Below are 224,879 nucleotides of genomic sequence, written 5' to 3'. Positions count from 1 at the left end.
AGGTGCCGCCGAAGACCACCGAGATGATCCGCTCGCGGCCGCGTTCGGCCGAGGCGACGAGGTTGAAGCCCGCGGCACGGGTGTAGCCGGTCTTGATCCCGTCGGCGCCCTTGTAGGCGGCAAGGAAGCGGCGGTTGGTATTGGCGACCTCGCGCATGCCCGCGTCGGTGGTGCGGCGCGAGAAGAGGTTATAGTAGCCCGGGTAATCGTAGAGGATGTGCCGCCCCATGATCGCCATGTCGTGGGCGGTGGACAGGTGGCCTTCGGAGGTGAGGCCATTGGCGTTCTTGAAGGTGGTGCGGGTCATCCCCAGCGCCTTGGCCGTGCGGTTCATGCGGCGGGCAAAGGCGGCCTCCGAGCCCTCGATCGCCTCGCCGATGGCGGTAGCGGCGTCATTGGCCGATTTCACCGCGGCGGCGCGTACGAGGTAGCGGAGCTTGATCTTCTGTCCGGAGCGCAGACCCAGTTTCGAGGGCGGCTCGGCGGCGGCGTTCTTCGAGATGGTCACGACCGTGTCCATGCTGATTTCGCCGTGCTCGACCGCCTCGAAGGCGATGTAGAGCGTCATCATCTTGGTCAGCGAGGCCGGATGGAGCCGGGTCTCTGCGTTCTCGGAAAATAGGATTTCACCAGATCGGGCGTCCATCACCAGCGCGGCATAGGGTGCAGCCCACGCGCCGAGTGGCGCCACGAGGGCGAGCCAGATGAGTGTGAGAATGTACAGGCCTGCTCGGCCCGGTCGCTTCATGCGCCGTCCCGTCACGGTTTTCGCCTTCTCTGCCTCTCGCCTCCGGTTTTCCGGTGGCCAACTGTTCTAGTTTGGGAAAACGCTAGCACGGAGCGGCAAAAAAATAAAGTCTGCAATGCCTTGATTCTTCGGCGTTTTCTCGATCGTGAACTCCTATATTTGGTAGGAGCTGCTTGAGAGTACCACTATAGGGACGATTACGGCACGATTACGGCGGTTTGCCGGGACCTCGGGTCAGCCCAGCGTTTCCACAAGCTTGGCGAGTGCACCAAGGTGGGGAATCTCTCGGAAACGGGGATGATCGAGTTTCTCGTCATGCTCGAAGCTCCAGGCCAGGTCCTGCGGCACGAAGACCCCCCAGCCGCCGGCGCGGATCGCCGGATTGACGTCCGACTTCAGCGAATTGCCCACCATCATCGCGCCTTCCGCCCCGCCGGGGCTGGCGCCGAAGATACGGGCGTAGGTCTGCGGCTGCTTGTCCGAGACGATCTCGACGGCGTCGAAGAAATCGCCCAGCCCCGAGGCCGCCAGCTTGCGCTCCTGGTGCAGCAGGTCGCCCTTGGTGATCAGCACGAGGTGATGCTCCGGCGCCAGCGCCTCGACCGCCGCCTGCGCGTGCGGCAGCAGTTCGACCGGATGCGCGAGCATGTCCTGCCCGGCCTTGAGGATCTGCCCGATGACCGCGCCCGGAACGCGGCCCTCGGTGACCTCGACGGCGGTTTCGATCATCGACAGCACGAAGCCCTTCACGCCGAACCCGTAGTGGCCGATGTTGCGCGTCTCGGCGGCCAGCAGGCGCTCCTCGAGATGGTCGCGCTCGGCGTGATCGGCCAGCAGTTCGGCGAATCGCTCCTGTGTCAGCGTGAAGAAGCGCTCGTTGTGCCAGAGCGTATCGTCGGCATCGAAGCCGATTGTTTGCAGTTTCCGGGCCATATTGTCGCCTCTTCCCGCCACGGGTCTTTTCTCCGCGGCTCCTTGGATTTATATAGACCCTTCAAAGCCGGAACCGCAAAGCACACGCAAAGCAAAAGCGTCCCCGAGATGACCTACCCCGTCACGGCCCAGAAAGTCCTCATGTCCGACCGCAACGACCCCCGTGATGGCGAGGGCGATTCCGACGTCGTTCTGCAGACCAAGCCCAAGACCAAGCGCCCGCCGCTTTACAAGGTGCTGCTTCTGAACGACGACTACACGCCGATGGAATTCGTCGTGCACGTGCTCGAGCGCTTCTTCGGCATGACCCATGCCCAGGCCTTCGAGGTGATGCTCACCGTGCACAAGAAGGGCGTCGCCGTCGTTGGCGTGTTCAGCCACGAGATCGCCGAGACCAAGGTGGGGCAGGTCATGGATTTTGCCCGGCGTCACCAGCATCCGCTGCAATGCACCATGGAAAAGGAGTGATCCGCCCGACCCGGCGGCTCGACCATGTCTGATACCCGATTGAGTTTCGCGCTCGAGGGAGGTCTCGACCTGCCCTCCGAAGGGCGCATCCTGCTGCTTGGCGCCCCCGGTGACTTCGACGCCGGCGATCTGCCGCGCGAGCGGTGCACCGTCGTCCAGCGCCTTGCCCCCGATTACGACGCCTGGGAGCGCCGCGGCTGGACCGTCGCGCTGGCCCCCGAGGGGGAGTTTGCCGCTGCCATCGTCTTCCTGCCCCGCGCCCGCGACCGAGCCGAGGCCTGGATCGCCGAGGCCAACGCCGCCGCCAAGGGTGGCCTGGTGATCGTCGACGGCCAGAAGACCGACGGCATCGACGCCTGCCTGAAGGCGCTGCGCAAGCGCACCGAGATCATGGGGCAGGTCTCCAAGGCGCATGGCAAGACCATCTGGTTCACCGCCACCGATGCTTTCGTCGACTGGGCCAAGGGCCCGGCGCAACTGCCCGGCGGGCAGTGGACCGCGCCCGGCGTGTTCTCGGCCGACGGGCCGGACCCGGCCAGCGAGGCGCTGCTTGCGGCGCTGCCCGAGAAGCTCGGCGCCAATGTCGCCGATCTCGGTGCGGGCTGGGGCGGTCTGGCAAACGGCCTGCTGCGCCGCGAGAAGATCGCCGCGCTGCATCTGGTCGAGGCCGATCACGACGCGCTCGACTGCGCACGGCGCAATGTCACCGACGCGCGCGCGCAGTTCCACTGGGCCAACGCGCTCGACTGGCGCCCCCCGGCGCTGCTCGACGCGGTCGTCATGAACCCGCCCTTCCACACCGGGCGCAAGGCCGAGCCCTCGCTCGGCCAGGCCTTCATCGATGCGGCCGCGCGGGTGCTGAAACCCTCGGGCCAGCTCTGGCTCGTCGCCAACCGGCACCTGCCCTACGAGACCCGGCTTGCCGAACGCTTCCGCAATTCCGAGGAAATCGCAGGGGATTCGCGGTTCAAGATCCTGCACGCCTCTCGCCCGGGGCGCTGATCGCGGCTAGCTTGGCGCAAACATTCAAGGGATTCCCATGAGTTTTTCCATCGAAGGCAAGACCGCCATCGTCACCGGCGCCGCCAATGGCGTGGGCCTCGCGATCGCGCGGCACTTTGCATCCCGTGGTGCCAACGTCATGTTCGCGGACATGGACGAGAACCGGCTGGCCAAGGAATGCGGGCAGGTCGATGAAGAGAGCACCATGCGCTACTTCGCCGGCGACCTGCGCGAGAAGCTGACGCTGGCCAACCTGCTGTCGGCGACTCTCGACGCCTACGACAGGGTCGACATCCTGGTGAACGGCGCGCGACAGATCCTGCCCACCAACGTGCACGACTGCGAGGATGCCTCGCTCGAGACGATGATCGGCCAGAACCTGATGCCCGCGATGCGCCTGAGCCAGATCGTCGCCAAGCGGATGATCAAGCAGGCCGAGGGGCAGGACGTCCGCTGCGCCGGCACGATCATCAATATCTCGTCGATCGCCGCCGCGCGGGCCAACCCGCATCTGCTGGGTTACTCGGTCTCGGTCGCGGCGCTCGACCAGCTGACCCGCTCGATGGCGGTGTCGCTGGCGGAGCAGAAGATCCGGGTGAACTCGGTGGCCTTCGGCTCGCTGATGTCCTCGAGCCTGAAGAACATCCTCAAGGAGCATCCCGGCTACCGCGAGGAGATCGAGAAGCACACACCGGCCGGTCGTATCGCCGGGCCGGACGAGGTCTGCGAGGCGGTGCAGTTCCTTGCCTCCGAGGCGTCGGGCTTCATGACCGGCCAGATCATGACCGTGGATGGCGGCCGCACGCTGATCGACCCGGTCGGCACGCCGATGCACTGAGCCGGGCCTGGGGGGACGCACATGAGTGACGTATTTGACGAGCGCAAGACCCGCGCGTCGCATTGGTTTCGCGCGCTGCGCGACAAGATCGTCGACGCCTTCGAAGGGCTCGAGGACAGCCACGCCGAGGGACCGCTGTCCGAGCATGCGGCGGGCCGCTTCACCGTGACGCCCACCACCCGCACCGCCGACGACGGTAGCGACGCCGGCGGCGGGCTGATGAGCGTGATGCGCGGCGGCCGGGTGTTCGAGAAGGTCGGGGTGAACGTCTCGACCGTTTACGGCACGCTCGGCGCGGCGGCGCAGAAATCCATGGCGGCGCGCGGCGTGCCGGGAATCGAGGACGACCCGCGCTTCTGGGCCTCGGGGATCAGCCTTGTCGCCCACATGCAGAACCCGCACGCGCCTGCGGTGCACATGAACACCCGCATGTTCTGGACGCCGGGCGCCTGGTGGTTCGGGGGCGGCTCGGATCTCAATCCCTGCCTCGAGTACGAAGAGGACACGGCGCATTTCCACGCCACCCAGAAAGAGTACCTCGATCCGCACGGCGCGGCGCTCTATCCCGAGCTGAAGGCCTGGGCGGACGAGTATTTCTACATCCCGCACCGCAAGCGGGCGCGCGGCGTCGGCGGCATCTTCATGGACGACCGCAACACCGGCGATTGGGAGGCGGACTTCGCCCTGACGCAGGACATCGGCCGCGCCTTCCTGCCCGCCTACCTTCCGCTGGTCGAGAAACGCCGGAGCATGGGCTTCGGCGCGGCCGAGAAGGATGCGCAGCTCGTGCATCGCGGGCTCTACGCCGAGTACAACCTGGTCTACGACCGCGGCACCAAGTTCGGCCTCGCCACCGGACATGACCCGGATGCGGTGCTGATGAGCCTGCCGCCGCTGGCGAAATGGGTCTGACCCTCACCTGATCATCCGATGCGCCCCGCCCCTCTGGCGGGGCGCTGCGTTTCAGGGGGCTGGGGGCGCCGCGGGCTGCATGCAGGCTGGCGCGCCACGCGCAAACCCTGTATCGGGCAGGCCAACCCCTTTAGGAGAGCACGACATGGCCAAGACCTGGACCGCCTTCACCAAGCTGAGCGACAAGACCGCGGCCGAGGCCTTGGGCGAGGCCATCGAGGACATCGATCCCGAACCCACGGGCGTGGGCGTCTTCGAGATCGAAGACGGCACCGGCACCTGGGAGGTCGGCGGCTATTTCCTCGGCAAGCCCAACGACGTGGAACTGGCGCTGCTCGCCGCCGCCTTCAACGCCGAGCCTTTCGTCATCTCGGAAGTGCCGGACCAGGACTGGGTCGACAAGGTGCGCCGCGAGCTGACCCCGGTCGAGGCCGGGCGCTTCTTCGTCTACGGTTCGCATGACGCCGACAAGATCCCCGAGGGCGCCGAGCCGCTTCTGATCGAGGCCGCCATGGCCTTCGGCACCGGCCACCACGGTACCACGCTGGGCTGCCTGCGCGCGCTCGACCGCCTGTCGAACGAGGGCATGGTTGGCCAGAACGTCGCTGACATCGGCTGCGGCACCGCGGTGCTCGGCATGGCCGCCGCGCGCATCTGGCCCAACCCGGTAATCGTGTCGGACATCGACGAGGTCGCCGTGGAAGTGGCCGAGGCGAACGTGCGGGCCAACAACCTCGAGGGAAAGGTGATCTGCGTCGAGGCCGCGGGCTTCGGTCATCCCGATCTTGCCGCCCGCGCGCCTTTCGATCTCGTTTTTGCCAATATCCTCAAGCAACCGCTGATCGATTTGGCCCCTGATATGGCGGCGCATCTCGCGCCCGGCGGTTACGCGATCCTGTCGGGCATCCTGATCCGGCAGGCCGATGAGGTCGTCGAAGCCTATGCTGCACAGGGTGTTGAGCTGACCCGCCGCGACGAAATCGGTGAGTGGGTGACGCTCACGCTGCGCAAGCCTTCGTGATCGAAACGCGGCAGGCTTGCCGCGCTTCTGCCAAATTTCTGCCGTGCTTTCCCGTCAAATACGCTCTGTATTTGTATGGTAACGAGGGCTGTCGCGGTATGGAAAGCGCTCTGAAAAGATTCGAGCGCCGTCAGCGCGCTATCCGGCACAAGCACCGGAAGTTGGCGCATGGCTACGTCACGAAATTGAATCGAAACGGCGTGATCGAACACCGCCCGCGCCGCGCGCTGAAGGCGCCGCGGTTTGGAAGTGTTCTGGTCGCGCTGCTGAGCTTCCTGGCCTTCAAGGGCCTGATGCTCGCCAGCCTTGGTGCCGAGAACTACGGCGAACACCTGGCGCTGCTCACCAATGGCAGTGTGTGGGACAAGCTGGGCGCCTGGCTGCTCGGTGTGGACCCGGTCACGCTCTGGATCGGGCAGCACCTGCAGGTTTTCCTGCGCTGAGGGATCGCGGGGCCTCGGCCTCGCACCTCCGCTGGGTCCGGGCTAGTCCGGACATGAGAAAGGCCGCTGTCCTGGTCGGGACAGCGGCCTTTATGCATGATCTCGCATGAGATCAGCGGCGACGTGCGATCGCGGGGATGTCGGCGCGGCTCAGGCCGATATCGTCGAGTTCACGGTCGGTGAGAGCCATCAGGCTCTTGCGGGTCAGACGGGTGTCGTTCCACTCGGCGATCATGCCGAAAAGGGTAGCGAAGAGGCCGGCCGAGCGGGGGGTCTCATCAGCGGCGACGGGCGCGAAGCCGGTGACGAAGACGTTGCCGATGCGGCCTGCCAGACCAGCGGCGCCGGAGGCGTCGCGCGAGTAGTCATAAGCAGCCATGGGTCAGTGTCCTTGTCCAGAAGTTTTCAAAGTGCCTGAATTCTGAGCGGGAGATAGAGCCGCCGCAGAATTCTAACAACTGGTCAAAAATGCATGGGGGCCCTGCAGTTTTCACATAGCACGTAAAATGAGCATAATCCCCGTAAAATAACCCAAAAATCAGGCACAAAGTGTCGCGCGGAGACTTCCGAATGTCGTCTTTGGATGCCGGACGCGGTGCCGACGTGCATCGCTGGCCGAACGAAAAAAATGCACCCGGGCGAGGGCTTGGCGGATGTTCGCGTTTCGTGCTACTCCGGAGGCAGAAAAACAAGAACGGGCAGGCAGAAAATGCGGGTGATCGGAATCGATCCCGGCCTCCGGCACATGGGCTGGGGGGTGATCGACGCGGAGGGCAGTCGCTTGCGGCATGTCGCGAACGGCACATGCGATTCGGGGCAGGGCACGCTGGCGGCGCGCCTGCTCACGCTGCACGAACAGCTTACCGATGTGCTGCACCGCTGGCAGCCCGAGATCGCCGCCGTCGAACAGACCTTCGTCAACCGCGACGGGGCGGGCACGCTGAAGCTCGGGCAGGCGCGCGGCATCGCCATGCTGGTGCCGGCGCAATTCGGGCTCGAGATCGGCGAATACGCTCCCAACAAGGTCAAGAAGACCGTGGTCGGTGTCGGCCACGCGGAAAAGGCGCAGGTGGACCACATGGTGCGGATGCAGTTGCCGGGCGTCGTCATCGACAGCCCCGACGCGGCGGATGCACTGGCCATCGCGATTTGTCACGCGCATCATCAGGGCGCGCAGAGAATGAAGGTAAAGGCATGATCGGACGGATCGCCGGACGGGTGGATTACAAGGGCGACGATCACGCGCTGATCGACGTGCGGGGCGTGGGCTACGTGGTCTATTGCTCCGAGCGGGTGCTGATGACGCTGGCCCCGGGTGAGGCGGCGGCGCTCTACACCGACCTGCTGGTGCGCGAGGATTTGCTGCAGCTCTACGGTTTCCCCTCGCTGGTGGAAAAGGAATGGTTCCGCCTGCTGATGTCGGTGCAGGGCGTCGGCGCCAAGGCCTCGCTCGCCATCCTCGGTACGCTGGGGCCGGACGGGGTGAGCCGGGCGATCGCGCTCGGGGACTGGAACGCCATCAAGGCGGCCAAGGGCATCGGCCCGAAGACCGCGCAGCGCGTGGTGAACGAGCTGAAGGACAAGGCCCCGATGGTTATGGCCATGGGCGCGGGGCAGGTGACCTCGGCTGACGACGTGGTGATCGAGGACGCGCCGGCCGCAACACCCGCGCCCGCGGCGCCGCGCAAGGCTCCGGCGCCGAAACCCAACGCCTCGGCGCAATCCGAGGCGCTCTCGGCGCTCGGCAATCTCGGCTACGCGCCGGGCGAGGCGGCGTCGGCGGTGGCGCAGGCGGCGGGCGAGGATCCGGAGGCCGAGACCCCCGCGCTGATCCGCGCCGCGCTGAAGCTGCTGGCGCCGAAGGGATAAACCATGGTCGGATCCGATCCCACCCTGCGTCCCGAGCCGCTGCCCGAGGACGAGGGCCGTGCGCTGCGCCCGCAGATGCTGGGCGACTTCATCGGCCAGGCCGAGGCGCGCGCCAACCTGCGGGTGTTCATCCAATCGGCCCGATCGCGGGGCGAGGCGATGGACCACACGCTGTTCCACGGCCCCCCGGGCCTTGGCAAGACGACGCTGGCGCAGATCATGGCGCGCGAGCTGGGGGTGGGCTTCCGCATGACGTCCGGGCCGGTGCTGGCCAAGGCCGGAGACCTGGCGGCGATCCTGACCAACCTCGAGGCGCGGGATGTTCTGTTCATCGACGAGATCCACCGGCTCAACCCGGCGGTCGAAGAGGTGCTCTACCCGGCGATGGAGGATTTCGAGCTCGACCTGGTGATCGGCGAGGGGCCCGCCGCGCGCACCGTGCGGATCGAGCTGCAGCCCTTCACGCTGGTCGGGGCGACCACGCGGCTCGGCCTGCTGACCACGCCGCTGCGCGACCGCTTCGGCATTCCGACCCGGCTGCAGTTCTACACCGAGGACGAGCTGCACGAAATTGTCAGCCGCAATGCCGCCAAGCTGGGCGTGCGGGCCGAGCCCGAGGGCGCGCGCGAGATCGCCCGCCGCGCCCGCGGCACGCCGCGGATCGCCGGGCGGCTGCTGCGCCGGGTGGTGGATTTCGCCGTGGTCGAGGGCGGCGGCGTCGTCTCCCGCGAACTGGCCGACGGCGCGCTGACGAGGCTCGGGGTGGACCAGCTCGGCCTCGACGGCGCCGACCGGCGCTACCTGACCCTGATGGCCGAGAATTACTCCGGCGGGCCGGTGGGGATCGAGACCCTCTCGGCGGCGCTCTCGGAAAGCCGCGACGCGCTCGAGGAGGTGATCGAGCCCTACCTGCTGCAGCAGGGGCTGATCCAGCGCACCCCGCGTGGGCGCATGCTGGCGCAGCGGGCCTGGGATCACCTCGGGCTGCCGATGCCGCGTCCGCAGGGGCCGGGGCAGGGGACGCTCTTCGACGGCTGACGCGGCGCGGACATCTTGCGCGGCGGCGCCCGGCATGGCAGGTGGAGCGCCGCACGGCGGCTGCTGCGCCGTGCGTATTTGCCAAAGAGAAGAAGGGGCGAACCATGGACGCGGCCGAGGTCGAAGCGCTGTTTACCCGCGATGACGGGACTTACCTCTGTGCCCGCTGGGGGCGGCCGCTGGTGCCCATCGTCTTCGGCATCGAGGACGCGACGCTTTCGGTGGTCAAGGGCGCCTTCGAGGTGGTCTGCGCCATGTCGGGCCACAAGATGGCCGAGCATGACCCGGAGCTTGGTGCAAACGTCATGGTCTTTTTCTTCCGCGACTGGGCCGAGCTGCTGGAGCTGCCGGACCTTGGCCGGATGATCGACGGGCTGCCCGAGATGGTCGGTCGCTTGCAGCAGAGCGGGGCGAACCAGTACCGGGTGTTCCGCTTCGACGCGGATGGGTCGATCAAGGCGGCCTTCGTCTTCCTGCGCATGGACGAGAGCCTGGCGCAGATGCCAGCCGAGGATCTTGCGCTGGCGCAGGTGGCGCAGGTGATGCTTACCTGGGGCAACGGCGCCTTCGCCGCCCGCTCGCCGCTGGGGCGGCTCGAGGACGGGCGGGTGGTGCTGCGCCCGGAGATCGGCGCGCTGATCCGCGCGGCCTACGATCCGGTGATGCCTGCCGCGGCGCGGGACAGCAGCCACGCGCTGCGGCTGGCGGCGCGGGTCGTGCTAGGCTGAGACGCCCGAGACCTGCCGGGCGATCTCGCGCAGGTGGCGCAGGTCGGTGCCGCAGCAGCCGCCGAGCACGCGCAGCCCCGGATGGCTGCGCTGCAGCGCCGCGAGCTGCGCACCCAGCTCCTCCGGATCGCCATCGTCGAGCGTTTCGCAGGCGTCCAGCTCCGCGTGGCTCTGACGCGAGGCATTTGCCACGATGCCCGCGAGATGCGCCTCCCATTCGCCGCCGTCGAAGGCCTCGGCGATGTGCTCGGGGTGGGCGCAGTTGACCATGATCGCCGCGGGCTCCGCCGCTCCGGCGAGGCGCTGCACCGCCTCCGACAGCAGCGTGCCGTCGGCGAGCCGGCCGTCGGTTTCCACGGTGAAGGCGATGAGCGCGGGGATGCCCGCCTCCTCCGCCGCCCGTGCGATGCCGATCGCCTCTCCGGCGGCGCCGAGCGTGTAGGCGCTGACCATGTCGGCCCCGGCCTCGGCTGCGGCGCGGACCTGCGGGCCGTGATAGGCGGCGGAGGCCTCGGCGGCCGCCATGCCGGGCTGGTAGCCGTCGCCCTGCGGGCCGATCTGCACGCTGATCCTGGTTGAGACGTCGAGGTGCGTCGCGGCCATCTCACGCAGCAGCGCCACCGCCTCCGCGGTCACGCGGGCGAGATCGACGGCGGCGTAGCCGAGGGGCGCGGCGCGGTCGGGGTTGGCCATCCACGTCGGCGTGTCGAGGATGATTCCCGCGCCGGTGTCGCGGCCGATGCCGATCAGCGCCTCGGCATAGCCACGCAGCCGGGCGCGCCCCTCGGTCTCGTCGATCATCGGAAAGGCGGCGAAATGCGGAAGATCGACGCCGTGGTTGAAGATCAGGTCGGTCTCCATCCCGGTCCATGCGATCCAGGTGCGGTCTGGGGTGAGCGTCATCGCGCAGGTCCTCCCTCAAGCCCAGGGCGATGGCTGGGCGGTGGCACGGAGTGTAGCACGAAAACCGCCGCTTGCCGCGGTGCGCGTGACGGAGGGGCCGGAAAGGCGAAAGGCCGCCCTTTCGGACGGCCCTTCGTGTGTGCCCTGACGTGGCTCGGGTGCCGATCAGACCTAGGCGCCGACCATGCCGACGATCTCGTAGGTCTTCTGCAGGATCGGGTCGGCGATCTTGCGGGCGCGGCCCGCACCGTCGGCGAGGATCGCGTCGATCTGCGCCGGGTCCTGCATCAGCCGGGCCATCTCGGTGGAGATCGGCGCCAGCTTGTCCACGGCCAGATCGACCAGCATCGGCTTGAACTCCGAGAACTGCTTGCCGCCGGCCATAGCCAGCACCTCGTCGACGCTCGACCCGGCGAGGGCGGCGTAAATGTTGACGAGATTGCGCGCCTCGGGGCGGCCTTCGAGGCCCTTGGCCTCCGACGGCAGTCCGTCGGGGTCGGTCTTGGCCTTGCGGATTTTCTTGGCGATGGCGTCGGCGTCATCGGTCATGTTGATGCGCGAGGCGTCCGAGGGGTCGGACTTCGACATCTTTTTGGAACCATCGCGGAGGCTCATGACGCGGGTGGCGGCGCCCTCGATCACCGGCTCGGTCATCGGGAAGAAATCGGTGCCGTAGTCGTGGTTGAACTTCGCCGCGATGTCGCGGGTCAGCTCGACGTGCTGCTTCTGGTCCTCGCCCACGGGCACGTGGGTGGCGTGATAGAGCAGGATGTCGGCGGCCATCAGCGCGGGATAGGCATAGAGGCCCAGCGAGGCCTTCTCGGCGTTCTTGCCGGCCTTGTCCTTGAACTGGGTCATCCGGTTCATCCAGCCAAGCCGCGCGACGCAGTTGAAGATCCAGCCGAGCTGGGCGTGGCCGGGGACCTGGCTCTGGTTGAACAGGATCGACTTTTGCGGATCGAGGCCGGAGGCGAGGTAGCCCGCGGTCAGCTCGCGGGTCTGCCGGCGCAGCGCCTCGGGGTCCTGCCAGACGGTGATTGCATGCATGTCGACGACGCAGTAGATCGTCTCCACCCCGCTGTCCTGCATGTCGACGAAACGCTTGATCGCGCCGAGGTAATTGCCAAGCGTCAGCCCGCCCGAGGGCTGGATGCCGGAAAACACGCGCGGCGTGAAAGCGGAATTGATGTCGCCCGCGTCGGACATGGGCTTCCTCCGTCTGGAAATTCGGTCCCGGCTGGCTTACCCATGGCCCGACATGCCGTCAAGAAAGAGGCCACCATGGCGCATAACCACAATGTCTCGCCGTTCAATTCCATGCCGCCCGCGATCGTGGGGCTGGCCGTGGTCATCGTCGGGGTCGAGGCGGCCTTCTCGCTTGGCGCGCGCGGGCTGCTCGGCGGTCCCGGCGCGGTGGGCTGGCGGCTGGATGCGCTGCAGCGCTTCGCCTTCTCGAACGAGGTCTGGCACTGGATGCTGTCGAGCGGGCAGTTCCCGGCGCAGCACCTTCTGCGCTTCTTCAGCTACGCCTTCGTGCACGGCAGCTTCAGCCATGCGCTCTTTGCCGCGGTGATGCTGCTGGCGCTCGGCAAGATGGTCGGCGAGGCGCTTGGAACCGCGCGCACGCTGGCGATCCTCGCGGTGTCGTGCTTCGGCGGGGCGCTGGCCTATGGCTTCCTGAGCACGCCGGTGCCGCTGATCGGGGCCTTCCCGCCGGTCTACGGGCTGATCGGGGGATTCACCTACCTGCTGTGGCTGCGGCTGGGGCAGATGGGCGAGCAGCAGGCGCGAGCCTTTTCGCTGATCGGCATCCTGCTGGGGATCCAACTGCTGTTCGGCCTGCTTTTTGGCGGCACGCTCGACTGGGTGGCGGACCTCGGCGGCTTCGGGTCAGGCTTTCTGCTGACCATGGTGCTGGTGCCCGGCGGCTGGACAAGGCTGCGCGAGCGCCTGCGGCAGCGGCGCTGAGCGGCAATCTCGGAAGCCGCCTCAGAACATGTCGGCGGGCAGGATCGGCAGCGGGCGGGAGAACTTCCGCCCCGCAGCCTGCGGATAGGGCAGGATGAAGCCCTCGCGCTTCTCGGGCGGTTGCGCGGCATTGCTGAGCGCCGCCTGACGCCAGGTGCGGGCGCTGACCGGGTCGTGCCCGTTCAGGTGATCGCCAAGCCAGGTCTTTGCCAGCCGCCGCTGCAGCCCCTCCACCGCGTCCGGCTTGCGGAACAGCACCGAGGCCTCGGTATCCCAGCGCAGGCTGCGCCCGTTGAGGTTGGCCGAGCCGACCAGTCCCACCCGGTCGTCCACCAGCATCACCTTGGAGTGCACGTAGATCGGGCCTGAGCCGAGCAGGTCGGGCACCTCCTCGGGCGAGTCCTGCTGCTGGCCGGGCGAGACGATGGCAGCGCGGTCGCCGAAGGCCTTCTGCACGCGGGTGACCGCCTCGGTCTGCAGCGCGTGGCCGTGCCGGGTGTCCCAGCCGTCGTTGCCTTCGTAGAGCACGCGATCGGGGAAGGAGGGCATGAGCAGCACGAGTTGCAGGTTCGGGTTGCGGTCGCCGGCCTTTGCCAGCGCCTCGGCGACCGGGCGGTGCCGCAGGAACTGGGTCTCGATGTAGATGTAGCGCTGTGCCTCGCCGATCATCGCGATCGCCGATTTCTCGTGCTCGACGATGTCGGGCCGGGGCGAGAGCCGCGCGGCGCCGGCGCAGGGCGCCGAGAAGGTCCGCACGAGGCGCAGGTCGGCCGGCGCCTGCGGGCGCTTGCCGTTCCCGCGGCGCTCGGCGCGACCGGTCACGCAGGGCGTGTCGCAATCCAGCGCGGCGTTCCAGCAATCGTCGAAATGGCCGCGCAGGGCGGCGGAGAAATCCGCGTCGTCCACCTGCATCGACACGTCGTGCCAGGTCTCGTCGGCCGGGCGGTCGTGCTCGGGGGTGTCGAAGCGGCGCTCATTGATGTCGAGTCCCCCGATCACGCAGGACGTGCCGTCGGCGACGGCGAATTTCTGGTGGATCGTCACCGGGCGCAGAAGCACCGCGCCCTTCAGCACCGCGCGCTGCACGGGGGTGAGCGAGGTGTCCTCCTCGCGGCGCAGGTCATTGATGTAGCGGGCAATCCTGCCGCGCATCGCCCACCGCCAGAGCCAGCCGGCGTTCTGCCCGTGCGGGGCGCAGAGGATCTGCACGTCGCCGCTCAGGCGCTCGGCGAAGACCGAGGCCGAGCGCCAGGCGCTGCGGTGCAGCGTGGAGGTGAAGACCGGGTCGAAATCGGAGATGATCATCCGCAGGGTCACGCCGCGCCGGGCGACGTCGGCCAACAGGTCGGCCCAGTTTTCCAATCCCTGTTCGCGCAGTTCGGGGCTGCGCAGCTTGGTGCGGGGATCGAGAATGCGGAAGCTCATCACCAGTTCGTTCTGCGCGCCATGGCAGAGCCGTTCGAGGGCGGGGAAACCCTCGGCGGCGGTGATCAGCGATGTCAGCGTCATATGTCAGCCCTTGCGGCGAAATGCGGTTCTGAACTCGGACAGGCGGAAGGCCCCTACGGCCTGACCGGCGATCCCGTAAGACACGATGCCGACAACGATCAGACCGACGAGCGCAAGTCCCCGCCAGTAGCTTCTTTCAAGCAACGGCCCGAGGGCCAGCATGGTTCCCCAGAGAATCGCACCCATGATCACCGAGGCGAGACAGATGCGCAGGATGCGCTGCCGGAAACGGCTGTCGAAGCGGGCGACCTCGCCCAGCTTGCGCCCGCCCCAGGCGAGCTGCGCCACCATGGTCCAGGCGGCGACGGTGGTGGCGATGGCCGGGGCGTACCAGCCCAGCACCGGCGCGAGGCCGATGGCCAGAACCGCGTTCACCGCCATGCACCAGAGCGCGTAGTAGAACGGAGTTCGGGTGTCCTCCCGGGCGAAGAACAGCGGCTGCAGCACCTTCTGCATCACGAAGGCCGGCAGGCCGAGCCCGTAGATGGCGACGGCAAAGGCGATGGCCTGCGCATCCGAGACCGAGGTGGCGCCGCGCTGGAACAGCACCGAGACGATCGGGTAGGGCACCACGACCAGCGCCACGGCGGCGGGCACGGTCAGCGCCAGAGACAGCTCTCCCGCGCGGGAGAAGGCGTGGCGCGCGCCGGCGTCGTCCTGCGCCTTGAGGCGGCGCGAGAGGTCCGGCAGCAGCACGATGCCCACGGCGATGCCGACCACGCCGAGCGGCAGCTGGTAGAGCCGGTCGGCGGCATAGAGCCAGCCCACCGCCTTCTCGAAGGTCGAGGCGACCTGTTGGCCGACCAGCAGGTTGACCTGCATGACCCCGCCCGCCAGCGCGGCCGGGATGGCGACCCGCAGCAGCCGCTTCATGTCCTTGGTCCAGACCGGGCGGCCGGGGCGCAGGCAGATCCCGGCGCGCTCGGCGGCGATCCAGACCAGCGCCAGCTGCGCCACCCCCGCGAAGGGGATCGCCCAGACCAGCCATTCGACGATCTCGCCGCCGAGCAGCTTGCCGGCGACCATGGCGATGATCACGAAGATGTTCAGCAGGACCGGGGCCGCCGCGGCGGCGGCGAAGTGGCCGGTGGCGTTCAGCGCGCCGGAGAAGAGCGCGGCGAGGGAGATGAACAGGATGTAGGGAAAGACGATGCGGCCATAGCCGACCGTGAGGTCGAAGCGGGCGTCGCCCGCGAAGCCCCCGGCGGTGGCCCAGACCAGCGCCGGCATGAAGATCAGCGCCAGCGCCGAGATCACCAACAGCACGAAGGCCAGCCCGTTCATCGCATCGCTGCCGAACTTCAGCGGGTTCTCCTCGCCCTCGTACTTCTTGGAAAAGATCGGGACGAAGGCGGCGTTGAAGGCGCCTTCTGCAAAGAAGCGGCGGAACATGTTGGGCAGGCGGAAGGCGGCCACGAAGGCATCCATCACCGGGCCCGGCCCGATATAGGCGAGGATGAAGATCTCGCGCGCAACGCCCAGGATGCGGCTGGCAAGGGTCCAGAATCCGACCGTGAGGATGCCCGAAATCAGGCGGATGGGTTTCATGATGCTGCTGCCTCTGCACGTCTTCTTGCGGCCAGAGGTAGACTATCGCCGGGAGCCTAGGAAGGGGGCACGTCGGATGCACATCCTGCAAGCAGGCCGCGCGTACGCGGCGCTTTGCCGACCGCGGAGCCGGGCATCGCGGCGTCGCGGAACGGTTGCCGTTTGCCGGTAGGTCAAAACTCGAGTTGAATTTCCCCCGTCCTCGCCGCATGGCTTCGGGGTCGACGCGGCGTCGGGACCGGTTCGGCAAGTCGAGAGAAAGCCGTCATGTCCTTCATCTACTTCATCAACGGTCTGGTCTGCGTGTTCTTCGCGCTGCTCATGGCGGTGGTGGCGCTGCTCTTCCCGGGCACCGGCGGGACCTTCGGCATGTCGGCGGCGCTGGTGGGCATGGTCGGCGGCGGGGTGAGCCTGTCGACCTGGTCCGACTTCCACGAGCAGAACCGGCTGCTGACCTTCCTGCTGACCTCCTCGGTCTGGGTGACGGCGGCGGTGGCCGGGGCGGTGCCCTTGTGGATGTGGGGTCTGAGCCCGGTGGATGCGGTCTTCGAGGCCATGTCGGGCATCACCACCACCGGCTCGACGGTGATGAGCGGGCTCGACGAGACGCCGCGCGGGGTGATCCTCTGGCGGGCGCTGCTGCAGGGGGTCGGCGGGGTCGGCTTCATCGTCACCGGCATCGCCATGCTGCCATTGCTGCAGGTCGGCGGCATGCAGCTCTTTCGCACCGAGAGCTCGGACAAGGGCGAGAAGGAGCTGAACAATGCCGCCGCCTTCGCCTCGGCCACCCTGCGCATCTACCTCGGGCTGATGGCGCTCTGCGCCTTCGTCTACCTGGTGGGCGGGATGAGCCCCTTCGATGCGATCACCCACGCGATGACGACGCTCTCGACCGGCGGCTACTCCGGCTACGACGCCTCCTTTGGACATTTTACCAGCCCCTTCCTGCAATGGGCCTGCACGATCTTCATGCTGCTCGGGGCGCTGCCCTTTGCCTGGTACCTGCGCATCGTGCTGCGCGGGGTGATCCGCAGCGAGCAGGTTGCCGCCATGGTCAAATCGCTGATCGCGGTGATCACCGTGCTGACCGTCTGGCTGGTGGTCGACGAGGGCATGGCCCCCTTCGAGGCCGCCACGGCGGTGGCCTTCAACGTGGTTTCGGTGGTGACGACCACCGGCTATGCCACCACCGACTACACGCTCTGGGGGCCCTTCGCCGCCGTCGCATTCTTCCTGCTGACCGCCGTGGGCGGCTGCACCGGCTCGACCGCGGGCGGCGCCAAGGCGATGCGCTGGCTGCTCTTTGCCCGCGCGCTGAAGGCCAAGATGCAGACCATCCGCGCGCCGCATGCGGTCACCGCGATCCGCTACGAGGGCGCACGGGTGGACGAGGACGTGATGAAGGGGGTGATCAGCTTCATGATGTTCTACGGGCTGACCTTCGGCGGTTTCACCATCGTGCTCGACTTCTTCGGGCTGGATTTCGAGACCTCGGCCAGCGGTGCGCTGACCGCGCTGGCCAATGTCGGGCCGGGGGTGGGGCCGATCATCGGCCCGGCGGGCAACTTCGCCACGATGAGCGATCCGGTGAAGCTTGTGCTCTCCTTCGCCATGTACCTCGGGCGGCTCGAGATGATCACCGTCTACGTGCTGCTGACGCCGCTGTTCTGGCGCGAGGTCGGCGGTCTGCGGCGCAGCTGACACGAGCTGCGCGGGGGTGCCGTCGCTGGAGCGGCAGGAACACGCCAAGGGTGACGCAAATATTACCTCACGTTAGGCTTCGGTGGCGGCGTCTCAGATGCCGCCGATTCGCGTGATGATTGTGCGCGGGTGCGAGCGTTTCTGGAGGGATTTTCGATGCGGATTGCAACTGGCGGCGCGGCATTGCTGCTTGGGACTTTACTGGCTTCCGGCGGGGCGCTGGCGCAGGAGGTGGCCGACACGATCTATTCGGGCGGGCCGATCCTCACCATCGACGACGCGGCGCCCACCGCCGAGGCGGTGGCGGTGAAGGACGGGACGATCCTCGCTGTCGGGACGATGGAGGAGGTCTCGGCCCTGCAGGGCGAGGGGACCGAGATGTTCGACCTCGCGGGGCGCGCCATGCTGCCGGGCTTCGTCGACAGCCACGGCCACGTGGTGATGGGCGGCATCCAGGCGCTGTCGGCCAATATGCTGGCGCCGCCCGATGGCGATGTGACCGATATTGCCAGCCTGCAGCAGGGGCTGCGCGACTGGATCGCGGACAACCAGGACATCGTCGACTCGGTGAACCTGATCATCGGCTTCGGTTATGACAATGCGCAGCTCGCGGAACTGCGGCACCCGACCCGCGACGAGCTTGACGCGGTGTCCTCTGAGGTGCCGATCCTGATCATCCATCAGTCGGGGCACCTCGGCGTGGCCAATTCCAAGGCGCTGGAAATTGCAGGGATCACCGACGAGTCGGAAAACCCGCCGGGCGGGGTGATCCGCCGCGGCGACGACGGCTCGCCCAACGGGGTGCTGGAGGAATATGCCTTCTTCGGCACGCTGGTGCCGCTTCTGAGCCAGCTCGGCCCAGAGGGCTTCGAGGCCTTTGCCAAGGCCGGGGCCGAGATGTGGGCGCGCTTCGGCTACACCACCGGGCAGGAGGGGCGCTCGAGTGCCGGCAACGTCGCGGCGCTGAAGGCGGTCGATGCCAAGGGTGAGCTGCCGATCGACGTGGTGGCCTTTCCCGACGTGCTGGAAGCGCGTGATTTCATCGAAGCGAATGTCAGCCAGGCGTACGATGGGCGGGTGCGCGTGGGCGGCTGCAAGCTGACCATCGACGGCTCGCCGCAGGGCTTCACCGCGCTGCGCGACCGGCCCTACTACGATCCGGTCGGGGACTACCCGCCGGGCTACAAGGGCTATTCGGCGATCACCATGGAGCAGGTCAACGATGCGGTCGACTGGTGTTTCGGACATGATTTCCAGATCCTGACCCATTCCAATGGAGAGGGCGCCTCGGACATGCTGATCGCCGCGATCGGCGCGGCGGAGGAGAAATACGGGCCTCCGACAAACCGTCCCGTTCTGGTGCACGGCCAGTTCCTGCGCGAGGACCAGGTGGACAGCATCCAGGAACTGGGCGTCTTCCCCTCGCTCTTCCCGATGCACACCTATTACTGGGGCGACTGGCACCGCGATCACACCGTGGGGCCGGTGAATGCCGACAATATCTCGCCCACCGGCTGGGTGCGCGAGCGCGGCATGACGTTCGGCTCGCACCATGACGCGCCGGTGGCCTTCCCCGACAGCATGCGGATCCTCTCGGCCACGGTGACCCGGCGCACGCGCTCTGGCGACATCCTCGGCCCGGCGCAGCGGGTGAACGTGATGGACGGGCTGAAGGCGCTGACCATCTGGCCCGCCTGGCAGCATTTCGAGGAGGACCGGAAGGGCTCGATCGAGGTCGGAAAGCTGGCGGATTTCGTGATCCTGTCGGAAGATCCGACGGCCGTGGACCCCGAGACGCTGGCCGAGTTGCGGATACGGGTGACGATCAAGGATGGCGCGGTGATCTACGAGGCGCCGGAGGGCGAGCAGAAGACCGAACTGCGGGATCGGCCGTTCCTGGGCGATCCTGAGATGGGCCACGCGTTGCTCGACTCGATGTACGCGGCGATGAAGGCCGAGTGACGTCTCCGTCGCGTGGCTGGTCGCCAGGCGCAGACGCAAAGAAAAAGGCGCGGAGGGGTCTCCGCGCCTTTCCTCATTCCGGATCAGGCCGAGGCGTGGGCCTTGCTGCGGCCACCACCGCCGCCACCGCTGCGGCGGCCACGGCCCCCGCGCGAGCGGCGCGCGCCGCCGGGCTTGCCGGCGTTGCCCCCGGGCTTGCCGCCGCCGGGACGGCCGCGACCGCCGCCGGCGCTGCGCTGGCCGCGCGCCGGCTCTGCCGGGCGCTCGCCGCCGAGCGTGGTGATCTGCTGGCCGATCAGCTTCTCGATGCCGCGCAGGTCCGCCATTTCCTCGACGCCGCAGAAGCTCACGGCGCGGCCGTCACGCCCGGCGCGGGCGGTGCGGCCGATGCGGTGGACGTAGTTGTCCGCCACGTTCGGCAGGTCGAAGTTGTAGACGTGGCGCACATCGGGGATGTCGATGCCGCGCGCGGCGACATCGGTGGCCACCAGCACGCGCATCTCGCCCTTGCGGAAGGCGTCGAGCGCGCGGTTGCGCTGGCCCTGGCTCTTGTTGCCGTGGATCGCGCCGACGGCGAAACCGGCCTGGTCGAGCTTGCGCGAGAGCTTCTCGGCGCCGTGCTTGGTGCGGCAGAAGACCAGTGCCAGCTCATCGCGGTGATCGTCGAGCAGCCCGGTCAGGGTCTCGATCCGCTTCGGCGTCTCGACGAAGATCACCGACTGCTCGATCTTGTCGGCGGTCTTGCCCGGAGGGGCGACCTCGATGCGCACCGGATCGTTGAGGTAGGCGCTGGCGATCTCGTTCATCTGCTTCGGCATGGTCGCCGAGAAGAGCAGCGTCTGGCGCTGGCTCGGCAGGTCGCGGGCGATGCGGCGCAGAGCGTGGATGAAGCCGAGGTCGAGCATCTGGTCCGCCTCGTCGAGGACGAAATGCGTCACCTGGTCGAGCTTCAGCGCGCCGCGGTCCATCAGGTCGATGAGGCGGCCCGGGGTGGCGATCAGCAGGTGCGTGCCCTTTTCGAGCTTGCGCGACTGCACGTTGATCGAATTGCCGCCAACCACCAGCGTCAGGCGCAGGTGCGCGCCGGTGAGCACCGACGACAGCGTGTCGTGGATCTGTGCCGCCAGTTCGCGGGTCGGGGCGAGGATCAGCGCCTGCGCCGATTTCGGCGCGCAGCGCTGCTGGCTGGCGAGCAGGGCGTCGGCGATCGGCAGGCCGAAGGCGAAGGTCTTGCCGGTGCCGGTCTGCGCGAGGCCCATCACGTCGCGGCCGGCGAGGGCCTCGGGGATGGCCTGGGTCTGGATCGGGGTCGGCTTGGTCAGGTTCTGCTCGGCAAGGCGAGCGAGAAGGGCGGGGCGGAGCCCCAGCGTGTCGAATGTCATGAAAATCCTTTCGGGGAGGGCCGGGAGGGCCGTCGCCGTATGTGCGCCTTTGCGCGGGAGGAGATGTGCAGCGGACTGCGATTGGACGCACGGGCCGGATTGCCCGAGTGCCGTAATCGCAAGAACTCCTTCGCGAGGCCGGACCCATGGGAGGGTGCCAACGGCGGGAAATCTGGCATCGCAGGCGCGGGGCGTTTGGCCCCGGGCTGGTAAGGAACCGGCGATCACGAGGAGCTAGATGGGGGGAAAGCGCGCAAAAGTCAATGCGGGAGCGTGACGGGAGGGCATGCGCGGGCAACGGCCTATCGGGGTCGACACGATATTGGCCGTTGCAATTTCCGGCGGAACGGCGCATTTACGTCCCGCTACTGAATTTCGTTTCCTGATTCCTCCACGGCTCAGCATTCGACGTTGAGCCGCCAGGTCGCTGCGCTTTGTGGGCGACACAGATAGAGGAATACAACCATGGCAACTGGTACCGTCAAGTGGTTCAACACCACCAAAGGCTTCGGCTTCATCGCACCCGATGGTGGCTCGAAAGACGTTTTCGTGCACATCTCGGCTGTTGAGCGTTCGGGCCTCACCGGCCTCGCCGACAACCAGAAAGTGTCGTTCGACATCGAAGCAGGCCGTGACGGTCGCGAGTCGGCGGTTAACCTGGAACTGGTGTAAGCCAATCCTGACGGGGCTGAGGCCCTGCCGAGAAACACGAAAGAGCGGGCCTTTGGGTCCGCTCTTTTGCTTTGTGAGGCTTCTGCTTTTTGAAGCTTAGGGCGCAACGTGAGCTGGGCGGGCGCCCGCCCACCGGGACGGCGGTGTCCATCGGGCTCGACCCGACGGCGCCACAATGGACGACCGCTCGCCCGGCGGCGTCGCCTTGAGGCCGGGCGGATCGGGCCCGGACCTTACACCCCCGCCCGCTGCGCCCCCGCCGCGATGGCGTCGCGCAGCTTGCGTTCCAGCATCTTCTGCTTCGACGGGGTGAAGTACTTCAGCCCGAACATGTCCTTCACGTAGAAGGTGTCGACCACTTGCTCGCCGTAGGTCGCGATGACCGCCGAGACGATGTAGACATGGCTTTCCGACAGGGTCCGCGTCAGGTCGTAGAGCAGGCCGGGACGATCGCGCGTGTCGACCTCGATGATCGTGTAGATGTCCGAACCTTCGTTGTCGAAGCTGATCGAGGTGGGCACCTTGAACGCCTGCTCGCGCTTCTTCAGCTTGCCGCGCTGCTCGATCGCCTCGCGCGGGCGGACTTCGCCCATCAGCGTCTTGCGGATCATGTCGCGCAGGCGGGACAGGCGGGCCTCCTCGTAGGGCGAGCCGTCGGCGTCCTGGATCCAGAAAGCGGCGGTTGCATAGCCGTCCTTGGAGGTGAAGGTGCGCGCGTCGACGACATTGGCTCCGACCAGCGAGAGCGCACCGGCGAGCCGGGCGAAAATGCCCGGGTGATCTTGCAGCGCAAAGCAGGCGCGGGTGGCGTCGCGGTCCTCGTCGGGGTGGATGTCGATCTTGATCTCGTCATCCTGGATGTCGCGCAGCAGCCGGGCGAAGACCTCGTGCGCGGTGACATGCAGCCCCTGCCAGTAGGATTCGTAGTGCCGCCCGGTCTCGGTGCGCAGCGCCTTGGCATCCCAGTCCGAGAGCGCCTCGCGCAGCGCCTTCTTGGCCTCGTTGCCGCGGTTCTCGCGGTTGAGCGCCTCCATCCCGTCCTCGAGCCCGCGGCGGGTCTGGCGGTAGAGCGCGCGCAGCAGCGCCGCCTTCCAGTTGTTCCACACACCCGGGCCGACGCCGCGGATGTCGCAGACGGTGAGCACGGTGAGCAGGTCGAGCCGCTCGCGGGTCTGCACCGCCTTGGCGAAGTCGCGCACGGTGCGCGGGTCGGCGATGTCGCGCTTCTGCGCCATGTCGGACATCAGCAGGTGGTAGCGTACCAGCCATTCGACCGTGGCGCTCTCCTGCTTGCTGAGCCCGAGGCGGGGCGCCACCTTGCGGGCGATCTGCGCGCCGAGCACGGCGTGGTCCTCGTCACGGCCCTTGCCGATGTCGTGCAGCAGCAGGGCGGTGTAGAGCACTTTGCGGTTCACGCCCTCGCGCAGGATCTCGGAAGCGACGGGCAGATCTTCGGTCAGGTCGCCATGTTCGATCTGCGACAGGTTGCCGATGCACTGGATGGTGTGCTCGTCCACCGTGTAGCTGTGGTACATGTTGAACTGCATCATCGCCACGATCGGCTCGAACTCGGGGATGAAGGCGGCGAGCACGCCAAGCTCGTTCATCCGCCGCAGCGAACGCTCGGGGTTGCCGTGCTTCAGCAGCAGGTCCATGAAGATGCGCTGCGCCTCGCGGTCGCCCCGCATGTCGTCGTCGATGAGATGCAGGTTGGCCTTCACCAGCCGCATCGCGTCGGGGTGCAGCAGCAGGCCGGTGCGCAGCCCTTCCTCGAAGAAGCGCAGCAGGTTGATCTTGTCAGACAGGAAGGCGATCGGATCGACGATGGCCAGGCGGTTGTGCACCACCTCGTAGCCGTCCTTCACGTTGGGGCCGCGCTTGAACATGCGCAGCAGCAGCGGCGCGTCCTTCTGCTGCTCGGATTCCAGCGAGGTGAGGAAGATGCGGGTGAGATCGCCGGTCGAGGTGGCGTGGCGGAAGTAGTCCTGCATGAACCATTCCACCGCGCGCCGCCCGCCGCGGTCCGCGTAGCCCATGCGGTCCGCGACCTCGACCTGCATGTCGAAGGTCAGCTGCTCGACCGCGCGGCCCGCGGCGAGGTGCATGTGGCAGCGGGTGGCCCAGAGGAATTCCTCGGCGCGGTAGAAGGTGCGGTATTCCTCAGGTCGGAACACGCCGAGCCGCACGAGATCCTCGGTGTCGTCGGTGTGATGGACATACTTGGTGATCCAGTAGAGCGACTGCAGGTCGCGCAGCCCGCCCTTGCCCTCCTTCACGTTGGGCTCGACCACGTAGCGCAGCCCGTGCTTGCGGTGCCGCTCGGAGCGCTCCTCGAGCTTGGCCGCGACGAAGGCGCGCTCGGTGCCCTTGAAAAGGTCGTTCCAGAGCCTGTCCTCGAGCTCGTCCGCCAGCGGCTTGTGGCCGGTCAGGTAGCGGTGCTCGAGCATGGCGGTGCGGATGGTGAAATCCTCGGCGCCGAGCCGCAGGCAATCCTTCACCGTGCGCGAGGCATGGCCGACCTTCAGCTTCAGGTCCCAGAGCATGTAGAGCATCGACTCGATGACGCTCTCGGCCCAGGCGGTGATCTTGTGCGGGGTCAGGAACAGCAGATCGACGTCGGAGAAGGGCGCCATCTCGCCGCGCCCGTAGCCGCCGACGGCGAGCACCGAGAGCCGCTCGCCCTTGGTCGGGTTCGGATTGCGGTGCAGGTGCTGCGTGGCGACGTCGAAGCAGATGCGCACCAGACCGTCGGTGACCCAGGTGTAGGCATGGGTGACCGGGAAGGCATTGTGCGGCTGGCGGGAAAACTCCCGGGCGATGGTCTCGCGGCTGGCCTTGCTGGCTTCGCTCAGGATCTTCACCACCGCGGAGCGCACCGCGCCTTCGCCGCCCTCGTCGGGGAGGGCGGCGAAGACCCGGGCACGGATCGCGGCGATGTCGAAGATCTCCGTGGCCGGGGCGATCAGGTCGTCCGGCAGGATGTCAGGGGTGTCAGTAGCCGGCGCCGGAGAAACTGGAGGGGGCAGGGTCAAGAATCGTTACCTGGCTGTTCTGGATGGTGGCGACGGCAAGGCCACGCTCGTTGGTGCCGTCCGATTTCAGCCTGAATACACCGCCGGTGCCTTGGAAACCAGCGGCTTGCGTCAGGGCGCGGCCGGTGAGGGCATCGCTGCGGCCCTGCGCGACCAGCGCGCCGACCGCGGCGACGCCGTCGAAGGCGAGACCGGCCAGCGGGTGCGGCTCGGCGCCATAGGCGCCGCGATAGCGGGCGTTGAAGTTCCGCTGCATCGCCTGGTCGGGCATGGTGAACCACGCGCCCTGCGCGCCGGGGTAGGAGAAGAGCTGCGGCGCCACGTCCCAGCGGGTCAGGCCGATGTACTGGGTCACCGCCGGGTCGACGCCGGATTCCGGCATGATCTGCAGCAGCAGCGGCATAGCGGCATTGGTGGCGTCGGAGGTGATGAAGACCGATTGCGCGCCGCTGCTGCCGATAATGCCGCTCATCGATTGCGCGGTGCGGGTGACGCCCTCGACGCTGAGCTCATAGGGCTGCTCGGCCACCACCGACACGCCGTTGCGCGCGGCGGCCTGGTTGATCGCGGTGCGGCCGAACTCGCCGGGCACATCCTGCGAGTAGAGCACGGCGACGGAGTTCACGCCCCGCCGGGTGCCGAAGCCCATGAGGCGGTCGGCGGTATTGGTGAAGGTCGGGCCGAGGATGAACAGGTTGCCCCCGGCGATCGAGGCATTGTTGGAGAAGGCGAGCACGTTGACGCCCTCGTCGGCGACCACCTTCGAGGCTTCGACGGCGGCCTCGCCGCGCAGCGGGCCGAGGATGATCTGCGCGCCCTCGTCGACCGCGAGCTGCGCCTGGGCCGCGGCCTGGGCGGGCTGGCCGGCGGTGTCGTAGACCGCAAGGTCGATCTGCGCGTTGCCGAGATCGGCGATGGCGAGCCGCGCGGCATTCTCGAGGTCGCGCGCCACGGCCGAAGCCGAGGGGTCGGATTGTGGCACCAGCAGCGCCACGCGCACGGTCTGGCCGGGGTCGATGCTCGGGCCACCGCTGCCGGCGGAGCCGAGATCGGTCATGGTCGAGACATCGCAGGCGGCAAGCAGGACGCCGGTGGCAAGCACGGCGGCGGGGCGCAGCGCCTTGCGGGCGCGGGCGAAAAGGGCGAACATTGGTGGCTGGCTCCCTCGTTGACGCCCAAGCGGTTCTTCCGCATGAGCATTTGGGAGCAATCATAGTACAGCGGGGGATCGGGTCCAGTGATGAATCCCGAAAGAAGCGGTTTGGTGCCGGGGCTCTACCTGGTGTCCACGCCTATCGGAAACGCACGTGACATCACGCTGCGGGCGATCGACGTGCTGCGCGCGGCGGACGTGCTGGCGGCCGAGGACACGCGCAGCCTCAAGCGGCTGATGGAAATCCTCGGCATTCCGCTGGGCGACCGGCCTTGCCTCGCCTACCACGACCACAATGGCGCGAGGATGCGGCCGCGGCTGATGGCGCTCCTGGCGGAGGGAAAATCCGTCGCCTACGCCTCGGAGGCGGGCACGCCAATGATCTCGGACCCGGGGTTCGACCTCGCCCGGGCGGCGCGCGAGGAGGGGCACCTGGTGACCGCGGCGCCGGGAGTCTCGGCGGTGGTCACCGCCCTGACCCTGGCCGGCCTGCCGACCGACCGCTTCCTCTTCGCCGGCTTCCTGCCCAACGCCAAGGGGGCGCGCCGCAACGCGCTGGCCGCGCTGAAGCAGGAGGCGGCGACGCTGGCCTTTTACGAGTCGCCGAAGCGGCTGGGCGCGATGCTGGCGGATGCGGCGACGGCGCTGGGCGGGGACCGCCGCGCGGCGGTCTGCCGGGAGCTGACCAAGCGCTTCGAGGAGGTGCGCGAGGGCACGCTGGACGAGCTCGCCGAGGTCTACGCCGAGACGCCGCCGAAAGGCGAGATCGTGGTGCTGATCGGCAAGGGAAGTTCGGAGAAAATTAGCGAATCTGACCTAGAAGAGGAACTGCAGGCGGCGTTGGGCGAGATGTCGGTGCGGGATGCCGCCGACTACGTGGCACAGGCCAACGGCATCGCGCGCCGCCCGGTCTACCAGCTTGCGCTCAAGCTCGCGAAGGAACGGGGCTGAGGCAGGGAAGCGGTGCGGGGCCGGTCTTTGCGCAGTACCCGGTCTTCGCGCAGTGCAATGCGCGCGCACAGGGCGCGCGTACAGGGCGTGCACAGATGGGTCGAAACGTTTCGGGAAAGGGGCGCCATGTCGCTACATCCGACGCAGATGGAATTCGATTTTTCCCGCGCGGCTCCGGTTGGGGCGCCAATGCCGCCGCGCCGGGTCGCGGCGGAGCAGCACCGGCGGCGATCCCGCGGCGAAATGAGCTACTATGCGGGTCTCGCGGCCGAAGATGCGATTAAGCGGGACTATGAGCGGCGGAGTTACCCGCTGCTCCGGCAGCGCTGGCGCGGTCGCAGCGGTGAAATCGATCTGATCTTCCGGGACGGTGATGGGTTTGCCTTTGTCGAGGTGAAGGCAAGCTGGAGTTTTGACCAGGCTCTGGAGCATCTGGGCAAGCGGCAGATCCGCCGCCTGCAGAAAAGCGCGGAGGAATTCGTCGGCACTCAGCCGCTCGGCGCACTCAGCGACATGCGCTTCGATGTGGCGTTGATGGATCGTCACGGGATGATCCGGGTGATCGAGAACGCTTTCGGCCCCTAACCGCTGCGCTGGCGGGCCCCTGCCATTGCGCCTTGCGTGCCGCTGCGCCATGTATGGCCAAAGCCACGCGCGGAGACCGATATGAAGATCGCCTTTCAGATGGACCCGATCGGGTCCGTAAACATTAACGCAGACAGCACTTTTCGCCTCGCGGAAGAGGCGCAGGCGCGCGGTCACGAGCTGTTCTACTACGGGCCCGACGATCTTGCCTACGAGGAAGGTCGCATCACCGCGCGCGGCCAGTGGATGACGGTGCAGCGCGTGCCGGAGCAGCCGGCGATTCTGGGGCCGCGTGAGGTGGTCGATCTCGCCGAGGTTGACGTGGTCTGGCTGCGGCAGGATCCGCCCTTCGACATGCACTACATCACCACGACCCACCTGCTTGATCGGCTCGCTCCGGGCACGCTGGTGGTCAACGACCCGTTCTGGGTGCGCAACTCTCCCGAGAAACTGCTGGTGCTGAACTTCCCCGAGCTGACGCCGCCGACGACCATCGCGCGCGACCTCGAGACCATCAAGGCGTTCAAGGCTAGGCATGGCGACGTCATCCTCAAGCCGCTCTACGGCAATGGCGGCGCGGGCGTGTTCCGGCTCGATCAGAACGACCGCAATCTCGGCTCGCTGCACGAGCTGTTTACCGGCTTTTCACGCGAGCCATTGATCGTGCAGAAGTACCTGCCCGCGGTGAGCAAGGGCGACAAGCGGGTGATCCTCGTCGACGGCGAGCCGGTCGGCGCGATCAACCGCGTGCCGGCGGCGGGCGAGGTGCGCTCGAACATGCACGTGGGTGGCCGTCCCGAGGAGGTCGAGCTGACCGAGCGTGACCGCGAGATCTGCGCCACCATCGGCCCGGTGCTGAAGGAAAAGGGGCAGATCTTCGTCGGCATCGACGTGATCGGTGACTGGCTCACCGAGATCAATGTGACCTCGCCGACCGGGATCCAGGAACTTGAACGCTTCGACGGGATCAATGTCGCGGCAAAGATCTGGGGCGCGATCGAGGCCAAGCTGGCCTGAGCCCGGGCGGGGGCGGCGCGGGGTGAGCTGGCAGCTGGCGGCGCTCAATGCCGGGCTGCGGTGTCTGGCCAAGCCGCGGCTTGCCCGCACCCCGGGGCCCGAGGCGGCGGCGCGGGATCTCGCGCAGCACGCGCCGCTCTTCATGCGTCAGCCGATCCACCTGCTGCACCTACGGCGGCCCGGCGGGCTGCATTGGATCAGCGCCGGGCCCTGTGCCCCGCGGCGGGTGATCTTCTACATCCATGGCGGCGGCTACATCTCGGGCAGCCCGCGCACGCACCAGGGGGTGATGGGGCGGTTATCGCTACTTTCGGGCACCGAGGTCTGCGCGCCCGACTACCCGCTGGCGCAGGAGGCGCCCTTTCCGGCAGCCTTCGAGGCGGTCGCGGCCGGCTGGGGTCGGCTTCGGGGGCTCGGCTACGCGCCGGAGCAGGTGGTGCTGGCCGGAGACTCGGCGGGCGGCGGGCTGGCGCTGTCGCTGCTGTCGGTGCTCTGCGCGCGGGGCGAGGCGCCGGCGGGGGCGGTGGTCTTTTCGCCGTGGACCGACCTCGCGATGCACGGGGAAAGCTTGCGCCGCAATGCACGCGCCGATCCCTTCCTTCCGGTGGGGCGTATCTCGGAACTGGTGGAGGTCGTGGCGGGCCGGGCGGCGCGCGACGATCCGCGCCTGTCGCCGCTCTATGGCGCCTATCCGGACTGCCCACCCGTGCGCCTGTGCTGGTCGGACAGCGAGATCCTCTGCGATGACGGGGCGCGCATGGCAGCGCGCCTGCGGGCCGCAGGGGCCCGGGTCGAGGTCGAGACTCACCCGCGGGCGCCGCATGCCTGGCCGGTCTTCGATGGCTGGATCCCCGAGGCGCGCGCCACGTTACGCCGGGCCGGGCGCTTCGTTCAGGCGGTGCTGCGGGAGACCAGCCGGTAGCTCAGCGCCTCGGCGATCTGGGGACGGCGCAGCTCTTCCTCCCCGGCGAGATCGGCCAGCGTGCGGGCGACCCGCAGCACCCGGTGATAGCCCCGCATCGACAGCCCGAAGCGGTCGGCGGCGCGCAGCAGCAGGGCGCGACCCTCCGCATCGGGCGTGGCGATCTCGTCGAGCAGCCGGCCGTCGACGTCGGCATTGGTGCGGATCGACGGGTGCCGCGCGTAGCGCGCCGTCTGGAGGGCCCGGGCCGCGGCGACGCGGGTGGCAATGCTGGCGCTATCCTCGCCCGAGGGCGGCAGCGACATTTCCTCGAGCGTCACGGGCGGGACCTCGAGGCGCAGGTCGAAACGATCCATGAGCGGGCCGGAAATGCGCCCGAGGTAATCCTCGGCACAGATCGGTGCGCGCGAGCAGGCGCGGGCGGGATCGCCGGCCATGCCGCACTTGCAGGGGTTCGCGGCGGCGACCAGCAGGAAGCGGCAGGGGTAGGTAACGTGCGCGCTGGCGCGGCTGACTGTGATCTCGCCGCTTTCGAGCGGCTGGCGCAGGCTGTCGAGCACGTTGCGGGGGAACTCGGGCAGCTCATCCATGAAGAGCACGCCATTGTGTGCGAGGCTGATCTGCCCAGGCCGTGCGCTGCGCCCGCCGCCGGTGAGCGCCGCCATGGAGGCGGTGTGGTGTGGCTGCTGGAAGGGCCGGACCATAGACAGCCGCCCCTCGGCGAGCTCGCCCGCGAGGGAGCGGATCATCGCCGTCTCCAACGCCTCGGAGGCGCCCAGCGGTGGCATGAGACCCGGCAGGCGGCGGGCGAGCATCGATTTGCCGGTGCCGGGCGGGCCGGTGAACAGCAGGTGATGCCGCCCCGCCGCGGCGATCTCCAGGGCGCGCTTGGCGCGTTCCTGCCCGGTGACATCGCGCAGGTCGGGGGCTTGCGGCGCGCGGTCTGCCGGGCCGGGCCGTGCGGGCTCGAGCGGGCCGGCCCCGGTGAAATGTCGGATCGCCTCGGTCAGGTCGCGGGCGGCGAGGACGCGGCAGGCCTCGACCCAGGCGGCCTCGGGACCGCAACTGGCGGGGCAGAGCAGGCAACGCGATTCGGCGGCGGCGGTGAGCGCGGCAGGCAGTGCGCCGGGCACGGCAACCAGCGCGCCGTCGAGGGTCAGCTCGCCGAGCGCCACGGTTTCCGCCACCGTGTCCGCCGGGATCACTTCGAGCGCGGCCAGCAGGCCGAGCGCGATGGGCAGATCGAAATGCGAGCCCTCCTTGGGCAGGTCGGCGGGCGAGAGGTTCACCGTGATGCGCTTCGACGGCAGGGCGATGGCCAGCGCCTGCAGCGCCGCGCGGATGCGTTCGCGCGCCTCCGAGACCGCCTTGTCCGGCAGGCCGACCACGGCGAAGCCGGGCACGCCGGGGGTGACGGCGCATTGCACCTCGACAAGGCGCGCCTCGACCCCGTCGAAGGCGACGGTATAGGCGCAGGCCCCCATTTGCCGCGTGTCCCCCTGTCCGGACCGTTCTGGACCGTTTTCGCTTTTCTTGAGCGCAGGATGCCCGGTGGCTCTTGATAAAGGGTTAATCGGCGAGGAGCCGCGTGCGCCTGCTCGAAAGCCGCTGCGGCGCTTGACCCGCCGCACGGGCGATGCCGTCATGCCGGACGCCACGCCAAAGGAGAGGACATGCCCCGTCCCGCGATCACCTTTGTCCGCCTCACCGCGATCGACCCGGAGCGCATTGCCCGGCACATGTCCGACCCGCGGGTCGGCGAACACATGCCCCTGCTGCAGGGGCCGTGGGACATCGCGGCGGCGCAGGCCTTCGTGGCGGCCAAGGAGACCTGCTGGCAGCGCGACGGGCTTGGCCACTGGGCCTTTCTCGGGGATGGCGATTATCTCGGCTGGGGCGGCTTCCAGCGCGAGGGCGAGGAGTGGGACTTCGGGCTGGTGCTGCGGCCCGAGTGTTTCGGTCTGGGCCTGCAGATCGCGCGCGAGGCGCTCGACTTCGCGCGGCGTGATCCGCGCATTCCCTTCGTGACCTTCCTGTTGCCGCCGTCCCGGCGCCACCTCGGGCCGCTTGCCCGGCTGGGGGCGCAGCGGGTGGGCGAGGTGGATTACGCCGGCGCGCGCTTCCTGAAGTTCCGCCTCGAGACCGCCTCATCTAGGGTGCTCGGGCGGTGATCCGCCTGCACGGGCAGGCATCCACGCGCGAGCTGATGAAAAACTTTTGTAACGCTCTAGATCCAAAACTCGCAGGCAGGACGAGCGCGGGATTTCGGGGCCGCAAGGAGGTAAAGGCTTCGGAGTCAGCGGCTTGTGGGGTGGATGGCCACGGCTGTCGCGCGTCGAGACAGGGTCAGGACCAGGCCGCTGTTGTCGAAAACGACCTCTTCGGACGAGTTCCGAGGGGCGCGGATCTTCGCTTGTGCAAATTTCTCGGAAACCAAATCGCGTGACGCGTCGTTACTATACCAAAGAGTAACGAGGCCGGCGCGCCCGGCCCAGGCAACGGGGGCCACGCATGGCTTTGGACTCGACTTTCAACGATCAGACCCTCTCGCGCCGCGCCATGAAGGCGGAGCTGCTCGATGCGGAAACCGAGCTGCAACTGGCCTACGCGTGGCGCGACCAGCGCGACGAGCAAGCCCTGCACCGGCTCATCAACGCCTATATGCGCCTGGCGATTTCCATGGCCGCAAAGTTCAAGCGCTACGGGGCCCCGATGAACGATCTCGTTCAGGAAGCGGGGCTCGGCCTGATGAAGGCCGCCGACAAGTTCGACCCCGATCGCGGCGTGCGCTTCTCGACCTACGCCGTGTGGTGGATCAAGGCCTCGATCCAAGACTACGTGATGCGCAACTGGTCGATGGTGCGCACCGGCTCGACCTCTTCCCAGAAATCGCTGTTCTTCAACATGCGCCGCGTCCAGGCCCGGCTCGAGCGCGAGGCGTCGTCGCGCGGCGAGGTGCTGAACCGCAACGTGCTGCGCGAGATGATCGCCACCGAGATCGGTGTGCCGCTGCACGATGTCGAGATGATGGAGGGGCGACTCTCGGGCTCCGACTACTCGCTCAATGCGACGCAGAGCACCGACGAGGACGGGCGCGAATGGATCGACACGCTGGAAGACGAGGGCGAGCAGAGCTCGATGCTCGTCGAAGGCAAGCTCGACAATGCCCAGCTCCGTGAATGGCTGGTGTCGGCGATGACCTCGCTGAATGATCGCGAAAGGTTCATCGTCCGCGAGCGCAAGCTGCGCGACGAGACCCGGACGCTGGAAAGCCTTGGCCAGGAACTGGGTTTGTCGAAGGAGCGGGTGCGCCAGCTTGAGGCGGCGGCCTTCGCCAAGATGCGCAAGTCGCTTGAAGCGCAGTCGACCGAGGTGCAACACTTCCTCGCATGATGCGAGCCCTTGCCCTGACCCTGATCTCTCTCGCTGCGCCCGTGGCGGCGCAGCAAAATCCTGTCTCTCCGCAGGATGGCATATCCGCCCTCATGGGGGCGGATGTGGCGTTTCTCGGGGAAGTCCACGACAACCCCGCCCACCACGCGCGGCAGGCCGAACTGGTGGCGCAGATTGCGCCGGTGGCGCTGGTCTTCGAGATGCTCTCCCCCGCGCAGGCGGCGCAGGTGACGCCAGAGCTGATCGACGACGAGGCGGCGTTGGAGGCGGCGCTTGGCTGGAACGACAGCGGTTGGCCTGATTTCTCGATGTACTACCCGATCTTCGCGGCGGCCCCGGAGGCCAGGATCTATGGCGCGGAGCTGCCGCGCGAGGAGGCCCGGGCGCTTGGCGAGGGCGACCTGGGCAAGGTGTTCGGCCCCAGCGCGGGGTTCTACGGCCTCGACGAGCCGCTCGATCCCGAGGAGGACGCGGCGCGCCAGCAACTGCAGATGGCGGCCCATTGCAACGCGCTGCCGCTCGAGATGCTGCCGACCATGGTGGGCATCCAGCGCCTGCGCGATGCGCGGCTGGCGGAGACCGCGCTCGAAGCCTATGCCGATCTGGGCGGGCCGGTGGTGGTGATCACCGGCAACGGCCACGCGCGCAAGGACTGGGGCGCTCCGGCGCTGTTGGTGCGGGCGGCGGGCGAAGTGTCGGTGGCGGCGCTGGGACAGGGCGAGACCGCAGACGGCGAGGCCGGGCAGGGCGCACCTGACGGCGGCTTCGACCTGGTCGAGCAAAGCCCCGCCGCCGAGCGCGACGACCCCTGCGAGGATTTCGCGATGCCGCAGAGCAACTGAGCAACTGAGGGCGTGCCGCAATCCGGTACCCGCGACGTGGCAGGGCGGATTGAGTTTTCCCGGCGCGGCCTCTAACACTTGGGGCCGAAGGCGGGGCAGGCGGCCCCGATGGGCGAGGGGCGCGGCACCATGCTTTCCGGCAAGCGGATACTTCTGATCATCGGCGGCGGCATCGCGGCCTATAAGTCGCTGGAGCTGATCCGGCGGCTGCGCGAGCGCGGCGCCGCGGTGACCCCGGTGATGACCCGCGCGGCGGATGAATTCGTTACGCCGCTCTCGGTCTCGGCACTGGCAGGCGAAGAGGTGCACCGAGATCTCTTCGACCTGACCAAGGAAGCCGAGATGGGCCACATCCAGCTCAGCCGCGTCGCCGACCTGGTGGTGGTCTCCCCGGCGACGGCGGACCTCATGGCGAAGATGGCGCAAGGGATGGCCGGCGATCTGGCCTCGACGCTGCTCCTGGCCACCGACACGCCGGTGCTGATTGCCCCCGCGATGAACGTGCGCATGTGGCAGCACCCCGCCACGCAGCGGAACCTTGCGACTCTGGAGGGCGACGGCGTGCGGGTGGTCGGCCCCAACGACGGCGACATGGCCTGCGGCGAGTTCGGGCCCGGGCGGCTGGCCGAGCCGATGGAGATCCTCGCGGCCATCGAGGTGGCGCTGGCGGACGGGCCGCTCAAGGGGCGGCGGGTGCTGGTCACCTCGGGCCCCACCCATGAACCCATCGACCCGGTGCGCTACATCGCCAACCGCTCCTCCGGGGCGCAGGGGACGGCGATTGCCGAGGCGCTGCGCGATCTCGGGGCGGAGGTGGTCTTTGTCACCGGCCCCGCCGATGCGCCGCGCCCCACGGGCGTCGAGGTGATCGAGGTCGAGACCGCGCGCGAGATGCGCGCCGCCGTGCTGGCCGCGCTGCCGGCCGAGGCGGCGGTCTTTGCCGCCGCCGTCGCCGATTGGCGCATGGCCGCCGAGAATGGCTCGAAGATCAAGAAGCAGGCGGGCAAACTGCCGACGCTGGAGTTCGCCGAGAACCCCGACATCCTCGCCGAGGTTGCGCAGATGGCCGAGGGGCGGCCGGGTCTCGTGGTGGGCTTTGCCGCCGAGACGGACGACGTGGTCGAAAACGCCACCGCCAAACGGGCGCGCAAGGGCTGCGACTGGATCGTCGCCAATGACGTCTCGCCCGCGACCGGCATCATGGGCGGCAGCGAGAACGCCGTGGTGCTGATCTCGGACGGCGGCGCCGAAGAGTGGCCGCGCATGGGCAAACGGGCGGTCGCCGCGCAACTGGCGGAGCGCATCGCCGTGGCGCTTGGCGGCTGATCGGGACATTCACTCTCAGATGACAGCGCCGGTCCGCTGAGGCACGGCGCGCGACAAGGAAAGGACGAGCCGTGGTTTCTGTGGCGATGATGTGGGACGAAGGTGCGGACCGGGAGCTGGGGCTGCCGCATTATGCGAGCGCCGGGGCGGCGGGGGCGGACCTGCGGGCGAACTTCCCCGACCGGGGCGCGGTCGAACTGGCGCCGGGTGCGCGGGCGCTGATCCCCACGGGTCTTCGCATGGCGATCCCCGAGGGCTTTGAAGTGCAGATCCGGCCGCGCTCGGGGCTGGCGCTGAAGCACGGCATCACCCTGCCGAACACGCCCGGCACCATCGATTCAGACTATCGCGGCCCGCTCGGGGTGATCGTGATGAACGCCGGGCAGGAGAGCTTCACCGTGGCCCACGGCGAGCGCATTGCGCAGATGATCGTCGCGCCCGTGGTGCAGAGTGCCTTCGAACTGGTCGAGACCCTGCCGGAAACGGTGCGCGGCGAGGGGGGCTTCGGCTCGACGGGCACGCGCTGATGCTGCTGGTCCTGGCTCTTGCTGCGGCGATCTGGGGGCTTGGGCATCTGCTCGGGGCCTCCAGGGCGGCGCGGCACTACCTGCTGGGGCTGCTCTACGTGATCGTGCTGATGATCCAGGTCGCCCTGCCCGAGGGGCACGGTCTGCGGCAGGTCACCGGCGGCAGCCCGGCGCTCTGGCTGATCCTCGGCGGCTTCGTGGCGCTGGCGCTGGCCTATGCGCTGGTGCTGCGCCGGGTGAAGGCGCGGGCGCAGGCGGGGGAGGCGGCGCGGGCCGCCGAAGTGCCCGCGCGGCCCGGCCGCATGTCCGACAGCGAACTCGAACGCTATGCCCGTCACATCGTCCTGCGCGAGCTGGGCGGGCCGGGGCAGAAGAAGCTGCGGGGCGCGAAGGTGCTGGTAATCGGCGCCGGCGGGCTTGGCGCGCCTGCGCTGCAATACCTCGCCGCGGCGGGCGTGGGCACCCTCGGGGTGATCGACGACGACGTGGTGGAGAACGCCAATCTGCAGCGGCAGGTGATCCATACGGACGCGCGCATCGGCATGCCCAAGGTCTTCTCGGCGCAGGCCGCGATGGAGGCGCAGAACCCCTACGTCACGGTAAAGCCCTACCATCGCCGGATGGCGCCCGAGATCGCCGAGGAGCTGATCGCCGAGTACGACCTGATCCTCGACGGCACCGACGACACCGATACTCGCTACCTCGTCAACCGCGTGGCGGTGGCGCAGGGCAAGCCACTGGTCTCGGGCGCTCTGAGCCAGTGGGAGGGGCAGGTTTCGGTCTTCGATCCGGCGCGGGGCACGCCGTGCTACCAGTGCCTCTTCCCGGTTGCCGCGGCGCCGGGGCTGGCGCCGAGCTGCGCGCAGGCGGGGGTGCTCGGCCCGCTGCCCGGCGTCGTCGGCGCGATGATGGCGGTCGAGGCGGTGAAGCTGATCGCCGGGGCGGGCCAGCCGCTGCTGGGCGAGATGCTGATCTACGACGCGCTCTGGGGCGAGACCCGCAAGATCACCCTCAAACGCAAGGATGACTGCCCGGTCTGCGGCACTGCCGCTTGACCCCGCGGCGCCCGGCCCAGCCCGCGCTTGCCAAGTGCCTGCGCCTCGCCATACTGGCGCCACAACGAAATTCCGGAGAGGTTTCCTGATGTTCAAGCCCCGTGTTCTTGCGGCCGCCGCCCCGACGGTCACCGCCGCGATGCTCGCCGCCACCCCGCTTCTGGCGCAGGACCTGCCCGATCTGCAGGGGCGCGAGGTCGTGGTGGTCACCGAGAACGCCTACCCGCCGCTGCAGTTCGTCGATCCGACGAGCGGCGAGGCGATCGGATGGGAATACGACGCCATGGCCGAGATCGCCGAGCGGCTGAACATGACGGTCAGCTACGAGAACATCTCGTGGGACGCGATGATTCCGGCGGTGAGCGAGGGGCAGTTCGACATCGGCATGACCGGCATCACCATCCGCGAGGACCGCGCCGAGATGGTCGACTTCTCCGCCCCCTACATGCGCTCGGAAATGGTCATGCTGGTGCGCGGCGACGAGGACCGCTTCGACGATGCCGCCTCCTTCGCCGCCGACGAGGACCTGCTGATGGGCGCCCAGCCCGGCACGACGCCCTTCTACGTCGGCGTCTACGATGTGCTGGACGGCAACGAGCAGACCCCGCGCATCACCCTCTTCGAGACGTTCGGCGCCAGCGTGCAGGCACTGCGCGTGGGTGACATCGACCTCGTGCTGACCGACGGCACCGCGGGCGAGGGCTACGTGGCCTCCTCGGACGGGGCGCTGAAGATCGTCGGCGAGAAGCTCGGCTCGGAAGACTTCGGCTTCATCTTCCCCAAGGGCTCGGACCTCGTGGCGCCGGTCAACGCGGCGATCGCGGCGATGTCCGCCGACGGCACGCTGGACGCGCTGAACAAGACATGGTTCCTCGACTACAAGATGGGCGAATGAGCCTTTCGAAACCTTCTGCCGGGACCGCATGAAACCGCAGACCAAGAAAGACTTCCCCTGGTGGCTCGTCGCCACCGGGGTGCTCGGGCTCATGGCCTACGGCGCGGTGCTGACCGACGAGGTGCAGGCGCAGGTGCTGCGCACCCTGCTCAAAGGCGTGCAGATCACCGTCTTCGTCACCTTGGTGGGCTTCGCGCTGGCCACTCTGATCGGCATGGGCGTGGCGCTCATGTCGCTGTCGCGCAGCCTGGTCCTGCGGCAGATCGCCCGCTTCTACACGGAGATCCTGCGCGGCATTCCGATCCTCGTGCTGCTGCTCTACGTCGCCTTCGTGCTGGCACCGGGCATCGTGGCGGGCTGGAACTGGCTCGCTGCGCAGCTTGGGATCGAGCCGATCCGGGTGCGGGATTTCTCGCTGCTCTGGCGGGCGATCCTGGCGCTGACCATCGGCTACTCGGCCTTCATCGCCGAGGTCTTCCGCGCCGGTCTGCTGTCGGTGGACGAGGGCCAGATCGAGGCCGCCGAGGCGCTGGGTCTGAGCCGCTTCCAGGTGTTTCGGCTGATCGTCCTGCCGCAGGCGATCCGCACCATTCTGCCGCCGCTCGGCAATGATTTTGTCGCCATGGTGAAGGACAGCTCGCTGGTCTCGGTGCTGGGAGTGCTCGACGTGACGCAGCTCGGCAAGGTCACCGCGGCGGGCAACTTCCGCTACTTCGAGACCTACAACGTGGTGGCGCTGATTTACCTGACCATGACCATCACCCTGTCGCTGCTGCTGCGGCGGCTCGAGGCGCGGTTGCGCAACAGGCCCTGAGGGCGGTGCGCGTGGTGGGGGCGGGAGCCTCCGGCGGGGATATCTTCATCTGGACGAAGACCGGGGCGGCACGCGCGGTGGCGGCCCCGAGGCCCATTGCGGGCGGAGCGGCGGAGTCCTACCTTGCCTGCAAAAGGAGTCTGCACATGACCAACCCGTTGCTTGCCGAGTGGAACAGGCCCTTCGGCCTCGCCCCCTTCGACCGCATTTCCGACGAAGATTTCGCCCCGGCCTTCGAGGTGGCGCTGGCGGCGCATCTGGCCGAGATCGAGGCGATCGCCGACAGCCCCGAGGCACCCAGCTTCGCCAATACGATCGAGGCGATGGAGGGCGCGGGCGAGGCGCTCGACAAGGTATTGTCGGTGTTCTTCTCGGTGGCCGGCGCCGACAGCAATCCGGCCCGGCAGGCGCTGCAGCGGGAGTTCTCGCCGAAGCTCGCGGCGCATAGCTCGGCGATCTACTCCAACGAGAGGCTCTTTGCGCGGGTGCGCGATCTCTGGGAGCGGCGCGATGCGCTCGGCCTGTCGGAGGAGGAAGCGCGGGTGCTCATGCTGACCCACCGCGGCTCCGTGCGGGCGGGCGCGGCGCTGACCGGCGAGGAAGCCGAGCGCATGACGGCGGTGAAGTCGCGCCTCGCCGTGCTGGGTACGCAGTTCACCCAGAACCTGCTGAAGGACGAGGCCGATTGGGTCATGCCGCTCTCCGAGGCGGACCTAGAGGGGCTGCCCGGTTTCGTGGTCGACGGCGCCCGCTCGGCGGGGGAGGCCGGAGGGCATGACGGGCCCGTGGTCACCCTCTCGCGCTCGCTGATCGTGCCCTTCCTGCAGTTTTCTCCCCGGCGCGACCTGCGCGAAAAGGCCTGGCGCGCCTGGACCTCGCGCGGCGAGAACGGCGGCGAGACCGACAACCGTGGCATCGCGGCGGAGATCCTCGGGCTGCGCGAAGAGCGGGCGGCATTGCTCGGCTACCCCGATTTCGCCACCTTCAAGCTCGAGACCGAGATGGCGGGCACGCCCGATCGGGTCCGCGAGCTGCTGATGCAGGTCTGGGCGCCGGCCCGCGCCGCTGCCATGGCCGACCAGGCGCAGATGGAGGAGATGCTGCGCGCCGACGGGATCAACGACGACTTCCGCGCCTGGGACTGGCGCTACTATGCCGAGAAGCGTCGCAAGGCGCTGCACGACCTCGATGAGGCCGAGCTGAAGCCCTACCTGCAGCTCGAGCGGATGATCGAGGCGGCCTTCACCTGCTCCAATCGCCTGTTCGGGCTGGAGTTCCGCGAGCTGGATCAGCCGCTCTACCACCCCGATTGCAGGGCCTGGGAAGTGACGCGGAACGGCACGCATCTGGCGGTCTTCATCGGCGACTACTTCGCCCGCGCCTCGAAGCGTTCCGGCGCCTGGTGCTCGGCGATGCAGAGCCAGGCCAAGCGGCCGGTTGAGAAGGCTCCCATCGTCATCAACGTCTGCAACTTCGCCAAGCCGCCGAAGGGCAAGCCGGCGCTGCTCTCCTACGACGATGCGCGCACGCTGTTCCACGAGTTCGGCCACGCGCTGCACCAGATGCTCTCGGACGTGGAGTTCGGCTCGGTCTCGGGCACCTCGGTGGCGCGCGATTTCGTGGAGCTGCCGAGCCAGCTCTACGAGCACTGGCTGGAGGTGCCCGAGGTGCTGGCGGAGTTCGCCACCCACGCCGAGACCGGCGAGGCCATGCCCGAGGCGCTGCTGAACAAGGTGCTGGCGGCGGCGACCTTCGACATGGGCTTCCAGACGGTGGAATACGTGGCCTCGGCGCTGGTCGACCTGGAGTTCCACAGCGGCGTTTCCAGCGATGACCCGATGGCGAAACAGGCCGAGGTGCTGGCCGAGATCGGCATGCCCTCGGCTATCCCCATGCGCCACGCAACGCCGCATTTCGCCCATGTCTTCGCGGGCGACGGCTATTCGTCGGGCTATTACAGCTACATGTGGTCCGAGGTGATGGACGCCGATGCCTTTGCCGCCTTCGAGGAGGCGGGCGGGGCCTTCGACCCTGCCACCGCGTCGAAGCTCGAGAAGTTCATCCTGTCGAAGGGCGGCTCGGTCGAGGCCGAAGAGCTCTACACCGCCTTCCGTGGCCGCATGCCGGGCGTCGAGGCGCTGCTCAAGGGGCGCGGGCTGGCGGCCTGACCTTTTAGAATGCCTCGCGGGTGAGGGTATATCCCTTGGTCGCGAGCAGGTTGAGAATGCCATCGGTGCCGCTCAGATGGGCGGCGCCGAAGGCGGCGACCACGGGGGCGTCGGTCTCTGCCGAAGCCTCCATGAGCACCGGGATCCACGCCTTGTTGCGGGCGGTCAGCAGCTGCGCCTCGGTCTCCTCCATCATCGCGTCGACCTCCTCGGGCGACTCCGGCAGCGCGCGTCGGGCGACCAGCCGCGAGATCACCCAGGTGTCGGCATGGGCCTCTTCGAAATAGGCATCGAACAGCGTGGCGAACTGATCCTCGGCGATATCGGTGTCGAGCAGCCCGGTGCGCAGCATCTCGAGCTGGTCCTCGATCGGTTCGGCGTTGAACAGGCGGAAGACCGTGTCGAAGGGCTCCAGCGCGCGGGTCGGAACCTCGGCGTCCTCGGCCACGTCCTGCAGCTTCATGTCGAGCCCGCTCTTGCCCTTGAGCTGGTCCATGGCGCAGGGCGGGGTGGCGAGCATCATCGACAGGTACCAGGGCTGGAACTTGGCGGCCAGTACGGCGGGGATGCCCCGGTCCTTTGCCGCGGCCGCCAGCGCCTGCCAGGCCGGCTCGGGCAGCAGCTCGGGCAGGGTTGCGCCCGTGAGGGTGAGCATCGTCGGATCCTCGGCCAGCGCCTTCTGCAGGTGCTTTTCCTCGGCGCGGGTCATTTCGAGCAGCAGAAGCCCGGCCTCTTCCACCAGCGGCGTCAGCCGCGACACCGGGCCGTCCAGCCGCGCGTCGCCAAGGTGCATGGTGCCGATGAGGTGGATCACCTTGCCATCCTTCTCGGCGCGCCAGTGGTTGCCCTCGGGGTAGGGGATGGCGGCCAGCATCCGGCTGTGCTCGGCCTGTTCCGCCGGGGTCAGCGCGGCGCGGAGGTCGCTGCCCTGGCAAGCGGCATGCAGGGCGGCGGGCAGGAGCAGGAAAAGCGAAACGAGGAACGGGCGGACCATGCAGACAACCTGGCTGGGAGGGATATTCCCCGCAGGCTAGGGCAGGCGCTTGCCAGCGACAAGCGGCGGGGCGATGGTGGCGGCCATGTTGCGGGAAAGTGAACTCTATGCGCCGGTGAAGGCGCTGCTGCAGGCGCAGGGCTACGAGGTGAAGGGCGAGGTGGGCGCGGCCGACCTCGTGGCGGTGCGCGGCGAGGAAGAGCCGGTCATCGTCGAGTTGAAACTGAAGATCTCGCTGGCGCTGTTCCACCAGGCGCTGGCGCGGCTGCGGGTGTCGGACCTCGTCTACATCGCGGTGCCGAAGCCGAGCGGGCGCACGGCGCGGCGGGCGCTGAATGACAACCTGGCCATGTGCCGCCGGCTGGGCCTCGGGTTCATCACCGTGAAGGACGGCCGCGCCGAGGTGCACTGCGATCCCGGCCCCTACGCGCCGCGCAAGAACAAGGCGAAGCAGGCCAAGCTGCTGCGCGAGTTCCGACGGATCATCGGCGATCCCAACGACGGCGGCGCGACCCGGCACGGCCTCGTCACCGGCTACCGGCAGGACGCCCTGCGCTGCGCCGCCTACCTCGTGGAGGCGGGCGAGAGCCGCGGGCGCGACGTCGCCGAGGCGACCGGGGTGAAGGTGGCGACGCGGCTCATGGCCGACAATCACTACGGCTGGTTCACCCGGGTGCGGGTCGGGGTCTACGCGCTGACCGAGGCCGGGCGCGAGGGGCTGGTGCACTGGGCCGGAAGCTGGGAGGCGGCGGCGGAGTGAGCTTGCCCCGGCGTGCCCGTCAGGTCTTTTTCGGGGCCGGGCGCCCCCCGACCTCGGCCGCCGCCCGGCGCTCGCGTCTGGCCAGCACCCGTTCGCGGTAGAGCGTGTAGAGCCCCGACGCGATGATGATGCCGCAGCCGACGAAGGTCCAGAAATCGGGCAGGTCGGCGAACACCAGGAAGCCGTAGAGCGTGCTCCAGATGATCATCGTGTATTGCACCGGGGCCATCACCACGGCCTGGCCGACATCGAGCCCGCGGATGATCAGGAACTCGCCCAGCCCGGCGGTTGCGGCGATCGCGAGGCACATCGCCATGACGCCAAGCTCGGTCGGCGTCTGCCAGACGAAGACCAGCGGAATCGAGCACAGCAGAAAGGAGGTCAGCGAGGTGTAGGTGACGGTGGTGGCAATGCTGTCCGCCCCGCTCAGGTAGCGCGACAGCAGCTGCCGTGCGGCAAAGCAGAGCGCCGCGATGAAGGCAAATCCGATCGCCGGGTGGAACACCCCCATGCCGGGGCGGATCACCACCAGCATGCCGATGAAGCCAGTGATCACCGCGGCCCAGCGGCGCGGGCCGACAGGCTCCTTCAGCAGAAGGGCGCCGAAGAGCGTGACGATGAACGGCGCGGTGAAGGTCACCGCCGTCGCGTCTGCCAGCCCGACGAAGCGCAGCGACATGACGAAGCAGCCCGCCGAGGCCAGCGCGATCACCCCGCGCAGAAGCTGCAGCACCGGGTGCGGCGTACGCAGGATATGGCCGCCGCGCATCGCCAGGAGCACCATCACGCCGAGGAACAGCCCGGACTGGCGGAACCAGATCACCTGCAGCAGCGGCAGGTGCCCGGTCAGCACCTTGGCCAGCATGTCGGTCAGGCCGAAGCCGAAAAAGCCGAGCGCCATGAACAGGAAGCCGCGCGTGTTGTCATGCGGCGGGGCCTGCAGCGGGGAGGGCGCCGATATCGGCGCATAGGGGATGGCCATTGGGGAAACTCGTCGGGGGCAGGTCGCGATTCTGTGATCTCAGTCAGGTCATCACATTCGGCAAAGAGATGCCATGCCCCGGGAGACGATCTTGAACTGGCGGCTTCGGCTGCACACTTCGCGGGCATGGCTTCGCCGACGCCCCCTGATGTCATGAAATTTTCTCGGAGCGGAGTGTTGACTCAAATCGCGGGCCTGCCTAGCTATGCGTCGTTAGCACTCCACAAGGGTGAGTGCTAACGGCTCCCGGGTCAGACGCCGTCTGGCTATCAGCGGGGGCCTACAGGGACAACCTTTGAGCTATGGAGACTCGAAGATGGCATTCAAACCGCTTCACGACCGCGTGCTGGTTCGCCGCGTTGAGAGCGACGAAAAGACCAAGGGCGGTCTGATCATCCCCGACAGCGCAAAAGAGAAGCCCGCCGAGGGCGTGATCGTTGCCTGCGGTGAAGGTGCGCGCAAGGATTCCGGCGAGCTCATCGCGATGGCCGTGAAATCCGGCGACCGCGTTCTGTTCGGCAAATGGTCCGGCACCGAAGTGACGATCGACGGCGAAGAGCTGCTGATCATGAAGGAATCGGACATCCTCGGCATCACCGAGGCGGCCTGATCCGCTGATCGCTCCGGGCCTGCGGGCCCGATACGCCAGACCTTCAATACAGATTTAGGAGAACTCGCAGATGTCTGCAAAGGACGTGAAGTTCGATACCGACGCCCGCTCGCGCATGCTGAAAGGCGTGAACATCCTCGCCGACGCGGTGAAGGTGACCCTCGGCCCGAAAGGCCGCAACGTTGTGCTCGACAAGTCGTTCGGCGCACCGCGCATCACCAAGGACGGTGTGTCCGTGGCCAAGGAAATCGAACTGGAAGACAAGTTCGAGAACATGGGCGCGCAGATGGTGAAGGAAGTTGCTTCCCGCACCAACGACGAAGCCGGCGACGGCACCACCACCGCGACCGTTCTGGCTCAGGCCATCGTGAAAGAGGGCGTTAAAGCCGTCTCCGCCGGCATGAACCCGATGGACCTTAAGCGCGGCATCGACCTGGCAACCGCCAAGGTCGTCGAAGCCATCAAGGCAGCAGCCCGCCCGGTCAACGACTCCAACGAAGTCGCTCAGGTCGGCACCATCTCGGCGAACGGCGAAGCCGAAATCGGCCGCCAGATCGCAGATGCGATGCAGAAGGTCGGCAACGAGGGTGTCATCACCGTCGAAGAGAACAAGGGCCTCGAGACCGAGACAACCGTCGTTGAAGGCATGCAGTTCGACCGCGGCTACCTGTCGCCGTACTTCGTGACCAACGCCGACAAGATGATCGCAGAGCTCGACGACTGCATGATCCTGCTGCACGAGAAGAAACTCTCGTCGCTGCAGCCGCTGGTTCCGCTGCTCGAGCAGGTGATCCAGTCGCAGAAGCCGCTGCTGATCATCGCTGAAGACGTCGAAGGCGAAGCGCTGGCGACCCTCGTGGTCAACAAGCTGCGCGGCGGCCTGAAGATCGCAGCCGTGAAGGCACCGGGCTTCGGCGATCGCCGCAAGGCCATGCTGCAGGACATCGCGATCCTGACCGGCGGCCAGGTGATCTCGGAAGACCTCGGCATGAAGCTCGAGTCGGTGACCATGGACATGCTTGGCACCGCCAAGACCGTGAACATCACCAAGGACGAGACCACCATCGTCGACGGTCACGGTGACAAGGCCGAGATCGAAGCACGCGTTGCCCAGATCCGCACCCAGATCGAGGAAACCACCTCGGACTACGACCGCGAGAAGCTGCAGGAACGTGTTGCCAAGCTGGCAGGCGGCGTGGCCGTCATCCGCGTCGGCGGCATGACCGAAGTCGAAGTGAAAGAGCGCAAGGACCGTGTGGACGACGCTCTGAACGCGACCCGCGCAGCCGTGCAGGAAGGCATCGTCGTTGGCGGCGGTACCGCTCTGGTTCAAGGCGCCAAGTCGCTCGACGGCCTGACCGGTGCGAACTCCGACCAGAACGCCGGTATCACCATCGTGCGCAAGGCTCTGGAAGCTCCGCTGCGTCAGATCGCAGAGAACGCAGGCGTGGACGGCTCGGTCGTCGCAGGCAAGGTGCGTGAATCGGACGACCTGAAGTTCGGCTACAACGCGCAGACCGACGAATATGGCGACATGTTCAAGTTCGGCGTGATCGACCCCGCGAAGGTCGTGCGTACCGCACTGGAAGACGCAGCTTCGGTTGCCGGCCTGCTGATCACCACCGAAGCGATGGTGGCAGACAAGCCGCAGAAAGACGCGCCGGCCGGCGGCATGCCCGACATGGGCGGCATGGGCGGCATGGGCGGCATGATGTAATCTGCCGGTCCATATGGACGTCTGCCTTCGGGCAGCAGGCGGGGGGCTTCGGCCCCCCGTTTTGCGTTTCGGCAGGGGTGGGGCCGTCCGCCCGGTCCGGCGCCCGGTTGGCCGCGGGCTGACACGCCGGTTGCTGGCTGTTTTCCTTTCCCGGCCAGCGCGCTAGGCTCCGCAGCGACAACCGCGCAAGGAGAGCCGCGATGAAACTGCTGCAGGCCGGGCCGTCGCCCTTTGTCCGCAAGGTGCTCGTCACCCTGCATGAGACGGGCCAGTACGACGAGGTCGAGATGGTCGAGGTCGCCGCCTCGCCGATGGTTCCCGATCCGGCGCTGATCGCCGCCAATCCCGTGGGCAAGATCCCGGCGCTGGTGCGCGCCGACGGGCCGACGCTCTACGACAGCCGGGTGATCTGCCGCTATCTCGATGCCCGCGCCGAGGGCGGGCTCTACCCCGAGAGCCGGATCTGGGACACGCTGACGCTCGAGGCCACCGGTGACGGCATCATGGATGCCGCGGTGCTGATCATCTACGAGGAGCGCTTCCGCCCCCGCGAGCAGGTCTCGATGGAGTGGATCGAGGGGCAATGGGGCAAGGTCAGCCGCGCCCTCGACGCGCTGGAAACGCGCTGGATGAGCCATCTCGCCGGGCGTCTCGACATGGGTCATATCGCCGTGGCCTGCGCGCTCGGCTACCTCGATTTCCGTCACGATGCGCGGAAGTGGCGCGTTGGCCGCCCGGCGCTAGCGGCCTGGTACGACGGCTTCGTCAAACGCGACTCGATGGTGGCCACCGACCCGACGTCCTGAGCGGCTTTGTGGGTCGAAAGTCCCAAAACCCTTGCACGTGGGGCTGCTTGGGCTTAGCTGCCAGCACTCTACGAGATCCCAGCCCGGAAGGACTTTTCCCATGCGGATGCGCGACACCTTCATCAAGCCGATGCACCCCGAAGGGCGCAAGTTCGTCGGCATCTTCGCCGCGATCACCGTGGTGCTGTTCCTGATCTGGGACCCGCTGGGCTGGATCGGCGTCGGGCTGACCGTCTGGTGCTACTACTTCTTCCGCGACCCCGAGCGCGTGGTGCCGCAGCGCCCCGGCTTGCTGGTCTCGCCCGCCGACGGCGTGGTCTCGCTGATCGAGCCTGCCGTCCCGCCCGCCGAGCTGGGCATGCCCGACGTCGCGCTGACCCGCGTGTCGGTCTTCATGTCGGTGTTCAACTGCCACGTGAACCGCACCCCGGCCACCGGAGAGATCGTCTCGGTGGCCTATCGCCCCGGCAAGTTCTTCAACGCCTCGCTCGACAAGGCGTCTGTCGACAACGAGCGCAATGCGCTGCGCATCCGCCTCGAGGACGGGCGGGAGATCGCCGTGGTGCAGATCGCCGGGCTGGTGGCGCGCCGCATCATGTGGTGGGTCAAGGAAGGCGACCGGCTGAACCGCGGCGATCGTTTCGGCCTGATCCGCTTCGGCTCGCGTCTCGATGTCTACCTGCCCGAAGGGGTGGAGCCACAAGTGGCCATCGGCCAGACGATGATCGCGGGCGAGAGCATCATCGCCGACCTGAGCGCCGTGCCGGCCGCAGACCTGGGGAGCCCGCCGAATGAATGACGAGCAACCGATCGAGGACACCAAGCCCCGCGCCACCGACAAGGTGACGCTGATCCAGCTCCTGCCCAACGTGCTGACCGTCGTGGCGATCTGCGCCGGGCTGACGGCGATCCGCTTCGGCCTGCAGGGCTCCTACGAGCTGGCGGTGCAGCTGATCCTGCTGGCCGCGGTGCTCGACGGGCTCGACGGCCGCCTCGCGCGGGCGCTGAAGTCCGAAAGCGGCATGGGCGCCGAGCTCGACAGCCTGGCGGATTTCCTCAACTTCGGCGTCGCGCCGGGGCTGCTGCTCTACACCTGGGCGCTCGAGGACAGCCGCAACTTCGGCTGGATCGCCGTGCTGGTCTTCGCCGTCTGCGCGGTGGTGCGCCTCGCCCGGTTCAACGTCATGCGCAAGTCCGAGGACAAGGACCACGACAACGCCTATTTCACCGGGGTGCCCTCGCCGGCGGGCGCGCTGCTGGCGATGCTGCCGATGTACCTCAGCTTCGGTCTTGGCGCCGGGCCGCTGTTTCCCGACCTCGTGCTGGCCGCCTGGCTGGTTCTGGCGGGCCTGGCGATGATCAGCCGCATTCCGACCTGGTCCTTCAAGACCACCCGGATCTCGCGGCAGAACGTGAAATACGTGCTGGTGGGGGTCGCCTTCCTCGGCGCGGCGGTTCTGACCTATGCGTGGATCACCCTCGCGCTGCTGTGTGCGGCATACGTGGTGGCGGTGGTCATCATGCTTCCGAAGAAGCGGATGCGCGGCAGCGCGTCCAAGTGAGCAAGGAGGCCGGGATGGCCACAGACGAAGAGTGGGTCTACGACGAGGCGAGCGGCGAGTGGAAGCCGGCCTCGGAGGTGGCGGCCGCAGCCGTGGTCGAGGTGCGTGATGCGGCGGGCAACCTGCTGGCCGATGGCGACCAGGTGGTGCTGGTCAAGGATCTCAAGGTGAAGGGCGCGGGCCAGACCCTGAAGCAGGGCACGGTGATCCGCTCGATCCGGCTGACCCACAACCCCGAAGAGATCGACTGCCGCCATGACACGATCAAGGGGTTGGTGCTGCGCACGGAGTTCGTGAAGAAGCGCTGAAGCTGCCCCGCAAACCGGCATCGCCGCATACAAAAAGCGCTCCCCGCGGGGAGCGCTTTGTCGTTTCGGAGCTGGACTCCGGTTCAGAACTTCATCGAGACGCCGACGTTCAGCGCGTTGGTTTTGATGTCGGTCTCCAGCGTGCCACCCTGATCGAGGTCCGCATCCACCCAGGAATAGGTGAACTGGTACTCGCCGTAGACCGACCAGGTGTCGTTGATCGGGTAGCTCATGCCCGCCAGCAGGCGCGCCGAGGGGCCGGTGTACTGGTACTCGAAGGTGTCATCCGTGCCGCCGGTGGTGGCCACCTCGACGTGCGGAACCGCGATGCCGAGACCCGCGCCGACGAAGGGGGTCAGCTTGCCCCAGTGCTCGGGCCAGCGCTGCATGGCGTTGACGGTCAGGATGTTGATGCCATCGGTCATCTCGAGCGTGTCGAAGCCGGCGTCGTCGCGGTCGTCCTCGTTGGCGTAGACCTTGGCGTGGGTGAATTCCAGCGCCCAGCCGAAGGTGTCGGTCTGCCACCAGGTGCCGCGCACACCCCAGTAGGGGGGCATCTCGAAGGACTTGCCGTCCCAGCCCATCAGCTCGTCGTAGCTTTCGCCGGTGCCGGGGAAGTCGCCGGAGATGCGGCTGTGCGGCGCGGTCTGCCAACCCGTGTAGACGGAGGCTTCAAAATCTTGCGCGGCTGCAGCGCCGGCGAGGCCGGTGACACAGAGCGCGGTTGGCAGAATCAGGGCTCTCATGGCCGTGGCTCCCTAGGGTAAAGTTCATTCAAAGTTTCAGGCCTTAACTGCCTAATATCTTCGGTCTGCGGCGCGTTTCAACCGCGACACATCGGCACTCCCGACAATGTAGCTGTTATGTTTGCTTTACGGACGTAGGGTGGGTCGGTAATACAACTGACGGAAATGCTGCGATCTTGCGCGGCCTTATCTGCGTGTCGGCCGGCCGCGAACCCGGCCAATGAGGAATGGAGAAGACCCCGTGTCACAAGCAGAAGAGCACGAAGGCACCCGAAGAGATTTTCTCTTCTACGCCACTGGCGGTGCCGGCGTAGTCGCCACTGGCGCGGCCGTCTGGCCGCTGGTCAACCAGATGAACCCGTCGGCCGACGTCCGGGCCCTTAGCACCATTCGAGTTGACGTGTCCGGAGTGGAGACCGGCACCCAGCTCACGGTGAAATGGCTGGGCAAGCCGGTGTTCATCAGACGCCGGACCGAAACGGAAATCGAAGAGGGCCGCGCGGTCACCATGGACCAGCTCGTCGATGCCGACGCCCGCAACGAGAACATCGCCGCCGGCGCGGATGCATCCGACGCCAACCGCACCCTCGACGAGGCCGGTGAATGGCTGGTGATGATGGGCGTCTGTACGCATCTGGGCTGCGTGCCTCTGGGCAATGCCGGCGATTTCACTGCGGGCGGGGTCGGAGGCTGGTTCTGCCCCTGTCACGGGTCGCACTACGACACCGCCGGTCGCATCCGCAAGGGTCCGGCGCCGCAGAACCTTCACGTTCCCGTGGCTTCCTTCGTGGAAGAGACCACGATTCTGCTGGGCTAAGGGGAGGCGTCCATGGCTGGTATTCCGCACGACCACTACGAACCGAAGACGGGCGGCGAACGCTGGGTGCACAAGCGCCTGCCGATCGTCGGTCTTCTTTACGACACCATCATGATCCCCACGCCCAAGAACCTGAACTGGATGTGGATCTGGGGCATCATCCTGACCTTCTGCCTGGCGCTGCAGATCATCACCGGCATCGTGCTGGTGATGCACTACACGCCGCATGTCGACATGGCCTTCGCCTCGATCGAGCACATCATGCGCGACGTGAACGGCGGCTACATGCTGCGCTACCTGCACATGAACGGCGCCTCGCTGTTCTTCGTCGCGGTCTACGCGCACATCTTCCGCGGGCTCTACTACGGCTCGTACAAGGCCCCGCGCGAGATCACCTGGATCATCGGCATGCTGATCTACCTCGCGATGATGGGCACGGCCTTCATGGGCTACGTGCTTCCCTGGGGGCAGATGTCCTTCTGGGGTGCGACGGTGATCACCGGCCTGTTCGGCGCGATCCCCTTCATCGGCGAGTCGATCCAGACCTGGCTGCTCGGCGGACCGGCGGTGGACAACGCCACGCTGAACCGCTTCTTCTCGCTGCACTACCTGCTGCCCTTCGTGATCGCGGCGCTGGTCGCCGTGCACATCTGGGCCTTCCACACCACGGGCAACAACAACCCCACCGGTGTTGAGGTCCGCCGCACCTCGAAGGCGGATGCCGAGAAGGACACCGTTCCGTTCTGGCCCTACTACGTGATCAAGGACCTCTTCGCCCTGGCGGTGATCCTTGCCGTGTTCTTCGCCATCGTCGGCTTCATGCCGAACTACCTCGGCCACCCCGACAACTACATCGAGGCGAACCCGCTGGCGACGCCGGCGCACATCGTGCCCGAATGGTACTTCCTGCCGTTCTACGCCATCCTGCGCGCCTTCACCTCGGAAGTCTGGGTCGTGCAGATCGCCTCGTTCCTCACGGGCGGCATCGTCGACGCGAAGTTCTTCGGCGTGCTCGCGATGTTCGGCGCGATCATCGCCATGGCGCTTGCGCCCTGGCTTGACACCTCCTCGGTGCGCTCGGGCAAGTACCGCCCGCAGTTCAAGTGGTGGTTCTGGCTGCTGGTGATCGACTTCATCGCGCTGATGTGGCTTGGCGCCATGCCGGCCGAAGAGCCCTACGCCAGCTTCTCGCTGATCGGGGCGGCCTACTGGTTCGGCTATTTCTTCGTGATCCTGCCGCTGCTCGGCATCATCGAGAAGCCGCTGCCGGTGCCGGCGACCATCGAGGAAGACTTCGAGGCGCATCACGGCAAGACCTCGGACGACGGCGCAACCGCCGCCAAGCCGGCCGAGTAAGAGAAAGGACACAAGAGTCATGTTCAAGAAACTTGCCCTTTCCGCCGTCGCGGCCCTGGGTCTCTTCTCCGGCAGCGCCTTTGCTGCCGGCGAGGGCGGCCACGTGGAGGATTTCGCCTTCTCCTTCGAGGGTCCCTTCGGGGCCTACGATCAGGCACAGCTCCAGCGCGGCCTGCAGATCTTCACCGAGGTCTGCTCGGCCTGCCACGGCCTGCGCTACGTGCCGCTGCGCACCCTGGGGGACGAGGGTGGCCCCGGCCTGCCCGAGGACCAGGTGCGCGCCTATGCGGCGCAGAACTTCGAGGTCTACGACGACGCGCTCGAAGATTACCGCCCGGCGACCCCGACCGACCACTTCCCGGTCAACAACGGCGTCGGCGCCCCCGACCTGTCGCTGATGGCCAAGGCGCGTGCGGGCTTCCACGGCCCCTACGGCACCGGCCTGTCGCAGCTCTTCAACGGCATGGGCGGCGCCGAGTACATCGCCTCGATCCTCACCGGCTACACCGGCGAGACCAAGGAAGAGGCGGGTACCACTTTCTACGAGAACCACGCCTTCTCGACCGGCTGGATCGCCATGGCCCCGCCGCTGATGGGCGAGGACGTGGAATTCGCCGACGGTCACTCGAACGAGCTGCACCACGAGGCGCAGGACATCGCGGCCTTCCTGATGTGGACCGCCGAGCCGAAGATGATGGCGCGCAAGCAGGCGGGCTTCGTCGGGGTGCTGTTCCTGACGCTGCTGTCGGTGCTGCTCTACCTGACCAACAAGCGCATCTGGCGCCCGCTTAAGCACAAGGCGGAGTGATCTTCGCGTGATGTGAAACAGAAGGCCCCGCCAATCGGCGGGGCCTTTTGCTTTGGGCGCGACAGCACTTTGCGCGGCTTGCGCTGAACTACTGACCCAAATAGGCCCGCAGCGCCTCTGGGGGGGCGTTGAACAGGGCCTGCGTCTCAACAGGGGCATGTGCCACGCCATCCGCCACCAGCACCGTCTCCTCGGCGAAGCGGCGGGCGTCCTGCGGGTCGTGGCTGACCAGCAGCACCAGCGCGCCCAGCTCGCTCGCCACTTCCTGTACCAGGTCCAGCATCTGCGCCTTCAGCGCCGGTCCCAGCGCCGCGAAGGGCTCGTCGAGCGCGAGGATCGGCCGCGCCTGCAGCAGCACGCGGGCCAGCGCGGCGCGGCTCTGCTGCCCGCCTGACAGGGCCCCGGGCTTGCGCGCCGACAGGCCACCAAGGCCGACCCGGTCCAGCGCCTGCTCGACCTTCTGCGCCTCCTCCGTCGACAGCCGCCCGCCGCCCGGACGCAGGGCGAGGCCGAGGTTCCGGGCAAGGCTCAGGTGCGGGAAGAGGTTGTTCTCCTGGAACAGCATGGCCACGGGTCGGCGGTCGGGCGGGGTGGTGGTGATGCCCTGCCCCTGCCAGAGCAGCCGCCCGGCCCTCGGGGCGAGGAACCCGGCGATCAGGTCGAGCAGCGTCGACTTGCCCGCGCCGGAAGGGCCGATGATCGCCACCCGCCGCCCGGGAGCGAGCGTGAGGTCTGCCGAAAGGCTGTAGTCGCCCTCGGTGTAGCGCAGGGCCTCAAGTATCAGCATGTGTGCGGCCTCCCCGGTCGCAGAGCCAGAAGGCCCCGAAGCTGAAGATCAGCAGCAGCAGCGCCGCCCCCGCCGCAGCCTCCATCTGGTAGGAGCCCATCAAGCGGTAGACCTGCAGCGGCAGGGTCGCCCGCTCGGGGTCGGCAAAGAGCGCGATGACCCCCAGATCGCCGATCGACAGCGCCGCGGTCAGACCCGCGGCAAAGCCCAGCGGGCGGCGCAACCGCGGCAGCAGCACCAGCCGGAGCCAGGCCAGCGGCGACATTCCCAGAGCCATCGCCAGCCGGGCGTAATCGGCGCGCACCGCCTCGGCCTCGGGACGCAGGATGCGCAGCGCGAAGGGCAGGGCGACCAGCGCGTTGACCAGCGTGGTCACCGGCAGCGCCAGCGACAGCGGATTGGCGAAGGGTCGCACGATCAGGAAAAGCCCGGTGCCCAGCACCAGCGGTGAGACCGCGATGCCGACGAGCCCCACCCATTCGCCCCAGCGGGTCGAGAGCGGCAGCGCCCAGGCAAGGCAGAGCAGCGTCGAGGCCAGCGCCACGGTCAGCGAGTTCCACGCGGCCTCCCATGATCCGGTGCCGAGTTGTGCCAGCCCCGGCAGGCCGCGCGCGACGACCATCCCGAGCGGGGTGAGCAGGAAGAGCGCGGCGAGGACGACCCACGCGGCGTCCATGAGGCGTGGCACGCCGGTGCGGCCGTCCCAGCGAGTCACGATCCGGTCCAGCCCCGAACCGAAGCCGCCGCCGGTGCCGAGCCGCAGTGCCACCAGCCCGGCCAGCAGCGCAAGGCCGAGCTGGATCACCGAGAGCAGCGCCGCCCGGCCGAGGTCGAACTCGAAACGCACCGCCTGGTAGATCGCCAGCTCCACCGTCGTGGCGCGCGGCCCGCCGCCCAGCGTCAGCGCCACGGCGAAGCTCGACAGGCAGATGACGAAGATCACCGCGAAGGCCCCGGGCGCGATGCGCAGCAGCATCGGCAGTTCCAGCGTGCGAAACATGGCAAATGGAGAGAGGCCGAGTGACGCGGAGAGCCGGAAGCGCTCGGCGGGGATCGCCAGCCAGCCCTGCAACAGCAGCCTCACCGCCAGTGGCAGATTGAAGAAGACATGCGCCAGCACCACGCCGTGCAGCCCGTAGATGCTGAACCCGGACAGGCCAAGCCCGCGCAGCGCCCCGTTGACCATGCCGTTCTGCCCGAAGACCGCGATCAGCCCGAGCACCGCCACGATGGTCGGCAGGATGAAGGGGGCGCCCAGCAGCGAGATCAGCAGGCCTCGTCCCGGGAAGCGCCGCCGCGCCAGCGCGCGGGCGACGGGGATCGCCAGCGAGACCGAGAAGGCCGCCGAGAGCAGCGATTGCCAGAGCGTGAAGCGCAGCGCCTGCCAGTCGCCGGGGCCGAGCGTGCCCCAGCCTCCGGCGCGCGCCAGCACCGCGGCGACCGGGCCGAGCACCAGGGCCAGCACCAGCCCCGCCGCAATCAGCGCGGCGCTTACTGCGAGAGGCCGCGGCGCCATGCCTCGATGGCCTCGTCGCGCAGGGCGGCGGCCTCGTCCTCGGAGTAGAACAGGACCTTGCTCGGCAGCTCGAGCTCCTTGAAGCCCTCGGGCCACTGGTCGTGCGGCAGGGCGGCCGGGAAGGACCAGTTGCCGGTGGCGATCATCTGCTGGAATTCCGGGGTCAAGATGAACTCCATGAACTCCTGCGCCAACTCGGGCTGGTCGGTGGTGGCGACCTTGGCGGCCAGTTCGACCATGAAATAGTTCCCCTCGGGGAAGATCAGCGCCTTCTTGGTGTGATCGTCCTCGGCAATGATGTGGTAGGCGGGCGAGGTGGTGTAGCTCAGCACCATGTCGGCCTCGCCGTCGGTGAACAGCCCGTAGCTTTCCGACCAGCCCTTGGTGACGGTGAGGATTTTCGGCGCCAGCTTGCGCCAGGCGTCTTCGGCCTCGTCGCCGTAGATGGACTGCACCCAAAGCGCCAGCGCGAGGCCCGAGATCGAGCTGCGCGGGTCCTGGATGACGATCTTCAGGTCGTCGGGCGCGTCGAGCAGCGCGTCGAAGCTCGCCGGCGGTTCGGGCAGACGGGTGGTGTCATAGACAAAGGCCGTCTCGCCGTAGTTGTATGGAAGGAAGGTGTCGTCGGTCCAGTCGATCGGCAGGGTCAGCGGCGAGAGGTCCACCCCATGTGGCGCGAAGAGGCCGCTCTCGCGCGCCTTCTTGGTGACGTCCGTGTTCAGGCCGAAGACGACGTCGGCCTCGGTCCGGTCGCCCTCGAGCAGGAGGCGGGGCAGCAGGTCGCCCGGCTGGAACTGCAGGTCGCAGCCGCAGCGTGCCTCGAACAGCTCCTCGATCTTCGGGCCGGGGCCCCATTCCGAGACGACGTAGTCGCCCGCGTAGACGGTCAGAACGTTCTCCTGCGCCAGCGCCGTGCTGGCAAAGAGACATCCCGCTGCAAAACTGATGGCCTTCATGGCATCCTCCAAATTTGCGGCGAGAGGGCAAGACGGGCCGATGGGCGCTGCGCCCGGGCCGTGACCTTCCCTCCGCCGGTGTTAACCGGGTCAGGTTCAACGGGTTCGCGGATCGCATCTCAGCCGGCGCTTGCGCGGCGCGGCACCCCGAGGTAGCGCAAGACCTAGCCGCGGCGGGGGCGTCTGGCAAGGTGATTTGCCTCTTGGCGCGCTGGCGCGGCAGGCGCGGCGGCAGAGCCCAGGCCGCGAGACAATTCCCTTGAGGCATGGGCCACTCTGGCCTAACAGACTGGCCTGAAAGGCAGGCCCGCGGCGCGGGCGTTCGCCGCTTTCACCCGGACGGCACGACACAGGAGACACGACCATGAGCCTCAACACCTTCGGCCATCTCTTCCGCGTGACCACATGGGGCGAGAGCCATGGTCCGGCGCTTGGCGCCACGGTCGATGGCTGCCCGCCGGGCGTGCCGATCGACGAGGCGGCGCTGCAGCACTGGCTCGACCTGCGCAAGCCGGGTCAGAACAAGTACACCACCCAGCGTCGCGAACCCGATGCGGTGAGGATCCTCTCGGGGGTTTTCGAGGGTCAGACCACCGGCACGCCGGTGCAGCTGATGATCGAGAACACCGACCAGCGTTCGAAGGACTATTCCGAGATCGCCGCGAAGTTCCGCCCGGGCCATGCCGACATCACCTATTTCCAGAAGTACGGGCTTCGCGACTATCGCGGCGGCGGCCGCTCCTCGGCGCGCGAGACGGCGGCGCGGGTGGCGGCGGGCGGCCTCGCGCGCGCGGCGCTGGCCGAGCTGGCACCGGGGCTGCAGATCACCGGCTACATGGTGCAGATGGGGCCGGAAGCCATCGACCGGGCGCGCTTCGACTGGGACGAGATCTCGCGCAACCCCTTCTGGTGCCCCGACGCGGAGGCGGCCGAGGGCTGGGCGGATTACCTCGACGGGCTGCGCAAGTCCGGTGACAGTGTCGGCGCAGTGATCGAGGTCACCGCGCGCGGAGTGCCGGCAGGGCTCGGGGCGCCGATCTACGGCAAGCTCGACACCGACCTCGCGTCGGCGATGATGTCGATCAACGCGGTGAAGGCCGTGGAGATCGGCGAGGGCATGGCGGCGGCGACGCTGACCGGCACCGAGAACGCCGACGAGATCACCATGGGGCCGGACGGGCCGGTCTACAGCTCGAACCACGCGGGCGGGATCCTCGGCGGGATCTCCACCGGGCAGGACGTGGTGGTGCGCTTCGCGGTGAAGCCGACATCCTCGATCCTGACCCCGCGCAAGACGCTGACCGTGACTGGCGAGGAAACCGAGATCGTCACCAAGGGCCGGCATGATCCATGTGTAGGCATCCGGGCGGTGCCGGTGGGCGAGGCGATGATGGCCTGCGTGATTCTGGATCACCTGCTGCTGCATCGCGGCCAGGTCGGCGCCAATCGCGGCCACATCGGCTGAGGCGCAGCGGTCGCTGGGCGGCGCACTGCTGTTCCGTGGCGCACTCGGACGTCCGAATGTCTGAATGGCGCGTTGGCCCTGCTGACCGGCGGTTCTTTTGCTCGGGGGCGCCTAGGCACCAGCGGCGTTGAAAGTCGCGCGCTCCGTCAGCCCTGCCGCAAAAACCGCCCTGTACTCGGCTGTGGAAGTCTCGAGAGCGGGAGGGGCGCCGGTGTTGGACGTCGGAGGCGGGGGCGTCTGCTCTTAGAACTCCTCCCAGCTGACATCGTCGCCCACGGCGGCGCGGGGTGCGGCGGCCGGTCTTGTCGATGCGGGTATTGATGGCGGTGCGGGTTCGAAGTCTTCGATGGGCACGGCGAGGGGCGTGACCTCGGAGGACTCCGGGACATCGGTGCCGGAGAAGCGGTTGAGCTGCGACAGCAACCGGTCCGCCTCGCTGTTGAGCTGGTCGCTGGCGGTGCTGGTTTCGCCGACCATGGCAGCGTTCTGCTGAGTGACCTTGTCGAGTTCGGCGACGCCGACGTTGATTTCCTGCAGGCCGGCGGCCTGCTCCTTGGCCGCGGTGGCGATTTCGGCCACGAGATCGGAGACCTCGCTGACGTTGCGCACGATGTCCGAAAGCGCGGTGCCGGTCTGTTCCACGAGCTGCCCGCCATCCTTGACCTGCTGCGAGCTGTTGGAGACAAGCGCCTTGATCTCGCGCGCGGATTCAGACGCGCGCTGCGCCAGGGAGCGGACTTCGGAGGCGACGACGGAAAAGCCCTTGCCCGACTCGCCGGCGCGCGCGGCCTCGACCCCGGCGTTGAGTGCCAGGAGATTGGTCTGGAAGGCGATGTCGTCGATGACGCCGATGATCTGAGTGATCTGGTCGGAGGAGGCGGCAATGGAGCCCATGGCCGAGAGCGCCTTTTCCATCACCGCGCCACCTTCCTCGGCCCGGCGGCGGCCTTCGCCGACGCGGCGGTCGGCGTCCTCGGCGCGGTCGGCGGCGGCCCGGACACTGGAGGAGAGCTGTTCGAGCGCCGCGGCGGATTCCTCGAGCGTGGCGGCCTGCACCTCGGAGCGGCGCGACATGTCGCGCGACATCGACGAGAGCTCCTTGGAGTTGCGCTGAACCGTGTCGGCGGAGGTGCGCAGCGAATTGACCAATGTGCTGATCCCGTCGGAGAGCGCGTTGAAATCCTCGCAGAGCTGCACGGCCCCCTGGTCGAGGCTGCGCCACTCCTCGGGGTCGAGGCGGTGGCCGGTCTCTCCGCGCGAGAGACTGCCCATCGCGGCGCCGAGGGACTGGAAAAGACCGAGGCGGCGGTCATTGGCCGCGCGTTCCTGCGCGGAGTTCTCGTCCGCCTGCAGCAGCCGACCGCGCAGCTCTTCCAGGTTGCGTGCGATCGAACCGGCCTCGTCTCCGCGGTTCTGCCCTTCGATCTCGGACGCGTAGTCGCCCTGCGCAATGCGTTGCACCGCGCCGGCAGCGGTCTGGAACGGGCTGGCGAGCAGCCTGCCGAAGATGAGGACGCAGACGAGCGAGAGCGCCACGGCCACCGCGTTTGCGCCGACCAGCATGAGCAGCCCGGTGTCGACAGCCTCGGTGGCCCGCTCCTCGGCCCGGCCGGCGGCAATGTGGAGTTCTTCGCGCATGGCGGTGATCTCCTTGCGTGCCTTGTCGATGGCGGGGAGGAGAACGGTGCTGATGTGATTGTCGCGCTCGAAGATGGTGAAGCCGGGGATCGTCAGGGTGTCGATCTGCGGCACGAGGCCCTTTGTCAGCGCGGCGACCGCCTGCAGGCGGGTCAGGAATTCCGGGCGCCGGGCCTCGGCCGAGGCGGGCTGCATGAAGGCTTCGGCATTTTCCTCCACCAATGTCTGGACCGCCAGGAGGTCGTTGCGCAGCTGGTCGAGCGGTTCGATGCCGCCATGTTCGTAGTGCAGGATCGCGAGGCCGGAATGGTCGATCTGTGCCTGGATGGTGTTCAGCACGGAGTTCTGGCGACGGAGATCATTGCCGAAGTCGAGGCTGCCCGACATGCGCATCTGGATGAAGCCCGATGCCAGGGCAAGGGACAGCGTCAGCAGCATGAAGACCGATCCGAGGATCAGCAATTGTACGCGGATGGAGAACCTGCTCATGACCCATTCCTGCTTGAGACGGGGCGCGGGGCGCGCCGGACATGTCTTGGCTAGCAGCGGGGGGTAAACAAACCCTTCGCGGGGCCGGAGATTGCTGCGAAATCGATGGGTTTCCCGGCGGTACCTTGCACGCAAAAGCGCCCCCGCAGTGGCTGCGGGGGCGCTTGGGAAACAGGAACGGCCCAGATGTCCGGGGCGACCCTGTTACATGTTGCCGCCGAGCAGCGCGGCGTTGCCGCCGGAGGCGGTGGTGTCGATGCAGACGTGGCGCTCGGCGCGGGCATGGCCCTTGTCCGGCGCGCCGGTGATCAGCGTCAGGATCGGCCCCTCGCGGCCGGCCAGCGCCCGACGGTAGGCCGCGGCCTCGGCGGCCTCACCCCACCAGAGCGCAGCGGAGATGCCCGCGAGCGTCGCCAGCAGTTCCGGTGCGATCCTGCCGTGGGCGGTGATCGCCACGCCGCCGAGCGCGCGGATCGCCTCGGCCTGTGCCTCGGCGGCCTCCTGCCCCGGGCCCATGCAGAGCACGGGCTCGCGCGCCAGCGTCATGTACTGGTTCGCCTCGCCGGTCGGGCCGGGCAGGTCGCGGCGCTCGGGCTGCGGCGCGCAACCGGCATTCGCCAGCGCCTGCTCGAGCCGGGCCGGGACCTCGTCGGTGCTCCAGGCGGTGCCTGCCCGCGGCGCTGGGTGGACGCGGAAGCGGTCGACGTAGAGCGGGCCGCCGGCCTTGGGGCCGGTGCCCGAGAGGCCCTCGCCGCCGAAGGGCTGGCTGCCGACGATGGCGCCGATCTGGTTGCGGTTCACGTAGATATTGCCGGCATGCACGCGCTCGGTGACGTGCTGCACGCGGTCGTCGATGCGGGTCTGCAGACCGAAGGTCAGCCCGTAGCCGCGGGCGTTGATCCGGTCGATCACCGCGTCGAGCTCGGTCGACTTGAAGGTCGCGACATGCAGGATCGGGCCGAAGATCTCGCGCTCCAGATCGTCGATGCCGCCGACCTTGATCAGCGCGGGGGCGACGAAATATCCCTCGCCGGGGATGGCGATCTCGTGCATCAGGCGGCCCTCACCGCGGGCCGTCTCGACATGGGCGAGGATGCCCGCCTTGGCTTCGGCGTCGATCACCGGGCCGAGGTCGGTCGAGAGGTGCCAGGGGGTGCCGGGCTTCAGCACGTCCATCGCGCCCTTCAGCATTTCGATGAAATGCGGGGCGATGTCTTCCTGCACGTAGAGGCAGCGCAGCGCCGAGCAGCGCTGGCCCGCCGACTGGAAGGCCGACTCGACGATGGCGCGCACGGCCTGTTCGGGCAGCGCGGTGCTGTCGACGATCATCGCGTTGAGACCGCCGGTCTCGGCGATGAAGGGCGTGCCCGGGGCGAGGTGCTTGGCGATCGACCTGTGAATGATCTGCGCGGTCTCGGTCGAGCCGGTGAAGGCGACTCCCTTGATCGCCGGGTTCGAGGTCAGCGCGGCACCCACGTCCCCGGCGCCGGGCAGCAGTTGCAGGGCCGACGCGGGCACACCGGCCTCATGCAGCAGCTCGACCGCGCGATGGGCGATCAGCGAGGTCTGTTCGGCGGGCTTGGCGAGCACGGCATTGCCGGCCGCCAGCGCGGCGGAGAGCTGGCCGGTGAAGATCGCCAGCGGGAAGTTCCACGGGCTGATGCAGGCGAAGACGCCCTGCGGTGCGGCGCCGTCCGCGCGGGCGGCGTAGTAGCGCAGGAAGTCGACCGCCTCGCGTAGCTCGGCGACGGCGTCGAGCTGTGTCTTGCCGGCCTCGCGGGCGAGCAGGGCGAAGAACTCGCCGAAGTGCGCCTCGTAGAGGTCCGCGGCCCTGTTCAGGATCGCGGCGCGCTCCTGGGGCGCGGCGGTCCAGGGCTGGGCAGCGGCAGCGGCGGCGGCCACGGTCTCGGCGCTGGCCCAGGTGATCTCGCCGGTCTTGGCGAGGGTCGCGGGGTTCAGCACATCCTCGGTCGCGCCCGTGGGGGCCTCGACGGCGAGCAGCGGACCGGCCTTCCAGACGGTGCTCTCGAAGGGCGCACGGGCGCTCTCGACGCGCTCGATGGTCGGGCGGTCGGTGAGGTCGAAGCCCTCGGAGTTGGCGCGCTCGGGCTGGAACAGCTCGGGGCCGCGGGCGAGGCTGCGGGTGTCTTCGGCCGAGAAGGGGTCGGCGGCGACGGTCTCGGGCGGCACGCTCTCGTCGACGATCTGGTTGACGAAGGAGCTGTTGGCGCCGTTCTCCAGCAGGCGGCGGACGAGATAGGCCAGCAGGTCGCGGTGCGCGCCGACCGGCGCGTAGATGCGGCAGCGGGTCTTTTCCTGGTCGTGCACGATCTCGTGCAGCCGCTCGCCCATGCCGTGCAGGCGCTGGAACTCGAAGCTGTCGCGGTCCTCGCCGGCCATCTCGAGGATCGCCGCAACCGTATGCGCGTTGTGCCCGGCGAACTGCGGGTAGATGCGGTCGGTCATGCCCAGTAGCTTGCGGGCGTTGGCGATGTAGGAAATGTCGGTGTTGTGCTTGGCGGTGAAGACCGGGAAATCCTCCAGCCCCATGACCTGCGCACGCTTGATCTCCATGTCCCAATAGGCGCCTTTCACCAGGCGCACCATCATCTTGCGGTCGAGCCGCTTGGCGGTGGCATAGAGCCAGTCGAGCGTCTGGCTGGCGCGCTTGCCATAGGCCTGCACCACCACGCCGAAGCCGTCCCAGCCGGCCAGCGTGGGTGCCGCGAGCGCCGCCTCGATCACGTCGAGCGAGATCGCGAGGCGGTCGGCCTCCTCGGCGTCGATGTTGAGGCCGATCTTCGACTTGGCCGCCATTTCGCACAGCTCGACGAGACGCGGAACGAGCACGCGCATGACGTCGTCATGCTGGCCTTCCTCGTAGCGCGCGTAGAGCGCCGAAAGCTTTACCGAGATGCCGGGGTTGTCGCGCAGGTCGTCCTTCTTGGCGGCCGTGCCGATCGCCTTGATCGCATCGGCATAGGCCTTGAAGTAACGCAGGGCGTCGGGCTCGGTGCGGGCGGCCTCGCCGAGCATGTCGTAGCTGTAGGTGTAGCCCTTGGCCTCCATCTGCGCGCCGCGCTTCATGGCGCTCTGGATGGTCTCGCCCAGCACGAACTGCGCGCCCATCTCCTTCATCGCCCGGCCCACGGCCTTGCGGATCACCGGCTCGCCGAGCCGGCGTACGGCCGAGCGCAGGTGGCCGACGGGACCGGGGCGCTGGTTCGGGTCGAGCACCTTGCCGGTGAGCAGCAGCGCCCAGGTCGAGGCGTTGACCAGTGGCGAGGTCGAACGGCCCATGTGCTTGCCCCAGTCCGATGGGGCGATCTTGTCCTCGATCAGCGCGTCGATGGTCTCGGCATCGGGCACGCGCAGCAGCGCTTCGGCGAGGCACATCAGGGCGATGCCCTCGTCGGTCGAGAGGCCGTATTCGGCGAGGAAGACCTCCATCAGCCCCGGCTTGGCGCTGGAGCGGATGGCGCGGACCAGATCGGCGCCCCTGGCGTTGATCCTGGCGCGGTCGCCTTCGCTCAGCGCGGCGAGATCGCGCAGGCGGGCGATAGTCAGGGCTTCATCGGCGTAGGTTGCGGCATCCATTTCGGCGCGCAGGTCGGACAGGGTGTCATAGGGCATGGTGATCTCCGGACGTTTGCCCTATGATATCGCAGGGCTGGAAGTCGATTTTCCCGAAGATGATATTTTTGAAAGGCAGGTTATCCGAAGATGATGGAAGTCACGATGCAAAACGTCACGGACGAGTTTGACCGCTTCGATCGCGCGATTCTGACCACGCTGGCAGAAGAGGGACGGCTGTCGATCACCGAGTTGGCCAAGCGCATCGGCCTGTCGAAGAGCCCCACCCAGGCCCGGCTGCGGCGGCTCGAGGATCTTGGCGTGATCCGCGGGTACAGGGCCATTCTCGACCCGATTCAACTCGGGCTCGATCATGTCGCTTTCGTCGAGGTGCGCATGTCCGACACGCGCGAAAGCTCGCTGGAAGCCTTCAACAAGGCGGTCATGGCGATCCCCGAGATCGAGCAAGTGCATTTGATTGCCGGGAATTTCGACTATCTTCTGAAGGTGAGGACCTCGGACATGCGCAGTTACCGGCGGGTTCTGGCCGAAAAGCTCTCGACGCTGCCCCATGTCTCGACCACGTCGACCTACGTCGCCATGCAAGCCGTCAAGGAGGACGGGCTGGCCGAGATCGCCGACTGACGCAATCCGCGCCGCCCCGATCCTCGGCGTGCCGGGAAGACAAGGAGTGTTGGCATGGTGACCCGTTGGATAATCGCGGCGCTCGTGGTGGCGTCCGGCCCGGCGTCCGCACAGGCGGCGGACGACTTTCCCGTGCATGTCGGACTTGACTGCGGCGGCGCGGCGCTGGCGCTGACGCTGCAGGGTGAGAGCGGGCGGCTCTATTACAGTGGCGCCGAGATGCCCATGGCCCGGGCGCGCAGTGGCTCGGGCGTCAAGTTCGACTCCATCGACGATCCGGAGACCTACGTCTGGACCAAGGGCGACGAGGCCATGGTGCGGATCGCCGGGCAGGACCTCGAGGGGTGCCGCGTCTCCCGCGTGTCGCGGGTCACCGAGGGCGCGTGGCAATTGCAGTTGCCTGATGGCACAGAGCCGGAAGACGGTACCACCGAGCTGGCCTTCGGGCCGGAAGGGCGCCTCTCCGGCGCGACCGGCTGTGGCGGGCTCACCGGTCGCTGGACGGCAGGCGAGGGCGGTGCGCTGAGTCTCGAGGTCGCGGCCGAAGGCGGCGAGAGCTGTGCCCCCGAAGACGCCGACCGGCAGAGCGCGCTCCTTGCCGCGCTGCGCGCGGTGACCGGCGTCGGCTTTTCGCCGGAGGGCGCACTGGAGTTGCGCGCCGGAGATGAAACACGCCTCGTGGCAACGCACTGACGGCAGGCTCTGGTCAAGCCCGCGTGGATGCGGCACATAGAGCGCGGGCCCGCGTGGTGGAATGGTAGACACAGGGGACTTAAAATCCCTAGCCAGGAATGGCGTGCCGGTTCGAGTCCGGCCGCGGGTACCACAAATCTCAACAAGCCATTGCTTTACATGGGCTTTCGTTGGCTGTTGGCCGCCGGGCATTGTATTTCGAAGTGCCCGGGGTTCGCTTCGCAGGCAGCTGATTCAGAAGATGCGCAGAAGCTGACAGACGGTGCTCAGATCTCGCTCGAGACTCTCCTGCCGGCCAAGGCACGGGCCAAAATTCTGGTGTCGCCTGAACGCAGGGGCTTTTCGCTTTGGTCGGACCAAGCTCAACGCAAAAAGACTCCTTGTTTAATGTTGTTGCTATATGGCGTCATCATGCAGAGATTTTCCATTTACGCGCGAATTGGTCTGGAGCGCCTTTGCATGTTCGTGATGCAATGGATTTTGCGCGTGGCCAGCTAGACTCCGCGCTCTCCCGTGGAAGCCGGAAATTCACCGCAAAACCATATTCAATTTCGAGTTTCGGACGATCTTTTTGTGACCCATGCCCGTGAAAAATTCCACATTGCCCCGCTCCGACAGAGTACGAGACTTCTAGTGCTCATCTCCTTCGCCGTGTTGATCATAATCACCACGGTAAGATTTGCGGCGCCTGACCTGTTAGGCGTCAAGTTGCCGTTCCTCGATTTTCATGTCTTCCACCTGGTGGGTGAATACGTCTGGCAAGGAAATGTGGCCGACGCCTACGACTACAAAGTATTTCGGGCGGAACAATCGCGGCTCGCGGGAGCCGACAATTTCATGCCCTGGGCTTATCCTGCTCAGTTTAATCTGTTTATTGCACCGCTCGCCTTGCTGGACGTTTGGATGTCGTACCTAATTTTTACGAGCGCAACGCTTTGGGGATATCTGTATATCCTGCGCAAACTGGATGCCGACAATTTCTCTTCGGCGCTGGTGTTTTCCTTTCCAGCGATAGTCATCACCATACTTTGCGGACAGAACGGCTTTCTGACTGCCTCGCTGATTGGCGCCTTCTGCCTGCTCGCGCTGAAGAACCGCCGCTCTTCCGGAGTGCCGCTGGGCCTCATGGCGTTCAAGCCGCATCTTGCTGTTGGGCTCGCAATTGCCGCGCTGCTGCGGCGGAACGTGGCCGTTCTTGGCATTGCGGCGGCCATGACGGTTTTTGCGGTTGCGGCCGCAAGCTTCGCCTTTGGTGCAGACATTTGGAACGCGGTCCGCGAGAGCGCACAGGCGTCCAGTTCATTTCTCCGCAAAGGGTATTTTCAACTACACCGGATAACCTCTGCCTATGCATTTCTGCGAAGCCTCGGACTGGAGGCGCAACTCGCCCTAGGCGGTCAACTGGTCGTTGCGCTGGTCGCGCTCGGCGGCGTTGTCTGGGCGCATCTGCAGGGCTGGCAGACCCGGCGCGTCCTTGGCGTTGCAGTCCTCGCGACGTTTGCGGTCAGCCCCTACAACTATGACTACGATCTTTCCGGCCTCGCAGTGGCCCTGACACTGCTCATGCCAGATGTCGCACGCTATGCAAACGCGGCTGAAAGAGCCGCGCTTGGCCTGGGATGCTGGCTGGCGACCGGATGGGGGCTGATGAATAGCCTTCTGGAGGGAACGCTCAAGGAGGTCGACATCCTGTCGGAAGAGGCGTCCATTGTCTCGCTCGGCGCTGTCTTCTACCTGATGGCCGCCATTGTGCTTTTTTTGCTTGCCGCGCGTGCAGAGCAGCGGACGTCCATGGTGCCGACCGTCGCCTCGTGACCCGCGCGCCGCGCGGTGTCCCGGTGCCGTCCTGCGGTGTTTTCCCGGTGCCTAGCATGCGGTTGGCGAACGGGGAGGACGCGTCTTTTGCCGACAGTCAGGGATATCCGAGCCCACGTGCCTCTGCCTATCCTCTGCCCCCTCTGCATCGCGACACGCCCTTGCGAGGCGGAGCTCTGCGGTCCCGGTTGCAGCTCATGCGGTCTGTCTCTCCGGGCTCGGCAACCATAAGGCCTTGTGAGAAAAAGCTAACCGGGTTCGGAAGAATCTGCCTATCGTGAGCGGATTGGTTAGAGCAGATGGAGTTGACGGTGGAAGCACAGGCGATCCACCCGTTGGCCCCGGACCACATTCCAGGATACGTGGCCGGAGCCGACGGCAGTGATGTATTGTTCACGGCGATGACGATCTTCGGGATCGTCCTCATTATCGGTCTTGGCGTCCTTTACCTGACGCTGCACTCGATCCCGGAGCGCATGGCCCACAAGTCGAGCCACCCGCAGCTGCAGATCGTCGGCATCCTCGCGCTGCTGGCGCTGTTCACCCACAACAACCTCTTCTGGGTCGCGGCGGTGCTGGTCGCGGGCTTCCAGTTCCCCGACATGCTCTCGCCGCTGCAGTCCATCGCGCGCTCGCTTGCGAGCCTCGCAGGACGCCCGGTCGAGGCGGAGATCCCCGATCCCGATGCGCCGCCGCCCGCCTTTCACCACCGCGACGGGGAGGCCTGAGCATGCTCGAAGCCATTCTCTGTTCGCTGGTCACGCTGGTGCCCGACTACCTCTATCGCCGCTATGCGCAGGGCAAGCGGTTCGGACAGGAGCTGACGCTGTTCTCGGTGTGGTACGAGCTGCGCTGGGGGCTGACGCTCTGGATCTTCCTGACCGTCTCGCTGATCACCGTGCTGTTCTACTACCACCCGGCCAGCCTCTCGGTGTCCTCCTATTTCCGCACGGTGACGATCCTGCCGCAGGTGAGCGGCCGGGTTGCCGAGATCTACGTGGACAACAACCAGAGGGTCGCCGCGGGGGATCCGCTGGTGCGACTCGACGGGCTGTCGCAGCAGGCGCAGGTGGATGCGGCGCTGGCGCTGATGGCCGAGACCGAGGCAGCGGCCAAGCTGGCGCAGACCGACCTGGCGACGGCGGATGCCGGGATCGCGCAGGCGCGGGCCGGGCTGGTACAGGCACAGGAAGAGCTACAGCGCAACGAGCGGTTGCGCGACGAAGGGTCGAGTGCGGTCCGGCTGGTCGACATCGAGCGTTTCGAGAACATCGTCGACCAGCGCGAGGCGCAGCTGCGCGCCGCCGAACTGCAGAAGGAAAGCGCGCAGCAGCAGATCGACGAGGTGCTGCCTGCCAAGCTCGAAAGCGCCCGCGCGCAGCTGGCATTGGCGCGCGCCGAGATGGACAAGACGCTGATCTCGGCCGGAGTCGACGGGCGCATCGAACAGCTGGCGCTGCAGGTCGGCGACTTCATCAGCCCGCTGGCCCGGCCCGCGGGCATCTTCGTGCCCACCGGGGCGGGGGCCGAGAAGTTCCAGGCGGCTTTCAACCAGATCGCTGCGCAGGTGATCCACCCCGGCATGGTCGGCGAAATGGGCTGCATGAGCAAGCCGCTCGACATCATCCCAATGGTCGTCACCGAGGTGCAGGACGTGATCCCCTCGGGCCAGCTGCGCCCCTCGGATCGGCTGGTCGATCCGCAGGACGATGTGCGTCCGGGCAGTGTTCTGGTCTACCTCGAGCCGCTCTACACGGACCAGCCGACCAACGTGCCGCCGGGCAGCAGCTGCACCGTCATGCTCTACACCGACAACCATCACCGGCTCGAGCACGAAGAGATGGGCACCGGCAAGCGCATCTTCCTGCACGTGGTCGATACGATCGGCGTGGTGCATGCGGCGGGGCTGCGGCTGCGCATGCTGTTCCTGCCGGTGCAGACGCTGGTCTTCTCGGGCGGTCACTGACGCGGGGCAGGGCGGTCGTTCAGGCCGTCTGCGGCAGGCCTTCCACGTGCGCCATCACATCGGCCAGGGGCAGGACGTCGGCGTAGCGACGGCCCATGTCGCCGAGGTTGGCGGCGTGGGTCTGCGCATCGTGGTCGCCGACGCACTCTTCGGGGATAATCACCCGGAAGCCATGCGAGAAGGCGTCGATCACCGAGGCGCGGATGCAGCCCGAGGTGGCGCAGCCGGTAACGATCACCGTGTCCACGCCCTCCTGGGTGAAGAAGCTCGACACGCCGGTCTGGAAGAAGATCGAGGGCGCGCGCTTGATCACCTGCGTGTCGTAGTTCGGGTCGAGGATGCGCGGGTCGAAATCGCAGCCCGGGGTACCGAGGATCCAGTTCTCCACATCGGCGATCTTCCAGCGCAGGGCGTCGCGGGTCGAACTGTATCCGGTGACACAACTCGCCACGGGCAGGCCCGCAGCGCGGGCCGGGGCAAGCAGCCGGGCGGTGGCCTCCACCGCCGCGTCGATGCGGGGGCCGCCACCGATGGGGAAGCTCGGGTCGGTCAGGCTGCGCTGGAAGTCGACCACCACGACGCCGCAGCGCGCGCCAAAGCCGATCTGCCCGGTGCCGAACCCGAGCGCCGAATACCGGCTGAGCATATCCATAAGAGGTCTCCCGCAAAAGTCCGGACAATGTGGGGTCACCCTGCACGCGACTGTCAAGCCACAGCCGGGCCTTGGTCCGAGAGCGGGAAGCGAGAGTTGGCCTCTGCCCAATGTGCGGGCACTGGGGCAAAGATCGCTTGAGCCATGCGTTGAGCGCGCGGCTTTCGATGTTAGCTATGCGAACTATGCATATCCGTTCTGCGAGTGGCATCTCCATCTGGTCGCCGGGCGCGAGACTTGCATAGATGGCCGGAAGGACCGTCGCGGCGCGGGCAGAGGACCGCCGCACGGCACAGGAGGACCTCAGCATGAACACCCACGCCCGTATCGCCTTTCCCGATCTGCAGTCGAAGACCATGAGTGCCGAGGATGCCGCTGCGCTGATCCATGACGGCATGACCATCGGCATGAGCGGATTCACCGGCTCGGGCTATCCAAAGTCAGTGCCGGTCGCGCTGGCGGCGCAGATCGAGGCAGCGCATGCGGCGGGCGACCCGTTCCGCGTGAAGGTCTTCACCGGCGCGTCCACCGGGCCCGAGCTCGACGGCGCGCTGGCAAAGGCGAACGGCATCGAGTTCCGGCTGCCCTATAACTCCGACCCCATTGCCCGAGAGCAGATCAACTCGGGCGAAATGAACTACGTCGACATGCACCTGAGCCAGGTCGCGCCGGTGGTCTGGGAGGGCTTCCTCGGCAAGCTCGACATGGCGGTGGTCGAGATCTCCGGCATCACGCCGGACGGCGATCTCATCCCCTCGACCTCGATCGGCAACAACAAGACCTGGCTGGATCAGGCCGAGAAGGTGATCCTCGAGGTCAACCACTGGCAGAGCGACGCGCTCGACGGCATGCACGACATCTACTACGGCACCGCGCTGCCGCCGAACCGGGTGCCGATCCCGCTGGTCCATCCTGACGACCGCATCGGGCAGAAGCACTTCCGCATCGATCCGTCGAAGGTGGTCGCGGTGATCGAGACCGAGGCGCCGGACCGCAACCTGCCCTTTGCCGAGCCTGACGCGGTGGCAAAGGCCATCGCCGGGCACCTACTGGAGTTTCTTGGCCACGAGGTCGCGCGCGGGCGCCTGCCGGCCAACCTGCTGCCGCTGCAGTCGGGGGTCGGCAATGTCACCAACGCGGTGCTCTCGGGGCTGATGGAGTCGCCCTACCACGACATGACCGCCTTCACCGAGGTGGTGCAGGACGGCATGCTCGACCTATTGGATGCGGGCAAGCTGCGCATGGCCTCGGCGACGGCTTTCTCGCTCAGCCCCGAGGCGGCGGAGCGGTTCAACCGCGATGCTCTGCGCTACCGGGACAAGCTGATCCTCCGCCCGCAGGAGATCTCGAACCATCCCGAACTGGTGCGCCGGCTCGGTTGCATTGCGATGAACGGGCTGATCGAGGCGGACATCTACGGCAACGTCAACTCGACCCACGTCATGGGCTCGCGCATCCAGAACGGCATCGGCGGCTCGGGCGATTTCGCGCGCAACGCCTATCTGTCGATCTTCATGACCCCCTCGACCGCAAAGGGCGGCAAGATCTCGGCCATCGTGCCGCAGGTGGCGCACGTGGATCACATCTCGCAGGACGTGCAGGTGATCGTCACCGAGCACGGGCTCGCGGACCTGCGCGGGCTGGCACCGCGCCAGCGGGCCGGGGTCATCATCGACCGCTGCGCCCATCCCGACTACAAGCCGATGTTGCGCGACTACTATGCGCGGGCGCTGCAGGGCTCCTTTGGCAAGCATGCTCCGACGTTGCTGAACGAGTCGCTGAGTTGGCATCAGCGCTTCGTCGAGACCGGCTCGATGAGGTAGGGCGGGGGGTCCTTCTGTGCAGCGATAGCCGGGATAGTGTCTGCCCGTGGGGTGGCGCTGCAACGGTTTAGGGTTGCGCTTTATCCCGGCCAAATTCGCCGGATGATTGAGCCTCGTGCAAAGGTCCCAAAGCGCCAGCCCGCCGGGACGGGCAGGCGCTGGCCCGGCGGCTTCGCCTTGGGTCCGGGCCATGGGCGGTCGATCACAAGAAAAAAGCCCGGCCAATGGCCGGGCTTTCGGGTCTCTGAAAGGGCAGGGGCCTCAGATATTCTCGGCCTGCGGCATGCCGAGAATGTGGAAGCCGCCGTCCACGTGCAGGATCTCGCCCGTGGTGCAGGCGCCCGCGTCGGAGACCAGATAGACGGCGGTGCCGCCCACGGCCTCGAGCGTCGCGTTGGAACGCAGCGGGGTGTTCTGCTCGGTGAACTTGTAGGTCTTGCGCGCGCCGCCGATGGCTGCGCCGGCCAGGGTCTTCATCGGGCCGGGCGAGATGGCGTTGACGCGGATGCCCTCCGGGCCGAGGTCGTTCGCCAGGTAGCGGGTCGCCGATTCCAGCGCCGCTTTGGCCACGCCCATGACGTTGTAGTTCGGCACCACCTTGATCGAGCCGTCATAGGTCAGCGTCAGCAGCGTGCCGCCGTTCTCGACCATCAGCGGATGCGCGCGGCGCGCCACCTCGATGAACGAGTAGCACGAGATGTCCATCGAGTTCTTGAAGTTCGTGCGGCTGGTGTTGAGGAACCGGCCGGTCAGCTCGGACTTGTCCGAGAAGGCGATGGCATGCACGACGAAGTCGATGGTCGGCCAGCGCGCGCCGAGCTGTTCGAAGGCGGCGTCGAGCGAGGCGTCGTCGGTGACGTCGACGTCGACCATGAAGTCCGACCCGACGCTCTGGGCCAGCGGCTCGAGCCGCTTGCCGAAAGCCTCGCCCTGGTAGGTGAAGGCAAGCTCCGCCCCCGCCTCGTGCAGCGCCTTGGCGATGCCCCACGCGATGGAGCGGTCGTTCGCCACCCCCATGATCAGCCCGCGCTTGCCCTTGAGAAGCTCGCCCATGTCCGTCTCTCGCTTGTTATTCTTGGTATTTGCTCAGCAGCATCGACCCGTTGGTGCCGCCGAAGCCGAAGGAGTTGGTCATCACCGTATCGAGGCCCGCGTTCTCGACGAGGCTGGTGGCAATCTCTTCGGGTTTCAGCGCAGGGTCCAGCGTCTCGACGTTGATCGACGGCGCGATGAAGTCGTTCTGCAGCATCAGCAGGCAGTAGATCGCCTCCTGCGCGCCGGTGGCGCCCTGGCTGTGGCCGGTCATCGACTTGGTCGAGGACACCGGCGGCGTGCTGCCGTCGCCGAAGACGCGGCGGACCGCCTCGATCTCGCCGACGTCGCCGACCGGGGTCGAGGTGCCATGTGCGTTGATGTAGCCGACCTTGCGGTGCTCGGGCAGGCTCTGCAGCGCCAGGCGCATGGCGCGCTCGCCGCCCTCGCCCGAGGGGGCGACCATGTCATGCCCGTCGGAGGTGGCGGCATAGCCGGTCACTTCCGCGTAAATCTTGGCGCCGCGGGCCTTGGCGTGCTCCAGCTCTTCCAGCACGACGATGCCGCCGCCGGCCGAGATGACGAAGCCGTCGCGGCCCGCGTCGAAGGCGCGCGAGGCCTTCTCGGGGGTGTCGTTGTACTTCGAACTCATCGCGCCCATGGCGTCGAAGAGGCACGACAGGGTCCAGTCGAGCTCTTCCCCGCCGCCCGCGAACATCACGTCCTGCTTGCCCATCATGATCTGCTCGGCGGCGTTGCCGATGCAGTGCAGCGAGGTCGAGCAGGCCGAGGTGATCGAGTAGTTGATGCCCTTGATCTTGAAGGCGGTCGACAGGTTCGCCGAGATCGTCGAGCACATTGCCTTCGGCACCGCGAAGGGACCGACGCGCTTGGTGGCGCCGGTGCTCAGCACGGTCTGATGCGCGGTCAGCAGCGCCGAGGTCGACGGGCCGCCCGAACCGGCGACGAGGCCGGTGCGCGGGTTGACCACGTCCGATTCCTCGAGGCCCGCGTCGGCGATCGCCTGTTGCATCGCGATATGGGCATAGGCCGCACCGGGGCCCATGAAGCGCAGGGTGCGCTTGTCCACGTGCTCGGACACGTCCAGATCGATGGCGCCCGCGATCTGGCTGCGGAAGCCGTGTTCCTTCATCTGCTCGTTGGCGCTGATGCCCGAGCGGCCCGCCTTCAGCGAGGCGAGAACTTCTTCGGCGTTGGTGCCGATGGACGAAACGATGCCCAGTCCCGTGACGACGACTCGACGCATGGGAAACCTCCCTCTCAGCTCTCGGAAAGAGCGACTTTCATGTCTTTGACCTGGTAGATGACTTCGCCATCCGCCTCGACGATGCCGTCGGCGACGCCCATGGTCAGACGGCGGGTCTGCACGGCCTTGGTGAAATCGACCTTGTAGGTCAGCATCTTGCGGTCCGGGCGCACCATGCCGGTCAGCTTCACCTCGCCCACGCCGAGCGCGTAGCCGCGGCCCAGCCAGCCGCGCCAGCCGAGGTTGAAGCCGGTCAGCTGCCACAGGCCGTCAAGGCCGAGGCAGCCGGGCATGATCGGGTTGCCCGGGAAGTGGCAGTCGAAGAACCAAAGGTCGGGCGTGATGTCGAACTCGGCGACCACGTGCCCCTTGCCGTGCAGGCCTCCATCACCGGAAATGTCGGTGATGCGATCCATCATCAGCATGGGCGGAGCCGGAAGCTGCGCATTGCCCGGCCCGAACAGCTCGCCGCGCGCGCATTTCAGAAGATCTTCCTTGCCGAAGCTGGTGGGATAGTCGGCCATGCAGGCGCGCCCCTTTGTCCGTTGTTTCAGGTTGCGCCCCCTCTATCACCGCGAAACCGCGCCATGCAAGCCTGTGCATCGTCGCGTCATCCGGAGGCGCGCCGCGTGCCATCTTCCGATTTCCGTTTGAAAAGGGGGGCTGTGCACCATTATATACATCCCGTAGAGCTAGGACATTGGACCGCGCGATGACGACCGACCCCATTCAGAGAGGCAGCACCTGGTTGAACCAGGCCGGGCTTCGGCCCACGCGGCAGCGCGTGGCCCTGGCGGCACTGCTCGTGGGAGACGGCAAGCATCGCCATTTCACCGCCGAAAGCCTCTTTGCCGCGGCGCAGGACAACGGCGAGAGCGTGTCTCTGGCCACCGTCTACAACACGCTGCGCGCCTTCTGCGACGTCGGGCTGATCCAGGAGGTCACGGTCGACGGCAGCCGCAGCTACTTCGACACCAACACCCACGACCACCCGCATTTCTTCTGGGAGGACGAGGGGCATCTGACCGATGCGCCGTCGGACGAGCTGGTGATCTCGAAGCTGCCGAGCGCACCCGACGGGGCCGAGATCGCCTCGGTCGATGTGGTGATCCGCCTGCGCAAGAAGTAAGCGCGGCGCATCTGACCGCGTGGCAAGGGGCGCTGCTGCCAGCCGCCATCGCGGCTTGCACTGATCGTGCATCGATGGCGGTCCTGCGGCAACTCACCCGGGCGCATTTGCATAGAGAAGAAGCTGACCGGCGGTCTCCGTCTGGGAACCCGGCGCGCGGCGGGGGCGTTTTTCGGGAAACCGGAATAGGAGGCCCCCCATGAGCTGTAAGCTGACACTGCAATCCATCGAACCCGTAACCCATGACGTGCACCATCTGGTGTTCGACCGGCCCGAAGGGCTGGATTTCGTGCCCGGGCAGGAGATCGACATGGCGCTGGACCGTGACGGCTGGCGCGAGGAGCGCCGCCCCTTCACCTTCACCTCGCTGCCGGGGCAGGACCGGCTGGAATTCGTCATCAAGTCCTACCCCGAGAGCGCCGACGGGCACGACGGGGTGACCGAGCGCATCGGCCGGATGCAGCCGGGGGACACCGTGCTTGTCGAAGAGCCCTGGGGCGCGATCGAGGACAAGGGCGACGGCGTCTTCATCGCCGGCGGCGCGGGGGTCACGCCCTTCATCGCGATCCTGCGCAAGAAGCTGGAGGAGGCTGGCACGCTCGAGGGCAACACGCTGGTGTTCTCGAACAAGACCGAGGCCGACATCATCCTGCGCGAGACATTCGAGGGCATGCCCGGCCTGAAGACCGTGTTCCTGGTCACCGACGAGAAGACGAGCCCACTGCACCGCACGCAGATTGACGGCGAGCTTCTGGCGCAGGTCGTCACGCCCGGACGGGACGTCTGCTATGTCTGCGGGCCGGATGCGATGCTCGACGACATGGCCGAGGCGCTGCGGGGCATCGGCGTGGGCGAGGACCGCATCGTCACCGAGGAGTTCGACTGACCTGGTTTGACTTGGGGCTCAGAACCGCCGGCCCGGCGGACCTGGGGCTCAGAACCACTGCCCCGGCTCCATGAGCCCCAGGTCCAGCAGCTGCCGCGAGTGCCATTCGAAGCGCGCCGAGTTGTGCCAGCGAAAGCTTGAGATCCCGTCGCTCGAGCCGGGGTTGCGCTTCAGCGCCTTGGCGGTGCGGAAGGACGCGATGGCGGCGGTCAGGTTGTGATGCCAAGGGCAGGCATAGGTGTTGTATTCCTCGATGTTGAAGGTGTGATCGTCGCGCAGCACCAGCCCTTTTCCGGCCCGGAAGAGGGCGATGCGGTCGATCTTGCGGCGCCCCTTCGGCACGTGCTCGTCAAAGCGCCAGCGCAAGCCGCCGAAGAAATCCAGTTGCCGCTCCTTGGGATGGCCGTGGCGCGCCGGGTCGGGGCGGGCCAGCGCGTAGTATCCCGACCGGTCCAGCCAGGCGTCGTCCAGCGAGACGGCGTTCGGCGCGGTGCCGAGATCCCCCGCATAGAGATCGATCACATAGGTCAGCATGGCGTCGCGCCGTTCCTCGGCGTGGAAGGTCAGCATCTCGCCGATGCTGCGGGTCTCGCAGAACGGGTAGAAGAGGAACTCGGCGTTGTAGCAGTAGTACATCCAGCGCCCCGGCGCGGCTGCCGCCAGGCGCGAGACGGCGCGCGGCACGGCGCCCTCGGTGTGCGGATCGAAGTCGATGCGATGGGCGCGTTCCGCCACGTCGGGGGAGAGCGCCAGGTGGCGCGGCATGAACATCAGCACCGGGGAGAAGCCGAGCTGCATGTGGTGGCGCGCGGTGGTGTCGACCTCGGCTTGGTCCTCGCAGAAGATCATCGCCAGCGGCCGTTCGCCGGGCGTCCTGCCCAGCCCCGCCGCCTGCCGTTTCAGGAACTCGTCCAACCCGCTATACTGCATCCGCTCTTCGCCCGGCGTTTTGACCGGACAGTCGGGGAAAAGCGATTGCATTGCAAGCGGGGGTGGTTTTGCGCTATGCGCACGCCCTGAACCGCCGAACCGGAGTCCTCTCATGTCGCAGTCGAAGACCGAGCCGAAGAAGCTCTTCATCAAGACCTACGGGTGCCAGATGAACGTCTATGACAGCGAACGCATGGTCGAGGCGCTCGGCGGTCAGGGCTATGTCGAGACGCAGAGCCCCGACGACGCCGACATGATCCTTCTGAACACCTGCCACATCCGTGAGAAGGCCGCCGAGAAGGTCTATTCCGAGCTGGGCCGCTACAAGGGGCTGAAGGCCGAGAAGCCGGACCTGAAGATCGGCGTTGCCGGCTGCGTGGCACAGGCCGAGGGCGAGGAGATCATCCGCCGCCAGCCGATGGTCGATCTCGTCGTCGGCCCGCAGAGCTATCACCGCCTGCCCGAGATGGAGGCGAAGGCCGGAGCCGGGGTAAAGGCGCTCGACACCGATTTCCCCGAGGAAGACAAGTTCGAGAAGCTGAAATCGCGCCCCAAGGCCAAGCGGGGCCCGACCGCCTTCCTGACCGTGCAGGAAGGCTGCGACAAGTTCTGCGCCTTCTGCGTGGTGCCCTACACCCGCGGCGCCGAGGTCTCGCGCCCGGCCGGGCGGGTGCTTTCCGAGGCGCGCGACCTGGTCGAGCGCGGCGTGCGCGAGATCACCCTGCTGGGCCAGAACGTCAACGCCTACCATGGCCATGAGAAGGGTCTCGCCGGGATCATCCGCGACCTGGCGAAGATCGACGGGCTGGAGCGCATCCGATTCACCACCTCGCATCCCAACGACATGGACGATGATCTCATCGCCGCCCATGCCGAGGTCGAGAAGCTGATGCCCTACCTGCATCTGCCGGTGCAGGCGGGCTCGGACAAGATCCTCAAGCGGATGAACCGCCAGCACACCGCCGAGAGCTACCTGAAGCTCATCGAGCGGCTGCGTGCCGCGCGCCCCGACCTGCACCTGTCGGGCGATTTCATCGTCGGCTTCCCTGAAGAGACAGAGGCGGATTTCCAGGCGACGCTCGATCTCGTCGAGGCGGTGCAATACGGTTCGGCCTTTTCGTTCAAGTATTCCGAGCGCCCGGGCACCCCGGCAGCCGAGCGCCCGCAGGTCTCCGAGGCCGAGAAGGACGACCGCCTGCAGCGCCTGCAGGCGCTGCTGGGCCGCCAGCAGCGCGCGCTGCAGGACGCCATGGTCGGCCGCGAGGTCGGCGTGCTGTTCGAAAAGCCCGGCCGCCGTCCGGGGCAGATGGGCGGCAAGTCCGACTACCTGCACGCGGTGCACGTGATGGGCGAGGGGCTCTCGGTCGGTGATCTGCGCCGGGTGCGCATCGTCGAATCCGGGGCCAACTCGCTGAAGGGCGAGCTGGTCTGACCTCAAGGCCCCGCCGCATTTTTGCCACAGGCACCGGGAAAACGCCGGGGATTGATCCGGGGGTGGCGACAATCCGTGCCGCGCGGCACGGATGATCGCCTTTTAGACACAATATATGGTGGTTTCCCCTTCACAGAGTGGAAATTGCTGCTAGTCTCCCGTCGCGTAAGGGGTTTGGCCCGGTGCGGATCCTTCCGCGCCCGACGGCCAATGGTATCAACATCGAAAGGGACAGAGGCTGTGGCGACACGCTTTTCCAAGGCCCTCCGCGGCGTTCTGGGGGTGGCAGCCGTATCCGCGCTTGCCCTGACCGGCATCGCTGCCCCGGTGGCAGCCGCCGCCGACGGTCTGAACACACCGGTCATTTCCACGCAGAACACCCGTACGATCCGCGGGGAGCGTTACATCCCGGGGATTTCGCTCTCGCCCGACGGCTGCGAGATCTGGGTCATGGACGATGGCGCCGAAGGCTATGCCGTCTCGCGCGTCACCCGCGACGGCCGCCCGGTCTGCCACGAGATCAACGTCTGCGGCACGCTGAAGGCGGACCAGTACTTCGCCACCGACAGCTACAAGATCTACCCGCAGAGCCGCTACCGGCTCGACGAGTTCTTCCGCGACTCCAAGGTCTTCGGCTACATCATCGTGGGCCATACCGACTCGCGCGCCAGCCATGCCTACAATGACCGGCTGAGCCTCAACCGCGCCAACTCGGTGGCGTCGGTGGCCCATGCCAATGGCGCCCGGGTGATCGACGTGCGCGGCTACGGCGAGAACTACCCGGTGGCAACCAACAGCACCGTCGAGGGCATGGCAAAGAACCGCCGTGTCGAAATCCTGTGCGTGCGCTGAGGGGGGCCGGCCAGATGAAATTCGCGAAACTCGCACTCGTGCTCGCCGCAGCCTCCGGGCTCGCAGCCTGCGACATGCCGATCGGCGAAGACAAGAGCCAGGACGTCAACCTGATCGACCGCAATGACCTGTCGAAGATCCGCTGGGGTGTCTGGGTCGACCCGGATGGCTGCGACAACTGGATCGCCGACGACGGGGTCGAGGGCTACCTCGCCCGCCGCCTCGACAAGTACGGCAAGCCGGTCTGTTCCGGCGTTGCCCCGCCCACGGTGGCCACCGGCGACTTCAAGCAGGGCGCCACCTCGGTGATCGGGGACCCGCTCTGAGCGCCGCTCCCACAGACCAATGCCAACGGCCGCGCGGTGCCCACCGCGCGGCCGTTTTGCTTCTTTCCTCCCGCCAAGAGGACGAACCTGCTTGACCTCGGGCCCCGCCGCTTGGCACCATCAAGGTACACTCAAGCGCAGGAGACATGCGTGAACACAGGCATCCTGACCGAAGCCATCCTGGAATTTCCGGACAATCGCCTCCTCATCGATCTGTGCGGAGAATACGACCGCAACCTCACCGACATCGAAGCCCGAACCGGCGTGCAGATCCTGCGCCGCGGCAACCAGTTGGCGCTGCACGGCCCGGCCGAGGCGCAGGAGGCCGCGCGCGAGGTGCTCAACGCCCTCTACCAGCGGCTCGAGCAGGGCCGCTCGGTCGGCCGCGGTGACATCGACCGCGAGTTCCGACTCGCTCCCGAGGAGCAGGAGCCGGGCGACCAGCTCGAGATGTTCTCGGGCGGTAAGGTCGAGATCAAGACCCGCAAGAAGCTCATCGAACCGCGCACCGACGCCCAGAAGGCCTATGTCCGCGCGCTCTTCGAGAACGAGCTGGCCTTCGGGATCGGCCCGGCGGGCACCGGCAAGACCTATCTCGCCGTCGCCGTCGGCGTGAACCTCTTCATCACCGGCCAGGTCGACAAGATCATCCTCAGCCGTCCGGCGGTCGAGGCGGGCGAGAAGCTCGGCTACCTGCCCGGCGACATGAAGGACAAGGTCGATCCCTACATGCAGCCGCTCTACGACGCGCTGAACGACTTCCTGCCCGGCAAGCAGCTCGCGAAGATGATGGAGGAAAAGACCATCGAGATCGCGCCGCTGGCCTTCATGCGCGGCCGCACCCTGTCGAACGCCTTCGTGGTGCTCGACGAGGCGCAGAACGCCACCTCCATGCAGATGAAGATGTTCCTCACCCGCCTCGGCGAGGGCTCGCGCATGGTGATCACCGGCGACCGCAGCCAGGTCGACCTGCCGCGCGGCGTGCAGTCGGGCCTGCAGGACGCCGAGCGCCTGCTCAGCCACATCGACAAGATCAGCTTCAACTACTTCACCTCCGCCGATGTGGTGAGGCACCCCCTTGTGGCGAAGATCATCGACGCCTACGAGAAGGACGCGGAGCGCGGGGCCTGACGGCCCCCGCCCCTTCGTCTAGGCTCAAATATCCCGGGGGTCCGGGGGCAGCGCCCCCCGCTTGCACATATGGCTCAGCTCACCGACACGATCATCGAGGACGACCGTTGGGAGGAGGCCGGGCTTGAAGACCTCGCCGAAACCGCGGCGCGCGCCGCCCTGGGGCATCTCGGCCTTGGACCCGAGGGGTTCGAGATCGCCGTCCTCGCCTGCGACGATGCGCGCATCGCCGAGCTGAACGCCGAGTTCCGCGAAAAGCCGACCCCGACCAACGTGCTCTCCTGGCCCTCCGAAGAGCGCGGCGCCGAGGTCGAGGGCGAGTCCCCCGACCTGCCCGAGGGCGAGCATGGCCCCTTTGCCACCGAGCTCGGCGATCTCGCCATCGCCTATGAGACCTGCGCCCGCGAGGCGCAGGAGGCGGGCAAGACCATGGCCGATCACGTGACCCATCTGATCGTTCATGGAACCTTGCATCTTCTGGGCTATGATCACATTCGTGACGGCGATGCGACGCTCATGGAAAATATTGAGACGGAAATACTTGGCAAACTGGGTATCGCGGACCCATATTCATCTGACCTCTGAGAGACACAGGAACAAAAGGACCGATGGGAGACAACGACGACTCGTCTAATGCAGCGCACGGCGCGCAGGAAAACGAGCAACTGGACCGGCCTCAGGGCTTTTTCAAACGCATCTTCTCGGGCCGTGTGACCGGCAGCGAGGACGAGGCAGACCCGGGGCAGAGTCTCGTGGCCGCCTATGAGCGGCCCGTACATGGCATGATGAACCTCCGCCGCATGCGCGTGGAGGACGTGGCGATTCCCAAGGCGGAGATCGTCGCCGTGCCCGACACCCTTTCCATGGACGAGCTAGTGACGGTCTTCCGCGACAGCGGCATGACCCGCCTGCCGGTCTACGCCGGCACGCTCGACACGCCCGTCGGCATGGTGCACCTCAAGGACTTCGCGCTGCTGCACGGCTTCAACGGCCACGGCGAGGCGTTCGACATGAAGAAGATGCTGCGCCCGCTGCTCTTCGTGCCACCCTCGATGCCGATCGGCGTGCTGCTCACCAAGATGCAGACCGAACGTCGGCACATGGCGCTGGTGATCGACGAATACGGCGGCGTCGACGGGCTGGTGACCATCGAGGATCTGATCGAACAGGTCATCGGCGAGATCGAGGACGAGCACGACACCGAGGAAGGCCGCAACTTCTTCCGCGAGAAGTCGGGCAGCTGGCTGGCGCTGGCCAAGACCCCGCTCGAGGAATTCGAGGCGGCCACCGGCATCGCGCTCACCGATCCCGACGAGATCGACGAGGAGGAGATCGACACGCTTGGCGGTCTGGTCTTCATGCTCGCCGGTCACGTGCCCGCCCGCGGCGAGGTGATCCCGCACCCCGATGGCATCGACTTCGAGGTGGTGGACGCGGACCCGCGCCGGATCAAGCGGCTGCGGGTGCGCCCCTCGGCTCCGCTTTCCGAGGTGCCGATCGCAAGCCCCGCGCTGTTGCCGCCGGCAAAGCCCGAGGGCACCTCCCAGCTCAATGGCGGTGACGCCGGGGCCGGGCGTGGCTGACCCTGACGTGCGGCCCGATGCGGCACCGGGCGGAGGGCATCGCGAGATGATGGCGCTGTCCTCCGCCCCGCTTGCCGCGCGGGCCGCGCGGCTTCTGACCGGTCGCGCCCGCGTGCTGCCGGCACTTGCCTGCGGCGCGCTGATGGCGCTGGGGCAGGCGCCGTGGAACCTCTGGTACGTGGCGCTCGCCGGGCTGGTCCTTTCCATTGCGCTCTTCTCCCTGCAGCGCAGGTCCGGCGCCGCGCTGGCCGTGGGCTGGGGCGTGGGCACCGGCTATTTCGGCCTGGCGCTGAACTGGCTGACCGAACCGTTCCAGGTGGACGCCGCGGTCACCGCCTGGATGGCGCCCTTCGCGCTGTTTCTCATGGCGGCGGGGCTGGCGCTGTTCTGGGGGCTCGCCTTCTGGGGCGCCGCGCAGGCGCCGCGCTCGCGGCTCTTCGCGCTTGTGGTGTCCTGGTCGCTGGCCGAGCTGGCGCGCGGCTATCTCTTCACCGGCTTTCCCTGGGGGCTCGTCGGCTACCTCTGGGAGCCGACAGATGCGATCCAATGGGTCGCCTGGACCGGCTCCTTCGGGCTGACGCTCGTCACGCTCGCGCTGGCGGCTCTGCTGGCGCGCGGTCTGCGCGGCGCGTGGATGCCGGCGGCGCTGGGGCTGGTTCTGGCGGCGGTGCTGCTCTGGGGCGGGGCGCAGATGGTGCCGCCGCTGCAGAACCTGGGCGACCGTCCTGTGGTGCGCCTCATCCAGCCCAACGCGCCGCAGACCCAGAAATGGGACCGCGCCTATGTCCCCGTCTTTTTCGAGCGGCAGGTGGATTTCACCGCCGCTCCGGCGCAGGACGGCCTGCCGCGTCCGGACCTGATCGTCTGGCCGGAAACCGCCGTGCCGCGCCTGCTGGAGAACGCAGAGGCCGAGCTGCGGGTGATCACCGACGCCGCCCTGCCGGGCCGCGTCGTGCTGGGCATCCAGCGCAGCGAGGGCTACGACTACTTCAATTCCCTGGCGCTGGTGGCGCAGGGGCCGAAGGTCGAGGCGGTCTACGACAAGCACCATCTCGTGCCGTTCGGCGAGTACATGCCCTTCCGCGAGCTGTTCCGGCACATCAACGTCAGCGGCATCGCCGCACGGGCCGAGGGCGGCTATTCCGCTGGGCCGGGCGCGGAGCTGATCGACCTGGGCGGGCAGATGGGCATGGCGCTACCGCTGATCTGCTACGAGGCCGTCTTCCCGCAGGACCTGCGCGGCGCGGCGCGGCCCGAGCTGCTGCTGCAGATCACCAATGATGCCTGGTTCGGCAATTTCTCGGGGCCCTACCAGCACCTCGCGCAGGCGCGGATCCGGGCGATCGAGCAGGGGCTGCCGCTGCTGCGCGCGGCCAATACCGGTGTCTCGGCGGTCATCGACGGGGCCGGGCGGGTGCTGAAGGCGCTGCCGCTGAACGAGGCGGGTTTCCTCGACACGCGCCTGCCGCCGCCGCTGCGCCAGACGCTCTACAGCCGGACCGGGGATCTGCCGGTGCTCGGGCTTCTTGCCCTGCTCATGCTGCTGGCCTTCGTGCCGCGCCGCCGCAATTTCGATTGACGCGCCGCGCTGGCGCGCGTAGCGAGAAGTTTCATATCCCTGTCACAACGGCTTCCTGGCGTGACAGCTGGTACTTAATGGAGCGCTTATGTCCCGACAGAACTATATCTTCACCTCGGAATCCGTCTCCGAGGGGCACCCCGACAAGGTGTGCGACCGCATTTCCGATGCCGTGCTCGACGCGCTGCTGGCAGAGGATCCCCTGGCCCGCGTCGCCTGCGAGACCTTCGCCACCACAAACCGGGTGGTGATCGGCGGCGAGATCGGGCTGACCGACCAGCAAAAGCTGCATGAGTACATGGAGCGCATCCCCGATATCGCGCGGGCCTGCATCAAGGATATCGGCTACGAGCAGGACAAGTTCCACCACGCCACCTGCGAAATCACCAACCTGCTGCACGAGCAGTCGGCGCATATCGCGCAGGGCGTAACGGGGCAGGGCGACCGCGACGAGGGCGCGGGCGACCAGGGCATCATGTTCGGCTATGCCACCAACGAGACGCCCGAGCTGATGCCGGCGCCGATCCTCTACTCGCACGCGGTACTCAAGAAGCTCGCGGAAGTACGCAAGTCCGGGGCCGAGCCGATGCTGGGACCGGACGCGAAGTCGCAGATCTCGGTGCGCTACGAGGGCGGCAAGCCGGTCGGGGTGACCTCGATCGTGCTGTCGACGCAGCACAGTGACGAGGGGCAGAGCTCCGAGGACATCCGCGCCATCGTCGAGCCCTACATCCGCGGCACCCTGCCGGAAGGCTGGATCAGCCCCGAGACCGAATGGTGGGTGAACCCCACCGGCAAGTTCGTCATCGGCGGGCCGGACGGCGACGCGGGTCTCACCGGGCGCAAGATCATCGTCGACACCTACGGCGGCGCGGCGCCGCACGGCGGCGGCGCCTTCTCGGGCAAGGATCCCAGCAAGGTCGACCGCTCGGCGGCCTATGCGGCGCGCTACCTGGCAAAGAACGTCGTGGCCGCGGGCCTCGCCGAGCGTTGCACGGTGCAGCTTTCCTACGCCATCGGTGTCGCCAAGCCGCTGTCGATCTACGTCGACACCCACGGCACCGGCGATCTGGCAGCCGAGGCGATCGAACGCGCCATCCCCAAGGTCATGGATCTGACCCCGCGCGGCATCCGCACCCACCTCGATCTGAACAAGCCGATCTACCAGCGCACCGCGGCCTATGGTCACTTCGGCCGCGCCCCGGAGGCGGACGGTGGCTTCTCCTGGGAGCGCACCGATCTGGCCGAGGCGCTTAAGCGCGAGATCTGAGCCGGGCGAATTTCTTCGAAGAGATTTGCAAATTCGACCGGGTCGAATTTGGCTGAGCCAGCGGCGGGCCGGGGGAAACCTCCGGCCCGCTTCGCTTTCCGGCGCCAACCTATGGTCAATCGCCCCGACGCGTGCCATTGGCAGCGCCATGGATTTGTGGATCGCCGTCACCCTCTCCGCCGCCTTCTTCCAGACCTTGCGCTTCATGCTGCACAAGGTGCTGAGCACGGGCGGGCTGACGGCAACCTCCTCAACCTTCGCGCGCTTCGCCTATGCCGCGCCCGCCGCGGTGCTGGTGGTGGCGGGCTACCTCATTGCCACGGGGCAGGGCTGGCCGCAGCTGAGCCACGCCTTCTGGGCCTATGCGCTCTTCGGCGCGCTGGGGCAGATCCTCGCGACGGTCTTCGTCGTGGCGCTGTTCCGGCAGCGCAACTTCGCCGTCGGCATCACCTTCAAGAAGACCGAGGTGATCCAGACTGCGCTGGTCGGCCTCGCGGTGCTGGGCGAGAACATCTCGGCGGCGGGCTGGGGGGCGATCCTCATCGGCCTCGTCGGGGTGCTGCTGCTGTCGGACACGCCAGGCCTGTCGGGCGGGCTGCTGCGCCGCATGGGCAGCCGGGCGGTGGCGCTCGGCCTCGCCTCGGGGTTCTTCTTCGCCATCTCCGGCGTCGGCTACCGCGGCGCCTCGCTCGAGATCGCCTCGGAGGCGCCCTTCCTGCGCGCCGGGGTGACGCTGGTCTGCGTTGTGCTGTCGCAGGCCTTCGGCATGGCGCTCTGGCTGCGTCTCTTCGAGCCCGGTCAGATCACCGCCGTCTGGCAGGCCCGTGGCACCGCGATCTTGCTCGGCCTGACCTCGATGGCCGGGAGCCTGTCGTGGTTCACCGCCTTCACCCTGCAGACCGCCGCCTACGTGCAGGCGCTGGGGCAGGTGGAACTGATCTTCTCGCTCATGGCCTCGGTGCTCGTGTTCAAGGAAAGCATCACCCGGCGCGAGCTTGCGGGCATCGGCTTCCTGTGCCTGTCGGTGCTGATCCTCGTGCTCGTGCTCTGAGCCGCGGGTTCCGCGGGATGCGGGTTGCGCCCGGCGGGGCGGGCTGACATTTTCCGCGCCAGAAAAGGAGCCCGCCTCATGTCCTTCACCCTTGCCACCTGGAACATCAACTCGGTCCGCCTGCGCGAACCCATCGTCCTCAAGCTGCTCGCCGAAGAGGGGCCGGACGTGCTGTGCCTGCAGGAAACCAAGAGCCCGGTCGACAAGATCCCGCTCGAGCAGTTCGCGGCGCTTGGCTACACCCACATCGTGGCGCGCGGGCAGAAGGGCTACAACGGCGTCGCCATCCTGTCGAAACTGCCGCTCGAGGATGCCGGGGATCAGGATTTCGCCGCCCTCGGTCACGCCCGCCACGTGGCCGCCAGGCTCGAGAACGGTGTGACCATCCACAACTTTTACGTTCCGGCCGGCGGCGACGAGCCCGACCGCGAGAAGAACGAGAAGTTCGGCCAGAAGCTCGACTACCTCACCGAGATGCGCGACTGGTTCCATGCCAACAAGCCGGAAAAGTCGATCCTTGTCGGCGATCTCAACATCGCCCCGCGCGAGGATGACGTCTGGAGCCACAAGAAGCTGCTGAAGATCGTCTCGCACACGCCGATCGAGGTCGAGCACCTGGCGCAGGCGCAGGACGCGGGCGGCTGGGTCGACATCACCCGCCAGGACATCCCCGAGGGGCTGCTCTACTCGTGGTGGTCCTACCGCGCCCGCGACTGGGACGCGGCGGACAAGGGCCGGCGGCTCGACCACGTCTGGGCAACGCCGGACATCTCGAACGCCGGGCACGGCTCGCGCATCCTGCGGGGCGCGCGCGGCTGGGAGAAGCCCTCGGACCACGTGCCGGTCTTCGCCAGCTTCGATCTCTGAGCCACAGCGGCGCCCGGGCCGGTCACAGGCCCGGGCGCTTGCGGAACAATCCGCGATGCGCTCTGGTTGAGGCGGGCCGGGACGGGGTTCCCGGACGCAATACCGGAGCACGGCCCATGGGCTCAAACACCACCATCTTCGCCGTCCTTCTGGCGGTTGTCCTGCCGCTTCTGGTGGCCTTTGCCGTCTGGCGCGCGATCACCACCGCGCGCACGCCGCAGGGGGCCGCCGCCTGGACGGTGTTCCTGCTCGCCGCCCCTTGGTTCGCCCTGCCGGCCTATCTCTTCTTCGGCCAGCACAAGCTGCGCGGCTACCGCGTCTCCCGGCGCAGCAGCCGCCGGGTGCGGCGCGAGATGGATGCCTTCTGCGCCGACTACCCGCCCGCCGAGGCCGACCCGACGCGCTACCGCGCCTTTGAACGGCTCGCCGCCATGCCGGCGGTCGGTGGCAACGCGGCGGATCTGCTGGTCGACGGCCGGGCCACCTTCGGTGCGGTCTTCGAGGCAATGGACCGGGCGCAGCACTACCTGCTCGTGCAGTTCTACACGATCGCCGAGGACGGGGTGGGCAACGAGATGGCCGAGCGCATGATCGCGGCCTCGGCGCGCGGCGTGCAGGTGCGGCTGATCTTCGACGGGGTGGGCAGCTACGGGCTGCCGTCACAGTACCTCGACGCGCTGCGCGACGCCGGGGTGCAGGTCGTCGATCCGGCCAATGCGCCGGGGCCGACCTCGCGCTTCCAGATCAACTTCCGCAATCACCGCAAGACCGTGATCATCGACGGGCAGGAAGGCTTCATCGGCGGCCACAACGTCAAGGACGACTACCTTGGCAAGAACCCCACCTTCGGCCCCTGGCGCGACACCCATCTGCACCTGCGCGGACCGATGGTGGCGCAGCTGCAACTGGTCTTTGCCGAGGACTGGCACTGGGCCACCGGCGAGACCATCGGGCGCGGGCTCAACTGGCGGCCGGCCAGCGCCGAGGAGAACCTCTCGGGGCTGGTGCTGCCCTCGGGCCCGGCCGACGACATGGACACCGGCGCGCTGTTCTTCATCTCGGCCCTGGCCGAGGCGCGCGAGCGGGTGTGGATCGCCTCACCCTATTTCGTCCCCGACCAGGACGTGCTCTCGGCGCTCGTGGGCGCCGCCCTGCGCGGCTGCGACGTCAAGGTGCTGGTGCCCGATGCCATCGACCACTACCTGCCCTGGCTCGCCGCCCATGCCTTCTTCGACGAAGTGCGCGCCGCCGGGGTCGAGGTGCTGCGCTACGAGGGTGGCTTCGTGCACCAGAAGGTGGTGCTGGTCGACGACGATCTGGCCGCCGTGGGCTCGGCCAACCTCGACAACCGCTCGTTCCGGCTCAATTTCGAGACGATGGCGGTGATTTTCGACCGCGGCTTCGCGTCGCGGGTGGCGAAGATGCTGGAGGCGGATTTCACCAGCGCCTACAAGATGGAGAAGCCGCTGCACGAGCACCCGCTCTGGGTCCGTGCGGCCGCGCCCTTCGCGCGGCTGCTGGCTCCGATCCTGTGAAGGTGCCCGCCATGTCCTCCGTTGCCTCCTCCCCGAAACCGGCCCTGAAGGTGGTCAGCTACAATATCCGCAAGGCCATGGGCATCGACCGCCGCCGCGATCCGGCGCGCATCCTGCAGGTGCTCAACCAGATCGGCGCCGACGTGGTGGTGCTGCAGGAGGCCGACCTGCGGCTCGGGCCGCGCCCCGCTGCCATCCCGCGCTTCCTGATCGCGCAGGAAACCGACTACGATGTGGTTGATCTGGCTCGCAACGAGGTCAGCCTCGGCTGGCATGGCAATGCGATCTTCGTGCGCAGGGGCCTTGAGGTTACCCAGACCGCGCGCATCGAGTTGCCCGGGCTGGAGCCGCGCGGTGCGGTCATGGCGCGGGTCGAGGGGGTGAACGTGGTCGGCGCGCACCTTGGGCTGCTGCGCCGCTACCGGCTCAAGCAGATGTCCCAGATCCGCGACCACCTGGGGGAACTGCGCGCCGAGGCGGCGATCTTCGGCGATTTCAACGAATGGTCCGACGTGCGCGGCTACGAGCCCTGGGAGCGCGATTTCACCCTCACTCTGCCGGGCCGCAGCTACCACGCCTCGCGCCCCTTCGTGGCGCTTGACGGCATTGCCTACGGCAGCGCGCTGGTGCTCGACGATGCCGGGGTCGAGCAGGGTGGCGCGGCACGGCGGGCCTCGGATCACCTGCCGATCTGGGCGCAGCTCTCGCGCCGAAGCTGAGCCCGGGGCTCCGGGGTGGGGGTGTCCGGGTGGGGCGCCCTTGCATCATGCCCGCGCCTGCGCCATGTAACACGCCAAGCAAACCGCCGCAGCGGAGGATAAAGCATGCTGGAACTGGGCAAGACCGAGGCCCCCAAGGGCGATCTCATCAAGGACGTCAGCGAAGCCGATTTCATGGCCGAGGTGGTGGACGCCTCGCAGGAAGTGCCGGTCATCGTCGATTTCTGGGCACCTTGGTGCGGCCCGTGCAAGCAGCTCGGCCCGGCACTGGAAGCCGCCGTCACCGAGGCCAAGGGCGCGGTGAAGATGGCCAAGGTCAACGTCGACGAGGCGCAGATGATCGCCGGTCAGCTGCGCATCCAGTCGATCCCGACGGTCTACGCCTTCTACAAGGGTCAGCCGATCGACGGCTTCCAGGGCGCGCTGCCCGCCTCCGAGCTGAAGGCCTTCATCGACCGCGTGGTCACCGCCTCGGGCGGCGACGCTTCGGGCGGGCTCGACGAGGCCGTGGCCACCGCCGAGGAAATGCTCGAACAGGGCGCTGCGGCGGATGCCGCGCAGGTCTTCGCGGCGATCCTCGAGGAAGACCCGGCCAATGCCAAGGCCTTCGCCGGCATGGTGTCGTGCTACCTGGAGCTGGGCGAGATCGAGCAGGCCGAGGCCGTGCTGAACGGTGCTCCGGTGGAGATCTCCAAGGCGCCCGAACTGGAAGCGGCCCATGCCAAGATCGAGCTGGCCAAGCAGGCGAGCAACGCCGGCCCCGTCGCCGAGCTGACCGCCAAGGTCGAGGCCGATCCGGCCGACCTGCAGGCGCGCTTCGACCTGGCGCAGGCGCTCTATGCCCATGGCCAGACCGAAGAGGCGGTGACCCAGCTTCTCGAGCTCTTCCGCCGCGACCGCGAGTGGAACGACGGGGCCGCCAAGGCGCAGCTCTTCACCATCTTCGAGGCGCTCAAGCCGAACGATCCGGTGCTGCTGAACGGCCGGCGCAAGCTCAGCTCGATGATATTTGCCTGAGCGCCGATGCGCCCTAGCTCGCAGGTCATGGTGAGACGAACCGATCTTCCGGGGATCATCCCGGTTTTCCCACTTCCCGGTGCCCTGCTGCTGCCGCGCTCGCGCCTGCCGCTGCACATCTTCGAGCCGCGCTACCTGGCGATGCTCGACGATGCGCTCAAGAGCGATGCGCGGCTGATCGGCATGGTGCAGCCCGCGGGCAATGGGGACAGTGACAAGCCGCCCTTGCAGCGCATCGGCTGCGCCGGGCGGGTCACGCAGTTCTCGGAGACCGAGGACGGGCGCTACATGATCACGCTCTCGGGGCTGTCGCGGTTCCGGGTCATCGAGGAGGTCGAGGGCTTCACCCCCTACCGCCGCTGCAAGGTCAGCTGGGAGGGGTTCGAGCACGATCTCGACCCGCACGCCGATTGCGATGACACGTTCAACCGGGGCGCCTTCCTGAAGCTTCTGGACCGCTACTTCGACGCGCGCGGCCTCTCCGCCGACTGGGACACGCTGAAGGATGCCGAGGACGAGCTGCTGATCAACTCGCTCTCGATGCTGCTGGACTTCGCCCCCGAGGAGAAGCAGGCGCTGCTGGAAGCGCCGCGGCTGGAGTCGCGCCGCGAGACTCTTGTGACGCTGATCGAGTTTGCCCTGCGCGGCGGAGAAGAGGACCTGATCCAATGAGCCCCGATCCCATGACCGAAGACACCATCACCTTCGACCGCCACATGCTCGAGGCCCTGGTCTGCCCGGTGACCCACGCGGTGCTCGAGTACGATGCCGACCGCCAGGAACTGCTCAGCAAGGGCGCGGGGCTGGCCTTTCCGATCCGCGACGGCATCCCGGTGATGCTGATCGACGAGGCGCGGCGGCTCAACGACTGAGCGGCGGCATCGCAGGGTGCGAGGGGCCAGCCCCTCGCGCTCCCCGGCGTATTTGAAAAGAGAAGAAGGGCGCGGTCCGGTCAGGGCCGCGCCCGTTCCCTTTCAGATATCCAACGCGAGGGCGCGGGCAAGGATCGCGGGATCGACGTTGCCGCCCGAGACGGTGCAGATCACCGCGTCGCCGGCGATCTCCTCCTTGCGGAAGAGCGCCGAGGCAAGGGCCACCGCGCCGCCGGGCTCGGCGACGATCTTCAGGTGCCGGACGGCGAGTTGCATGGCCTTCAGCGCCTCCTCCTCGGAGACGGCGAGGCCGGGGCCGCAGAGCCTGTGCATGATCGGGAAGGTGAGGTTGCCCGGCTGCGGCGTGACGATGGCGTCGCAGATATTGCCGCCCAGGGCCGGGTTGCGCTGGATGGTGCCCGCGGCGAGCGAGCGTTTCACGTCGTCGAACCCCTCGGGCTCGGCCGGGCGCACGCGCAGGCCGGGGGCCTTGGCCTCGAGCGCCAGCGCGATGCCAGAGGTCAGCCCGCCGCCGCCGCAGCAGACCAGCACATCGGCCTCGGTCACGCCGGCCTCGGCGGCCTGCTCGGCGATCTCGAGCCCGCAGGTGCCCTGCCCGGCGATCACCTCGGGCTCGTCGAAGGGTTTGACCAGCGTGAGACCCCGCTCCGCCGCCAGCTTGGCGCCGAGCGCGTCGCGGTCTTCGGTCTCGCGGTCATAGGGCACCACCTCGGCGCCCAGCCCCCTGGTGCCCGCGACCTTCGCGGCGGGGGCGTCGGCGGGCATGATGATCACCGCCGGAACGCCGAAGCCCTTGGCCGCCGCCGCGATGCCCTGCGCGTGGTTGCCCGAGGAGAAGGCGATCACTCCCTTGGCCCGGACCTCCGGATCGAGCGCCGAGAGCGCCGACCAGGCGCCGCGGAACTTGAAGCTGCCGGTGTGCTGCAGGCATTCCGCCTTCACCAGCACGCGGCGCCCGGCGATCTCGTCGAGGAAGGGCGAAGAGAGCAGCGGCGTGCGGCGGGCGTGGCCCTGCAGCCGCCCGGCGGCGGCCTCGATGCGGGAGATGTCCATGGGATGTCCTCGGCTTGTCGGTTTCGGCCAGACCCTGTGCCGGGGCGGGGGGCGTGTCAACGGGCTTGCCAAGCGGCGGCGGGGGCGGCGAGATGGGCCGCATGATCGAACGGCGGCACGAGGACAACGGCACGCGCTCGCGGGCGCTCTACTCGCCCTGTGGCAGCTATCGCTACGGGCTGGAGCGGGTGTGGCGGGAAACGCCGGGGCCGCTCCTGCTCTGGGTCATGCTCAATCCCGCCCGCGCCGACGAGCGGCGCAACGATCCCACCATCGAGCGCTGCCAGCGGCGGGCGCAGGCGATGGGCTTCGGCGGCATGCGCATCGCCAATATCTTCGCCTTTCGCGCGCCGACACCGGCCGAGCTGCGCCGCGCCGAGGCGCCGGTGGGGTCGGAGAACGACGCGTTGCTGCTGCGCTGGCATGCCGAGGCGGGCATGACGCTGGCGGGCTGGGGGATGCACGGCGGGCACAGGGGGCGGGGCGCGGAGATCGCGGCGCAGCTCACCGGCGCGGTGCATGTGCTCGGACTGACCAAGGACGGGCATCCACGGCACCCGCTCTACGTCGCCTACCGCCAGCAGCCGCGGCTCTGGCATCGGCCGGACGGTCCCGCCGCCGGTTGACCGCATCTGGCCGCACCCCGAACTTCGGGCTTCCCTTTGCGGCTGAATCGCCCTATACGCGCGCATCCGGCCATGCGGGCCGGTGCTCTCCAAGGGCCCTGCTGGACGACATCCCGGCTTGTGCCATCCCTCTAACCTTCAAGGAGACCCCGATGTCGATCACCGTTGAAGAAAAGAACCGCCTGATGAAGGAATTCGCAACCAAGGAAGGCGACACCGGTTCGCCCGAAGTCCAAGTTGCCATCCTCACCAGCCGCATCTCGACCCTGACCGAGCACTTCAAGACCCACAAGAAGGACAACCACTCCCGTCGTGGCCTTCTGAAGCTCGTGGCGCAGCGCCGCAAGCTGCTGGACTACCTGAAGGGCAAGGAAGAGGCGCGTTACACCGACCTCATCCAGCGTCTCGGCATCCGCCGCTGATCCGCTCAGGATACGGAATTCGCAGCGCCCGCTCCCCTGGAGCGGGCGTTTTGCGTTTCGTGCCTCGCGCCGGGTGGCAGGCCCCGGCCTGTCCGGGGGTGCGCCGCGCTTATTGCTTCCCAAAAGGCGGATTCTCATGTATGCGCGCCCCATCTGAGACGTGACGCCTTTGGCTCCCGGGCACATGCAAGAGGATAGGGAGCGGTGGCAATGGGGCCACCATGCAAACGGGAGACCCGGAGGGCCGGGAGTGCTCCCTTACAGGATACGCTACATGTTCAACGTAACGACGAAATCCATGCAGTGGGGCGAGGAAACCCTCACCCTCGAGACCGGCAAGGTTGCCCGTCAGGCAGACGGCACCGTCATCGCCACGCTCGGCGAGACCTCGGTCATGGCCAACGTGACCTTCGCGAAGGAACCGAAGCCGGGCCAGGATTTCTTCCCGCTGACCGTTCACTACCAGGAAAAATACTACGCCGCGGGCAAGGTGCCCGGTGGCTTCTTCAAGCGCGAGGCGCGTCCGACCGAGAAAGAGACGCTGACCGCACGCCTGATCGACCGTCCGATCCGTCCGCTCTTCGTCCCCGGCTTCAAGCATGAAGTGCTGGTGATGTGCACCGTGCTGTCGCACGACCTGGTCAACGACCCCGACGTCGTCGCCATGATCGCCGCGTCCGCCGCGCTGACCATCTCGGGCGTGCCCTTCATGGGCCCGATCGCCGGCTGCCGCGTCGGCTACACCGACGGCGACTACGTGCTGAACCCGACCGTCGACGACATGCAGGGGCTGCGCAACAACCCCGAGCAGCGTCTCGACCTCGTCGTCGCCGGCACCAAAGACGCCGTGATGATGGTGGAGTCGGAAGCTTACGAGCTGACCGAAGAAGAGATGCTGGGCGCCGTGACCTTCGCGCACGAGCAGATCCAGCCGGTTGTCGATCTGATCATCGATCTGGCCGAATCTGCCGCGAAAGAGCCCTTCGACTTCCAGGCACCGGATTACTCCGAGCTGTTCGACGTGGTGAAGGGTCTTGGCGAAGCCAAGATGAAGGACGCCTACGCGATCACCGACAAGCAGGCGCGCGTCGCCGCCGTCGCTGGCGTGAAGGAAGAGATCAAGGCACAGTTGAGCGAAGAACAGCTCGAAGACGCGAACCTCGGTTCGGCGATCAAGAAGCTCGAGTCGGTCGTGCTGCGCTCGGACGTGGTGAAGAACAAGCGCCGCATCGACGGCCGCGCGCTCGACCAGGTCCGCCCGATCGTGTCGGAAACCTCGGTTCTGCCGCGCACCCACGGCTCGTCGCTGTTCACCCGCGGTGAGACGCAGGCGCTGGTCGTGACCACGCTGGGCACCGGCGACGACGAGCAGATCATCGACGCGCTGCACGGCAACTTCCGCAGCAACTTCCTGCTGCACTACAACTTCCCGCCGTACTCGGTTGGTGAAGTGGGCCGCGTTGGCTCGCCGGGTCGCCGCGAAATCGGCCACGGCAAGCTGGCATGGCGCGCGCTGCAGGCCGTGCTGCCCGCCCCGACCGACTTCCCCTACACCATCCGCGTGGTGTCCGAGATCACCGAATCCAACGGTTCGTCCTCGATGGCCTCCGTCTGCGGCGGCTCGCTGTCGATGATGGATGCGGGCGTTCCGCTGAAGGCGCCGGTGGCCGGTGTGGCCATGGGCCTCGTGCTGGAAGACGACGGTGAGTATGCGGTCCTGACCGACATCCTCGGCGACGAGGACCACCTCGGCGACATGGACTTCAAGGTCGCAGGCACCGAGAACGGCATCACCTCGCTGCAGATGGACATCAAGGTCGCGGGCATCACCCCCGAGATCATGAAGCAGGCCCTGGCACAGGCCAAGGACGGCCGGATGCACATCCTCGGCGAGATGGCCAAGGCGCTCACCGAGGCCAGCGATTTCTCGGTCCACGCACCGCGCATCGAGACCATGCAGATCCCGACCGACAAGATCCGTGAAGTGATCGGCTCGGGCGGCAAGGTGATCCGCGAGATCGTCGAAGTGTCGGGCGCCAAGGTCGACATCAACGACGATGGCGTGATCAAGATCGCCTCGGCCAACGGCGAAGCCATCCAGAAGGCCTACGACATGATCTACTCGATCGTGGCGGAGCCGGAAGAGGGCGCGATCTACAAGGGCAAGGTCGTGAAGATCGTCGATTTCGGCGCCTTCGTGAACTTCTTCGGCAAGCGCGACGGCCTGGTGCACGTCAGCCAGATCGAGAACCGCCGCCTGAACCATCCGTCGGATGTGCTGAAGGAAGGCCAGGAAGTCTACGTGAAGCTGCTCGGCTTCGACGACCGCGGCAAGGTGCGCCTCGCCATGAAGATGGTCGACCAGGAAACCGGCGAGGAAATCTCGGCGGAGAAGAAGGAAGAGACCGCGGAGTGATCCGCGGCCTCGGCCACGTCTGAAAATGCGAACGCCCCGGCCTTTCGGTCGGGGCGTTTTGCTTTGCGGCGTCCTGTTTTGTAGTGCCCTGTCGAGCGCGGGCGGACGCTCAGTGCAGCAGGGCTCAGTGCAGCAGGGCAGGGGCGCGCGGCTGATCCAGCACCAGAGACGAGGTGCCCGCGCCGGCCCAGAAGCCTTCGAGGAAGCGACCGGGATCGGCCTTCTGGCGCACCTCCTCGGTGATCGCGAGCAGGCCGGTCACCTGATCCTGCGACCAGCTCAGCAGCAGCCCCGGCGCCGAGACCGCCGAGATCGGCGCATCCATCAGCGCCACGGGCGCCTCGTCGCGGTGGAAGGCTTCGATCGGGCAGTCCAGCGAGGAGGTGCGGGTCTCGTCCCAGAGCGTGACCTCGTCGAGGCCGAGCGCCTCGAGGTAGGGAATCAGCATCGGTTCGAGCACCAGCGGCAGCCAGTCCTCCTCAGGCTTGTAGAGCCCCTCGGTGCGGCAGTGCCGGGCGATCCGCGAGACCAGCGTGGCGTCGAGGTCCGGCGGCTCGGCGCCGATCACCCAGAGCCAGACCGTCCGCGCGAAATGCCGGAAATCGCTCACGCCGAGCGCCTGGGCGATCATGTCCCAGCGCACCGGCTGGCCGGTGGTCTTGATGATCTCGTCGAAGGCGTCGGGGGCCTGGTCGGGTTGCGGGCCGCCAAGGCTCTCGAGCAGCGCTTCCAGTTCCTGCGGAGTCGTCGCCTCGCTGCGCAGCGGTCCCCAGGCGGTGGTTTCCGGCGTGAAGCCGGGCACCCGGAAGAAGGGGTTGAGCACCACGAAGACATGATCGTAGTCGCGCATCCACCAGTGCAGAAGCTGCGCGTTCATGTTCGGATGTTCGAGACGTCGGGGCGTGTCGGTCAAACTGAGTCCTTTCCGGCAGGAGCGCCGGGCTTCTATCACGTGTTGCGTCAACGGCAAGCTGCGGGGGGATTCACCATGGGTGGCGGGGGAATCTCTCCCTCGTTTCTGTTTTTTTAACGATTTCGCCTGCAAATCGGAAGAGCAAGCCGTCGTGCCACCACTCACGGAACAAACACGACAAGGGTTTGAGCGCGCATCGGGCCTCGGAGGGGATGCCGGGGTCCGGGCGCGTGGGATGGGCTGTGCCTGCTGGGAGGGATCATCCGCGCTGTGCGGCGTGTTCGGTAAGTGCAACTTCGGCATGAACTTTTCGGTGATGCACGCCGGAAAGACGCCGGAAAAAAGAGGCCGGGCACGAGGCCCGGCCCAGTCCAACAGGGAGGTGCATGTGATGACCCGCACATGCAACGGGAACTCTTGGGGCCTGATCCGGAAATGCCGCCTATCCGAAAGGCTAGGTCAGGATATCACCAAGTACAGTGTCAACCAATGGGCGAGCAGATCGTGATTGGCGAAAAACCGCTATGACGTGACATTTCCGCCAGTTGATCAGGCAACGAGCCTATAACCCCCGGATTCCGTGACCAAAATACGGGCGTTCGAAGGATCGGGCTCAATTTTCTGCCGCAGGCGATAGATGTGGGTCTCGAGCGTGTGGGTGGTGACCCCGGCGTTGTAACCCCAGACCTCGTGCAGCAGGATCTCGCGCGGCACCACGCCTTCGGTCGAGCGGTAGAGGAACTTGAGGATGTTCGTCTCTTTCTCGGTCAGGCGGATCTTGCGGTCGTCCTCGGTCACCAGCAGCTTCATGGACGGCTTGAACGTATAGGGGCCGACGGTGAAGACCGCGTCCTCGGACTGCTCGTGCTGGCGCAGCTGGGCGCGGATGCGGGCCAGCAGCACCGGGAACTTGAAAGGCTTGGTGACATAATCGTTCGCGCCCGCGTCGAGGCCGAGGATCGTGTCGGCGTCGGTGTCATGGCCGGTCAGCATGAGGATCGGCGATTTCACCCCCTGCTTGCGCATCAACTTGCAGAGCTCGCGGCCGTCGGTGTCGGGCAGGCCGACGTCGAGGATCAGCAGATCGTAGACCTGTTCCTTCGCCCGCGCCATGGCGGCGGCGCCGGTCTCGGCCTCGAATACCTCGAAATCCTCGGTCATGACCAGCTGCTCGGCCAGCGCCTCGCGCAGGTCGTCGTCGTCGTCCACCAGCAGGATGTTCTTGATCTGGGCCATGTGCCTCTCCGTCTTCGTGTCGTGGTTCACATGTAAGAGGCCGGGTGTACAAACAAGTTTTGCTGCAGGCTTCTCACGCTCTCGTGTTACGCGGCGGCTTTTGTTACAGCATCGAAGGTGCTTTGTTTCAGCGCCTTCCCGGGCAGGCTGGCCCGGGTGTACCATTCGCCCGGCCTGCCGTGGCCCAGACAGGAAGACGCCCATGTCCCTCGCGCCCGATCTCGGAGAATTGCTCGCCCGTGCCCGTGCCGACCTGCGGATGGGGGTGCCCGTGGTGCTGAAGGCGCAGGCGGGCGGTGCGCTGGTTGTCGCGGCAGAGACGGTCTCGGCGGCGCGGCTGGCGGTGCTGCGGGCGCTGCCGGGCGAGCTCGACCTGGCGATCACCGCGCGCCGCGCCGAGACGCTGAAGGCGCGGGCCTATGACGGCGACCTGGCGCGGGTGATCCTGCCCGGCGACGCGGGGCTCGACTGGGTGCAGTCGATCGCCGATCCGGCGGATGATCTCGCCAAGCCGATGAAGGGTCCGCTGGCCACCCGCCGCGGCGGCGACACCGGGCTGCACCGGCTGGCGATCACCCTGGTCAAATCGGCGCGGCTGCTGCCCGCCGCGCTGATCCTGCCTCTGGAGGATCCCGAAGGCTTTGCGCAGGGCGAGATGCTTACCGTGGTCGAGGCCGACCCGGCCGGCCCCTACATGCTCACCCTGGCGCGGCTCGACCACGTGGTCTCGGCCAAGGTGCCGCTGCGCGCGGCGCAGAATGCCCGTCTGCACATCTTCCGACCCGAGGATGGCTCGGACGAGCACTATGCCATCGAGATCGGTCGCCCCGACCGTTCCAAGCCTGTGCTGTCGCGGTTGCACTCGGCCTGTTTCACCGGCGATCTGCTGGGCTCTCTGAAATGCGACTGTGGCCCGCAACTCAACGCGGCGCTGGCGCAGATGGGGGCCGAGGGGGCCGGGGTGCTGCTCTATCTCAACCAGGAAGGGCGGGGCATCGGCCTAGCCAACAAGATGCGCGCCTACGCGCTGCAGGACCAGGGCTTCGACACGGTCGAGGCGAACCACCGGCTGGGCTTCGAGGACGACGAGCGCGACTTCCGTCTCGGTGCCGAGATCCTGCGCAAGATGGGCTTCGGCGCGGTGCGCCTGCTGACCAACAACCCCAGCAAGATCGCGATGATGGAGCGCTGCGGCATCACCGTCGCCGAGCGCGTGCCGCTGAAGGTCGGGCTGAACACCTACAACGAGCGCTACCTCGCCACCAAGGCCGAGAAGTCGGGGCATCTGCTGTGAGCGGCGCAGTCTCCTCGGGCGATCTGGTTCTCACTCGCGCCGGTCTGCGTTTCGCCGGGCGGACGTGGCCTTGCGTCATCGGACGCGGCGGCGTGCGGGCCGACAAGCGCGAGGGCGACGGGGCGACGCCGGTCGGGGTGCACCGTGTGGTGGCCATGCTCTACCGGCCGGACCGCATGACGCGCCCGGCTTTCTGGGCCGAGCCGATCGGGCTGGGTGATCTCTGGTGCGACGATGTCGCCTCGCCGGCCTACAACCAACTGGTGCGCGTGCCCTTCGCGTCGAGCCACGAGGCGATGCGCCGGGCGGACCCGCTTTATGACCTGGTGCTGATCACCGACTGGAACTGGCCCGAGGCCGAGCCGGGCCGCGGCTCGGCGATCTTCCTGCACCAGTGGCGGCGGCCGGGCTACCCGACGGCGGGCTGCGTCGGCTTTGCGCCCGAAGACCTGCGCGAGATCGCCGGGCGGCTGCTGCCGGGCGCGCGGCTGGTGGTGCCGGAGCCGCTGGACGGCTGGCGCGCCGGTTGAGCGGGCAGGCGCAGGGGCGCAGACCCGTGCCCGTGGAGCGGGGGGGGTTTCACACCCCCGCACCCCCGTGGGATATTTTCGTCTGGACGACGGGGCGAGCGGCGATCGCGGGTCAGGCGGCGAGGCTGTGGGCGACGCCTTCGAGCAGGCCGAGACATTGCGCCAGCTGGCCGCGGGTGACGAACTCGTCGGGCTTGTGGGCCTGGGCGATCTCGCCGGGGCCGCAGACCACCACCGACATGCCCATCTGCTGGAAAAGCCCGGCCTCGGTGCCGAAGGGCACCACGTCGGCGGCATTGATCCCGGTGAGGCGGGAAATCAGGTCACGCGCCGCGTTGTCCTCCATCGGCATGAGCCCCGCGACCTCGCCGATCACCTCGGTGGTGATCTCGGCCTCGGGGTGCACGGCGCGCATGGCGGGCAGCAGTTCGTGCTCGATGCAATGCTCCAGCGCTTCCTTGACCATTTCGGCGTCGCCGGGCTGCACCGGGCGCATCTCCCATTCGATCTCGGCCTTGCCGGGGATGACGTTGTGCGCGACGCCGCCGGCGAGGCGGCCGACGTTCACCGTGGTCCAGGGCGGGTCAAAGCGGCTCGAGGCGGGCGCCCGGGCCTTCAGCAGCTCGGCCATTTCCATCAGGCGCTGGGTGTAGCGCAGCGCGTAGAGCACCGCGTTCACGCCGCGGTCGGGCGCCGAGCCGTGGCCTTCTAGCCCGTGGAAGCGGGTGGTGTATTCGCAGCAGCCCTTGTGCCCCTCGATCAGCCGCATGCCGGTGGGCTCGCCGATGATCGCCATGCGCGGCGCGTAGCCGAGCCGCTGCAGCTCGGGCACCAGCGCGCGGGCGCCGAGGCAGCCGACCTCCTCGTCATGGGTGAAGCACAGGTGCAGCGGGCGGCGCAGGGCCATCTTCGAGACCGGCTCGGCCAGCGCCAGCGCGGCGGCGATGAAGCCTTTCATGTCGCAGGTGCCGCGGCCGTAGAGGTGATCGTCGCGCTCCACCAGGGTGAAGGGGTCGCTGCTCCAGTCCTGGTCGGTCACCGGCACCACGTCGGAATGGCCCGAGAGCACCACGCCGCCGGGAATGTCCGGACCAAGCGTGGCGAACATATTGGCCTTGGTGCCGGTCGCATCGCGCAAGATCTCGACCTTGGCCCCGAGGTGATCGAGGTAGTCGCCCATCATGGCCATCATCGCGAGGTTGCTCTCGCTCGAGACCGTGGGGCAGGCGATGAGGTGCTTCAGGTGCTCCTCGGTGGCGGGCAGAAGATGGCTCATGCGGCCAGACTTAGCAGCGGCGCGCGCTGGCGCAAACATCTTCTGGAGCCGGGGTGTCGGGACGCGGGCGCGGATCGGGAGCGGTTCGGGACATGGCGTTTCCTATGGGTCCGGGGCGGGTTTGCGGGCTGCGGCGCCCGGACCTACGCCTGGCCGCTCCAGATGAGCGCATTTTCAGGGGCGCAACACGCGGTAAGCGAGGTGGCTTCCGTGATGTCATGCGAGCCCGGCGCATTTCTCCGCAGTTGCTGACAAAATGAGCGATTGCGACCCTGCTGCGCGCGCCGGAGCGACGATTCTGCGGCAAAATGCAGCGTCGGTCCGGGAAATTCCGCGGGCATCACGCGGCGGAAGCCGCAGGACATCCGCCTTTTCAGAATTGTATCATGACGATTTTTCACCGCAAAAGGACGCATTTGTGCCCGAAGGTTCTGCGGTGCCGCGAATCTCTTCGCAAAGGCGGCAACACGGTTGCAACGCGGGTCCGGACGCGTTCTATTCCTCTCAAGACAGCGGAGAAAAATCCGCGGAACACAAAACGGGGAGCCGGATTTGCAAGATACCGGGACAAGCGACGCGTTTGTCGCCTTTGAGCGCGTGCAAAAAAGCTACGATGGCGAGACCCTTGTCGTCAAAGACCTGAACCTGAGCCTGCCCAAGGGCGAGTTCCTGACCATGCTCGGGCCGTCCGGCTCGGGCAAGACCACCTGCCTGATGATGCTGGCAGGGTTCGAGACCGCCACCCACGGCGAGATCAAGCTCGACGGCGTCTCGATCAACAACATCCCGCCTCACAAGCGCGGCATCGGGATGGTCTTCCAGAACTACGCGCTGTTTCCACACATGACCGTCGCCGAGAACCTCAGCTTCCCGCTCGAGGTGCGCAAGATCGGCAAGTCGGACCGCGAGGCCAAGGTCAAGCGGGCGCTCGACATGGTCGAGATGGGCGCCTTTGGCGGCCGCCGCCCGGCGCAGCTTTCGGGCGGTCAGCAGCAGCGGATCGCGCTGGCGCGCGCGCTGGTGTTCGAGCCCGAGCTGGTGCTGATGGACGAGCCGCTCGGCGCGCTCGACAAGCAGCTGCGCGAGAAGATGCAGTTCGAGATCACCGACCTGGCGCACCGCCTCGGGATCACCGTGGTCTACGTGACGCACGACCAGACCGAGGCATTGACCATGTCGGACCGCGTTGCCGTGTTCAACGACGGTCGCATCCAGCAGCTTGCGCCGCCGGACCAGCTCTACGAGCAGCCCGAGAACAGTTTCGTGGCGCAGTTCATCGGCGAGAACAACACGCTCGAAGGCACCGTGGCCGAGATCAAGGGCGACCACTGCGTGGTCAAGCTCGACGGCGGCGAGGTGATCGACGCCAAGCCGGTCAACGTGACCAAGGTCGGCGAGCGCACCCGCGTGTCGATCCGCCCGGAGCGGGTCGAGTACAACAAGGAGCGCCTGCAGGAGGGCGCCCATACGCTCAAGGCCAAGGTGCTCGAGTTCATCTACATGGGCGACATCTTCCGCACCCGGCTGGAAGTGGCCGGCAACCGCGAGTTCGTCATCAAGACCCGCAACGCGCCCGACCAGGTGCGCCTGACCCCCGGCAGCGAGATCGAGATCGGTTGGCTGCCCGAGGATTGCCGGGCGCTCGACGCCAACTGACGAGAATCTGCCCGCGCTGCCCCCCTTGCAGTGGGCGGGCGGTGCGGACCGGAAAGGTTCCGGCGGTTTGCCCGTGTCCCGGAATCCCAAATACACAACGGGCTATCTAAGGGAGTTACAGATGAAACGGACCAAGACCCTCCTGGCCACGACCGCGCTCACGGTTGCCGCAGGCGCCGTCTCCGCGCAGGACATGGCCAATGACATGACCCTCGTGTCGTGGGGCGGTGCCTATCAGACGAGCCAGATCAAGGCCTATGCCGACCCCTACAAAGAGATGCACCCCGAGGTGAACATCTCCTGGGACGAGAGCTCGGCTGAAGCGGTCGCGAAGCTGCGCGCCATGAATGAAGCCGGCAACATCACCTGGGACCTCGTCGACGTCGTGGCCGCGGACGCCATCCGTCTTTGCGACGAAGGCCTGGCGATGGAATACGATCCCGACGAGCTGCTCGCCGAAGCCGACGACGGCACCTCGGCCGAGGATGACTTCGGCGACATGATCGTGTCGGACTGCTTCATCCCGCAGATCGTCTACTCGACCACCTTCGGCTACCGCACCGACATGGTTCCGGAAGGCGCGGAGCCGCCGTCGGACATCTGCTCGGTCTTCGACCTCGAGACCTACCCGGGCAAGCGCTCGCTCGAGAAGCGCCCGATCAACAACATGGAATGGGCGCTGTACTGTGACGGCGTTGCCAAGGACGAGATCTACGACGTTCTGGCGACCCCGGAAGGCCAGGACCAGGCGCTCGCCAAGCTCGACACCATCAAGGACAGCGTCGTGTGGTGGTCGGCAGGCGCCGACACGCCGCAGCTGCTGGCCGACGGCGAAGTCTTCATGGGCTCGACCTACAACGGCCGTCTCTTCTCGGTGATCGAGGAGCAGGACCAGCCGGTCGCCATGATGTGGGACATGCAGGTCTTCGACCTCGACGGCTGGATCATCCCCGAAGGTCTGGATGACGACGCGCTGGCGCGCGTGGAGGACTTCGTGAAGTTCGCCACCGACACCCAGCGTCTCGCGGATCAGGCGGCCTACATCTCCTACGGTCCGGCACGTCAGTCCTCGGCTCCGCTCGTTGGTCAGCACGCAGAGCTGGGCATCGACATGGCGCCGCACATGCCGACCGATCCGGCGAACGCCGCGAACACGCTGCTCTACAACTACGAGTTCTGGGCCGACTATCGCGACGACATCGACGCGAAGTTCCAGGCTTGGCTCGCGCAATAAGCGCAGGCGCGACATGGAGAGGGGCCGGCTGGCCCCTCTCTGCACTCAAAGACAAATAATCAAAGAAAAACAGACCCGCAGGGGGTAGGATGACAGCTTCGACCGACGTCCCGGAGAAAGATGCCGACGGGCCCATGCTGGCCGCGGACGGCACACCGCTAAAGAAGAGCCTGTCTCGGGCATTGCGCGTGCAGAAATTGCGTGCCCTCGCGCTCATCGCTCCTCTGCTGATCTTCGTTCTGGTCACCTTCATCGCACCGATCGCGGACATGCTGTTCCGCTCGGTCGAGAACCAGATCGTCTCGGACACCATGCCGAAGACCACCGCGGCCCTGGCCGACTGGGATGGCACCGGGCTTCCGTCCGACCAGGTCTTCGAAGACGCTTATTACGATCTTTTCGTCGCCGCCGAACGCAAGGAGCACACCCGCCTCGGCACGCGACTGAACTACGAGCAGACCGGCGCCTCCTCGCTGTTCCGCAAGTCGGGCCGCGGGCTCGACGACATCGGCGAAGTCTACCAGGACCAGTTCGAGGATCTCGACGAGAACTGGGACGAGGCGCAGCCCTGGGCCGAGATGATGGGCTCCGAGGACTGGCTCGCCAAGGAAGCCGCCTGGGAGAAGGGCAGCCGCCTGCCGAAGTTCGCGCTGCGTGACGGGGTGGAAGAGCTTCTGCCGCGCACCGCCGAGCAATATGAGATCTTTGCCAATTACACCCACCGCGAGGAGGGCGACTCGCTGCTCGACGAAGAGCCCTGGTCGGCGGTGCACACCGCGCTCTACCAGGACCTCTCGACGCAGGACGTCTCGGGCTACGGCGGCCCGCATGCCGACATGCTGAAGGCGGCCGCCGCGCTGGTCGCCAGCCCCGATTTCCAGACCGTCAGCTTCACGGACGGCTTCGGTGAAATCGACAAGGACTGGCTCGAGCCGGAGATCTGGCGCACGCTGAAGCTCTACGCGCCGAAATACACCTCGGGTTACTTCCTCAACTCGGTGGACATGAAGCTCACGCCGGACGGTGCCGAGGCACGCCCAGAGAACGAGCGCATCTACATCATGCTCTTCAAGCGCACGCTGTTCATGAGCCTGGTGATCACCTGCAGCTGCATCCTGCTGGGCTACCCGGTGGCCTACATCCTGTCGAACCTGCCGGCGCGCAAGGCGAACCTGCTGATGATCCTCGTGCTGCTGCCGTTCTGGACCTCGCTGCTGGTGCGGACCTCGGCGTGGAAGATCATGCTGCAGCAGCAGGGCGTCATCAACGACGTGCTGGTGTGGATCGGACTGGTGGCCGATGACGGGCGCCTGACGATGATCAACAACCAGTTCGGCACGATCGTCGCGATGACCCATATCCTGCTGCCGTTCATGATCCTGCCGATGTACTCGGTGATGTCGACCATTCCGCACAGCTACGTGCGGGCGGCGAAATCGCTGGGCGCGACCGATTGGACGACCTTCTGGCGGGTCTACTTCCCGCAGTCGGTGCCCGGCATCGGCGCGGGTTCGATCCTCGTGTTCATCCTCGCCATCGGTTACTACATCACCCCCGAGATCGTCGGCGGCACCACCGGTACCTTCATCTCGAACCGGATCGCCTACCATATCTCGACCTCGCTGAACTGGGGCCTCGCGGCCGCGCTCGGCTCGATCCTGCTGGCGGTGGTCCTGCTGCTCTACTGGGCCTACGACCGCATCGTCGGCATCGACAACGTGAAGCTGGGGTAACGGACATGAGCAACGTCATACTCACACCCGCCGTCAAGAAACCCCTCTCGCTGACCCTGCCGGTTCTGGCGGCGGCGGGAGCCTTCGCCGGGGTCTTCATCGGCGCGGCCAATGGCTCGGTGCTGCTCGGCATCGTGCTCGGCGCGCTGGTCATGGCCGGTTTCGCCTATGCCGCCATGACCCTGTCGAAGGATCTGGAAAAGCCGCTGCGCTGGGGCATCATCGCGGTCTTCGCCGTGCTGGGCTTCCTCTTCGGGGGCGTTTCCGGGGCGCTGGTCGGCCTGCTCTTCGGCTGGTTCTTCGGCTGGTTCACCTTCTGGATCGGCTATGGCCGCTACCGCGTGCCGCTGGTGCCCTACCTCAGCCCGCGGCAGGTGCTCTGGCACTACACGTTCCGGGTGATCTGCGGTGCGATCTTCGTCTTCCTGATCACGCCGATCCTGGTGGTCATGCCGCTGTCGTTCAACGCGCAGGACTTCTTCACCTTCACGCCGGAGATGCTGCGCTTCGATCCCGCGGGCTATTCGCTGAAGCACTACCGCGACTTCTTCACCAACCCAGAGTGGACCAGCGCGGTGAAGAACTCGCTGATCATCGCGCCGATGGCGACCATCATCTCGGTGACCCTGGGCACCCTCGCGGCCATCGGCCTGTCGCAGAGCCACGTTCCGGGCAAGCGCGCGATCATGGCGATCCTGATCTCGCCGATGATCGTGCCGCTGATCATCTCGGCCACCGGCATGTATTTCTTCTACTCGAAGATCAACATCGTCGGCACGCTCTGGGGCGTGGTGCTGGCGCATGCGGTGCTGGGCATTCCCTTCGTGATCATCACCGTCACCGCGACGCTGGTCGGCTTCGACCGCAGCCTCGTGCGGGCGGCGGCGAACATGGGGGCGAACCCGGTGACCACCTTCTTCCGGGTGCAGATGCCGCTGATCCTGCCCGGAGTGATCTCGGGCGCGCTGTTTGCCTTCATCACCTCCTTCGACGAGGTGGTCGTGGTGCTGTTCATCGGTTCGGCCGAGCTGCAAACGCTGCCGTGGCAGATGTTCACCGGCCTGCGCGAGCAGCTCTCGCCGACGATCCTCGCCGCGGCGACGGTGCTGGTGGGGATCTCGATCGTGCTGCTGGCGACGGTCGAGATGCTGCGCCGCCGTTCCGAGCGGCTGCGGGGCATGTCGCCGAGCTGATCGCACACCATCACGAGACACGAGGAAGAGCCGCGGATGTCCGCGGCTCTTCACGTTTCGGAAACCCGCCGGGGGCATGCTGCACGGATCACCAGATCCAGCCGCGTGGCCCCCATGACCCAGCACGATTCCCAACTCATCGCGCAGACCCGCAACAGCACCGTGGGCGAGGTGCCCTTCGAGCTGAAGGACCTGTTCTTCTCGCGCACCGACGAGCGCGGGGTGATCATCCACGGCAACAGCGTGTTCCGGAAGATCTCCGGCTACATGTGGGAGGAGCTGAAGGGCGCGCCCCACAAGCTCGTCCGCCACCCCGACATGCCGAAAGGCGTGTTCCAGCTCTACTGGGACAAGCTGAAGGCAGGGGATTACGTCGCCGCCTACGTGAAGAACAAGTCCAAGGACGGGCGCTACTACTGGGTGCTGGCCGTCGCCTGGCCGATCACGGGGGGGTATATCTCGGTCCGGGTGAAGCCCTGTTGCTGCCTTCTCGAGACGGTCAAGGAAATCTACGCCCGGCTGCGCGAGGCCGAAACCGGGCAGGGCGTGTCGCCCGTGCGCAGCAAGGAAATGCTGCTGGCCGAGGTCGCAGAGCTCGGCTTCACGTCTTACGAGGGGTTCATGACCGCCGCGCTCGCACAGGAACTGGAGGCGCGGGCGCCGCGCATGGGCACCAAGCTGGGTCCGCGTCAGATGCGATTCCAGACAATGGCCAAGACGATCCTGCAGATCCGCGAGGAAACCGACCGGATGACCGAGATCATCAAGGCGATCCGCACGGTGCCGATGAACATGCGCATCCTCGCGTCGCGGCTGGAAAACGCCGGCGGCCCGATCAGCGCGATCTCGGTCAATTACGGCTCGATGCTTGACGAGATGGCCGCCTGGGTGCGCGGCTTTGTCGAGGGCGAGGACAGCACCTACATGCGCATGCTCTCGACCATCCAGCAGGGCCAGTTCCTGGTCAATGCGGGCAGCCTGCAGGCAGAGATGTCGGCCATCTTCCAGGAAGATGTGCGCCATGCCGCCGCCAAGGAGGACGTGATACGCGACAAGGAAACCCTGATCGCCGAGGAGGTCGCCTTCCAGAAAGCGGCCATCGACGCCCTGAAGGTGGTCGAGATCGAGGCGACGCGGCTCGGCCGCTCGGTGCTGGACATGAAGCGCTACGTCACCGGGCTCAGCTCCACCCGCATGATGTGCAAGATCGAGAGCGCGGCGCTCAGCGGCAGCGGCGACTCGCTGGCGGGGATCGTTGACCAACTCGACGCGGGGCAGGATGAGATCGAGGCGCGGCTGGCGCGGATCGTCGAGCTGAACACGGTCATCCAGTCCAACACGGCCATGCTGCGCGCCATGAGCTGAGCCATGCCCCCAACGGGGCAGCGCCAGGCGGGGCAGCGTCAGGCGGGGTAGCGTCAGGCGACGCCTGCACATGCAAACGGCCCGCGCGAGGCGCGGGCCGTTTGGGATGCGAAACCCGGGGCGGGGGCCAGGCCCCCGAAGCGGCCGCTTAGGCGCGGACCAGCTTTTCGTAGGTCTCGGCGATGTCGCGGGTCAGCGCGCCGACCTCGAAGGTGTAATCGCCGATCTGGCCCACGGGGGTCACCTCGGCGGCGGTGCCGGTCAGCCAGCACTGCTCGAAGCCTTCCATCTCCTCGGGCATGATGTGGCGCTCATGCACGGTGATGCCCTTTTCCTTCAGCAGCTTGATCACCGTCTGGCGGGTCAGCCCGTTGAGGAAGCAATCGGGGGTCGGCGTGTGCACTTCACCGTCCTTGACGAAGAAGATGTTGGCGCCGGTCGCCTCGGCCACGTAACCGCGGTAGTCCATAAACAGCGCATCCGAGCAGCCCTTGGCTTCCGCCGCGTGCTTCGAGGTGGTGCAGATCATGTAGAGACCCGCCGCCTTGGCGTGCACCGGGATGGTCTCGGGGCTCGGACGCTTCCACTTCGCGATGTCGAGCTTGGCGCCCTTCATCTTGGCGTCGCCGTAGTAGTTGCCCCAGGCCCATGCCGCGATCGCCAGGCGCACCGGGTTGCGCGCCGAGGCGACACCCATGTCCTGACCGGCCCCGCGCCAGGCCACCGCCCGGACGTAGGCATCGGTGAAGCCGTTCGCCTTCAGCACGGCGTCCTTGGCCGCGTCGATCTCTTCGGCGGTGTAGGGGATCTCGAAATCGAGTTCGCCGGCCGAGAAATGCAGGCGCTTCGAGTGCTCGTGGCCGAGGAAGATCTTGCCGTTGTAGGCCCGCTCCCCCTCGAAGACGGAGCTCGCGTAATGCAGCGCATGCGTCAGGACGTGTACCTTGGCATCCCGCCATTCCACCATCTGGCCGTCCATCCAGATTTTGCCGTCGCGATCGTCGAAAGCTCCGTCCATGGGTCATCTCCTTCACATAGGCGCTTTGCATTAGTTGCGCCTCTTAGGTCCGGACTGGACATAATGTTGCGCAAAAACTGCGACTCGCTAACAGTTCGCTATTGGAATGTCAACAACGCTGACTTAAAGTGCAGAAAACGAACGCAGAGGGATTTATGGCAGACGCGTCGGCAAGTCAGGTTCTGGGCGGTGAGTCGCTCCTCTATCTGACGGATGAGCAACTGCGGCAGGGGATCGAGGCGATGTTCTTCGCCTATCGCGGTTTCACCGCAGACCCGGACCGCATCCTGCAGGGGCTCAGCTACGGCCGGGCGCATCACCGGGCGATCCATTTCATCCATTGCGCGCCGGGCACCACGGTGAACAACCTGCTCAACATTCTCGGTGTCACCAAGCAGTCGCTGAACCGGGTGCTGCGCACGCTGGTCGAGGACGGGCTGGTCGAAAGCCGCGTCGGACGGGCCGACAAGCGCGAGCGGCACCTCTACCTGACCGAGGCCGGGGACGCGCTGGAAAAGCAGCTTTCGGATGCGCAGCGCGCCCGCATGCGCGCCGCCTACCGGCAGGTCGGCCCAGAGGCTGTCGCGGGCTTCAAGCAAGTGCTCGAGGCGATGATGGACCCCGAGATGCAGCGCCAGTACCAGAAGCTGCGGGAGAACCGCGGATGAGCGATCCCGATGCCCATCTGCTGATCGTCGACGATGACGAACGCATCCGGAGCCTTTTGCAGAAGTTTCTGATCCGGCACGGATTTCTGGTCAGCGCGGCGCGCGACGCGGCGCATGCACGGCGGCTCATGGCAGGGCTCGACTTCGACCTGATCGTGCTCGACGTGATGATGCCGGGCGAGGATGGCATCAGCCTCACCCGCGCCATCCGCGAGACCCGCCACACGCCGATCATGCTGCTTACCGCGCGCGGCGAGACCGAGGACCGCATCGCCGGGCTCGAGGCCGGGGCGGACGACTACTTGGCGAAGCCCTTTGAGCCCAAGGAGCTGCTGCTGCGGATCAACGCCATCCTGCGCCGCATGCCCGAGAGCCCGGTCGCCGAGGCGCTGCAGCCCAAGCTGCTGACGCTTGGGCCGATCCGCTATGACCTCGAACGCGGCGAGATGTGGCATGGCGACGACCTGGTGCGGCTGACTGCCACGGAGAGCCAGCTGATGCGCATCTTCTCGGCCCGTCCGGGCGAGGCGCTGAGCCGCACCCGGCTGGTCGAGGAATTGGGCCGCGACAAGGGGCAGGCACAGGAGCGCGCGGTGGACGTGCAGATCACCCGCCTGCGCCGCAAGATCGAGAGCGACCCGAAGCAGCCGCGCTACCTGCAGACCGTGCGCGGCGCGGGCTACATGCTGGCGCCGGATTGAGCGGACACTGAGCAGACCGGATTGACGCGCGGTGCGCCGCCGCTCCTGTCTCAGCGGCGATTTCGGGCGCGGCTGTGCGACAGGCCGCTGCCGGCGCCACCTCCCCTTGTTCCTGCAGAGGAATTGCGGTCTCCTGAGCCGAACCCGCAACCGGAGGAGGGCTGCAATGGGCTGCGCGCTGATCACCCATGCCGACTGTCTCGACCACCTGACCCCCGATGGCCATCCCGAGCAGGTGGCCCGTCTCGACCACGTGCTGCACGCGCTGCAGGGGCTCGACCTGCTGCGCCTCGCCGCGCCGCGCTGCGAGGATCGCGACATCCTGCGCGTGCACCCTCAGGCCTATCTCGACCGGCTGATCGGTGCGCTGCCGGGCGAGGGGCTGATCCCGCTCGACGCCGACACCTGGCTCTCGCCGCGCTCGCTCGAGGCCGCCCGCCGCGGGGTCGGCGGCGCGGTGCGGGCGGTGGATGCGGTGCTGGCGGGCGAGGCAAAGACCGCCTTCTGCGCCACCCGTCCGCCGGGGCACCACGCCGAGGCTGATACGCCCATGGGGTTCTGCCTCTTCGGCAATGCCGCCATCGCGGCGAAACACGCGCTGGACCGGCACGGGCTGGACCGGGTCGCCATCGTCGACTTCGACGTGCACCACGGCAACGGCACCCAGGCGCTGCTCTGGGACGAGCCCCGCGCGCTGCTCATCACCTCGCAGCAATATCCCCTTTGGCCCGGCACGGGCGCCGCCAGCGAGGCCGGCGGTCAAGACAACGTGCTCAACCTGCCGCTGCCGCCGGGCAGCGGCGGAGCCGAGATGCGGGCCGCCTATACCGAACATGCCTTCCCGCGACTCGCGGGCTTCCAGCCCGAGCTCATCCTCATCTCGGCCGGCTTCGACGCCCATGCCGACGACCCGCTGGCCGAGCTCAACTGGCGCGAGGAGGACTTCCGCTGGCTCACGCGCGAGCTGTGCCGGCTTGCGCAGGGCTCCGCGCAGGGGCGGGTGGTCTCGGTTCTCGAAGGTGGTTATGATCTGCGCGCGCTCGCGGACTCGGCCCGGGTGCACGTACAAGAATTGATCGAGGCAGGCAGATGACTGACACCCCCGTCGCGGAGATGAGCTTTGAACAGGCAATGGCGGAGCTCGAGCAGGTGGTGACCCAGCTCGAACGCGGCGAAGTGCCGCTGGAGGAGTCGATCTCGCTCTACCAGCGCGGCAGCGAGCTGCGGAAGCATTGCGAGACCAAGCTCAAGGCGGCGGAAGAAAAGGTCGCCGCCATCACCCTCGACGCGAACGGCGAGCCCGCGGGCACCAAGCCGGTCGAGGGGCTCTGACCTCCCATGTTCGTGGAATCCCTGGTCGGTGCGGCGGCGGCGGTCGCCGCCCACCTCGAAAGCGTTCTGGACGAGCACGAGGCGCTGCCCGTGGTCGATGCCATGGGCTATGCCACCCGCGGCGGCAAGGCGCTGCGCGGCTACCTGGTGCTGGAATCGGCGCGGTTGCACGGCGTGCCCGAGGGCCACGCGATCTGGCCCGCCTGCGCCATCGAGGCGGTGCACGCCTATTCGCTGGTGCATGACGACCTGCCCTGCATGGACGATGACGACCTGCGCCGCGGCCTGCCCACGGTGCACCGCAAGTGGGACGAGGCAACGGCGGTCCTCGCCGGGGACGCGCTGCAGGCGCTCGGCTTCGAGCTTGTGAGCGACCCGCGCTGCCATCCCTCGGGCGAGGTGCGCGCCGATCTCGCGCTGTCGCTGGCCCGCGCCGCGGGCGCGCGCGGCATGGTCATGGGCCAGGCGCTCGACATGGCCGCCGAGGCCACCGACGTGCCGCTCGATCTGGCGCAGATCACCGCGCTTCAGGCCGGCAAGACCGGGGCGCTGATCCGCTGGTCCGCCGAGGCCGGCGCGCGGCTGGCCGAGGTCGACCCCGCGCCGCTCACCGCCTACGCGGGCCGGCTCGGCCTCGCCTTCCAGATCGCCGACGACATCCTCGACGTCGAGGGCGATGCGGCGATGATGGGCAAGGCCGTGGGCAAGGACGCCGGACGCGGCAAGGCCACCTTCGTGTCGCTGCTCGGTCTCGACGCCGCGAAGCTGCGCGCGCAGCAGCTGGTGGACGAGGCCTGCGACGCGCTATCTCCCTATGCAGACCGGGCGGAAAACTTGCGGGCGGCAGCCCGCTTCGTTATCTCCCGCAGCAACTGACGCCAGAGGTGCACCCCATGTCCTCCCGCCCCGAGACGCCCCTTCTCGACCGCGTGACCACGCCCGCCGATCTCAAGCGGCTCTCGGATGACGAGCTGATCCGTCTCGCGCATGAGCTGCGCGCCGAAACCGTTTCGGCGGTGTCCGAAACCGGCGGCCATCTCGGCGCGGGGCTCGGCGTGGTGGAGCTGACGGTGGCATTGCACGCGGTTTTCGACACGCCGCGCGACAAGCTGATCTGGGACGTCTCGCACCAGTGCTACCCGCACAAGATTCTCACCGGCCGCCGCGACCGCATCCGCACCCTGCGCATGAAGGACGGGCTGTCGGGCTTCGCGAAACGCTCGGAATCGCCCTACGATCCTTTCGGCGCGGGTCACAGCTCGACCTCGATCAGCGCCGCCCTCGGCTTCGCCATGGCGCGTGAGCTGGGCGGCAACTGCGACACCGGGCTTGGCGACGCCATCGCGGTGATCGGTGACGGCTCGATGTCGGCGGGCATGGCCTTCGAGGCGATGAACAACGCCGGCCACCTCGGCAAGCGGCTGATCGTTATCCTCAACGACAACGAGATGTCGATCGCGCCGCCCACCGGCGCCATGTCCTCCTATCTCAGCCGGCTCTACGCCGAGGCGCCGTTTCATGACCTCAAGGCCGCGGCCAAGGGTGCCGTCAGCCTGCTGCCGCCGCCGTTCCGCGAAGGCGCCAAGCGTGCCAAGGACGTGCTGAAGTCGATGACCGTGGGCGGCACGCTGTTCGAGGAGCTGGGCTTTTCCTACCTCGGCCCGATCGACGGGCACGACCTGCACCAGCTGCTGCCGGTGCTGCGCACGGTGAAGGCGCGCGCCACCGGGCCGATCCTGATCCACGCGCTGACCAAGAAGGGCAAGGGCTACGCCCCGGCCGAGGATTCCGCCGATCGCGGCCATGCCCGCGCCAAGTTCGACGTGATCACCGGCGAGCAGAAGAAGGCCCCGTCCAACGCGCCGGCCTATACCAAGGTCTTCGCCAAGACCCTGACCCAGCTCGCCGCCGAGGACCCGCGCATCTGCGCGGTGACCGCCGCCATGCCCGACGGCACCGGACTCGACCTGATGGCCGAGCGCTTCCCGGACCGCGTCTTCGACGTGGGCATCGCCGAGCAGCACGGGGTGACCTTCTCCGCCGGTCTCGCGGCGGGCGGGCTGAAGCCCTTCTGCGCGATGTATTCCACCTTCCTGCAGCGCGGCTACGACCAGGTGGTGCATGACGTGGCGATCCAGCGCCTGCCGGTGCGTTTCGCCATCGACCGCGCCGGGCTTGTGGGCGCCGATGGTGCCACCCATGCCGGCGCCTACGACGTGGCCTTCATGGCGAACCTGCCGGGCATGGTGGTCATGGCCGCCGCCGACGAGGCCGAGCTGGTCAACATGGTGGCCACCGCCGCCGCGCATGACGAGGGACCGATTGCCTTCCGCTACCCGCGCGGCGAGGGGGTGGGCGTCGAGATGCCCGAGACCCCGCAGATCCTGCCGATCGGCAAGGGCCGGATGGTCCGGACCGGCAGCCGCGTGGCGATCCTCAGCTTCGGCACGCGCCTGCAGGAGGTGCTCAAGGCCTGCGAGAAACTCGAGGCCCGCGGCATCTCGCCGACCGTGGCCGACGCCCGCTTCGCCAAGCCGCTCGACCGGGAACTCATCCTGCAGCTGGCGCAGGACCACGAGGCGCTGATTTGCATCGAGGAAGGCGCGGTCGGCGGTTTCGGCAGCCATGTCGCGCAGCTCCTGTCGGACGAGGGTGTCTTCGACCACGGGCTGAAGTTCCGCTCGATGGTGCTGCCCGACACCTTCATCGACCACTCGAGCCCGGCAGACATGTACGCGACGGCCGGCCTCAACGCCGAGCAGATCGAGGAAAAGGTCCTCACCACGCTCGGCGTCGACATCCTGAACAAGCGCGCCTGACGGCCCGAGGGGCGCTGTCCTGCGCCCTTTCGCCTAGAGAGAAATATCCCGGGGGAGGCCGCGAAGCGGACGGGGGCAGAGCCCCCTTACTCTTCAATTGCGCGGCGGGCATCGCTCTCCCCCGGTCCCGCTTGCGCGCACGCTCCCGTGTCCGCGCCGTCATTCCCCTTGTCCCGTGGCGCCCGGTCCTTTATGGACCCGCCCACACCGGTCGCAGCCTACCCGGTCATCAAAACAAGGGTTCAACATGAAGACTATCGTCATCTGCTCCGGCGGGCTGGACTCCGTCTCGCTCGCCCATATGGTCGCCTCGGAGCACGACCTCACCCGCCTTGTCTCCTTCGACTACGGCCAGCGCCACGCCAAGGAGCTGGACTTCGCCAAGGCCGCGGCCGCGCGTCTCGGCGTGCCCTTCCACCGCATCGACATGCGCGGCATCGGCGCGGCGCTTACCGGCTCGGCGCTGACCTCGGACATCGACGTGCCCGACGGGCACTACGCCGAGGAGACCATGCGCATCACCGTGGTCCCAAACCGCAATGCCATCATGCTGGCCATCGCCTTCGGCGTCGCCGCGGCCAATGGCGACGAGGCGGTCGCCACCGCCGTGCATGGCGGGGACCACTTCATCTACCCCGACTGCCGCCCCGGCTTCACCCGCGCCTTCGAGGCGATGCAGCGCGAGGCGCTCGACGGCTATGCCGACGTGCGGCTCTACACGCCCTTCGTCGAGCGCACCAAGGCCGACATCGTCACCGAGGGCGCCAGGCACGGCACGCCCTTCGCCGAGACATGGTCGTGCTACAAGGGCGGCGAGGTGCATTGCGGCTGCTGCGGCACCTGCGTCGAGCGGCGCGAGGCTTTCCATCTCGCGGGCATCGCGGACCCCACCGTCTATGCCGACCCCGATTTCTGGGTTCAGGCCGTGGCCAGCCGGGAGGAGGCGTGATGTTCCGGATCAGCAAAGAGTTTCACTTCTCCGCCTCGCACCAGCTGACGCATCTGCCGGACGATCACCAATGCGCCCGGATGCACGGGCACAATTACATCGTCGTGGTCGAACTGACGGCGCGCGAGCTGAACGCGGACGGTTTCGTGCGCGACTACCACGAGCTGGCGCCGCTCAAGGCCTATATCGACGACTGCTTCGACCACCGGCACCTCAACGACGTGCTGAACGTCGCCTCGACCGCCGAGAACCTGGCGCTGCATTTCTACGAGTGGTGCGCCGCGCGCTGGCCCGAGACCACCTCGGTCAAGGTCAGCGAGACTCCGAAGACCTGGGCCGAATACCGGCCCGCGCCGCTGGCGGCCTGACATGGTTCTGCGCATTGCCGAGATCTTCGGCCCGACGATCCAGGGCGAGGGCGCGCTGATCGGCGAGCCCACCGTCTTTGTCCGCGCCGGCGGCTGCGACTACCGCTGCAGCTGGTGCGACAGCCTGCACGCGGTCGACAGCGCCTACCGGCACAGCTGGACGCCCCTGTCCGATAAAGAGGTCTGGGCGGAGGTCACGCGCCTTTCGGGCGGGCGGCCGATCACCGTCTCGCTCAGCGGCGGCAACCCGGCGATCCAGGATTTCGGCCCGGTGATCGAGATGGGCCGTGCAGAGGGCTACCGCTTCGCCTGCGAAACGCAGGGCTCGGTGGCGCGCCCGTGGTTCGGCGCGCTCGACACGCTGGTGCTCAGCCCCAAGCCGCCGTCGAGCGGCGAGACCGTCGACTGGGACGCCTTCGCCGATTGCGTTGCGGCGGGGCAGGGCGCGCGGCAGGTGGTCATGAAGATCGTGATCTTCGACCAGCGCGACTACCACTGGGCGAAGGACGCCCATGCCCGGCACCCCGAACTGCCGCTCTACCTGCAGCCCGGCAACCCCGAGGTCGACCCGGATGTGCCGCTCGATCCGCAAAGCCTCGCCGACCGCCTCCTGTGGCTCACCGAGATCGCCACCGCGGATGGCTGGTTCGCGCCCCGCATCCTGCCGCAGCTGCATGTGCTCCTCTGGGGCAACAAGCGCGGCGTCTGAATTTCCATTTCCGGAGATCCCGAAATGACCGACAGCATCTACAGCAACCTCAAGCAGCTCGGCGGCGCCACGTTGCTGCCCACCTCGCCCGAGAAGGCCGAGCTCGAGCGGGTGCCCAATCCGCAGGCCGACGTGGCCTACAACGTGCGCTTCACCGCGCCGGAGTTCACCTCGCTCTGCCCGATGACCGGCCAGCCCGATTTCGCGCATCTGGTCATTGATTACGTGCCGGGGGACTGGCTGGTCGAGAGCAAGGCCCTGAAGCTCTACCTCGGCTCGTTCCGCAACCACGGCGCCTTCCACGAGGACTGCACCATCTCCATCGCCCGGCGGCTGGTGGAGTTTCTGGAACCGCAATGGCTGCGCATTGGCGGCTACTGGTACCCGCGCGGCGGCATCCCGATTGATGTGTTCTACCAGACCGGACCGATGCCCGAGGGCGTGTGGATCCCCGATCAGGGCGTGCCGCCCTACCGTGGGCGCGGTTGAGCGCGCGCGTTCGAGGGGGCTGCCCCGCGCGGTAGCCGCGCTTTATGTGAGAAAGGAGCTCCGCCCCCGGGCGACACAATTGCGCTAAAGGGAAGAAGGGGGCTCTGCCCCCGGCCGCGCGGGGCGCGGCCTCCCCCGGGATATTTCGACCTAGGCGAAAGGGCGGGGTTCAGCCTCCCTCGGCGAGCAGTGCGGCGAGGCCCGCGCGGTAGTCGGGGTAGAGCAGTTTGATGCCCAGCTCGTGCTTGATGCGATCGTTCCGCACCCGCTTGTTCTCGGCGTAGAAGCTGCGCGCCATGGGGCTCATCTCGGCCGCGTCGAAGGCGACCTCGGGCGGGGCGGGCAGGTCCAGAAGCTCGGCCGCGTGCAGCAGCACGTCCTCGGGCGGGGCCGGGTCGTCGTCGCACAGGTTGTAGATGGCGCCGGGGCGCGGCTGGCGGATCGACGCCTCGAGCACCTGCGCGATGTCATCCACGTGGATGCGGCTGAACACCTGCCCGGGTTTCACGATGCGCCGCGCCGTGCCCTGGCGGACCTTCTCGAAGGGGCCGCGGCCGGGCCCGTAGATGCCGGCGAGACGGAAGATGTGCAGCGGCAGGCCGGGGATCGCCTGCCAGGCTTCTTCGGCCGCCTTGCGCGCCGCGCCGCGCGGCGTGCTGGGCTGCAGCGGCGTGTCTTCGCCCACCCAGCCGCCGCCGTGATCGCCGTAGACGCCCGTGGTCGAGAGGTATCCAACCCAGTCGAGTTCCGGAGCGCGCGCGGCGATGGCGGGACCGATCTCTGCCAAAGCGGGATCGCCGCCGTCGCGCGGCCCCGCCGAGACCAGCACGTGGCTGGCCTGCGCCAGCGCCGCTTCGAGCGGCGCGCGCTGCCAGAGCACCGGTTCCACGCCCTGGGCCACAAGGTCGGGCGCCCTCGCGGGGTCTCGGTGGGTGCCGAGGATGCGCCATCCCCGCGGGAGCAGCCGGCGGGCGAGGGCGGCGGCGGAATAGCCGTGGCCGAGGGTGAGCAGCGTGCGTGTCATGGCCGGCAAACTGGGGCGCGACCGGCGTTTTGACAAGCCCCGCCGGACAGGCGCCATCTTGCCGATATGCCATTGAGCAGGATAGGCCGGGGCGCAAAGCCGGAGTATGAAAGCCCATCAGAGGCTACTTGGAATTCGGAATGTCCCGAAAGACGGAAATGACCCGGCGCGCCTGCCTGTCGCTTGTCCTTCTGCCGCTGGCCGCCTGCGCCGCGCAGCAGGAGGACGTGGAGGTGACGCGCTTCGACCCGCCGCTCTATCCCAACGAGACCCCCGAGCTGCGCGCGTCGATCAACCGCTGGTCCGACCACTACGAGGTGCCTCGGCGGCTGGTCCACAGGCTTGCGATCCGCGAGAGCACCCACACGCCCGAGGCGCGCAACGGACCCTATTACGGCCTGCTGCAGATCCTTCCGGCCACGGCGCGGACCATGGGCTTCCAGGGCCAGCCGCGCGACCTGCTCGATGCCGACACCAATCTGGAATACGGGGTGAAATACCTGCGCGGGGCCTGGCTGCTGTCGAACGGCAACCCGGATGCGGCGATCGGTTGGTACGCCCGCGGCTACTACTACGAGGCCAAGCGCCGCGGCATGCTGGTCGAGACCGGGCTGCGCGGCTGAGCTTCAGCGCTCCAGGAGGGCGAGAAGCTGCGCCTCGGCGCGGCGCAGCCCCGGGCGCTCGGGCGCGGTCTCGAGCACCGTGGGCAGGCCCTTTCCGGCGAGCGCGATCACCTCGGGATGGATGTAGGAGTTGCGCGCCACCGTCGGTGTGTTCGCCAGCCGCGCGGCGGCGGCCTCGGCCATTGCCTTGATGCTGATCCTTTCGCTGCGCGTGGCCGCCTCCAGCGCCGCGACGCTGCCGTTCCAGGTGCGGAAGGTCTTGGCGGTCAGCGCGGGGCAGCCGGTGCGCTCGGCGAGCCAGCGGTTGATCTCCTCCGAGCGCAGCACATGCGGTGTGCCGTCTTCGTCGAGCCAGGCGATCAGCTCCTTGCCCGGCAGGTCGTCCAGGGCGGTCAGCGCGCGCTCGAGCGTGCGGTCTTTCAGCCGCTTGTGCACGCGCTTGCCGCCCTTACCGGGAAAGCGCAGGTGCAGCGTGCCACCGTCGAGCCGCAGGTGCGTGCCGCGCAGTGTGGTCGCGCCGTAGCTGCCGTTCTCCGCCGCGTAATCGGCATTTCCGACGCGCAGCCCGGCGCGATCGAGCAGGGCGAGCGTGGCGGCGAGGGCGAAGTCCTTCTCTCCCGGATCGCGGTCGCGCAATTGCCGCAGGATGCTGCGGCGCAAGCCGGGCAGGGCGGCGCCGAACTCGGCGAGATGCCCGTATTTCCGCTCTGACCGAAATGTCGTCCATTCCGGGTGGTAGCGGTATTGCTTGCGGTCGCGGGCATCGCGCCCGGTGGCCTGCAGGTGGCCATTGGCACGCGGGCAGATCCACACCTGCTCGTAGGCCGGGGGTACCGCCAGCGCCTTGATCCGCGCCCGCTCCTCGGCGGCGTCGATGCGGGTGCCGTCGGGGGCGATGTAGCTGAAGCCGTGGCCGCAGCGCCGCCGCAGGATGCCGGGGCGGCTGTCGGGATAGTAGACGAGGTCGGGGCGCTGGGTCATGCCTGCGAACGCCGCGCGTGCCGACCGGGTTCCGCATGGACAAACGCGGGTGGCGGGTGATCGGGACGTCTTGAACCCGTCACGTCTTCCTGCCACGCTCGCCGGCAAAATAGCGGAAGGAGCCGCAGATGCAGGACATGCAGGCGAAATTGCAGATCGTTTCTCCCGAGGCCCCCGGTCCGGAGCTCTTCGACACCGCCGAGGCGGCGGTGGACCGGCTCTGCGTGCTGTACGACCAGGCGGCGGAGTTCCTCAAGGAGCGGTTCCTGTCGTCCATGGCCGAAGGGCACCCGGGCGTGCGTTACCGCGCCTTCTACCCCGAGGTTCGCATCACCACGACCAGCTTTGCGAAGGTGGACAGCCGCCTGAGCTTCGGCCACGTCTCGGCGCCCGGCACCCATGCCACCTCGATCACCCGGCCGGACCTGTTCCGGCACTACCTGAAGCAGCAGATCGGGCTGCTGATCGAGAACCACGGGGTGAAGGTGCAGGTCGGCCTGTCGGACACGCCGATGCCGGTGCATTTCGCCGTGGCCAACTACCCCGAGCTGACCGTGCCGCAGGAAGGGGCGGGCAGCTTCATCCTGCGCGACGTTTTCGACGTGCCGGACCTGACCATCACCAATGACGACATCGTCAACGGCGTTGCGCGGCCCGCCCCCGACGGCGCCGAGCCGCTGGCGCCCTTCACCGCACAGCGGGTGGACTACTCGCTCGCCCGGCTGGCGCACTATACCGCCACCGACCCGGGGCATTTCCAGAACCACGTGCTGTTCACCAACTACCAGTTCTACGTCAGCGAGTTCGAGGCCTACGCCCGCAAGCAGCTCGCCGATCCGGAGAGCGGCTACACCGCCTTCGTGTCGACCGGGAACGTCGAGATCACCGACGCCGCGACCGAGATCCCGCTGACCGCCAAGATGCCGCAGATGCCGACCTACCACCTCAAGCGCAAGGACGGCTCGGGCATCACGCTGGTCAATATCGGCGTCGGCCCGTCGAACGCCAAGACCGCCACGGACCACATCGCCGTGCTGCGCCCGCATGCCTGGCTGATGGTCGGGCACTGCGCCGGGCTGCGCAACTCCCAGAGCCTTGGGGACTTCGTGCTGGCCCACGCCTACCTGCGCGAGGACAAGGTGCTCGACGACGACCTGCCGGTCTGGGTGCCGATCCCGGCGCTGGCCGAGATCCAGGTGGCGCTGGAAGACGCGGTCGAGGAAGAGACGCAGCTTTCCGGCTATGACCTCAAGCGGGTCATGCGTACGGGCACCGTCGCCTCGGTCGACAACCGCAACTGGGAACTGCGCGACCAGCGCGGCCCGGTGCAGCGGCTCAGCCAGTGCCGCGCCGTGGCGCTGGACATGGAGAGCGCGACCATCGCCGCCAACGGCTTCCGCTTCCGGGTGCCCTACGGCACCTTGCTCTGCGTCAGCGACAAGCCGCTGCATGGCGAGCTGAAACTGCCCGGAATGGCGTCGGATTTCTACAAGACACAGGTGGCGCGCCACCTGATGATCGGGATAAGAGCCATGGAACATCTCCGCACGATGCCCCTCGAACGGATCCATAGCCGGAAATTGCGTAGCTTCGACGAAACAGCCTTCCTGTGAATCGGCGGTTCGCAGCGCAATACGCGTAGATTTCTCTTGCAAAAAGCCACTATTCGTTGTGTTTCGACTCTACATAGAGTTAAGTGACCTCAATGGGGCCCAAGTACTCGGGCAGTTCAAGGAGACCATGAAATGGCGAAGCCGATGACCAAAACCCAACTCGTGGCCGCACTGGCAGAAGAGATGGGCGCAGACAAGAAGACCGCGTCGACCGCTCTGGAAGCGATCACCGGCATCATCACCAAGGAAGTCGCAGACGGCGGCGCCGTGACCCTGCCGGGCGTTGGCAAAATCTATTGCCGCGAGCGTCCCGAGCGCATGGTGCGCAACCCCGCCACCGGCGAGCAGTTCAAGAAAGAGGCCGACAAGGTGGTCAAGATGACCATTGCGAAGGCGCTGAAGGACAGCGTGAACGGCTGATCTTTCCTGCTCGACTGAGCATCAGGGCCGCGGTTTCGCGGCCCTTTTTTATTGTTTTACAGGTATTTAGAGATCTTGAAGCCGGGCGATCTGCTGCCCTTGGGCGTCGAAGTTCGCGGGATCGAGCCAGGCTTCGAGCCGGGCCTTCAGCGTCGGCCATTCGCTGTCGAGGATAGAGAACCACGCCGTGTCTCGGTTGCGGCCCTTGCTGACCACGGCCTGCCGGAAGGTGCCCTCGTAGGTGAAGCCGAGCCGCTCCGCCGCCCGGCGCGAGGGGCCGTTCAGCGCGTCGCATTTCCACTCGTAGCGGCGGTAGCCGAGCGCGTCGAAGGCGCGCTTCATCATCAGGTACATGGCTTCGGTGGCGGCCGGGCTGCGCTGCAGCAGGGGGCTGAAGTGGATATGTCCGACCTCGATCACGCCGTTTTTCGGGTCGATCCGTAGGTGCGAAGCGATTCCCACCGGCGTGCCATCGGGCGTGCAGAGCGTGTAGAACTGCGGATCGGTGCTTGCGGCGCAGTCGTCGATCCAGGCCTGTGCAGCTTTCAGGTCCCGCACAGGCTCGCGCAGCAGGTAGGTCCAGTTGCGACCGCTCTCGTCCTTCAGGAAGGCGTCGAACAGCGGCGCCGCGTGCTCGGACCGGGTCGGCGCGAGGTTGATGCGGCGGCCCTGCATGGGCTCATGCGGGGGGAAGGGGCGGGGGAAGGTACCGTCGACGGGCAGCCCGATGGGCTGCCCGTGTTCGTTCGTGCGATGGTCGGTCATCTCAGCCGAAGACCGTCCCGAGCGCGCCGTCCACGGCCTCGACGATCTGGTCGATGTCGTCCTTGGTGGCGATCAGCGCCGGGGCGAAGCACAGCGTGTTGTTGTAGCCGGGGATCGAGCGGTTGGTCATACCGATGATGACGCCGCGCTTGTTCACCTCGGCCACGACGGCGGCAGTGCGCTTCTCGTCCATCGGCTCGCGGGTGGCGCGGTCGGTCACCAGCTCGGCGCCAAGGAACAGGCCCTTGCCGCGCGCCTCGCCGACGACCGCGTGCTTGTCCTTCAGCGCCTCGAGTTGGCCGAGCATGTACTCACCCATTGCAGTGGTGTTCTCGAGCAGGTTCTCGTCCTCGATGATGCGCATGTTCTCCAGCGCCGCGGCGGGGCCGGCGGTGCAGCCGCCGAAGGTCGAGATGTCGCGGAAGTAGTTCATCGGGTCCGCGGCGTCGTCCTTGAACAGGTCGAAGACGCGCTCGTTGGTCACGCAGCAGGCGATGGCGGCATAGCCCGAGGCGACGCCCTTGGCCATGGTCACGAAGTCGGGCTCGACGCCGTAGTGCTGGTAGCCGAACCAGGTGCCGGTGCGCCCGACGCCGCAGACCACCTCGTCGATGTGCAGCAGGATGTCGTACTTGCGGCAAATCTCCTGCACCCGCTGCCAGTAGCCCGCCGGGGGCACGATCACGCCGCCGCCCGCGGTCACCGGCTCTAGGCAGAGCGCACCGACGGTGTCGGGGCCCTCGCGCAGGATCACCTCTTCGATGGCATCGGCGGCGCGCTGGCCGTAGGCCTCGCCCGACAGATCGCCCCAGCCTTGGTCGCCAGCGCGGTATTCAAGGCAATGCGGCACCGACACGAAGCCCGGCGCGAAGGGGCCGTACTGCGCGTTGCGCTCTTCCTGACCGCCAGCCGACAGGGCCGCGATGGTGGTGCCGTGATAATCGCGCTCGCGGTAGAGGATCTTGTGCTTCTTGCCGCCGTAGCGCTTGTGCGCGATCTGCCGGACCATCTTGAAGGCTTTCTCGTTCGCCTCGGAGCCGGAGTTGCAGTAGTAGACGCGGCTCATGCCCGGCATCTTGGTGATCAGCTTCTCGGCGAAGAGCGCACCGGGGATCGAGCCCGCGGCACCGGCGTAGTAGTTCAGCTTCATCAACTGCTCGGAGATCGCGTCGACGATGCTCTTGCGGCCGTAGCCGACGTTGACCGTCCAGACCGCGCCCGACACGGCGTCGAGCTGCTCGCGTCCGGTCTGGTCCCAGACGCGCATGCCCTTGCCCTCGACGATGATCTTGGGGTCCGAGGTCTCGAACTGCTTGTGCTGCACGAGGTGGTGCCAGACGTGGGCCTTGTCGGCTTCGACGACATGGCTGAGGTCGTTCTGGGTGAGGGTGCCGTCCATGGAAGCTCTCCTGAAATCCGAGCGCCGCTGCGGGCGCGAAAGCATGACTCCGCGATGCGGGATGCTAGCACATGTGCCAGAAGCGCGGGGAAGTCTTAGCGCCAGATTTACGTTTGATATAAGTCCAGTTTCGCGCGGACCGGGGCCAGAGTACGGAAGTCGCCCCGAATGACGTGATATTTCTCGCATTGCGGTGCCCGGTGATTGGGCAGGTGACCCCACTGCCCCCAACGTATCTGCTGCATCTGCGGGCATTGCCCATTGATTGAGCGCATCTTTTCCGGTCGGATCACTCGCGAGCCGGGTGCCCGAAGGTCCCGGCCTGGCACAAGCCCCGCGGACCATGACGGGGCAGCATAACGGGAGAGACGAGATGACGATCAAGAAGAGCCTGCTCGGTGCTGCTGGCGCCGTGGCGCTGCTGGCCGGGGCCGCGAGCGCGGAGGAAATCACCGTCGGCTATTTCCTCGAGTGGCCGATGCCGTTCGAATACGCCAAGGCGATGGGCACCTACGAGGAGGAGATGGGCGTCGACATCAACTGGGTGAGCTTCGACACCGGCACCGCCATGTCGGCGGCGATGGCCTCGGGCGATGTGCAGCTGTCGGTCAGCCAGGGCGTGCCGCCCTTCGTGGTCGCCGTCTCTGCCGGGCAGGACCTGCAGGCGCTCGACGTGGCGGTGAGCTACGCCGACAACGACAACTGCGTGGTGCGCTCGGAGCTGGAGATCGACAAGGACAGCGCCGACGAGCTTGAAGGCAAGAAAGTCGCCGTGCCGCTGGGCACCGCAGCGCACTACGGCTTCCTCAAGCAGATGGACCACTTCGGCGTGCCGCTCGACAGCCTCGAGATCGTCGACATGGCGCCGCCGGATGGCGCGGCGGCCATCGCGCAGGGTGCGGTCGACATGGCCTGCGGCTGGGGCGGCTCGCTGCGCCGCATGCTCGAGCATGGCAACGTGCTGCTAACCGGCGCCGAGAAGGAAGATCTGGGCATTCTGGTCTTCGACGTGACCTCCGGCCCGGCCTCCTGGGTGGCCGAGAACTCCGACCTGGTGGCCTCCTTCCTGAAAGTGACCGCCGAGGCCAACGCCATGTGGGCCGACGAGGCGAACCATTCCGAGATGCTGCCGGTGATCGCCAAGGACGCGGGCATGGATGAAGAGGCCACCGCCGAAACGCTGGCCACCTTCGTCTTCCCCGACGCCGAGACCCAGCTTTCCGACAAGTGGCTCGGAAGCGCCGCGGCGGAGTTCATGAAGGGCGTGGCGGATGTCTTCGTCGAGGCCGGCTCGATCGACGCCGCGCTCGACAGCTACGCCGATCACATCAACACCGGGCCGCTCTCCTCGGCAGGCTCGATGTAAGGCCATGCGGCCCTGCGTCCCGGCGGTGGGGGGCTGCCGCCGGGGCTCTTGCTTCGAACGATCAAACAGAACGACAGAGGGGGGTGAACCCCCGAACCGCGGCGACACGCCGCGAAAGGCGGACCATGAGCGGACTATCCATCCAGAACCTGTCGATGCGCTTCGACCTGCCCAACGGCGGCTCGGTGCAGGCGCTGAAGGACGTCTCGCTGGACCTCGCGCAGGGCGAGTTGCTCTCGGTGCTCGGGCCGTCGGGCTGCGGCAAGACCACGCTACTGAACATCGTCGCGGGCTTCCTCGCGCCGACCGAGGGCAAGATCATCCTCAACGGCCACGAGGTGCGCGGTCCCGCCGCCGAGCGCGGCATGGTGTTCCAGCAGGGCGCGCTCTTCGAATGGATGAACGTGCGCGACAACGTCAGCTTCGGCCCGCGCATGGCCGGACAGCGCGAGCGTGACTACGGCGCAACCGTCGACCACCTGCTCGAAGTGGTCGGCCTGCGCGACTTCAAGGAAAAGGCGGTCTACGAGCTCTCGGGCGGCATGCAGCAGCGCGTGGCTCTGGCCCGCTGCCTTGCCAACGATCCCGACGTGATCCTCATGGACGAGCCGCTGGGGGCGCTCGACGCGCTCACCCGCGAGAAGATGCAGAGCCTCGTGCTGAAGCTCTGGAAGGAGACCGGCAAGACCATCATCCTGATCACCCACTCGGTCGAGGAAGCGCTGCTTCTGGGCGAGCGGCTGCTGGTCATGGCGCCGCGCCCGGGCCGCATCCACCGCGAGTACCGCCTGCCGTTTGCCGACCTCGGCGCCGGGCAGGACCTGCGCGCGGTTAAAAAGCATCCCGACTTCGCGACGACGCGCGAGGAGATCCTCGGGATGATCTGGGACATGGAGGAAGAGATCATGGGCCGCAGCGAAGCGGCAGGAGGCGCGTGATGATCGTCTTTGCCCTCTACATCGCCATCTTCGTGGTGAGCTGGCTGCTGGTGAAGCTGCTGGTGCACCGCGCGCTGAACGATTTCACCGCCCGCAAGACCGTCACCTTCGGCGACGAGAGCGCGGTGCGCCCGAGCCGCATCGCCAGCGTGGTGTCGATCCTGACCATCTTCCTGCTCTGGGGCGCCTTCACCGGCTCGACCTGGGTGCCGAAGTTCCTGCACGCGCCGGGGCCCTTCGTCGGCGATGCCAGCTTCACCTATACCGCCGAGGCCGAGGGCGTGGCGCCGGATGACGCCACGGTCACCGTGCGCGTCTTCCCGGTGGGCGAGGAGACCGAGGATCCGCAGGTCGATCCCGGCGAGGGCTGGGCGAAGAACGATGCCGCCAGCGTCGGGGCCTGGCGCTCGGGGCTGGTGCGCGTGGACAAGAACGACGAGTACGGCCGCGACCAGGGCCACACCATCGTGGCCGTCAACGGCACGCCCATCGCGCCCGGCGGCGAGGTGATGACCGACTATGGCCGTGTCGGCATGTCGCCCAAGGGCACGCTCAACTTCGAGCCCGCCAAGGGCTGGCAGATGGAGCCGATCTGGCTGCCCGCGCCCGAGGCGGTGCTTGCGCGGCTGGTGGAGATTTCCCGCGACGGCTACCGCGACAGCACGCTCTGGGAGCACCTCGGCTGGTCGCTCTTCCGGGTCATCGCCGGCTTCTTCTTCGGCGCGCTGATCGGCATCCCGCTGGGCTACGCCATGGGCCTGTCGGACTGGTTCCGCGGCTGGTTCGATCCCATTGTCGAGTTCATGCGTCCGGTGCCGCCGCTGGCGCTCATTCCGCTGGTGATCATCTGGGCGGGCATCGGCGAGACCGGCAAGATCATCCTGCTGTTCCTCGCCGCGCTCTGGATCATGGCGATCGCGGCGCGCTCCGGCGTGTCGGGGGTGAAGATCTCCAAGGTCCACGCGGCTTATTCTCTGGGCGCCTCGAAGGTGCAGATCCTGCGCCACGTGATCATTCCCAACTCGCTGCCCGACATCTTCACCGGCGCGCGGGTCGCCATGGGCGTCTGCTGGGGCACCGTCGTGGCCGCCGAGCTTGTCGCCGCCGAGAAGGGCGCGGGCATGATGATCATGGTCGCCTCGAAGTTCCAGCTCACCGACATCGTGATCATGGGGATCATCCTGATCGGGGTGATCGGCTTCGGCATCGACATGCTGATGCGGCTCGCCGAGCGCAAGCTGGTGCCCTGGAAGGGGCGCGGCTGAGCGTCGGCGGAGAGGCGAAGCCGAGGGGGCTGTCTGCCTCCTCGGTTTGACCTAAAATATTTCTGTCTAGACGAAGGGGCGGGGCGTCAGCCCAGAAGCGCGCCGAGCTGCGCGTCGAGCCAGAGGCGCATGCCGTCCACCGTTGCCACATAGGGATCGAGCAGCGGCGCCAGCGCCGGCACGGCGGCGGAGATCGCCGGGGCCAGCGCGTAGAGCAGCACCGCCAGCGCCGCGAGGATCAGCACCACGCCGAAGCCGCGCGCAAAGCTGCTGCCCTGCGCCTCGTCTTCCTCGGCCGAGAGCGCGCGGCCCTGCGGGGTCTCCATGCGGCGCGGCTCGGGGGCGACGCGCAGGGTCTGGTTGATCTCCTCGATGTCCGGCAGCAGGTCGCGGCGCGAGGGCGCCACGGCGGGGTCGGGGGCCGGTGCCGGCTCTGGGGCGGGTTCGGCATCCTCGGTCAGCGGGGCGTCGCCGCGGATGCGCGCCATGTGCTCGCGCGCGACCCGTGCCCGGTGGGCAGGGTCTTCCTCGGAAGGTTCCGACAGACCGAGGTCGGGCTGGCTCTCGAGCGGCTCGGGATCGGTGCGTCGGCGGGCCTCGCGCTCGGCCTCCTGGCGCAGCACCTCGGCCACCGACGGATCGAGCCCGCGGGCGCGGACCGGGCGGCGCGGCACGGGAACCGGCTCGGGCGCGGGGTCATCCTCGACCTCGGCGGTGTCGGGTCCGGCGGGCGGCTGCGGCTCGGGGGCCGGATCGGGCGCGTCAAAGGCGCCTTCGTCCATCTCTTCCCAGAGATCTTCCGTCTCGGCGGCGTCGCGGGGCGCCTCTTGCGCCGTGCCCAGCGGCAGGGGCGCATCGTCGGGGTGCAGCTGAAACCAGGTGTGGCCGCAGCTCGAGCATTGCACGTCGCGCCCGCCCGCGGGGATCGCGTCGACAGGCACCTCGTATTGCGCGCCGCAATTGGGGCAAATCAGCCGCATCTTGTCCCTAGCTTTCCATCTGTTTTCGCCACCATCCCTTTGGAGACAATAGGTTGCCGGGATCGAGCGGGAAAGCCAATTTTCGGGCCGGGGGGCGGATTGCAACTGCGCCGCGGCTCGGGCACAACAGGGCAACGTTTTTACCGGGGGCGCGCAGGCGTGATCGAACTGGATAATGTGGCCTACAGCTACGGCGGCGGAGAGTTGCTGAGCGGGCTCACGCTGCGACTGGCTCCGGGGTCCTTCCACTTCCTGACCGGGCCCTCGGGCGCCGGCAAGACGACGCTGCTGAAGCTCTGCTACGGCGCGCTGGTGCCGACCGCCGGCCACGCGCGGCTGTTCGGCGAGGACGTGCGGCGCATGGACCGCGACGCCATCGCCCTCAGCCGCCGCCGCATCGGCGTGGTGCACCAGGACTGCCAGTTCCTCGACCACCTCTCGGTCGCCGAGAACGTCGCCCTGCCGCTCACCGTGGCGGGCGAGGGCGGCGGCGACCTCGAGCAGAACCTCCTCGAGCTGATGACCTGGGTCGGGCTCAAGAGCCGCGCCGATGCCCTGCCGCCGGAGCTTTCGGGCGGCGAGCGGCAGCGCGCGGCGCTGGCCCGTGCGGTGATCATGTCGCCCGAGGTGATCCTTGCCGACGAGCCCACCGGCAACGTCGACTGGGAGATGTCGCAGCGGCTGCTGCGGCTGCTGGTCGAGCTCAACCGCATGGGCAAGACGATCCTCATCGCGACGCATGACCTCGGCCTCATCCGCTCGGCCAAGACCCAGGTGCAGGCGCGGGTGCTGCGCATCTCGAACCGCAAGCTGCAGGCGGCGGGGGCGGACCTGTGAGATTGATCCGCGACTCCCTCGGCGCCTTCACCGGCTCGGACACCGGCGCCGACCGCGTGGTGCCGCCGACCGGCTTCACCGCCTCGCTCACGCTTTTCGCCGCCGGGGCCATGGCCTTTCTCGCGGTCTTCGCGCTGGCGCTGTCGCTGGCCGCCGGGCGGCTCGCCACGAGCTGGGGCGAGGAGCTGGCGCGGGCTTCGACGCTGCGCATCTCCGCCCCCGCCGGGCAGCAGGCGCAGCAAACCGATGCGGCGCTGCGGCTGCTGCAACAGACGCCGGGCGTGGCCTCGGCGCGGGCGCTTTCCGAAGAGGAGCAGCAGGCGCTGCTCGAGCCCTGGTTCGGCCCGGACCTGCCGCTGGCGGATCTGCCGGTGCCGCAGCTGATCGAGATCATCGAGCAGGGCGAGGGCTTCGACCCGGCCGGGCTGCGACTGCGGCTGCAGGCCGAGGTGCCCGGCGCGGTGCTCGACGATCACACCCGCTGGCGGCGCCCGCTGGTGGCGGCGGCGGGCAAGCTGCGGTTGCTGGGCGCGGTGTCGATCCTGCTGATCGCCGGCGCCGTGGCGGCGATGGTGACCCTGGCGGCCAACGCGGCGCTGGCGGCCAATGCGCAGGTGATCGCGGTGCTGCGGCTGGTGGGCGCCACCGACGGCTTAATCGCCCGCGCCTTCGTGCGGCGCTTCACCCTGCGCGCTCTCGGCGGCGCGGCGCTCGGCGCGGCGGCAGGGTCGGGCGCGCTGCTGTTGCTGCCCTCGGCGGAGGAGACCGCGGGCTTCCTGACCGGTCTGGCGTTTGTCGGCTGGCACTGGGTCTTCCCGCTGCTGGTGCCGCTGCTGACCGCGGCGGTGGCCTTTGCCGCCACGGCGATCGCGGCGCGGCGGGTGCTAGGAGATTTGAGATGATGCGATACGCGCTGCAATGGACCCGCTCGCTTATCTTCGTCGGGCAAATCTACCTGGCGATGGCGGTGGTCGGGCTGCTGTTCTTTCCCTGGGCGCTGTTCTCGGATCGGGGCGCGCGCATGGGAGCCCGAATCTGGTGCCGCTGGGTGCGCTGGACGGCGGCCTGGATGGTCGGTCTGAAGAGCGAGATCCGCGGCGAGGTGCCCTCGGGCGAGCTGCTCATCGCCGCCAAGCACCAGAGCTTCTTCGACATCATTCTGCTTTTCGGCGCGGTGCCGGCAGGCAAGTTCATCATGAAGCGCGAGCTGCTCTTCACCCCGGTTCTCGGGCAATACGCCACCCGCATCGGCTGCGTCCCGGTGAACCGCGGCAAGCGCGGGGCGGCGATCTCGAAGATGGTGGCCGACGTGAAGAAGAGCGCCGAGGAGCATCCCGGCCAGCTGATCATCTACCCGCAGGGCACGCGCGTGCCGCCGGGCGAAAAGCTGCCCTACAAGGTCGGTACGGCGATCCTCTACAGCCAGAGCGGCGAGCCCTGCGTGCCGGTGGCCACCAACGTCGGGGTCTTCTGGCCCAAGCGCGGCATCTACCGCAAGCCGGGCACGGCGGTGATCGAATTCCTGCCGGTGATCGAGCCCGGCATGCCGAGCAAGATCTTCCTCGCGAAGATCGAAGCGGATGTTGAGGCGGCCTCGAACCGCCTGATGGCGGAGGCCGGGTTCCATGCGGAAGATTGACAGCATAGACGCGCTGGAGGCGCTCTACGGCACGGCCGCCGGGGCATCGCTGGAGAAGGTGGTGCGGCGCATGACGCCGCTGTATCGCAGCTGGATCGCGGCCTCGAAGCTCTGCGTGCTGAGCACCGTGGGCCCGGCCGGCACCGATGCCTCGCCGCGCGGCGATGATGGCCCCGTCGTGCTGGAGCTCGATCCGGGCACGCTGGCAATGCCGGACTGGCGCGGCAACAACCGGCTCGACTCGCTGCGCAACGTGGTCGAGGACGGGCGGGTGTCGCTGATGTTCTTCGTGCCCGGCAGCAACAACGTGGTGCGGGTGAACGGGACCGGCTGGCTCACCGATGACGAGGCGCTGCGGGGACGGTTCGAGAAACAGGGCAAGCTGCCCGCGACCGTTCTGATCATCGAGATTGCCGAGGTCTACACGCAATGCGCCCGCGCGCTGCTGCGCGCCGGGACCTGGGTCTCGGGCGACGAGAGCGCAGGCTTGCCGAGCATCGGCCAGTTCCTCGCGGAGGCCACGCAGGGGGCCACGGACGGGGACGCCTACGACCGCGAATGGCCCGGGCGTGCCGCGAAGAGCCTGTGGTGAGCTTCTGACGGTTTCGTGATCGCAAACGTCCGACGGAGCCTCGGAAGCCGTGCGTTGAACGTCCAACACGGACAAGACGCAAAGGATTTCGAGCATGTCTGATTTCATCGAGCGCCCCAGCCGCCGGGCGCTGCTCACCGGGCTTGCGGTCTCTCCCATCGCCGTGGCCGGGATCGGCTCCTTCTCGGGCACCGCGCGGGCGCAGGCGCAGGCCGCAGGTCTGATCAGCCCCAACGTCTGCATGGTCATGCCCGAGGTGACCGAAGGGCCCTACTATCTCGACGAGCAGTTGGTCCGCGCCGACATCACCGAGGACCGCGAGGGCGTGCCCATGCGCCTGCGGCTGCAGGTGGTGACCGCCGATTGCACCCCGGTCGAGGGCGCGCGGGTGGACGTCTGGCACTGTGATGCCGTCGGCAACTATTCGGGCTATGCCACGCAGGGCAGCGACGGCACCAATGATACCTCGGAGCAGAGCTTCCTGCGCGGCACGCAGATGACCGGCGCGGACGGGGTGGCCGAATTCCGCAGCATCTACCCCGGCTGGTACCGGGGCCGGACGACCCACGTGCACTACAAGGTCTTCCTCGACGAGCGCACCGTGCTGACCAGCCAGATCTTCTTCCCCGACGCGCTGAGCCAGTACCTCTTCCAGTCGGTGGCGCCCTACAACGACCGCAGCGGCGCCGAGCGCGACACGATGAACAGCAACGACGGCATCGCCAAGCAGGCCGGCGAGGGCGCCTACGCGGCGATCCGCGAGCAATACGACTACTACGATGCGGCGCTGGTGGTGGGCATCGACCCCGAGGCGACCTCGAGCGAGAGCGGCATGGGCGCGGGCGGCCCTGCCGGTGGTCCGCCGACCTCGGGCGAACGCCCGGACGGCCCGCCGCCGGACGGCATGGGCGGCCCGCAGGAGGGTGTCGCCGCCGAGGTCTTCATTCCCGGGCGCACGGCGACGGAGTAAGGCGCGAGCCTTCGAAGGCTCTTGGCGGGGCCGGTCCGGGCGGACCGGCCCGTTTCCGTTCAGCGGTCCAGTGCCCCTTTGCCCGCGAAGGTCTTCGGACGCCGCTTCTCGACCCGCACGGCGCGGGTCTCGGGCCTTTTCGCGCCGGAGTTCTTCTGGACGTGGCTCTTCTGCCGCCTCGGGCCTCGCGCATGGAAAGCCTCGGCCAGCGCCGGGAGCGCCGGGCGGTTCCGCTCTGGCGAGGGGCGGCCGCGGTTCACATCTTGAGGATCGAGTTGCCGCCATCCGCCAGCACGGCGCTGCCGGTGACGAAGGACGACTGGTCGGACAGCAGGAAGAGCGCCGCGCGGGCGATCTCTTCGGGGGCGGCCATGCGCTTCAGGGCGTGCATGTTTCGCACGTGTGCGTGGAACTCCGGATCGGTCCCGGCCATCTCGGTCATCGTGCCGCCGGGCAGCAGCGCGTTGACGCGGATGTTCTCGGCCCCGTGTTCCACAGCGAGCACCTGCGTCAGCCCGATGAGCCCGGCCTTGGCGGCGGCGTAGGCGGCCATGCCGGGCAGGCCGATGGTGTGGCCGACGAAGGAGGAGGTGAAGACGAGGGCGCCGCCTCCCGAGGCGCGCAGGGCGGGGATCTGATACCGCACAGCGTGGAAGGCGCTGCTCAGGTTGACCTCGAACACCTCGCGCCAGGTCTCCTCGCTCATCTCGGTGACGGGGCCGAGCGCGCCGGTGGTGCCGGCATTGTTGAAGGCGCCGTCGAGCCCGCCGAACCGCTTCTGCGCAAGCGCGTCGAGCCGGGCCTCCCGCCGGGCGCCCAGCACCACGTTTGCCCCGGCTCCGGCAAGCAACCGGGCGGCGGCCGCGCCGATGCCGCTGCTCGCGCCGGTCACGATGATCGTCTTTCCCGTCAGCATGGTCCTGTCTCCTTGCGATCTGCAGGGACAGTCTCGGCGCAGGCTGGCGTGCAGGCGATCCGCTTCCTGCGCATTGCGGTGCGACACATGCGGAGCGGCCAAAGAAAAGACCCCCGGAGCGATGCGCCGGGGGTCTTGTGTAGCTTGTGTCCCGAAACGGATCAGGCGTGGATCGCACCGTCGCCGCAGGCCAGCGCCGCCTCGCGCACCGCTTCCGAGAAGGTCGGGTGGGCGTGGCAGGTCAGCGCGACATCCTCGGCGGAGGCGCCGAATTCCATGGCCACGCAGATCTCGTGGATCAGGTCGCCGGCCGACGGGCCGATGATGTGGCAGCCGAGCACGCGGTCGGTTTCCTTGTCGACGATCAGCTTCACGAAGCCCTCGCCCGCAAACACGGCCTTGGCGCGGCCATTGCCCATGAAGGAGAACTTGCCGACCTTGTAGGCGCGACCCTCTTCCTTGAGCTGCTGCTCGGTCTTGCCGACCGTGGCGACCTCGGGGTGGGTGTAGATCACGCCGGGGATGACCTCGTAGTTCACGTGGCCCGCCTTGCCGGCGATGACCTCGGCGCAGGCCATGCCCTCGTCTTCGGCCTTGTGCGCGAGCATCGGGCCCTCGATGGCGTCGCCGATGGCGTAGACGCCCTTCACCGCGGTCTGCCAGTGGCCGTCGGTCTCGATCTGGCCGCGCTTGGTCAGCTTCACGCCGAGTGCCTCGAGGCCGAGCCCGTCGGTGTAGGGCGCGCGGCCGGTGGCGCAGAGCACCACGTCGGCGTCGGTGCTGTGTTCGCTGTCGTCCTTGCGCAGCTTGTAGCTGACCGTGGCCTTGCCGCCCTTGGTCTCGACCTTGGAGACGGCCGCGCCCATGGTGAACTTCAGGCCCTGCTTGGACAGCATGCGCTGGAAGGTCTTCTGCACCTCGGCGTCCATGCCGGGGGTGATGGCGTCGAGGAATTCGATCACCTCAACCTCGGTGCCGAGGCGGGAGTAGACCGAGCCCATCTCGAGGCCGATCACGCCGGCGCCGATGACGACCATCTTCTTGGGGATCTTGCCGAGCTCCAGCGCGCCGGTGGAGGTAACGACGATCTTCTCGTCGACCTCGACCTCGGCGCCCGGCACGGAGGCGGGCACGGAGCCGGTGGCGATGATGATGTTCTTCGCCTCGTGCACCTCGTCACCGACCTTCACCTTGCCGGCCTCGGGGATCGCGCCCCAGCCCTTGAGCCAGTCGACCTTGTTCTTCTTGAACAGGAACTCGATGCCCTTGGTGTTCTGGCCGATGACGTCGTCCTTGTAGGCGAGCATCTGCTTCCAGTCGACCTTCGGCGCGGCGCCCTTGAGGCCCATCTTGGCAAAGTTGTGCTCTGCCTCGTGCAGCTGGTGCGACGCGTGCAGCAGCGCCTTCGAGGGGATGCAGCCCACGTTGAGGCAGGTGCCGCCGAGGGTTTCGCGGCCCTCGACGCAGGCGGTTTTCAGGCCGAGCTGGGCGCAGCGGATGGCGGCGACATAGCCGCCGGGGCCGGCGCCGATCACGATGACGTCGTATTGTGCCATTGGGGTCTCCTATCGGGTATTTCTGGGGGCAGGGCGCATGCGCAATCCGTGCACACCCCCTGCGTGTTCGGAAGCGGGCGGGGCGCCGCGGTCAGGGGGCTTTGCCCCCGTCCACCTGCGGTGGACTTCCCCGGGATATTTGTGTCCAGACGAAGCGTCATGGCAGGAGCGCCAGGATCAGCAGGGCGGCGGTCGCCAGAAAGCCGATGAACCAGATCAGCGAGCGCCAGGGGGCCCAGCCGAAGAGATAGGCGGGCACATAGGCGACCCGGGTCACGAGATAGAGCAGCGCGAAAAACGCCGTGCCGCTGTCGGCCGTGTCGGTGTAGGTGACGACCGTCACCGCGATGGCGAAGAGCAGCAGCCCCTCGAAGTGGTTGTTCATCGCCCGCTGGGCGCGACCGGCAAGGCCGGTCAGCTCGCGGCCCTCGTCGCGCGGCGAGGCGGCATAGCGTCGCCCGACCTGGCGTTGCGCCAGCACCGAGTAGAGCGCCATCTGGACCATCTGCAGCAGGGTCGCGAGGGTCAGGGCAAGCAGTTCCGGCGTCATGCAGTGCTCAGCATGTGGGACGCGGAGGGGCCGTGGCCGAGCGAGGCTTCCTGGGCGAGCCAGTTCTGCGCCTTCTCGGGGTCGTTGACGGTGAAGAGCGCCCAATGGGCGGCGCTGCCTTCGGTCCAGAGCTGCAGCAGGGTGAGCCCGGCGTTGGCGCGGGTCTCGGCCTCGGCGTCGAAGCGCCCGGCATCGAAACTGTCGTAACGGAGCAGAAGCTGCTGGCTCATCTGGTTCTCCCTTCGGGATCACGCGGGGCTCTGTGGGGCCCCGCCCGGCGGATCGGGCGGGGCAATGTCTTGGGGCGGGGCGCAGCGCGGCACCCCGGGCCGGGGATCAGAGATCCATCAGCAGGCGGCGCGGATCCTCGAGGGCTTCCTTGACGCGGACCAGGAAGGTCACGGCGCCCTTGCCATCGACGATGCGGTGGTCGTAGCTGAGCGCCAGATACATCATCGGGCGGATTTCCACCTTGCCGTTGATCGCCATCGGACGGTCCTGAATCTTGTGCATGCCGAGGATGCCTGACTGCGGGGGGTTCAGGATCGGCGAGGACATCAGCGAGCCGTAGACACCACCGTTGGAGATGGTGAAGGTGCCGCCCTGCATCTCTGCCATCGACAGCTTGCCGTCACGGGCGCGCTTGCCCTTCTCGGCGATCTCCAGCTCGATCTCGGCAAAGGACTTCTGGTCGACGTCACGCAGCACCGGAACCACGAGGCCCTGCGGCGTGCCGGCGGCGATGCCCATGTGCACGAAGTTCTTGTAGACCACGTCGGTGCCGTCGATCTCGGCGTTGACCTCGGGGACTTCCTTCAGCGCGTGGCAGCAGGCCTTGGTGAAGAAGGACATGAAGCCCAGACGGGCGCCGTGCTTCTTCTCGAAGAGATCCTTGTACTGCGAGCGCAGCGCCATCACCTCGGTCATGTCCACCTCGTTGTAGGTGGTCAGCATGGCCGCGGTGTTCTGCGCGTCCTTCAGGCGGCGCGCGATGGTCTGGCGCAGGCGGGTCATCTTGACGCGCTCTTCGCGGGCGGCGTCCTCGGCGGCGACGGGGGCGCGCGGCGCGGCGGCGGGGGCCGCTGCGGCCGGGGCCGACTTGGCGGCGGAGAGCGCGGCGGAGACGTCATGCTTCATGACGCGACCGTCCTTGCCCGAGCCCTGAACCTGGTCGCGGCTGATGCCGGCTTCGGCCATCGCTTTCTTGGCCGCCGGGGCGTCCTCGATGTCCTTGGAACCATTGGCGTCGCCGGCGGGCGGCGTGTCGTATTGCGTCGGCGCCTCTGCGGCGGGGGCCGCGGCTCCCGATGCGCCGCCGAGCACGGCGAGCTGGCCGCCGGCCTGAACGGTGGCGCCTTCCTCGGCGAGGATCGCGGTCAGCGTGCCTGCGGCGGGCGCGGGCACCTCGACCGAGACCTTGTCGGTTTCGAGCTCGCAGAGCATCTCGTCGGCGGCGACGCTGTCACCGACCTTCTTGAACCAGGTGGCGACAGTGGCTTCGGAGACGGATTCGCCCAGCGTGGGGACCATCACCTTGACCTCTTCACCGCCCGAGGAGGCGGGGGCCGCTTCGGATTTGGCCGAGGGACGTGCCTCGACCGCCTCGGAGCCGGCTTCGCCCGCGGGGGCGACATTGGCGAGCAGGGCGTCGACGCCCACGGTGTCGCCTTCCTTGGCCACGATGTCGGCAAGAACACCGGCGACCGGGGAGGGAACCTCGACGGTCACCTTGTCGGTCTCGAGCTCGCAGAGCATCTCGTCCACGGCGACGGAGTCACCGGGCTTCTTGAACCAGGTGGCCACCGTGGCTTCGGTCACGGATTCGCCCAGCGTGGGGACGCGCACTTCGGTCGTCATCGCTTCATTTCCCTTCGATGGTCAGCGCTTCGTTCACAAGCGCCTCTTGCTGTGCCTTGTGCTGGCTGGCCAGACCCGTGGCGGGCGAGGCCGAGGTGGCGCGGCCGACGTAGACCGGCCGCTTGTGCGTGGCGTCGATCCGGCCAAGCACCCATTCGATATTGGGCTCGATGAAGGTCCAGGCGCCCTGGTTCTTGGGCTCTTCCTGGCACCAGACCATCTCGGCACCCTTGAAGCGTTCCAGCTCCTTGACCAGCGAGATCGCCGGGAAGGGGTAGAACTGCTCGATCCGCAGCAGGTAGACATCGTCGATGCCGCGGGCGTCGCGCTCTTCGAGCAGGTCGTAGTAGACCTTGCCCGAGCACATCACGACGCGCTTGATCTTGTCGTCGGCCACCAGCTTGGTGCTGCTCTCGCCGGATTCCGCGCTGTCCCAGAGGACGCGGTGGAACGAGGAGCCGGTGGTGAAGTCCTTCGCCTCGGAGACCGCCAGCTTGTGACGCAGAAGCGACTTCGGCGTCATCATGATCAGCGGCTTGCGGTAGCTGCGGTGCAGCTGGCGGCGCAGGATGTGGAAGTAGTTCGCCGGGGTCGTGACGTTGGCCACGATCCAGTTGTCCTGACCGCACATCTGCAGGAACCGCTCGAGGCGCGCCGAGCTGTGCTCGGGGCCTTGGCCCTCGAAGCCGTGCGGCAGCAGGCAGACCAGGCCGGACATGCGCAGCCACTTGCTCTCGCCCGACGAGATGAACTGGTCGAACATGATCTGCGCGCCGTTGGCGAAGTCGCCGAACTGCGCTTCCCAGAGGACGAGCGCGTTGGGCTCGGCCAGCGAGTAGCCGTATTCGAAGCCCGAGACCGCGTATTCCGACAGCGCCGAGTCGATCACCTCGTAGCGGGCCTGGCCCTCACGGATGTTGTTGAGCGGGTAGTAGCGCTCTTCGTTGTCCTGGTTGATCAGGCCCGAGTGGCGCTGCGAGAAGGTGCCGCGGGTCGAGTCCTGGCCCGCGAGGCGTACCGGGTAGCCCTCGGTCAGCAACGAGCCGAAGGCCATTGCCTCGCCGGTCGCCCAGTCGAAGCCGGCGCCGCTCTCGAACATCTTCGAGCGCGCATCGAGGAAGCGGCCCACGGTCTTGTGCAGCGGGAAGCCCTCGGGGACGGAGGTCAGCCCCTTGCCGATGTCGGCCATGGTTTCGGGGGCGATCGCCGTCTCGCCGCGCTGGTAGTTGCCTTCCTTCTGCGCGTCGAGGTGCGACCAGCGGCCGTCGAGCCAGTCGGCCTTGTTCGGCTTGTAGGTCTTGCCGGCCTCGAATTCCTCGTTGAGATGCGCCTGGAAGGCGGCCTTCATGTCCTCGATCTCGCCCTCGGGGATGAGACCGTCCTTGACCAGGCGATCGGTGTAAAGGGTCAGCGTGGTCTTCTGCTGCTTGATCTTCTTGTACATGATCGGGTTGGTGAACATGGGCTCGTCGCCCTCGTTGTGACCGAACCGGCGGTAGCAGAACATGTCGATGACCACGTCCTTGCCGAACTTCTGGCGGAACTCGATCGCCACCTTGGCGGCGTGCACCACCGCCTCGGGGTCGTCACCGTTGACGTGGAAGATCGGGGCCTCGACCACCAGCGCGTTGTCGGTGGGGTAGGGCGAGGAGCGCGAGAAGTGCGGCGCGGTGGTGAAGCCGATCTGGTTGTTCACCACGATGTGGATCGTGCCGCCGGTGCGGTGGCCGCGCAGGCCCGAAAGCGCGAAGCATTCGGCCACGACGCCCTGGCCGGCGAAGGCCGCGTCGCCGTGCAGTAGCACGGGCAGAACCTGGGTGCGCTCGGTGTCGCCGAGTTGGTCCTGCTTGGCGCGGACCTTGCCCAGAACCACCGGGTTCACCGCCTCGAGGTGCGAGGGGTTGGCGGTCAGCGACAGGTGCACCTTGTTGCCGTCGAACTCGCGGTCCGAGGAGGCGCCGAGGTGGTATTTCACGTCGCCGGAGCCATCCACGTCCTCGGGCTTGAACGAGCCGCCCTGGAATTCGTTGAAGATCGCGCGATAGGGCTTCTGCAGCACGTTGGCGAGCACCGACAGGCGGCCGCGGTGCGGCATGCCGAAGACGATCTCTTTGATGCCGAGATTGCCGCCGCGCTTGATGATCTGCTCCATCGCGGGGATCAGCGACTCACCGCCGTCGAGGCCGAACCGCTTCGTGCCCATGTACTTGACGTGCAGGAACTTCTCGAAGCCCTCGGCTTCCACCATCTTGTTGAGGATCGCCTTGCGGCCCTCGCGGGTGAACTTCACTTCCTTGCCGTAGCCCTCGATGCGCTCCTTGAGCCAGGCGGATTGCTCGGGGTCCGAGATGTGCATGTACTGCAGCGCGAAGGTGCCGCAGTAGGTGCGCTTGAGCACGCCCATGATCTCGCGCAGCGAGGCGACCTGCAGGCCGAGCACGTTGTCGATGAAGATCGGGCGGTCCATGTCGGCGTCGGTGAAGCCGTAGGCCTTGGGGTCGAGCTCGGGGTGCGGGTCGCGGCCGTGCAGGCCCAGCGGGTCGAGATCGGCGGCGAGGTGGCCGCGGATACGGTGCGCCCGGATGATCATCAGCGCGCGGATCGAGTCGAGCACGGCCCGCTTGATCTGGTCGTCGGTGACCGACACGCCCTTTTCGGCGGCCTTGGCGGCGATCTTCTTGCCGGCGCCCTTGGTCTCGGCCACGGGCATCAGCGGCCACTCGCCGGTGATCGCGGCGGTCAGGTCGTCGTTCGGGGTCGGCGGCCAGTCGGCGCGCTCCCAGGAGGCGCCCTGCGCCTCGGCCTTCACGCTGGTCTCATCGTCGCCGAGCTGTTTGAAGAATTCGTTCCACGCCTCGTCCACCGCGGAGGGGTCGTTCGCGTAGCGGGCGTACATCTGTTCGAGATATTCCGCGTTCGCGCCCTGCATGAAGCTGAGGGCGTGGAACTGGTCATTCGAGCCTTGATCCGTCATCGCGCGCATTCCTTTCTGACCGATCGTTGAAGCAGCAGGAGGGGGGCCTTCGGTAAAGGCCCCCGTCATGATGCTCCGGAGTGTCGACGGGCCGGAACCCTTGAAGGGGGTGCGGGGCGGGCGGTGCCGCCCCGCTGAGTGCTATTTAGCCCTTGATGGCTTTCATGACAGCTTCACCAAGCGTCGCCGGGCTGTCCGCGACCACGATACCGGCGGATTTCATCGCCTCGATCTTGGACTCGGCGTCGCCCTTGCCACCGGCGACGATCGCGCCGGCGTGGCCCATGCGGCGTCCCGGAGGGGCGGTGCGGCCCGCGATGAAACCGGCGGTCGGCTTCCAGCGGCCCTTTTTCTTCTGCTCGGCGAGGAACTCGGCTGCTTCCTCTTCCGCGGAGCCACCGATCTCACCGATCATGATGATCGACTGGGTTTCCGGATCGTCGAGGAACATGTCCAGCACGTCGATGTGCTCGGTGCCCTTGATCGGGTCGCCGCCGATGCCGACGGCCGACGACTGGCCGAGGCCCATGTCGGTGGTCTGCTTCACGGCTTCGTAGGTCAGGGTGCCGGAGCGCGAGACCACGCCGACCGAGCCACGCTTGTGGATGTGGCCGGGCATGATGCCGATCTTGCAGGCGTCGGGGGTGATGACACCCGGGCAGTTCGGGCCGATCAGGCGCGACTTGCTGTCGACCAGTGCGCGCTTCACCTTCATCATGTCGAGGACGGGGATGCCCTCGGTGATGCAGATGATCAGTTCGATCTCGGCATCGATGGCTTCGAGGATCGAGTCCGCGGCGAAGGGCGGCGGCACGTAGATCACCGAGGCATTGGCTTCGGTCACGTGCTTGGCTTCGTGCACCGAGTTGAACACGGGCAGGCCGAGGTGCTCTTGGCCGCCTTTGCCGGGGGTCACGCCGCCGACCATCTTGGTGCCGTAGGCGATGGCCTGCTCGGTGTGGAAGGTGCCCTGCGAGCCGGTCAGGCCCTGACAGATGACTTTGGTGTTTTCGTTAACGAGGACTGCCATTGTGGCGTTCTCCTGATTGTCGCTGCGGCGGGCGCAGCCTGAATTCCGGGGAGGGAGCGCCGCGGCGCCCCCAGACGCATCAGCCCTTGACCGCTTTCACGATCTTCTCGGCGCCGTCGGAGAGGTTGTCGGCAGCGATCACGTCCAGGCCGGACTCGTTGATGATCTTCTTGCCGAGCTCAACGTTGGTGCCTTCGAGGCGGACGACGAGCGGAACCTGCAGGCCCACTTCCTTCACCGCGGCGATGACGCCCTCGGCGATCACGTCGCAGCGCATGATGCCGCCGAAGATGTTGACCAGGATGCCTTTGACGTTGTCGTCCGAGGTGATGATCTTGAACGCCTCGGTCACCTTCTCCTTGGTCGCGCCGCCACCCACGTCGAGGAAGTTGGCCGGCTCTGCGCCGTAGAGCTTGATGATGTCCATGGTCGCCATGGCGAGGCCCGCGCCGTTCACCATGCAGCCGATCTCACCATCGAGCGCGATGTAGTTGAGGTCGTACTTCGACGCTTCGAGTTCCTTGGCGTCTTCCTCGGTCTCGTCGCGCAGGTTGGCGATGTCGGGCTGGCGGTACATGGCGTTGCCGTCGAAGCCGAGCTTCGCGTCGAGCACCTTGAGGTTGCCGCCGGGCATGAGGATCAGCGGGTTGATCTCCAGCATCTCCATGTCCTTCTCGATGAAGGCCTTGTAGAGCTGACCCATCAGCTTCACGCACTGCTTCATCGCCGGGCCTTCGAGGCCGAGGGCGAAGGCGACGCGGCGGCCGTGGAACGGCTGGTAGCCGGTGGCCGGGTCGACGGAGAACGACAGGATCTTCTCGGGGGTCGAGGCTGCGACTTCCTCGATGTCCATGCCGCCCTCGGTGGAGCAGACGAAGGACACGCGCGAGGTCACGCGGTCGACCAGCAGGGCGAGGTAGAGTTCGCGCTCGATGTCCGAGCCGTCCTCGATGTAGATGCGGTTGACCTGCTTGCCGGCGGGGCCGGTCTGGTGGGTCACCAGCGTCTTGCCGAGCATCTTCTTGGCTTCCTCAGCCGCCTCTTCCACCGACTTGGCCAGACGGACGCCGCCCTTCTCGCCAGCTTCGGCTTCCTTGAACGTGCCCTTGCCGCGACCACCTGCGTGGATCTGCGCCTTGACGACCCAGAGCGGGCCGTCGAGCTCGCCGGCAGCGGACTTGGCTTCGTTGGCGCTGAGCACGACGCGGCCGTCCGAAACCGGGCAGCCGTATTCGCGCAGGAGCGCTTTCGCCTGATATTCATGGATGTTCATGGAAGACTCTTCCCGTCTTGCTGCGATTTCGGGGTGGGTATACGCCCCCCGATCCCGCCGCGCGAAGGGATTTTTGGCTTTCGGCGAAGATTTGCGAGATTTTCTGCCCGTTGTGATCACGCGCTGAAAAAGCGTGATCACAAAATTGCTGCGGGTCGGATTCCGTTAGCGCACCACGGCGAAAGAATCAGCAGGCTGCCGTGGCGGCAGGCAGAAATGGAATACCCGAAAAGCAAGGGCCCCGGCGCTTTCGCTGCCGGGGCCCGAAGTCTCGTGGTGCCCGTGAGGGCACCGGCAGGGCTTACGCCAGGCTGCCGTCGATGCCCTTGCAGGCGTCGACCAGGCCGTTCACCGCGGCGACCGACTTGTCGAACATCTCCTGCTCTTCCTTGTTGAGCTTGATGTTCACGATCTTCTCGATGCCGCCGGCGCCGATCACGGTGGGCACGCCCACGTACATGTCTTTTAGGCCGAACTCGCCGTCGCAGTAGGCGGCGCAGGGCAGAACGCGCTTCTGGTCCTTGAGGTAGGCTTCCGCCATCTCGATGGCCGAGGTCGCGGGCGCGTAGAAGGCCGAGCCGGTCTTCAGCAGGCCGACGATCTCGGCGCCGCCGTCACGGGTGCGCTGCACGATAGCGTCCAGTTTCTCCTGCGTGGTCCAGCCCATCTCGACCAGGTCCGGCAGCGGGATGCCGGCAACGGTGGAATAGCGGACGGAGGGGACCATGGTGTCGCCGTGGCCGCCGAGCACGAAGGCGGTGACGTCCTTCATCGACACGTCGAATTCCACCGACAGGAAGTGGCGGAAGCGGGCCGAGTCGAGCACGCCAGCCATGCCGCAGACCTTGTGCGCGGGCAGGCCGGAGAACTTCTGCAGCGCCCAGACCATCGCGTCGAGCGGGTTGGTGATGCAGATGACGAAGGCGTCGGGGGCGTTTTCCTTGATGCCCTCGCCGACCGATTTCATCACCTTGAGGTTGATGCCCAGCAGGTCGTCGCGGCTCATGCCCGGCTTGCGCGGCACGCCGGCGGTAACGATGCAGACGTCTGCGCCCGCGATGTCGGCGTAGTCCTGGGTGCCCTTGAGCTTGGCGTCAAAGCCTTCGGAGGGGCCGGATTCCGCGATGTCGAGCGCTTTGCCTTCCGGGGTGCCTTCCGAGATATCGAAGAGCACGACGTCGCCGAGTTCCTTCAGGGCCGCGAGATGTGCAAGCGTGCCGCCAATCTGTCCCGCGCCGATGAGGGCAATCTTGGGTCTGGCCATGGATCTGTTCTCCGCTCCATTTGTGAAGTCCGCCGCTTGCGTAAGGTCTCTGCCGCCGACGCGCAAGGGCGCTGCAGGGCAGCATCACGGAAGCTCGATTGCTGACCACGCGGCATGGTTGCGGTAAATGTGTTAAGTTTCGGTGTGTTAACGCCGGTATGCGAGGGTATGCTTTCTGCGGCCATCTGGACCTGTCGGGACGCGGATCGCTTCAACCTGCGCGCGCAAAATGCCGCATTCACAGGCAATCAGGCGATTCTTTTCGGTGTCAGCCGCGCCCGCTGCGCCGCGCCAGATATTTCTCGAGCTGCACCAGCGCATCGTGGATCAGCACCGCGAAGAGCCCGACAATCAGCCCGCCCTGCAGCACGAAGGCGGTGTTGCTGGTCAGCAGCCCGGCGATGATCACCTCGCCCAGCGTGCGCGCCGCCACCGTCGAGCCGATGGTGGCGGTGCCAAGGGCGATCACCACCGACAGGCGGAAGCCGCCGAGGATCACCGGCATGGCCAGCGGCAGCTCGACCCGCCACAGCCTCTGCCAGCGGTCGAGCCCGATGCCGCGGGCCGCCTCCATCGTGCTGGCGGGCAGGGTCGACAGGCCGGTCATCGCATTCTCGAAGATCGGCAGCAGCCCGTAGAGGAAGAGCGCCACCAGCGTCGGCCCGGCGCCGAAGCCGAGCGCGGGGACGGCAAGCGCCAGCACCGCGACCGGCGGAAAGGTCTGGCCGACATTGGTGATCGTGCGCGAGAGCGGGCGGAAGGCCTCTCCGGCGGGGCGGGTGACGAGGATCGCCAGGGTGACCGCCACCACGGTTGCGGCCAGAGAGGCTGCAGCGACGAGGCCGAGGTGGCTCAGGGACAGGGACAGCAGCGAGCTGCGGGTGTAGATCACCGGCCCGTTCTCGGGCGCGAAGGGGGCAAAGAGCGGGGTGAAAACCTCGGGCCGCAGCACAAGTGCCAGCAGCAGCGCGATCAGCGCCGCGCGCAGGATCATGCCGGGTCTCACGCGTGGCGCTCCGCCCGCGCGCGGATGGCGGCCAGCGTGACCCGCCCGGCGGGGGTGCCTTCCGTCTCGACCGGGATCGCCTCGCGCCCGGTCCAGAGGCAGGCCGAGAGCGCCTCGCGCAGGGTCGCCTCCGCGGGCAGGGGGGCGCCTTCGGCCGTGCCCGGCTCGAGCAGCGCGGAGACGGGGATCAGCGAGAGCAGCCGCATCGGCCGCTCGGCATCGCCCACCATGTCGGCGACAAAGGAGGTGGCGGGCTGTGCGACGATCTCCTCGGGCGGGCCGTATTGCACCAGCTCGCCGCCATCCATCACCGCGATGCGGTCGCCGAGGCGGATCGCCTCGTCCATGTCGTGGGTGACCAGCATGATCGTCGAGCCGAGCTTGCGTTGGATGGCGCGCAGATCCTCCTGCGCGCGGGTGCGGATGATCGGGTCGAGCGCGCCGAAGGGCTCATCCATCAGCAGCAGGTCCGGCCGCGAGGCCAGCGCGCGCGCCACGCCGACGCGTTGTTGCTGGCCGCCAGAAAGCTCGAGTGGCAAACGCTCCCGGAACTCGGCGGGCTCCATGCCGAAGAGCTCCAGCAGCTCGTCCACCCGCGCGGCGATCTTCTCCCTTGGCCAGCCGAGCAGCTCGGGCACCGCGCCGATGTTGCGCGCGACCGTGTGGTGCGGAAACAGCCCGTGGCCCTGGATGGCATAGCCGATGCGCCGACGCAGCAGGTGGGGTTTCACCGCATGGGTCGGCTCGCCGTTGATGCGGACCTCGCCCGAGCTGGGTTCCACCAGGCGGTTGATCATCCGAAGCAGCGTGGTCTTGCCCGAGCCGGAGGTGCCAACGATGGCGGTGATCGTGCCGGTCTCGGCGGTGAGCGAGACGGCGTCGACGGCGCAGGTGCTGCCGTAGAGCTTGGTGATCTTGTCGATCTCGATCATGGCTGGCGCTCCGGAATGCGGCGGGTGAGGTCGACGAGGATGTCCATGACGATCGCCGCAACGAGGGCCATGACCACGGTGGGCAGCGCGCCCAGCAGGATGAGGTCGGTGGCGGTCTGGTTGAGGCCCTGGAAGACGAAGCTGCCGAAGCCGCCACCGCCGATCAGCCCGGCAATGACCGCGAGGCCGATGTTCTGCACCAGCACGATGCGCAGCCCGGCGAGGATCACCGGCATGGCCAGCGGCAGCTCGACCTTCCAGAGCCGCTGCATGCCGGTCATGCCCATGCCGCGGGCCGCCTCGATGGCGGCGGGGGGCGTGGCGGCGAGGCCGGTGACGGTGTTGGCGACCACCGGCAGCAGCGAATAGAGCACCAGCGCGAGGAAGGCGGGGGCGAAGCCGATACCGGCGATGCCGAGCGCCTGCGCGGCGGGATAGGTCGCCGCGATCCAGCCGAGGATCGGGATCATGATGCCGAACATGGCGAGCGAGGGAATGGTCTGCAGGAAGCTCAGCACGGGCAGGGTCGCGCCGCGCAGGCTGGCGTTGCGGTGGCACAGGATGCCGAGCGGAAAGCCGATCAGCGCCGCGGCGCCGAGCGAGCCGAATGCCAGCGCGACATGGCGCAGGGCGGCGGTGCGGAAGGCAGCCTTGCGGCTGGCGAATTCCTGCATCACCGACAGGTCCGAGAGGACGCCGGACCAGAGCAGGCCGGCGAGCGCGGCGAGCAGCAGTGCCAGCAGCCCGGCGCGGGCGCGCGGGCCTGGGCGGAGTTGCGAGAGCGCGTCGGCCATCAGCAGCATCAGCACCAGCAGCAGGCACCAGGCGCCCGCCGCGGGGGAGACCCGTGCAAGGTCTCCGGCGCCCTCGAGTTGCGCGCTGGCCCCCTGGACCAGGAGCAAGATCAGTCCGGCGAGGCCGAGCAGGCTGCCGCCAAGCCGGCGCAGGGGCGCTCCGGCGGGGATGCCAAGCGCGAGTCCGGCCCCGAGCGCCAGTCCGCCGGCGATCACGGAGCTGGTGGGGGCGCAGTCCCAGAGCATCACGCCCTCGCCCGCGACGATCCGATTGGCGCGCAGCGTGAGGAAGGGCAGGGCGAGCGATGCCAGTCCGAGCGCAGCAAAGAGCAGGCCGGGCGGGGATAGGACCCACCCGGCGCCAGTGCCCTGATCCCGGCCTTGATCGGAGGCGAGAGAGATCAGTCCAGCACCCCGGATTTGGTGAGATAGTCGCGGGCCACCGCCTCGGCGGGCTCGCCGCCGACCTGGATGCGGCCGTTGAGCTCCTGCAGGGTCTCCATGGTGAGCCCCTCGAAGATCGGGTTCAGCACCTCGGGGATCGAGGGATATTCCTCGAGCACGGCGTCGCGGACGATCGGGGCGGGTTCGTAGACCGGCTGCACGCCCTGGTCGTCCTTCATCACCACGAGCCCGGTCGCGCCGACGCCGCCGTCGGTGCCGTAGACCATCGCGGCATTCACGCCCGACGTGCCGCGGGCGGCGGCCTGGATCGTCGCGGCGGTGTCGCCGCCCGAGAGGATCACGGTCTGATCCTCGGTCAGCGCAAAGCCATAGGTCTCTTGCATGGCGGGCAGCACCGCGGGGGAGGAGACGAATTCCGTCGAGGCGGCCAGCTTCACGTCACCGCCGTCCGCGATCCAGGCGCCGAAATCGCTCATCGTGTCGAGGCCGTTCTCTTCGGCCACGGGGCCGGTCACGGCGATGGCCCAGGTGTTGTTGGCGGGCGCGGAGCTGAGCCAGGTGATGCCGTTCTCGGCGTCCAGTTCCTTGGCGCGTTCATGCGCAGCCGCCGCGTCTTTCCAGAGGTCGGCATCGGCCTCGTTGAAGAAGAAGGCGGCGTTGCCGGTATACTCGGGGTAGATGTCGATCTGATCCGCGAGGATGGCTTCGCGCACCACCTGCGTGCCGCCCAGTTGCAGGCGCCGCTCGACAGGCAGGCCCGCGTCCTCGAGCGCGAGGGCGATCATGTTGCCGAGCAGCCCTCCCTCGGTGTCGATCTTCGACGAGACGGTGATGTCGGCCTGTGCGGCACCGGCGAGGCTGGTGGCGAGCCCGGCTGCAAGGCTGGCTGCGGCGAAAATATGTGTGCGGATCATGGCGCGTCCGGCTCCCTTCCGTTGCGTCCTGTCGAGTATGACAGAGTTCCGCTGAGAAACTAGGATAGGACCGGCGCAGGCCAAGGTTTTCGGGGGTTTTTCCTGACAGATTGCGGCAGCAGGTTGTGCCTGTCAGGCGTCGCTTTCCTTGGGCGGGAGGGTTTCGGCGAGCGTCTCGAAGGCCAGCCCACTGGCGACGAGGCAGGTGACGCCGCTGGTCGAGGTCACTGTGATCGTCCAGGTTCCGGTCTCGTCGGAGGCGAAGACCTCCATCACCGCGTTGTTGCTGCCAAGGCCGATGGACTGGCGCGACTCGCCATAGGTTTCGGCCAGCCGGGCCACGACGATGTCGCGCGGGCCGCAGGTCTGGCTCTCGGCTGTACCAGGGGAGGGAAGCATGGCGGCGAGCCCGCCGCAGAACATGAGCGCGGCGCACTTGCGCGGGCGGAGTCGCTTTCGCAGGGCGCGCTGGGCGAGGGATGGAGGGGCTGTCATCTCCTGTCCTTTCCTGGTGAATTGACTTGAATTGGCTTGAATTGGCTTGAATTGGCGAAGCCCCGTCGAAACGGAGAGTCGCGCTCTGTGGCAGTTCCCGCGGCGGGGGCCTGTGCTCTTCACTGTCGAGCTTGCGCGGCAAGTCCGAAGGAGTGGTTAAGCCTGCGGGCGCGGTTAAAATGCGTGCTTCTTCTGCAGCGCGGCACGAATGGCCTTGCAGTTTTCAGAAAAGAATTGCATCACTAGCGCAAGATTATTGCTCTAAGGATGAAGGTATGGATCTCGCGCTGCGGCCTTATCGCTCGGTTCTCTACATCCCCGGTTCCAAGGAGCGGGCGCTGGACAAGGCGCGCGGCCTCGCGGTGGATGCGGTCATCTTCGATCTCGAAGACGCGGTGGCCCCGGCGGAAAAGCCGGCGGCCCGCGAGACGCTGGCCGCGGCGCTGGGCGTGGGCGGCTACGGCAACCGCACGCGGATCGTGCGGATCAACGGGCTCGACACCGAGTGGGGCGCGGCGGATGCCAAGGCGGCCGATGCCATGGATTGCGACGCCGTGCTGCTGCCCAAGGTCGAGGATCCGGGCCAGCTCGACGCGCTGGCCAAGCTGACCCACAAGCCGCTCTGGGCGATGATGGAGACGCCGAAGGGCATGCTGAACGCGCAGGCGATCGGCGCGCACCCGCGGCTCTCGGGCATGGTGATGGGCACCAATGATCTGGCCAAGGAGCTGAACTCGCGCTTCCGCGCCGACCGGCTGCCGATGCTGACCTCGCTGCAGCTCTGCCTGCTGGCCGCCAAGGCCACGGGATGCGTGATCGTCGACGGGGTCTACAATGCCTTCAAGGACGACGAGGGGCTGAAGGCCGAATGCGATCAGGGCCGCGACATGGGCTTCGACGGCAAGACGCTGATTCACCCGGCGCAGGTCGAGATCGCCAATGCCGCCTTTGCCCCGACCGAGGGGGAGATCGACCTCGCCCGCCGCCAGATCCACGCCTTCGAGGAGGCCGAGGCCGCGGGGCAGGGGGTTGCCGTCGTTGATGGCAAGATTGTCGAGAACCTGCATGTTTTCACGGCGAAGTCGGTCCTCGCCAAGGCGGAAGCCATTGCCGCCATGGGGGCTTGAGGGCAGGGTCGGGGCGAACCCGGCAAGAGGAGACCCCCAATGCTGCTTCTGATTCTCGGCGTCGCGCTCTGGTGGGCGGCGCATCTGTTCAAGCGCCTCGCCCCCGAGGCGCGGGCGAAGATGGGTGACAAGGGTAAGGGCCTCGTGGCGCTCGCCCTGCTTGCCAGCGTGCTGCTGATGATCTTCGGCTACCGCATGGCCGACGGCACGTTCTTCTACGGGCGCACCCCGGCCACGGTGGGGATCAACAACCTGCTGATGCTGGCGGCGCTCTATTTCACCTCGCCCGGGCCGAAGAAGGGCGCGCTCTTCCACAAGATGCGCCACCCGATGCTGACCGGCTTCCTGCTCTGGGCCATCGCGCACCTGCTGGTGAACGGTGACACGCCCTCCTTCGTGCTCTTCGGCGGCCTCGGCATCTGGGCGCTGGTCGAGATGAGCACGATCAACCGCGCCGAACCCGAGTGGACGCCGCCCGCGAAGGGGCCGGTCAAGAAGGACCTGATCTTCCTTGCTGCCAGCCTCGTGTTGCTCTTCGTTATCGGCGCGATCCACACCTGGCTCGGCTATCCCACCTTTGGATGACAACTACCGGAACTGACCAAATGAAAATCTACCGACTGCTGACCGAGGACGACACTTCGGCCTTCTGCCACAAGGTGTCCGAGGCCCTGAGCAAGGGCTGGGAACTCTACGGCGACCCGACCTACGCCTTCGACTCGGCCAATGGCGTGATGCGCTGCGGCCAGGCCGTGACCAAGGACATCGACACCCCCTACACGCCGGACATGAAACTGGGAGCTCAGTGATGGCCAAGACCAACCCCGGGCACTTCTTCGAGGATTACCGCATCGGCCAGGTCATCGACCACGCCGTGCCGCGCACCGTCTCGGGCGGGGAGCGGGCGCTCTACCATGCGCTCTACCCGGCCCGGCACGCGCTCTATTCCTCGGATGAGTTCGCCCGGAGCGTTGGTCTGCCCTCGGCGCCGCTGGAGGATTTGGCGGCGTTCCACCTGGTGTTCGGCAAGACCGTGCCGGACATCTCGCTCAACGCCGTCGCCAACCTCGGCTATGCCGAGGGGCGCTGGCTGACGCCGGTCTACGCGGGCGACACCCTGCGGTCCTCCTCGGAGGTGATCGGGTTGAAGCAGAACTCGAACGGCAAGTCGGGCGTCGTCTACGTGCGCACGCGCGGCAGCAATCAGCGCGGCGAGACCGTGCTGGAGTATTGCCGCTGGGTGATGGTGCGGAAGAAGGATCTCGAGGCGCCCGCGCCCGAGACGGTCCTGCCCGAGCTGAAAAAGGTTCTGGCCCCCGCGGATCTGCTGATCCCCGAGGGGCTGGACTTCAGCAATTACGATTTCACCCTCGCCGGAGAGCGGCATCGCTGGGGCGACTACGCGGTTGGCGAGCAGATCGACCACGTCGACGGGGTGACCATCGAGGAGGCAGAGCACATGCTCGCCACCCGCCTGTGGCAGAACACCGCCAAGGTGCATTTCGATGCCACCCAGCGCGAGGACGGCAAGCGGCTGATCTACGGCGGCCATGTCATCTCGATGGCGCGGGCGCTCAGTTTCAACGGTCTGGCAAACGCGCAGATGATCGTGGGTCTGAACGGCGGCGCCCACGCAAACCCCTGTTTTGCAGGAGATACCATGCGGGTCTGGTCCGAGGTTCTGGACCGCGCCGAGACCCCGGCGCCGGGTGTCGGCGCGCTGCGGATGCGGCTGGTGGCAACCCGGGGCGGGGCGCCCTTCGCGCTGAAGGGGGAGGATGGAAAATACCTTCCGGACGTGCTGCTCGACCTCGACTACTGGGTGCTGATCCCGCGCTGATTTCATCCCGATTCCGGTCTGATCCTTGCCTGTTCTCGGCCTGATCCCGGGCAAGTCGCGGGAAGGATGCGGCGGCTGAGTCGCCGTGGCGCACCGCGGAAATCTGAGTTAAACGCTTAGGAATAAGGCGACTCTGCGGAAATCTCCGTTAGCGCAGAGAATGTGATCACGCCTTTTGAAGTGTGATCACGAATTTCGATCATTTTTTGGAATTGGATGGAAAAATCGTGCTCAGGCCGCGTGCAGCCGCGTGACAGCGCAGGGCAAGAGGCGCTAGAACGCGGCCACAAGGGAACCGAAAAGGACAAGCCATGGCCGATGTGAACCGGGGCAGTCGCCCGCTTTCACCCTTCATGATCGGGCAGTACTACCGCCCCCAGATGACGTCGATCTCCTCCATCATGGTCCGGATCACCGGAATCGCGACCTTCGGTTTCGCGTTCCTCGTGGTCTGCTGGCTGATCGCTGCGGCGAGTTCGGCCGAGGCCTTCGCGGTGGTCGATGGCATCCTGACCAGCTTCATCGGCGACCTGCTCATGCTGCTCGCGACCTGGGCGATCTGGTACCACATGCTGGGCCGGCTGCGTCACGTGATCTGGGATCTCGGACATCTGATCGAGGTCGAGATTTCGGAAAAGCTCGGCTGGGGCATGTTCATCGGCGCCACCGTCCTGACGCTTCTCACGATCATCGTGGTGTAAGGAGACCTCCCATGCGATTTCTGACCGACCGCAAACTCGCGCAGGGGCTGGGCGCGGGGCACACGGGCACCCACCACCACTGGAACGCCATCATCACCTCGGCCGCGCTGGTTGTGCTGGTGCCGCTCTTCGTCTTCACCTTCGGCGCCGCCCTCGGCAGCAGCCACGAGGACGTTCTGGCCTATTTCGCGCGTCCCTTCCCGGCCATCGTCACCGCGCTGACCGCCGTGGTGGTGATCCTGCACTGCAAGGGCGAGATCGATGAAGCCGTCATCGACTACGTGCCCGGTACGCTCGGCAAGCTGGTGCTTGTCGCCGTTCAGGCGCTGTCCTGGGCGATGATCGCAGGCGCGCTCTTCGCGCTGGTCAAACTGGCACTCTGAATTCGCGGCTCGAGGAACAATAAAGATGACAGCAGCTTACGAATACGAGACGCATGACTATGACGTCGTGGTCGTCGGTGCCGGCGGTGCCGGCCTGCGCGCCACCCTCGGCATGGCAGAGCAGGGTCTTCGCACCGCCTGCGTGAGCAAGGTCTTCCCGACCCGCTCGCACACCGTCGCGGCGCAGGGCGGCATCGCCGCTTCGCTGGCCAACATGGGCCCGGACAACTGGCAGTGGCACATGTACGACACGGTGAAGGGCTCCGACTGGCTCGGCGACACCGACGCCATGGAGTACCTCGCCCGTTCGGCGCCCGCCGCGGTCTACGAGCTCGAGCACTACGGCGTGCCCTTCTCGCGCACCGAGGAAGGCAAGATCTACCAGCGCCCCTTCGGCGGCCACACCACCGAGTTCGGTGAAGGCCCCGCCGTGCAGCGCACCTGCGCCGCGGCCGACCGCACCGGCCACGCCATCCTGCACACGCTCTACGGCCAGTCGCTGAAGAACAATGCCGAGTTCTACATCGAATACTTCGCCATCGACCTGCTGATGGAAGACGGCGTCTGCAAGGGCGTGCTCTGCTGGAAGCTCGACGACGGCACCTTCCACGTGTTCAACGCCAAGATGGTCGTGCTGGCCACCGGCGGCTACGGCCGGGCCTACTTCTCGGCCACCTCGGCGCACACCTGCACCGGCGACGGCGGCGGCATGGTGGCCCGTGCGGGCCTGCCGCTGCAGGACATGGAATTCGTGCAGTTCCACCCGACCGGCATCTACGGCTCGGGCTGCCTGATCACCGAGGGCGCCCGCGGTGAAGGCGGTTACCTCACCAACAAGGACGGCGAGCGGTTCATGGAGCGCTACGCGCCCCAGTACAAAGACCTCGCGCCCCGCGACTACGTCTCGCGCTGCATGACCATGGAAATCCGCGAAGGCCGCGGCGTGGGCGAGCATGGCGATCACATCCACCTCAACCTCTCGCACCTGCCGAAGGAAGCGCTCGCAGAGCGTCTGCCGGGCATCTCCGAGAGCGCGAAGATCTTCGCCGGCGTGGACGTGACGAAAGAGCCGATCCCGGTTCTGCCGACCGTGCACTACAACATGGGCGGCATTCCCACGAACTACTGGGGCGAGGTGCTGAACCCGACCGCCGAGGATCCCAACGCCGTCGTGCCGGGCCTGATGGCCGTGGGCGAGGCGGGCTGCGCCTCGGTGCACGGGGCGAACCGCCTCGGCTCGAACTCGCTGATCGACCTCGTGGTCTTCGGCCGCGCCGCCGCGATCCGCGCCGGCGAGGTGGTGGACCGTTCGGGTGCCGTGCCGACCGCGCCGAAGTCGCAGATCGACAAGGCCTTCGACCGCTTCGACGGTGTGCGCAACGCCTCGGGCGCGATCCCGACCGCCGAGCTGCGCCTCGAGATGCAGCGCACCATGCAGGCCGACGCCGCGGTGTTCCGCGCCTCCGAGACCCTGAAGGACGGCAAGGAAAAGATGACCGAGATCGCCGGCAAGCTGGGCGACATCAAGGTCACCGACCGCTCGCTGATCTGGAACTCGGACCTGATGGAAAGCCTCGAGCTGACCAATCTCATGCCGAACGCCATCGCGACCATCGTCGGCGCCGAGGCGCGCCACGAGAGCCGCGGTGCCCACGCGCACGAGGACTTCGCCAACCGGGACGACGACAACTGGCGGGTGCACACGATCAGCCGTGTCGAGGGCAACAAGGTGGAGCTCAGCTACCGCCCGGTCGTGCTCGATCCGCTGACCACCGAGGATCAGGGCGGCATTTCGCTGAAGAAGATCGCGCCGAAGGCACGGACCTTCTGATGCGGGCAGCCCTCGGCCTCGTACTCGTGCTGGCGGCCTGTTCGGCCCAGACGCAGGACCAGATTGCGCGGCAAGCCGCGAAATCCACGGTCGCCCGCGTCGTCGCCGACAGGTATCCCGGCGTGCCGGTGGAACCGGCGCTGGACTGCGTGATCGACAATGCCTCGTCCACGCAAATCTACGCGCTGGCCGCCGACAGCATCGGCGGGCCCACCGCCAGCACCGTCGAGGTTGTTTCCGATATCGTCTCGAAGCCCGAGACCCTGACCTGCCTGGCAGCCGAGGGGCTGCCGGCCCTCATCCGATAGGAGAGAGACATGGTTCAATTTACACTTCCCAAGAACTCCAAGATCCGCACCGGCAAGACCTGGCCGAAGCCCGAGGGCGCGACCAACGTGCGGGCGTTCAAGATCTACCGCTGGAGCCCCGACGACGGTGAGAACCCGCGGGTCGACACCTATTTCCTCGACATGGACAAATGCGGTCCGATGGTCCTGGACGCGCTGATCAAGATCAAGAACGAGATCGACCCCACGCTGACCTTCCGCCGCTCCTGTCGCGAAGGCATCTGCGGCTCCTGCGCGATGAACATCGACGGGATCAACACGCTGGCCTGCATCTACGGGCTGGACGAGGTGAAGGGCGACGTGAAGATCTACCCGCTGCCGCACATGCCGGTGGTCAAGGACCTGATCCCCGACCTGACGCACTTCTACGCGCAGCACGCCTCGATCATGCCCTGGCTGGAAACCAAGACCAACCGGCCGCAGAAGGAGTGGAAGCAGTCCATCGAGGACCGCAAGAAGCTCGACGGTCTCTACGAGTGCGTGATGTGCGCCTCGTGCTCGACCTCCTGCCCGAGCTACTGGTGGAACTCCGACCGCTACCTCGGCCCGGCGGCGCTGCTGCACGCCTACCGCTGGATCATCGACAGCCGCGACGAGGCCACCGGCGAACGTCTCGACAACCTCGAGGATCCGTTCAAGCTGTACCGCTGCCACACCATCATGAACTGCGCCAAGACCTGCCCCAAGGGTCTGAACCCGGCCAAGGCCATCGCGTCGATCAAGCACATGATGCTGGAGCGTCACGTCTGATCTGACTGTCGATACACGGCATGCAAGGCGCCGTCCCCGCGCGGGGGCGGCGCTTTTCTTTTGCCTGCTGCGGCTCTTTTGCCCTCTGCCGCGCCGGACAGTTGCGCTCAGCGCAGAGCATGGTTGCAGCATCCGCCGGTGTGCTGCAGCGCGGAAAGCCCTATGTAGGGAAGCAGACGGGAGGAGATCGAGAGATCAAGGATTGATGCTATGACCAGCACCGCTGCAAAGACCGAGACCACCGCCCGTGAAGCCCTCGACGCCCTCGAGCAGGCCTTCGCCTACTACCAGCCCGAACCCGCTCTGGTGCACGTCGCGCACAAGGACGTGACCGCCGATCTGGGCACGCTGGACTACTACCGCGCCGCCTGAGGGTGGATGCCGGTGGTGGCGCGCGCTAGGTACTCCGCCATGCGCACCCACTTCTGCACAAGACACGCCGATCGAGGCCCCCGGTGATTTTCGCGGGGGTCTTTCTCGTTGCGGTGATCCTGCTGCTGGTCTTCAACTACCGGCATGGCGAAACCCGCAAATGCCGCTGGCGCGAGCGCCGTGGCGCGGGCGAGAGCAGTTGGACCTGCGTCCAATGCGGTGCCACCACGCAGGGCCCGCGCGGCGAGACACCGGATATCTGCCTGCGCCCCGATCGCGAGGGCTGAGCCTGGCCTCCCGGCCGATGGGGCTCCGCCCCCGTCCGCTGCGCGGCCTCCCCCGGCATATTTGGCCCGGCGTATTTGGAAAGAGAAGAAGCGGAGGGCTTGCGCGCCCGCCCCGGGCTGGGTCATCTGGCGGCAAAGAGGAGCCGTGACATGACCCAAGCCCCCGTTGACACCCCCGCCGACGCAGAGGCGCGCCGCGCCGTTCCGCCGGTGATCTGCTATCCCAACGACACCCTTCCGGTGCCCGACATGGCGCTCTATGCCGCCGCGCTGGCGCAGGCGGAACTGGTCGAGACCGTGGTGGCCGCGCCGCGCGAAGCCTGCGCCTTCCGCGTGCCCGCCGGCGGCTTCTTCCGGATCCGAAGCGTCGAGGCGCCGCAGGTCGGGGACCTCAACCTGTGGAACGCGAACGACCTTTCGGAGCGCTTCTATTCGGGCAAGACGCGGGCGTTGCATGGCACCCATCTGACCACCGGTGAGCGCATGTGGTCGAGCTTTCCTCACCTGCGCCCCATGGCCACCATCGTCGAGGACAGCCTGGGCTGGTACGGCATCGACGCCTACGGCGGCTCTGTGCACGACGTGATCGGCACGCGCTGCGATCCCCACACGCATCACCTGCTGAGCGGCGGCGATCAGTATCACCATTGCTGCCACTCCAACCTCACGCGGGCGCTGGTGGACGCGACGGGGCTGACGGTCGAGGCGGCGGCGCGCGAGGTGCATGATGTGCTGAACGTCTTCATGTGCACCGGCTTCACCCGCGACACCGGCCAGTATTTCATGAAGGCGAGCCCGGTGCGTCCCGGCGACTACCTGACCTTCTTTGCCGAGATCGGCCTGCTGGGGGCTCTGAGCGCCTGCCCGGGCGGCGACTGCGGCAGCGAGCACAGCTCGGACACGGCGCGCTGCGCGCCGCTGGAGGTCGATATCCTGAGGGTGCCGGAGGGGGCGCTGAAGGGCTGGAGCTCGCCCGCGCGCAACGGCTACGACGGCAGCCACGGGCTGTAAGGGGCAGGCGGGCAGGACGGCGGGCTGTGCGCCGAAGCGAAAGGGCGGGGCCGCGGCCCCGCCGCGCCTTCAGGCGAAGGCCGCCTCGAGTGCGATTTCGACCATCTCGGCAAAAGAGCTTTGCCGGTCTTCGGCCGGCAGCGCCTCATGCGTGAGCAGGTGATCGGAGACCGTCAGCACCGCCAGCGCGCGCGCGCCATGGCGGGCGGCGAGGTTGTAGAGCTCGGCCGCTTCCATCTCGACGCCGAGGATGCCGTGACGGGTCATGATCTCGTTGAGATCGGGGCGTTCATCGTAGAACACGTCGGCAGAGTAGATCCCGCCCACATGAGTCGTCGCGCCGATGCGCGCGGCGGCGTCCGCGGCGGCGCGCAGCAGGCCGTAATCGGCACAGGGGGCGAAGTTCAGCTCCCGGAAGATACCGCGGGACGGGGTCGACAGGCTGCTGGCCGTCATCGCGAGAATGACATCGCGCACCGCGACACTGTCCTGCATTGCACCGCAGGAGCCGATGCGGATCAGGGTTCTTGCCCCGAAATCGCGGATCAGCTCATTGGCGTAGATCGACAGGCTGGGCATTCCCATGCCGGAGCCATGCACGGAGACCCGGTTTCCTTTCCAGAAACCGGTGAAACCGTACATGCCCCGGACCCGGTTGACGCATTGCGCATCTTCCAGAAACGTTTCCGCCACCCATTCCGCGCGCAGCGGATCCCCGGGCATCAGAACCGTTTCGGCAATTTCGCCGGGCTTTGCTCCGATATGGACGGTCATCAGAGGGCGAGGTCTTCGAGCGACTTGCCTTCGTCCAGAGCTTCGATGACCCAGTTGGGTTTGCGGCCGCGGCCAGTCCAGGTTTGCGCCGGATCGGAGGGGTTGGCGTATTTCGGGGCGCCCTTTGAGCCCTTGGTGCCGCCCGCGGCAATGATTTCGTCCAGCGAGTAGCCGAATTCCTTAGCTACCTGCTCTGCTGCGCGTTTCGCTTCTGCCTTGCGGCGTGCGTCAATGGTCACCAACGCTTTTTCAACGTCGGTTTTGAGCTGTTTCAGCTCTTCTTTGGACAGGGTATCAAGGTCAATATTCACGATCGTCTCCGTTTTCTATGCCGACAAAATTGGCTATTCGGAGCTATTTCGCAAGACTTGGCTTTGTGTCAATTTGACTTTTCGCATAGAGAGGCGGTTGACTGCCGACATTTGGGGTCGGCAGCCTGATGTTTTTGCTCACTGTGCACGGCGCGTTAAGCTATTGCGCGAAAATGCACCTCTATTGCGCGGCAACGCACTCCGGATCGACCAGAACAATGATATCTTTCATGATCTTGTTCAGTTCGAAGTTCTTCGGTGTGTAGACGCGGGCGACCCCCTGTGCCTTCAGCTGCTTGGCGTCTTCGTCTGGGATGATGCCTCCGACCACAACCGGGATATGTATCAGCCCCTCGGATTGCAGCCGCTGCATTATATCTTGAATCAAGGGAACGTGACTTCCCGACAGAATTGACAGCCCAATTACATGCGCGCCATTGCGGGCCTGTTCAACTATCTGTTCTGGAGTTGACCGAATTCCTTCGTAATCTATCTCCATGCCGCAGTCGCGCGCCCGGAAGGCGATCTGCTCAGCGCCGTTCGAATGGCCATCGAGACCTGGCTTGCCGACGAGGAACCGCAGCCGCGCGCCGAGCCGGTCGCTCACCGCATCCACGGCCTCGCGCAACTCGTCGAGCCCCTCCGTGCGGTTCGAGACCGCCTTTGCCACGCCGGTGGGGCCGCGGTATTCGCCATGCACGTCCCGCATTTCACCGGCCCATTCGCCCGTGGTCACCCCGGCCTTTGCACAGGCGATGGATGCGGGCATGACATTTTCGCCCGCGGTTGCCGCGCGCCGCAACTCGGCCAGGGCGGCGGATACGGCGGCTGCATCCCGCGCCGTGCGCCAACCCTCGAGACGGCCGATCTGTTCGGCTTCGACCGCGGGATCGACCACCATGATCCCGCCATCCTCGCCGACCAGCGGCGAGGGCTCCGCTTCCGTCCAGCGATTGACCCCGACCACGGTGGTTTCCGCGCGCTCGATCCGCCCGAGCCTCTCGGCATTGGCGTCCACGAGCCGGGCTTTCATATAGTCGATGGCGCCAATCGCCCCGTCCATGGAGGCGATATTGGCCAATTCCGCCCGCGCGCCCTCTTTCAGGGTTTCGACCTTGCGGTCCACCGCGGGGTTGCCATCGAAGAGATCGTCGAATTCCAGAAGGTCGGTCTCATAGGCCAGGATCTGCTGCATCCGCATCGACCATTGCTGGTCCCAGGGGCGGGGCAGGCCGAGCGCCTCGTTCCAGGCGGGCAATTGCACGGCGCGGGCGCGGGCCTTCTTGGACAGAGTGACCGCAAGCATTTCGATGAGAATGCGGTAGACATTGTTCTCTGGCTGCTGCTCGGTGAGCCCGAGGCTGTTGACCTGCACGCCATAGCGGAAGCGGCGGTATTTCGGGTCGGTGACGCCATAGCGCTCCAGCAGGATTTCATCCCAGAGATCGACAAAGGCGCGCATCTTGCACATCTCGGTGACGAAACGGATGCCGGCGTTGACGAAAAAGCTGATGCGTCCGCAAAGTGCGGGAAAATCCTCGGCGGCGACACGGGGTTTCAGCTCGTCCAGCACCGCGCAGGCGGTAGCAAGGGCAAAGGCCAGTTCCTGTTCCGGTGTCGCGCCGGCCTCCTGCAGGTGATAGGAGCAGACGTTCATCGGGTTCCACTTGGGCACATGGGTGTAGCAATACTCGGCCACGTCCCCGATCATCTTCAGAGAGGGTTTGGGCGGGCAGATATAGGTGCCGCGGCTGAGGTATTCCTTGATCAGGTCGTTTTGCACCGTGCCCTGCAGCTTCGAGACATCCGCGCCCTGTTCCTCGGCCACCGCGATATAGAGCGCCAAGAGCCAGGGGGCGGTGGCGTTGATCGTCATCGAGGTGTTCATCTGCTCGAGCGGGATCTGGTCGAAGAGCGCGCGCATGTCGCCGAGGTGGCAGACCGGCACGCCGACCTTGCCGACCTCGCCGCGCGCCAGCACGTGGTCGCTGTCGTATCCGGTCTGGGTCGGCAGGTCGAAGGCCACCGAAAGCCCGGTCTGCCCCTTTGCGAGATTGGCCCGGTAGAGCGCGTTCGAGGCGCTGGCCGTGGAATGTCCGGCATAGGTGCGGATCAGCCAGGGACGGTCGGGCTGGCGCGGGCTGGTGCTGTCTCTCATGTCATCCTCCCTCGGGCCGCGAGACTCTCGCGGGAAATCATCTTGCGATGTGGTGTGGATATTGGAAATAAAATGTCTCGTCAATTCGCCGCATCGCGGCGGAAGCCTAGGTCTGCAGTGCAGCAGGCGCAGGATCTTCCAAAGCCCAGTATACATGCGTTTCGCGGCAAGAGTGCGCGAAGTTTCTGCATTCGCGAGGTTATAAAATTTCTCGAAGTGATCCATTTGAGTTGCAATGTTGCGCACTGAAATGTATCCCGATGTGGAGGAGCCCCGCGATTCTGCACTGCGGCGCGGGCCACGCAGGAGTGAGGAAGGAGGCCATGATGGCGCTGGACAGCAAGACCGAGATCGCGCCCTACGACGCACCGGTGAAGGACCTCTACGAGGTCGGCGAGATGCCGCCCCTCGGCCATGTGCCGAAGCAGATGTACGCCTGGGCGATCCGCCGCGAGCGTCACGGCGAGCCCGACCAGTCCTTCCAGAAGGAGGTGGTCGACACCTGGGAGATCGACAGTTCCGAGGTGCTGGTTCTCGTCATGGCGGCCGGGGTCAACTACAACGGCGTCTGGGCCGGGCTCGGCGTGCCGATCAGCCCCTTTGACGGCCATGGCGCACCCTACCACATCGCCGGCTCGGATGCCTCGGGCATCGTCTGGAAGGTCGGCGACAAGGTCACCCGCTGGAAGGTCGGCGACGAGGTGGTCATCCACTGCAACCAGGACGACGGCGACGACGAGGAGTGCAACGGCGGCGACCCGATGTTCTCGCCCAGCCAGCGCATCTGGGGCTACGAAACCCCCGATGGCAGCTTCGCCCAGTTCACCCGCGTGCAGGCGCAGCAGCTTATGCCGCGGCCCAAGCACCTGACCTGGGAAGAGAGCGCCTGCTACACGCTGACGCTGGCCACCGCCTACCGGATGCTCTTCGGCCACCACCCGCATGAGCTCAAGCCCGGCCAGAACGTGCTGGTTTGGGGCGCCTCGGGCGGCCTCGGCTCCTATGCGATCCAGCTGATCAACACTGCGGGCGCCAATGCCATCGGGGTGATCTCGGACGAGGACAAGCGCGAGTTCGTCATGTCGATGGGCGCCAAGGGGGTGATCAACCGGCGCGACTTCAAGTGCTGGGGCCAGCTGCCCAAGGTGAACACGCCCGAGTACAACGAGTGGCTCAAGGAGGCGCGCAAGTTCGGCAAGGCGATCTGGGAAATCACCGGCAAGGGCGTCAGCGTCGACATGGTCTTCGAGCATCCCGGCGAGGCGACCTTCCCGGTCTCGGCGCTGGTCTGCAAGAAGGGCGGCATGGTGGTGATCTGTGCCGGCACCTCAGGCTTCAACTGCACCTTCGACGTGCGCTACATGTGGATGCACCAGAAGCGCCTGCAGGGCTCGCACTTCGCCCATCTCAAGCAGGCGTCGGCGGCCAACAAGCTGATGATCGAACGGCGGCTGGATCCCTGCATGTCCGAGGTCTTCACTTGGGAGGAGATCCCGGCGGCGCACCTGAAGATGCTGCGCAACGAGCACAAGCCGGGCAACATGGCGGTGCTGGTGCAGGCGCCGCGCACCGGGCTGCGCACCTTCGAAGAGGCGCTGGCGGGCTGATCCCGCCGGAAAGGCACCGGGTAAGGAGAGGGGGCGCTGCCCCCTCGGCGCTGCGCGCCTCACCCCCGGGATATTTGGACCTAGAAGAAGGGCAGGGCGTCCCGCGCTTCTTCTCTTTCAAAATACGCACGGCGGGACGGATCCGCCGGGCGCGCAGCCTGATCAGCCGTAGAAGCTCCGGCCGGTGCGCGCGATCTCGGTCAGCGTCTCGGGGCAGGCGAAGCGGCGGCCGTACCGCTCGGCAAGGTCTGCCGCGCGCTCGGCGGCATAGGGCGCGCCCAGCATGTCGAGCCACGAGAACGGGCCGCCCGACCAGGGCGCGAAGCCCCAGCCCAGCACCGCCCCCACGTCGCCCTCGCGCACGCCCGGCAGCACGTGGCGCTCCAGTGCCCGCACCGCCTCCAGCGCCTGCACGAAGAGCAGGCGGTGCTGCACCTCAAGCAGGTCCGGCTGCTCCGCGGCTTGGGGCCATTCCGTCGCCAGCCCGTCCCAGAGCCCGCGCCTTTTGCCGCCCTCGTAGGCGTAGAAACCCGCACCGGCCTTGCGCCCGAGCCGCCCGAGCTCGGCCATGCGCTCGAGCACCTGGTCCACGTCGGCATCCCGGTAGGCGTCGCCCATGGCGGCGCGGCTAGCCCGGGCGATCTTCAGGCCCAGCTCGATCGAGGTCTCGTCGACCAGTTGCAGCGGGCCCAGCGGCATGCCGACCAGCTTGGCGGCGTTCTCGACCAGCGCCGGGGCCGTGCCCTCGCGCAGCAGCCGCAGCCCCTCGTTGAGATAGGGGATGATGCAGCGGTTGGCGTAGAAGAAGCGCGCGTCATTGACCACGATCGGCGTCTTGCGGATGGTTCGTGCGAAATCTAGCGCCTTTGCCACCGCGCGCGGGCCGCTGCGGGCGCCCTTGATCACCTCGACCAGCAGCATCTTCTCGACCGGCGAGAAGAAGTGCAGCCCGACGAAATTTTCCGGCATCAGCGAGGCTTCGGCCAGTTTCGAGACCGGCAGACTCGAGGTATTGGTGGCGAAGATGCAGCTCTCGGGCACATGGCGCAGCGCCTTGCGGGTGACCTCGGCCTTCACCTCCGGGTCCTCGAAGACCGCCTCGATGATCATGTCGCAGCCCGCGAGCGCGTCGAACTCGGTGGTGGCTGTGAGCCGCTCGAGCACCGCCTGCTTCTGCGCGGCGCTGGTCTTGCCGCGACTCATGCCCTCGTCGAGATAGGCCTCGGCATGGGCGCGGCCCGTGTCCGCCGCCTCCTGCGTGCGGTCGAGCAGCACCACCTCGATCCCCGCCTGCGCCGAGACCAGCGCGATGCCCGCGCCCATCATCCCGGCGCCCAGCACGCCGAGCTTCCTCACGCTCTGCGGCGGCACCCCCTCGGGCCGTCCCGCGCCCTTTTCCAGCGCCTCCTTGCCGACGAAGAGCGTGCGGATCATCGCGCTCGAGCTGGGGTCGAGCATCACATGGGTGAACCAGCGCGCCTCGATCCTGAGCGCCGTGTCGAAGGGCACCTGCGCGCCCTCGTAGACCGCCGAGACCAGCGCCTTCGCCGCCGGGTAGACCCCCTTGGTCTTGCCGTTGACCATGGCCGAGGCGCCGAGGAAGGTCATGAAGCCGGCCGGGTGATACGGCCCGCCGCCGGGCAGCTTGAAGCCCTTGCGGTCCCAGGGTTTCACCAAGTCCTCGGGCGCGGCCTGCAGCACCCAGTCGCGCGCGGTGGCAAGCGGATCCTCGGCGATCTCGTCGATAAGCCCCGCCGCCTTTGCCTTTTCGGGCGCCAGCAAGGTCCCCTCCAGCAGGTAGGGCGCCGCGCCCATGGCGCCGAGCCTGCGCACCAGTCGCGTGGTGCCGCCGGCACCGGGAAAGAGACCGACCTTGATCTCCGGCAGGCCGATCTTGGCCCTGGGGTTCGGCGCAGCAAAGATGCGGTGGCACGCCAGCGCCAGCTCGTAGCCGATGCCGAGCGCGGTGCCGGGCAGGGCGCAGGCGATGGGTTTGCCGCCCTCATGCGCCGCGTCCATTCCGGCGCGCTCGATCCGGCGCAGCACCGCGTGCAGCCCCATGATCCCCTCGAAGATGCCCTGCGCCGGATCGTCCCCGGCGGCCTGGCGCATCGCCGCCAGCGTGTTCAGATCCATGCCCCCGGCGAAGCTGCCGGGCTTGGCGGAGGTGATGACAATGCCCCGGACGCTCTTGTCCTCCAGCGCGCCGCTGACCAGCGCGTCGAGCTCGGAGAGCGCCTCGAGGCTCATGACGTTCATCGACTTGCCGGGCGTGTCCCAGGCGATGGTGCAGACGCCGCCCTCGGTGCTGGCAGAGAAATCGCTCATGTCTGTTCCTCCCCGTCGTGCCGGCTGAGTTCCGAGCCATCGCGGCGGCGGTAGACCCGCGCCGCGCCATGGGTCTCGGTCACCAGATCGTGGTCGCTGTAATGGATGACGTCGGCGCCGCTGCGCGTGCCGATCACCAGGTAGCGGGCCGGGGCCTCCGAGCGGTTCTCCAGCCGGTGGCCGATGCCCTGTCCGGCGGGCCAGCAGGCGCAGTCGCCGGGGCCCATGGGCACCTCGTCGTCCTCGACCAGCACCAGCGCGCCGCTCAGCACGTAGACCATCTCGTCCTCGCGCTCGTGCCAGTGCCGCCAGCCGGAGGCCGAGCCGGGCGGCAGCTCCTCGATGAAGGCGCCGAACTGTGTCAGCCCGCCGGGGTCTGAGAGCAGCCGGCAGCCGTAGGGGCCGGGGCCGTCGCCGAGCACGCGGTGGCGGCTGGCGCGGTGGGTGGTGACGGGTTGGGGATCAAGCTTCGGCATCACACCCTCTCGACGATCATGGCCACGCCCATGCCCGAGGCGACGCAGAGCGTGACGAGGCCGGTGGATTTGCCCGTGCGTTCCAGCTCGTCGAGCAAGGTGCCGAGCAGCATCGCCCCGGTGGCGCCGAGCGGATGGCCCATGGCAATGGCGCCGCCGTTGATGTTGACCTTCGCCGGGTCCGCCTCGAAGGCCTGCAGAAAGCGCAGCACGACCGCCGAGAAGGCCTCGTTCACCTCGAAAAGGTCGATGTCGCCGATCTCCATCCCCGCCTGCCGGAGCACGCGCTCGGTGACCGGGATCGGGCCGGTGAGCATGATCGTCGGCTCGCTGCCGATGCGGGCCATGGCGCGGATGCGGGCGCGGGGCTTCAGCCCCATGGCCTCGCCGAACCCCTCGGAGCCCACCAGCACGCCGGCGGCACCGTCGACGATGGCCGAGCTGTTGCCCGCGTGGTGGATGTGCTCGATCCGCTCGAGCTCGGGATAGCGCATCAGCGCCACCGCGTCGAAGCCGGGCATCTGCGTGCCGATCTCCCTGAAGGAGGGTTTCAGCGCCGCGAGGGCCTGCAGGTCGGTGCCGGGCCGCAGCGCCTCGTCGCGCGCGAGGATGGGCAGCCCGTTGATATCCGTGACCGGCAGGATCGCGCGCGCAAAGCGGTCCTCCTCCCAGGCCCGGGCGGCGCGCGTCTGGCTCTCCACCGCATAGGCATCGGCAGCCTCGCGGCTGATCCCGTACTTGGTGGCGATGAGGTCCGCCGCAATGCCCTGTGGCACGAAGTGCCGCGCCATGGCGAGCGACGGGTCGACCGCGATGGCCGCCCCGTCCGAGCCCATGGGCACCCGGCTCATCATCTCGACGCCCCCGGCGATATAGGCCTGCCCCAAACCGCCCTGCACCTGCGCGGCGCCGAGCATCACCGCCTCCAGCCCCGAGGCACAGAAGCGGTTGATCGACAGGCCCGGGATGCTCGCGTCGAGCCCCGACGCCAGCACCGCGGAGCGCGCGAGGCAGCCGCCCTGTTCGCCGACCTGCGTGGCATTGCCCCAGATCACGTCCTCGAGCTCTGGCCCGTCGAGGCCGTTCCGGTCCCGCAGCCCGTCCAGCAGCAGCGCCGAGAGCCGCAGGGCGGTGACCTCGTGCAGCGCACCATCGGGCCGCCCCCGCCCGCGCGGGGTGCGGATCGCGTCAAAGATATAGGCCTCGGTCATGGCTCCTCCTTCCATGGTCGGGCGATCTGCGCCGGGTGGCGGGCCGGGGTGGCGGCGCGCCCGCTCAGGCCCGGTCGGCGGGCGAGCCGGGCATCAGATCATAGGGGTGCTTCCAGCCCGGCAGCGCCTCGATACCACCTAGCCAGCGGTCGATGTTCGGCCAGTCGCCGCGGACAAAGCCGAAGGGCTCGGGGTAGAACAGGTAGCCGCAGCAGCAGAAATCCGCATGGGTCGGGCCGTCGCCGACGATCCAGTCGCGGCCCGCGAGGTGAGCGTCCAGCACCTGGTAAGCCGCCTTCAGCCGCCCCTGGGTGAAGGCGATGACCTCGGCCGGGCGCTTCTCCTCGGGCAGGAAATTCATCAGGAAACGGGTCATCCCGGCCTGGCTGCTGAGCTTGTGGTTGTCCCAGAACTGCCAGCGCAGCACCTCGCGCGCCTCTTCGGGGCTGGCGCCGCCGAACCTTCCGGTCTTCTCGGTGATGTAGTGCTGGATCACCCCGGACTGGGTGAGGGACATGTCGCCATCGACCAGCACCGGCACCTCGCCCATCTCGTTGACCTCGGCCCGGTACTCGGGCGTGCGCGTGGCGCCATTGAAGAAATCCACCTTCACCGGCGCCCAGTCCAGCCCCGAGAGCTGCAGCGGCAGCGCGGCCTTGTAGGCGTTTCCGGATTCTCCGAAGCAGTAGAGCTTGATGGTCATGCGAGAGGACTTTCCCTGATCTTTGTGGCGCGGGCCGCGGCGGGGGCTTCGCGCCCCCGCACCCCCGCGGGATATTTGTATCTAGACGAAGAGGCTCGGCGATGGCGTGATAAGCGGACCTTAACCAGGACGCGCGCAGGATGGCGGCGCGGTACAGGCTGGGAAGCCGATGACCGCTCTGGGCGAAGCCCCGCCGCGCGGCATGCAGTGTGCGGCGATCGCGGCGGGGTGGACCGAGTGCAGTCCTTTTCGATCCGGACCCGATGTGCGGTGCCACTGCTTCGTCTAGACCCCAATATCCCACGGGGGACCGGGGGTGTGAAACCCCCGGTCCCTTGCAGGCCGCCTGCGCGGCGCGAGGAGGGGGCGCACCGCCTCACCGCTTGCGCGCCTCGAGCTCGGCGTTGAACAGCCGCAGCCGGTGGGACAGCACCTCGCTGTCTGTCACGCTGTCGAAATTCTCGAAAAGGAAGGACAGCGCCTCGCCCTCGTCGAGCCCCGCCGCCGCCGAGAAGCTGCGCAGGCCGCGGTAGCCGTCCTCGGTCATCGCGACCGAGAAACGTCGGGTGAGGCGAAAGCGCTTGGGCATGGGCGGGTCCTTTCCGGTCTGGTCGAAGTCAGGGTTTCATTCCGCGGCCTCGGCGTCCAGTGGCAAGCCGGCCACGGCACCGGCTTCGATCCGTGCGAGGTGCAGCGCGGTGGCGGGCAGGTGGCGGGACATGTAGTGGCGGCCTGCGGCCAGCTTGGCGCGGCGGGCTGGGGCGGGCAGGGCGTCCGCGGCGCGGGCCATGCGGGCCCACATGTAGCCGAGACAGACGTGGCCGAAGAGGTGCAGCACATCGCTGGCGCCGGAAAGCGCCGCCTCGGGGTCGGTGGTGCCGAAGGCCTGCAGGCGCAGCAGCGCGGTCTGCAGGTCGGCCAGCGCGGCGCGCAGCGGAGCAAGGAACTCCGCCTCGATCTCCTCGGGGGCGCTTTCGCCGGCGAATCCGGCGATCTCGGCAAGCAGCGCCATGATCGCCGCGCCGCCGCCGGCGCCGAGCTTGCGGGCCACCAGGTCGAGCGCCTGCACGCCGTTGGTGCCCTCGTAGATCGTCGTCACCCGCGCATCGCGCAGGATCTGCGACAGGCCCATCTCCTCGATATAGCCCGCGCCGCCCAGCACCTGCTGCGCCACGAGGCAGCTTTCCACGCCCTTGTCGGTGAGAAAGCCCTTGATCACCGGCGTCACCAGCGAGAGGCGCGCGGCGGCGGCTGCATCGCCCGCCCGCGCGAGATCCACCAGCTCCGCCCCCCAGAGGGTCAGCGCCCGGGCGCCCTCGGTAAAGGCCTGCTGGTCGAGCAGCATGCGGCGCACGTCCGGGTGCAGCAGGATCGGGTCGGCCGGCGCCTCCCGGTCCGCGGCGGGGCCGAGCGCGCGGCCCTGCCGCCGCGCGCGGGCGAAGGCCAGCGCGCCCTGCAGCGCGCGGTCGGCCTGGGCGTAGCCCTGCAGGCCGACGCTGATCCGCTCCTCGTTCATCATGGTGAACATCGCGGCCAGCCCCTGATGCGGCGCGCCCAGAAGCTCTGCCTCGGCGCCGTCGTAGAGCATCTCGCAGGTGGCATTGCCGTGCAGGCCCATCTTCGACTCGAGGCGCACCGCGCTGACGCCGTTGCGCGTGCCCGGGCTGCCGTCCTCGGCGGGCAGGAATTTCGGCGCGATGAAGAGCGACAGCCCCTTCACGCCGTCGGGGGCATCGGGCAGCCGCGCCAGCACCAGGTGCACGATGTTCTCGGCAAGATCGTGATCCCCGGCGGAGATGTAGATCTTTGTGCCGAAGAGCCTGTAGCGCCCCTCGGCGCCGGGGATCGCCTCGGCACGGGTGCGGATCAGCCCGAGGTCGGTGCCGCATTGCGGCTCGGTCAGGTTCATCGTTCCGGTCCAGCGGCAGTTGGCCAGCTTCGGCAGGTAGAGCGCCTGCTGCGCCGCGCTGCCGTGGGTGGCGATGGCGCTATAGGCGCCATGGGTCAGCCCGGCATGGATGTGGAAGGCCATGTTGGCCCCCGAGAGGATCTCGCCCACCGCGCTGTGCAGCATGTGGGGCAGGCCCTGGCCGCCATGGTCGGGCGCGCAGTCGAGCCCGTACCAGCCGCCGGCGCAGACCTCGGCGAAGGCCTCGGCAAAGCCCTCGGGGGTGCGGACCACGCCGTTCTCGAGACGGCAGCCCTGCAGGTCGCCGGATCGGTTGAGCGGCGCGAGCCGGTCTTCGGCGAGCCGCGCCACCTCGGTGAGGACCGCGGCGCAGGCGTCGCGGTCCAGAGAGTCAAAAACGCCCCGGTCGATCCGCAGCACGTCGCAAAGGACGAACAGCAGATCCGCGACCGGGGCGGTATACTCGGGCAGTGTACTTTGCATTGCGCCTGGCATGGGGCCTCCTCTCCCGCCCGCCAAGGCCTGCGATGGTCCGCTGTCGGATCAGCCGGCCTTGCGCTCCAGCTCGCCGAGCATCTGTTCGCCCCATGCAAGCTGTTCTTTCAGTTCCTCGATCGCCATGGTCAGATCATCGCGCTGGCGGATCATCTCGGCAAGACGTTCCTGGCCGATCTCGTAGCTGCGCGCGATCTGGGTGCGTTGCTGGTCGCCCTTGTCGTAGAGCTCCAGCAGCTGGCGGATCTCTTCAAGGCTGAATCCAAAGCGTTTTCCACGCAGGATCAGTTTCAGCCGGGCCCGGTCGCGCCGGGTGAAGAGGCGCTTCTGCCCCTCACGGATGGGGAAGAGCAGTTCCTTCTGCTCGTAAAAACGGAGAGTCCGCGGCGTCACCTCAAACAGGTCACACATTTCACGGATCGTCATCAACTGGTCGTCACTCATGTCAGGTCTTCTACCTCACTTCGCGTCAAGATGACGGGTGAACTGCGCCTTTCATGACAATCCTACAACTGCCCCCTATCCTTTTGAGACTCGTACGCGACGTCATTTTGCGAATTACGTAACTTCATTAAGCGTCACGCGACGGCCCTTAGAACTTTCTTTCTCTGGTTGCAGAGCCGTGCAGCCATTCCAGGCCTCGAATGTATGCAGCCGGATACGGAACCAAAGCGTTTCGAGCGCGGCAGGGGTGGTGATTCGGACTACTCGCCAAGCTCCTTCGCGGTCAGGTCCCGAAGCGCTTTGAGCTCCTCGATGGCCGAGTCGAGCTGCGCGCGCTGATCGTTGAGCTGCACGAGCTGCTTGTCGGCCATCTCGACCCAGGTCCGCATCTGCGCCTCGGTGCCGTCGCGCTCGTACATTTGCAGCCATTGCCGGATCTCCTCGAGCTGGAAGCCGAACTTCCGCCCGCGCAGGATCAGCGTCATCCGCGCCACCTCGCGCGCGCCGTACCAGCGCGCGCGCCCCTCGCGCTCGGGGGTGAGCAGCTCGATATACTCGTAATAGCGCAAGGTGCGCGGGGTGACGTCGAACCGTCCGCACATTTCCTTGAAGCTGAGACGTGTCTCGCTCATGGGACCTCCTGACGTGCGGGAAACTAATGCGGCACCGCGGCAAGGGCAATGGCTGCCCGGCTTGCGGTGCGCGATCTGTCGCCGCATAAAGGCGCAAGACAGAAAGGGATATCGGCATGTCCACGGATGCGACCGCCGGGGTCGACCTCGCGCTTTCGAATGAGTTGATCCTGCGCCTGCCGCAGGCGCGGGCGCTGGGGCTCGAGATCGTCAGCACCGGCGACGGCCGCGCCGAGATCCACATGCCCTTCGCCGCGCAGCTGGTGGGCGACCCCGAGACCGGGGTGATCCACGGCGGCGCGGTCTCGACCCTGATGGACACCTGCGGCGGCGCCGCGGTCATGGCGCATCCGCTGGTCGCGGGGCACACCGCCACCATCAGCCTGCGCATCGACTACCTGCGCGCCGCCACGCCGGGGCAGGGGATCACCGCCCGGGCCGAGTGCCACCATGTCACCCGCTCGGTCGCCTTCGTGCGCGCCGTGGCGCTGGACGAGGACGCGGCGCGCCCGGTCGCCATGGCCACCGGCACCTTCACCGTGCCGCAGCTGCGCGGCGAGGCGCCGGAGGGCGCGGCATGAGCCATCGCAAGCCCGAGCCCGTGCAGGTGGTCAAGCAGCGCCGCGACACCGCGCTCCGCGCGCTCGCGGGGGGCGTGCCCTACGTGAATTTCCTCGGCATCACCTTCGACCGCCGCGGCGACGAGCTGACCGGCGTGCTCAACTTCGACGAGAAGCTGATCGGCAACCCCGACCTGCCGGCGCTGCACGGCGGGGTGACCGCGGCCTTCCTCGAGGTGACCTCGATCATCACCCTGAGCTGGATGAGCCTTTGGGACGAGGTCGAATCCGGCCGGCTCGACCTGGCCTCGCTCGAACAGGGCCGGCTGCCGCGCCTGCCCAAGACCATCGATTTCGCCATCGACTACCTGCGCCCCGGCCTGCCGCGCGACGCCTACGCCCGCGCAAGGGTCACCCGCTCCGGGCGGCGCTATGCGTCGGTTCATGCCGAGGCCTGGCAGGACAACCGCGACAAGCCCGTCGTGCAGGCCGTGGGGCATTTCCTGATGCCGTGGGACGACAGGTGAGCGCGCCCGACCGTCCGGTTCCCGCCGCGCCTGCCCCTGCCTTTCCCGTTCAAGCCCCGCCAGCCCCTGCAGTGTGACCATGTCCTCCCGAATTCTCCCGCTCACCCATGGCCGCGTGCTGAAGATCGCGCTGCCGATCCTGCTGTCGAATGCGACGGTGCCGATCCTCGGCGCGGTGGACACCGCCGTTGTCGGCCAGATCCCCATGCCCGAGCCGATCGCCGCGGTGGGCGTCGGCGCGGTGGTGCTCTCGGCGATCTACTGGATCTTCGGCTTCCTGCGCATGGGCACCACCGGGCTCACCGCCCAGGCCCTGGGCGAGACCGACCGCTGCGAGGTTTCGGCGCTGCTGGCGCGGGCGCTGCTCATCGGCCTCGCCGGGGGCGTTCTGCTGATCGTGCTGCAGGCGCTGATCTTCCAGGTCGCCTTTGCCCTCTCCCCGGCCTCCGAGGCGGTCGAGCAGATGGCACAGAGCTACATGCAGATCCGCATCTGGTCGGCCCCGGCGGCGGTGGCGATCTACGGGCTGACCGGCTGGCTGATCGCACAGGAGCGCACCCGGGCGGTGCTGGTGCTGCAGCTGGGCATGAATCTCGTCAACGTGGTGCTCGACCTGGCGCTGGTGCTCTGGGTGGGCATGGGGGTCGAGGGCGTGGCGCTGGCCACCTTCGTCGCCGAGTGGTCCGGACTCGGCCTTGGCCTCTGGCTCTGCCGTCACGGCTTTGCCGAGGCCGGCTGGCGCAACCGCGCGCGGGTCTTCGATCCGGCGCGGCTGCGCCGCATGGCCGCGCTCAACGGCGACATCCTGATCCGCTCGCTGCTGCTGCAGGCCATCGTCGTCTCCTTCATGCTGGTCGGCGGTCGTTTCGGCGACGTGACGCTCGCGGCGAACCAGGTGCTGATGCAGTTCATGATGATCACCGCGCATACGATGGACGGCTTCGCCTTCGCCGCCGAGGCGCTGGTGGGGCAGGCGGTGGGCGCGCGCAATGTCGCGCACCTGCGGCGCAGCGCCCGGCTCTCGGGCTTCTGGTGCGGCGTCGTCGCGTTGCTGCTGGCGGCGCTGTTCCTGCTGGTCGGACCGATGCTGATCCGCGGCATCGCCGCAGACGAGGCGGTGCGCGCCGCCGCCATCGCCTTCCTGCCGTGGATGGTCGTCTCGCCGCTGCTGCAGGTGCTGCCCTTCATGCTCGACGGCATCTTCATCGGCGCCACGCGCTCGTCGGACATGCGCAACATGATGGCGGTCTCGGCGGCGATCTACGCGGCGGTGCTCTTGCTCGCGCTGCCGGTCATGGGCAACCACGGGCTCTGGCTGGCCTTCCAGGTATCCTTCCTGGCGCGCGGGCTGACATTGGCGCTGCGCTACCCGGCGCTGGAGCGCTGGGTTGCGAAGGGCGGCTGACGAGCAGGCCCGGCGTCTTCCGGAGGGGGCTCTGCCCCCGAGGCGCTGCGCGCCTCTCCACCGGGATATTTCCGCCTAGAAGAAAAGCCGGGGGCGGCGCGCACCTCCGGCTTCTTCTCTTTCCAAATACGCCTCTCCGGCGCGTGCCGCGGGGCAGGGTGCCGGGGGAGAGGCTCAGCCGGCGGCGGCCTGGACCTCGGCGACGATGCCGTCGACCACCTGGCTGAGCAGCGCCTCGTCCTCGCATTCGGCCATGACCCGGATCAGCGGCTCGGTGCCCGACTTGCGGATCAGCAGGCGGCCGCGGCCCGAGAGCGTGGCCTCGGCCTCGGCGATGGCGCCCTGCACGCTGGCGGCGTCGAGCGGCGTCTGCCCGGCGCCGAAGCGCACGTTCTTCAGAAGCTGCGGCACCGGCTCGAAGTTGCGCGCGAGGCGGCTGGCGGGCAAACCGGTGCGGACCATCTCGGCGAGGAACTGCAGCCCCGCCATGAGACCATCGCCGGTGGTGGCGAAATCGGTCATCACGATATGCCCCGACTGCTCGCCGCCGAGGTTGAAGCCCTTGGCGCGCATCATCTCGACCACGTAGCGGTCGCCGACCTTGGTGCGGGCGAGGGTCAGCCCGCGATCGCCGAGGTAGCGCTCGAGCCCGAGGTTCGACATCACCGTGGCGACCAGCGTGCCGCCCGCGAGCCGGTCTTCCTCGGCCCAGCGGCCGGCCATCAGCGCCATGATCTGGTCGCCGTCGGCCACGGTGCCCTTCTCGTCGATCAGGATCACCCGGTCGGCGTCGCCGTCGAGGCAGATGCCGACATCGGCGCCGTGCGCGACCACGGTCTCGGCGGCGGTCTGCGGCTTGGTCGAGCCGCATTGGTCGTTGATATTGAGGCCGTTGGGATGGGTGCCCACCGGGATCACCTCGGCGCCCAGCTCCCAGAGCACCTCGGGGGCGGCGCGGTAGGCGGCGCCATTGGCGCAGTCGATCACCACCTTCATGCCGTCGAGCCGCATGCCGTGCGGGAAGCTCGACTTCACCCGCTCCTGGTAGCGGAAGCGGCCGTCGTCGATGCGCTTGGCGCGGCCGATGTTGCCGGCCTGCGCGGGCTCGACACCGGATTCGACCAGCGCCTCGATCTCGCCCTCCGCCTCGTCCGACAGCTTGAACCCGTCGGGGCCGAAGAACTTGATGCCATTGTCATGCGCCGGGTTGTGCGAGGCCGAGATCATGATCCCGACATCGGCGCGCATCGAGGGCGTCAGCAGCCCCACGGCGGGAGTCGGCACCGGGCCGAGCAGCAGCACCGACATGCCGGTCGAAGTCAGCCCGGCGGTCAGCGCGGTCTCGAACATGTAGCCAGAGAGCCGGGTGTCCTTGCCGATCACCACGCGGTGCGTGCCGCCCGCCTCGCGGCGGAAGTAGCGCCCGGCGGCGGCGCCGATGGCCAGCGCCATCTCGGCGGTCATCGGATGCATGTTGGCGGTGCCGCGCACCCCGTCGGTGCCGAACAGCTTGCGGGTCATTCCTGGCCTCCTTCTTCGACGGCCTGCCAGAGCGTCAGCGCCTGGCGGGTCTCCGCGACGTCGTGAACGCGGATGATCTGGGCTCCCTGCGCCACGCCCGCAAGGGCAACGGCGACGGAGCCGGGGAAACGTTTCGCGGCGTCGCTCTCGCCCGAGAGCTTGCCGATGAAGCCCTTGCGCGACACGCCGAGCAGGATCGCGCAGCCAAGCCCGTGGAAGAGCGACAGCCCGTGCAGCAGCGCGAGGTTCTGCTCCAGCGTCTTGGCAAAGCCGATGCCGGGATCGACCACGATCTTCCCGCGCGGCAGACCGGCGTGTTCCAGCGCGTGGATCTGGGTCTCGAGGAAGTCGTAGACGTCGAGCAGCACGTCCTCGTAGTCGGTCTGGGTCAGCATCGTCTCGGGGGTGCCGCGCATGTGCATGACGCAGACCGGCAGTCGCGCGGAGGCGCAGAACTCGGTCATCTCGGGGTCGAAGACGAGGCCCGAGACATCGTTGATCAGCGTGGCGCCGGCCTCGGCGGCGGCGCGGGCGACGGCGGCCTTGCGGGTGTCGACCGAGATCGGCACGCCTTTCAGCGCCGCGGTGACCGGCACCACCCGTGCGATCTCTTCCTCCACCGGCACCTCGGGGGCGCCGGGGCGGGTGCTCTCGCCGCCGATGTCGAGGATCTCGGCGCCGTCCTGCAGCATCTGCCGGGCACGGGCGATGGAGTCCTGCGCCGAGGCATCGGTGCCGCCATCCGAGAAGCTGTCGGGGGTGACGTTGAGGATGCCCATGATCCGCGTGCCGTCCATGGTGAGGCCCGCGACGGGCTCGCGCGGCGCGGTGAGCCGCGCCAGCACGTCCTGCGGCACCTCGGATACGGGCACCACCGTCACCGCCTCGCCGCGGGCGTGCCGGGCGCACTGGTTGAACCAGTGGGGGCCTCCGGCGAGCGGCAGGGCGGCGTCGGGGCGGGCGTGTCCGGACTGGACAAGGGGGCGGTATCGGGCAGTCATTGACCGTCTGTGCCCGATGCGCGCCAGCTTGGCAAGCCGGGCGGCGGCCGGCTCAGAGCGTGGTATTTCCGACTGTTACAGCCCGCGCCGGAACCGTCAGCCCGGCGGGCGGCTCTTCGCCGATCATCACCAGCTCGCAGGCTTCCATCAGCCCGGCGAACCAGGCCGCCAGCTCGGCGGGGTCCTCGGGGTGGGCCTGCTGCCCGGCGGGGGTGTCGAGCACGATCTTCGACGGCGCCCAGATGCAGCTCTGGCCGTTCTTCATCGCCCAGTCGAGCTCGGTGCGGGTGGCGACGACCTTGGCGCGCGGATCGCGGGCGGCCAGCATCCAGGCGTTCTGCTCGATCGCCAGCAGGTCGATGCGGCGCTGCGCCAGCGGGTGGCTGGCCTGGGGGCGGGCGCCCTCGGGCAGGCCGACGCAGAGGATCACCGGCGCGCCCAGGGCCTCGGCCTGGTCGAGCCAGCCGGGGAGCGCGGCATTGGCAATGGCGGCATTCGACAGGTAGATCACCCGCGGGTGCGGCCGTTCGCGGGCGGCATCCTGCGCCGCGCCCACCGGCTCGCCGTCGCGGGCGCGGACGATTTCCACCCCGAGCGCACCGGGGCCGCGGTCGAGCTTCTCGATGCGCACGAAGACCCGCAGCGCCTGCGGCTCGAGCAGGATGCGCTCGGCGATGCGCTCGGCCAGGGTCTCCAGAAGGTTCAGCCGTTCGGCCTCGAGCTCGGCGGCGATGGCCTCGGTGACCTTGTCGTAGGAGAGGATCAGGTCGACGTCATCTTCCAGCGCGCCCTTGCCGGGGGCCACCTCGACGACAACGTTGAAGCGCACGCGCTGGCGATGGCCGCGCTCGGCCTGGAAGGCGCCGATCTCGACCTCGACCACGTGGTCGCGCAGCGAGATGCGATCGCGCGGCGTTTCGTCCGCGGTGGCGATGGCGCGTTCGTCGGGATGGGCGAAGGCGAGACGGATTTCATCGGCCATGGCAGCGGCTCCGGATGCGAAAAGTGCCGCCTCTCTAGCAGGGGGCTGACGCCGGGGCGACCCCGACAACGGCGTGCCGGGGCAGAAAAGCGGCGCTCAGTTGCTGGTGCTGATGCGGTAGTTCGCGCCGCGGTAGAAGTAATGCGCGCCGATGGTGGCGGTTTTGGTGAACTTGCGGGCCCAGCTCGGACGCACCGCGCGGGTGTGGTAGTAGGTGGCGCCTTGGGTCAGCGCCCGCGGCGCGCCGGAGATCACCGCCTTGGCGACCTTGGCCACGCGGTCCCAGGCGGCCTTCTCGCTGACGTGCTCGGGGCGGCCGTCGCAGGTGTAGGAGAACTGGCAGGCGTGCAGCCGGCCGGTGCCCTGGTTCACCACGCCGCAGATCGAGCCGGGAAAGCGCGGGCTGTCGACGCGGTTCATGATCACCTCGGCGACGGCGAACTGGCCCTGCAGGCTTTCGCCGCGGGCCTCGAAGTAGAGCGCCTCGGCCAGGCACTGGAACTGCGCGCCGCCGGTGGCCTTGGGCTGGGCGGCTAGCCAGGCGCGGTCGTAATGGGGCACCTTGGCGTTGCCGGCAGAGACCGGCGTGATCATGCTGCGCAAATGTGAAGTATTTGCGGAACGAAGGGCGCTCTGTTCGAGTTTGACGAGGTGACGGATGCTGTCATGCTGGATGTCAGCGCGGACGGGAAGCGCCGCAAAGCATGCGGCGATGGCGATCGCGGTGGCACGAAACATTAAGGGCTCTCACAGCTCGGGGGGGCACCCCTTCGGATGCCGAAATCGGAGGCGACTTACAAAAAAGTCACCAATTCGTCCACCCGAGTGTGACGAGGCAAAAGGCTAGGGGCCGCGCTCCTTGTGGAAAACGCGCCAAATTGGGCGAAAATCGGCCTTTTCTATCCGATTTTCTCTTTAAGCGCGAGTTGCGCAGCGGCAAGTCGCGCAACCGGAACGCGGAACGGAGAGCAGCTCACGTAGTCGATTCCGGCCTCCCGACAGAATGCAATCGAATCAGGGTCGCCGCCATGCTCGCCGCAGATCGAGAGCATGATTCCGCGGTTGCCGTGTCTTCCGCGCTCCACTCCGATCTTGATCAGCTCGCCGACCCCCTCGGGGTCGAGCCGGTGGAACGGGTCCTCGGCAAAGACACCCTGCTGCACGTAATGTGACATGAAGCGCCCGGCGTCGTCGCGCGACAGCCCGTAGGTCATCTGCGTGAGGTCGTTGGTGCCGAAGGACATGAAATGCGCGTGCTGGGCGATCTCATCGGCGCGCAGGCAGGCGCGGGGGGTCTCGACCATGACGCCGAGCGAATACTCGAAGGCCCGGCCCCGTTCGTTGCGCACCGCGGCGGCCACCGCGTCGATGCGGGTCTTGACCAGTTCGACCTCCTTCATCGCCGAGACCAGCGGCAGCATGATCTCGGGCTCGACCGGCGCGCCGTCCTCCGAGGCGTCGATCGTCGCCTCGAAGATGGCGCGCGCCTGCATGTCGTAGATCTCGGGCACGGCGATGCCGAGCCGCACGCCGCGCATGCCCAGCATCGGGTTGTACTCGCCCATCGCCTCGACCCGGCGGGTCACGTCGCTGACCGGCAGGTCGAGCGCCTCGGCCAGATCGCGCAGCCCGGCGCGGTCGGTCGGAAGGAACTCGTGCAGCGGCGGATCGAACAGGCGGATGCACACGGGCATACCCTCCATGATCCGGAAAAGCTCTGTGAAATCAGCGCGTTGCATTGGCAGGAGCCGGGCGAGGGCGGCTTTCCGGTCCTCGGGACTGTCGGCGAAGATCATCTCGCGCATGGGGGTGATGCGATCCGCCTCGAAGAACATGTGCTCGGTGCGGCACAGCCCGATCCCCTGCGCCGCGAAGTTGCGCGCGGTGGCGGCATCGGCGGGGGTGTCGGCATTGGCGCGGATGCCGATGTCGCGGGCGTCATCGGCCCAGGACATGAAGGTGCGGAAGGCGTCGTCGAGCGCCGCCTCGACCATCGCCGGGGCGCCCGCGAGGATCTGCCCGGAAGAGCCGTCGACGGTGATGGTGTCACCCTCGCGGAACCGGCGACCATCCTGCGAAATTAACACCTTGTCGTTCAGCCGGAAGCCCATGTTGGCGGCGCCCACCACCGATGGCAGGCCGAGCCCGCGGCCGATCACCGCCGCGTGGCTGGTCATCCCGCCGCGCTCGGTCAGCACCGCGGCGGCCACATGCATGCCGCGCACGTCCTCGGGCGAGGTCTCGCGACGCACCAGCACGCAGGGCTCGCCGCGCGCGGCCGAGGCCTGCGCCTCGGCGGCGCTGAAGACGATCTTGCCGGTGGCGGCGCCCGGCGAGGCGGCGACCCCGCGGCCGATCACGTCGCGCTCGGCCTCGGGCGAGACCTGGCGGTGCAGCAGTTCCGACAGGCCGCGCGGCTCGACCCGCATCAGCGCCTCTTCGGGCGTGATGATGCCGTCCTCGGCCAGTTGCACGGCGATGCGCAGCGCAGCGCGGGGCGAGCGCTTCACCCGAACCCCGTCAAGGATATGCACGCGGCCGTTCTCGATAGTGAACTCGATCTGCATCTCGGCGCGCAGGCGCTGGCGCATCAGCCGCGCGTGCGCCTTGAGCTGCTCGAAGGCCTCGGGCGCCAGCTCTTCCAGGGATGGCCCGCGCGGATCGCGCTCGAGGAACAGCGACTTGCTCTCGTCATGCAGGGCGTCGCGGCCCTGGCTCTGGTGCATGTAGCGCCCTGTGATCTGCGGCAGGCCGGTGTCGGAGTTCACCAGCTGCAGCACGCCGGAGCCGCATTCGCCGGTGCCGAGCCCCAGCGCCATCTCCTGCACGATCAGCCCCAGCCCGGCATCGACCGGTGCGCCCTTGGCCTGGCGCAGCAGCCGGGCCGTGGTGCCCTCCCAGGCGCGGGCCATGGTGCGCAGCACGGCGGTGAGCTGCACCGCGGGATCCTGCGGGAAGGGCTCCTCGGCCTCTTCCTCGTAGGCGCGCAGCGCGTCCGACAGGCCCTGCTGGCCCACCGTGTCGATCTCTTCGAAGACATCCGGGTCGAGCCGCGCCACGTGGATCGCGTAGCCCATGACGAAGCGCATGTAGAGCGCCGAGGCGGCCTCGGCCCCGATGCGGTCGGAATACTCGACGAAGGTGGCATCGTTCATGCCGATGTTGAGCACCGAGCCCGGCCCGCCCCAGTCGGGGTCCTCGGACGACGGGCGCACGCAGAGCAGCGTGCCGGGCGCGAACTGGCCGAGGATCAGCGCGGGCGGGGGCACCTCGCCCTGCGCGATGCGGTGCACCGTGTCGAAGCTGAGCGCGACGGTGCGCGGCACCGGCAGCTCGAGCCGCACCAGCCGCTGCAGGCATTTCGCACGTCCGCCGTGGCTCGGCGTCGCGATCGGCGCCGAGGGGGTGATGAGCGTGACATGCGGGTCATCGGCCTGCATGTCTTTCCGGTAGGTGTCGGGCATGGCTGCGCCCCTGTATATCCGCAGTGCAGCCTATCCCGAAAAGGGTGTACCGCACTAATACCTTTTCAAAGGCCCGGTGTCTTGGACGGCCGTAACGGGGCGTAACGAGGCGGCACCGGCACCGGAATGACCACCCCGGGGCAGACCCGGGCCGGGAGCGCTCAGCCCTCGACGCGGGTGAGGTCGGCCACCTGCAGGCAGATCTGGCGGATCCGCGACAGCAGGTTCAGGCGGTTGCGGCGCACCACCTGGTTGTCCGAGTTCACCTGCACCGCCTCGAAGAAGGCGTCGATCGGCCCGCGCAGCGCGGCCATGGCGGCCATGGCCGCGGCAAAATCCTCCGCCTCCATCGCCGGCTTGATCTCGGCCTCTGCCTTGTCCAGCGCGGCGAAGAGCGCCTTTTCCTCGTCGCTCTCGGCGAACTTGGGGTCGGCGCCGAAGCTGTATTCGACCCCGTCCTTCTCCTCGGCCTGCGTCAGGATGTTGTTGGCGCGCTTGAAGCCCTGCACCAGGTTGCCGCCGTCCTCGGTCGCCAGCGTCTCGCTCAGCGCCGTGGCGCGGGTCACCAGCAGCGCCAGGTCGTCGCGGTTCGGCATGGCGAGGCAGGCGTCGATCACATCGTGCCGGATGCCCTCGTCGCGCAGGTGCACCTTCAGGCGGTCATGGATGAACGACAGCAGGTCGTCGCTGAGATCGGGCGAGTGGTTTTCCACCTGCGCGAGCCACTCCGGCGAGTCGCCCTCGAACTGGTCGATCACCGCGCGCACGGCCGAGCCGAAGACACCGTGCTGCGCGACCTCGCGCAGCATGTCTTCGAGCAGCGCCTGCTCGCGGTCGCCGTTGGCGTCGATCTGGTGGCGCAGAAGTTGCGCGTCGATCAGCCGGTCGAGATGCAGGCGCAGGCCGTTGTTCAGCACCAGCCGGATCACGCCGAGCGCGGCGCGGCGCAGGGCGAAGGGGTCCTTCGAGCCGGTGGGCTTCTCGTCGATCGCCCAGAAGCCGGTCAGCGTGTCGAGCTTGTCGGCCAGCGCCACGGCCACGGAGACCGGCGCGGCGGGCACGTCGTCGGACGGGCCGAGCGGCGAGTAGTGCTCCTGGCAGGCGGCGGCCACCTCGCCCGGCAGGCCGGCGGCCTCGGCGTAGTAACGGCCCATCAGGCCCTGCAGCTCGGGGAATTCGTAGACCATCTCGGAGGACAGGTCGGCCTTGGCCACAAGCGCCGCCTGCTCGGCCAGCGCCGCATCGGCGCCGACCATCGGCGCGATCTCGCGGGCCAGCGCGGCAATGCGCTCGATGCGCGCCTTCTGGCTGCCCATTTTGTTGTGGAAGGTCACGTTGCCGAGCCGCTCGGTCCAGGCGGTCAGCCCCTCCGACTTGGCGACCCGCAGGTCGTTCTCCCAAAAGAACTTGGCGTCCGACAGGCGGGCCGAGAGCACCTTCTGGTTGCCGGCGAGGATCGTCGCGCCATCGTCGGCGGTCTCGATGTTCGCCACGGTGACGAAACGCTCGATCTGGCCGGACGCAGCGTTCTTCACCGAGAAGAACTTCTGGTGCTCCTTCATCGAGGTCTGCAGCACCTCGGGCGGCAGCTGCAGGAATTCCTCGCCGATCTCGCCCATCAGCACCACCGGCCATTCGACCAGCCCCGAGACCTCGGCCAGCAGGCCGCGGTCGTCCACCACCTCGAGACCGGCGGCGAAGGCGCGGTTGGTGGCGTCATGCCAGATGGTGTCGGCGCGCTCGGCAGGATTCAGCACCACCTTGGCGTGCTTCAGCTTGGCCTCGTAATCGTCGAAGGAGCTGACCTCGAAGGCCTCGTCGCCCATGAAACGGTGGCCGCGCGTGGTCTTGCCCGCGGCGATCCCGTCGATCTCCAGCGGCACGACCTCGGCGCCCTGCTCGTCGGAGAGCAGGCAGATGATCGAATGCAGCGGACGCACCCAGCGCAAGGTGCCGGCGCCCCAGCGCATCGACTTCGGCCAGGGGAAGTTGCGGACGGTCTTTTCCAGCACCTCTGCGACGATCTCGGCGGCCGGGCGGCCCGGCTTCTCGATGATCGCGAAGAGCACGCGGCCCTTCTTGTCCTCGCGCTCCTCGCATTGTTCGCGGCTCACCCCGGCGCCGCGCAGGAAGCCCTCGATGGCCTTCTCGGGCGCGTCGACCTTCGGGCCGCGGCGCTCTTCGCGGGTGGCGGGGGAGGCGGCCAGCAGGCCCTGAACGGTCAGCGTCAGACGGCGCGGCGTCGAGAAGGCGGCGGCGCCCGCGTAGGTCAGACCGGCCTCCACCAGACCGTCGGTGACGAGCTTCTTCAGGTCCTCGGCGGCGCGGGTCTGCATCCGGGCCGGGATTTCTTCGGAAAAGAGTTCGATCAGCAGGTCGGGCATGGTCTCACCAAAGCAAAGTTCGGATGCGGGGATAGACCCGTAAGGCGCTGGCGTCCAGCCGTTTGCGGGAAAGCTTTGGCAGATGCGCGTCGGGTCGGTGTGGTGGCGGGTGGATCGGGGTGGCCCGGCCGCGGATCAGCTGCGCGGCATCTTCAGCACGACGTTGCGGCCACCCTTCACGTAGCGCAGCTCGTCATCGTCGATGGCGGCAATGCGCCCGCCGTCGATACGGTCGCCGACCTGCACCTTCTGGTACTTGCCCGAGGGCAGGCGGATCAGCGCGCGGCGGTCCGAGTCCTTGCCGTAGATGCCGATCAGGCTGACGTCGCGCAGGTCGATCTGATCGCTCAGGGTGGCGTTCTTCGCCACGTTGGCGTTCTGCGGGATGCTCGGGCCGGGCGCGATGGCCGGCGCATTCGAGGCCTGCTTGGCCGCCTCCGCGACGATCGCCTCCATGCTGCGCGGCCGCGGCAGCGGGGTGAGCGAGGCGCCGATCGCCTGATCGGTCACCGGCAGGTCCAGCGCCGCCGCCTCTTCCTGTGCGGTGAGCGGGCGCATCTCGGGGCGCATCTGCTCGAGCTCGGCCAGCGACACACCGCCCAGCACCGCGCGTTCGGTCTGTTCGATCAGGTCGCCCGGACGTCCGCGCGGACGGAAATCCGCCAGCGCGGGATCGGCGGCGGTCTCCTCGGTCTGCTCGGGCGCGGCGCCGTCGGCGCTCTCGCCCTCGGTGGCGGCGGCCGGGTCGGCGGGCGTCTCCGGCGCCGCCTCGGGGGCGGGGTCGCGCAACGGCGGGGTCTGCGGCGGCAGCCCGCTGAAGATGCGTACCCCGTCGGGCGACACCGTGCCCTCGGGCGAGGCGCTCACCAGCCCACGGTCGTCAAGGTCGAAGCGCACGCCGGGACCGGGCGGCAGGCGCACCGGCTCGAGGCTCAGGTCATCGCGTGGCCCGGCATCGAGATCGGGCAGGGCGACGGCGTCGAACTGCTGCACCTCGGGATCGATCGAGGCGACGTAGACATCCTCGGCATTGGTCTGCGGCGGGCGGTCGGGCGGGGTCGGTGCACGCTGCCAGATGCCGGTGACCGCGTAAGTCGAGGCGGCCTCGTCGCTGGTCATCAGGTTCCGCGCGCTGACCTGCGGCGCGGGCACCTCCTCGAAGCCTTCGCTCTCGGCGGGCGGCAGCTCCAGCGCGGCGAGCACGCTGTCGGCGTCTTCCTCGGGGTCCGCCTCCGCCTCGGGCAGAACGGCGGCTGCCGGGATCGGCGCGGTGATTTCCTCCGTGGCGCTCAGCGCCGCCGTGTCCTCCTCCGCAGGGCTGAAGAGCCGCGAGATCTCCTCGCCGAGGAAGACCGAGGAAAAGGCCGCTACCGCCGCCAGGAAGAGCAGCAGGAGCACGGTCAGGATCAGGCCGAGGAAGCGCGGCTTGCCGCCGACCTTCTGCCCGCCGCGCGCACCGAAGACGGTCAGGCGCTCGCGCTCCTCTTCGGGGGTCAGCGAGGCAGCGGCCCGGCGCGCCCGGCTGTCGGCATTGCCCGATTCCCGGCGCAGCGCGGCGACGCGCGCCTGCCCGGACACCGGGGCGCTGCCCGAGGGATCCAGCGGATGCGAGACCGGCGGGCGCGGGGTGACCTGCTTGATGCCCTGCGTCGTGCCGGAGCCGGTTTCGGGCTCTTCCGGCGTGCGCGGCGGTGTCGGCGGGGCAATCGGCGCGGCGGGCTCGATCTTCTCGCGGCGCTTGCCGAAGCCGAAGGGGCGGCGTTTGCCGGACTGTGCCTGTGCCTGTGCCTGTGAAGGGGCTTGTGACTGGGAAGGGGACTGGGCCCCGGGTGTCCCTTCGGAAACGGCCGCCGGGCCCGGCAGAGGCGCGTCGACAGGCGCCGCAGGCGCCGGCGCTGCGGGGTCGGGTGTCGGCGCCGGAGCGGGCCGCGTGGCGGCAGGCGTCTCGCGCCCCATGCTGAGGCGTGGTGCGGCGGCGGGGGCGGCAGGCGCCGGGCTGCGGCTGGCACGGACGCTGGTGAAGCTCGGCGCGGCGGGTTGCGCGGTCGGGGCGCTCAACGCGGCGGGGGCGGGCACCGGCGGCGGGGCCTCGGGGAAGGGCGCATGCGCGGGTTCCGGCGCCGCGTCTGCCTCGGGTGCCGGGGCTGGGGGCGGCGTGTCAAAGGCGAGGCTGGCCTGACGCTGCCGAGCCTCGGCACGGACCGGCGTCTCTGCCGGTGCGGAGTCGCTTGCCGCCCGCGCGGCTTCGGCGGGCGTCTGGGCGTCGGGTGCCTCGGGGGCCGGTGTTGCGACAGCGGCGGGCGCTGCCTCGGCAACGGGGGGCTCTACTGGGACAGCGGCCTGCGCCGTCTCGGGGTCCGACTCGACGCGCGGCGCGGCCTCTGCATCGGGGGCAGACGGCTCCTCGGGGTCGGACACGGACTGCGTGTCGGCCCGCGCCACGGCGGCGCGCACCTCGGGCTCTTCCGCCTCGTCGAGCGGCAGCAGCACGACCTTGCCCGGACGCTCCGGCGCCGGCCCCTGCCAGCTTCCGGCGGGGCCGAAATAGGCGGTGCCCCGGAAGGTGCCAGAGGGCGGGATGGCGGCGAAATAGACCGGCGAGAATCCGCGGTCGCGCAGGAAGCCCTCGGCCTCCTCCAGCGACTCCCGCGCCACGGCGGCGCCGAGCAGCGTGGTGCCGGACAGCGACCAGTCCAGCACAAGCTCCGCGACCGGGTAGGGCGTCGCCCCGTCGAGCGCCGCCTCGAGCGCCGCGCGGCGGCCGTCGTCGGTGCCGGGATCGGGCAGCTCGACGTAGCGCACCTGGTCGTTGGGCAGGAACAGCGCAACCTGCGTCCCCGTGGGGCCAAGCGCCTGCGCGCGCTCGCGCATCGCGTCGAAGCCGTCGGCGGAAAGATCGCCATCGGCCAGGGCAAGCCAGCCGCCGGCCTCGCGGCGCAGCAGGGTCAGCCCGTCGGATGAAAGCGAAAGCGCGAAATCTGGTGTCATGCGCGGTCTCTAGCACTGCTCGTGGAGCCAAGGGAGTCTCCGGCTCCTTCCGCGCAGCCTACAGCAGGAGTTTGCTCAGCGGAAGAACCGGGGCCGCCCGGGCCTTGTCGTTTGCCCGCTCCCTACCGACATTGTGAGCGGAATACCAAGCCAAAGGATGTGCTCATGACCAGTATCCCCCGCCGCGCCGCTCTCATGGCCGCCACCTGCCTCGCGCTGGCCGCCCCCGCGCTGGCGCAGGCGCAGGAGGCGCCGCTGCCGCGCATCACCGTGACCGGCGAGGGCGAGGTGGCCACGGCGCCCGACATGGCCACCGTCTCGCTCGGCATCACCGCCGAGAACGCCGAGGCGGGCGCCGCCATGGACGAGGCCTCGCGCGTGGCCGAGGCGCTGCTGGCGCGGCTCGACGAACTGGGCATCGCGGCGGCGGACCGGCAGAGCTCGGACATCTCGCTGCGGCCGGTCTGGTCGAACGGCGATGACGGCACCGCGCGCGGGATCACCGGTTTCGAGGCGGGCAACCAACTGAGCGTGCGGGTGCGCGATCTGGATCGGCTCGGCGACGTGCTGGGCGCTGTGCTCGAGGATGGCGCCAACCAGCTGTCCGGCCTGAGCTTCGGCCTGCAGGAGCCAAAGCCGGTGATGGAAGACGCGCGCCGCGCCGCCGTCGCCGACGCGATGGACAAGGCCCGCGTGCTGGCCGAGGCCGCCGGGGTCACGCTCGGACCGGTGATCTCGATCGCCGAGGCAGGGGGCGGCCATGCCCCCGCGCCGATGATGGAAATGGCCCGCGCCTCGGCGGTGCCCGTGGCGGCGGGAGAGACGGTGGTGAGCACGCAGGTCACCATGGTCTTCGAACTCGACGGCGCGCCGGAATAAGCGCTGTCCCCGCGGGGACAGCACGGGGAGAGACCCCAAAGCTGACTCGCGTCCCCGCGGGGACGGGGATGCGCTCTCGCCGATTGGTACCCCATCCACCCCTGTCCCCGCGGGGACAGGGGGCCCTTAGGCAGAGGTTTCTCAGGCAGGGGGCTCTCAGGCGCCCGGAGCCGCCGAGAGCGTGCGCCCGGCGGTGCGCAGGTCGACGAGTTTCTTGAACAGGTCGAACCAGAACTGCGCGCCGAGGGTGACGCCGAAGGCGATGAGCAGCCAGCCGATCACCTGGCTCGGAGACGGCCAGTGATAGCCCATCGTGCCTGCCGCGGCCTTGCAGGGGATATGTGACAGGGGAACGAGGTCGAGCGGGCCGGCCCCTTCGGGTTCGGCGACGTTGCAGACCCACCCCACCTCGACATTCAGCCTGCCGAGATTGGCGATGAGGCTCTGGTATTCCGCGGCCAGCCTGACGTCGCCCGTTGCGTCCTCGCCGAGACCGCTGACCACGTTCCTTGCGATCTCTGCGCGTTCGGTCAGGTTCTCCTCGAGCATCAGCCGTTCGGCATAGCCGAGGATGTCGATGTTCGAGCCGACGGCGAGCACGAGGCCGATGGCGAAGAGCATCTTGCGGGTGCTGCGCAGGTACCAGCCCTGCGCGCGGGCGACGACCTCGGCGTATTCGGCCTCGACCTCCTGCCGCTTGAGATCGAGGCAGGTGCGCAGCCCGGAAAGCTGCAGGTCGACGAGCGCCGAGATCGAGCCGACCTTGCGCAGCGCGAGTTCCTTCTGCAGCGCGTCGAGCGGCAGCGCGCCGAGGGTCGTCTCCAGGAGCTTGCGATAGTCCTCCCGCTCGGTCTGCGCCTGTGCCTCGAGCTCCTCGAGGCGATCCGGGTCGAGGAACATCTCGAGCACCGTCTGCGCGACGCGGCGCGGCTCGATCGCCGAGGGCAGGCGCTCCTTGCCCGGCAGGTACTTGTGGTCGCCGCGGTAGAACCAGCTGAACCAGCGCCGTCCGGGCCGCATGAGCGCCTGCACCTCGGCCTTGCCGAAGAAGTGCCGGACCAACTCGGGCTTGTCCTGTCCCGCCGCGGGCGCGGTGTCCGGCGCGGCGTTCTGCTGCCTTTCAAGCAGGTTGCCGATTGCCTCGGCCAGAGTCTGTCCCCGCAGGTTGCGCAGGTTGTCGGCGATGACCTCGTTGACCGCCGCGGCGAGCAGGGTGAAGAGGATCATCACCGCCAGCACGCCGAGCGCGGCTTCGAGGAGGGCTCCGAAGGGCATGGTGATCTCCTTTGGCTAGGCAGGGCATGGCACGGGGGCGTTGGCCGGACAGGGACGGGCGTGTTAAGCAGACGTTAACGCCTGCGTGATTGACGTCTGCATGGTTAACGACTGCCTAGTTGACGTCTGCCTGGGCGCGCCCCGGACCCTGCCGGTCCCGAGGCTCTATGCAGGAAGGCGCCGCCTGGCCGCCTTCCCTTGCGTGTCCTCGGTGCACGGTCAGCTGAAGAAGGGCGGAACGCCACCCGAGGTGATGACATGCGGCTTGGCGCTTTCGTCGAAGGCCCGCACCGTCATCTCGAAAAGGTCCTTGGTGTAACACAGGGCCTGTTCCTCGAGGATGCCGAGCGCGATCTTCTCGCCCATGCGCAGGCTGTCGTAATAGTCGGTGAAGTAGTGCACCCCGGCCATGTTGCGCCCGATCGAGATGTTCGCGGCCAGCTTGTTGAGTTCGCCCTCGAGGGTGAGCCGGTCGTCCGAGTCCACGACCTCGAGGCGGTCGGCGATCGGGTACTCGCATGCCGAGTCGCCCTTCTTGCCCTTGTGCTTGTGGCCGTGACCGTTGTCCGCCGCGGTGTCGTCGATCACGAAGCGCACGGGCTGCAGCTCCTCGTCCGGGTCCCTTCGGAAGCCGACCTCGCCATCCGCGTCCCGCACGAGCACGCAATCGGTGTCGAAGAAGGCCTTGAGGATGGTGATGCAGGCTCCGGCGACGGTGGCATGGCCCGCGCCGTAGGCCGGGTGCATGGGCGAGCCTTCCTTGAAGGCCATGGGCAGCAGGTGCGTTGCCGTTCCGATCTGCCCCTGATTGTGCGCACCGATCGCCGCGAGCAGGCTCGGAGTCGCCGCATCCGGCGCGGCATCGAGCGCGTTGCGCATGTTGGTGAAGGGGCCGCCGGCGGGTTCGATCACCCCGGCCTTGTGGATGCGGGCGGCCAGCGCCTCGGGACGCAGGCGGCGGTGGTTGTTGAACTTCTGGAAGCGCACCGCCTTGAGCGCCCGTGTCGCCACCTCGGTCACCAGAGTCAGCACGTGCGGCCCGCCCCAGAGCGCGAAGCCGCCGGTGCCGGACTTGTCGTAGGGCCCCATGCCCGAGAGGTGATCGAAGCCCTTGTCAAAGGGGGTTTTCTGGCCGAGCAGTATCAGGCAGGCGTTGAGATAGGCCTGGTAGAGCGCGTCGAAATGCACGTAGGTCGCCATGTCGCGCGGGGTGGTGATGAAACGGTGATCGCCGCTGAAGGCTTGCTTGTCGGCATGCGGCACGTCTTCGCCGTTCTGCACGCTCAAGTAGCTCGCCTCGTCCATCATGAAGTCCACGGGCTCTGCCCGCGGCACCCGCTGGTCGATGCGCTGGGCGCCGTAGGCGATGTGGCCGTCGGTGGCCTGCTGCGGGCCGCCGACCACGGCGTTGCCCATCAGCAGGAACTGCGACAGGTAGGGGCCGGTCCCGACGCCGGGGGCCGAACCGCGGAAGACGGTGCCGCGGCTGACCTGCCCGGGGCTGCCGCTTGCCGGAACGGGGATACGGGGCCTGGCGGGGATGTCCTCCGGCCCTTGATCGTCGGGCTCGCCAGCGGCGATGCGGGTGGCCTGATTGGGCGCATCCGGCGCGAGCGGCGGGCCGGCCTCGCCGGGGTACCCCGCCGCGGCGTAGCCGAGCGAGTTCAGGCGTTTCACCGCATCGTCGATCCGTTGCACCCCTGGATCATTGGGGGCCGTGCCGGCGGGCAGCGCGCCGTCGGTGAAGAGCTCGAAGGGCACGTCGCGCAACAGGGCCAGCTCGTAGACCTCGGCGATCTCGTAGGTGAGCTGCTGCGAGCCGAGCCGCGGCGGCGGCGGCATGGTCACCGATTGCGGGTCGGGGCCCTGCAGCGAGAAGACATGGCCCGCGGTGGGGGCCTCCCATTTGCGCTTGCCGCCGCCGTTCAGCACGTGCGGCGGCAGGCTGAGGGTGAAGTAGTCCACGACACCGTGCGCGATGGCGAGACGGAACAGGTGGAAGTGGTTGGGGTCCTGCACCATCAGCGTGCCGGGGTCGTGTTCGAGCCCCTTGGTGAAGCTCATCGGCACGCCTTCCAGCATCTCGTCGCCGTTGCAGCGGTGCTCGGCGTGGTCGCGGGAGGTGGCGACTTCGGCCGCGTGCTGGCGGATGGCCTTGGCGAAGTACTTCCGGGCGGAGGGGTCGCCGGTGAAATTCTGGGTCATGGGTAAAATCCTGCAAATGAAATGAATGGAGAGGTGCGAAAAAGGGGCAGGACTGGTCATGCGAGGTCTTCACAACATAACACGTGCAGGTTGTCATCCGAAGCCGCGGATCGGGCTTCGGGGGGCGGGGTATTCCTGACTTTCAGAGGGTTTCGGGCGCCCACGGCGCTCAGGCGCAGGGGCCGGGCGGAAGGTCCGGGCAGGGTGTCGGGCACGCCGGTCAGGCGCGGGGCATGACCTCGACGCAGAGCACGGTGGGCAGGTGCCGGGCCAGCTCGCGCCAGCTGTCGCCCTCGTCGAAGGAGCCGAAGACCGAGCCCGAGTTGGTGCCGAAGAACACCCCGGCGGGCTCTGCGGCATCCACCGCCATGGCCTGACGCAGCACGGTGAAGAAGCAACCCTTCTGCGGCAGCCCGTCGCGGCAGTCCTGCCAGCTCTCACCGCCGTCGCGCGAGCGCCAGACGGCTGCCTGCGCGTCCGGCGGGTAGCGGCCGTCCATGTCGCTGTTGAGCGGCAGGGTCCAGATCGTGTCGGGATCGCTGGGGTGCAGTCCGATCGGAAAGCCGAAGGTCGAGGGCAGCCCCTCGGTGATCTCGTCCCAGCTGCGCCCGCCGTCGCGGGAGCGGTACACGCCGTGGTGGTTCTGCTGGTAGAGCAGGTCGCCATCCCCGGCGGCGCGGCCCATGTTGTGCACGCAGTGCCCGGTCTCGTGGCCGTCGCCCGCGGCGGGGTGGCTGCTGGGATGGGCGGGGGCGTTGGAGCGGCGGTTGCGGCGCTCCCAGGTCGCGCCGCCATCCTCGGTGGCAAACACCCCGGCGGCGGAGATCGCGAGCCACATGCGTTTCGGATCCGCGGGATCGGCGACGATGGTGTGCAGGGTGAGCCCCGCCGCGCCGGGCATCCAGTCGCTGGCGGAGGGGTGGTTGCGCAGGCTCTCGACCTCCTCCCACGTCGCGCCGCCGTCGCTGCTGGCGTAGAGCGCGGCGGGCTTGCCCCCGGCGAAGAGCGTACCGCCGGCGGGCTTCAGCGACCAGATCGCCTGCAACTGGCCGGTGTAGGGGGCGGGGCCGGAGGGTGTGGCGCCGAACTGCGCGGCGAGCTCGGGGTCATTGGCGATCCACTCGTCCATCTGCCCGCCGGCGAGCTTCGACAGCTCCCACCCTTCTGCGTACTGGCCGCCGTTCGGGGCGCCGGTCCTGCGCCAGACGCCAGCGCCGAACCACTCGTTGCCGCCCGCGGCCCAGATCGTGCCGGTCTTGGCGTCGCCCGCCATGTGGTTGATCGGCCAGCCGTCGCAGAAGGGGCCCTCGGCGGACCAGCCGTCTGCGTCCTTGGAGAGCAGGAAGGCGCCCTTGGTGGTGCCGACAAGTAGCGTGGGTGCGGTGCTCATGGGACCTCCTCCGGCCTTTGAGTTGATATCAACCTACCATGAGTCTGTCGGCTTCGCGAAGGGGCTTGTTGGCGGGGCCGCGGGATTCCGCGCGGGGTGGTGGAACGGCTCAGCGCATCCAGAGCCCGGCGCGCTTGAGCGGGTTGCGGATTCCCTGCTCGCGCCGCGGCAGGTCGGCGCGGTCGAACATCGCGCGGACCTTGGCGCCGCGGCCCTGGTAGATGTAGCGCAGGAAGGGCTCGTGTTCCTTGAGCAGCTTCTTGATGCGGTTGGGCGCGGCGATGGCCTCGAGGAACCCGATGATCTCGTCGCTCTCGCGGGCGTAGAGCAGCGGCATGGCGCGGTAGTGGCAGCTATGGCTGCCGTCGAGCATCCCTTCGGGCAGGGTGTGCCGCCCGCCGCCGAAGCTGTGGATAACCAGCGGCAGCACCACCTGGTCGAGCCAGGGATCGAGACTCTGGCAGACCAGCGCCTCGGGCGGGTCGTCGCGGACCTGCAGGGCGTAGTCGAGGAACCGCTGGCCGAAGCGATGCGGGCATTCGTGGAAGAAGAAACCGGCGTTGAAGTAGAGGTAGCGCTGCCAGTACTCGTCGGGCCACGACAGGTCGAGCGAGCTTTGGAAGTCGAGGCCGAAGCGGTCGTAGAGGGCGCGCCAGGTCTCGGTGTAGCCCGGCCCGTAGAGTTCGATCTTCGGCCAGGTGTCCTCGCGCTGCATCGAGGCGGTGGGGCGGGCGAAGTCGAAGGGCACCTCCGACAGATCGCCGGTGATCAGCGTGTCGGTGTCGAAGAAGACGAAGGCCTCGTCCGCGGGCAGGGCCACGAGCGCCTCGATCTTGTTGCCATAGGGGTAGGCCTGTCCGAAGTGGCGACTCTCGAAGGGCACGATGCGGGCGCCGAGGTCGCGCAGGATGTCGCAGGCCTCGGGCAACATGCGCGGATCCGCGTCCCAGAGCGGGCCGGGCTGCGGCTCGGCCACGAAGAGCCGGGCGCGGCCCTCGGGGGTGGTGGCGTTGAGCGAGAGGGCGAAGAGCACGGCCTCGTACTGCAGCCGCCCCGACTGGCCGACGATGAGGATGTTGAGCGGCGCGTCGCGCTCGGGGATGCCTGTCATTCTGCCCGGTCTTCGCCTCTGTTTGCGGCACTATAGGCGGGAAGCGCCCCGCCCGGAAGCGGGCGGCGGCGTGGCGTCGGTGGGCTGTGGCATTGCGGGCAGCGCACCGATCCGCCCGGGAGCAAGCCGAAGGCGCCGGGCGCTCTGGTGAGTTTGTGCAACGTTGAGAGGTCGCCCGGACTTGGCCGGGATAAAGCGCAGACCTCCACCGTTGCAGCGCCACCCCACGGGCAGGCGCGCGCCCGGCTCGCGTTGCGCGGCGATGGCAAAAAGCGCCAGCGCCCCCCGCACGGCAAAGGCGTGCGCCTATGCAGGTGCACGCCTTCGGTTGGAGAAGCGCACCTTCGGTTGGGGGCGCGCACCTTCGGTGTGACGGGTAGGCGCTTGCCCGGCACCTTCGCCTTGTTCAGGTCAGGGCCGGCACAGAGCCCTCAGAGCGTGATCGGCAGCAGCACCTCGGGCTCGATCACCTGCACGCCCGCCAGACCCTCGGCGAGCTTGGCGGCGGATTGCTCCAGCGCCGGGAAGGTGCGGTAGTGGCCGGGGATCACCGTGTCGAAGTCGAAGTAGGTCTTCGACGCCCAGGCGGCCTGCTCCATGTCCATGGTGTAGTAGCCGCCGCAGCTCAGGATGCCGATGTCGGGTTTGTAGTACTGCCCGATCCAGGCCATGTCGGCCATGATCGCGGTGTCGCCCGAGAAGTAGATGGTCTTGCCTTCGCCCTTGATGATGAAGCCCGTCTCCATGCCCGCGTACTTGGGGCCCTCGTCGGTGGGCAGCGAGGAGCTGTGCGAAGCGGGCACCATGCTGACGGTGACATTGCCGAAGCTGATCGTGCCGCCCTTGTTGAAGGCATGGCCCTCGACCGCGCCCTTGCCGTGCAGTTGACCGGCCAGTTCGACCATGCCCGAGAGCGGCGCCTTGGTACGCTGCGAGACCTCGACGGCATTGTCGGTGTGGTCGAAGTGACCGTGGGTGATGAGGATTTGCGTGACGTCCTTCAGCGCGTCCTCGATGCGGTCCTCGGGGAAGACCGGGTTGCCCTTCACCCAGGGGTCGATCAGCAGGACCTGATCCTCGATCTCGATGCGGAAGGAGCCGTGTCCGAGCCAGATGATGTTCATGGGGTGTCTCCCGAGCCTTGCTTCAGTGATGCGTCGAGGCGGAGGGTAGCACGCGGAAAATGGCGGGCAAGCGAAGGGTTGGCGTGTCGCGTGGCCGAGCGGGCAGGGCCCGAAAAGGAACTGCCGGCCAGGCGGGAGGGCCTGGCCGGCAGACCCCTGAGCGGCGCGTGCGCGGGGGGTGGGATACGCCGACGCGCTGCTCGGGAAGCCGGGAGATCAGGGGAGGCTGATCAGAAGAAGCCCAGCTTGTTGGGGTTGTAGCTGACCAGCATGTTCTTGGTCTGCTGGTAGTGGTCGAGCATCATCTTGTGGTTCTCGCGTCCGACGCCCGATTGCTTGTAGCCGCCGAAGGCCGCATGGGCGGGGTAGGCGTGGTAGTTGTTCACCCAGACCCGGCCCGCCTCGATATTGCGGCCGAAGCGGTAGGCGCGGGTGCCGTCGCGGGTCCAGACGCCGGCGCCGAGCCCGTACATCGTGTCATTGGCGATGGCGAGCGCCTCGGCCTCGTCCTTGAAGGTGGTGACGGACACGACCGGGCCGAAGATCTCCTCCTGGAAGACCCGCATCTTGTTGTGGCCCTTGAGGATGGTCGGCTCGATGTAGAAGCCGTTCTCCAGCCCGTCGATCTGCGCCGCCTTGCCGCCGGTCAGCACCTCGGCGCCTTCCTCGACACCGATGGTCAGGTAGGACAGGATCTTGTCCTGCTGCTCCTGGCTCGCCTGCGCGCCGACCATGGTGGACATGTCGCGCGGATCGCCGCGCTGGATCGCCTCGACCCGGGCGATGGCGCGCTTGATGAACTCCTCGTAGATGTCTTCCTGGATGAGCGCGCGGCTCGGGCAGGTGCAGACCTCGCCCTGGTTGAAGGCAAAGAGCACGAAGCCCTCGACCGCCTTGTCGAGATAGGCGTCATCCTCGGCCATCACGTCGGAGAAGAAGATGTTGGGGGACTTGCCGCCCAGCTCCAGCGTCACCGGGATGAGGTTCTCGGTCGCCGCCTGCATGATCTTGCGCCCCGTTTCCGTGGAGCCGGTGAAGGCGATCTTGGCGATGCGCGGGCTGCTGGCGAGCGGTGCGCCGACTTCGGCGCCCATGCCGTTCACGACATTGAGCACGCCGTCCGGCAGCAGGTCTGCGATGCATTCGATCAGCACCATGATCGCGGCGGGGGTCTGCTCGGCCGGTTTCAGCACGATGCAGTTGCCGGCAGCGAGGGCGGGGGCGAGCTTCCAGGCCGCCATCAGCACCGAGAAGTTCCACGGGATGATCTGCCCGACCACGCCGAGCGGCTCGTGGAAGTGATAGGCCACGGTGTCGTGGTCGATCTCGGACATATTGCCTTCCTGCGCCCGCAGCACGCCGGCGAAGTAGCGGAAGTGGTCGACCGATAGCGGGATGTCGGCGGCCATGGTCTCGCGGATCGGCTTGCCGTTGTCCCAGGTTTCCGCCGTGGCGATGAACTCGAGGTTCTCCTCGATGCGGTCGGCGATCTTCAGCAGGATGTTCGAGCGCTCGGCGGCGGAGGTCTTGCCCCAGGCCTCGCGCGCCGCATGGGCGGCGTCGAGCGCCAGCTCGATGTCCTCGGCGGTGGAGCGCGCCACCTCGCAGACCTTGGCGCCGGTGATCGGGGTGATGTTGTCGAAATACTGGCCCTTCACCGGGGCGGTGAACTTGCCGCCGATGAAGTTGTCGTAGCGGGTGCGGAAGGGCGATTTGTATTCGGCCGCGACCTGGGTCATCTCGTTCATGTCTGTCCTCCTCAGGGCCCGGTCCTCCACCGGGTATGCAAGGAGTGTGGCGCCCCGCGCAGGCCGCGTCAGCCGGGGGGAAGTGGCCGGGAGGGCGGAACTGTCTCAGCGGTGAGACAGGTGAGACGGGTCAGACAGGTGAGACGGGGGAGATGGAAGATGCCGGTGCCTCGCAGGCGGTCCCGGGCACGGCGCCTATTGCGACAGCCCCAGTTTCTTCATCCGCCGGTAGAAGGTCGCCCGCCCGACGCCGAGGGTGCGCGCGGCCTCCGAGACATTGCCCCTGGCGCGCGCCAGCGCGCGGACCATGGCAGCCCGTTCGGCGCGCTCGAACCCCGAGGGGCCATCCTCGCGGCCGAAGAGATCGCTGGCCGGGCGTGCGACCAGCGGCCCGCTGCTTTCCAGGCCGAAGGACCGGCGCGCGGCGCGGGTGGCGCCCTGCACCAGGTCGTCGCCGTCCACCGCCAGCAGCACCGAGGCCTCGCTCTCCTCGGCGTCGGCGGTGATGATCCGCGCCTCGGGGAAGGCGGCACGGAAGGTGTCGGCCTCGATCTGCCGGGCGGTCTGGGCGACCATTGCGGCGATCAGCCGGTTGAAGGCCTCGGTCTGGTCGGCGCGGGCCGAGGAGACATCCAGCGCGCCGATGAGCTCGCCCTCGGGGCCGAAGATCGGCGCGTCCATGCAGCTCATCGCGGTGTTGCGGGCGTGGAAATGCTCGTCGCGGTGAATGACCACCCGCCGCGCCTCGGCGATGCAGGTGCCGATGCCATTGGTGCCCTCGGAGGCCTCGGACCAGTCCGAGCCGGGGCAGAGCCCCCAGGCGCGGAACACCCCGAGATCGCCGGAGCCGGCGCGCAGGTCGAGCACCACTCCCGCGGCATCGGTGAGCAGCACGCCGCAGCCCGAACTGCCGACCATCTGGTAGAGCGCGTCGAGCTTCGGCGCGGCGATGTGCAACAGGCGCTCGGCCTGCTCGCGCCGCTCGGAGAGCGCCTGGTCGGTGATCCGGTGCACGCCGTCCTGCCGCGCCGGGTCGAGCCCGTGGTGCGCCAGCGATCGCCGCCAGGAGGCGGCGAGCCGCGAGCGGGCGGCGGCGGCGGGGTCGGTGGCCGTCTCGACGACGCGGGCCGCGTGGCGATCGGCTGAGGGCCGGGATTGGGTCATGCGGGTGTCCTCCGAGGGGAAACGATACAGCAAAGCGCGCCGACGCCAACTCTCTCCTTCGTGGCAGGCCGGAAACGCAGACCGGCGCGGAGGGCATTCGGCCACGCCCCGCGGGCACCCGGTGCGAATAGAGGGGGCTCTGCCCCCGCCGCTGCGCGGCTCCCCCGGGATATTTCGGTCTAGACGAAGGGCGCGACCCGCAGGCGCGTCGAAGGGCTTCTTCTCTTTCCAAATACGCCCGCCGGAGGCCGAACACGGGCGGCGGAGCCGGCGTGGCAGGGCGCCGCCGCGCCTTCGGCCTTGATCTGCGGGGCGTGCGGGGCTATATCGCGCGCGTCAAGCAAGGCAATCAACGCCGCGGACATAGAGACGGGCAGGGTCGGACCACCGGCCCTCTTTGTCATATGCGGAGCGCCCGAAAGACCAATCCGAAGACCGGTGGAGACAACCACCCGGCCAGCAAAATCGATGTAAAGGACATATAAGCCACATGGCAAACGCAACCATGGAGGAGTTCGAAGCCCTCCTTTCCGAAAGCTTCGAAATGGACACCCCCGAAGAGGGGTCCGTTGTTAAAGGCAAGGTCATCGCGATCGAAGCGGGCCAGGCCATCATCGACGTCGGCTACAAGATGGAAGGCCGCGTCGAGCTGAAAGAATTCGCAAACCCCGGCGAAGCCCCCGAGATCTCGGTCGGCGACGAAGTCGAGGTTTACCTGCGCGCAGCAGAAAACGCCCGCGGCGAAGCCGTGATCAGCCGTGAGATGGCCCGCCGCGAAGAGGCATGGGACCGTCTCGAGAAGGCCTACGCCGACGACGCCCGCGTCGAAGGCGCGATCTTCGGCCGCGTCAAGGGTGGCTTCACCGTCGACCTCGGCGGCGCCGTGGCCTTCCTGCCCGGCTCGCAAGTCGACGTCCGCCCCGTGCGCGACGCCGGCCCGCTCATGGGTCTCAAGCAGCCGTTCCAGATCCTCAAGATGGACCGTCGCCGTGGCAACATCGTTGTCTCGCGCCGTGCAATCCTCGAGGAATCGCGCGCCGAGCAGCGTGCGGAAGTCATCGCCAACCTCACCGAAGGCCAGACGGTCGACGGCGTGGTCAAGAACATCACCGAATACGGTGCGTTCGTTGACCTGGGCGGCGTCGACGGCCTGCTGCACGTCACCGACATGGCATGGCGCCGCGTGAACCACCCGTCCGAGATCCTGTCGATCGGCGAGACCGTCAAGGTCCAGGTCATCAAGATCAACAAAGAGACCCACCGTATCAGCCTGGGCATGAAGCAGCTGCAGGAAGATCCGTGGGATCTGGTGGCCGTGAAGTACCCGCTGAGCTCGGTGCACACCGGCCGCGTGACCAACATCACCGACTACGGCGCCTTCGTGGAGCTGGAGCCGGGCGTCGAAGGTCTGGTTCACGTGTCGGAAATGTCCTGGACCAAGAAGAACGTCCACCCGGGCAAGATCGTGTCGACCTCGCAGGAAGTCGACGTCATGGTTCTCGAGATCGACCCCGCGAAGCGTCGCGTGTCGCTCGGCCTCAAGCAGACCATGCGCAACCCGTGGGAAGTGTTCTCCGAGACCCACCCGGAAGGGACCGAGGTCGAGGGCGAGGTCAAGAACATCACCGAATTCGGTCTGTTCATCGGCCTGCCCGGCGAGATCGACGGCATGGTTCACCTTTCGGACCTGTCGTGGGATCAGCGCGGCGAGGAAGCCATCCAGGAGTACCGCAAGGGCGACGTGGTCAAGGCCGTTGTCACCGAAGTGGACACCGACAAGGAGCGCATCTCGCTCTCGATCAAGGCACTCGGCGGCGACAAGTTCGCTGACGCGGTTGGCGGCGTGAAGCGCGGCTCGATCGTGACCGTCGAAGTGACCGCGATCGAAGATGGCGGCATCGAGGTGGAATACGAAGGCATGAAGTCCTTCATCCGCCGCTCCGACCTGTCGCGTGACCGCGCAGAGCAGCGCCCCGAGCGCTTCTCGGTCGGCGACAAGCTCGACGTCCGCGTCACCAACATCGACAGCAAGACCCGTCGTCTGGGCCTGTCGATCAAGGCACGCGAGATCGCCGAAGAGAAAGAGGCCGTGGAACAGTACGGTTCCTCCGACTCCGGCGCATCGCTGGGCGACATCCTCGGCGCAGCTCTGAAGCGCGACGAGTAAGCCTTGCGCTTGCAGGATTGAGGAAGGCCCCGGGAGACCGGGGCCTTTTTCGTTTGCGCGGGCGCCTCGGGCCGCCCTGCTGCCCGCTCTTGCGGCAGAGGTCGGCGCGGCGGTGCACAGGGGGCTGTGCAGGGCGCCCCGGTCCCTTGCGCCCGGTGGCCCCGGGTGACGATATGCACATCATGGATACCGATCTTCATCTTACCGAGGCGCACGTGACCCGCGTGTTCCGTGACATTCCCGAAGGCGATGACGCCGCGCATTGGGGCTGGACCCGGCTGGACGATGCCGCGATCTCCGCCAAGGCGCGCGAGATCCTCGCGCAGCGCCCCGAGGGGCCGCTCCAGGTCTTCGCCTATGGCTCGCTGCTGTGGAAGCCGGAGTTCCGTCCCGTCGCCTCGCGGCCCGGCCGGGCGCTTGGCTGGCACCGCGCCTTCTGCATTGAGCTCACCTCCTGGCGCGGCACCCCCGAGGCGCCGGGGCTGATGATGGCGCTGCTGCCGGGCGGCGATTGCACCGCGCTGCTGCAGGAGATCGCCGAGGCCGAGGTCGAGGCCGCGATGGAGGCGCTGGTGCGCCGCGAGATGCCCTACGAGGAGCTTGCCTCCTCCTACGCCTGGGTCGAGGTGGAGGCCGAGACAGGCCCGGTCCGCGCGCTCACCTTCTATGCCCCGCCAGCGGGCGAACGGCTGCGCACGGACCTTACGCTCGAGGAGACCGCGGCGATCATCGCGCGGGCCTGCGGCCATGCCGGTTCGAACACCGAGTACCTGCACCGGACGGTGACCTCGCTGGCGGCGCAGGGCATCCACGACGCGAATCTCTGGCGGTTGCAGCAACTTGTGGCGGCGGAGATCGACGCGCTGGACTAGGCGGCGCACGCGGGGCCGCATGGGGCGGCTCCGGGCGCGCTTTGGGCCATTGCGCGGCGCGAATCGCCGCCTATCCTTTGGCATAGCCGCGATGCAGCAATGGCGCCTCGGATGGGTCCAGGCGGGTCCAGACCGGCATGAAGCCGCGCAATACGCTGCTTTTCATGGGTTTTTCGGCGATTCGCGCGGTTTCCGTTTGGCGAGAGCCCGGCATTGGTCGTACAACGGAGTAAGCCGCTGAAAACGCGATATAGGGATGGACGAGGATGATCAGATCGGAATTGATCCAGAAGATCGCGGAGGAGAACCCGCATCTCTACCAACGAGACGTCGAGAGGATCGTTAACACGATCTTCGAAGAGATCACCGCCGCCATGGCCCAGGGCAACCGGGTCGAGCTGCGCGGTTTCGGGGCCTTCTCCGTCAAGCAGCGGGATGCTAGGCAGGGGCGGAACCCCCGCACCGGCGAAGCCGTTGACGTCGAGGAGAAATGCGTGCCGTTCTTCAAGACTGGCAAGCTCCTGCGGGATCGACTGAACGGGAAGTGACCTCGATGAAATACATTCGCTACGCCTTCTGGGCCGTCCTGGCCGTGGTGCTGATCTGCGTCTCGCTGGCCAACCGCGGCCCGGTGACGCTCAACCTGCTGCCCAGCGACATGGCCGAGCTGCTGAACTTCCAGTACTCGGCGACCGTGCCGGTGTTCATCGTCATTCTTGGCGGGATCATCGCCGGGCTGCTGATCGGCTTCGTCTGGGAGTGGCTGCGCGAGCACAAGCACCGCGCCGTGGCAGCGCAGCGCAAGACCGAGGTGAAGCGCCTCGAGCGCCAGCTCAAGAAGACCCAGGACGAACGCGACAAGGACAAGGACGAGGTTCTTGCGATCCTCGACCAGAGCGCCTGAGCGGCGCTTCGTGTTGCATCGCTGGGTAGACGGGAAGGGGGCGCGAGCCCCCTTTTGCTTGCGCTCGTGTCTGTCGGGGATATTTACGCGGTAGGAACTGCTACGCGAGCTGGAGGGCCGACATGGACATTCAGGTGAAGATTTGCGGGCTGCGCACGCCACAGGACGTGGCCGTCGTGGCCGAGGCCGGGGCGCGCTACGCGGGCTTCGTCTTCTTCCCCAAGAGCCCGCGTGCGGTGGATGTGGCGCAGGCGCGCAGCCTGGCGCTTTCCGCGCCCGTGGGGCTCGCCAAGGTGGCGCTTGTGGTGGATGCGGGCGACGCTCTGCTCGACGAGATCGTCGCGGAGGTGCCGCTCGACATGCTGCAGCTCCACGGCCGCGAGAGCGTGGAGCGGGTGCAGCAGATTCGCGCCCGCTACGGGCTGCCGGTGATGAAGGCGGTGGGGGTCTCCTCTGACGCCGACCTGCCCGCGCTGGAGGCCTATGGCAAGGTGGCGGACCAGCTGCTGGTCGATGCCAAGGCGCCGAAGGATTCGGTGCTGCCGGGCGGCAACGGGCTGGCCTTCGACTGGCGGCTTGTCGCCGGTCGCCGCTGGCCGGTGCCGTGGATGTTGGCAGGTGGGCTGACGCCGGAGAAAGTGGGCGAGGCGGTGCGGCTCACCGGGGCGCGCCAGGTGGACGTCTCCTCGGGTGTCGAGAGCGCGCCCGGCAAGAAATCGCCGGAGCTGATTCGCGCCTTCGTCCGGGCGGCGCAGGCGGCGGGGGCGGAGCCCGCCGTGCCGCGGCTCTGATCCTTGGCCTGCATAAGGACAAAAGAAAAAGCCCCGCAGAGCGCGGGGCTTTTTCTTTGGGCCGGTTTCAGGTGGGCGCGGCGGCCCTCAAGAAAACAGGGCCAGAAAAGCAAAAAGGCCACCCAAGCGGGCGGCCCTCAGCCGGATCAAGTCCTGCGCTTCGTTTAGCCCTGACGGGCCTTGAAACGGCGCTGGGTCTTGTTGATCACATAGACGCGGCCCTTACGACGCACGACGCGGCAGTCGCGATGGCGCTGTTTGAGCGAGCGGAGCGAGTTTGCGACTTTCATATCAAGTCTCTCCTCTTTCGCGGCGCGCGAGCGCCTGGCGTTGCGTTGTGCCCCGGGACGTATCCCGAAGCGGTGAATAATGGTGGGCGGTACTGGGATCGAACCAGTGGCCACTACGATGTCAACGTAGTGCTCTACCGCTGAGCTAACCGCCCGTATGGCCTGCGCTTTTCTTTGCTTTCGCTCCGTTTCCCTCTGGCGAGGTCCGCGGTGAGCAGCGCCGGTGGAGGGCTCTATAAAAGGAGTCGGAGGGGGGATCAAGGGCTTTTGGCAGAAATAGGAATTAGGCTATCGTGTTTCTGCAAGGAGCCCGTATGCCCAAAGTCGCGTATCACCTCGATCTGCCTGAAACGCCCAGTTCGGCGGTGGTTTTCGCCTCTCCACACTCGGGGCGCGACTATCCGTGGAGCTTCCTGCGCGGCACGATTCTCGACGAGACCTTGATTCGATCGTCCGAGGACGCCTTCGTCGACCGGCTTTTTGATTGTGCACCGCAATTCGGCGCGCCGCTTTTGCGGGCCGGGGCGCCGCGCGCCTTCCTCGACCTGAATCGCGCCTCGGACGAGCTCGATCCGGCGTTGATCGAAGGGGTGCGCCGCACCGGGCACAACCCGCGCGTGGCCAGCGGGCTCGGGGTGGTGCCGCGGGTCGTGGCCAACGGGCGCGCGATCTACAGCGGCAAGCTGCCCCTCGCCGAGGCAGAGCGGCGAATCGGACTTTACTGGAAGCCCTATCACAGCCGGCTGCAGGCGCTGCTCGACGCGGCCAAGGGGCAGTTCGGGGAATCGATCCTGATCGACTGCCACTCGATGCCGCACGAGGCGGTGGAGAGCGTGCTGCGCAAGGGCGGCGCGCGGCCGCAGATCGTGCTGGGAGACCGTTTCGGCGCCGCTGCGGCGCCGGAGATCGTCGAGCTGGTGGAGCAGGCCTTCACCCGGGCCGGGCTGGTGGTGGCGCGCAATGCGCCCTTTGCCGGGGCCTTCACGACGATGCACTACGGCCGCCCCTCGCGGCGTCAGCACGCGATCCAGATCGAGATCGACCGGGCGCTCTACATGGACGAGGCGGCGATCCGGCCGAACGGCAATTTCCACGCCTTCCGGAAGCTGCTGCGCGGGGTGATCGCCGAGGTTGCCGCCATCGGCCACCGAGAGCAGCGCCTGGCGGCCGAGTGATCCCGTTCCGCGGCAGCGCGGCCTGCGCATCCGGCGGGGATTTTTTCACCTGGAAGAGACGATGACGCAGAAACGACCGACGCCGCGCTCTGTCCTCAGAAGGGGGCGGGGGCGCGGAACTTGTGGCCGAGGCCACCGTCGGGGTGGCGCAGGCGCAGTTCCTCGGCGTGCAGCATCATGCGCGGGTAGTTCGCCGCGGTTTCGGGCGCGTAGAAGGGGTCGCCGAGAATCGGGTGACCCTGCGCCAGCATGTGCACCCGCAACTGGTGGCTGCGGCCGGTGAGCGGCATGAGGTGCACCCGGCTTTCCTCCTCGCTGGCCTTGATCACCCGCCAGTCGGTCTGCGCCGGCTTGCCGGTCTCGTGGCAGACCATCTGCTTGGGCCGGTTCGGCCAGTCGACGATCAGCGGCAGGTCGATATGGCCATTCTTCGGCTCGAGCTTTCCGGCGACCCGGGCGAGGTAGGTCTTCTTGGTGCGGCGGTGCTCGAACTGCTGGCCGATGTGGCGCTGCGCGTGCGGCGTCAGGGCAAAGACCATGACGCCCGAGGTGTCGCGGTCGAGCCGGTGCACCAGCAGCACCTGCGGGAAGGCCTGCTTGAGGCGCTCGATCAGGCAGTCGGCCAGCTCCGGGCCCTTGCCGGGCACCGAGAGCAGCCCGGCGGGCTTGTCGACCACGAGGATCTCGTGGTCCGCGTGCAGGATCGGGATCTCGCCCTGCGGAGGATTGTAATCAGCGCTCATGGGGCGTGCTCATGGCAGGCGGCGGTGCTGGCCGCAAGGGGCTGCACCGCCGCAGGGCGGCGCGGTAGGAGGCCGCAGGGCGGGGCGGTGGGGCGCTGGCAGGCGGCCCAGAGCCGCCCGGGATCGCTCAGAGCCGTTCGATGGCGATGGTGGTGCCCTCGCCGCCGCCGATGCAGATCGCCGCCACGCCGCGCTTCAGGCCGCGGGTTTCCAGCGCGTTCAGCAGGGTGACCATGATCCGCGCGCCCGAGGCGCCGATCGGGTGGCCGAGCGCGCAGGCGCCGCCGTTCACGTTCACCACGTCGCGCGGCAGGCCCATCTCCTTCATGAAGGCCATGGGCACCACGGCGAAGGCCTCGTTCACCTCCCAGAGGTCCACGTCCGAGAGCTTCCAGCCGATGCGCTCGAGCAGCTTGCGGGCGGCGGGAATCGGCGCGGTGGGAAAGAGCCCGGGGGCCTGGGCGTGGCTGGCGTGGCCGAGGATGCGGGCGCGGGGCAGGGCGCCGGTCCTTTCCACGTTGGCGAGGGTGGTCAGCACCAGCGCCGCGGCACCGTCGGAGATCGAGCTGGAGTTGGCCGCCGTCACCGTGCCGCCGGGCCGGAAGGCCGGTTTCAGGTGCGGGATCTTCTCGGGCCGGGCACGGGCGGGCTGCTCGTCGCGGGTGATCACCTCCTCGCCGGTGCGGGCGTGCACGGTGACCGGGGCGATCTCGGTCTCGAAGGCGCCGCTGCGCTCGGCGTCGAGCGCGTTCGAGAGCGAGGCCAGCGCGTAGTGGTCCTGCGCCTCGCGGGTGAACTGGAAGGCCTCGGCGCAGTCCTCGGCGAAGGTGCCCATCAGGCGCCCCCTGTCGTAGGCGTCCTCGAGCCCGTCGAGGAACATGTGGTCGACCACCTCGCCGTGGCCGAGCCGCGCGCCGCCGCGCATCTTCGGCAGCAGGTAGGGCGCGTTGGTCATGCTCTCCATGCCGCCCGCGACCATCACCTCGGCCTGGCCGAGCGCCAGCCGGTCCCAGGCCATCATCGCCGCCTTCATGCCCGAGCCGCACATCTTGTTGAGCGTGGTAGCCGGGACCTCCTCGCCGAGCCCGGCCTTGAAGCCGGCCTGCCGGGCCGGGGCCTGGCCCTGTCCGGCGGGCAGCACGCAGCCCATCAGCAGCTCGTCGACCGCCGGGCGTCCGGCCTCGGACAGGGCCGCGCGGATCGCCGCGCCGCCAAGCTCGGCGGCGCCGAGCCCGGACAGCATCCCCTGGAACCCTCCCATCGCGGTGCGCGCGGCACCGGTTATCACCACATCCTGCATGCTCTCTCCTCCCACGGATACGGCACCTGAATACCGAATGGTAAGGATTGCCGTCTAGCTTGCCGAGAATATGGGCGCTTGTCGGGGCTTGGGCAATGCACAGGGGCGCTCCGCGTGCCGTTGGCGCTGGTCCGGGGCCCGTCTGAGCGCGGACGCCTTTCCGGGGTCTTTCCGGGGTCGGTCGCCTTTCGGGGACTGTCGCGGTTCGTGGAAGACGCGGTTCGGCGAAAGACACGGTTCGGGGAAAGACACGGCTCGGGAAAGACACCTGTCAGAGGTAGCACACATGAAACTGACGTGCCGGGGAACGGAGCCGCAGGTGATCACCGTCGGTGCGCCACGCATCGACGCAGCGGCGGCGATCCAGTTCAAGGATGCCATGCGCGCGGCGCTGTTGCCGGAGGCGCGCAGGGTGATCCTCGATCTTTCGGCGGTGGAGTTCATCGATTCCAGCGGTCTCGGTGCGATCGTTGCAGTGAAGAAGTCTATGGCGCCCGGCCAGCAGCTGGACCTCGCTGGGCTGACGCCAATGGTGGACAAGCTCTTCCGGCTCACCCGGATGGAAACGATCTTTGTCCTCTTCCCGACCTTGGCCGCGGCGGAGGCCTCGGCGCTGTCCGAGCCGGCGCTCCGCTTCGGCTCGGATGCGCCGGGCCACTGATCAGGGATGGCGGCGATGGCTCTCAGTTCCGCAAAGAGGAGCGATAACCAGCACCCGCTATGCCCCGAGATGACTCTGGAGATCGGCAGCTCACCGATGGACGTGCGCCGGGCCCTCGTCCGGGCGACGGAGGCGCTCGTTCGCGGCGGATATGGCCCGCAGTTCAGGGGGATCGTGGAACTGGTTCTGGCCGAGGCATTGAACAATATCGTCGAACACGCCTACGCGGGGCAGGGTGCGGGGCGCATCCAGGTCCGGCTGCTGGAGCTGCCCGGCGCGATCTGCCTGCAGCTCCGCGATCGTGGGGCGCCCATGCCGGGTCTTGTCCTGCCCGAGGGGAGGCTGAAACCTCTGGGGCACGATGGCGATCTGCCGGAGGGCGGCTTCGGTTGGTACCTGATCCGGCGGCTCGCCTCGGAGGTGAGCTATCGCCGCGACGCCGGCGAAAATATCCTTGAGATCGCGGTGGCGCGCGAGCCTGAGTGCGCAGCGGAGGGTTCCGGCGGGTCCGACAGGCTGCGCTGATCGTGCCGCCGGGCGGTGCGGGGGCAGAGGCGCGATTCGGAGAACGCGGGCCAGAGCTCTCCATTCGGCCGCGCGCTCGTCGCAGAGGCGGCGGGTGCTATCCTGGGTGCAAGGGTGCAAGGGTGCAAGGGTGCAAGGGTGCAAGGGTGCCAGGGAGACATCCGGGCGGCATTCTCGCAGACCGCGCCTTAGTGGGGTCTTATTGGGTCCGAATTCCCGCCATTGTCTTCATGCAAGAGAGAGGCGCGTCGGCGTGGGACTCCCCGCGCCATTGCGCAGGTGCGTCACGCGATGGGCGCGGGAGGCGCTTGGTCGCTCGCGGCAGAAATCCCGAAAAATCTTGCGGCTAGACGGACAGGCCTCTTTGTGGGCGATTTCCTGCTGCTCCGGCGGGCTTTTGAGCGGCCCCTTGCCGATCCGTGAAAATCCACCTGGCCTGCTGCACGAAGGCCGCAGGCGTTCCTTAGTCTCGCCCGATTTCCGGAGGATAACTTGAGATGTAGCTGCATATGGCTTCCCTCGGCGCCACGCCGTTTCAGCCCCCACCCAGTGCGTGGCGTCGAGGAACTTGAAGCTGCAGCACCGCCCCCGCATTCCCCTTCAAAAATCGCCGACACTGCTATTGCCGACGCCGCACCCGTGTCGCTAGTCGCAGGGCAGGCTCTTGTCAGCCGTCGTCTTGGCGCAGCGTTGTGCGCCACAGCCCTCCGCAGCAGCGTGAGAGGTCGCCAGGCGCAGGGCGCAAACGCAAACCGCCCGGTCGTCGGACCGGGCGGTTTGATTTTCTGGTCGTGGCGGAACGTCAGTAGCTGTAGGCGCCGTAGATCTTCGACAGGTCGCCGCCCCAGTCGCCCTCGTAGTGCGCCAGCATCTCGTCGGCCTGCACGGTGCCGCTCTCGACGCTTTCCTTCAGCGCGTTCAGGAAATGCGTCTCGTCGGGCAGCAGCCCGCCGGCGCCGGGCCGGGCGCGCGACTTGAGGCCTGCCTCGGCGATCTCCAGCACCTGCGCCGCGAGGTCGTGCATGCGGATGCCGCCCACCTCGGCCTGCAGCGCCTGCTCGGAGGCGGCGACGCGCAGACCCTGGCGGGTCTCGGCGTCCCAGCCCTTCACCAGGTCCCAAGCGGCGTCGAGCGCGCCCTGGTCGTAGGTCAGCCCGACCCAGAAGGCGGGCAGAGCGCAGAGCCGGCGCCACGGGCCGCCATCGGCGCCGCGCATCTCGATGAACTTCTTCATCCGCGCCTCGGGGAACAGCGTGGTCAGGTGGTCGGCCCAATCCGAGAGCGTCGGCTTCTCGCCCGGCAGGGCGGGCAGGCGGCCCGCCATGAAGTCGCGGAAGGACTGGCCGAGCGCGTCGATGTACTTGCCGTCGCGGTAGACGAAGTACATCGGCACATCGAGCGCGTATTCCACGTAGCTCTCGAAGCCGAAGCCCTCGTCGAAGACGAAGGGCAGCATGCCGGTGCGCGCGTCATCGAGGTGACGCCAGACGTAGGAGCGGTAGCTCTTCATGCCGTTCGGCTTGCCCTCGAGGAAGGGCGAGTTGGCAAAGAGCGCGGTGGCCACCGGCTGCAGCGCCAGCGCCACGCGCATCTTCTTGATCATGTCCAGCTCGGAGCCGAAGTCGAGGTTCACCTGCACCGTGCAGGTGCGCCGCATCATCGTGGTGCCGGTGGTGCCGACCTTGCCCATGTAGGCGTCCATCAGCTTGTAGCGGCCCTTGGGCATGAGGGGCATTTCCTCGTGCGTCCACTCGGGCGCGGCACCAAGGCCGATGAAGCCCACGCCGATCTCGTCGGCGATGCCCTTTACCTCGCGCAGGTGCTCGTTCACCTCGTCGCAGGTCTGGTGGATGGTCTCGAGCGGGGCGCCGGACAGTTCCAGCGCGCCGCCGGGCTCGAGCGAGACGTTCGCGCCGTCCTTGGTCAGTCCGATGAGATTGCCGCCCTCGTTGACCTCGGCCCAGCCGTGGCGGTCGCGCAGCCCTTCCAGCACCGCGCGGATCGAGCGCGGCCCGTCGTAGGGAAGGGGCTCATGGGTGTCGGTCAGGTAGCCGAACTTCTCGTGTTCGGTGCCGATGCGCCAGTCGTCCTTGGGCTTGATGCCGTCTTCGAGGTACTCGCCAAGCTGCGCGTGATGCTCGATCGGCCCGCCGCCGGATTGAGGGATGGACATAGCTGGGCTCCGATCTTGATCGCCTTGGGTGTCGAGCGTCAGGGATGGGCGGAACCGAAGCCCTTGTCAATGCAGACGGAGGACGTGGTTTTGTGCGCTGGCGCGCTGCCAGATGAGCACCGGTGCGGAGCCGCCCGCCTGCATCTTCGAGAGCATCCGCTCGGTCTGCAGCCCCGGCAATTGCGCAAAGACGTCGAAGAGCTGGTCCGAGCCTTCCGCGTTGAGCGGGATCGCCAGCGTCGTGCCGTCCTCGCTGCGCAGCAGCCAGTGCGGCGGCCTCGCGGTCGGATCGAGGGTGAGGGCGGTGAGGCTGGAGAAATCGGCGAACCCGCCGGTGAGCGGGCCGAAATAGCTGATCCGCCCTTCCACGACCTGCACCATGCCCGGCCCGCCGGTGCCGGTGCGGAAGCGCGCGCGCTGCACCCCGGCGAAGGTCAGCGCCGCACCGGCCAGCGCCACGGCCCAGCCGATCAGCCCCAGCAGCCCGCCGGTGAACAGCGCCCAGTAGAGGCCGAGCGCCATGGTTCCGACGCCCGCCAGAACCTCGCGCCAGCGGATCAGGGTCGCCTTGGCCTCGGGACGCAGAAAGCTCATGCCTCGGCCCTCGCTGCCTGCGGGCTGTGCGGGATCGCGACACGGTAGCCGCCGATGTGCGTGAATCCGATGGCCTCGTAGGCGCGCGCCGCAGCCGGGTTGTTGGCGAAGAGCACGGCGGTGCGGATGCCGCGCGCGCGCGCTTCGCAGAGCTGGGCGTGGACCACGCGCCGGGCCCGCGCGCCGTTGCGCAATGCGCGCGGCACGAAGACGCCGCCGAGCTGGACGATATCGGCGACCTCGGCGTTGAAGTCGCTCATGGCGACGGCGGTGCCGTCCTCGATCATCAGGCGCAGCGCGGGGCGGGTGAGGCTCTGCGCGGCGCGCGCGTGCGCGGCATCGCGTCCGGCCTCGCCGCTGCCGCCGATGCCGGTGTCGACGCCGTAGTCGAAGAACCACTCGGCAAGCAGGTCGACGTCTCGGGGCTCCGGGCGGCGCAGCGTCTCGGAACTGGGCGCGAGCGTCGCGAGGTCGAGCCGGTAAAGCGGTTCGACGTGGTTGAGACGAAAGGCCCCCGGGCCGAGGCCCATGGCCTTGAGCAGCGCGGCGGAGGCCTCCGGCGCACCGGTGACCGCGGCGACGGGCAGGTCGGCGATCTCTGCGGCATAGGCGCGGAACACCTCCGTCGGCGCGTCCGGCGCCTGGCACATGACGTCGCCTTTGGTGGTGCGGCCGAAGGCGGCGCGGATCGGGCCGGTCTCGGGCCAGATGTGAACGGTGGTGGCATAGGGATGCGTGCTGTCGCCCAATCCGGCGATCGCGATATTGCCGCGCAGGAACATCGAGGTCTCGGCGTGCTGCGACAGGAAGGCCTCGAGCGCCGCCGCATCGCCGGGCAGAACGCGGCGGATCACGCCCAGTCCCCGCAATGCGCCTGCCAGAGGGTCAGCGCCGAAACTGCCGCCGTGTCGGCGCGCAGGATGCGTGGGCCGAGGGCGATGGCCGTGGACTGCTCCATGCCGTGCAGCTTGCTGCGTTCCTGCTCGGAGAAGCCGCCCTCGGGGCCGATCAGAACGGCCCAGGGTGCGGGCTCCCCGGACAGCGCGGCGGCATAGTCGGTGCCACCCCCGGCGGAGGCCTCGTCGCAGAACAGCAGGCGGCGGGTGTCCCATTCTGCCAGCAGGCGCTCTAGCTTCTGCAACTCGGCGACTTCGGGCACGAAGGTGGCGCCGCATTGTTCGGCGGCTTCGACCGCATGGGCCTGCAGCCGGTCCTGCCGGATGCGCTCGGAGTTGGTGAAGGCGGTCTGCACCGGCACGATGCGCCGCACGCCCAGCTCCACCGCCTTCTCGACGATGAAATCGGTGCGCGCCTTCTTGATCGGCGCGAAGAGCAGCCAGAGATCGGGCGGCGTGCCCTGCGGGCGGGTCTGCGCGACGCAGGTGAGCGTGCCCCCCTTCTTGCCGGCCTCGGAGACCTCGGAAAGCCATTCGCCGTCGCGCCCGTTGAACAGGGCGACCGGCGCGCCGACCGGCAGCCGCATCACGGAAAAGAGATAGTGGGCCTGCTCCCTCTCGAGAGCGACCGGTTGTCCCGCGCCCAGCGGGTCGTCTACATACAGGCGTACCTTAGCAGTCATGAGGCGGACCATATGACCCATCCCGGCGCAGCGCCAGATCCCGAAGGACAGGTTTCCGACGCCGTCCGCGGCAACTGGGTGGATCACCATGCCCCGGCCTGGAGCCGCCCCTACCTGCGCCTCTCGCGCGCCGACCGGCCGATCGGCACGTGGCTGCTGCTGCTGCCCTGCTGGTGGGGTCTGCTGCTGTCGATGGTGGCGGACGGGCAGGCGCGCTGGTTCGACCTGTGGATCTTCGTCGGCTGCGGCATCGGTGCCTGCCTGATGCGCGGCGCCGGCTGCACCTGGAACGACATCACCGACCGCGACTTCGACGGTTCGGTGGCGCGCACCGCCTCGCGCCCGATCCCCTCGGGGCAGGTGAGCGTGAAGCAGGCGCTGGCCTGGGCGATCATCCAGTGCCTGATCTCCTTTGCGATCCTGCTGACCTTCCCGCCGATGGCGATCCTGATGGGCGTCGTGGCCCTGGGCCCGGTGGCGATCTACCCCTTTGCCAAGCGCTTCACCTGGTGGCCGCAGGTCTTCCTCGGCATCGCCTTCAACTGGGGCGCGCTGCTGGCCTGGACGGCGCATAGCGGCAGTCTCGGCTGGCCCGCCGTGGCGCTGTATTTCTCGGGCATGGCCTGGACGCTGTTCTACGACACGATCTACGCCCACCAGGACAAGGAAGACGACGCGCTGATCGGGGTGAAATCCACCGCGCGCCTGTTCGGCGACGACCGGACGCCGGCGATGCTGGCCCGCTTCCTGGTGATCTCGGTCGCGCTGATGGGGCTCGCGGTGGTGCTGGCCGCGCCGCGCGGCGAGATCCTGCAACTGGTGATCCTGATCGCCGGACCTTGGGCCTTTGGCTGGCACATGATGTGGCAGATGCGCAAACTCGACGTGAACGACAATGGCGTATTGCTGAAGCTGTTCCGGGCCAATCGCGATGCCGGTCTGCTGCCCGTGCTGTTTTTCGCCGTCGCCCTGTTGGCGTGATTGCGCCGACCCGAGGGCGGGCGTATCAGAGATGAAAATATGATCAAGAAAGGGACGCATTGATGCGCCTTTCCGGCTATCTCCTTCCGGCCACCGCCTTTGCTGCCGCCGCCGCGCTCTGCGTCGGCACCGCCGTCTTCTCTATGCAGATGGTCGAAAAAGCCTCGCGGCAGGATGTCGCCGACGCGCTGACCCGCGATGGGCAGAGCTGGGCCGAGGTCGACGTGAACGGCTTGCAGGTCTTCCTGATCGGCACCGCCCCCGACGAGGCGGCGCGATTCCGCGCGATGACCGTGGCCGGCTCGGTGGTGGATTCCGCGCGGGTGATCGACCAGATGCTGGTCGCCGACGCCGAGGCGATCGAGGCCCCGCGCTTCTCGATGGAGATCCTGCGCAACGAGTCCGGCATCTCGATCATCGGGCTGGTTCCCGGAGAGACCGACCGCGAGCGGCTGCTCGGCGTTTTGTCCGAGATGACACAGGGCGACCAGCAGGTCGCGGACCTGTTGGAAGAGGCCGATTTCCCGCGTCCTGCGGGCTGGAACGCCGCCGTCGATTTTGCCGGTCGGGCGCTCGAGGATCTGCCGCGCTCGAAGATCTCGGTCTCGGCGGGCCGCGTGCACATCAAGGCGATGACCGACAGCGAGGCCTCGCGGCGCGAGCTCGAGCGCAGCCTGCGACGCCGGGCCCCGAACGGCATCGAGCTGACGCTGGACCTCTCGGCGCCGCGCCCGGTGATCTCGCCCTTCACCCTGCGCTTCCTGATGGACGAGGAGGGGCTGCGCTTCGACGCCTGCTCTGCCGACACCGAGGCGGCGCGGAAGCGTATTCTCGAGGCTGCGGCCAACGCGGGCTTCGAAGGCAACGCCAACTGCCGCCTCGGGCTCGGCGTGCCGTCGCGCCGCTGGGGCGAGGCCGGGGCCATGGCGATCGCGGCGGTGCAGGACCTGGGCGGCGGCGCGGTGACCTTCTCCAACGCCGATGTTTCGCTGGTGGCGCCCGAAGGCACCGACCAGGGGCTCTTCGACCGGGTGGTGGGCGAGCTCGAAGCCGCGCTGCCGCAGGTCTTCGCGCTGCATGCCACGCTGCCGGAGGCACCGCAGGACAGCGATCAGGGCCCGCCGGAGTTCACCGCCACGCTCTCGCCCGAGGGCTCGGTGCAGCTGCGCGGCCGGATCAACTCCGACCTCGCGCGCGAGACCGCGGACAGCCTGGCCAAGGCGCTCTTCGGCTCGGAAAGCGTCTATACCGCCGCGCGTGTCGTCGAGGGGCTGCCGACCGGCTGGTCGGCCCGCGTGCTGACCGGGCTCGAGGCGCTGGGATACCTGAGCAACGGCGCGCTGCGGGTGACCCCGGATCTGGTGCGGGTCTCGGGCAATACCGGCAACCAGGATGCCAATGCCGAGATCGCCGGGCTGCTGACGGACAAGCTGGGCGATGGCGCCGACTTCGAGATCGACGTCACCTACCAGGAAAAGCTCGACCCCGAGCTGGGCATCCCCACCCCCGAGCAATGCGAGGCGCAGATCGTCGAGATCATCGGCGACCGCAAGATCAGCTTCGAGCCGGGCTCGGCCAATCTCGACGCCTCGGCCAAGGACATCATGGACGAGCTGGCCGAGCTGCTGAAGCTCTGCGGCGACATCCCGCTGGAGATCCAGGGCCACACCGACAGCCAGGGCCGCGAGTCGATGAACGAGGCGCTGAGCCGCGACCGCGCGCAGTCGGTGCTCGATGCGCTGCGCAACCGCCGCGTGCTGACCTCGAGCTACCGCGTGAAAGGCTATGGCGAAACCATGCCGATTGCGGATAACAGTACCGAAGAGGGCCGCGAGGCGAACCGCCGGATCGAATTCAAGCTGGTCCGTCCGGAGCCGACCGAGGAAGAGCCGACGGCGCTCGAACAGATCGAGCAGGAAGGCGCCGAGACGGCGGATGACGCGGGCGCAACCGGCGACGCGGGCACCTCGGAAAATAGTGACGCCGCGCAGGACGACGCGGCGCAGGACGAGGCAGAGACGGGCGAGACAGCCATGGAAGGGGCAGAAGAATGAACCGGACGGAATTCGTGATCGCGACGGCGGTCATCCTCTTCGTGGCCTTCTGCATGGGATGGTTCGCCAACTGGCTGGTGCACCGCTTCAAGCGGGTCGCTCAGGCCGATGTCGACCAGCTCGAGAAGATGAGCCGCGAGCTGCACGAGGCCGAGGAGACCCGCGACCAGGCGATCACCTACCTGCAGCAGCGCGAGGCCGAGCTGACCAACCAGCTGGCGCAGACCGAGGCCGAGCTCTCGGCCGCCATGGAGGGTCTGCGCGAGGCCCGGCACGAGGCCGAGGATCTGCGCGGCATGCTCGAGCGCAAGAAGGGCATGGCCTGAGCGCCCACAGCTTCCGGCCGTGATGCAAGGCGGGGCGGGGCCTCGCCTTTTTTGCATTGAAGAGGGGGCGCTGCCCCCGCCCTTCGGGCTCCCCCGGGATATTTCTGCCTAGGCGAAGACTTGGGGCGAACCTTTGCGGGTGTCTGGTGGCGGCCTGCTCCGGGCGGTAGACGGCCCCACCTGATGCTCCAAAATTTTAGATGAAATCGAGACAATCTCGCGCAGGCCTGCTTGCTGTTGCGCAAGCCGAGCCCTGTTCGGGGGTGGCGCCTTAAAGTTGTCGCATCTTGTCCCTATCCGGACTTACTTCTGGGCGCAGACCGGCGCCCGTGTGTTTGATTCCCCTCTGGGTTCGAGTCCCCGGGCGTTGGGGAACACTGGTGCAAGGTATGTGCGATGACGGTCTACGCGGTGACGCAGGAGAATTGGAACGACCCGGCTTTCTGGGCGGGGATCTCCGAAAGCTCCGCCGGGCACACGCTCGATCTCTCGGGGCTGCCCGACGGCGTCGACGTCGAGTTCGACCAGGCCAACCTCGTGCTCTTCCTCACCTACGACGGCGGCAGCTTCCAGATCGGTGACGCCACGGCGCCGGCGGTCTTCGATGCGCAGCTCGGCGCGGGCACCGACTGGAGCTATTTCACCCTGCTCACCGGCGGCGCGGGCGCGGACACGCTGGGCGGCGGCGACGGCAGTGACACGCTCTCGGGCGGGGCGGGGGACGACAGCCTTCTCGGCTATGCCGGGGACGACCTGATCTACGGCGGCGACGGCGGCGACACGGTGCACGCGGGCACCGGCGCCGACACGGTGATCGGCGGCGCGGGCGACGATTCCCTCTCGGGCAACGAGGGGGGCGACTCGCTGGAGGGCGGCGCGGGCAGCGACTCGCTCTACGGCCAGGAGGGCGACGATTACGTCAGCGGCGGCGACGGCGACGACACGCTCGAGGGCAACGAGGGCAGCGACACGATCCACGGCGGCGCGGGCAACGACTGGATGCGCGGCTCCTATGGCAACGACGCGCTCTGGGGCGGCACCGGCGACGACAGCTATTGGGGCGGCTGGGGCGACGACACCTTCCACATCGAGAACGATTTCGGCAATGACACGGTGGACGCCGAGGGCGTCGACGAGGTGCTGGGCGACACGCTCGACCTGTCGCTGGTCACCGACGGACTGCGCATCGACCTGGGCGACATCAACCCCGAGATCGGCAGCGTCAGCGATGGCACCAGCACGCTGGTCTACGACGAGGTCGAGCACATCATCCTCGGCGCCGGGGCCGACACGCTGGCGCTGTCGGACGGCGGCGGGCTCGACGCGGTGCAGGGCTTCGTGGCGCCGACCGAGCTTGGTGACGGGACCTACGCGGGCAACGACCTGCTGGACGTCACGGGGCTGACCGATGCCGAGGGCAACCCGGTGGACGTGGTTGATGTCACGGTGAGCGACACGGTCGGCGACGGCACCGGCGATGCGGTGCTGAGCTTCCCCGGCGGCGTGGCGCTGACGCTGGTCGGCGTGCTGGCCTCCGAGGTGTCCTCGGCAGCGCAGCTGCAGGCCATGGGCATTCCGGCCGCGAGCGAGGAGAGCGATCCCGATGTCCCGACCGACCCCGTGGATCCGGTTGATCCCGTCGATCCTGAAGACCCGGCCGACCCGGTCGAGACCACGGGCGAGCTGCCGCAGATCGACGGGGCCTTTGCGTTCGAGGCGACGATCCGCTTCGATGATCTGTCGGCGGCGCAGGGTCAGAAGGTGTTTGAATTCGGCGGCGCGGACGAGGACCGTCTGACCTTCGGCCAGCTCGGCCCCAGCACCGCGGTGCTCTTCGAGATCGGGCAGGACGGGGCGAGCTGGCTCATCGTTGCCGAGGATGCCCTTGTCGAGGGCGAGACCGCCACCTGGACCGTCGGAGTCGACGAAACCGGTTTCATGTTCGTCGAGAAGGACGGGGTGCAGGTCGCCGAGGGCGACGGCGTGGTGCCTGCGGACAGCGAGCGGCTGAGCAACCTGCTCGGTGGCGCCGGCGAGACGGCATTGGTCGGCGACATCTCGGACGTATCGATCACCCAGGCGAGCGGCACCTGGCTCTCGGACGAGAGCGGAGATGCGGGCACGGGCGTGGATGACGGTACCGGGACTGGCGGAACCTCCGATCCTTCCGAGCCCAGCGACCCGTCTGATCCGACCGACTCGTCTGACTCGACCGATCCGGCGGACACTGGCGAGACCACGGACCCGGGCCCCGACCCTGACGGCGCGGATGAGCTCCCGCAGATCGACGGGGCCTTCGAATTCGAGGCGACGCTGCGCTTCGACGACATCTCCGGCGCGCGCGACCAGCGGGTCTTCGAGTTCGGCGGGGAGAGCGAGGACCGGATCACCTTCGGACAGCTCGGTCCCAGCAACGCGGTGCTCTTCGAGATCGTGCAGGACGGGGTCACCGCGCTGATCGTTGCCGAGGACGCGATCACCGAGGGCGAGACCGCGACCTGGACCGTCGGCGTCGATGAGACCGGCTTAATGTACATCGAGAAGGACGGGGTGCAGATCGCCGAGGGGGACGGGCTGGTACCTTCGGACAGCGAGAGGCTGGCGAACCTGCTCGGCGGCTCGGGCTCGGCCACGCTGCAGGGCGAGATGAGCGACGTCAGCCTGGTGCAGGGGGATCAGGTCTGGACGCCGGAGGCAGGCTCCACCGTCCTCGATCCCGCGGCGCCCGAGGACGGCGCGGGGGATGACGCGGAAGACACCAGCGATCCCGCCGAGCCCGAGCTGACCGATGACAGCCTGCCGCAGATCGGCGGCGCCTTCGAGTTCTCTGCGGAGCTGCGCTTTGACGATCTCACCGAGGCGCGCGGCCAGCAGGTCTTCGAGTTCGGCGGGGCGGAGGAGGATCGGATCGCCTTTGGGCAGCTCGGGCCGAGCGATGCCGTGGTCTTCTCGGTCAGCCAGGGCGGCTACACCCACTACATCGTGGCCGAGGATGCGCTGTTCGAGGGCGAGACGGCGAGCTGGACCGTGGGCATCGACGAGACCGGCTTCATGTACGTCGAGAAGGACGGGGAGCAGATCGCCGAGGGCGAGGGCGTGGTGCCGAACGGCAGCGCGCGGCTCACCAACCTGCTCGGCGGATCGGGCGACACCGCGCTGCAGGGCGAGATCAGCGACGTGAGCGTCTCGCAGGACGGCAGCCTGTGGTGGCTGGACGAGGACGGCGCGCCGCATCTCGAGCTGACCGGCACCGACGAGGACGAGCTGCTCGAAGGTGGCGACGGGGATGACACGCTCTGGGGCGGCGGCGGCGACGATACGCTGACCGGCGGCGCGGGCGACGATACCTTCGGCGTCAGCGCGGCGGCGGGCACCGTCTCCATCACCGATTTCTCCGGGGCCGACCGCATCGACCTGACGCAGCTCGGGCAATGGGCGGACGGCGAGGCGCTGATGGCGGCGCTGAGCCAGGAGGACGGCACCGCCAGCCTCAGCTTCGACATCGACGGCGCGGCGCAGACCCTGCTGGTGCAGTCCGACGAAGAGCTGACCGAGGACGATTTCCTGCTCTGATCCGGCCCTTGTCGCCAACGACTTGGCAAGCGGCGGGACGCATGGTTCACTCCGCGCGCGCCCTGACACCCGCCTGCAAAGGACCCTCATGCCCGGACTGCCCCATCTGCGCGCCATGCAGGCCTTCGAGGCCGTGGGCCGCTGCGGCTCGGTGCGCCGCGCCGCCGAGGAGCTGGGCGTTTCCTCCGGCGCGATCAGTCAGCAGGTGCGGCGGATCGAGGCGCATCTGGGGGTCGCCCTGCTGGAGCGGCGCGGGCGGCAGCTCGAACTGACCAGCTGGGGCCGGGTCTACCATGCCGAGCTGAGCAAGGGGTTTGCGCAGCTCGCCCATGCGGGCGAGGCGCTGGCTCGGGCGCGCAACAGCCGGGGGTTCGTCATCAGCTCGCTCACCACGGTGACCAACAAGTGGCTGGGGCCGCGGCTGTTCGAATGGACCGCCGAGCATCCCGGCGCACCGGTGCGGCTGGTGGGCACCGAGATCGAGCCGGACCTGACGCGCGAGAACGTCGACTTCCGGCTCTATTTCGACGACAGCCCGCCGCACGGCCAGTATGCCGAGCTGTTCACCGACTGCATCGTGCCCGCCTGCGCGCCGTCGCTGCTGCAGGGGCGCGTGCTGGCACGCCCCGAGGAGATCTTCGAATTTCCCTTGCTGCAGGTCGTCTGGATGGAGAGCTTCGCGGCCCACCAGGTGCCCGGCTGGAAGGAATGGGCGGCGCACTGCGGCGTGGCCCGCCCGCCTGCCTCCGAGGGGGCGGCGCTGAGCTTCGCCCTTTCGTCGAGCGCCATTGATGCCGCTGTGGCGGGGCGGGGATTCGTTCTCGGGCAGCTCGCGATGATCGGCGAGGAGCTGGCCAGCGGCCGGTTGGTGGTGCCCTTCGGTCTGCGCATGCCGCTCTCGGTGCCCTACGGGCTGGCCTGGGATCGTGCGAGCCTCGAGAAGCCGATGGGCCGGGCGCTGCGCGACTGGCTGGTGGCGCAGGGGCGGCGGCAGGCGGCGCTCTGCGCCGTCTGATCCGGTGTTCAGATCACGGCCAGCGCGCCGCGCCCGGCCTTCTGGCGGCAGGTGAGGCGGTCAAGCAGCCCCTGCCAGCCCTGCACGGTCAGCTCGCGCGCGGTGTCGGCGGGCTCGCGCGGGGCCGGGGCGGTCTCGGCCAGCACATCGCTTAGCGCCCGGCTCCATGCGGCGACCGAAAGGTCGGCCACGGTCAGCACGCCCGGCCCCTGCAGGTCCGACAGGCCGTCACGCCCGGAATGCAGCAGCAGGCGGCCCGCCGCCTGCGCCTCGCGGGCGGCCAGCGGCGAGGGTTGCCAGCGCGACGGCATGGCGATGGCATCCGACTGGCGCAGGGCCGAGAGCCGGGTGGTGTTGCCATGCACCCGGATGCGCAGGTCGTGACGCGCGAGCGCGCGCAGCTCGGCGCGCTGCGGCCCGTCCCCGAAGATGTCGAGCCGCGCCTCGGAATTGGACACGACGCTGAAGGCCTCGATCAGCAGGTCGAAGCCGCTCTGGCGGTGCAGGCGCCCGATCGCGCCGATGCGCCTGACCTGGCCCCGCGGGCCGGGCAGGGCGGCAAAGGAGTCGAGCTCGGCGAAGGGCGGGATCACCGAAAGCTGCGCCGGGGCGACCAGCGCGTGGCGGCGCATCCAGCGCGCCTGCGCCGTGCCGAGCGCGACCACGTGGTTGAACAGAGCATAGCCGGACCGCAGCATGGCGCGCCGGCGGGCGCGGTTGCGGCTGATCACAGAGGAGCCCTCGCAATGCAGGTGTTCGACATGCACGAGCTTCGCCTGCGGATGGCGCGCGCGCAGCATCATCAGGCCGGGCAGGCTCTGCCAGGTCAGCGGCAGGTGCGAGACGATCACGTTGGCGTCGATCGCCGCAGCGCCGGCGACCAGGCGCGACACCGGAACGGCGCGGTGCTCGGCGGTGGCGGCCAGCGCGGGATCGCGGCCCAGAAATGCCAGATAGCGGGACAGGTCGCCCGCGGTCCGGTCGTCGTGAAGATGGGCTATGCGTAGCATTGGCTGTATCTCCATGCGATGTGGGGTCAGGCCGACCTGCCGCGCGCGCCCGGGAGGCGGGCGAAGAGCGGCAAGCGGGACAGGTAGAGGACGAGGCCGGAGGCGCAGATCGCCAGCGTCTTCCGGGGCTCTTCGGCGAGCGGGCGCAGCGAGGAGGCGAGCGCGGCGCGCAGCAGCTGGGCGGCGCGCGGAGCCTCTCCGGCGAGAATGGCGCAGCGCGCCAGGTGGCGCAGGTGATAGGCGCGTGCGGCGGCGGCGTGGCGGCCAAAGAAGTGCCGGTCCTGCGCCGACAGCTTGGTCACCATGCGCTCCCAGGCAGCGATCTGCTTGCCCACGGAGACGGGCGGGACGGTGGTCTCGGCGCTGCAGCAGCTGCAGAGCCGGGAGGGGATGCCCACGATCTCCCAGTCGCTGACCAGGGCAAAACGCAGCCAGAGCTCGAGCGTCTCGACCTGCCGGAAGGTCTCGTCGAACCACCAGTCGCGCTCGCTTTCATGCGGCGGGCGGAAGGCGACGCTGTCGAGCGCGGCGCGGCGGATCATCGCGGCAGAGGCCGGGCCGACGGGGTTGCGCTTGAAGATCTCTGCCGCCCCGATGCCGCGCTTGCGCGGGGTCTTCCACAGCGCCGCGCGCCGCCCGTTCGGGCCGAGCGCCTCGGAGCCGGAGTAGCTCAGGCCGACGGCCGGCGAGGCCTGGAACTGCGCCACGTGCTCTGCGAGCTTGGTCGGCGCCCAGCAATCGCCGGCGTCGCAGAAGCCGACAAAGCAGCCGCGCGCGGCGGCGATGCCGGTATTGCGCGCGCCGGCGGTACCGCGGGTGCGCTGACGGAGCACGCGGATGCGCAGATCGCCGAACGCTTCTGCCAGCTCGGCGCTGTCGTCCGTCGAGCCATCGTCGACCACGAGGATCTCGAAGTCCGGAAAGCTCTGCGCGCAGAGGCTGCGCAGGGTGTCCTGCAGCCGGTCTGCGGCATTGCTGGCCGTGACGATGATCGAGGCGCGTGGCATGGGCGAAGCTCCTTGTGGATCAGCGCGAAAAGAGCGCGTCGCGCAACGGACGGGGCAGCACCGCGGCGAGCAGCGCGCCGGTCAGCACGCGCGCGCCGTGGAACGGATTGGAGAACCAGCCACTGAGGCTGGTGGTGCAGCCCGACAGGCCGAGGCGCAGGGCCTGCCGGCCGGGGGCGCCGACGCGCAGGGCGCGGGCGGCGAGCTGGCGCAGGTGCGCGGCCTCGTTGCGGGCGGTGCTGCGGAAGCCGTAGCGCGCCGCGCTCAGCAGCGCCTGGCCACGACCCGCTTTCATGCCCTCGAGGTCCGAGGACAGCCCGGTGTCCGAGGTGCGGTAGGTGACCAGCGCCGCGTCGATGCCGACCACGCGGGCGCCGTCGCCGATCAGGCGGACCAGCCATTCGAGGTCGGCGTTCTGGGTGATCTCGGTGTTGAAACCGCCGCTGGCGAGGAAGCTCTCGAGACGGATCGCCATGTTGGACATGGTGAAGACCGGGTTCTCGGCGAAAAGCGCCTCCAGCGTCAGCGTGCCCTCGTAGGGGCCGGTGACCGTGCCGATGGTGCGGCCGTTCGACAGCGTGACCCGGCCGAAGCAGGCATCGGCGCTCTCGTCCTCGAAGAAGGCGTCGAGCCTCTCGAGCTTTTCCGGGTGCCAGGTGTCATCGGCATCGAGGAAGGCGATGATCTCGCCGTCGGCTTCCGCCAGCGCCATGTTGCGCGCCGCGCTCGGGCCGACGCCGCTGCTCTTCATCAGGCGGAAGCGCATGTCGATCCCGGCCATGGAGGCGGCGATCAGGCGAGTGTCGTCGCTGGAGCCGTCGTCGATGATCAGCGCTTCCCAGTCGTGTTCGGTCTGCGCGAGCAGGCTCTCGATGGTCTCGGCGATGGTCGCCTCGGCGTTGTAGCAGGGAATGACGACGGAAAAGCGGGGCATCTTCGGGCATCCTTCTCTGCCGGGGGCAGGATCGAGAAACAGGTTACAGGACCGGGCGACCAATGCCCGATGATCAATGTTTATCGGCTGTTTCGGGATGCTGTCGCCCGCACCAGAGGGGAGCGGGATGGGGCAAGTGGCGAGAGACCTATCCACTCGGATAGGCGCTCTACCCCGCGTCCGGGAAGAGCGCGGCAGGACTGTGGCGAAGCGGGGCGGGAAAGCGGCGCGGGGCAAAGCAAAGGGCCGAGTCGGGTGTCTGCCGACTCGGCCCTTCGGGGTCGCGCGCGAGGGTCAGGCTGCTTCGAGTCGGGCTTCCAGAGCGCTGCGGCTCTGCTGCCAGAGATCGGCCAGCGCCTCGAGCTCGGCCTTGTCGGGCTGCTCGCCGCGCTTCACCTGCGTCTCGATACGTCCCAGGGCGCGGCGCAGCGCCTCGGCGCCGAACGGGCCGCAGGAGCCGGCGCATTGATGCGCCACGGGGGCGAGGTCGGGATCGTCGGGCGCGGTTTCGGCGAGCGCGGCGATATTGCGGTCCATCTCGGCGAAGAACCGTTCCAGCAGCTTGTTGGCCGCGGCGCGCGGCACCTCGGAGAGGAAGGCGCGCAGGCGTTCCTCGTCGAGCAGGCCGTGGGCCGGATCGGCCGGTGCCTCTGCCGACGGCTCCACCACGGTTAGGACGGGCGGGGCGGAGGGCGCCGCCGGGGCGGGGGTGTCGGGGAGCGCGGGAATCTCGCCGGACGTCACCTGCGCCAGCGTGCGCAGCAGCAGCGGGCGCTCGATCGGCTTGGTCAGGCAGGCGGTCATCCCGACCTTGCGGAAGCGTTCGCGCTCCTCGGGCAGGGCATGGGCGGTAAGGGCGATGATCGGCACCTCGGCGCAGGCGCCGGTGCCGCGGCGGATGTGCCCCGAGGCGGTGGTGCCATCCATGACCGGCATCGAGATGTCCATCAGGATCACGTCGAAGCGGTGCAGCTCGGCCATGTCCACGCCGGCCTGCCCGTTCTCGGCGATGGTGACCTTGTGGCCCTCGCCCTCGAGCATCTCGCGCACGATGAAGCGGTTGATCTCATTGTCCTCGACCAGCAGCACGTCAAGCGGACGCTGCGGCTTGTCGGGGCAGTCGCGGGGCTCTTCCGGCACCGCGCCGACATCCTCGGACGGGGTCAGCGGCACGCGGATCCAGAACAGGCTGCCTTCGCCGGGTTCGCTCTCGGCGCCGATCTCTCCGCCCATGAGGCGCATGAAGCGCCGCGCGATGCCGAGCCCGAGCCCGGTGCCGCCGGCTTCGCGGGCGTAGGAGGAATCCAGCGTCTCGAAATCCTGGAAGATCCGGGCGAGGTCCTTCTCGGCGATGCCGATGCCATTGTCGATGACGCGGAACTCGATCTCGGTCTGCGCGGCGTCGAGATATTCGACCTCGACCTCGACGGTGCCGTCGCGGGTGAACTTCAGCGCATTGCCGACGAGGTTCAGCAGCACCTGCCGCAGGCGCCGTGCGTCGCCGATGGCGCCGTCGCCCTCGGGGCCGCACCAGCGCCAGTTCAGCTCGTTGCCATAGGTCTGGGCCAGCGGCTGGGCCGTCTCCATCAGCCCGTTGAGCAGGCGGTTGATCGAGAAGGGGGCTTCTTCGGCCCGCATCTTTCCGGCCTCGAACTTGGCGAGATCGAGCACGTCGTTCACCAGTTCAAGCAGCAGCCGGCCCGAGCTCTGCATGCGGTCGAGCAAGTCGCTCTGGCGCGTGGTCAGGCTGTGATCGCGCATCAGCTGCATGGCGCCGAGCAGCCCGTTCAGCGGGGTGCGCATCTCGTGGCTCATCACCGCCAGGAACTCGGACTTGGTGCGTTCGCCCGCAAGCGCGCGGTCGCGGGCGTCGGTGAGCTGTTCCTCGGCTTCCTTCCAGTTCGAGATGTCGCGAATGTAGAACACGTAGAGCGGGTTGTCGGCCTCGGCGCGGTCGGCCGAGATCTCGGCAGGGAAGAGATGCTGGTCGCGGGTCTGCAGCGTGATCTCGAAATGCTGCTCGTCGAGCCGCGGCCGGCGGTGCTCGTCGAGGAAGGCCAGCGCACCGAGCTGGTGCCGGGCCAGCGTGTCCGCCGGAACCATCAGCTCCAGCGCAAGCCGCCCCACCGCCTCGGCGCGGGTATAGCCGAAGAGCGCCTCTGCCGCGGTGTTGAACTCGCGCACCACGCCCACCTCGTCGGTCACCACGATGGCGTTCGGCGAGGTCTGCACGATGGTCTTCATCCGCGTGCTGGCAAACTGCAGCGCGTCGGCGCGCTTCTGCGCGAGCCGGAACAGGCGGAACATGGCGTAGGCCAGAAGGGTCAGGCCGATGAACAGGGCCAGAAGCACGGCGGCGATGTAGATCATCAGCTCCGTGATGCCCTCGCGCCGGGAATCCGAAACCTCGGCAAAGGCGGTGAGCGCGGCCAGCGAGAAGGCGCGGACGTCCGCGGTCACCTGCTCGGACTCTTCGAGCAGCGCGGGCAACTCGGCGAGAAAGACGTCGTCTGGCCCGTCGATCAGCGGAACGGTGTTTTCCAGGAAATCGAGCACCCGCATGCGCGGCGCGGACGACTGCACCGACTCGCGCAGGGCGTGAAACACCCGCCCGCTGCTCATGGTCACCATGCGGCTGTAGAAGATGTCGAAGCGGCGGCGGACATCCTCCATCGCGTCGGGATTGTCCTGGGCTTCCTTCATCGCCAGACGGAACTGCAGGAATTCCACGTCGGCCTGGGCGAGGCTCCACTGCAGGTTGTCGGAATTCGCGACGGAGAAGTCGTCGATCTCTCTCAGGACCAGCCAGCCGAGCCAGACAACGAGGCCCACGCAGAGCAGAAGCGCGGAGGCCGCGCCCCCGGTCTGCACCAGGGTGGTTCGGCTATGGGTTGAAGTCTCGTCGGGCAGATTCAAGTTCACCATGCCTCCATGGGCCCGAACCGCGCGTCCTAGTCAAGAACGATGATGCGGTCCAACTGCCAGATCGCGCGGGAATAAATCTGCTCGGTCTGGTACTCGGGCTTCTGATCGAAGGGGTAGACGATCCACAGCGGGCCCTTGTTGCGCACCGGCATCTTCTCGCCGTGGTTGAGGAACGCGACGATCGGCCCGCCATCGACCCAGTCCTCGCTGGGGATGGTCACCGCGTAGTCGTTGATCGCGGTCGCCTTGATCTCGGTCCCTTCGGCCCCGACGAGCTCCATCAGGTCACTGAGCTGTACGCCGGTGAAAACCTGGTCGCCATCGGTCCAGATGGTCTTGGTGGTGAAAGTGCGGGTGTCCAGCGCTTCGAGCATGTCGAAGTCGAAGGTCGCCGTGTCACCGACGTTGGTGTTGGTGATCGCGCCGCTCACCACGAGCAGGGGCTCCTCCGCGGGCGCGGGCAATGCCTCATCCGCCGTGACCGCTACGGAGGCCATCGGCACGGCACAGGCCGCAAGGAAAACGAGGGCGCGCAGGGGCGGAAGACCGAACATGATTTGCGACTCCTTGGTGGGTGGTCGGATACTGTCACATACGCGACAAAAGCGGTATCGGGGCAATGGGAGGGGCCCCTATCCGTCCGGGTAGGGGCATCCGCGGCTCCTTCGGTGGCGAGGCAATAGGCGCATTCTTTCGGGCGCGCAGCCTTGCCGTCGCGGGACCGGAGCGAGGAAATCGTGCCGTCGGCGGGATTTGGCGGATCGGGGCGTGAGGCGCGGGAGAAGCATGACCCGTCGTCATGTCACAGGGCGGAGCAATACGCCCCCCTTTGTCCATAATTTAACCGCAATCAGCCGTTAGTTTTGCTATTTGTTTAGAGAAAGATGAACGGCGATTCGCCGAGAGGTTGCAGGGAGACGGACCATGATGGCACAGCAGGCGGCGCATGTGGTAACCAGATCGGCCAATGTGCTTCGCGTTTTGATCGCCGACGACCACGATCTCCTCCGCGATACGCTGCAGATTTTCCTTGAAGGTGAAGGTACTTTCGAGACGGTCTGCGTGGCAAGCTATTCCGAGGCCGAGGCGCTGGTGAAGGCGGGCGAGCAGTTCGATCTCGTGCTTCTCGACTACTCGATGCCGGGCATGAACGCGCTCGAAGGCTTCAACAAGATGCGCGCGCTGGAGGGGTCGCACCGAGTCGCGATCATCTCCGGCACCGCCAGCCGCGACGTTGCCGAGCAGGTGCTCGAGGCCGGCGCCGCGGGCTTCCTGCCCAAGACCCTCTCGGCGAAGTCGCTGGTCAACGCCGTGCGGTTCATGGCGATGGGCGAGCAATACGCCCCGCTGGACTTCATGCGCCAGGAAGAGGCCGCGCCGAGCCACCCGATGGCCGAGCGTCTGTCGCCGCGCGAGCTGGAGGTGCTCGAGGGGCTGACCCAGGGCAAGTCGAACAAGGAAATCGCCCGCGATCTCGACATCCGCGAGCCGACCGTGAAGCTGCACGTGAAGACGCTCTACCGCAAGATCGGCGCCTCGAACCGCACGCAGGCCGCGCTTCTTGCCAAGGAAGCCGGGCTGTTCTGAAGCCGGAAATCTTCGTGGCAACGACCAGACACGCGCCGGGCATCCCGGCGCGTTTTCTTTTGCGGTCGGACGCACGGCGCCAATGGCCACCGCAAGCGCGGTGGCAGCATAAGACCCTGAATGTGGGGGTAGGTGAGAGGCTGGACAACGACCCAAGCGGGGCTCGTTACGGCTGCTTCCTTCCGGACCTGACCGGGTTGGCGAGGCGCCTGCCCGCGCCAACCTCTCGGGGCGAGATATAGGCCCTCGGGGGCGGGGACCGCAAGGGGGGCAGGGCAGAGATTTTTTGCCACGACAGGTGGCGGGCTCTACCCCGATTTATCCTAGAAGGGGTAAAATTCTGAACGCCCCTGCTATTGCCGGGGGATGCGCGAGATCTACCTTGCTTTACCAAAGGCGCTATAAAGTCGCGTGTCCGCCGGCGCGCAGTATGCAGCGAAAGGGCCCCTCCATGACCGAAAGCGGCAACCGTGGCGAGTTCTACGTTCCGCGCAAGGAGCTGGCGCAGGCGATTGCCGAGCGGCTCTCGCTCGACCCGCTGATGGGCAGCCCCTCGGGGCTGATGCTGGCGGCGCCGCGGCGCACCGGCAAGAGCACCTTCCTGCGCCGCGACCTGCTGCCGGTGCTCAGGGCGCGGGGCGATCATCCGGTCCTGGTCGACCTCTGGTCCGACCGCAAGGCCGACCCGGGCCAGCTCATTGCAGATGCGCTGGCCGCCGAGATCGCCGCCATGCCAAGCCCGGTCGAACGGGCGGCGCGGGCCTTGCCGATCAAGGCGATCACCATCGGCGGGCTGCGGGCCGAGATCGGCGGCGTGGCCGAGGGCCGGAGCCTCACCCTCACCGATGCGCTGCTGGAGATCGGCGCGCGGGCAAAATCGGACGTCGTCTTCCTCATCGACGAGGCGCAGCAGGCGGTCACCACCGAGGCCGGGCTCGACGCCATGTTCGCGCTCAAGGCGGCGCGCGATGCGATGAACCAGCGGCCCGAGGGGGCGCGGCTCTTCGTGCTCTGCACCGGTTCGAACCGCGACGGGCTGGCGGGGCTGCTCTCGACCAACCAGCAGCCGTTCTACGGCGCCCGGGTCGAAGATTTTCCGACCCTGGGCCGGCCCTATGTCGAGGCGCTGGTGGCCGCGATCAACCCGCGCCTGGCCGAGGACAACAAGCTCGATCCCGAGGACGTCGCCGCGGCTTTCCGGCTGCTGGGGCATCGCCCCGAGAAGCTGGTGGAGGTGGTGCAGCAGCACGCCGCCTGGCTGCCCGGCAGCGCCGGGCTGAAGCGCACGCTGCAGGAGCGGGCGGACGAGCTGCGCGCGCGGGTCTGGGATCAGTACGGCTCGGATTTCGACGGGCTGACGGTGCTTCAGCGCGCGGTGCTCGAGGTGCTGATCCGCGACGGTTCGGACTTCGCGCCCTTCCACGAGAAGACCGTGCAGCGCATTGCCGGGATTGCCGGGCGCAAGACCTCGGCGCAGGCGGTGCAGAAGGCGCTGGACGCGCTGCGCGACAAGCAGCTGGTCTGGCGTCCGGGCCGCGGGCGCTACGCGCTGGAGGACCCGGACATGCGGGACTGGCTGCTG

General features: G+C 67.8%; 210 protein-coding genes, 2 tRNA genes, 1 other RNA gene and 2 riboswitches (2 of these 215 only partly in view). Of the genes, 126 read left to right on the top strand and 87 right to left on the bottom strand.

Annotation, left to right across the window (positions count from 1 at the left end; all coding sequences use genetic code 11):
- Both LC039_RS05965 and LC039_RS05960 read right to left on the bottom strand, forming a co-directional pair.
- Positions 1-748, bottom strand: the 5' portion of a protein-coding gene (locus LC039_RS05965; protein WP_226622175.1) for a D-alanyl-D-alanine carboxypeptidase family protein. 818 nt of this gene lie to the left of the window's left edge; the window shows 748 of its 1,566 coding nt (coding positions 1-748); it begins with the start codon at positions 746-748; its stop codon lies beyond the left edge, outside the window.
- Positions 749-982: 234 nt separating this feature from the next.
- Entirely contained in the window at positions 983-1,681 is a 699-nt protein-coding gene (locus tag LC039_RS05960; protein ID WP_226622173.1) for an HAD family hydrolase, read from the bottom strand.
- Positions 1,682-1,822: 141 nt separating this feature from the next.
- Here LC039_RS05960 and clpS point away from each other — a divergent pair, with 141 nt between their 5' ends.
- The 6 genes from clpS to LC039_RS05930 all read left to right on the top strand — a co-directional run bounded on the left by clpS (position 1,823) and on the right by LC039_RS05930 (position 6,365).
- Positions 1,823-2,149 carry an ATP-dependent Clp protease adapter ClpS gene (gene clpS / locus LC039_RS05955; protein WP_413463815.1) on the top strand — a complete coding sequence of 109 codons (327 nt, stop codon included), beginning with the start codon at positions 1,823-1,825 and terminating at the stop codon, positions 2,147-2,149.
- 24 nt (positions 2,150-2,173) lie between these two features.
- Positions 2,174-3,151 carry a class I SAM-dependent methyltransferase gene (locus LC039_RS05950; RefSeq protein ID WP_226622167.1) on the top strand — a complete coding sequence of 326 codons (978 nt, stop codon included), beginning with the start codon at positions 2,174-2,176 and terminating at the stop codon, positions 3,149-3,151.
- A gap of 37 nt (positions 3,152-3,188) precedes the next feature.
- On the top strand, positions 3,189-3,989 hold the full coding sequence (locus LC039_RS05945) for an SDR family NAD(P)-dependent oxidoreductase (protein ID WP_226622165.1): 801 nt from the start codon (positions 3,189-3,191) through the stop codon (positions 3,987-3,989).
- Positions 3,990-4,010: 21 nt separating this feature from the next.
- A complete protein-coding gene (gene hemF, locus LC039_RS05940; protein ID WP_226622163.1) occupies positions 4,011-4,901 on the top strand; it encodes an oxygen-dependent coproporphyrinogen oxidase in 891 nt (296 codons plus the stop codon).
- A 145-nt stretch (positions 4,902-5,046) separates the two neighbouring features.
- Positions 5,047-5,922: a 50S ribosomal protein L11 methyltransferase gene (locus tag LC039_RS05935; RefSeq protein ID WP_226622158.1), complete on the top strand. Its 876-nt coding sequence runs from the start codon at positions 5,047-5,049 to the stop codon at positions 5,920-5,922.
- Positions 5,889-6,365, top strand: coding sequence for a hypothetical protein (locus LC039_RS05930; protein WP_226622402.1), 477 nt, complete (start codon positions 5,889-5,891; stop codon positions 6,363-6,365). Before LC039_RS05935 ends, LC039_RS05930 begins: the two co-directional genes overlap by 34 nt.
- A gap of 112 nt (positions 6,366-6,477) precedes the next feature.
- Here LC039_RS05930 and LC039_RS05925 read toward each other — a convergent pair whose 3' ends face one another.
- A complete protein-coding gene (locus LC039_RS05925; RefSeq protein WP_226622156.1) occupies positions 6,478-6,744 on the bottom strand; it encodes a DUF1127 domain-containing protein in 267 nt (88 codons plus the stop codon).
- Between the two features lie 330 nt (positions 6,745-7,074).
- Between LC039_RS05925 and ruvC the strand changes: the two genes are divergently transcribed.
- From ruvC to LC039_RS05905, 4 genes are all read left to right on the top strand, one after another.
- The gene (gene ruvC, locus LC039_RS05920; protein ID WP_226622154.1) at positions 7,075-7,563 is read left to right on the top strand and encodes a crossover junction endodeoxyribonuclease RuvC; all 489 of its coding nucleotides are present in this window, start codon (positions 7,075-7,077) and stop codon (positions 7,561-7,563) included.
- On the top strand, positions 7,560-8,234 hold the full coding sequence (gene ruvA / locus LC039_RS05915) for a Holliday junction branch migration protein RuvA (protein ID WP_226622152.1): 675 nt from the start codon (positions 7,560-7,562) through the stop codon (positions 8,232-8,234). Before ruvC ends, ruvA begins: the two co-directional genes overlap by 4 nt.
- A gap of 3 nt (positions 8,235-8,237) precedes the next feature.
- Complete coding sequence (ruvB, locus tag LC039_RS05910; protein ID WP_226622150.1) at positions 8,238-9,272, top strand: Holliday junction branch migration DNA helicase RuvB; 1,035 nt, start codon at positions 8,238-8,240, stop codon at positions 9,270-9,272.
- A 104-nt stretch (positions 9,273-9,376) separates the two neighbouring features.
- A complete protein-coding gene (locus LC039_RS05905) occupies positions 9,377-10,000 on the top strand; it encodes a hypothetical protein (protein WP_226622148.1) in 624 nt (207 codons plus the stop codon).
- On the opposite strand, the gene LC039_RS05900 is transcribed toward LC039_RS05905, so the two are convergent.
- The gene (locus LC039_RS05900; protein ID WP_226622146.1) at positions 9,992-10,903 is read right to left on the bottom strand and encodes a homocysteine S-methyltransferase family protein; all 912 of its coding nucleotides are present in this window, start codon (positions 10,901-10,903) and stop codon (positions 9,992-9,994) included. The genes LC039_RS05905 and LC039_RS05900 overlap by 9 nt on opposite strands.
- Positions 10,904-11,074: 171 nt before the next feature.
- Positions 11,075-12,109, bottom strand: coding sequence for a tryptophan--tRNA ligase (gene trpS, locus LC039_RS05895; RefSeq protein ID WP_226622145.1), 1,035 nt, complete (start codon positions 12,107-12,109; stop codon positions 11,075-11,077).
- A gap of 75 nt (positions 12,110-12,184) precedes the next feature.
- Here trpS and LC039_RS05890 point away from each other — a divergent pair, with 75 nt between their 5' ends.
- Complete coding sequence (locus LC039_RS05890) at positions 12,185-12,871, top strand: rhomboid family intramembrane serine protease (protein ID WP_226622395.1); 687 nt, start codon at positions 12,185-12,187, stop codon at positions 12,869-12,871.
- Positions 12,872-12,892: 21 nt separating this feature from the next.
- Here LC039_RS05890 and LC039_RS05885 read toward each other — a convergent pair whose 3' ends face one another.
- Complete coding sequence (locus LC039_RS05885; protein WP_226622143.1) at positions 12,893-14,380, bottom strand: phospholipase D family protein; 1,488 nt, start codon at positions 14,378-14,380, stop codon at positions 12,893-12,895.
- Positions 14,381-14,383: 3 nt separating this feature from the next.
- Positions 14,384-15,928 carry a murein biosynthesis integral membrane protein MurJ gene (gene murJ / locus LC039_RS05880; RefSeq protein ID WP_226622141.1) on the bottom strand — a complete coding sequence of 515 codons (1,545 nt, stop codon included), beginning with the start codon at positions 15,926-15,928 and terminating at the stop codon, positions 14,384-14,386.
- Between the two features lie 267 nt (positions 15,929-16,195).
- Here murJ and LC039_RS05875 point away from each other — a divergent pair, with 267 nt between their 5' ends.
- The gene (locus LC039_RS05875; RefSeq protein ID WP_226622140.1) at positions 16,196-17,629 is read left to right on the top strand and encodes a TrkH family potassium uptake protein; all 1,434 of its coding nucleotides are present in this window, start codon (positions 16,196-16,198) and stop codon (positions 17,627-17,629) included.
- A 156-nt stretch (positions 17,630-17,785) separates the two neighbouring features.
- Positions 17,786-19,591 carry an amidohydrolase gene (locus LC039_RS05870; RefSeq protein WP_226622138.1) on the top strand — a complete coding sequence of 602 codons (1,806 nt, stop codon included), beginning with the start codon at positions 17,786-17,788 and terminating at the stop codon, positions 19,589-19,591.
- 83 nt (positions 19,592-19,674) lie between these two features.
- On the opposite strand, the gene LC039_RS05865 is transcribed toward LC039_RS05870, so the two are convergent.
- On the bottom strand, positions 19,675-20,973 hold the full coding sequence (locus LC039_RS05865; RefSeq protein WP_226622136.1) for a DEAD/DEAH box helicase: 1,299 nt from the start codon (positions 20,971-20,973) through the stop codon (positions 19,675-19,677).
- Positions 20,974-21,438: 465 nt separating this feature from the next.
- Here LC039_RS05865 and LC039_RS05860 point away from each other — a divergent pair, with 465 nt between their 5' ends.
- Positions 21,439-21,645, top strand: coding sequence for a cold-shock protein (locus LC039_RS05860; protein ID WP_066102486.1), 207 nt, complete (start codon positions 21,439-21,441; stop codon positions 21,643-21,645).
- 233 nt (positions 21,646-21,878) lie between these two features.
- Here the strand turns inward: LC039_RS05860 and LC039_RS05855 are convergent, their stop codons facing one another.
- Positions 21,879-24,677: a [protein-PII] uridylyltransferase gene (locus LC039_RS05855; protein WP_226622130.1), complete on the bottom strand. Its 2,799-nt coding sequence runs from the start codon at positions 24,675-24,677 to the stop codon at positions 21,879-21,881.
- Positions 24,637-25,827: a penicillin-binding protein activator gene (locus tag LC039_RS05850; RefSeq protein ID WP_226622128.1), complete on the bottom strand. Its 1,191-nt coding sequence runs from the start codon at positions 25,825-25,827 to the stop codon at positions 24,637-24,639. Before LC039_RS05850 ends, LC039_RS05855 begins: the two co-directional genes overlap by 41 nt.
- A gap of 90 nt (positions 25,828-25,917) precedes the next feature.
- Between LC039_RS05850 and rsmI the strand changes: the two genes are divergently transcribed.
- From rsmI to LC039_RS05830, 4 genes are all read left to right on the top strand, one after another.
- Positions 25,918-26,781: a 16S rRNA (cytidine(1402)-2'-O)-methyltransferase gene (gene rsmI / locus LC039_RS05845; protein WP_226622127.1), complete on the top strand. Its 864-nt coding sequence runs from the start codon at positions 25,918-25,920 to the stop codon at positions 26,779-26,781.
- Between the two features lie 189 nt (positions 26,782-26,970).
- A complete protein-coding gene (locus LC039_RS05840; RefSeq protein ID WP_226622394.1) occupies positions 26,971-27,366 on the top strand; it encodes a YraN family protein in 396 nt (131 codons plus the stop codon).
- Between the two features lie 81 nt (positions 27,367-27,447).
- A complete protein-coding gene (gene gshB, locus LC039_RS05835; protein WP_226622125.1) occupies positions 27,448-28,383 on the top strand; it encodes a glutathione synthase in 936 nt (311 codons plus the stop codon).
- 22 nt (positions 28,384-28,405) lie between these two features.
- Positions 28,406-29,305 (top strand): alpha/beta hydrolase, encoded by a 900-nt coding sequence (locus LC039_RS05830; RefSeq protein WP_226622123.1) that lies wholly within the window; start codon positions 28,406-28,408, stop codon positions 29,303-29,305.
- Here the strand turns inward: LC039_RS05830 and LC039_RS05825 are convergent.
- Positions 29,275-30,789 (bottom strand): YifB family Mg chelatase-like AAA ATPase, encoded by a 1,515-nt coding sequence (locus LC039_RS05825; RefSeq protein ID WP_226622122.1) that lies wholly within the window; start codon positions 30,787-30,789, stop codon positions 29,275-29,277. The genes LC039_RS05830 and LC039_RS05825 overlap by 31 nt on opposite strands.
- A 189-nt stretch (positions 30,790-30,978) precedes the next feature.
- Here LC039_RS05825 and LC039_RS05820 point away from each other — a divergent pair, with 189 nt between their 5' ends.
- The 9 genes from LC039_RS05820 (at position 30,979) to LC039_RS05780 (ending at position 40,325) form a co-directional block, all read left to right on the top strand.
- Positions 30,979-31,476, top strand: coding sequence for a GNAT family N-acetyltransferase (locus LC039_RS05820; protein ID WP_226622120.1), 498 nt, complete (start codon positions 30,979-30,981; stop codon positions 31,474-31,476).
- Positions 31,477-31,816: 340 nt separating this feature from the next.
- A complete protein-coding gene (locus LC039_RS05815) occupies positions 31,817-32,698 on the top strand; it encodes an RNA polymerase factor sigma-32 (RefSeq protein ID WP_226622118.1) in 882 nt (293 codons plus the stop codon).
- Complete coding sequence (locus LC039_RS05810; protein ID WP_226622116.1) at positions 32,695-33,540, top strand: ChaN family lipoprotein; 846 nt, start codon at positions 32,695-32,697, stop codon at positions 33,538-33,540. The genes LC039_RS05815 and LC039_RS05810 overlap by 4 nt, the downstream gene beginning before the upstream one ends.
- A 129-nt stretch (positions 33,541-33,669) precedes the next feature.
- Positions 33,670-34,866, top strand: a complete 1,197-nt coding sequence (coaBC, locus tag LC039_RS05805; RefSeq protein WP_226622392.1) for a bifunctional phosphopantothenoylcysteine decarboxylase/phosphopantothenate--cysteine ligase CoaBC — start codon at positions 33,670-33,672, stop codon at positions 34,864-34,866.
- 89 nt (positions 34,867-34,955) lie between these two features.
- Positions 34,956-35,393, top strand: coding sequence for a dUTP diphosphatase (gene dut, locus LC039_RS05800; protein ID WP_226622115.1), 438 nt, complete (start codon positions 34,956-34,958; stop codon positions 35,391-35,393).
- A complete protein-coding gene (locus LC039_RS05795) occupies positions 35,393-36,448 on the top strand; it encodes a HesA/MoeB/ThiF family protein (protein WP_226622113.1) in 1,056 nt (351 codons plus the stop codon). Before dut ends, LC039_RS05795 begins: the two co-directional genes overlap by 1 nt.
- A gap of 139 nt (positions 36,449-36,587) precedes the next feature.
- Positions 36,588-37,343, top strand: coding sequence for a transporter substrate-binding domain-containing protein (locus LC039_RS05790; RefSeq protein WP_226622391.1), 756 nt, complete (start codon positions 36,588-36,590; stop codon positions 37,341-37,343).
- Positions 37,344-37,371: 28 nt separating this feature from the next.
- On the top strand, positions 37,372-38,157 hold the full coding sequence (locus tag LC039_RS05785; RefSeq protein WP_226622111.1) for an amino acid ABC transporter permease: 786 nt from the start codon (positions 37,372-37,374) through the stop codon (positions 38,155-38,157).
- A 146-nt stretch (positions 38,158-38,303) separates the two neighbouring features.
- Positions 38,304-40,325, top strand: a complete 2,022-nt coding sequence (locus LC039_RS05780; protein WP_226622109.1) for a M3 family metallopeptidase — start codon at positions 38,304-38,306, stop codon at positions 40,323-40,325.
- 4 nt (positions 40,326-40,329) lie between these two features.
- Here the strand turns inward: LC039_RS05780 and LC039_RS05775 are convergent, their stop codons facing one another.
- Entirely contained in the window at positions 40,330-41,319 is a 990-nt protein-coding gene (locus LC039_RS05775) for a TraB/GumN family protein (protein ID WP_226622108.1), read from the bottom strand.
- A gap of 85 nt (positions 41,320-41,404) precedes the next feature.
- On the opposite strand from LC039_RS05775, the gene LC039_RS05770 reads away from it, so the two are divergent.
- Positions 41,405-42,079 (top strand): DUF2161 domain-containing phosphodiesterase, encoded by a 675-nt coding sequence (locus tag LC039_RS05770; RefSeq protein WP_226622107.1) that lies wholly within the window; start codon positions 41,405-41,407, stop codon positions 42,077-42,079.
- Between the two features lie 19 nt (positions 42,080-42,098).
- Here LC039_RS05770 and LC039_RS05765 read toward each other — a convergent pair whose 3' ends face one another.
- Entirely contained in the window at positions 42,099-43,061 is a 963-nt protein-coding gene (locus LC039_RS05765) for a DMT family transporter (protein ID WP_226622106.1), read from the bottom strand.
- Positions 43,062-43,377: 316 nt separating this feature from the next.
- On the opposite strand from LC039_RS05765, the gene LC039_RS05760 reads away from it, so the two are divergent.
- The 6 genes from LC039_RS05760 to LC039_RS05735 all read left to right on the top strand — a co-directional run bounded on the left by LC039_RS05760 (position 43,378) and on the right by LC039_RS05735 (position 48,064).
- A complete protein-coding gene (locus LC039_RS05760) occupies positions 43,378-43,671 on the top strand; it encodes a co-chaperone GroES (RefSeq protein WP_164184639.1) in 294 nt (97 codons plus the stop codon).
- 70 nt (positions 43,672-43,741) lie between these two features.
- A complete protein-coding gene (gene groL, locus LC039_RS05755; RefSeq protein WP_226622105.1) occupies positions 43,742-45,388 on the top strand; it encodes a chaperonin GroEL in 1,647 nt (548 codons plus the stop codon).
- Positions 45,389-45,588: 200 nt separating this feature from the next.
- Positions 45,589-46,194 (top strand): glutathione S-transferase, encoded by a 606-nt coding sequence (locus LC039_RS05750; protein WP_226622103.1) that lies wholly within the window; start codon positions 45,589-45,591, stop codon positions 46,192-46,194.
- A 100-nt stretch (positions 46,195-46,294) separates the two neighbouring features.
- Positions 46,295-46,993, top strand: coding sequence for a phosphatidylserine decarboxylase (locus tag LC039_RS05745; RefSeq protein WP_226622101.1), 699 nt, complete (start codon positions 46,295-46,297; stop codon positions 46,991-46,993).
- Positions 46,986-47,756, top strand: coding sequence for a CDP-diacylglycerol--serine O-phosphatidyltransferase (gene pssA / locus LC039_RS05740; RefSeq protein ID WP_226622100.1), 771 nt, complete (start codon positions 46,986-46,988; stop codon positions 47,754-47,756). The genes LC039_RS05745 and pssA overlap by 8 nt, the downstream gene beginning before the upstream one ends.
- A gap of 14 nt (positions 47,757-47,770) precedes the next feature.
- The gene (locus LC039_RS05735; RefSeq protein WP_226622098.1) at positions 47,771-48,064 is read left to right on the top strand and encodes an alkylphosphonate utilization protein; all 294 of its coding nucleotides are present in this window, start codon (positions 47,771-47,773) and stop codon (positions 48,062-48,064) included.
- Positions 48,065-48,147: 83 nt separating this feature from the next.
- On the opposite strand, the gene LC039_RS05730 is transcribed toward LC039_RS05735, so the two are convergent.
- Entirely contained in the window at positions 48,148-48,810 is a 663-nt protein-coding gene (locus LC039_RS05730) for an outer membrane protein (protein WP_226622096.1), read from the bottom strand.
- 241 nt (positions 48,811-49,051) lie between these two features.
- Between LC039_RS05730 and petA the strand changes: the two genes are divergently transcribed.
- The 3 genes from petA to LC039_RS05715 are packed head-to-tail and all read left to right on the top strand — an operon-like array spanning position 49,052 to position 51,791.
- On the top strand, positions 49,052-49,627 hold the full coding sequence (petA, locus tag LC039_RS05725) for a ubiquinol-cytochrome c reductase iron-sulfur subunit (RefSeq protein ID WP_226622091.1): 576 nt from the start codon (positions 49,052-49,054) through the stop codon (positions 49,625-49,627).
- Between the two features lie 12 nt (positions 49,628-49,639).
- Positions 49,640-50,983 carry a cytochrome b gene (gene petB / locus LC039_RS05720; RefSeq protein ID WP_226622090.1) on the top strand — a complete coding sequence of 448 codons (1,344 nt, stop codon included), beginning with the start codon at positions 49,640-49,642 and terminating at the stop codon, positions 50,981-50,983.
- Positions 50,984-51,002: 19 nt separating this feature from the next.
- Positions 51,003-51,791, top strand: coding sequence for a cytochrome c1 (locus LC039_RS05715; RefSeq protein WP_226622089.1), 789 nt, complete (start codon positions 51,003-51,005; stop codon positions 51,789-51,791).
- An 88-nt stretch (positions 51,792-51,879) separates the two neighbouring features.
- Here LC039_RS05715 and LC039_RS05710 read toward each other — a convergent pair whose 3' ends face one another.
- Genes LC039_RS05710 through LC039_RS05700 form a run of 3 tightly spaced genes read right to left on the bottom strand, consistent with a single transcriptional unit; the run spans position 51,880 to position 55,050 of the window.
- Positions 51,880-52,578 (bottom strand): ATP-binding cassette domain-containing protein, encoded by a 699-nt coding sequence (locus tag LC039_RS05710; RefSeq protein ID WP_226622088.1) that lies wholly within the window; start codon positions 52,576-52,578, stop codon positions 51,880-51,882.
- Positions 52,565-54,094: a thiamine/thiamine pyrophosphate ABC transporter permease ThiP gene (locus tag LC039_RS05705; RefSeq protein WP_226622087.1), complete on the bottom strand. Its 1,530-nt coding sequence runs from the start codon at positions 54,092-54,094 to the stop codon at positions 52,565-52,567. The genes LC039_RS05710 and LC039_RS05705 overlap by 14 nt, the downstream gene beginning before the upstream one ends.
- The gene (locus LC039_RS05700; RefSeq protein ID WP_226622086.1) at positions 54,070-55,050 is read right to left on the bottom strand and encodes a thiamine ABC transporter substrate binding subunit; all 981 of its coding nucleotides are present in this window, start codon (positions 55,048-55,050) and stop codon (positions 54,070-54,072) included. Before LC039_RS05700 ends, LC039_RS05705 begins: the two co-directional genes overlap by 25 nt.
- Positions 55,051-55,100: 50 nt before the next feature.
- A riboswitch (TPP riboswitch) is annotated at positions 55,101-55,210 on the bottom strand.
- A gap of 204 nt (positions 55,211-55,414) precedes the next feature.
- Here LC039_RS05700 and aroC point away from each other — a divergent pair.
- On the top strand, positions 55,415-56,515 hold the full coding sequence (gene aroC, locus LC039_RS05695) for a chorismate synthase (RefSeq protein WP_226622085.1): 1,101 nt from the start codon (positions 55,415-55,417) through the stop codon (positions 56,513-56,515).
- Between the two features lie 243 nt (positions 56,516-56,758).
- On the opposite strand, the gene LC039_RS05690 is transcribed toward aroC, so the two are convergent.
- Together LC039_RS05690 and putA are read right to left on the bottom strand one after the other, a co-directional pair.
- Complete coding sequence (locus tag LC039_RS05690) at positions 56,759-58,642, bottom strand: methyl-accepting chemotaxis protein (RefSeq protein WP_226622084.1); 1,884 nt, start codon at positions 58,640-58,642, stop codon at positions 56,759-56,761.
- Positions 58,643-58,846: 204 nt separating this feature from the next.
- Positions 58,847-62,275 carry a bifunctional proline dehydrogenase/L-glutamate gamma-semialdehyde dehydrogenase PutA gene (gene putA / locus LC039_RS05685; RefSeq protein ID WP_226622083.1) on the bottom strand — a complete coding sequence of 1,143 codons (3,429 nt, stop codon included), beginning with the start codon at positions 62,273-62,275 and terminating at the stop codon, positions 58,847-58,849.
- Positions 62,276-62,380: 105 nt separating this feature from the next.
- On the opposite strand from putA, the gene LC039_RS05680 reads away from it, so the two are divergent.
- From LC039_RS05680 to LC039_RS05650, 7 genes are all read left to right on the top strand, one after another.
- Positions 62,381-62,860: an Lrp/AsnC family transcriptional regulator gene (locus LC039_RS05680; protein WP_226622082.1), complete on the top strand. Its 480-nt coding sequence runs from the start codon at positions 62,381-62,383 to the stop codon at positions 62,858-62,860.
- Between the two features lie 54 nt (positions 62,861-62,914).
- Positions 62,915-63,553, top strand: a complete 639-nt coding sequence (locus LC039_RS05675) for an META domain-containing protein (RefSeq protein WP_226622081.1) — start codon at positions 62,915-62,917, stop codon at positions 63,551-63,553.
- 47 nt (positions 63,554-63,600) lie between these two features.
- Positions 63,601-63,686: transfer RNA gene (locus LC039_RS05670), tRNA-Leu, on the top strand.
- Between the two features lie 26 nt (positions 63,687-63,712).
- Positions 63,713-64,051, top strand: a complete 339-nt coding sequence (locus LC039_RS05665; protein WP_226622080.1) for a hypothetical protein — start codon at positions 63,713-63,715, stop codon at positions 64,049-64,051.
- 135 nt (positions 64,052-64,186) lie between these two features.
- Positions 64,187-65,368, top strand: a complete 1,182-nt coding sequence (locus LC039_RS05660) for a glycosyltransferase family 87 protein (RefSeq protein ID WP_226622079.1) — start codon at positions 64,187-64,189, stop codon at positions 65,366-65,368.
- Between the two features lie 311 nt (positions 65,369-65,679).
- The gene (locus LC039_RS05655; RefSeq protein ID WP_226622389.1) at positions 65,680-66,096 is read left to right on the top strand and encodes a hypothetical protein; all 417 of its coding nucleotides are present in this window, start codon (positions 65,680-65,682) and stop codon (positions 66,094-66,096) included.
- Positions 66,097-66,098: 2 nt separating this feature from the next.
- Complete coding sequence (locus LC039_RS05650; protein WP_226622078.1) at positions 66,099-67,334, top strand: HlyD family secretion protein; 1,236 nt, start codon at positions 66,099-66,101, stop codon at positions 67,332-67,334.
- Between the two features lie 19 nt (positions 67,335-67,353).
- Here LC039_RS05650 and LC039_RS05645 read toward each other — a convergent pair whose 3' ends face one another.
- Entirely contained in the window at positions 67,354-67,986 is a 633-nt protein-coding gene (locus LC039_RS05645; RefSeq protein ID WP_226622077.1) for an isochorismatase family protein, read from the bottom strand.
- Between the two features lie 308 nt (positions 67,987-68,294).
- On the opposite strand from LC039_RS05645, the gene LC039_RS05640 reads away from it, so the two are divergent.
- Entirely contained in the window at positions 68,295-69,809 is a 1,515-nt protein-coding gene (locus LC039_RS05640; RefSeq protein ID WP_226622076.1) for an acetyl-CoA hydrolase/transferase family protein, read from the top strand.
- Positions 69,810-70,070: 261 nt separating this feature from the next.
- On the opposite strand, the gene LC039_RS05635 is transcribed toward LC039_RS05640, so the two are convergent.
- The 3 genes from LC039_RS05635 to fabA are packed head-to-tail and all read right to left on the bottom strand — an operon-like array spanning position 70,071 to position 72,632.
- A complete protein-coding gene (locus tag LC039_RS05635) occupies positions 70,071-70,862 on the bottom strand; it encodes an enoyl-ACP reductase (RefSeq protein WP_226622075.1) in 792 nt (263 codons plus the stop codon).
- Between the two features lie 16 nt (positions 70,863-70,878).
- Complete coding sequence (gene fabB, locus LC039_RS05630) at positions 70,879-72,108, bottom strand: beta-ketoacyl-ACP synthase I (RefSeq protein WP_226622074.1); 1,230 nt, start codon at positions 72,106-72,108, stop codon at positions 70,879-70,881.
- Between the two features lie 14 nt (positions 72,109-72,122).
- A complete protein-coding gene (gene fabA / locus LC039_RS05625) occupies positions 72,123-72,632 on the bottom strand; it encodes a bifunctional 3-hydroxydecanoyl-ACP dehydratase/trans-2-decenoyl-ACP isomerase (protein ID WP_108966940.1) in 510 nt (169 codons plus the stop codon).
- A gap of 188 nt (positions 72,633-72,820) precedes the next feature.
- On the opposite strand from fabA, the gene irrA reads away from it, so the two are divergent.
- Together irrA and LC039_RS05615 are read left to right on the top strand one after the other, a co-directional pair.
- The gene (gene irrA / locus LC039_RS05620) at positions 72,821-73,237 is read left to right on the top strand and encodes an iron response transcriptional regulator IrrA (RefSeq protein ID WP_226622073.1); all 417 of its coding nucleotides are present in this window, start codon (positions 72,821-72,823) and stop codon (positions 73,235-73,237) included.
- A gap of 199 nt (positions 73,238-73,436) precedes the next feature.
- On the top strand, positions 73,437-74,123 hold the full coding sequence (locus LC039_RS05615; protein WP_226622072.1) for an FAD-binding oxidoreductase: 687 nt from the start codon (positions 73,437-73,439) through the stop codon (positions 74,121-74,123).
- A 48-nt stretch (positions 74,124-74,171) separates the two neighbouring features.
- On the opposite strand, the gene LC039_RS05610 is transcribed toward LC039_RS05615, so the two are convergent.
- Positions 74,172-75,053, bottom strand: coding sequence for a hypothetical protein (locus LC039_RS05610; RefSeq protein WP_226622388.1), 882 nt, complete (start codon positions 75,051-75,053; stop codon positions 74,172-74,174).
- 112 nt (positions 75,054-75,165) lie between these two features.
- On the opposite strand from LC039_RS05610, the gene miaB reads away from it, so the two are divergent.
- The 15 genes from miaB (at position 75,166) to LC039_RS05535 (ending at position 89,287) form a co-directional block, all read left to right on the top strand.
- Entirely contained in the window at positions 75,166-76,485 is a 1,320-nt protein-coding gene (gene miaB / locus LC039_RS05605) for a tRNA (N6-isopentenyl adenosine(37)-C2)-methylthiotransferase MiaB (RefSeq protein WP_226622071.1), read from the top strand.
- Positions 76,486-76,725: 240 nt separating this feature from the next.
- On the top strand, positions 76,726-77,337 hold the full coding sequence (locus tag LC039_RS05600; protein WP_226622070.1) for an OmpA family protein: 612 nt from the start codon (positions 76,726-76,728) through the stop codon (positions 77,335-77,337).
- A gap of 14 nt (positions 77,338-77,351) precedes the next feature.
- A complete protein-coding gene (locus LC039_RS05595) occupies positions 77,352-77,663 on the top strand; it encodes a hypothetical protein (RefSeq protein WP_226622069.1) in 312 nt (103 codons plus the stop codon).
- Between the two features lie 150 nt (positions 77,664-77,813).
- Complete coding sequence (locus tag LC039_RS05590; RefSeq protein ID WP_226622068.1) at positions 77,814-78,794, top strand: PhoH family protein; 981 nt, start codon at positions 77,814-77,816, stop codon at positions 78,792-78,794.
- A gap of 69 nt (positions 78,795-78,863) precedes the next feature.
- The gene (ybeY, locus tag LC039_RS05585; RefSeq protein WP_226622067.1) at positions 78,864-79,379 is read left to right on the top strand and encodes an rRNA maturation RNase YbeY; all 516 of its coding nucleotides are present in this window, start codon (positions 78,864-78,866) and stop codon (positions 79,377-79,379) included.
- Positions 79,380-79,402: 23 nt separating this feature from the next.
- Positions 79,403-80,377 carry a hemolysin family protein gene (locus tag LC039_RS05580; protein ID WP_226622066.1) on the top strand — a complete coding sequence of 325 codons (975 nt, stop codon included), beginning with the start codon at positions 79,403-79,405 and terminating at the stop codon, positions 80,375-80,377.
- Positions 80,370-81,956, top strand: coding sequence for an apolipoprotein N-acyltransferase (gene lnt / locus LC039_RS05575; protein WP_319003706.1), 1,587 nt, complete (start codon positions 80,370-80,372; stop codon positions 81,954-81,956). Before LC039_RS05580 ends, lnt begins: the two co-directional genes overlap by 8 nt.
- Before the next feature lie 36 nt (positions 81,957-81,992).
- Positions 81,993-82,041: riboswitch (SAM-SAH riboswitch) on the top strand.
- A gap of 3 nt (positions 82,042-82,044) precedes the next feature.
- Positions 82,045-83,226, top strand: coding sequence for a methionine adenosyltransferase (gene metK, locus LC039_RS05570; RefSeq protein WP_226622065.1), 1,182 nt, complete (start codon positions 82,045-82,047; stop codon positions 83,224-83,226).
- A 148-nt stretch (positions 83,227-83,374) separates the two neighbouring features.
- Positions 83,375-84,277 (top strand): EamA family transporter, encoded by a 903-nt coding sequence (locus LC039_RS05565; protein ID WP_226622064.1) that lies wholly within the window; start codon positions 83,375-83,377, stop codon positions 84,275-84,277.
- A gap of 78 nt (positions 84,278-84,355) precedes the next feature.
- On the top strand, positions 84,356-85,144 hold the full coding sequence (locus LC039_RS05560; RefSeq protein WP_226622063.1) for an exodeoxyribonuclease III: 789 nt from the start codon (positions 84,356-84,358) through the stop codon (positions 85,142-85,144).
- Between the two features lie 116 nt (positions 85,145-85,260).
- Positions 85,261-86,679: a cardiolipin synthase gene (gene cls / locus LC039_RS05555; RefSeq protein WP_226622062.1), complete on the top strand. Its 1,419-nt coding sequence runs from the start codon at positions 85,261-85,263 to the stop codon at positions 86,677-86,679.
- An 11-nt stretch (positions 86,680-86,690) separates the two neighbouring features.
- Positions 86,691-87,398 (top strand): endonuclease/exonuclease/phosphatase family protein, encoded by a 708-nt coding sequence (locus tag LC039_RS05550; protein WP_226622061.1) that lies wholly within the window; start codon positions 86,691-86,693, stop codon positions 87,396-87,398.
- A 105-nt stretch (positions 87,399-87,503) separates the two neighbouring features.
- Complete coding sequence (locus LC039_RS05545) at positions 87,504-88,415, top strand: thioredoxin family protein (protein WP_226622060.1); 912 nt, start codon at positions 87,504-87,506, stop codon at positions 88,413-88,415.
- A gap of 27 nt (positions 88,416-88,442) precedes the next feature.
- Positions 88,443-89,087 carry an LON peptidase substrate-binding domain-containing protein gene (locus tag LC039_RS05540; protein ID WP_226622059.1) on the top strand — a complete coding sequence of 215 codons (645 nt, stop codon included), beginning with the start codon at positions 88,443-88,445 and terminating at the stop codon, positions 89,085-89,087.
- Between the two features lie 11 nt (positions 89,088-89,098).
- Complete coding sequence (locus tag LC039_RS05535) at positions 89,099-89,287, top strand: Trm112 family protein (RefSeq protein ID WP_226622384.1); 189 nt, start codon at positions 89,099-89,101, stop codon at positions 89,285-89,287.
- Positions 89,288-89,389: 102 nt separating this feature from the next.
- Here LC039_RS05535 and LC039_RS05530 read toward each other — a convergent pair whose 3' ends face one another.
- Positions 89,390-90,361, bottom strand: a complete 972-nt coding sequence (locus LC039_RS05530) for a threonine/serine dehydratase (protein WP_226622058.1) — start codon at positions 90,359-90,361, stop codon at positions 89,390-89,392.
- Positions 90,362-90,453: 92 nt separating this feature from the next.
- On the opposite strand from LC039_RS05530, the gene LC039_RS05525 reads away from it, so the two are divergent.
- The 3 genes from LC039_RS05525 (at position 90,454) to pnp (ending at position 93,825) form a co-directional block, all read left to right on the top strand.
- Complete coding sequence (locus LC039_RS05525; protein WP_319003705.1) at positions 90,454-90,987, top strand: DUF1643 domain-containing protein; 534 nt, start codon at positions 90,454-90,456, stop codon at positions 90,985-90,987.
- 152 nt (positions 90,988-91,139) lie between these two features.
- On the top strand, positions 91,140-91,409 hold the full coding sequence (gene rpsO / locus LC039_RS05520; RefSeq protein WP_194136326.1) for a 30S ribosomal protein S15: 270 nt from the start codon (positions 91,140-91,142) through the stop codon (positions 91,407-91,409).
- 274 nt (positions 91,410-91,683) lie between these two features.
- A complete protein-coding gene (pnp, locus tag LC039_RS05515) occupies positions 91,684-93,825 on the top strand; it encodes a polyribonucleotide nucleotidyltransferase (RefSeq protein ID WP_226622057.1) in 2,142 nt (713 codons plus the stop codon).
- Positions 93,826-93,949: 124 nt separating this feature from the next.
- Here pnp and LC039_RS05510 read toward each other — a convergent pair whose 3' ends face one another.
- Both LC039_RS05510 and LC039_RS05505 read right to left on the bottom strand, forming a co-directional pair.
- Positions 93,950-94,702, bottom strand: a complete 753-nt coding sequence (locus LC039_RS05510; protein WP_226622056.1) for a hypothetical protein — start codon at positions 94,700-94,702, stop codon at positions 93,950-93,952.
- 585 nt (positions 94,703-95,287) lie between these two features.
- A complete protein-coding gene (locus tag LC039_RS05505) occupies positions 95,288-95,974 on the bottom strand; it encodes a response regulator transcription factor (RefSeq protein ID WP_066101966.1) in 687 nt (228 codons plus the stop codon).
- Between the two features lie 202 nt (positions 95,975-96,176).
- Here LC039_RS05505 and ribA point away from each other — a divergent pair, with 202 nt between their 5' ends.
- Entirely contained in the window at positions 96,177-97,268 is a 1,092-nt protein-coding gene (ribA, locus tag LC039_RS05500) for a GTP cyclohydrolase II (RefSeq protein ID WP_226622055.1), read from the top strand.
- Positions 97,265-97,798, top strand: a complete 534-nt coding sequence (locus tag LC039_RS05495; protein ID WP_226622054.1) for a L,D-transpeptidase family protein — start codon at positions 97,265-97,267, stop codon at positions 97,796-97,798. The genes ribA and LC039_RS05495 overlap by 4 nt, the downstream gene beginning before the upstream one ends.
- A 112-nt stretch (positions 97,799-97,910) precedes the next feature.
- Here LC039_RS05495 and argE read toward each other — a convergent pair whose 3' ends face one another.
- The gene (argE, locus tag LC039_RS05490; RefSeq protein ID WP_226622053.1) at positions 97,911-99,074 is read right to left on the bottom strand and encodes an acetylornithine deacetylase; all 1,164 of its coding nucleotides are present in this window, start codon (positions 99,072-99,074) and stop codon (positions 97,911-97,913) included.
- 552 nt (positions 99,075-99,626) lie between these two features.
- Between argE and LC039_RS05485 the strand changes: the two genes are divergently transcribed.
- The 5 genes from LC039_RS05485 to LC039_RS05465 all read left to right on the top strand — a co-directional run bounded on the left by LC039_RS05485 (position 99,627) and on the right by LC039_RS05465 (position 106,255).
- Entirely contained in the window at positions 99,627-100,730 is a 1,104-nt protein-coding gene (locus LC039_RS05485) for an ABC transporter ATP-binding protein (RefSeq protein ID WP_226622052.1), read from the top strand.
- A gap of 121 nt (positions 100,731-100,851) precedes the next feature.
- The gene (locus LC039_RS05480; protein WP_226622051.1) at positions 100,852-101,964 is read left to right on the top strand and encodes an extracellular solute-binding protein; all 1,113 of its coding nucleotides are present in this window, start codon (positions 100,852-100,854) and stop codon (positions 101,962-101,964) included.
- Positions 101,965-102,053: 89 nt separating this feature from the next.
- Entirely contained in the window at positions 102,054-103,697 is a 1,644-nt protein-coding gene (locus tag LC039_RS05475; protein ID WP_226622050.1) for an ABC transporter permease, read from the top strand.
- Between the two features lie 5 nt (positions 103,698-103,702).
- Complete coding sequence (locus tag LC039_RS05470) at positions 103,703-104,890, top strand: ABC transporter permease (protein WP_226622049.1); 1,188 nt, start codon at positions 103,703-103,705, stop codon at positions 104,888-104,890.
- 114 nt (positions 104,891-105,004) lie between these two features.
- Complete coding sequence (locus LC039_RS05465; RefSeq protein WP_226622048.1) at positions 105,005-106,255, top strand: PAS domain-containing protein; 1,251 nt, start codon at positions 105,005-105,007, stop codon at positions 106,253-106,255.
- Between the two features lie 148 nt (positions 106,256-106,403).
- Here the strand turns inward: LC039_RS05465 and LC039_RS05460 are convergent, their stop codons facing one another.
- On the bottom strand, positions 106,404-107,273 hold the full coding sequence (locus LC039_RS05460) for a branched-chain amino acid aminotransferase (RefSeq protein WP_226622047.1): 870 nt from the start codon (positions 107,271-107,273) through the stop codon (positions 106,404-106,406).
- A gap of 155 nt (positions 107,274-107,428) precedes the next feature.
- Here LC039_RS05460 and LC039_RS05455 point away from each other — a divergent pair, with 155 nt between their 5' ends.
- From LC039_RS05455 to queF, 10 genes are all read left to right on the top strand, one after another.
- On the top strand, positions 107,429-107,941 hold the full coding sequence (locus tag LC039_RS05455; RefSeq protein ID WP_226622046.1) for a MarR family winged helix-turn-helix transcriptional regulator: 513 nt from the start codon (positions 107,429-107,431) through the stop codon (positions 107,939-107,941).
- The gene (locus tag LC039_RS05450) at positions 107,938-108,642 is read left to right on the top strand and encodes a response regulator (protein WP_226622045.1); all 705 of its coding nucleotides are present in this window, start codon (positions 107,938-107,940) and stop codon (positions 108,640-108,642) included. The genes LC039_RS05455 and LC039_RS05450 overlap by 4 nt, the downstream gene beginning before the upstream one ends.
- A 166-nt stretch (positions 108,643-108,808) precedes the next feature.
- Positions 108,809-109,735 carry a histone deacetylase family protein gene (locus tag LC039_RS05445; RefSeq protein ID WP_226622044.1) on the top strand — a complete coding sequence of 309 codons (927 nt, stop codon included), beginning with the start codon at positions 108,809-108,811 and terminating at the stop codon, positions 109,733-109,735.
- The gene (locus tag LC039_RS05440) at positions 109,732-109,974 is read left to right on the top strand and encodes an exodeoxyribonuclease VII small subunit (protein ID WP_226622043.1); all 243 of its coding nucleotides are present in this window, start codon (positions 109,732-109,734) and stop codon (positions 109,972-109,974) included. The genes LC039_RS05445 and LC039_RS05440 overlap by 4 nt, the downstream gene beginning before the upstream one ends.
- 6 nt (positions 109,975-109,980) lie before the next feature.
- Positions 109,981-110,850, top strand: a complete 870-nt coding sequence (locus tag LC039_RS05435; RefSeq protein ID WP_226622042.1) for a polyprenyl synthetase family protein — start codon at positions 109,981-109,983, stop codon at positions 110,848-110,850.
- A 17-nt stretch (positions 110,851-110,867) separates the two neighbouring features.
- Entirely contained in the window at positions 110,868-112,793 is a 1,926-nt protein-coding gene (gene dxs / locus LC039_RS05430; RefSeq protein ID WP_226622041.1) for a 1-deoxy-D-xylulose-5-phosphate synthase, read from the top strand.
- A gap of 247 nt (positions 112,794-113,040) precedes the next feature.
- Positions 113,041-113,742, top strand: a complete 702-nt coding sequence (gene queC, locus LC039_RS05425; protein ID WP_226622040.1) for a 7-cyano-7-deazaguanine synthase QueC — start codon at positions 113,041-113,043, stop codon at positions 113,740-113,742.
- Positions 113,742-114,110, top strand: a complete 369-nt coding sequence (locus LC039_RS05420; RefSeq protein WP_226622039.1) for a 6-pyruvoyl trahydropterin synthase family protein — start codon at positions 113,742-113,744, stop codon at positions 114,108-114,110. Before queC ends, LC039_RS05420 begins: the two co-directional genes overlap by 1 nt.
- A 1-nt stretch (position 114,111) precedes the next feature.
- Entirely contained in the window at positions 114,112-114,819 is a 708-nt protein-coding gene (gene queE, locus LC039_RS05415) for a 7-carboxy-7-deazaguanine synthase QueE (RefSeq protein ID WP_226622038.1), read from the top strand.
- A gap of 24 nt (positions 114,820-114,843) precedes the next feature.
- Positions 114,844-115,308, top strand: coding sequence for a preQ(1) synthase (gene queF / locus LC039_RS05410; protein WP_226622037.1), 465 nt, complete (start codon positions 114,844-114,846; stop codon positions 115,306-115,308).
- A 169-nt stretch (positions 115,309-115,477) separates the two neighbouring features.
- Here queF and LC039_RS05405 read toward each other — a convergent pair whose 3' ends face one another.
- Positions 115,478-116,332, bottom strand: coding sequence for an SDR family oxidoreductase (locus LC039_RS05405; protein ID WP_226622036.1), 855 nt, complete (start codon positions 116,330-116,332; stop codon positions 115,478-115,480).
- Between the two features lie 158 nt (positions 116,333-116,490).
- Between LC039_RS05405 and LC039_RS05400 the strand changes: the two genes are divergently transcribed.
- Positions 116,491-116,955 carry a lytic transglycosylase domain-containing protein gene (locus LC039_RS05400; RefSeq protein WP_226622035.1) on the top strand — a complete coding sequence of 155 codons (465 nt, stop codon included), beginning with the start codon at positions 116,491-116,493 and terminating at the stop codon, positions 116,953-116,955.
- A 3-nt stretch (positions 116,956-116,958) separates the two neighbouring features.
- Here LC039_RS05400 and LC039_RS05395 read toward each other — a convergent pair whose 3' ends face one another.
- The gene (locus LC039_RS05395; protein WP_226622034.1) at positions 116,959-117,936 is read right to left on the bottom strand and encodes a DNA topoisomerase IB; all 978 of its coding nucleotides are present in this window, start codon (positions 117,934-117,936) and stop codon (positions 116,959-116,961) included.
- A gap of 128 nt (positions 117,937-118,064) precedes the next feature.
- On the opposite strand from LC039_RS05395, the gene LC039_RS05390 reads away from it, so the two are divergent.
- The gene (locus LC039_RS05390; RefSeq protein WP_226622033.1) at positions 118,065-119,549 is read left to right on the top strand and encodes an AMP nucleosidase; all 1,485 of its coding nucleotides are present in this window, start codon (positions 118,065-118,067) and stop codon (positions 119,547-119,549) included.
- Positions 119,550-119,681: 132 nt separating this feature from the next.
- Positions 119,682-119,969: an HU family DNA-binding protein gene (locus tag LC039_RS05385; protein ID WP_066101901.1), complete on the top strand. Its 288-nt coding sequence runs from the start codon at positions 119,682-119,684 to the stop codon at positions 119,967-119,969.
- A 66-nt stretch (positions 119,970-120,035) separates the two neighbouring features.
- Here the strand turns inward: LC039_RS05385 and LC039_RS05380 are convergent, their stop codons facing one another.
- The gene (locus tag LC039_RS05380; RefSeq protein WP_226622032.1) at positions 120,036-120,734 is read right to left on the bottom strand and encodes a GNAT family N-acetyltransferase; all 699 of its coding nucleotides are present in this window, start codon (positions 120,732-120,734) and stop codon (positions 120,036-120,038) included.
- 1 nt (position 120,735) lies between these two features.
- A complete protein-coding gene (locus LC039_RS05375; protein WP_226622031.1) occupies positions 120,736-122,133 on the bottom strand; it encodes an aspartate aminotransferase family protein in 1,398 nt (465 codons plus the stop codon).
- Between the two features lie 373 nt (positions 122,134-122,506).
- On the opposite strand from LC039_RS05375, the gene LC039_RS05370 reads away from it, so the two are divergent.
- From LC039_RS05370 to LC039_RS05360, 3 genes are all read left to right on the top strand, one after another.
- On the top strand, positions 122,507-123,499 hold the full coding sequence (locus LC039_RS05370) for an ABC transporter substrate-binding protein (RefSeq protein ID WP_226622030.1): 993 nt from the start codon (positions 122,507-122,509) through the stop codon (positions 123,497-123,499).
- A 125-nt stretch (positions 123,500-123,624) separates the two neighbouring features.
- Positions 123,625-124,437 (top strand): ABC transporter ATP-binding protein, encoded by an 813-nt coding sequence (locus LC039_RS05365; protein WP_226622029.1) that lies wholly within the window; start codon positions 123,625-123,627, stop codon positions 124,435-124,437.
- Positions 124,437-125,702: an ABC transporter permease gene (locus LC039_RS05360; RefSeq protein WP_226622028.1), complete on the top strand. Its 1,266-nt coding sequence runs from the start codon at positions 124,437-124,439 to the stop codon at positions 125,700-125,702. Before LC039_RS05365 ends, LC039_RS05360 begins: the two co-directional genes overlap by 1 nt.
- Before the next feature lie 86 nt (positions 125,703-125,788).
- On the opposite strand, the gene LC039_RS05355 is transcribed toward LC039_RS05360, so the two are convergent.
- Positions 125,789-126,682, bottom strand: coding sequence for a zinc-ribbon domain-containing protein (locus tag LC039_RS05355; protein ID WP_226622027.1), 894 nt, complete (start codon positions 126,680-126,682; stop codon positions 125,789-125,791).
- Positions 126,683-126,841: 159 nt separating this feature from the next.
- Between LC039_RS05355 and LC039_RS05350 the strand changes: the two genes are divergently transcribed.
- From LC039_RS05350 to LC039_RS05330, 5 genes are all read left to right on the top strand, one after another.
- The gene (locus LC039_RS05350) at positions 126,842-127,519 is read left to right on the top strand and encodes a cell division ATP-binding protein FtsE (protein WP_226622026.1); all 678 of its coding nucleotides are present in this window, start codon (positions 126,842-126,844) and stop codon (positions 127,517-127,519) included.
- Positions 127,520-127,521: 2 nt separating this feature from the next.
- Positions 127,522-128,421 (top strand): cell division protein FtsX, encoded by a 900-nt coding sequence (locus tag LC039_RS05345; RefSeq protein ID WP_264179444.1) that lies wholly within the window; start codon positions 127,522-127,524, stop codon positions 128,419-128,421.
- A complete protein-coding gene (locus LC039_RS05340; protein ID WP_226622379.1) occupies positions 128,421-129,158 on the top strand; it encodes a lysophospholipid acyltransferase family protein in 738 nt (245 codons plus the stop codon). Before LC039_RS05345 ends, LC039_RS05340 begins: the two co-directional genes overlap by 1 nt.
- Positions 129,145-129,750, top strand: coding sequence for a pyridoxamine 5'-phosphate oxidase family protein (locus tag LC039_RS05335; RefSeq protein ID WP_226622024.1), 606 nt, complete (start codon positions 129,145-129,147; stop codon positions 129,748-129,750). Before LC039_RS05340 ends, LC039_RS05335 begins: the two co-directional genes overlap by 14 nt.
- Positions 129,751-129,844: 94 nt before the next feature.
- Entirely contained in the window at positions 129,845-130,720 is an 876-nt protein-coding gene (locus LC039_RS05330; RefSeq protein WP_226622023.1) for an intradiol ring-cleavage dioxygenase, read from the top strand.
- A gap of 256 nt (positions 130,721-130,976) precedes the next feature.
- Here the strand turns inward: LC039_RS05330 and LC039_RS05325 are convergent, their stop codons facing one another.
- The 14 genes from LC039_RS05325 to LC039_RS05260 all read right to left on the bottom strand — a co-directional run bounded on the left by LC039_RS05325 (position 130,977) and on the right by LC039_RS05260 (position 146,614).
- On the bottom strand, positions 130,977-131,636 hold the full coding sequence (locus tag LC039_RS05325; protein ID WP_226622022.1) for an SDR family oxidoreductase: 660 nt from the start codon (positions 131,634-131,636) through the stop codon (positions 130,977-130,979).
- Between the two features lie 161 nt (positions 131,637-131,797).
- Positions 131,798-133,192, bottom strand: a complete 1,395-nt coding sequence (gene lpdA / locus LC039_RS05320) for a dihydrolipoyl dehydrogenase (RefSeq protein WP_226622021.1) — start codon at positions 133,190-133,192, stop codon at positions 131,798-131,800.
- 157 nt (positions 133,193-133,349) lie between these two features.
- The gene (locus LC039_RS05315; RefSeq protein ID WP_226622020.1) at positions 133,350-133,742 is read right to left on the bottom strand and encodes an MAPEG family protein; all 393 of its coding nucleotides are present in this window, start codon (positions 133,740-133,742) and stop codon (positions 133,350-133,352) included.
- A complete protein-coding gene (locus LC039_RS05310; protein ID WP_226622019.1) occupies positions 133,739-133,972 on the bottom strand; it encodes a hypothetical protein in 234 nt (77 codons plus the stop codon). Before LC039_RS05310 ends, LC039_RS05315 begins: the two co-directional genes overlap by 4 nt.
- Before the next feature lie 106 nt (positions 133,973-134,078).
- A complete protein-coding gene (gene odhB, locus LC039_RS05305) occupies positions 134,079-135,599 on the bottom strand; it encodes a 2-oxoglutarate dehydrogenase complex dihydrolipoyllysine-residue succinyltransferase (RefSeq protein ID WP_226622018.1) in 1,521 nt (506 codons plus the stop codon).
- Between the two features lie 4 nt (positions 135,600-135,603).
- Entirely contained in the window at positions 135,604-138,573 is a 2,970-nt protein-coding gene (locus LC039_RS05300) for a 2-oxoglutarate dehydrogenase E1 component (protein WP_226622017.1), read from the bottom strand.
- 145 nt (positions 138,574-138,718) lie between these two features.
- Complete coding sequence (sucD, locus tag LC039_RS05295; protein WP_095880431.1) at positions 138,719-139,603, bottom strand: succinate--CoA ligase subunit alpha; 885 nt, start codon at positions 139,601-139,603, stop codon at positions 138,719-138,721.
- 79 nt (positions 139,604-139,682) lie between these two features.
- Positions 139,683-140,876: an ADP-forming succinate--CoA ligase subunit beta gene (gene sucC / locus LC039_RS05290; RefSeq protein ID WP_226622016.1), complete on the bottom strand. Its 1,194-nt coding sequence runs from the start codon at positions 140,874-140,876 to the stop codon at positions 139,683-139,685.
- 301 nt (positions 140,877-141,177) lie between these two features.
- On the bottom strand, positions 141,178-142,140 hold the full coding sequence (gene mdh, locus LC039_RS05285; RefSeq protein ID WP_226622015.1) for a malate dehydrogenase: 963 nt from the start codon (positions 142,138-142,140) through the stop codon (positions 141,178-141,180).
- Between the two features lie 268 nt (positions 142,141-142,408).
- A complete protein-coding gene (locus LC039_RS05280; protein WP_264179458.1) occupies positions 142,409-143,134 on the bottom strand; it encodes an ABC transporter permease in 726 nt (241 codons plus the stop codon).
- A gap of 8 nt (positions 143,135-143,142) precedes the next feature.
- Complete coding sequence (locus tag LC039_RS05275) at positions 143,143-144,078, bottom strand: ABC transporter ATP-binding protein (protein WP_226622013.1); 936 nt, start codon at positions 144,076-144,078, stop codon at positions 143,143-143,145.
- Entirely contained in the window at positions 144,075-145,118 is a 1,044-nt protein-coding gene (locus LC039_RS05270; protein ID WP_226622012.1) for an ABC transporter permease, read from the bottom strand. The genes LC039_RS05275 and LC039_RS05270 overlap by 4 nt, the downstream gene beginning before the upstream one ends.
- Before the next feature lie 155 nt (positions 145,119-145,273).
- Entirely contained in the window at positions 145,274-146,191 is a 918-nt protein-coding gene (locus LC039_RS05265; RefSeq protein ID WP_226622011.1) for an ABC transporter substrate-binding protein, read from the bottom strand.
- Positions 146,192-146,323: 132 nt separating this feature from the next.
- On the bottom strand, positions 146,324-146,614 hold the full coding sequence (locus LC039_RS05260; RefSeq protein ID WP_413463814.1) for a hypothetical protein: 291 nt from the start codon (positions 146,612-146,614) through the stop codon (positions 146,324-146,326).
- A gap of 347 nt (positions 146,615-146,961) precedes the next feature.
- Between LC039_RS05260 and LC039_RS05255 the strand changes: the two genes are divergently transcribed.
- The 12 genes from LC039_RS05255 to LC039_RS05200 all read left to right on the top strand — a co-directional run bounded on the left by LC039_RS05255 (position 146,962) and on the right by LC039_RS05200 (position 155,335).
- Positions 146,962-147,813, top strand: a complete 852-nt coding sequence (locus LC039_RS05255; RefSeq protein ID WP_226622010.1) for an HpcH/HpaI aldolase/citrate lyase family protein — start codon at positions 146,962-146,964, stop codon at positions 147,811-147,813.
- 39 nt (positions 147,814-147,852) lie between these two features.
- Positions 147,853-148,398: an NnrU family protein gene (locus LC039_RS05250; protein WP_226622009.1), complete on the top strand. Its 546-nt coding sequence runs from the start codon at positions 147,853-147,855 to the stop codon at positions 148,396-148,398.
- 20 nt (positions 148,399-148,418) lie between these two features.
- Positions 148,419-148,622 carry a DUF1737 domain-containing protein gene (locus LC039_RS05245; RefSeq protein ID WP_226622008.1) on the top strand — a complete coding sequence of 68 codons (204 nt, stop codon included), beginning with the start codon at positions 148,419-148,421 and terminating at the stop codon, positions 148,620-148,622.
- The gene (locus LC039_RS05240) at positions 148,622-149,653 is read left to right on the top strand and encodes a MaoC family dehydratase (RefSeq protein ID WP_226622007.1); all 1,032 of its coding nucleotides are present in this window, start codon (positions 148,622-148,624) and stop codon (positions 149,651-149,653) included. The genes LC039_RS05245 and LC039_RS05240 overlap by 1 nt, the downstream gene beginning before the upstream one ends.
- Before the next feature lie 311 nt (positions 149,654-149,964).
- Complete coding sequence (gene sdhC, locus LC039_RS05235) at positions 149,965-150,354, top strand: succinate dehydrogenase, cytochrome b556 subunit (protein WP_226622006.1); 390 nt, start codon at positions 149,965-149,967, stop codon at positions 150,352-150,354.
- Between the two features lie 11 nt (positions 150,355-150,365).
- Positions 150,366-150,737: a succinate dehydrogenase, hydrophobic membrane anchor protein gene (locus LC039_RS05230; RefSeq protein ID WP_226622005.1), complete on the top strand. Its 372-nt coding sequence runs from the start codon at positions 150,366-150,368 to the stop codon at positions 150,735-150,737.
- Positions 150,738-150,762: 25 nt separating this feature from the next.
- A complete protein-coding gene (sdhA, locus tag LC039_RS05225; RefSeq protein ID WP_226622004.1) occupies positions 150,763-152,568 on the top strand; it encodes a succinate dehydrogenase flavoprotein subunit in 1,806 nt (601 codons plus the stop codon).
- Positions 152,568-152,876 carry a hypothetical protein gene (locus tag LC039_RS05220; protein WP_226622003.1) on the top strand — a complete coding sequence of 103 codons (309 nt, stop codon included), beginning with the start codon at positions 152,568-152,570 and terminating at the stop codon, positions 152,874-152,876. Before sdhA ends, LC039_RS05220 begins: the two co-directional genes overlap by 1 nt.
- 9 nt (positions 152,877-152,885) lie before the next feature.
- Positions 152,886-153,665, top strand: a complete 780-nt coding sequence (locus LC039_RS05215) for a succinate dehydrogenase iron-sulfur subunit (RefSeq protein ID WP_226622002.1) — start codon at positions 152,886-152,888, stop codon at positions 153,663-153,665.
- A 210-nt stretch (positions 153,666-153,875) separates the two neighbouring features.
- On the top strand, positions 153,876-154,037 hold the full coding sequence (locus LC039_RS05210) for a hypothetical protein (RefSeq protein WP_226622001.1): 162 nt from the start codon (positions 153,876-153,878) through the stop codon (positions 154,035-154,037).
- An 83-nt stretch (positions 154,038-154,120) separates the two neighbouring features.
- Entirely contained in the window at positions 154,121-154,324 is a 204-nt protein-coding gene (locus tag LC039_RS05205) for a hypothetical protein (protein ID WP_226622000.1), read from the top strand.
- Between the two features lie 150 nt (positions 154,325-154,474).
- Positions 154,475-155,335 (top strand): urea carboxylase-associated family protein, encoded by an 861-nt coding sequence (locus tag LC039_RS05200; protein ID WP_226621999.1) that lies wholly within the window; start codon positions 154,475-154,477, stop codon positions 155,333-155,335.
- Between the two features lie 69 nt (positions 155,336-155,404).
- Here LC039_RS05200 and deoD read toward each other — a convergent pair whose 3' ends face one another.
- The 3 genes from deoD to LC039_RS05185 all read right to left on the bottom strand — a co-directional run bounded on the left by deoD (position 155,405) and on the right by LC039_RS05185 (position 158,578).
- Entirely contained in the window at positions 155,405-156,109 is a 705-nt protein-coding gene (gene deoD, locus LC039_RS05195; protein WP_226621998.1) for a purine-nucleoside phosphorylase, read from the bottom strand.
- Positions 156,109-156,420: an H-NS family nucleoid-associated regulatory protein gene (locus LC039_RS05190; RefSeq protein WP_226621997.1), complete on the bottom strand. Its 312-nt coding sequence runs from the start codon at positions 156,418-156,420 to the stop codon at positions 156,109-156,111. Before LC039_RS05190 ends, deoD begins: the two co-directional genes overlap by 1 nt.
- Positions 156,421-156,601: 181 nt before the next feature.
- Positions 156,602-158,578: a protein meaA gene (locus LC039_RS05185; RefSeq protein WP_226621996.1), complete on the bottom strand. Its 1,977-nt coding sequence runs from the start codon at positions 158,576-158,578 to the stop codon at positions 156,602-156,604.
- A 326-nt stretch (positions 158,579-158,904) separates the two neighbouring features.
- Between LC039_RS05185 and ccrA the strand changes: the two genes are divergently transcribed.
- Positions 158,905-160,185: a crotonyl-CoA carboxylase/reductase gene (gene ccrA, locus LC039_RS05180; protein WP_226621995.1), complete on the top strand. Its 1,281-nt coding sequence runs from the start codon at positions 158,905-158,907 to the stop codon at positions 160,183-160,185.
- Positions 160,186-160,347: 162 nt separating this feature from the next.
- On the opposite strand, the gene LC039_RS05175 is transcribed toward ccrA, so the two are convergent.
- The 8 genes from LC039_RS05175 to LC039_RS05140 form a co-directional block, all read right to left on the bottom strand.
- A complete protein-coding gene (locus tag LC039_RS05175) occupies positions 160,348-162,513 on the bottom strand; it encodes a 3-hydroxyacyl-CoA dehydrogenase NAD-binding domain-containing protein (RefSeq protein WP_226621994.1) in 2,166 nt (721 codons plus the stop codon).
- Complete coding sequence (locus tag LC039_RS05170; protein ID WP_226621993.1) at positions 162,510-162,989, bottom strand: cupin domain-containing protein; 480 nt, start codon at positions 162,987-162,989, stop codon at positions 162,510-162,512. Before LC039_RS05170 ends, LC039_RS05175 begins: the two co-directional genes overlap by 4 nt.
- The gene (locus tag LC039_RS05165; RefSeq protein WP_226621992.1) at positions 162,989-164,200 is read right to left on the bottom strand and encodes an acetyl-CoA C-acetyltransferase; all 1,212 of its coding nucleotides are present in this window, start codon (positions 164,198-164,200) and stop codon (positions 162,989-162,991) included. The genes LC039_RS05170 and LC039_RS05165 overlap by 1 nt, the downstream gene beginning before the upstream one ends.
- A 64-nt stretch (positions 164,201-164,264) precedes the next feature.
- Positions 164,265-164,903, bottom strand: coding sequence for a glutathione S-transferase family protein (locus tag LC039_RS05160; protein ID WP_226621991.1), 639 nt, complete (start codon positions 164,901-164,903; stop codon positions 164,265-164,267).
- 376 nt (positions 164,904-165,279) lie between these two features.
- Positions 165,280-165,492, bottom strand: a complete 213-nt coding sequence (locus LC039_RS05155; protein ID WP_226621990.1) for a hypothetical protein — start codon at positions 165,490-165,492, stop codon at positions 165,280-165,282.
- Between the two features lie 36 nt (positions 165,493-165,528).
- Positions 165,529-167,283, bottom strand: coding sequence for an acyl-CoA dehydrogenase (locus tag LC039_RS05150; RefSeq protein WP_226622376.1), 1,755 nt, complete (start codon positions 167,281-167,283; stop codon positions 165,529-165,531).
- 72 nt (positions 167,284-167,355) lie between these two features.
- Positions 167,356-167,751, bottom strand: coding sequence for a MerR family transcriptional regulator (locus tag LC039_RS05145; RefSeq protein ID WP_226621989.1), 396 nt, complete (start codon positions 167,749-167,751; stop codon positions 167,356-167,358).
- 260 nt (positions 167,752-168,011) lie between these two features.
- Complete coding sequence (locus tag LC039_RS05140) at positions 168,012-168,383, bottom strand: MerR family transcriptional regulator (RefSeq protein WP_226621988.1); 372 nt, start codon at positions 168,381-168,383, stop codon at positions 168,012-168,014.
- Between the two features lie 116 nt (positions 168,384-168,499).
- Between LC039_RS05140 and LC039_RS05135 the strand changes: the two genes are divergently transcribed.
- The 3 genes from LC039_RS05135 (at position 168,500) to LC039_RS05125 (ending at position 170,875) form a co-directional block, all read left to right on the top strand.
- Positions 168,500-168,964, top strand: coding sequence for a PaaI family thioesterase (locus LC039_RS05135; RefSeq protein ID WP_226621987.1), 465 nt, complete (start codon positions 168,500-168,502; stop codon positions 168,962-168,964).
- Positions 168,961-169,470 carry a PaaI family thioesterase gene (locus LC039_RS05130; RefSeq protein ID WP_226621986.1) on the top strand — a complete coding sequence of 170 codons (510 nt, stop codon included), beginning with the start codon at positions 168,961-168,963 and terminating at the stop codon, positions 169,468-169,470. The genes LC039_RS05135 and LC039_RS05130 overlap by 4 nt, the downstream gene beginning before the upstream one ends.
- Before the next feature lie 79 nt (positions 169,471-169,549).
- Complete coding sequence (locus LC039_RS05125) at positions 169,550-170,875, top strand: MATE family efflux transporter (RefSeq protein ID WP_226621985.1); 1,326 nt, start codon at positions 169,550-169,552, stop codon at positions 170,873-170,875.
- Positions 170,876-171,049: 174 nt separating this feature from the next.
- Here the strand turns inward: LC039_RS05125 and glmM are convergent, their stop codons facing one another.
- The 7 genes from glmM to LC039_RS05090 form a co-directional block, all read right to left on the bottom strand.
- The gene (gene glmM, locus LC039_RS05120) at positions 171,050-172,396 is read right to left on the bottom strand and encodes a phosphoglucosamine mutase (protein WP_226621984.1); all 1,347 of its coding nucleotides are present in this window, start codon (positions 172,394-172,396) and stop codon (positions 171,050-171,052) included.
- Positions 172,393-173,397 carry a dihydropteroate synthase gene (gene folP, locus LC039_RS05115; protein ID WP_226621983.1) on the bottom strand — a complete coding sequence of 335 codons (1,005 nt, stop codon included), beginning with the start codon at positions 173,395-173,397 and terminating at the stop codon, positions 172,393-172,395. The genes glmM and folP overlap by 4 nt, the downstream gene beginning before the upstream one ends.
- A gap of 52 nt (positions 173,398-173,449) precedes the next feature.
- Positions 173,450-174,379, bottom strand: a complete 930-nt coding sequence (locus LC039_RS05110) for a dihydroneopterin aldolase (protein WP_226621982.1) — start codon at positions 174,377-174,379, stop codon at positions 173,450-173,452.
- Between the two features lie 96 nt (positions 174,380-174,475).
- Positions 174,476-175,117 (bottom strand): cell wall hydrolase, encoded by a 642-nt coding sequence (locus LC039_RS05105; protein ID WP_226621981.1) that lies wholly within the window; start codon positions 175,115-175,117, stop codon positions 174,476-174,478.
- A 161-nt stretch (positions 175,118-175,278) separates the two neighbouring features.
- The gene (locus tag LC039_RS05100) at positions 175,279-177,843 is read right to left on the bottom strand and encodes a putative PEP-binding protein (RefSeq protein WP_226621980.1); all 2,565 of its coding nucleotides are present in this window, start codon (positions 177,841-177,843) and stop codon (positions 175,279-175,281) included.
- Positions 177,844-178,004: 161 nt separating this feature from the next.
- The gene (glyS, locus tag LC039_RS05095) at positions 178,005-180,227 is read right to left on the bottom strand and encodes a glycine--tRNA ligase subunit beta (RefSeq protein ID WP_226621979.1); all 2,223 of its coding nucleotides are present in this window, start codon (positions 180,225-180,227) and stop codon (positions 178,005-178,007) included.
- Between the two features lie 135 nt (positions 180,228-180,362).
- Positions 180,363-183,215 (bottom strand): hypothetical protein, encoded by a 2,853-nt coding sequence (locus LC039_RS05090; protein ID WP_226621978.1) that lies wholly within the window; start codon positions 183,213-183,215, stop codon positions 180,363-180,365.
- A 165-nt stretch (positions 183,216-183,380) separates the two neighbouring features.
- Between LC039_RS05090 and LC039_RS05085 the strand changes: the two genes are divergently transcribed.
- A complete protein-coding gene (locus LC039_RS05085) occupies positions 183,381-184,094 on the top strand; it encodes an SIMPL domain-containing protein (protein ID WP_226621977.1) in 714 nt (237 codons plus the stop codon).
- A gap of 156 nt (positions 184,095-184,250) precedes the next feature.
- Here LC039_RS05085 and LC039_RS05080 read toward each other — a convergent pair whose 3' ends face one another.
- The 7 genes from LC039_RS05080 to LC039_RS05050 form a co-directional block, all read right to left on the bottom strand.
- The gene (locus tag LC039_RS05080) at positions 184,251-185,369 is read right to left on the bottom strand and encodes a hypothetical protein (protein ID WP_226621976.1); all 1,119 of its coding nucleotides are present in this window, start codon (positions 185,367-185,369) and stop codon (positions 184,251-184,253) included.
- A 219-nt stretch (positions 185,370-185,588) separates the two neighbouring features.
- Positions 185,589-187,574 carry a vanadium-dependent haloperoxidase gene (locus tag LC039_RS05075; RefSeq protein WP_226621975.1) on the bottom strand — a complete coding sequence of 662 codons (1,986 nt, stop codon included), beginning with the start codon at positions 187,572-187,574 and terminating at the stop codon, positions 185,589-185,591.
- A gap of 220 nt (positions 187,575-187,794) precedes the next feature.
- Entirely contained in the window at positions 187,795-188,964 is a 1,170-nt protein-coding gene (locus LC039_RS05070; RefSeq protein WP_226621974.1) for an exo-alpha-sialidase, read from the bottom strand.
- Positions 188,965-189,073: 109 nt separating this feature from the next.
- The gene (locus LC039_RS05065) at positions 189,074-190,075 is read right to left on the bottom strand and encodes a hypothetical protein (RefSeq protein ID WP_226621973.1); all 1,002 of its coding nucleotides are present in this window, start codon (positions 190,073-190,075) and stop codon (positions 189,074-189,076) included.
- A 431-nt stretch (positions 190,076-190,506) separates the two neighbouring features.
- Positions 190,507-191,199 carry a metal-dependent hydrolase gene (locus tag LC039_RS05060; RefSeq protein ID WP_226621972.1) on the bottom strand — a complete coding sequence of 231 codons (693 nt, stop codon included), beginning with the start codon at positions 191,197-191,199 and terminating at the stop codon, positions 190,507-190,509.
- A 230-nt stretch (positions 191,200-191,429) separates the two neighbouring features.
- Positions 191,430-192,947: an aldehyde dehydrogenase gene (gene adh, locus LC039_RS05055; protein WP_226621971.1), complete on the bottom strand. Its 1,518-nt coding sequence runs from the start codon at positions 192,945-192,947 to the stop codon at positions 191,430-191,432.
- A 195-nt stretch (positions 192,948-193,142) separates the two neighbouring features.
- Positions 193,143-194,111, bottom strand: coding sequence for a GAF domain-containing protein (locus tag LC039_RS05050; protein ID WP_226621970.1), 969 nt, complete (start codon positions 194,109-194,111; stop codon positions 193,143-193,145).
- A gap of 490 nt (positions 194,112-194,601) precedes the next feature.
- Here LC039_RS05050 and rpsA point away from each other — a divergent pair, with 490 nt between their 5' ends.
- The 5 genes from rpsA (at position 194,602) to LC039_RS05025 (ending at position 198,845) form a co-directional block, all read left to right on the top strand.
- Positions 194,602-196,278: a 30S ribosomal protein S1 gene (rpsA, locus tag LC039_RS05045; protein ID WP_226621969.1), complete on the top strand. Its 1,677-nt coding sequence runs from the start codon at positions 194,602-194,604 to the stop codon at positions 196,276-196,278.
- 182 nt (positions 196,279-196,460) lie between these two features.
- Positions 196,461-197,150 carry a gamma-glutamylcyclotransferase gene (locus LC039_RS05040; protein WP_226621968.1) on the top strand — a complete coding sequence of 230 codons (690 nt, stop codon included), beginning with the start codon at positions 196,461-196,463 and terminating at the stop codon, positions 197,148-197,150.
- Positions 197,151-197,416: 266 nt separating this feature from the next.
- Positions 197,417-197,698 (top strand): integration host factor subunit beta, encoded by a 282-nt coding sequence (ihfB, locus tag LC039_RS05035; protein ID WP_226621967.1) that lies wholly within the window; start codon positions 197,417-197,419, stop codon positions 197,696-197,698.
- A gap of 5 nt (positions 197,699-197,703) precedes the next feature.
- Positions 197,704-198,054 carry a lipopolysaccharide assembly protein LapA domain-containing protein gene (locus tag LC039_RS05030; protein WP_226621966.1) on the top strand — a complete coding sequence of 117 codons (351 nt, stop codon included), beginning with the start codon at positions 197,704-197,706 and terminating at the stop codon, positions 198,052-198,054.
- Between the two features lie 122 nt (positions 198,055-198,176).
- The gene (locus LC039_RS05025) at positions 198,177-198,845 is read left to right on the top strand and encodes a phosphoribosylanthranilate isomerase (RefSeq protein ID WP_226621965.1); all 669 of its coding nucleotides are present in this window, start codon (positions 198,177-198,179) and stop codon (positions 198,843-198,845) included.
- A 164-nt stretch (positions 198,846-199,009) separates the two neighbouring features.
- Here LC039_RS05025 and ykgO read toward each other — a convergent pair whose 3' ends face one another.
- A complete protein-coding gene (ykgO, locus tag LC039_RS05020) occupies positions 199,010-199,135 on the bottom strand; it encodes a type B 50S ribosomal protein L36 (RefSeq protein ID WP_008884645.1) in 126 nt (41 codons plus the stop codon).
- 80 nt (positions 199,136-199,215) lie between these two features.
- Positions 199,216-199,290 (bottom strand) — tRNA-Val (locus LC039_RS05015).
- A gap of 159 nt (positions 199,291-199,449) precedes the next feature.
- Here LC039_RS05015 and LC039_RS05010 point away from each other — a divergent pair.
- On the top strand, positions 199,450-200,310 hold the full coding sequence (locus LC039_RS05010; protein ID WP_226621964.1) for an N-formylglutamate amidohydrolase: 861 nt from the start codon (positions 199,450-199,452) through the stop codon (positions 200,308-200,310).
- A gap of 95 nt (positions 200,311-200,405) precedes the next feature.
- Here LC039_RS05010 and LC039_RS05005 read toward each other — a convergent pair whose 3' ends face one another.
- Both LC039_RS05005 and LC039_RS05000 read right to left on the bottom strand, forming a co-directional pair.
- Positions 200,406-201,053, bottom strand: coding sequence for an RluA family pseudouridine synthase (locus LC039_RS05005; protein WP_226621963.1), 648 nt, complete (start codon positions 201,051-201,053; stop codon positions 200,406-200,408).
- A 127-nt stretch (positions 201,054-201,180) separates the two neighbouring features.
- Complete coding sequence (locus tag LC039_RS05000; RefSeq protein WP_226621962.1) at positions 201,181-202,353, bottom strand: acetyl-CoA C-acyltransferase; 1,173 nt, start codon at positions 202,351-202,353, stop codon at positions 201,181-201,183.
- Between the two features lie 286 nt (positions 202,354-202,639).
- On the opposite strand from LC039_RS05000, the gene LC039_RS04995 reads away from it, so the two are divergent.
- Together LC039_RS04995 and LC039_RS04990 are read left to right on the top strand one after the other, a co-directional pair.
- Complete coding sequence (locus LC039_RS04995) at positions 202,640-203,014, top strand: STAS domain-containing protein (protein ID WP_226621961.1); 375 nt, start codon at positions 202,640-202,642, stop codon at positions 203,012-203,014.
- Between the two features lie 69 nt (positions 203,015-203,083).
- Positions 203,084-203,539: an ATP-binding protein gene (locus LC039_RS04990; protein WP_226621960.1), complete on the top strand. Its 456-nt coding sequence runs from the start codon at positions 203,084-203,086 to the stop codon at positions 203,537-203,539.
- 802 nt (positions 203,540-204,341) lie between these two features.
- Here the strand turns inward: LC039_RS04990 and LC039_RS04985 are convergent.
- From LC039_RS04985 to LC039_RS04970, 4 genes are all read right to left on the bottom strand, one after another.
- Positions 204,342-205,712 (bottom strand): glutamate--cysteine ligase, encoded by a 1,371-nt coding sequence (locus LC039_RS04985; RefSeq protein ID WP_226621959.1) that lies wholly within the window; start codon positions 205,710-205,712, stop codon positions 204,342-204,344.
- A 66-nt stretch (positions 205,713-205,778) separates the two neighbouring features.
- Positions 205,779-206,306, bottom strand: a complete 528-nt coding sequence (locus LC039_RS04980) for a hypothetical protein (protein ID WP_226621958.1) — start codon at positions 206,304-206,306, stop codon at positions 205,779-205,781.
- Entirely contained in the window at positions 206,303-207,160 is an 858-nt protein-coding gene (locus tag LC039_RS04975; protein WP_226621957.1) for a GNAT family N-acetyltransferase, read from the bottom strand. Before LC039_RS04975 ends, LC039_RS04980 begins: the two co-directional genes overlap by 4 nt.
- The gene (locus LC039_RS04970) at positions 207,157-207,885 is read right to left on the bottom strand and encodes a 16S rRNA (uracil(1498)-N(3))-methyltransferase (RefSeq protein ID WP_226621956.1); all 729 of its coding nucleotides are present in this window, start codon (positions 207,883-207,885) and stop codon (positions 207,157-207,159) included. The genes LC039_RS04975 and LC039_RS04970 overlap by 4 nt, the downstream gene beginning before the upstream one ends.
- 12 nt (positions 207,886-207,897) lie before the next feature.
- On the opposite strand from LC039_RS04970, the gene ubiA reads away from it, so the two are divergent.
- The 5 genes from ubiA to LC039_RS04945 all read left to right on the top strand — a co-directional run bounded on the left by ubiA (position 207,898) and on the right by LC039_RS04945 (position 215,834).
- Positions 207,898-208,866, top strand: a complete 969-nt coding sequence (gene ubiA / locus LC039_RS04965; protein ID WP_226621955.1) for a 4-hydroxybenzoate octaprenyltransferase — start codon at positions 207,898-207,900, stop codon at positions 208,864-208,866.
- A gap of 62 nt (positions 208,867-208,928) precedes the next feature.
- Complete coding sequence (locus LC039_RS04960) at positions 208,929-210,920, top strand: OmpA family protein (protein WP_226621954.1); 1,992 nt, start codon at positions 208,929-208,931, stop codon at positions 210,918-210,920.
- The gene (locus LC039_RS04955) at positions 210,917-211,246 is read left to right on the top strand and encodes a hypothetical protein (protein WP_226621953.1); all 330 of its coding nucleotides are present in this window, start codon (positions 210,917-210,919) and stop codon (positions 211,244-211,246) included. The genes LC039_RS04960 and LC039_RS04955 overlap by 4 nt, the downstream gene beginning before the upstream one ends.
- Before the next feature lie 396 nt (positions 211,247-211,642).
- Positions 211,643-214,819, top strand: a complete 3,177-nt coding sequence (locus tag LC039_RS04950) for a calcium-binding protein (RefSeq protein WP_226621952.1) — start codon at positions 211,643-211,645, stop codon at positions 214,817-214,819.
- 88 nt (positions 214,820-214,907) lie between these two features.
- Entirely contained in the window at positions 214,908-215,834 is a 927-nt protein-coding gene (locus LC039_RS04945; protein WP_226621951.1) for a LysR family transcriptional regulator, read from the top strand.
- Between the two features lie 8 nt (positions 215,835-215,842).
- Here the strand turns inward: LC039_RS04945 and LC039_RS04940 are convergent, their stop codons facing one another.
- The 5 genes from LC039_RS04940 to LC039_RS04920 form a co-directional block, all read right to left on the bottom strand.
- Entirely contained in the window at positions 215,843-216,844 is a 1,002-nt protein-coding gene (locus tag LC039_RS04940; protein ID WP_226621950.1) for a glycosyltransferase family 4 protein, read from the bottom strand.
- 26 nt (positions 216,845-216,870) lie between these two features.
- On the bottom strand, positions 216,871-217,851 hold the full coding sequence (locus tag LC039_RS04935; RefSeq protein ID WP_226621949.1) for a glycosyltransferase family 2 protein: 981 nt from the start codon (positions 217,849-217,851) through the stop codon (positions 216,871-216,873).
- A gap of 19 nt (positions 217,852-217,870) precedes the next feature.
- A complete protein-coding gene (locus LC039_RS04930; RefSeq protein ID WP_226621948.1) occupies positions 217,871-218,785 on the bottom strand; it encodes a glycosyltransferase family 2 protein in 915 nt (304 codons plus the stop codon).
- 294 nt (positions 218,786-219,079) lie between these two features.
- Positions 219,080-221,710: an ATP-binding protein gene (locus LC039_RS04925; protein WP_226621947.1), complete on the bottom strand. Its 2,631-nt coding sequence runs from the start codon at positions 221,708-221,710 to the stop codon at positions 219,080-219,082.
- Positions 221,711-221,736: 26 nt separating this feature from the next.
- Positions 221,737-222,264 carry an oxidoreductase gene (locus LC039_RS04920; RefSeq protein ID WP_226621946.1) on the bottom strand — a complete coding sequence of 176 codons (528 nt, stop codon included), beginning with the start codon at positions 222,262-222,264 and terminating at the stop codon, positions 221,737-221,739.
- Between the two features lie 370 nt (positions 222,265-222,634).
- Between LC039_RS04920 and LC039_RS04915 the strand changes: the two genes are divergently transcribed.
- Positions 222,635-223,297 carry a response regulator gene (locus tag LC039_RS04915; protein ID WP_226621945.1) on the top strand — a complete coding sequence of 221 codons (663 nt, stop codon included), beginning with the start codon at positions 222,635-222,637 and terminating at the stop codon, positions 223,295-223,297.
- Positions 223,298-223,427: 130 nt separating this feature from the next.
- Here LC039_RS04915 and ffs read toward each other — a convergent pair.
- Positions 223,428-223,526: signal recognition particle sRNA small type (ffs, locus tag LC039_RS04910), an RNA gene on the bottom strand.
- A gap of 222 nt (positions 223,527-223,748) precedes the next feature.
- On the opposite strand from ffs, the gene LC039_RS04905 reads away from it, so the two are divergent.
- Positions 223,749-224,879 carry the 5' portion of a hypothetical protein gene (locus tag LC039_RS04905; protein ID WP_226621944.1) on the top strand. It continues 21 nt past the right edge of the window, so only the first 1,131 of its 1,152 coding nucleotides appear in the window; the start codon lies at positions 223,749-223,751; the stop codon falls past the right edge of the window.

The organism is Alloyangia pacifica (genome assembly GCF_020524285.1).
Lineage (GTDB): Bacteria > Pseudomonadota > Alphaproteobacteria > Rhodobacterales > Rhodobacteraceae > Salipiger > Salipiger pacificus_B.
Note: the sequence above shows the minus strand (reverse complement) of the source record. Positions and strands in the feature narration are given on the sequence as shown.

Excerpts from the sequence above, each read along its gene's own strand:
- LC039_RS05475 (WP_226622050.1), top strand. The coding sequence starts at position 102,054 with ATGACAGCTTCGACCGACGTCCCGGAGAAAGATGCCGACGGGCCCATG.
- LC039_RS05850 (WP_226622128.1), bottom strand. The coding sequence starts at position 25,827 with ATGTTCGCCCTTTTCGCCCGCGCCCGCAAGGCGCTGCGCCCCGCCGCC.
- LC039_RS05615 (WP_226622072.1), top strand. The coding sequence starts at position 73,437 with ATGAGCTGTAAGCTGACACTGCAATCCATCGAACCCGTAACCCATGAC.
- coaBC (WP_226622392.1), top strand. The coding sequence starts at position 33,670 with ATGCTTTCCGGCAAGCGGATACTTCTGATCATCGGCGGCGGCATCGCG.
- LC039_RS05650 (WP_226622078.1), top strand. The coding sequence starts at position 66,099 with ATGCTCGAAGCCATTCTCTGTTCGCTGGTCACGCTGGTGCCCGACTAC.
- ihfB (WP_226621967.1), top strand. The coding sequence starts at position 197,417 with ATGATCAGATCGGAATTGATCCAGAAGATCGCGGAGGAGAACCCGCAT.
- LC039_RS05405 (WP_226622036.1), bottom strand. The coding sequence starts at position 116,332 with ATGACACGCACGCTGCTCACCCTCGGCCACGGCTATTCCGCCGCCGCC.
- LC039_RS05450 (WP_226622045.1), top strand. The coding sequence starts at position 107,938 with ATGAGCGATCCCGATGCCCATCTGCTGATCGTCGACGATGACGAACGC.
- LC039_RS05530 (WP_226622058.1), bottom strand. The coding sequence starts at position 90,361 with ATGGACATCTCCCGCATCGAGGCCGCCGCCGGGCGGCTGCAGGGCCAC.
- LC039_RS04925 (WP_226621947.1), bottom strand. The coding sequence starts at position 221,710 with ATGGTGAACTTGAATCTGCCCGACGAGACTTCAACCCATAGCCGAACC.
- LC039_RS05680 (WP_226622082.1), top strand. The coding sequence starts at position 62,381 with ATGCAAAACGTCACGGACGAGTTTGACCGCTTCGATCGCGCGATTCTG.
- LC039_RS05700 (WP_226622086.1), bottom strand. The coding sequence starts at position 55,050 with ATGAAGGCCATCAGTTTTGCAGCGGGATGTCTCTTTGCCAGCACGGCG.
- LC039_RS05820 (WP_226622120.1), top strand. The coding sequence starts at position 30,979 with ATGCCCCGTCCCGCGATCACCTTTGTCCGCCTCACCGCGATCGACCCG.
- LC039_RS05260 (WP_413463814.1), bottom strand. The coding sequence starts at position 146,614 with ATGTTCTGCGGCGGGCTCGCCGCCATGCTTCCCTCCCCTGGTACAGCC.
- lpdA (WP_226622021.1), bottom strand. The coding sequence starts at position 133,192 with ATGGCACAATACGACGTCATCGTGATCGGCGCCGGCCCCGGCGGCTAT.
- LC039_RS05075 (WP_226621975.1), bottom strand. The coding sequence starts at position 187,574 with ATGACCCAGAATTTCACCGGCGACCCCTCCGCCCGGAAGTACTTCGCC.
- groL (WP_226622105.1), top strand. The coding sequence starts at position 43,742 with ATGTCTGCAAAGGACGTGAAGTTCGATACCGACGCCCGCTCGCGCATG.
- LC039_RS05390 (WP_226622033.1), top strand. The coding sequence starts at position 118,065 with ATGCAGGACATGCAGGCGAAATTGCAGATCGTTTCTCCCGAGGCCCCC.
- LC039_RS05030 (WP_226621966.1), top strand. The coding sequence starts at position 197,704 with ATGAAATACATTCGCTACGCCTTCTGGGCCGTCCTGGCCGTGGTGCTG.
- fabB (WP_226622074.1), bottom strand. The coding sequence starts at position 72,108 with ATGCGTCGAGTCGTCGTCACGGGACTGGGCATCGTTTCGTCCATCGGC.
- LC039_RS05360 (WP_226622028.1), top strand. The coding sequence starts at position 124,437 with ATGATCGTCTTTGCCCTCTACATCGCCATCTTCGTGGTGAGCTGGCTG.
- LC039_RS05255 (WP_226622010.1), top strand. The coding sequence starts at position 146,962 with ATGGATCTCGCGCTGCGGCCTTATCGCTCGGTTCTCTACATCCCCGGT.
- fabA (WP_108966940.1), bottom strand. The coding sequence starts at position 72,632 with ATGGCCGACTATCCCACCAGCTTCGGCAAGGAAGATCTTCTGAAATGC.
- LC039_RS05080 (WP_226621976.1), bottom strand. The coding sequence starts at position 185,369 with ATGCCCTTCGGAGCCCTCCTCGAAGCCGCGCTCGGCGTGCTGGCGGTG.
- gshB (WP_226622125.1), top strand. The coding sequence starts at position 27,448 with ATGAAGATCGCCTTTCAGATGGACCCGATCGGGTCCGTAAACATTAAC.
- sucC (WP_226622016.1), bottom strand. The coding sequence starts at position 140,876 with ATGAACATCCATGAATATCAGGCGAAAGCGCTCCTGCGCGAATACGGC.
- LC039_RS05715 (WP_226622089.1), top strand. The coding sequence starts at position 51,003 with ATGTTCAAGAAACTTGCCCTTTCCGCCGTCGCGGCCCTGGGTCTCTTC.
- LC039_RS05735 (WP_226622098.1), top strand. The coding sequence starts at position 47,771 with ATGGCCACAGACGAAGAGTGGGTCTACGACGAGGCGAGCGGCGAGTGG.
- hemF (WP_226622163.1), top strand. The coding sequence starts at position 4,011 with ATGAGTGACGTATTTGACGAGCGCAAGACCCGCGCGTCGCATTGGTTT.
- LC039_RS05840 (WP_226622394.1), top strand. The coding sequence starts at position 26,971 with ATGCCGCCGCGCCGGGTCGCGGCGGAGCAGCACCGGCGGCGATCCCGC.
- LC039_RS05545 (WP_226622060.1), top strand. The coding sequence starts at position 87,504 with ATGCTGGAACTGGGCAAGACCGAGGCCCCCAAGGGCGATCTCATCAAG.
- pnp (WP_226622057.1), top strand. The coding sequence starts at position 91,684 with ATGTTCAACGTAACGACGAAATCCATGCAGTGGGGCGAGGAAACCCTC.
- LC039_RS04980 (WP_226621958.1), bottom strand. The coding sequence starts at position 206,306 with ATGAGCTTTCTGCGTCCCGAGGCCAAGGCGACCCTGATCCGCTGGCGC.
- LC039_RS05675 (WP_226622081.1), top strand. The coding sequence starts at position 62,915 with ATGGTGACCCGTTGGATAATCGCGGCGCTCGTGGTGGCGTCCGGCCCG.
- LC039_RS05505 (WP_066101966.1), bottom strand. The coding sequence starts at position 95,974 with ATGGCCCAGATCAAGAACATCCTGCTGGTGGACGACGACGACGACCTG.
- murJ (WP_226622141.1), bottom strand. The coding sequence starts at position 15,928 with ATGAAACCCATCCGCCTGATTTCGGGCATCCTCACGGTCGGATTCTGG.
- LC039_RS05875 (WP_226622140.1), top strand. The coding sequence starts at position 16,196 with ATGTCCTTCATCTACTTCATCAACGGTCTGGTCTGCGTGTTCTTCGCG.
- LC039_RS05240 (WP_226622007.1), top strand. The coding sequence starts at position 148,622 with ATGGCCAAGACCAACCCCGGGCACTTCTTCGAGGATTACCGCATCGGC.
- LC039_RS05355 (WP_226622027.1), bottom strand. The coding sequence starts at position 126,682 with ATGCGGCTGATTTGCCCCAATTGCGGCGCGCAATACGAGGTGCCTGTC.
- LC039_RS05060 (WP_226621972.1), bottom strand. The coding sequence starts at position 191,199 with ATGAACATCATCTGGCTCGGACACGGCTCCTTCCGCATCGAGATCGAG.
- LC039_RS05640 (WP_226622076.1), top strand. The coding sequence starts at position 68,295 with ATGAACACCCACGCCCGTATCGCCTTTCCCGATCTGCAGTCGAAGACC.
- ccrA (WP_226621995.1), top strand. The coding sequence starts at position 158,905 with ATGGCGCTGGACAGCAAGACCGAGATCGCGCCCTACGACGCACCGGTG.
- LC039_RS05325 (WP_226622022.1), bottom strand. The coding sequence starts at position 131,636 with ATGCTGACGGGAAAGACGATCATCGTGACCGGCGCGAGCAGCGGCATC.
- LC039_RS05750 (WP_226622103.1), top strand. The coding sequence starts at position 45,589 with ATGAAACTGCTGCAGGCCGGGCCGTCGCCCTTTGTCCGCAAGGTGCTC.
- LC039_RS05330 (WP_226622023.1), top strand. The coding sequence starts at position 129,845 with ATGTCTGATTTCATCGAGCGCCCCAGCCGCCGGGCGCTGCTCACCGGG.
- LC039_RS05550 (WP_226622061.1), top strand. The coding sequence starts at position 86,691 with ATGTCCTCCGTTGCCTCCTCCCCGAAACCGGCCCTGAAGGTGGTCAGC.
- LC039_RS05960 (WP_226622173.1), bottom strand. The coding sequence starts at position 1,681 with ATGGCCCGGAAACTGCAAACAATCGGCTTCGATGCCGACGATACGCTC.
- LC039_RS05185 (WP_226621996.1), bottom strand. The coding sequence starts at position 158,578 with ATGAGAGACAGCACCAGCCCGCGCCAGCCCGACCGTCCCTGGCTGATC.
- LC039_RS05595 (WP_226622069.1), top strand. The coding sequence starts at position 77,352 with ATGAAATTCGCGAAACTCGCACTCGTGCTCGCCGCAGCCTCCGGGCTC.
- LC039_RS05400 (WP_226622035.1), top strand. The coding sequence starts at position 116,491 with ATGACCCGGCGCGCCTGCCTGTCGCTTGTCCTTCTGCCGCTGGCCGCC.
- LC039_RS05945 (WP_226622165.1), top strand. The coding sequence starts at position 3,189 with ATGAGTTTTTCCATCGAAGGCAAGACCGCCATCGTCACCGGCGCCGCC.
- LC039_RS05170 (WP_226621993.1), bottom strand. The coding sequence starts at position 162,989 with ATGCCGAAGCTTGATCCCCAACCCGTCACCACCCACCGCGCCAGCCGC.
- dxs (WP_226622041.1), top strand. The coding sequence starts at position 110,868 with ATGTCCTCCCGCCCCGAGACGCCCCTTCTCGACCGCGTGACCACGCCC.
- LC039_RS04945 (WP_226621951.1), top strand. The coding sequence starts at position 214,908 with ATGCCCGGACTGCCCCATCTGCGCGCCATGCAGGCCTTCGAGGCCGTG.
- ribA (WP_226622055.1), top strand. The coding sequence starts at position 96,177 with ATGTCCCTCGCGCCCGATCTCGGAGAATTGCTCGCCCGTGCCCGTGCC.
- LC039_RS05535 (WP_226622384.1), top strand. The coding sequence starts at position 89,099 with ATGACCGAAGACACCATCACCTTCGACCGCCACATGCTCGAGGCCCTG.
- LC039_RS05175 (WP_226621994.1), bottom strand. The coding sequence starts at position 162,513 with ATGAGCGATTTCTCTGCCAGCACCGAGGGCGGCGTCTGCACCATCGCC.
- LC039_RS05665 (WP_226622080.1), top strand. The coding sequence starts at position 63,713 with ATGGGCTTTCGTTGGCTGTTGGCCGCCGGGCATTGTATTTCGAAGTGC.
- LC039_RS05100 (WP_226621980.1), bottom strand. The coding sequence starts at position 177,843 with ATGCCCGACACCTACCGGAAAGACATGCAGGCCGATGACCCGCATGTC.
- rpsO (WP_194136326.1), top strand. The coding sequence starts at position 91,140 with ATGTCGATCACCGTTGAAGAAAAGAACCGCCTGATGAAGGAATTCGCA.
- sdhA (WP_226622004.1), top strand. The coding sequence starts at position 150,763 with ATGACAGCAGCTTACGAATACGAGACGCATGACTATGACGTCGTGGTC.
- mdh (WP_226622015.1), bottom strand. The coding sequence starts at position 142,140 with ATGGCCAGACCCAAGATTGCCCTCATCGGCGCGGGACAGATTGGCGGC.
- LC039_RS05270 (WP_226622012.1), bottom strand. The coding sequence starts at position 145,118 with ATGCTCTGGGACTGCGCCCCCACCAGCTCCGTGATCGCCGGCGGACTG.
- LC039_RS05770 (WP_226622107.1), top strand. The coding sequence starts at position 41,405 with ATGTTGCGGGAAAGTGAACTCTATGCGCCGGTGAAGGCGCTGCTGCAG.
- LC039_RS05925 (WP_226622156.1), bottom strand. The coding sequence starts at position 6,744 with ATGGCTGCTTATGACTACTCGCGCGACGCCTCCGGCGCCGCTGGTCTG.
- LC039_RS05690 (WP_226622084.1), bottom strand. The coding sequence starts at position 58,642 with ATGAGCAGGTTCTCCATCCGCGTACAATTGCTGATCCTCGGATCGGTC.
- LC039_RS04935 (WP_226621949.1), bottom strand. The coding sequence starts at position 217,851 with ATGCCACGCGCCTCGATCATCGTCACGGCCAGCAATGCCGCAGACCGG.
- LC039_RS05385 (WP_066101901.1), top strand. The coding sequence starts at position 119,682 with ATGGCGAAGCCGATGACCAAAACCCAACTCGTGGCCGCACTGGCAGAA.
- glmM (WP_226621984.1), bottom strand. The coding sequence starts at position 172,396 with ATGACCCGCAAGCTGTTCGGCACCGACGGGGTGCGCGGCACCGCCAAC.
- LC039_RS05825 (WP_226622122.1), bottom strand. The coding sequence starts at position 30,789 with ATGGGGGCCTGCGCCTATACCGTCGCCTTCGACGGGGTCGAGGCGCGC.
- LC039_RS05025 (WP_226621965.1), top strand. The coding sequence starts at position 198,177 with ATGGACATTCAGGTGAAGATTTGCGGGCTGCGCACGCCACAGGACGTG.
- LC039_RS05565 (WP_226622064.1), top strand. The coding sequence starts at position 83,375 with ATGGATTTGTGGATCGCCGTCACCCTCTCCGCCGCCTTCTTCCAGACC.
- ruvA (WP_226622152.1), top strand. The coding sequence starts at position 7,560 with ATGATCGGACGGATCGCCGGACGGGTGGATTACAAGGGCGACGATCAC.
- LC039_RS05160 (WP_226621991.1), bottom strand. The coding sequence starts at position 164,903 with ATGACCATCAAGCTCTACTGCTTCGGAGAATCCGGAAACGCCTACAAG.
- LC039_RS05905 (WP_226622148.1), top strand. The coding sequence starts at position 9,377 with ATGGACGCGGCCGAGGTCGAAGCGCTGTTTACCCGCGATGACGGGACT.
- LC039_RS05465 (WP_226622048.1), top strand. The coding sequence starts at position 105,005 with ATGACCCAGCACGATTCCCAACTCATCGCGCAGACCCGCAACAGCACC.
- LC039_RS05130 (WP_226621986.1), top strand. The coding sequence starts at position 168,961 with ATGAGCCATCGCAAGCCCGAGCCCGTGCAGGTGGTCAAGCAGCGCCGC.
- LC039_RS05950 (WP_226622167.1), top strand. The coding sequence starts at position 2,174 with ATGTCTGATACCCGATTGAGTTTCGCGCTCGAGGGAGGTCTCGACCTG.
- LC039_RS05860 (WP_066102486.1), top strand. The coding sequence starts at position 21,439 with ATGGCAACTGGTACCGTCAAGTGGTTCAACACCACCAAAGGCTTCGGC.
- LC039_RS05050 (WP_226621970.1), bottom strand. The coding sequence starts at position 194,111 with ATGACCCAATCCCGGCCCTCAGCCGATCGCCACGCGGCCCGCGTCGTC.
- clpS (WP_413463815.1), top strand. The coding sequence starts at position 1,823 with ATGTCCGACCGCAACGACCCCCGTGATGGCGAGGGCGATTCCGACGTC.
- LC039_RS05230 (WP_226622005.1), top strand. The coding sequence starts at position 150,366 with ATGCGATTTCTGACCGACCGCAAACTCGCGCAGGGGCTGGGCGCGGGG.
- queC (WP_226622040.1), top strand. The coding sequence starts at position 113,041 with ATGAAGACTATCGTCATCTGCTCCGGCGGGCTGGACTCCGTCTCGCTC.
- LC039_RS05420 (WP_226622039.1), top strand. The coding sequence starts at position 113,742 with ATGTTCCGGATCAGCAAAGAGTTTCACTTCTCCGCCTCGCACCAGCTG.
- LC039_RS05645 (WP_226622077.1), bottom strand. The coding sequence starts at position 67,986 with ATGGATATGCTCAGCCGGTATTCGGCGCTCGGGTTCGGCACCGGGCAG.
- LC039_RS05200 (WP_226621999.1), top strand. The coding sequence starts at position 154,475 with ATGACCCAAGCCCCCGTTGACACCCCCGCCGACGCAGAGGCGCGCCGC.
- LC039_RS05560 (WP_226622063.1), top strand. The coding sequence starts at position 84,356 with ATGTCCTTCACCCTTGCCACCTGGAACATCAACTCGGTCCGCCTGCGC.
- LC039_RS05165 (WP_226621992.1), bottom strand. The coding sequence starts at position 164,200 with ATGACCGAGGCCTATATCTTTGACGCGATCCGCACCCCGCGCGGGCGG.
- miaB (WP_226622071.1), top strand. The coding sequence starts at position 75,166 with ATGTCGCAGTCGAAGACCGAGCCGAAGAAGCTCTTCATCAAGACCTAC.
- LC039_RS05215 (WP_226622002.1), top strand. The coding sequence starts at position 152,886 with ATGGTTCAATTTACACTTCCCAAGAACTCCAAGATCCGCACCGGCAAG.
- ybeY (WP_226622067.1), top strand. The coding sequence starts at position 78,864 with ATGGCTCAGCTCACCGACACGATCATCGAGGACGACCGTTGGGAGGAG.
- LC039_RS05470 (WP_226622049.1), top strand. The coding sequence starts at position 103,703 with ATGAGCAACGTCATACTCACACCCGCCGTCAAGAAACCCCTCTCGCTG.
- LC039_RS05220 (WP_226622003.1), top strand. The coding sequence starts at position 152,568 with ATGCGGGCAGCCCTCGGCCTCGTACTCGTGCTGGCGGCCTGTTCGGCC.
- petB (WP_226622090.1), top strand. The coding sequence starts at position 49,640 with ATGGCTGGTATTCCGCACGACCACTACGAACCGAAGACGGGCGGCGAA.
- queE (WP_226622038.1), top strand. The coding sequence starts at position 114,112 with ATGGTTCTGCGCATTGCCGAGATCTTCGGCCCGACGATCCAGGGCGAG.
- LC039_RS05300 (WP_226622017.1), bottom strand. The coding sequence starts at position 138,573 with ATGACGGATCAAGGCTCGAATGACCAGTTCCACGCCCTCAGCTTCATG.
- LC039_RS05335 (WP_226622024.1), top strand. The coding sequence starts at position 129,145 with ATGCGGAAGATTGACAGCATAGACGCGCTGGAGGCGCTCTACGGCACG.
- LC039_RS05765 (WP_226622106.1), bottom strand. The coding sequence starts at position 43,061 with ATGGCCATCCCCTATGCGCCGATATCGGCGCCCTCCCCGCTGCAGGCC.
- LC039_RS05460 (WP_226622047.1), bottom strand. The coding sequence starts at position 107,273 with ATGGACGGAGCTTTCGACGATCGCGACGGCAAAATCTGGATGGACGGC.
- LC039_RS05730 (WP_226622096.1), bottom strand. The coding sequence starts at position 48,810 with ATGAGAGCCCTGATTCTGCCAACCGCGCTCTGTGTCACCGGCCTCGCC.
- LC039_RS04995 (WP_226621961.1), top strand. The coding sequence starts at position 202,640 with ATGAAACTGACGTGCCGGGGAACGGAGCCGCAGGTGATCACCGTCGGT.
- folP (WP_226621983.1), bottom strand. The coding sequence starts at position 173,397 with ATGACTGCCCGATACCGCCCCCTTGTCCAGTCCGGACACGCCCGCCCC.
- LC039_RS04950 (WP_226621952.1), top strand. The coding sequence starts at position 211,643 with ATGACGGTCTACGCGGTGACGCAGGAGAATTGGAACGACCCGGCTTTC.
- metK (WP_226622065.1), top strand. The coding sequence starts at position 82,045 with ATGTCCCGACAGAACTATATCTTCACCTCGGAATCCGTCTCCGAGGGG.
- sucD (WP_095880431.1), bottom strand. The coding sequence starts at position 139,603 with ATGGCAGTCCTCGTTAACGAAAACACCAAAGTCATCTGTCAGGGCCTG.
- LC039_RS05065 (WP_226621973.1), bottom strand. The coding sequence starts at position 190,075 with ATGACAGGCATCCCCGAGCGCGACGCGCCGCTCAACATCCTCATCGTC.
- LC039_RS05315 (WP_226622020.1), bottom strand. The coding sequence starts at position 133,742 with ATGACGCCGGAACTGCTTGCCCTGACCCTCGCGACCCTGCTGCAGATG.
- LC039_RS05710 (WP_226622088.1), bottom strand. The coding sequence starts at position 52,578 with ATGCTGATACTTGAGGCCCTGCGCTACACCGAGGGCGACTACAGCCTT.
- ykgO (WP_008884645.1), bottom strand. The coding sequence starts at position 199,135 with ATGAAAGTCGCAAACTCGCTCCGCTCGCTCAAACAGCGCCATCGCGAC.
- LC039_RS05885 (WP_226622143.1), bottom strand. The coding sequence starts at position 14,380 with ATGACGCTGACATCGCTGATCACCGCCGCCGAGGGTTTCCCCGCCCTC.
- LC039_RS05375 (WP_226622031.1), bottom strand. The coding sequence starts at position 122,133 with ATGGACGGCACCCTCACCCAGAACGACCTCAGCCATGTCGTCGAAGCC.
- LC039_RS05135 (WP_226621987.1), top strand. The coding sequence starts at position 168,500 with ATGTCCACGGATGCGACCGCCGGGGTCGACCTCGCGCTTTCGAATGAG.
- LC039_RS04990 (WP_226621960.1), top strand. The coding sequence starts at position 203,084 with ATGACTCTGGAGATCGGCAGCTCACCGATGGACGTGCGCCGGGCCCTC.
- LC039_RS05445 (WP_226622044.1), top strand. The coding sequence starts at position 108,809 with ATGGGCTGCGCGCTGATCACCCATGCCGACTGTCTCGACCACCTGACC.
- LC039_RS05155 (WP_226621990.1), bottom strand. The coding sequence starts at position 165,492 with ATGCCCAAGCGCTTTCGCCTCACCCGACGTTTCTCGGTCGCGATGACC.
- ruvB (WP_226622150.1), top strand. The coding sequence starts at position 8,238 with ATGGTCGGATCCGATCCCACCCTGCGTCCCGAGCCGCTGCCCGAGGAC.
- LC039_RS05865 (WP_226622136.1), bottom strand. The coding sequence starts at position 20,973 with ATGACATTCGACACGCTGGGGCTCCGCCCCGCCCTTCTCGCTCGCCTT.
- adh (WP_226621971.1), bottom strand. The coding sequence starts at position 192,947 with ATGAACGAGATGACCCAGGTCGCGGCCGAATACAAATCGCCCTTCCGC.
- sdhC (WP_226622006.1), top strand. The coding sequence starts at position 149,965 with ATGGCCGATGTGAACCGGGGCAGTCGCCCGCTTTCACCCTTCATGATC.
- LC039_RS05275 (WP_226622013.1), bottom strand. The coding sequence starts at position 144,078 with ATGATCGAGATCGACAAGATCACCAAGCTCTACGGCAGCACCTGCGCC.
- LC039_RS05510 (WP_226622056.1), bottom strand. The coding sequence starts at position 94,702 with ATGAACGCGCAGCTTCTGCACTGGTGGATGCGCGACTACGATCATGTC.
- LC039_RS05745 (WP_226622101.1), top strand. The coding sequence starts at position 46,295 with ATGCGGATGCGCGACACCTTCATCAAGCCGATGCACCCCGAAGGGCGC.
- LC039_RS05040 (WP_226621968.1), top strand. The coding sequence starts at position 196,461 with ATGGATACCGATCTTCATCTTACCGAGGCGCACGTGACCCGCGTGTTC.
- LC039_RS05480 (WP_226622051.1), top strand. The coding sequence starts at position 100,852 with ATGAAACGGACCAAGACCCTCCTGGCCACGACCGCGCTCACGGTTGCC.
- LC039_RS05340 (WP_226622379.1), top strand. The coding sequence starts at position 128,421 with ATGCGATACGCGCTGCAATGGACCCGCTCGCTTATCTTCGTCGGGCAA.
- irrA (WP_226622073.1), top strand. The coding sequence starts at position 72,821 with ATGACGACCGACCCCATTCAGAGAGGCAGCACCTGGTTGAACCAGGCC.
- LC039_RS05000 (WP_226621962.1), bottom strand. The coding sequence starts at position 202,353 with ATGCAGGATGTGGTGATAACCGGTGCCGCGCGCACCGCGATGGGAGGG.
- LC039_RS05070 (WP_226621974.1), bottom strand. The coding sequence starts at position 188,964 with ATGAGCACCGCACCCACGCTACTTGTCGGCACCACCAAGGGCGCCTTC.
- aroC (WP_226622085.1), top strand. The coding sequence starts at position 55,415 with ATGAGCCTCAACACCTTCGGCCATCTCTTCCGCGTGACCACATGGGGC.
- LC039_RS05265 (WP_226622011.1), bottom strand. The coding sequence starts at position 146,191 with ATGATCCGCACACATATTTTCGCCGCAGCCAGCCTTGCAGCCGGGCTC.
- LC039_RS05610 (WP_226622388.1), bottom strand. The coding sequence starts at position 75,053 with ATGCAGTATAGCGGGTTGGACGAGTTCCTGAAACGGCAGGCGGCGGGG.
- LC039_RS05395 (WP_226622034.1), bottom strand. The coding sequence starts at position 117,936 with ATGACCCAGCGCCCCGACCTCGTCTACTATCCCGACAGCCGCCCCGGC.
- LC039_RS05780 (WP_226622109.1), top strand. The coding sequence starts at position 38,304 with ATGACCAACCCGTTGCTTGCCGAGTGGAACAGGCCCTTCGGCCTCGCC.
- LC039_RS05010 (WP_226621964.1), top strand. The coding sequence starts at position 199,450 with ATGCCCAAAGTCGCGTATCACCTCGATCTGCCTGAAACGCCCAGTTCG.
- LC039_RS04940 (WP_226621950.1), bottom strand. The coding sequence starts at position 216,844 with ATGCTACGCATAGCCCATCTTCACGACGACCGGACCGCGGGCGACCTG.
- LC039_RS04985 (WP_226621959.1), bottom strand. The coding sequence starts at position 205,712 with ATGTCCATCCCTCAATCCGGCGGCGGGCCGATCGAGCATCACGCGCAG.
- LC039_RS05110 (WP_226621982.1), bottom strand. The coding sequence starts at position 174,379 with ATGGCCGATGAAATCCGTCTCGCCTTCGCCCATCCCGACGAACGCGCC.
- LC039_RS05125 (WP_226621985.1), top strand. The coding sequence starts at position 169,550 with ATGTCCTCCCGAATTCTCCCGCTCACCCATGGCCGCGTGCTGAAGATC.
- LC039_RS04930 (WP_226621948.1), bottom strand. The coding sequence starts at position 218,785 with ATGCCCCGCTTTTCCGTCGTCATTCCCTGCTACAACGCCGAGGCGACC.
- LC039_RS05105 (WP_226621981.1), bottom strand. The coding sequence starts at position 175,117 with ATGTTTCGTGCCACCGCGATCGCCATCGCCGCATGCTTTGCGGCGCTT.
- ubiA (WP_226621955.1), top strand. The coding sequence starts at position 207,898 with ATGACCCATCCCGGCGCAGCGCCAGATCCCGAAGGACAGGTTTCCGAC.
- ruvC (WP_226622154.1), top strand. The coding sequence starts at position 7,075 with ATGCGGGTGATCGGAATCGATCCCGGCCTCCGGCACATGGGCTGGGGG.
- LC039_RS05775 (WP_226622108.1), bottom strand. The coding sequence starts at position 41,319 with ATGGTCCGCCCGTTCCTCGTTTCGCTTTTCCTGCTCCTGCCCGCCGCC.
- LC039_RS05785 (WP_226622111.1), top strand. The coding sequence starts at position 37,372 with ATGAAACCGCAGACCAAGAAAGACTTCCCCTGGTGGCTCGTCGCCACC.
- cls (WP_226622062.1), top strand. The coding sequence starts at position 85,261 with ATGGGCTCAAACACCACCATCTTCGCCGTCCTTCTGGCGGTTGTCCTG.
- LC039_RS05790 (WP_226622391.1), top strand. The coding sequence starts at position 36,588 with ATGCTCGCCGCCACCCCGCTTCTGGCGCAGGACCTGCCCGATCTGCAG.
- trpS (WP_226622145.1), bottom strand. The coding sequence starts at position 12,109 with ATGTCCGACGCGGGCGACATCAATTCCGCTTTCACGCCGCGCGTGTTT.
- LC039_RS04955 (WP_226621953.1), top strand. The coding sequence starts at position 210,917 with ATGAACCGGACGGAATTCGTGATCGCGACGGCGGTCATCCTCTTCGTG.
- pssA (WP_226622100.1), top strand. The coding sequence starts at position 46,986 with ATGAATGACGAGCAACCGATCGAGGACACCAAGCCCCGCGCCACCGAC.
- LC039_RS04960 (WP_226621954.1), top strand. The coding sequence starts at position 208,929 with ATGCGCCTTTCCGGCTATCTCCTTCCGGCCACCGCCTTTGCTGCCGCC.
- odhB (WP_226622018.1), bottom strand. The coding sequence starts at position 135,599 with ATGACGACCGAAGTGCGCGTCCCCACGCTGGGCGAATCCGTGACCGAA.
- LC039_RS05935 (WP_226622158.1), top strand. The coding sequence starts at position 5,047 with ATGGCCAAGACCTGGACCGCCTTCACCAAGCTGAGCGACAAGACCGCG.
- LC039_RS05250 (WP_226622009.1), top strand. The coding sequence starts at position 147,853 with ATGCTGCTTCTGATTCTCGGCGTCGCGCTCTGGTGGGCGGCGCATCTG.
- LC039_RS05140 (WP_226621988.1), bottom strand. The coding sequence starts at position 168,383 with ATGAGCGAGACACGTCTCAGCTTCAAGGAAATGTGCGGACGGTTCGAC.
- LC039_RS05635 (WP_226622075.1), bottom strand. The coding sequence starts at position 70,862 with ATGGGCGAGCTTCTCAAGGGCAAGCGCGGGCTGATCATGGGGGTGGCG.
- putA (WP_226622083.1), bottom strand. The coding sequence starts at position 62,275 with ATGCCCTATGACACCCTGTCCGACCTGCGCGCCGAAATGGATGCCGCA.
- deoD (WP_226621998.1), bottom strand. The coding sequence starts at position 156,109 with ATGACCGTCCATATCGGAGCAAAGCCCGGCGAAATTGCCGAAACGGTT.
- glyS (WP_226621979.1), bottom strand. The coding sequence starts at position 180,227 with ATGCCCGACCTGCTGATCGAACTCTTTTCCGAAGAAATCCCGGCCCGG.
- LC039_RS05795 (WP_226622113.1), top strand. The coding sequence starts at position 35,393 with ATGCTGCTGGTCCTGGCTCTTGCTGCGGCGATCTGGGGGCTTGGGCAT.
- LC039_RS04920 (WP_226621946.1), bottom strand. The coding sequence starts at position 222,264 with ATGTTCGGTCTTCCGCCCCTGCGCGCCCTCGTTTTCCTTGCGGCCTGT.
- queF (WP_226622037.1), top strand. The coding sequence starts at position 114,844 with ATGACCGACAGCATCTACAGCAACCTCAAGCAGCTCGGCGGCGCCACG.
- LC039_RS05090 (WP_226621978.1), bottom strand. The coding sequence starts at position 183,215 with ATGACACCAGATTTCGCGCTTTCGCTTTCATCCGACGGGCTGACCCTG.
- rpsA (WP_226621969.1), top strand. The coding sequence starts at position 194,602 with ATGGCAAACGCAACCATGGAGGAGTTCGAAGCCCTCCTTTCCGAAAGC.
- LC039_RS04970 (WP_226621956.1), bottom strand. The coding sequence starts at position 207,885 with ATGACTGCTAAGGTACGCCTGTATGTAGACGACCCGCTGGGCGCGGGA.
- LC039_RS05245 (WP_226622008.1), top strand. The coding sequence starts at position 148,419 with ATGAAAATCTACCGACTGCTGACCGAGGACGACACTTCGGCCTTCTGC.
- LC039_RS05540 (WP_226622059.1), top strand. The coding sequence starts at position 88,443 with ATGGTGAGACGAACCGATCTTCCGGGGATCATCCCGGTTTTCCCACTT.
- LC039_RS05365 (WP_226622029.1), top strand. The coding sequence starts at position 123,625 with ATGAGCGGACTATCCATCCAGAACCTGTCGATGCGCTTCGACCTGCCC.
- LC039_RS05440 (WP_226622043.1), top strand. The coding sequence starts at position 109,732 with ATGACTGACACCCCCGTCGCGGAGATGAGCTTTGAACAGGCAATGGCG.
- argE (WP_226622053.1), bottom strand. The coding sequence starts at position 99,074 with ATGAGCCATCTTCTGCCCGCCACCGAGGAGCACCTGAAGCACCTCATC.
- dut (WP_226622115.1), top strand. The coding sequence starts at position 34,956 with ATGTGGGACGAAGGTGCGGACCGGGAGCTGGGGCTGCCGCATTATGCG.
- LC039_RS05870 (WP_226622138.1), top strand. The coding sequence starts at position 17,786 with ATGCGGATTGCAACTGGCGGCGCGGCATTGCTGCTTGGGACTTTACTG.
- LC039_RS05900 (WP_226622146.1), bottom strand. The coding sequence starts at position 10,903 with ATGACGCTCACCCCAGACCGCACCTGGATCGCATGGACCGGGATGGAG.
- LC039_RS05210 (WP_226622001.1), top strand. The coding sequence starts at position 153,876 with ATGACCAGCACCGCTGCAAAGACCGAGACCACCGCCCGTGAAGCCCTC.
- LC039_RS05815 (WP_226622118.1), top strand. The coding sequence starts at position 31,817 with ATGGCTTTGGACTCGACTTTCAACGATCAGACCCTCTCGCGCCGCGCC.
- LC039_RS05525 (WP_319003705.1), top strand. The coding sequence starts at position 90,454 with ATGGGCCGCATGATCGAACGGCGGCACGAGGACAACGGCACGCGCTCG.
- LC039_RS05890 (WP_226622395.1), top strand. The coding sequence starts at position 12,185 with ATGGCGCATAACCACAATGTCTCGCCGTTCAATTCCATGCCGCCCGCG.
- rsmI (WP_226622127.1), top strand. The coding sequence starts at position 25,918 with ATGAATCCCGAAAGAAGCGGTTTGGTGCCGGGGCTCTACCTGGTGTCC.
- LC039_RS05435 (WP_226622042.1), top strand. The coding sequence starts at position 109,981 with ATGTTCGTGGAATCCCTGGTCGGTGCGGCGGCGGCGGTCGCCGCCCAC.
- LC039_RS05455 (WP_226622046.1), top strand. The coding sequence starts at position 107,429 with ATGGCAGACGCGTCGGCAAGTCAGGTTCTGGGCGGTGAGTCGCTCCTC.
- LC039_RS05810 (WP_226622116.1), top strand. The coding sequence starts at position 32,695 with ATGATGCGAGCCCTTGCCCTGACCCTGATCTCTCTCGCTGCGCCCGTG.
- LC039_RS05380 (WP_226622032.1), bottom strand. The coding sequence starts at position 120,734 with ATGACCGACCATCGCACGAACGAACACGGGCAGCCCATCGGGCTGCCC.
- LC039_RS05760 (WP_164184639.1), top strand. The coding sequence starts at position 43,378 with ATGGCATTCAAACCGCTTCACGACCGCGTGCTGGTTCGCCGCGTTGAG.
- LC039_RS05005 (WP_226621963.1), bottom strand. The coding sequence starts at position 201,053 with ATGAGCGCTGATTACAATCCTCCGCAGGGCGAGATCCCGATCCTGCAC.
- LC039_RS05580 (WP_226622066.1), top strand. The coding sequence starts at position 79,403 with ATGGGAGACAACGACGACTCGTCTAATGCAGCGCACGGCGCGCAGGAA.
- LC039_RS04915 (WP_226621945.1), top strand. The coding sequence starts at position 222,635 with ATGATGGCACAGCAGGCGGCGCATGTGGTAACCAGATCGGCCAATGTG.
- LC039_RS05705 (WP_226622087.1), bottom strand. The coding sequence starts at position 54,094 with ATGGCGCCGCGGCCTCTCGCAGTAAGCGCCGCGCTGATTGCGGCGGGG.
- LC039_RS05310 (WP_226622019.1), bottom strand. The coding sequence starts at position 133,972 with ATGAGCCAGCAGCTTCTGCTCCGTTACGACAGTTTCGATGCCGGGCGC.
- LC039_RS05370 (WP_226622030.1), top strand. The coding sequence starts at position 122,507 with ATGACGATCAAGAAGAGCCTGCTCGGTGCTGCTGGCGCCGTGGCGCTG.
- LC039_RS05280 (WP_264179458.1), bottom strand. The coding sequence starts at position 143,134 with ATGATCCTGCGCGCGGCGCTGATCGCGCTGCTGCTGGCACTTGTGCTG.
- LC039_RS05085 (WP_226621977.1), top strand. The coding sequence starts at position 183,381 with ATGACCAGTATCCCCCGCCGCGCCGCTCTCATGGCCGCCACCTGCCTC.
- LC039_RS05145 (WP_226621989.1), bottom strand. The coding sequence starts at position 167,751 with ATGAGTGACGACCAGTTGATGACGATCCGTGAAATGTGTGACCTGTTT.